Source organism: Mongoliitalea lutea (genome assembly GCF_014652135.1).
Classification (GTDB): domain Bacteria; phylum Bacteroidota; class Bacteroidia; order Cytophagales; family Cyclobacteriaceae; genus Mongoliitalea; species Mongoliitalea lutea.
Genome location: NZ_BMYF01000004.1, coordinates 1 through 230,686, shown reverse-complemented (window position 1 = coordinate 230,686; position 230,686 = coordinate 1). Strand labels below are relative to the sequence as shown.

The 230,686-nt window shown below is 40.6% G+C and carries 193 protein-coding genes, 1 tRNA gene and 2 riboswitches (1 of these 196 cut by a window edge); of the genes, 97 read left to right on the top strand and 97 right to left on the bottom strand.

Annotated elements, in window-relative coordinates; all coding sequences use genetic code 11:
- The 9 genes from IE080_RS05040 to IE080_RS05000 form a co-directional block, all read left to right on the top strand.
- A protein-coding gene (locus IE080_RS05040; RefSeq protein WP_189579354.1) for a sodium:solute symporter family protein crosses the window boundary here: on the top strand, positions 1–1,488 show its 3' portion. The gene continues 198 nt to the left of window position 1, outside the view; 1,488 of the gene's 1,686 nt are visible here — the last part of the coding sequence; the start codon falls outside the window, past its left edge; its stop codon occupies positions 1,486–1,488.
- A gap of 219 nt (positions 1,489–1,707) precedes the next feature.
- Positions 1,708–1,923 (top strand): hypothetical protein, encoded by a 216-nt coding sequence (locus IE080_RS05035; RefSeq protein ID WP_189579353.1) that lies wholly within the window; start codon positions 1,708–1,710, stop codon positions 1,921–1,923.
- A complete protein-coding gene (locus IE080_RS05030) occupies positions 1,913–4,654 on the top strand; it encodes a sensor histidine kinase (RefSeq protein WP_189579352.1) in 2,742 nt (913 codons plus the stop codon). The genes IE080_RS05035 and IE080_RS05030 overlap by 11 nt, the downstream gene beginning before the upstream one ends.
- Positions 4,647–5,003, top strand: a complete 357-nt coding sequence (locus tag IE080_RS05025) for a response regulator transcription factor (protein WP_189579351.1) — start codon at positions 4,647–4,649, stop codon at positions 5,001–5,003. Before IE080_RS05030 ends, IE080_RS05025 begins: the two co-directional genes overlap by 8 nt.
- 31 nt (positions 5,004–5,034) lie before the next feature.
- On the top strand, positions 5,035–6,927 hold the full coding sequence (gene acs / locus IE080_RS05020) for an acetate--CoA ligase (RefSeq protein WP_189579350.1): 1,893 nt from the start codon (positions 5,035–5,037) through the stop codon (positions 6,925–6,927).
- A 702-nt stretch (positions 6,928–7,629) separates the two neighbouring features.
- Complete coding sequence (locus tag IE080_RS05015; RefSeq protein ID WP_189579349.1) at positions 7,630–9,576, top strand: DUF294 nucleotidyltransferase-like domain-containing protein; 1,947 nt, start codon at positions 7,630–7,632, stop codon at positions 9,574–9,576.
- A gap of 2 nt (positions 9,577–9,578) precedes the next feature.
- Positions 9,579–10,253: a 3'-5' exonuclease gene (locus IE080_RS05010; protein WP_189579348.1), complete on the top strand. Its 675-nt coding sequence runs from the start codon at positions 9,579–9,581 to the stop codon at positions 10,251–10,253.
- A gap of 289 nt (positions 10,254–10,542) precedes the next feature.
- A complete protein-coding gene (locus IE080_RS05005) occupies positions 10,543–11,991 on the top strand; it encodes an ATP-binding protein (protein ID WP_189579347.1) in 1,449 nt (482 codons plus the stop codon).
- A 61-nt stretch (positions 11,992–12,052) separates the two neighbouring features.
- Positions 12,053–12,661: a hypothetical protein gene (locus IE080_RS05000; protein ID WP_189579346.1), complete on the top strand. Its 609-nt coding sequence runs from the start codon at positions 12,053–12,055 to the stop codon at positions 12,659–12,661.
- Between the two features lie 155 nt (positions 12,662–12,816).
- Here the strand turns inward: IE080_RS05000 and IE080_RS04995 are convergent, their stop codons facing one another.
- Complete coding sequence (locus IE080_RS04995) at positions 12,817–14,199, bottom strand: DUF4403 family protein (RefSeq protein ID WP_189579345.1); 1,383 nt, start codon at positions 14,197–14,199, stop codon at positions 12,817–12,819.
- 140 nt (positions 14,200–14,339) lie between these two features.
- Here IE080_RS04995 and ytxJ point away from each other — a divergent pair, with 140 nt between their 5' ends.
- Together ytxJ and dgt are read left to right on the top strand one after the other, a co-directional pair.
- On the top strand, positions 14,340–14,675 hold the full coding sequence (gene ytxJ, locus IE080_RS04990; RefSeq protein WP_189579378.1) for a bacillithiol system redox-active protein YtxJ: 336 nt from the start codon (positions 14,340–14,342) through the stop codon (positions 14,673–14,675).
- A gap of 7 nt (positions 14,676–14,682) precedes the next feature.
- Positions 14,683–16,068 carry a dGTP triphosphohydrolase gene (gene dgt, locus IE080_RS04985; protein ID WP_229800505.1) on the top strand — a complete coding sequence of 462 codons (1,386 nt, stop codon included), beginning with the start codon at positions 14,683–14,685 and terminating at the stop codon, positions 16,066–16,068.
- Here dgt and IE080_RS04980 read toward each other — a convergent pair.
- The 7 genes from IE080_RS04980 to IE080_RS04950 form a co-directional block, all read right to left on the bottom strand.
- Entirely contained in the window at positions 16,065–16,694 is a 630-nt protein-coding gene (locus IE080_RS04980; protein ID WP_189579344.1) for a response regulator, read from the bottom strand. The genes dgt and IE080_RS04980 overlap by 4 nt on opposite strands.
- Before the next feature lie 36 nt (positions 16,695–16,730).
- Positions 16,731–17,432, bottom strand: coding sequence for a sensor histidine kinase (locus tag IE080_RS04975; RefSeq protein WP_308428145.1), 702 nt, complete (start codon positions 17,430–17,432; stop codon positions 16,731–16,733).
- A gap of 757 nt (positions 17,433–18,189) precedes the next feature.
- Positions 18,190–18,564 (bottom strand): hypothetical protein, encoded by a 375-nt coding sequence (locus tag IE080_RS04970; RefSeq protein ID WP_189579342.1) that lies wholly within the window; start codon positions 18,562–18,564, stop codon positions 18,190–18,192.
- Positions 18,565–18,705: 141 nt separating this feature from the next.
- On the bottom strand, positions 18,706–21,684 hold the full coding sequence (secDF, locus tag IE080_RS04965) for a protein translocase subunit SecDF (protein WP_189579341.1): 2,979 nt from the start codon (positions 21,682–21,684) through the stop codon (positions 18,706–18,708).
- A 91-nt stretch (positions 21,685–21,775) separates the two neighbouring features.
- Complete coding sequence (locus tag IE080_RS04960) at positions 21,776–22,138, bottom strand: hypothetical protein (protein WP_189579340.1); 363 nt, start codon at positions 22,136–22,138, stop codon at positions 21,776–21,778.
- A 115-nt stretch (positions 22,139–22,253) separates the two neighbouring features.
- Entirely contained in the window at positions 22,254–22,871 is a 618-nt protein-coding gene (gene udk, locus IE080_RS04955) for a uridine kinase (RefSeq protein ID WP_189579339.1), read from the bottom strand.
- Positions 22,872–22,889: 18 nt separating this feature from the next.
- The gene (locus tag IE080_RS04950; protein ID WP_189579338.1) at positions 22,890–23,459 is read right to left on the bottom strand and encodes a non-canonical purine NTP diphosphatase; all 570 of its coding nucleotides are present in this window, start codon (positions 23,457–23,459) and stop codon (positions 22,890–22,892) included.
- Positions 23,460–23,634: 175 nt separating this feature from the next.
- Between IE080_RS04950 and polA the strand changes: the two genes are divergently transcribed.
- The 4 genes from polA to IE080_RS04930 all read left to right on the top strand — a co-directional run bounded on the left by polA (position 23,635) and on the right by IE080_RS04930 (position 30,701).
- Positions 23,635–26,454, top strand: a complete 2,820-nt coding sequence (gene polA / locus IE080_RS04945) for a DNA polymerase I (RefSeq protein WP_189579337.1) — start codon at positions 23,635–23,637, stop codon at positions 26,452–26,454.
- A gap of 5 nt (positions 26,455–26,459) precedes the next feature.
- Positions 26,460–27,842 carry a DNA repair protein RadA gene (radA, locus tag IE080_RS04940; protein ID WP_189579336.1) on the top strand — a complete coding sequence of 461 codons (1,383 nt, stop codon included), beginning with the start codon at positions 26,460–26,462 and terminating at the stop codon, positions 27,840–27,842.
- Between the two features lie 49 nt (positions 27,843–27,891).
- Positions 27,892–28,335, top strand: coding sequence for a response regulator (locus tag IE080_RS04935; RefSeq protein ID WP_189579335.1), 444 nt, complete (start codon positions 27,892–27,894; stop codon positions 28,333–28,335).
- Between the two features lie 161 nt (positions 28,336–28,496).
- Positions 28,497–30,701: a DUF5916 domain-containing protein gene (locus IE080_RS04930; RefSeq protein WP_189579334.1), complete on the top strand. Its 2,205-nt coding sequence runs from the start codon at positions 28,497–28,499 to the stop codon at positions 30,699–30,701.
- Between the two features lie 6 nt (positions 30,702–30,707).
- On the opposite strand, the gene IE080_RS04925 is transcribed toward IE080_RS04930, so the two are convergent.
- From IE080_RS04925 to IE080_RS04915, 3 genes are all read right to left on the bottom strand, one after another.
- A complete protein-coding gene (locus IE080_RS04925) occupies positions 30,708–31,214 on the bottom strand; it encodes a hypothetical protein (protein WP_189579333.1) in 507 nt (168 codons plus the stop codon).
- 99 nt (positions 31,215–31,313) lie between these two features.
- Positions 31,314–33,710, bottom strand: coding sequence for an alpha-L-rhamnosidase-related protein (locus IE080_RS04920; RefSeq protein WP_189579332.1), 2,397 nt, complete (start codon positions 33,708–33,710; stop codon positions 31,314–31,316).
- A gap of 34 nt (positions 33,711–33,744) precedes the next feature.
- Positions 33,745–34,305 (bottom strand): hypothetical protein, encoded by a 561-nt coding sequence (locus tag IE080_RS04915; RefSeq protein ID WP_189579331.1) that lies wholly within the window; start codon positions 34,303–34,305, stop codon positions 33,745–33,747.
- A gap of 116 nt (positions 34,306–34,421) precedes the next feature.
- Between IE080_RS04915 and IE080_RS04910 the strand changes: the two genes are divergently transcribed.
- Positions 34,422–35,852: a DASH family cryptochrome gene (locus tag IE080_RS04910; RefSeq protein WP_189579330.1), complete on the top strand. Its 1,431-nt coding sequence runs from the start codon at positions 34,422–34,424 to the stop codon at positions 35,850–35,852.
- A 19-nt stretch (positions 35,853–35,871) separates the two neighbouring features.
- Here the strand turns inward: IE080_RS04910 and IE080_RS04905 are convergent, their stop codons facing one another.
- From IE080_RS04905 to IE080_RS04890, 4 genes are all read right to left on the bottom strand, one after another.
- The gene (locus IE080_RS04905; protein ID WP_189579329.1) at positions 35,872–36,630 is read right to left on the bottom strand and encodes an alpha/beta fold hydrolase; all 759 of its coding nucleotides are present in this window, start codon (positions 36,628–36,630) and stop codon (positions 35,872–35,874) included.
- 64 nt (positions 36,631–36,694) lie between these two features.
- A complete protein-coding gene (glmS, locus tag IE080_RS04900) occupies positions 36,695–38,536 on the bottom strand; it encodes a glutamine--fructose-6-phosphate transaminase (isomerizing) (RefSeq protein ID WP_189579328.1) in 1,842 nt (613 codons plus the stop codon).
- A gap of 120 nt (positions 38,537–38,656) precedes the next feature.
- Positions 38,657–39,988, bottom strand: a complete 1,332-nt coding sequence (locus tag IE080_RS04895) for a DUF4270 family protein (RefSeq protein ID WP_189579327.1) — start codon at positions 39,986–39,988, stop codon at positions 38,657–38,659.
- A complete protein-coding gene (locus IE080_RS04890) occupies positions 39,978–40,787 on the bottom strand; it encodes a glycogen/starch synthase (protein WP_189579326.1) in 810 nt (269 codons plus the stop codon). The genes IE080_RS04895 and IE080_RS04890 overlap by 11 nt, the downstream gene beginning before the upstream one ends.
- A gap of 121 nt (positions 40,788–40,908) precedes the next feature.
- Here IE080_RS04890 and panC point away from each other — a divergent pair, with 121 nt between their 5' ends.
- The 6 genes from panC (at position 40,909) to IE080_RS04860 (ending at position 46,177) form a co-directional block, all read left to right on the top strand.
- Positions 40,909–41,757 (top strand): pantoate--beta-alanine ligase, encoded by an 849-nt coding sequence (gene panC, locus IE080_RS04885; protein WP_189579325.1) that lies wholly within the window; start codon positions 40,909–40,911, stop codon positions 41,755–41,757.
- Positions 41,758–41,778: 21 nt separating this feature from the next.
- Positions 41,779–42,126 (top strand): aspartate 1-decarboxylase, encoded by a 348-nt coding sequence (gene panD / locus IE080_RS04880; protein WP_189579324.1) that lies wholly within the window; start codon positions 41,779–41,781, stop codon positions 42,124–42,126.
- 1 nt (position 42,127) lies between these two features.
- On the top strand, positions 42,128–43,129 hold the full coding sequence (locus IE080_RS04875) for a lysylphosphatidylglycerol synthase transmembrane domain-containing protein (RefSeq protein ID WP_189579323.1): 1,002 nt from the start codon (positions 42,128–42,130) through the stop codon (positions 43,127–43,129).
- Positions 43,130–43,163: 34 nt separating this feature from the next.
- Entirely contained in the window at positions 43,164–43,850 is a 687-nt protein-coding gene (locus IE080_RS04870; RefSeq protein WP_189579322.1) for a zinc metallopeptidase, read from the top strand.
- A 116-nt stretch (positions 43,851–43,966) separates the two neighbouring features.
- Positions 43,967–45,106 (top strand): acyl-CoA dehydrogenase, encoded by a 1,140-nt coding sequence (locus IE080_RS04865; RefSeq protein ID WP_189579321.1) that lies wholly within the window; start codon positions 43,967–43,969, stop codon positions 45,104–45,106.
- 138 nt (positions 45,107–45,244) lie between these two features.
- On the top strand, positions 45,245–46,177 hold the full coding sequence (locus IE080_RS04860) for a helix-turn-helix domain-containing protein (protein WP_189579320.1): 933 nt from the start codon (positions 45,245–45,247) through the stop codon (positions 46,175–46,177).
- 68 nt (positions 46,178–46,245) lie between these two features.
- Here IE080_RS04860 and IE080_RS04855 read toward each other — a convergent pair whose 3' ends face one another.
- The 6 genes from IE080_RS04855 to IE080_RS04830 all read right to left on the bottom strand — a co-directional run bounded on the left by IE080_RS04855 (position 46,246) and on the right by IE080_RS04830 (position 53,424).
- On the bottom strand, positions 46,246–47,640 hold the full coding sequence (locus IE080_RS04855) for a peptidylprolyl isomerase (RefSeq protein WP_189579319.1): 1,395 nt from the start codon (positions 47,638–47,640) through the stop codon (positions 46,246–46,248).
- Positions 47,633–48,520 (bottom strand): peptidylprolyl isomerase, encoded by an 888-nt coding sequence (locus IE080_RS04850; RefSeq protein WP_189579318.1) that lies wholly within the window; start codon positions 48,518–48,520, stop codon positions 47,633–47,635. Before IE080_RS04850 ends, IE080_RS04855 begins: the two co-directional genes overlap by 8 nt.
- A complete protein-coding gene (locus IE080_RS04845; RefSeq protein WP_189579317.1) occupies positions 48,480–50,489 on the bottom strand; it encodes a peptidylprolyl isomerase in 2,010 nt (669 codons plus the stop codon). Before IE080_RS04845 ends, IE080_RS04850 begins: the two co-directional genes overlap by 41 nt.
- 92 nt (positions 50,490–50,581) lie before the next feature.
- A complete protein-coding gene (locus IE080_RS04840; RefSeq protein WP_229800504.1) occupies positions 50,582–50,986 on the bottom strand; it encodes an ATP-binding protein in 405 nt (134 codons plus the stop codon).
- 8 nt (positions 50,987–50,994) lie between these two features.
- Positions 50,995–51,333, bottom strand: coding sequence for an STAS domain-containing protein (locus tag IE080_RS04835; RefSeq protein ID WP_189579315.1), 339 nt, complete (start codon positions 51,331–51,333; stop codon positions 50,995–50,997).
- A gap of 30 nt (positions 51,334–51,363) precedes the next feature.
- The gene (locus IE080_RS04830; protein ID WP_189579314.1) at positions 51,364–53,424 is read right to left on the bottom strand and encodes a GAF domain-containing SpoIIE family protein phosphatase; all 2,061 of its coding nucleotides are present in this window, start codon (positions 53,422–53,424) and stop codon (positions 51,364–51,366) included.
- Between the two features lie 94 nt (positions 53,425–53,518).
- Between IE080_RS04830 and IE080_RS04825 the strand changes: the two genes are divergently transcribed.
- A complete protein-coding gene (locus IE080_RS04825; protein ID WP_189579313.1) occupies positions 53,519–54,238 on the top strand; it encodes a DUF4197 domain-containing protein in 720 nt (239 codons plus the stop codon).
- Between the two features lie 7 nt (positions 54,239–54,245).
- On the opposite strand, the gene IE080_RS04820 is transcribed toward IE080_RS04825, so the two are convergent.
- Positions 54,246–54,566: a DciA family protein gene (locus IE080_RS04820; RefSeq protein WP_189579312.1), complete on the bottom strand. Its 321-nt coding sequence runs from the start codon at positions 54,564–54,566 to the stop codon at positions 54,246–54,248.
- A 3-nt stretch (positions 54,567–54,569) separates the two neighbouring features.
- Complete coding sequence (gene hemW, locus IE080_RS04815; protein ID WP_189579311.1) at positions 54,570–55,703, bottom strand: radical SAM family heme chaperone HemW; 1,134 nt, start codon at positions 55,701–55,703, stop codon at positions 54,570–54,572.
- 32 nt (positions 55,704–55,735) lie between these two features.
- Here hemW and IE080_RS04810 point away from each other — a divergent pair, with 32 nt between their 5' ends.
- The 8 genes from IE080_RS04810 to porN all read left to right on the top strand — a co-directional run bounded on the left by IE080_RS04810 (position 55,736) and on the right by porN (position 64,964).
- Complete coding sequence (locus IE080_RS04810; RefSeq protein WP_229800503.1) at positions 55,736–57,475, top strand: BamA/TamA family outer membrane protein; 1,740 nt, start codon at positions 55,736–55,738, stop codon at positions 57,473–57,475.
- A 3-nt stretch (positions 57,476–57,478) separates the two neighbouring features.
- Positions 57,479–58,576, top strand: a complete 1,098-nt coding sequence (locus tag IE080_RS04805; RefSeq protein ID WP_189579310.1) for a DUF4271 domain-containing protein — start codon at positions 57,479–57,481, stop codon at positions 58,574–58,576.
- 39 nt (positions 58,577–58,615) lie between these two features.
- Positions 58,616–59,389 (top strand): uroporphyrinogen-III synthase, encoded by a 774-nt coding sequence (locus IE080_RS04800; RefSeq protein WP_189579309.1) that lies wholly within the window; start codon positions 58,616–58,618, stop codon positions 59,387–59,389.
- 73 nt (positions 59,390–59,462) lie between these two features.
- Positions 59,463–60,437, top strand: a complete 975-nt coding sequence (locus IE080_RS04795; protein ID WP_189579308.1) for a PorP/SprF family type IX secretion system membrane protein — start codon at positions 59,463–59,465, stop codon at positions 60,435–60,437.
- Between the two features lie 116 nt (positions 60,438–60,553).
- Entirely contained in the window at positions 60,554–61,648 is a 1,095-nt protein-coding gene (gene porK, locus IE080_RS04790; RefSeq protein ID WP_189579307.1) for a T9SS ring complex lipoprotein PorK/GldK, read from the top strand.
- Between the two features lie 31 nt (positions 61,649–61,679).
- Complete coding sequence (gene porL / locus IE080_RS04785; protein WP_189579306.1) at positions 61,680–62,480, top strand: type IX secretion system motor protein PorL/GldL; 801 nt, start codon at positions 61,680–61,682, stop codon at positions 62,478–62,480.
- 39 nt (positions 62,481–62,519) lie between these two features.
- Positions 62,520–64,121, top strand: a complete 1,602-nt coding sequence (gene porM, locus IE080_RS04780; protein WP_189579305.1) for a type IX secretion system motor protein PorM/GldM — start codon at positions 62,520–62,522, stop codon at positions 64,119–64,121.
- A 36-nt stretch (positions 64,122–64,157) separates the two neighbouring features.
- Entirely contained in the window at positions 64,158–64,964 is an 807-nt protein-coding gene (porN, locus tag IE080_RS04775) for a type IX secretion system ring subunit PorN/GldN (RefSeq protein WP_189579304.1), read from the top strand.
- An 18-nt stretch (positions 64,965–64,982) separates the two neighbouring features.
- Here porN and uvrC read toward each other — a convergent pair whose 3' ends face one another.
- Genes uvrC through porW form a run of 3 tightly spaced genes read right to left on the bottom strand, consistent with a single transcriptional unit; the run spans position 64,983 to position 71,794 of the window.
- Positions 64,983–66,791, bottom strand: coding sequence for an excinuclease ABC subunit UvrC (gene uvrC, locus IE080_RS04770; RefSeq protein ID WP_189579303.1), 1,809 nt, complete (start codon positions 66,789–66,791; stop codon positions 64,983–64,985).
- A 50-nt stretch (positions 66,792–66,841) separates the two neighbouring features.
- The gene (locus IE080_RS04765) at positions 66,842–69,118 is read right to left on the bottom strand and encodes a penicillin-binding protein 1A (protein ID WP_189579302.1); all 2,277 of its coding nucleotides are present in this window, start codon (positions 69,116–69,118) and stop codon (positions 66,842–66,844) included.
- 21 nt (positions 69,119–69,139) lie between these two features.
- Positions 69,140–71,794 (bottom strand): type IX secretion system periplasmic lipoprotein PorW/SprE, encoded by a 2,655-nt coding sequence (porW, locus tag IE080_RS04760; protein ID WP_189579301.1) that lies wholly within the window; start codon positions 71,792–71,794, stop codon positions 69,140–69,142.
- Between the two features lie 108 nt (positions 71,795–71,902).
- On the opposite strand from porW, the gene IE080_RS04755 reads away from it, so the two are divergent.
- From IE080_RS04755 to IE080_RS04705, 11 genes are all read left to right on the top strand, one after another.
- A complete protein-coding gene (locus IE080_RS04755) occupies positions 71,903–72,772 on the top strand; it encodes a M23 family metallopeptidase (RefSeq protein WP_189579300.1) in 870 nt (289 codons plus the stop codon).
- A 2-nt stretch (positions 72,773–72,774) separates the two neighbouring features.
- Positions 72,775–73,188: a bactofilin family protein gene (locus IE080_RS04750; RefSeq protein WP_189579299.1), complete on the top strand. Its 414-nt coding sequence runs from the start codon at positions 72,775–72,777 to the stop codon at positions 73,186–73,188.
- The gene (locus tag IE080_RS04745) at positions 73,154–73,396 is read left to right on the top strand and encodes an AtpZ/AtpI family protein (protein WP_189579298.1); all 243 of its coding nucleotides are present in this window, start codon (positions 73,154–73,156) and stop codon (positions 73,394–73,396) included. Before IE080_RS04750 ends, IE080_RS04745 begins: the two co-directional genes overlap by 35 nt.
- A 34-nt stretch (positions 73,397–73,430) precedes the next feature.
- The gene (locus tag IE080_RS04740) at positions 73,431–73,817 is read left to right on the top strand and encodes a hypothetical protein (RefSeq protein ID WP_189579297.1); all 387 of its coding nucleotides are present in this window, start codon (positions 73,431–73,433) and stop codon (positions 73,815–73,817) included.
- A gap of 19 nt (positions 73,818–73,836) precedes the next feature.
- Complete coding sequence (atpB, locus tag IE080_RS04735; RefSeq protein ID WP_189579296.1) at positions 73,837–74,865, top strand: F0F1 ATP synthase subunit A; 1,029 nt, start codon at positions 73,837–73,839, stop codon at positions 74,863–74,865.
- Positions 74,866–74,905: 40 nt separating this feature from the next.
- A complete protein-coding gene (atpE, locus tag IE080_RS04730) occupies positions 74,906–75,166 on the top strand; it encodes an ATP synthase F0 subunit C (protein WP_026955099.1) in 261 nt (86 codons plus the stop codon).
- A gap of 82 nt (positions 75,167–75,248) precedes the next feature.
- The gene (atpF, locus tag IE080_RS04725; RefSeq protein WP_189579295.1) at positions 75,249–75,743 is read left to right on the top strand and encodes a F0F1 ATP synthase subunit B; all 495 of its coding nucleotides are present in this window, start codon (positions 75,249–75,251) and stop codon (positions 75,741–75,743) included.
- 1 nt (position 75,744) lies between these two features.
- Complete coding sequence (gene atpH / locus IE080_RS04720; protein ID WP_189579294.1) at positions 75,745–76,305, top strand: ATP synthase F1 subunit delta; 561 nt, start codon at positions 75,745–75,747, stop codon at positions 76,303–76,305.
- 29 nt (positions 76,306–76,334) lie between these two features.
- On the top strand, positions 76,335–77,915 hold the full coding sequence (gene atpA / locus IE080_RS04715; RefSeq protein ID WP_189579293.1) for a F0F1 ATP synthase subunit alpha: 1,581 nt from the start codon (positions 76,335–76,337) through the stop codon (positions 77,913–77,915).
- Positions 77,916–77,976: 61 nt separating this feature from the next.
- A complete protein-coding gene (gene atpG / locus IE080_RS04710; protein WP_189579292.1) occupies positions 77,977–78,849 on the top strand; it encodes an ATP synthase F1 subunit gamma in 873 nt (290 codons plus the stop codon).
- 87 nt (positions 78,850–78,936) lie between these two features.
- Entirely contained in the window at positions 78,937–79,776 is an 840-nt protein-coding gene (locus IE080_RS04705; RefSeq protein WP_189579291.1) for a hypothetical protein, read from the top strand.
- On the opposite strand, the gene IE080_RS04700 is transcribed toward IE080_RS04705, so the two are convergent.
- Both IE080_RS04700 and IE080_RS04695 read right to left on the bottom strand, forming a co-directional pair.
- Complete coding sequence (locus tag IE080_RS04700; RefSeq protein ID WP_189579290.1) at positions 79,768–81,111, bottom strand: neutral/alkaline non-lysosomal ceramidase N-terminal domain-containing protein; 1,344 nt, start codon at positions 81,109–81,111, stop codon at positions 79,768–79,770. The genes IE080_RS04705 and IE080_RS04700 overlap by 9 nt on opposite strands.
- A 72-nt stretch (positions 81,112–81,183) precedes the next feature.
- On the bottom strand, positions 81,184–81,900 hold the full coding sequence (locus IE080_RS04695) for a pyridoxine 5'-phosphate synthase (protein ID WP_189579289.1): 717 nt from the start codon (positions 81,898–81,900) through the stop codon (positions 81,184–81,186).
- A gap of 62 nt (positions 81,901–81,962) precedes the next feature.
- On the opposite strand from IE080_RS04695, the gene IE080_RS04690 reads away from it, so the two are divergent.
- The 10 genes from IE080_RS04690 (at position 81,963) to IE080_RS04645 (ending at position 90,708) form a co-directional block, all read left to right on the top strand.
- On the top strand, positions 81,963–82,412 hold the full coding sequence (locus IE080_RS04690) for a GatB/YqeY domain-containing protein (protein WP_189579288.1): 450 nt from the start codon (positions 81,963–81,965) through the stop codon (positions 82,410–82,412).
- A gap of 4 nt (positions 82,413–82,416) precedes the next feature.
- Entirely contained in the window at positions 82,417–82,962 is a 546-nt protein-coding gene (locus IE080_RS04685) for a CvpA family protein (RefSeq protein ID WP_189579287.1), read from the top strand.
- Positions 82,946–83,536, top strand: a complete 591-nt coding sequence (locus IE080_RS04680; protein WP_189579286.1) for an anthranilate synthase component II — start codon at positions 82,946–82,948, stop codon at positions 83,534–83,536. Before IE080_RS04685 ends, IE080_RS04680 begins: the two co-directional genes overlap by 17 nt.
- 87 nt (positions 83,537–83,623) lie before the next feature.
- Entirely contained in the window at positions 83,624–84,289 is a 666-nt protein-coding gene (locus IE080_RS04675; protein ID WP_189579285.1) for a CBS domain-containing protein, read from the top strand.
- A gap of 11 nt (positions 84,290–84,300) precedes the next feature.
- Positions 84,301–85,176 (top strand): NAD kinase, encoded by an 876-nt coding sequence (locus IE080_RS04670; RefSeq protein WP_189579284.1) that lies wholly within the window; start codon positions 84,301–84,303, stop codon positions 85,174–85,176.
- 204 nt (positions 85,177–85,380) lie between these two features.
- Positions 85,381–86,085 (top strand): type IX secretion system protein PorG, encoded by a 705-nt coding sequence (gene porG, locus IE080_RS04665; RefSeq protein WP_189579283.1) that lies wholly within the window; start codon positions 85,381–85,383, stop codon positions 86,083–86,085.
- Positions 86,086–86,169: 84 nt separating this feature from the next.
- Positions 86,170–86,913, top strand: a complete 744-nt coding sequence (gene uppS / locus IE080_RS04660; protein ID WP_189579282.1) for an undecaprenyl pyrophosphate synthase — start codon at positions 86,170–86,172, stop codon at positions 86,911–86,913.
- Positions 86,913–89,618, top strand: a complete 2,706-nt coding sequence (locus IE080_RS04655) for a BamA/OMP85 family outer membrane protein (RefSeq protein ID WP_189579281.1) — start codon at positions 86,913–86,915, stop codon at positions 89,616–89,618. The genes uppS and IE080_RS04655 overlap by 1 nt, the downstream gene beginning before the upstream one ends.
- A gap of 2 nt (positions 89,619–89,620) precedes the next feature.
- On the top strand, positions 89,621–90,148 hold the full coding sequence (locus IE080_RS04650; protein ID WP_189579280.1) for an OmpH/Skp family outer membrane protein: 528 nt from the start codon (positions 89,621–89,623) through the stop codon (positions 90,146–90,148).
- A gap of 17 nt (positions 90,149–90,165) precedes the next feature.
- Positions 90,166–90,708 (top strand): OmpH/Skp family outer membrane protein, encoded by a 543-nt coding sequence (locus IE080_RS04645; RefSeq protein ID WP_189579279.1) that lies wholly within the window; start codon positions 90,166–90,168, stop codon positions 90,706–90,708.
- Positions 90,709–90,791: 83 nt separating this feature from the next.
- On the opposite strand, the gene IE080_RS04640 is transcribed toward IE080_RS04645, so the two are convergent.
- The 4 genes from IE080_RS04640 to IE080_RS04625 form a co-directional block, all read right to left on the bottom strand.
- The gene (locus IE080_RS04640; RefSeq protein ID WP_189579278.1) at positions 90,792–91,613 is read right to left on the bottom strand and encodes an NAD(P)-binding domain-containing protein; all 822 of its coding nucleotides are present in this window, start codon (positions 91,611–91,613) and stop codon (positions 90,792–90,794) included.
- 55 nt (positions 91,614–91,668) lie between these two features.
- Positions 91,669–92,307, bottom strand: a complete 639-nt coding sequence (locus IE080_RS04635) for a sterol desaturase family protein (protein WP_189579277.1) — start codon at positions 92,305–92,307, stop codon at positions 91,669–91,671.
- A 123-nt stretch (positions 92,308–92,430) separates the two neighbouring features.
- Entirely contained in the window at positions 92,431–93,579 is a 1,149-nt protein-coding gene (bshA, locus tag IE080_RS04630; RefSeq protein ID WP_189579276.1) for an N-acetyl-alpha-D-glucosaminyl L-malate synthase BshA, read from the bottom strand.
- A gap of 58 nt (positions 93,580–93,637) precedes the next feature.
- Positions 93,638–96,613, bottom strand: coding sequence for a glycoside hydrolase family 3 N-terminal domain-containing protein (locus IE080_RS04625; RefSeq protein WP_189579275.1), 2,976 nt, complete (start codon positions 96,611–96,613; stop codon positions 93,638–93,640).
- 162 nt (positions 96,614–96,775) lie between these two features.
- Here IE080_RS04625 and IE080_RS04620 point away from each other — a divergent pair, with 162 nt between their 5' ends.
- Genes IE080_RS04620 through IE080_RS04605 form a run of 4 tightly spaced genes read left to right on the top strand, consistent with a single transcriptional unit; the run spans position 96,776 to position 100,852 of the window.
- Positions 96,776–97,183 (top strand): hypothetical protein, encoded by a 408-nt coding sequence (locus IE080_RS04620; protein ID WP_189579274.1) that lies wholly within the window; start codon positions 96,776–96,778, stop codon positions 97,181–97,183.
- Entirely contained in the window at positions 97,183–99,081 is a 1,899-nt protein-coding gene (mutL, locus tag IE080_RS04615; RefSeq protein WP_189579273.1) for a DNA mismatch repair endonuclease MutL, read from the top strand. The genes IE080_RS04620 and mutL overlap by 1 nt, the downstream gene beginning before the upstream one ends.
- 3 nt (positions 99,082–99,084) lie before the next feature.
- A complete protein-coding gene (locus tag IE080_RS04610; RefSeq protein ID WP_189579272.1) occupies positions 99,085–99,876 on the top strand; it encodes a rhomboid family intramembrane serine protease in 792 nt (263 codons plus the stop codon).
- A 4-nt stretch (positions 99,877–99,880) separates the two neighbouring features.
- Positions 99,881–100,852: a rhomboid family protein gene (locus tag IE080_RS04605; protein WP_189579375.1), complete on the top strand. Its 972-nt coding sequence runs from the start codon at positions 99,881–99,883 to the stop codon at positions 100,850–100,852.
- Positions 100,853–100,855: 3 nt separating this feature from the next.
- Here the strand turns inward: IE080_RS04605 and IE080_RS04600 are convergent, their stop codons facing one another.
- Complete coding sequence (locus tag IE080_RS04600; protein WP_189579271.1) at positions 100,856–101,323, bottom strand: hypothetical protein; 468 nt, start codon at positions 101,321–101,323, stop codon at positions 100,856–100,858.
- A 180-nt stretch (positions 101,324–101,503) separates the two neighbouring features.
- On the opposite strand from IE080_RS04600, the gene trxA reads away from it, so the two are divergent.
- On the top strand, positions 101,504–101,812 hold the full coding sequence (trxA, locus tag IE080_RS04595; protein WP_189579270.1) for a thioredoxin: 309 nt from the start codon (positions 101,504–101,506) through the stop codon (positions 101,810–101,812).
- 105 nt (positions 101,813–101,917) lie between these two features.
- Here trxA and IE080_RS04590 read toward each other — a convergent pair whose 3' ends face one another.
- Together IE080_RS04590 and IE080_RS04585 are read right to left on the bottom strand one after the other, a co-directional pair.
- Positions 101,918–103,666 (bottom strand): M14 family metallopeptidase, encoded by a 1,749-nt coding sequence (locus tag IE080_RS04590; protein WP_189579269.1) that lies wholly within the window; start codon positions 103,664–103,666, stop codon positions 101,918–101,920.
- 11 nt (positions 103,667–103,677) lie between these two features.
- Positions 103,678–105,291, bottom strand: coding sequence for a M14 family metallopeptidase (locus tag IE080_RS04585; protein WP_189579268.1), 1,614 nt, complete (start codon positions 105,289–105,291; stop codon positions 103,678–103,680).
- A 236-nt stretch (positions 105,292–105,527) separates the two neighbouring features.
- On the opposite strand from IE080_RS04585, the gene IE080_RS04580 reads away from it, so the two are divergent.
- The 4 genes from IE080_RS04580 to IE080_RS04565 all read left to right on the top strand — a co-directional run bounded on the left by IE080_RS04580 (position 105,528) and on the right by IE080_RS04565 (position 110,321).
- Positions 105,528–106,355, top strand: a complete 828-nt coding sequence (locus IE080_RS04580; RefSeq protein ID WP_189579267.1) for a universal stress protein — start codon at positions 105,528–105,530, stop codon at positions 106,353–106,355.
- Positions 106,356–106,362: 7 nt separating this feature from the next.
- Positions 106,363–107,616: a cation:proton antiporter gene (locus IE080_RS04575; RefSeq protein ID WP_189579266.1), complete on the top strand. Its 1,254-nt coding sequence runs from the start codon at positions 106,363–106,365 to the stop codon at positions 107,614–107,616.
- A gap of 98 nt (positions 107,617–107,714) precedes the next feature.
- Positions 107,715–108,749 carry a ferrochelatase gene (gene hemH / locus IE080_RS04570; RefSeq protein WP_189579265.1) on the top strand — a complete coding sequence of 345 codons (1,035 nt, stop codon included), beginning with the start codon at positions 107,715–107,717 and terminating at the stop codon, positions 108,747–108,749.
- 402 nt (positions 108,750–109,151) lie between these two features.
- A complete protein-coding gene (locus IE080_RS04565) occupies positions 109,152–110,321 on the top strand; it encodes a CynX/NimT family MFS transporter (protein ID WP_373295119.1) in 1,170 nt (389 codons plus the stop codon).
- 434 nt (positions 110,322–110,755) lie between these two features.
- Here the strand turns inward: IE080_RS04565 and hpf are convergent, their stop codons facing one another.
- The 3 genes from hpf to IE080_RS19420 form a co-directional block, all read right to left on the bottom strand.
- Entirely contained in the window at positions 110,756–111,061 is a 306-nt protein-coding gene (gene hpf, locus IE080_RS04560) for a ribosome hibernation-promoting factor, HPF/YfiA family (RefSeq protein WP_189579264.1), read from the bottom strand.
- Between the two features lie 29 nt (positions 111,062–111,090).
- Positions 111,091–111,975 (bottom strand): tyrosine-type recombinase/integrase, encoded by an 885-nt coding sequence (locus IE080_RS04555; RefSeq protein WP_189579263.1) that lies wholly within the window; start codon positions 111,973–111,975, stop codon positions 111,091–111,093.
- Positions 111,976–112,225: 250 nt separating this feature from the next.
- Positions 112,226–112,318, bottom strand: a complete 93-nt coding sequence (locus tag IE080_RS19420) for a hypothetical protein (protein WP_229800500.1) — start codon at positions 112,316–112,318, stop codon at positions 112,226–112,228.
- 210 nt (positions 112,319–112,528) lie between these two features.
- On the opposite strand from IE080_RS19420, the gene IE080_RS04545 reads away from it, so the two are divergent.
- Entirely contained in the window at positions 112,529–112,813 is a 285-nt protein-coding gene (locus IE080_RS04545) for a hypothetical protein (RefSeq protein ID WP_189579262.1), read from the top strand.
- Positions 112,813–113,334, top strand: a complete 522-nt coding sequence (locus tag IE080_RS04540; RefSeq protein WP_189579261.1) for a hypothetical protein — start codon at positions 112,813–112,815, stop codon at positions 113,332–113,334. Before IE080_RS04545 ends, IE080_RS04540 begins: the two co-directional genes overlap by 1 nt.
- A 165-nt stretch (positions 113,335–113,499) precedes the next feature.
- On the opposite strand, the gene IE080_RS04535 is transcribed toward IE080_RS04540, so the two are convergent.
- The 7 genes from IE080_RS04535 to IE080_RS04505 all read right to left on the bottom strand — a co-directional run bounded on the left by IE080_RS04535 (position 113,500) and on the right by IE080_RS04505 (position 121,718).
- Positions 113,500–113,655, bottom strand: coding sequence for a hypothetical protein (locus tag IE080_RS04535; protein ID WP_229800499.1), 156 nt, complete (start codon positions 113,653–113,655; stop codon positions 113,500–113,502).
- A 124-nt stretch (positions 113,656–113,779) separates the two neighbouring features.
- Positions 113,780–114,019 (bottom strand): DUF433 domain-containing protein, encoded by a 240-nt coding sequence (locus IE080_RS04530; protein ID WP_189579260.1) that lies wholly within the window; start codon positions 114,017–114,019, stop codon positions 113,780–113,782.
- 141 nt (positions 114,020–114,160) lie between these two features.
- Entirely contained in the window at positions 114,161–115,045 is an 885-nt protein-coding gene (locus tag IE080_RS04525; protein ID WP_189579259.1) for a glycoside hydrolase family 17 protein, read from the bottom strand.
- Between the two features lie 5 nt (positions 115,046–115,050).
- A complete protein-coding gene (locus IE080_RS04520; protein ID WP_229800498.1) occupies positions 115,051–117,381 on the bottom strand; it encodes an MFS transporter in 2,331 nt (776 codons plus the stop codon).
- Between the two features lie 53 nt (positions 117,382–117,434).
- Entirely contained in the window at positions 117,435–118,703 is a 1,269-nt protein-coding gene (locus tag IE080_RS04515; RefSeq protein ID WP_189579258.1) for a glycosyl hydrolase family 17 protein, read from the bottom strand.
- Positions 118,704–118,721: 18 nt separating this feature from the next.
- Positions 118,722–120,428, bottom strand: coding sequence for a glycoside hydrolase family 3 protein (locus tag IE080_RS04510; protein WP_189579257.1), 1,707 nt, complete (start codon positions 120,426–120,428; stop codon positions 118,722–118,724).
- A gap of 24 nt (positions 120,429–120,452) precedes the next feature.
- A complete protein-coding gene (locus IE080_RS04505; RefSeq protein ID WP_229800497.1) occupies positions 120,453–121,718 on the bottom strand; it encodes a glycoside hydrolase family 2 TIM barrel-domain containing protein in 1,266 nt (421 codons plus the stop codon).
- A 413-nt stretch (positions 121,719–122,131) separates the two neighbouring features.
- On the opposite strand from IE080_RS04505, the gene IE080_RS04500 reads away from it, so the two are divergent.
- Positions 122,132–122,593, top strand: coding sequence for a hypothetical protein (locus tag IE080_RS04500; protein WP_189579255.1), 462 nt, complete (start codon positions 122,132–122,134; stop codon positions 122,591–122,593).
- Positions 122,560–124,236, top strand: a complete 1,677-nt coding sequence (locus IE080_RS04495; RefSeq protein WP_229800496.1) for a DUF8832 domain-containing protein — start codon at positions 122,560–122,562, stop codon at positions 124,234–124,236. Before IE080_RS04500 ends, IE080_RS04495 begins: the two co-directional genes overlap by 34 nt.
- 6 nt (positions 124,237–124,242) lie before the next feature.
- On the opposite strand, the gene IE080_RS04490 is transcribed toward IE080_RS04495, so the two are convergent.
- The 4 genes from IE080_RS04490 to IE080_RS04475 all read right to left on the bottom strand — a co-directional run bounded on the left by IE080_RS04490 (position 124,243) and on the right by IE080_RS04475 (position 129,879).
- A complete protein-coding gene (locus tag IE080_RS04490) occupies positions 124,243–125,391 on the bottom strand; it encodes a DUF4221 family protein (protein ID WP_189579254.1) in 1,149 nt (382 codons plus the stop codon).
- 436 nt (positions 125,392–125,827) lie between these two features.
- Positions 125,828–128,353 (bottom strand): M14 family zinc carboxypeptidase, encoded by a 2,526-nt coding sequence (locus IE080_RS04485; protein ID WP_189579253.1) that lies wholly within the window; start codon positions 128,351–128,353, stop codon positions 125,828–125,830.
- A 340-nt stretch (positions 128,354–128,693) separates the two neighbouring features.
- The gene (locus tag IE080_RS04480) at positions 128,694–129,302 is read right to left on the bottom strand and encodes a Uma2 family endonuclease (protein WP_189579252.1); all 609 of its coding nucleotides are present in this window, start codon (positions 129,300–129,302) and stop codon (positions 128,694–128,696) included.
- A gap of 502 nt (positions 129,303–129,804) precedes the next feature.
- A tRNA-Val gene (locus IE080_RS04475) sits at positions 129,805–129,879 on the bottom strand.
- A gap of 152 nt (positions 129,880–130,031) precedes the next feature.
- Between IE080_RS04475 and IE080_RS04470 the strand changes: the two genes are divergently transcribed.
- Together IE080_RS04470 and IE080_RS04465 are read left to right on the top strand one after the other, a co-directional pair.
- On the top strand, positions 130,032–131,297 hold the full coding sequence (locus IE080_RS04470) for a M24 family metallopeptidase (RefSeq protein ID WP_189579251.1): 1,266 nt from the start codon (positions 130,032–130,034) through the stop codon (positions 131,295–131,297).
- 140 nt (positions 131,298–131,437) lie between these two features.
- Positions 131,438–132,571, top strand: a complete 1,134-nt coding sequence (locus tag IE080_RS04465) for a DEAD/DEAH box helicase (protein WP_189579250.1) — start codon at positions 131,438–131,440, stop codon at positions 132,569–132,571.
- Between the two features lie 84 nt (positions 132,572–132,655).
- Here IE080_RS04465 and IE080_RS04460 read toward each other — a convergent pair whose 3' ends face one another.
- The 3 genes from IE080_RS04460 to IE080_RS04450 are packed head-to-tail and all read right to left on the bottom strand — an operon-like array spanning position 132,656 to position 134,120.
- Positions 132,656–133,594, bottom strand: coding sequence for a HipA domain-containing protein (locus IE080_RS04460; RefSeq protein WP_189579249.1), 939 nt, complete (start codon positions 133,592–133,594; stop codon positions 132,656–132,658).
- A 3-nt stretch (positions 133,595–133,597) separates the two neighbouring features.
- On the bottom strand, positions 133,598–133,924 hold the full coding sequence (locus IE080_RS04455) for a HipA N-terminal domain-containing protein (RefSeq protein ID WP_229800495.1): 327 nt from the start codon (positions 133,922–133,924) through the stop codon (positions 133,598–133,600).
- A complete protein-coding gene (locus IE080_RS04450; protein WP_189579248.1) occupies positions 133,917–134,120 on the bottom strand; it encodes a type II toxin-antitoxin system Y4mF family antitoxin in 204 nt (67 codons plus the stop codon). Before IE080_RS04450 ends, IE080_RS04455 begins: the two co-directional genes overlap by 8 nt.
- A gap of 428 nt (positions 134,121–134,548) precedes the next feature.
- A riboswitch (TPP riboswitch) is annotated at positions 134,549–134,643 on the top strand.
- Between the two features lie 87 nt (positions 134,644–134,730).
- Between IE080_RS04450 and IE080_RS04445 the strand changes: the two genes are divergently transcribed.
- Positions 134,731–135,663, top strand: coding sequence for an ABC transporter substrate-binding protein (locus tag IE080_RS04445; RefSeq protein WP_189579247.1), 933 nt, complete (start codon positions 134,731–134,733; stop codon positions 135,661–135,663).
- Positions 135,664–135,763: riboswitch (TPP riboswitch) on the top strand.
- 34 nt (positions 135,764–135,797) lie between these two features.
- Positions 135,798–138,068, top strand: coding sequence for a TonB-dependent receptor (locus tag IE080_RS04440; protein ID WP_189579246.1), 2,271 nt, complete (start codon positions 135,798–135,800; stop codon positions 138,066–138,068).
- Between the two features lie 76 nt (positions 138,069–138,144).
- Here IE080_RS04440 and IE080_RS04435 read toward each other — a convergent pair whose 3' ends face one another.
- The 3 genes from IE080_RS04435 to IE080_RS04425 form a co-directional block, all read right to left on the bottom strand.
- Positions 138,145–139,431 (bottom strand): sterol desaturase family protein, encoded by a 1,287-nt coding sequence (locus IE080_RS04435; RefSeq protein WP_189579245.1) that lies wholly within the window; start codon positions 139,429–139,431, stop codon positions 138,145–138,147.
- Positions 139,432–139,666: 235 nt separating this feature from the next.
- Complete coding sequence (locus IE080_RS04430; protein WP_189579244.1) at positions 139,667–140,215, bottom strand: DUF8685 domain-containing protein; 549 nt, start codon at positions 140,213–140,215, stop codon at positions 139,667–139,669.
- 19 nt (positions 140,216–140,234) lie between these two features.
- Entirely contained in the window at positions 140,235–142,340 is a 2,106-nt protein-coding gene (locus tag IE080_RS04425) for a penicillin acylase family protein (RefSeq protein ID WP_189579243.1), read from the bottom strand.
- A gap of 61 nt (positions 142,341–142,401) precedes the next feature.
- Between IE080_RS04425 and IE080_RS04420 the strand changes: the two genes are divergently transcribed.
- Positions 142,402–143,172, top strand: a complete 771-nt coding sequence (locus tag IE080_RS04420) for a hypothetical protein (protein WP_229800494.1) — start codon at positions 142,402–142,404, stop codon at positions 143,170–143,172.
- An 11-nt stretch (positions 143,173–143,183) separates the two neighbouring features.
- On the opposite strand, the gene IE080_RS04415 is transcribed toward IE080_RS04420, so the two are convergent.
- The 3 genes from IE080_RS04415 to IE080_RS04405 form a co-directional block, all read right to left on the bottom strand.
- On the bottom strand, positions 143,184–144,494 hold the full coding sequence (locus tag IE080_RS04415) for an ATP-binding protein (RefSeq protein ID WP_189579242.1): 1,311 nt from the start codon (positions 144,492–144,494) through the stop codon (positions 143,184–143,186).
- 91 nt (positions 144,495–144,585) lie between these two features.
- The gene (locus tag IE080_RS04410) at positions 144,586–145,833 is read right to left on the bottom strand and encodes an NAD(P)/FAD-dependent oxidoreductase (RefSeq protein WP_189579241.1); all 1,248 of its coding nucleotides are present in this window, start codon (positions 145,831–145,833) and stop codon (positions 144,586–144,588) included.
- A gap of 409 nt (positions 145,834–146,242) precedes the next feature.
- The gene (locus tag IE080_RS04405; protein WP_189579240.1) at positions 146,243–147,283 is read right to left on the bottom strand and encodes an RluA family pseudouridine synthase; all 1,041 of its coding nucleotides are present in this window, start codon (positions 147,281–147,283) and stop codon (positions 146,243–146,245) included.
- Positions 147,284–147,340: 57 nt separating this feature from the next.
- Between IE080_RS04405 and IE080_RS04400 the strand changes: the two genes are divergently transcribed.
- A complete protein-coding gene (locus IE080_RS04400; RefSeq protein WP_189579239.1) occupies positions 147,341–148,252 on the top strand; it encodes a 1-aminocyclopropane-1-carboxylate deaminase/D-cysteine desulfhydrase in 912 nt (303 codons plus the stop codon).
- Positions 148,253–148,289: 37 nt separating this feature from the next.
- On the opposite strand, the gene IE080_RS04395 is transcribed toward IE080_RS04400, so the two are convergent.
- From IE080_RS04395 to IE080_RS04385, 3 genes are all read right to left on the bottom strand, one after another.
- Positions 148,290–148,928, bottom strand: coding sequence for an AlbA family DNA-binding domain-containing protein (locus IE080_RS04395; RefSeq protein WP_189579238.1), 639 nt, complete (start codon positions 148,926–148,928; stop codon positions 148,290–148,292).
- A 39-nt stretch (positions 148,929–148,967) separates the two neighbouring features.
- Positions 148,968–151,004, bottom strand: a complete 2,037-nt coding sequence (gene uvrB, locus IE080_RS04390; RefSeq protein WP_189579237.1) for an excinuclease ABC subunit UvrB — start codon at positions 151,002–151,004, stop codon at positions 148,968–148,970.
- 63 nt (positions 151,005–151,067) lie between these two features.
- Positions 151,068–152,231, bottom strand: a complete 1,164-nt coding sequence (locus tag IE080_RS04385; protein ID WP_189579236.1) for an Lnb N-terminal periplasmic domain-containing protein — start codon at positions 152,229–152,231, stop codon at positions 151,068–151,070.
- Between the two features lie 155 nt (positions 152,232–152,386).
- Here IE080_RS04385 and IE080_RS04380 point away from each other — a divergent pair, with 155 nt between their 5' ends.
- Both IE080_RS04380 and IE080_RS04375 read left to right on the top strand, forming a co-directional pair.
- The gene (locus IE080_RS04380) at positions 152,387–154,618 is read left to right on the top strand and encodes a T9SS C-terminal target domain-containing protein (protein WP_189579235.1); all 2,232 of its coding nucleotides are present in this window, start codon (positions 152,387–152,389) and stop codon (positions 154,616–154,618) included.
- Between the two features lie 125 nt (positions 154,619–154,743).
- Positions 154,744–155,217, top strand: coding sequence for a RidA family protein (locus IE080_RS04375; protein ID WP_189579234.1), 474 nt, complete (start codon positions 154,744–154,746; stop codon positions 155,215–155,217).
- 451 nt (positions 155,218–155,668) lie between these two features.
- Here IE080_RS04375 and msrC read toward each other — a convergent pair whose 3' ends face one another.
- From msrC to rbfA, 5 genes are all read right to left on the bottom strand, one after another.
- Positions 155,669–156,157: a free L-methionine (R)-S-oxide reductase MsrC gene (msrC, locus tag IE080_RS04370; RefSeq protein WP_189579233.1), complete on the bottom strand. Its 489-nt coding sequence runs from the start codon at positions 156,155–156,157 to the stop codon at positions 155,669–155,671.
- 3 nt (positions 156,158–156,160) lie between these two features.
- On the bottom strand, positions 156,161–157,186 hold the full coding sequence (gene ribD / locus IE080_RS04365; RefSeq protein ID WP_189579232.1) for a bifunctional diaminohydroxyphosphoribosylaminopyrimidine deaminase/5-amino-6-(5-phosphoribosylamino)uracil reductase RibD: 1,026 nt from the start codon (positions 157,184–157,186) through the stop codon (positions 156,161–156,163).
- Positions 157,187–157,189: 3 nt separating this feature from the next.
- Positions 157,190–157,969, bottom strand: coding sequence for a DUF4382 domain-containing protein (locus IE080_RS04360; RefSeq protein WP_229800509.1), 780 nt, complete (start codon positions 157,967–157,969; stop codon positions 157,190–157,192).
- A 593-nt stretch (positions 157,970–158,562) separates the two neighbouring features.
- Complete coding sequence (locus IE080_RS04355; RefSeq protein ID WP_229800493.1) at positions 158,563–159,786, bottom strand: FtsX-like permease family protein; 1,224 nt, start codon at positions 159,784–159,786, stop codon at positions 158,563–158,565.
- Positions 159,787–159,803: 17 nt separating this feature from the next.
- Entirely contained in the window at positions 159,804–160,184 is a 381-nt protein-coding gene (gene rbfA, locus IE080_RS04350) for a 30S ribosome-binding factor RbfA (RefSeq protein ID WP_189579230.1), read from the bottom strand.
- 196 nt (positions 160,185–160,380) lie between these two features.
- Between rbfA and IE080_RS04345 the strand changes: the two genes are divergently transcribed.
- Positions 160,381–161,679, top strand: coding sequence for a hypothetical protein (locus tag IE080_RS04345; RefSeq protein ID WP_229800492.1), 1,299 nt, complete (start codon positions 160,381–160,383; stop codon positions 161,677–161,679).
- Here IE080_RS04345 and IE080_RS04340 read toward each other — a convergent pair.
- The 3 genes from IE080_RS04340 to IE080_RS04330 form a co-directional block, all read right to left on the bottom strand.
- Positions 161,664–162,152, bottom strand: a complete 489-nt coding sequence (locus IE080_RS04340) for a Clp protease ClpB (protein WP_229800491.1) — start codon at positions 162,150–162,152, stop codon at positions 161,664–161,666. The two genes, IE080_RS04345 and IE080_RS04340, sit on opposite strands and share 16 nt — an antisense overlap.
- 25 nt (positions 162,153–162,177) lie before the next feature.
- Positions 162,178–162,552, bottom strand: coding sequence for a hypothetical protein (locus IE080_RS04335; protein ID WP_189579228.1), 375 nt, complete (start codon positions 162,550–162,552; stop codon positions 162,178–162,180).
- A gap of 101 nt (positions 162,553–162,653) precedes the next feature.
- A complete protein-coding gene (locus IE080_RS04330; protein WP_189579227.1) occupies positions 162,654–164,831 on the bottom strand; it encodes a S9 family peptidase in 2,178 nt (725 codons plus the stop codon).
- A 144-nt stretch (positions 164,832–164,975) separates the two neighbouring features.
- Between IE080_RS04330 and IE080_RS04325 the strand changes: the two genes are divergently transcribed.
- On the top strand, positions 164,976–165,968 hold the full coding sequence (locus tag IE080_RS04325) for a D-alanine--D-alanine ligase (protein WP_189579226.1): 993 nt from the start codon (positions 164,976–164,978) through the stop codon (positions 165,966–165,968).
- Between the two features lie 58 nt (positions 165,969–166,026).
- Here IE080_RS04325 and metK read toward each other — a convergent pair whose 3' ends face one another.
- The gene (gene metK / locus IE080_RS04320) at positions 166,027–167,280 is read right to left on the bottom strand and encodes a methionine adenosyltransferase (protein ID WP_189579225.1); all 1,254 of its coding nucleotides are present in this window, start codon (positions 167,278–167,280) and stop codon (positions 166,027–166,029) included.
- 160 nt (positions 167,281–167,440) lie between these two features.
- On the opposite strand from metK, the gene IE080_RS04315 reads away from it, so the two are divergent.
- Both IE080_RS04315 and IE080_RS04310 read left to right on the top strand, forming a co-directional pair.
- Positions 167,441–168,607: an AIR synthase related protein gene (locus tag IE080_RS04315; RefSeq protein ID WP_189579224.1), complete on the top strand. Its 1,167-nt coding sequence runs from the start codon at positions 167,441–167,443 to the stop codon at positions 168,605–168,607.
- 9 nt (positions 168,608–168,616) lie between these two features.
- Entirely contained in the window at positions 168,617–169,378 is a 762-nt protein-coding gene (locus IE080_RS04310; protein WP_189579223.1) for an alpha/beta fold hydrolase, read from the top strand.
- 124 nt (positions 169,379–169,502) lie between these two features.
- Here IE080_RS04310 and IE080_RS04305 read toward each other — a convergent pair whose 3' ends face one another.
- On the bottom strand, positions 169,503–169,994 hold the full coding sequence (locus tag IE080_RS04305; RefSeq protein ID WP_189579222.1) for a hypothetical protein: 492 nt from the start codon (positions 169,992–169,994) through the stop codon (positions 169,503–169,505).
- 77 nt (positions 169,995–170,071) lie between these two features.
- Here IE080_RS04305 and IE080_RS04300 point away from each other — a divergent pair, with 77 nt between their 5' ends.
- A complete protein-coding gene (locus IE080_RS04300; protein ID WP_189579221.1) occupies positions 170,072–170,794 on the top strand; it encodes an SAM-dependent methyltransferase in 723 nt (240 codons plus the stop codon).
- 32 nt (positions 170,795–170,826) lie between these two features.
- On the opposite strand, the gene IE080_RS04295 is transcribed toward IE080_RS04300, so the two are convergent.
- From IE080_RS04295 to IE080_RS04270, 6 genes are all read right to left on the bottom strand, one after another.
- Positions 170,827–172,227: an MltF family protein gene (locus IE080_RS04295; protein WP_189579220.1), complete on the bottom strand. Its 1,401-nt coding sequence runs from the start codon at positions 172,225–172,227 to the stop codon at positions 170,827–170,829.
- 185 nt (positions 172,228–172,412) lie between these two features.
- Positions 172,413–173,756 (bottom strand): TolC family protein, encoded by a 1,344-nt coding sequence (locus IE080_RS04290; protein WP_189579219.1) that lies wholly within the window; start codon positions 173,754–173,756, stop codon positions 172,413–172,415.
- Positions 173,756–176,818: an efflux RND transporter permease subunit gene (locus tag IE080_RS04285; protein ID WP_189579218.1), complete on the bottom strand. Its 3,063-nt coding sequence runs from the start codon at positions 176,816–176,818 to the stop codon at positions 173,756–173,758. The genes IE080_RS04290 and IE080_RS04285 overlap by 1 nt, the downstream gene beginning before the upstream one ends.
- Before the next feature lie 2 nt (positions 176,819–176,820).
- Positions 176,821–177,912 (bottom strand): efflux RND transporter periplasmic adaptor subunit, encoded by a 1,092-nt coding sequence (locus tag IE080_RS04280; RefSeq protein WP_189579217.1) that lies wholly within the window; start codon positions 177,910–177,912, stop codon positions 176,821–176,823.
- Positions 177,913–177,914: 2 nt separating this feature from the next.
- The gene (locus IE080_RS04275) at positions 177,915–178,724 is read right to left on the bottom strand and encodes an alpha/beta fold hydrolase (protein WP_189579367.1); all 810 of its coding nucleotides are present in this window, start codon (positions 178,722–178,724) and stop codon (positions 177,915–177,917) included.
- A 299-nt stretch (positions 178,725–179,023) separates the two neighbouring features.
- Positions 179,024–179,446 (bottom strand): VOC family protein, encoded by a 423-nt coding sequence (locus IE080_RS04270; RefSeq protein WP_189579216.1) that lies wholly within the window; start codon positions 179,444–179,446, stop codon positions 179,024–179,026.
- A gap of 60 nt (positions 179,447–179,506) precedes the next feature.
- On the opposite strand from IE080_RS04270, the gene IE080_RS04265 reads away from it, so the two are divergent.
- Both IE080_RS04265 and IE080_RS04260 read left to right on the top strand, forming a co-directional pair.
- Positions 179,507–180,400: a patatin-like phospholipase family protein gene (locus IE080_RS04265; protein ID WP_189579215.1), complete on the top strand. Its 894-nt coding sequence runs from the start codon at positions 179,507–179,509 to the stop codon at positions 180,398–180,400.
- Positions 180,390–181,019, top strand: coding sequence for a class I SAM-dependent methyltransferase (locus IE080_RS04260; protein ID WP_189579214.1), 630 nt, complete (start codon positions 180,390–180,392; stop codon positions 181,017–181,019). The genes IE080_RS04265 and IE080_RS04260 overlap by 11 nt, the downstream gene beginning before the upstream one ends.
- Here IE080_RS04260 and crtD read toward each other — a convergent pair.
- From crtD to tnpA, 6 genes are all read right to left on the bottom strand, one after another.
- Positions 181,012–182,415, bottom strand: coding sequence for a 1-hydroxycarotenoid 3,4-desaturase CrtD (gene crtD / locus IE080_RS04255; RefSeq protein ID WP_229800508.1), 1,404 nt, complete (start codon positions 182,413–182,415; stop codon positions 181,012–181,014). The two genes, IE080_RS04260 and crtD, sit on opposite strands and share 8 nt — an antisense overlap.
- A gap of 201 nt (positions 182,416–182,616) precedes the next feature.
- Positions 182,617–184,083: a glycine--tRNA ligase gene (locus IE080_RS04250; RefSeq protein WP_189579212.1), complete on the bottom strand. Its 1,467-nt coding sequence runs from the start codon at positions 184,081–184,083 to the stop codon at positions 182,617–182,619.
- A gap of 132 nt (positions 184,084–184,215) precedes the next feature.
- Complete coding sequence (locus IE080_RS04245) at positions 184,216–184,632, bottom strand: outer membrane insertion C- signal (protein WP_189579211.1); 417 nt, start codon at positions 184,630–184,632, stop codon at positions 184,216–184,218.
- 49 nt (positions 184,633–184,681) lie between these two features.
- Positions 184,682–185,713: an oxidoreductase gene (locus tag IE080_RS04240; protein ID WP_189579210.1), complete on the bottom strand. Its 1,032-nt coding sequence runs from the start codon at positions 185,711–185,713 to the stop codon at positions 184,682–184,684.
- 21 nt (positions 185,714–185,734) lie between these two features.
- Entirely contained in the window at positions 185,735–186,247 is a 513-nt protein-coding gene (locus IE080_RS04235) for an FKBP-type peptidyl-prolyl cis-trans isomerase (RefSeq protein WP_189579209.1), read from the bottom strand.
- Positions 186,248–186,920: 673 nt separating this feature from the next.
- Positions 186,921–187,382: an IS200/IS605 family transposase gene (gene tnpA / locus IE080_RS04230; RefSeq protein WP_189579208.1), complete on the bottom strand. Its 462-nt coding sequence runs from the start codon at positions 187,380–187,382 to the stop codon at positions 186,921–186,923.
- A 502-nt stretch (positions 187,383–187,884) separates the two neighbouring features.
- On the opposite strand from tnpA, the gene IE080_RS04225 reads away from it, so the two are divergent.
- From IE080_RS04225 to IE080_RS04210, 4 genes are all read left to right on the top strand, one after another.
- Complete coding sequence (locus IE080_RS04225; protein ID WP_189579207.1) at positions 187,885–188,472, top strand: VTT domain-containing protein; 588 nt, start codon at positions 187,885–187,887, stop codon at positions 188,470–188,472.
- A gap of 51 nt (positions 188,473–188,523) precedes the next feature.
- Positions 188,524–191,349 (top strand): excinuclease ABC subunit UvrA, encoded by a 2,826-nt coding sequence (gene uvrA / locus IE080_RS04220; RefSeq protein ID WP_189579206.1) that lies wholly within the window; start codon positions 188,524–188,526, stop codon positions 191,347–191,349.
- A complete protein-coding gene (locus IE080_RS04215; RefSeq protein ID WP_189579205.1) occupies positions 191,349–191,957 on the top strand; it encodes a trimeric intracellular cation channel family protein in 609 nt (202 codons plus the stop codon). The genes uvrA and IE080_RS04215 overlap by 1 nt, the downstream gene beginning before the upstream one ends.
- Before the next feature lie 256 nt (positions 191,958–192,213).
- On the top strand, positions 192,214–193,281 hold the full coding sequence (locus tag IE080_RS04210; protein ID WP_189579204.1) for a DUF4934 domain-containing protein: 1,068 nt from the start codon (positions 192,214–192,216) through the stop codon (positions 193,279–193,281).
- A gap of 141 nt (positions 193,282–193,422) precedes the next feature.
- On the opposite strand, the gene IE080_RS04205 is transcribed toward IE080_RS04210, so the two are convergent.
- From IE080_RS04205 to IE080_RS04180, 6 genes are all read right to left on the bottom strand, one after another.
- Positions 193,423–194,574: a DUF4221 family protein gene (locus IE080_RS04205; RefSeq protein ID WP_189579203.1), complete on the bottom strand. Its 1,152-nt coding sequence runs from the start codon at positions 194,572–194,574 to the stop codon at positions 193,423–193,425.
- A gap of 451 nt (positions 194,575–195,025) precedes the next feature.
- Positions 195,026–195,709, bottom strand: coding sequence for a tRNA (5-methylaminomethyl-2-thiouridine)(34)-methyltransferase MnmC2 (gene mnmC2 / locus IE080_RS04200; protein ID WP_189579202.1), 684 nt, complete (start codon positions 195,707–195,709; stop codon positions 195,026–195,028).
- Between the two features lies 1 nt (position 195,710).
- Positions 195,711–196,190, bottom strand: coding sequence for a 2-C-methyl-D-erythritol 2,4-cyclodiphosphate synthase (gene ispF / locus IE080_RS04195; RefSeq protein ID WP_189579201.1), 480 nt, complete (start codon positions 196,188–196,190; stop codon positions 195,711–195,713).
- A 15-nt stretch (positions 196,191–196,205) separates the two neighbouring features.
- Positions 196,206–197,444 (bottom strand): M16 family metallopeptidase, encoded by a 1,239-nt coding sequence (locus IE080_RS04190; RefSeq protein WP_189579200.1) that lies wholly within the window; start codon positions 197,442–197,444, stop codon positions 196,206–196,208.
- A 130-nt stretch (positions 197,445–197,574) separates the two neighbouring features.
- Complete coding sequence (locus IE080_RS04185) at positions 197,575–197,775, bottom strand: heavy-metal-associated domain-containing protein (protein ID WP_189579199.1); 201 nt, start codon at positions 197,773–197,775, stop codon at positions 197,575–197,577.
- A 459-nt stretch (positions 197,776–198,234) separates the two neighbouring features.
- Positions 198,235–200,421 (bottom strand): heavy metal translocating P-type ATPase, encoded by a 2,187-nt coding sequence (locus IE080_RS04180; protein ID WP_308428143.1) that lies wholly within the window; start codon positions 200,419–200,421, stop codon positions 198,235–198,237.
- A 186-nt stretch (positions 200,422–200,607) separates the two neighbouring features.
- Between IE080_RS04180 and bshC the strand changes: the two genes are divergently transcribed.
- The 10 genes from bshC (at position 200,608) to lpdA (ending at position 216,431) form a co-directional block, all read left to right on the top strand.
- Positions 200,608–202,185: a bacillithiol biosynthesis cysteine-adding enzyme BshC gene (bshC, locus tag IE080_RS04175; protein WP_189579197.1), complete on the top strand. Its 1,578-nt coding sequence runs from the start codon at positions 200,608–200,610 to the stop codon at positions 202,183–202,185.
- The gene (locus IE080_RS04170; protein ID WP_189579196.1) at positions 202,169–202,747 is read left to right on the top strand and encodes a 5-formyltetrahydrofolate cyclo-ligase; all 579 of its coding nucleotides are present in this window, start codon (positions 202,169–202,171) and stop codon (positions 202,745–202,747) included. Before bshC ends, IE080_RS04170 begins: the two co-directional genes overlap by 17 nt.
- Before the next feature lie 51 nt (positions 202,748–202,798).
- Positions 202,799–203,272, top strand: coding sequence for a hypothetical protein (locus IE080_RS04165; protein WP_189579195.1), 474 nt, complete (start codon positions 202,799–202,801; stop codon positions 203,270–203,272).
- Positions 203,273–203,978: 706 nt separating this feature from the next.
- The gene (locus IE080_RS04160) at positions 203,979–207,188 is read left to right on the top strand and encodes a SusC/RagA family TonB-linked outer membrane protein (protein WP_189579194.1); all 3,210 of its coding nucleotides are present in this window, start codon (positions 203,979–203,981) and stop codon (positions 207,186–207,188) included.
- A gap of 20 nt (positions 207,189–207,208) precedes the next feature.
- Positions 207,209–208,855, top strand: a complete 1,647-nt coding sequence (locus IE080_RS04155) for a SusD/RagB family nutrient-binding outer membrane lipoprotein (protein WP_189579193.1) — start codon at positions 207,209–207,211, stop codon at positions 208,853–208,855.
- Between the two features lie 21 nt (positions 208,856–208,876).
- Entirely contained in the window at positions 208,877–209,842 is a 966-nt protein-coding gene (locus IE080_RS04150; protein ID WP_189579192.1) for a hypothetical protein, read from the top strand.
- A gap of 303 nt (positions 209,843–210,145) precedes the next feature.
- The gene (locus tag IE080_RS04145) at positions 210,146–212,950 is read left to right on the top strand and encodes a 2-oxoglutarate dehydrogenase E1 component (protein WP_189579191.1); all 2,805 of its coding nucleotides are present in this window, start codon (positions 210,146–210,148) and stop codon (positions 212,948–212,950) included.
- A gap of 104 nt (positions 212,951–213,054) precedes the next feature.
- Complete coding sequence (gene odhB / locus IE080_RS04140) at positions 213,055–214,590, top strand: 2-oxoglutarate dehydrogenase complex dihydrolipoyllysine-residue succinyltransferase (protein WP_189579190.1); 1,536 nt, start codon at positions 213,055–213,057, stop codon at positions 214,588–214,590.
- A 182-nt stretch (positions 214,591–214,772) separates the two neighbouring features.
- Positions 214,773–214,982, top strand: coding sequence for a four helix bundle protein (locus tag IE080_RS04135; RefSeq protein WP_189579366.1), 210 nt, complete (start codon positions 214,773–214,775; stop codon positions 214,980–214,982).
- Between the two features lie 51 nt (positions 214,983–215,033).
- A complete protein-coding gene (gene lpdA, locus IE080_RS04130) occupies positions 215,034–216,431 on the top strand; it encodes a dihydrolipoyl dehydrogenase (protein WP_189579189.1) in 1,398 nt (465 codons plus the stop codon).
- A 103-nt stretch (positions 216,432–216,534) separates the two neighbouring features.
- Here the strand turns inward: lpdA and IE080_RS04125 are convergent, their stop codons facing one another.
- Genes IE080_RS04125 through IE080_RS04115 form a run of 3 tightly spaced genes read right to left on the bottom strand, consistent with a single transcriptional unit; the run spans position 216,535 to position 218,834 of the window.
- Positions 216,535–217,596: a hypothetical protein gene (locus IE080_RS04125; RefSeq protein ID WP_189579188.1), complete on the bottom strand. Its 1,062-nt coding sequence runs from the start codon at positions 217,594–217,596 to the stop codon at positions 216,535–216,537.
- Positions 217,583–218,302, bottom strand: a complete 720-nt coding sequence (locus IE080_RS04120; RefSeq protein WP_189579187.1) for a hypothetical protein — start codon at positions 218,300–218,302, stop codon at positions 217,583–217,585. The genes IE080_RS04125 and IE080_RS04120 overlap by 14 nt, the downstream gene beginning before the upstream one ends.
- Positions 218,292–218,834 carry an RNA polymerase sigma factor gene (locus tag IE080_RS04115; protein ID WP_189579186.1) on the bottom strand — a complete coding sequence of 181 codons (543 nt, stop codon included), beginning with the start codon at positions 218,832–218,834 and terminating at the stop codon, positions 218,292–218,294. The genes IE080_RS04120 and IE080_RS04115 overlap by 11 nt, the downstream gene beginning before the upstream one ends.
- Before the next feature lie 578 nt (positions 218,835–219,412).
- On the opposite strand from IE080_RS04115, the gene IE080_RS04110 reads away from it, so the two are divergent.
- A complete protein-coding gene (locus tag IE080_RS04110; protein WP_189579185.1) occupies positions 219,413–223,708 on the top strand; it encodes a hypothetical protein in 4,296 nt (1,431 codons plus the stop codon).
- 146 nt (positions 223,709–223,854) lie between these two features.
- Here IE080_RS04110 and IE080_RS04105 read toward each other — a convergent pair whose 3' ends face one another.
- From IE080_RS04105 to pdhA, 4 genes are all read right to left on the bottom strand, one after another.
- Complete coding sequence (locus tag IE080_RS04105; protein WP_189579184.1) at positions 223,855–225,177, bottom strand: aspartate kinase; 1,323 nt, start codon at positions 225,175–225,177, stop codon at positions 223,855–223,857.
- Between the two features lie 112 nt (positions 225,178–225,289).
- Positions 225,290–225,766: a 6,7-dimethyl-8-ribityllumazine synthase gene (gene ribH, locus IE080_RS04100; protein ID WP_189579183.1), complete on the bottom strand. Its 477-nt coding sequence runs from the start codon at positions 225,764–225,766 to the stop codon at positions 225,290–225,292.
- 86 nt (positions 225,767–225,852) lie between these two features.
- On the bottom strand, positions 225,853–226,560 hold the full coding sequence (locus IE080_RS04095; protein ID WP_189579182.1) for a tetratricopeptide repeat protein: 708 nt from the start codon (positions 226,558–226,560) through the stop codon (positions 225,853–225,855).
- Between the two features lie 116 nt (positions 226,561–226,676).
- Entirely contained in the window at positions 226,677–227,696 is a 1,020-nt protein-coding gene (gene pdhA / locus IE080_RS04090; protein WP_189579181.1) for a pyruvate dehydrogenase (acetyl-transferring) E1 component subunit alpha, read from the bottom strand.
- Between the two features lie 105 nt (positions 227,697–227,801).
- Between pdhA and recF the strand changes: the two genes are divergently transcribed.
- Complete coding sequence (gene recF / locus IE080_RS04085; RefSeq protein WP_189579180.1) at positions 227,802–228,887, top strand: DNA replication/repair protein RecF; 1,086 nt, start codon at positions 227,802–227,804, stop codon at positions 228,885–228,887.
- A 40-nt stretch (positions 228,888–228,927) separates the two neighbouring features.
- Here the strand turns inward: recF and IE080_RS04080 are convergent, their stop codons facing one another.
- Positions 228,928–229,341 carry a DoxX family protein gene (locus IE080_RS04080; protein ID WP_189579179.1) on the bottom strand — a complete coding sequence of 138 codons (414 nt, stop codon included), beginning with the start codon at positions 229,339–229,341 and terminating at the stop codon, positions 228,928–228,930.
- Between the two features lie 104 nt (positions 229,342–229,445).
- On the opposite strand from IE080_RS04080, the gene IE080_RS04075 reads away from it, so the two are divergent.
- Entirely contained in the window at positions 229,446–230,570 is a 1,125-nt protein-coding gene (locus tag IE080_RS04075) for a TlpA family protein disulfide reductase (protein WP_229800490.1), read from the top strand.
- Positions 230,571–230,686 lie beyond the last annotated feature (116 nt).

The following is a 230,686-nucleotide window of genomic DNA, read 5'->3' as shown; positions in this document are numbered from 1 at the left end:
GCTTTCTCTGGTTATGATGGATCAGTTTACCTGATGGGATGGACAGGAGGCTATGTGTTATTGGCACTCTTACTTGCCCCCTATCTTCGGAAATTTGGAAAATTTACCGTTCCCGATTTCGTTGGTGATCGCTATTACTCCAATAAAGCTCGTGTTGTTGCCGTGATTTGTGCCTTGTTCATTTCTTTCACGTACGTGGCTGGACAAATGAGAGGTGTTGGTATTGTCTTCTCTAGATACCTGGAAGTAGACATCAATACAGGTGTAATCATCGGGATGTGTATCGTGTTTTTCTACGCTGTATTAGGTGGGATGAAAGGAATAACCTACACGCAAGTAGCTCAATATTGTGTGCTGATCTTTGCTTACATGGTTCCTGCAATTTTTATATCCATGCAATTGACAGGCACTCCCATTCCACAATTGGGCTTGGGTGGTGTAGTTGCTGATGGAACTCCACTATTGGATAAATTGGATGGTGTATTGACCGATCTTGGTTTTGCAGCCTATACTTCCGGTAGAAAAGGAATGATCGATATATTCGCAATTACCTTGGCATTAATGGTCGGTACTGCTGGTCTTCCTCACGTTATCGTTCGATTCTTTACTGTGCCTCGCGTGAAAGATGCACGTTTGTCAGCAGGTTACGCCTTGATTTTCATTGCTATCCTGTATACAACTGCACCTGCTGTAGCTGCCTTTGGTATCTACAATGCAATTGAAACAGTTGCAGATAAGCCTGTGGATGATTTACCAGCTTGGGTAGGAAATTGGCAAAAAACCAATTTGATTTCAGTAGATGATAAAAATGGAGATGGAATTGTGCAGTATTCAGCAAATGCAGCAACCAATGAATTGAAAATTGATAAAGATATCATGGTATTGGCGAGCTCCGAAATTGCTAATCTGCCAAACTGGGTGATTGGTCTAGTTGCCGCCGGTGGTATGGCTGCGGCGCTTTCTACTGCTGCTGGTCTATTATTGGTTATTTCTACATCTGTTTCAAGAGACCTGTTCAGAACATTCAAGCCTGATATGACAGAGAAAAGAGAATTGTTGATCGCTAGATTTTCAGCGGCTGGTGCAGTATTGATGGCAGGTTATTTCGGTGTAAACCCTCCAGGTTTTGTGGCCGAAGTGGTAGCCTTTGCCTTTGGATTGGCAGCAGCTTCCTTCTTCCCTGTAATTATTATGGGAATTTTCTCTAGTAGAATGAATAAAGAAGGTGCGATTGCAGGTATGATTTCTGGATTGGTGTTTACGATTGCCTATATCAGCTACTTCAAATTTATCAGCCCTGAGTTAAATTCAGTTGAAAATTGGTGGTTTGGTATTTCCCCAGAAGGAATTGGTTCATTGGGTATGGTGGTGAATTTTGTGGTCACTTTTGTCGTGTCTAAAGTTACGCCTGCTCCACCTCAAAAAGTTCAGGATATGATCCAGGAAATCAGAATTCCGAGAGGTGCTGGCGCCGCTCATGATCATTAAAGCTAATGAAAGTACTCAGATTTATTCCTTCTTAAAGTAAGGCATTAAAGTTGGGTTCATTTCGGTAAATTAACCTTTGTGCCTTCGCGTCTTTGTGGCAAAACTGCTCCAAGGAAGCCAAGGCACAAAGAATTTCAATAGGTATCAGATTAGCAGACTGTGAATCTTTTCTTTTAATCTGATGGCAAAAAGTGTATCTTAAAGGTTTGAGAAAACTATATGAAGTCAACCAATAAAGTACAATTACTTTGGAGCGTATTTATCCTCGGGATTTTCTTGTTGAATTACCCGGTGATGAAGCTTTATAACATTCAGTCAAGCATGGGTGGTGTTCCGCTTTTATACGCCATGGTGTTTGGTATTTGGTTGTTTCTAATCTTTTTAACCTATGTTGTAATCCGTAAATCAACCAAGGAAGATAAAGGTGCTCAGTAATGGAATTATCATAGCGTTTACCTTTGGCTATTTGGCATTATTGTTTGCCATAGCTTGGTTTTCGGAGCGCTCTTCCGAACGAGGGAAAAGCTATGCCTCTAATCCTTATGTCTATGCCTTATCCTTAGCGGTTTATTGTACTGCATGGACTTATTATGGATCGGTTGGATATGCAGCAACCAATGGATTGGAGTTTTTGACAATTTACATTGGCCCTAGTTTAATTGCTCCTTTATGGTGGCTCGTCATGCGGAAAATGATCCGTGTCAGCAAAGTACAGCGAATCTCTTCGATCGCTGATTTTATTTCTTCCCGCTACGGGAAAAGCGTTAGCCTTGGTGGTATTGTGACTGTTTTCTGTCTGTTGGGAATTCTCCCCTACATTTCCATTCAAATCAAAGCTATCGCATCTTCATTTGAAATTTTGGCAACCGGAGACTTCCGGATGAATGCCAATTTGCTTCCTTTTTATGCAGATACCGCCTTTTATCTAGCCTTAGGCTTAGCCTTGTTTACCATTTTATTTGGTACTCGTGATGTGGAAGCAACGGCCCGTCACGACGGATTAGTGACGGCTATTGCCTTTGAATCTATTTTCAAGTTACTGGCATTTTTAGTAGTTGGGGTATTTGTTACCTATTTGGTATATGATGGATTTGAGGATATTTTCAATCAGGCTTCTCTGAGAGGCTTAGATCATTTGTTTGTCTTTAGTGACGAAGTAGCCTCTACCGATTGGTTTTGGATGAGTATTTTATCTATGATGGCTGTGCTGTTTTTGCCGAGACAGTTTCAGGTGTCTGTGGTGGAAAATCACGATGAAAAACATCTAGATAAAGCCATGTGGCTCTTTCCATTGTACCTGTTGATTATCAATATCTTTGTATTGCCCATAGCTTTGGGTGGCTTGGTGCATTTTGAGGGTGAAGCAGTTGATGCGGATACATTTGTATTGGCTTTGCCCATTACCTACGATCAGGGTTGGTTGGCCCTTGGGGTATATTTAGGAGGTTTTTCGGCTGCAACAGGTATGATCATCGTTTCCACCATTGCATTAAGTATGATGGTCAGCAATAATCTTGTGCTTCCGGTTATTTTATCTAACGAAAAATTGAAAACCAACTACCAACAGCGCCTTGGTGATACGGTTATTTGGATACGAAGAATCACGATTTTTCTGATTGTACTGGCTGCCTATTGGTATTATAAAGAAGTTTCGGGTAGGTTCTCTATTGTGTCCATTGGATTGATTTCATTTGTTGCCACAGCGCAGTTTTCCCCAGCAATTATTGGAGGCTTGTTTTGGAAAAGGGGCTCTAAAATCGGCGCAACTGTTGGAATTATTTCTGGTTTTCTTGTTTGGTTTTTCACTTTGGTCACACCGACAATGGTTACTGCGGGGTATTTAACGCCTACATTTTTGACAGAGGGTCTATGGGGAATCAGTGCGCTGAAGCCTTATTCACTTTTGGGAATGGAAGGGATGTCACCCATTTCACATGGACTTTTCTTTAGTTTGACAGTCAATAGTTTTGCGTATGTCTTTTTATCCCTCTTACTCCCACAGTCCTCCAAAGAACATAATCAGGCAGTGGTGTTTGTAGATATTTTCAAATACAGTACTACTTTGGATAGTTCTATTATTTGGAAAGGGCAAGCATATTTGCCGGATTTGAAGGCATTACTCGTGAACTTTTTAGGTCAAGCTAAGACAGATGAAGCCTTACAAGAATTTGAAGAATTAACTGGTAGCTCCCTAGAGATCAAAGGAACGGTTAATTCAGAATTGGTCAATTATTCGGAACGGTTACTTTCAGGAGTAATCGGTACAGCTTCGGCGAGAATAATGGTGGCCTCTGTGGTGAAAGAAGAAGAAATCAGCATGGAAGAGGTGTTGGGGATCTTGAGAGAAACCCAAGAGTTGAAGTTTTTGAATTTGCAGCTAAAGCAGAAAAGTAAGGAGCTTACCAAAGCCTCCAATAAACTGCAAAAGTTAAATGAAACACTACGCTTAAATGACATGCTGAAGGATGAATTTATTTCCACGGTCACTCATGAGATGAAAACCCCATTGACCTCTATCAGGGCTTTTTCTGAAATCTTATTGGACGAAGATCTTCCAGAAGAAGATAAAAAGAAGTTTTTGGACATCATCATTCAGGAGACTGGTCGTATGACGCGGTTGATTGATCAAGTATTGGATTTAGAACGTTTTGATTCTGGCAGACAAAAGCTGAATTTAGAACCAACAGATATCAAAATTCTCCTGCTTCAAGCCTGCGATAGTTTGCTTCAAGTTTTTAAAGAGAAAAACATTGAGTTCAAAATGGGCTTACAATTTGATACTTTGGAGCTTACCGTAGATGAAGATCGCATCAAACAGGTAGTCTTGAACTTACTTTCCAATGCCAGCAAATTTGCAAAGAGTGTCACGATGATTACAGCAAAAGTCGAAGAAGGCAACTTATTGGTAGAAGTGCTCGATGATGGTAAGGGGGTACCCGTTGAGGAAGTTCCTTACATCTTTGATAAGTTTTTCCAAGCAAAAAATCAGACATCGAAAAAACCGATTGGTAGTGGACTAGGATTGGCCATTTCCAAAAAAATAATAGAATATCACGGAGGCATTATTGGTGTGGAAAGAAGGAATGGTTTGACATGTTTCCATTTTTCTTTACCAATACTCCAAGTAACACAGGTACAACCCGAAACCCAACAAATGTATGAGTAATATACTGATTGTAGACGATGAGCCAAATATCTTACTTTCCTTGGAGTTTCTCTTCAAAAAGGAAGGCTACAAGGTATTTATAGCCCGAGATGGGGAAGAGGCATTGGGAATAATTGAAGATAAAGTTCCAGCCCTGATTATCCTAGACATTATGATGCCTAAGGTGGATGGATATGAGGTTTGTAAGCATGTCAAATCTGAATATCCGAATATGAAGGTGATCTTCCTGACTGCCAAAAGTAAGCAGCAAGACGTGCAAAAAGGCTTAAATCTCGGTGCAGACATGTATCTCACCAAACCCTTTTCTACCAAAGATTTGGTAACAAAGGTCAAAACACTTCTGAATTAAACAATTTCAATAACCAAAATACAAGACTATTATGAGCGATAGAATCCACACGCTGAGCGGATATTTTTACGAGTATCAAAAATCAGTTACCGAGCCTGAAAACTTCTGGGCGAGGATCGCAGATTCCTTCCATTGGAAAAAGAGATGGGACAAAGTTGTCAAGTGGAACTTTGAAGAACCTAATGTGCAGTGGTTTGTCAACGCCAAGCTAAATATCACAGAAAATATTTTCGAAAAAAATCTCTTTGCATACGGGGACCGTACTGCCATCATTTGGGAGCCAAGTGAGCCAGGAGAAGATAGTCGAAGCATCAGCTATCAAGAACTCTATGAGCAGGTTTGTCAGTTTGCAAACGTATTACTTTCCAAAGGTATTCAGAAGGGAGACCGTGTCATTATTTATATGCCGATGATTCCTGAGGCAGCTGTCGCTATGTTGGCTTGTGCGCGAATTGGGGCGATTCACTCCATCGTATTTGCTGGATTTTCGGCTACTGCTTTGGCAGATAGAATTAATGACTGCCAAGCAAAGGCGATTCTGACCACAGATGGTAATTTTAGAGGCAATAAAAAAATCGCCGTGAAAGCTTTAGTAGATGAAGCTCTGGAAAAGTCTTCTGTGGAATCTGTGATCGTGTACAAGCGAACAGGTCAAGATATTCAAATGCAAGAGGGTAGGGATTTTTGGTGGCATGAGGTTACTGAGGGTGTATCTACGAGCAATAAAGCGGAAACTATGGATTCTGAAGACCCGTTGTTTATCCTTTACACCTCAGGCTCGACTGGCAAACCAAAAGGAGTAGTACATACCACAGGTGGATATATGGTTTATACCAAATATTCCTTTGAAAATGTTTTCCAGTATTCTCCTGGAGATGTTTACTGGTGTACAGCGGATATTGGATGGATTACAGGTCACTCGTACATTGTGTACGGACCATTATTGGCAGGAGCTACTACTTTGATGTTTGAGGGAGTGCCAACCTACCCTGATCCAGGAAGATTCTGGGCCGTAATTGATAAGCATCAGGTCAACCAATTCTACACAGCCCCTACGGCGATCCGTGCGTTACAAGCCTATGGTACAGAGCCTTTGGAACCATACAAATTGGATTCATTAAAAGTATTGGGTTCTGTGGGTGAGCCAATCAATGAGGAAGCTTGGAAATGGTACTACACACACGTTGGAAAGTCCCATTGCCCAATTGTAGATACTTGGTGGCAGACAGAAACAGGTGGTATTTTGGTTTCTCCAATTGCGGGGATCACGCCTACGAAGCCAGCTTTTGCGACCTTACCACTTCCTGGAATCCAGTTAGCAATTTTAGATCCCGAGGGAAATGAACTGACGGGTAATTCTGTGGAGGGGAATCTATGCGTGAAATTCCCTTGGCCATCCATGATCCGTACTACTTGGGGTGATCATGAGCGATGCAAGCAAACCTATTTCTCTACGTATAAAGGCATGTACTTTACAGGTGATGGAGTGAAGCGGGACCACGATGGTTATTACAGAATATTGGGTCGTGTGGACGATGTTATCAACGTATCCGGTCACCGAATGGGTACTGCTGAGGTGGAAAATGCTATCAACGAACACCCATTGGTCATCGAATCTGCAGTAGTGGGTTACCCACACGAAATCAAAGGTCAAGGAATCTATGCTTACGTCATTTGTGATACTACTAACCGTACAGAAGATAATTTGATCAGCGAGATCAAAGATATGGTTGCCAAAATCATCGGTCCTATTGCCAAGCCAGATAAGTTACAAATCGTCCCAGGACTACCAAAAACCCGCTCAGGCAAGATTATGCGTAGAATCCTACGGAAAGTAGCAGAAGGTGACACGAGTAATCTGGGAGATACCTCAACACTATTAGATCCTGAAGTAGTAAATCAGATTATTGCTGGGAAAAAGTAGTCGAAAGGAGGAAGGATGAGGGATGAAGACAATGAGAGATTTTGTGGGGTAGAGATTGATATATTCTGACGCGATATAAGTTGATATATGCCTAGCAGCGATATATTTGTGGCGTGTAAAGAGTCAATTATTCTAAAAAAATGTCAAGTATTTTCAGGACGAGACAAGAGAAACCTGAAGCAAGAATCAAGACAGGGGCGAATATGGGCCCCTGTCCATCTCTATTTCAAACTTCTTGTGGGCTTTCCACACTAATCACTAAAGTGTACCAAGTACCAAGTACTAAGAACCAAGTAGGGATGCTGTTGAAAGAAGTGAGATGCTAGGCATTAGACTATAGACTCGAGGCGTATAGGGAACAATCGATTTTCCTACATAAAATAGAATGACTGTTCATTGTTTATTTGGAGAGCTGTTCGAGATTTACAATCTCGGACAAGAGATAAGGAGGATTTGTAATCCTCTAGGGGGATCGAATTAATGAGAGGGAAAATTTCGAATGATGAATATCGAATGCCGAATGATGAACTTTCGACTAACCCTAACTCTTAATTTAGATAAAAAATAGAATAATCGTATTTCAACCACAATCGAGCCGTTGACAGTCGACAGTTGACCGTTGACCTCCCAGTGCTAGCTTCTACTTTGCTGAGCCACTTAAAACTCAATCAACCAATCACTAATCACAAGTATTCATTACCAATGAGCAACGTCATTGTCAATCGGGTTAAAGAGTTTCTGAAGCGATTTCCGCCATTTTCGTTTTTGACGGAGGAGGCTTTGGCGGAGGTTTCGCAGGGGGTGGTGATTCGGTATTTTGGGAAAGATGAGTTATTGTTTTCCAAAGGAGATCCTGCACAGCCTTATTTCTTTATTCTAAAAGAAGGCTCGATTTCCTTGATCGATTATGTTGATCAGGAGGAAAAGGTTGTTGAGGTATGTGATGAAGGAGATGTTTTTGGAGTATTGGCATTACTCGGTAAAAGACCCTACCGATTGACTGCCAAAACCTTAGAGGATTCGCTACTTTATGCGATTCCTGTGGCAGTTTTTGAGAAAATCCTGAATGAAAATAATCGTGTGGCTCTTTATTTTGCAGCAGGCTTTGCTTCAGGACAGGTAGTCGTGCGAACAGATCTTTCGCAGTCCCAAAAAGCACGAACGGAATTTTCGGAACTTTCTAAGGATAATGGTTTGCTGATCTTCACGGGGCAATCAGACTTAAATTTCTCCAAAGATGTACTGACCTGTGGACCGGAATTAACCATTCAGCAAGCAGCAAGAAAAATGGCCGACGCTGGAGTAGGTTCAATTGTGATAGCCAATGAATCCAAGCATCCTTTGGGAATCATCACAGATAAAGATCTGAGAAACCGTCTAATCGCTACAGGTAAAAGTTATGATACACCTGTTACGGAATTGATGACTTCTCCAGTATTGACCAAAAAGCAGGATGCCCTATTCTCGGAACTGTATCTGACCATGATCAAATTCCGCTTGCATCATTTGATCTTTACAGAAGATGGGTCGGATAAGAGTCCAGTGGTCGGGATCTTGTCGGATCATGATATTTTATTGTCACAAGGAAATAGTCCGGCAGTCCTGATTCATGCCCTGATGAATACTTGGGAGATTGCCGAAATGGGGAAACTGAGAGACCGAGCAGAAAAGTTGCTATTCTATTACTTGGAAAATGAGGTTTCCATGGACTTTGTGGCCAATATCATCACAGAGATCAACGATATCATCATTCAACGCATCATTCAGCTAACACAGCGTAAACTTTCAGATGAATATCCAGGGATGGATCAAGTGAAATTTTGTTTTCTTTCCTTAGGTAGTGAGGGTAGGGAGGAGCAATTGCTGCGAACAGATTTGGATAATGCTATTGTATTTGAAGACGTTCCTCAGGAAAAATTGGCCCATACGCAAGCCTATTTCCTGCGTCTAGGTGAAGAGGTAGTCGAAGGATTACTTAATTGTGGCTTTCACGCCTGCCCTGCGGAAATGATGGCCAATAATATCCAATGGTGTCAGCCATTGACCCAATGGAAAAAGTATTTCTCAGATTGGATACTTACACCAAGTCAAAAAGCCGTATTGCATGCGACAATCTTTTTTGATTTTCGGCCTATCTACGGAACGAAAGCTTTGGCCGAAGAAATGAGTCAGCACATCTACCAGGAAATCGGTGACAAAAAGATATTCCTAAATTTTCTAGCTAAAAATGCCTTATTGAATCCACCCCCTCTGGGATTCTTTCGCAACTTTATCGTGGAGAAATCAGGGGAACAAAAGGATAAGTTTGATATCAAGTTGCGGGCGATGATGCCCTTGACAGATATTGCTCGACTCTTAGTTTTGAGCCATCGGGTGATAGGGGTGAATAATACCTATAAGCGATTTGAAAAACTCATAGAGTTAGAACCTAACCACACGGAGTTGATGCAGGAAGCGGGGAAGGCTTATGAGATACTGATGCGCATGCGGGCCATTGAGGGATTGAAAAATAATAGTTCAGGCCGTTACATCAGTCCCGATGCCTTAGGCAAATTGCAACGTCAATTATTGAAAAACACCTTTTCACCTATCGATGAGTTACAGAAAGTTATTCGGGTGAGGTTTCAAACAGACTTTTTTACAGGATAATTATGGGGTTCTTTGATTTTTTATTTTCACCACCAGGTAAAAAAGCTGAATTTGTGTTGGCCTATGAAGCTGCCTTTGGCAACAAGATTCCTGCTTCTCGTGGATTGGGTTTATTACCTTTTGTAATTTTGGATACAGAGACTACAGGCCTGTCACCTAAAAGCGACTACATTCTTTCTTTTGGAGCGGTCAAGCTGAAAGGTTTTCAGTTGAGCATGGAAGATGCTATGGAATGTTATCTTCAAACCCCTAGGAGAAGCAGAGAGGCCATAGAAGTGCACGAGATTTTGAGGCCTGAGGAGTTGATAACTTTGGAAGACTTTGCCGAACGATTTTTATCCTACATTGGTAGCAGCATCATCGTAGGCCATCATGTTGGTTTTGATTTGGAAATGCTGACTAAAGCCCTTAAGCCTTTTGGTTTTCGCAAATTTTTAAACCCGGTTTTGGATACCCACAGTTTGGCTGTAAGATTGGAAAAAGGTCCCCACTATGATAGCAGTATGGGTAAACCAGGAGAATATTCTTTGGACAGTCTTTGCGAAAGGTATCAGATCTGCCTTGACGATCGACACACTGCTTCCGGTGATGCCTTTTTGACTGCTCAGTTGTTGATGAAACTGTTGAAATTAGCTGATAAGAAGGGGATTAGTAGTTATGGTGAGTTGATTCGGTAAGGGGTTTCTCAGAAGAGGATTTTCTTGCGGAACATGTGGAATATGCGTTAATTTTATAAGAGTGTAAATGATACAAGAAAGCCAAACGCTGATACTATATATTCAATGTGCTTGATTACAGGTCATATAAAAGATTTCTTCCTATGCTATGCCTAGCCTGCTGGCCTGTAGAAGGTATGCATAATCAAGGGAAAATATTCATCAACAATCGTCTATTGGATACATTTTTGTAAATTTAGATAGATTGTAATCTATTTATTTTGTTATTTTTGTCAAAATAAGAGAATTTATGCCTGGATTTAATCTTATTCCTACAGAGAAAATTATTGAGCGCCTTCGGTATGAAAATCCATGGTGGCTCACCAAACAAATACCAGATATCTACAAAATAATGTCTAAACGCCTTTATTTTGATTTGTTTTTTCCTTTTGTGAAGGAAAAATCTATCAGAAGGGCTTTGGTTTTGATGGGCCCAAGACGTGTTGGGAAGACGGTGATGTTATTTCATAGTATTCAGCAGTTATTAGAGGAAAATATCCATCCACATAAAATTTTTTTTATTGGCATCGATAATCCAATCTATGTTCATTTGGATCTTGAAGACCTTTTGGCATTATGCAAAAAGTCACTTAACCTTGAAGATCTGAAAGACTGTTATGTTTTTTTTGACGAGATTCAATATTTGAAGGATTGGGAACGTCACTTGAAAGTTCTTGTAGATACTTACCCAGAAATCAAGTTCATAGTATCGGGTTCTGCCGCTGCGACTTTAAAATGGCATAGCACTGAAAGTGGAGCTGGAAGATTTACGGATTTTATGTTGCCTCCATTAACATTTCAAGAATACATTCATTTAAAAAAAATGGATCACTTAATTTTTGAGAGTAGTATTACTTATGGGGCTCAGTCAATTCCTTATTGTTTGACCTATGACGTGAAAGCTTTGAATAAGGAGTTTGTGAATTATTTGAACTTTGGAGGATATCCTGAAGTCGTACTTTCCGAAAAAATTCAAAGCGATATGGGAAGGTATGTTAAAAATGATATCGTAGATAAAGTACTTTTACGGGATTTGCCCAGTTTATATGGGATCAAAGATGTTCAGGAATTGAATCGATTCTTCACCTATATCGCGTACAATACAGGTAATGAGTTTTCATACGAAACGATGTCAAAGGAAAGCGGAATTCAAAAAGATACTTTAAAAAAGTATTTAGAATATCTTGAAGCAGCGTTTTTGATTAAGGTTTTAAATAAAGTAGATATTAATGCCAAGAGGTTAAAGAGGGTTACAAGTTTTAAAGTGTATCTAACTAACCCATCACTCCGAACAGCTTTATTTTCTCCTATAATAGAATCAGATGATGAAATGGGAAATATGGTTGAGACTGCCGTGCTATCTCAGTGGATGCATCGAGAGAAACTTGATTTAACCTATGCTAGATGGAAAGAAGGAAGAACTGAAGGAGAAGTAGATTTAGTATTGGTAGATGACAAAAGATATAAGCCAGTTTGGGGGGTTGAAATCAAATGGAGTAATCGGTATTTTGATAAACCTAGAGAATTGAAAAGTCTTATTCATTTCTGTAATTCTAATAAACTGGATAAAGCACTCGTAACCTCTATAGATCAACAAGGAGTAAAAGAAGTAGATAACCTCTTACTAACATTTGTACCAGCATCCCTGTATGCCTTCAACATTGGAGATATTACTTTAAAGATGAGGTCTGTTAGTTGAAATAAGTGTCTAGTTGGATTTCTATCGGTTGTATCATTACATACTACAAATAAGTATATCTATGAAAATTTCCGTAATCCTTACCCTTCTCCTCTTCACCTCATGTGTAGGCACCCGTGAATACCGTGTGCAGAGTTATCAGGTGATGCCCTTTAAGGTGGTAGATACTTCGGAGCGGGTGTATGTGGAGTTTGCTAGAGAGATGACTGAGAAGGAATTGACCACGATCAGCTCAATCGTACTAACTACATTGGAAGAGCGGGATTTTCATGAAGTACTGTGTAGCAGGTATGATCGCTCACGATTGACCATGGCTGGGATACATGATTTTTCGACCAAGCGTAATCATCAGCGATTGTTTTCCGAAGCAGGGATTCGCTATCTTTTGCGCGTAGAAACATGGGACAGGAGGCATTATGATTGGGAGTTTCCGGTAATGCAGTATGCCTATAATCCGGAGGAAGACAAAACCTATATTGTGCAAGGAGATTTAGGCCTGGAAAAGCAGTATTGGATTACCCTCAAATACACACTCTACGACTCCAAAATGGACCGTCAAGTGGCCGAACTCATCACCACCGCCTCCCATCCCCGAGGACGATTCCATAAGAAAGCTATAGAAAAAGACATCCAACAACTACTTGCTCTCTTCGATAATCAATTGAAGTAAAAAATGGATTTCAAGCCACTACTGCCATGATTTTACGCTACGAGTGCCAAGGGATTTATTTTAACAATATTTCAACCCTAATTCACTTTCTCTAACGTATAGATTTCTCCAACCCATCCAATATCCTAATATCTAATATCGATCAATATCCTAGACTATTTCAACCTCACTTCCATCTCTCCCTTCGTTCTCAAAAATACTTTCACATCCTCTGCTGTCACATAAATCCCTTCAATATCCAAATTGGGATTACGGACACGGAAGCTGGCAAAGTCAGTGTCAAAATAACCTTGTTGTTGCATCTCCCGACGGGTATCGCGAAGGAAATCGGATAATGGATAAGCTGCCATTTTCTTCACTTGACGTAAGATGCTTGGCTTTTTGGAGTTGATGGCTAGCCTCGCAGGGACGTTGGAAGTTTTGACGTCAAACTGTGGGCTTTCCAAGATCAAACTTTCCGATGATTCATCAAATACGGGTTTTCCTGCAAATAAAAATTGACCCTTGATTTCATTCTTTCCTTTTCGGATAGCCTTGAAATCCATGGTCAATAGAATTTTTTCCCCGTATTGCTGCGTACGAAGATTGGAGGGAATAACCACGGTATTCTTATCTGTACGAATTTGCTTTCCACCCATGGCTTGATTTAGATAGCTATCTAATTCTTTGAATGGTAAGGCCAAAGGAAGGGTGAGGTCTAAAATGTTAGATTTATCTTCGTTGTAGTATATATTGGGTAGAGGAACTTTGGGAGGATTGGGCTTTTGGCCGATGACTGAATACATATTGCCTTCGATTCCCAAATACAAGCTGAGCTTTTGGTCCATTGTGATTTCTTCCTTCACTCGGATTTTGGAAGGCACACCATAAAAATGCACGAGCATTCCTTCCTGATCTACACTATAGGGTTCAGAAAAGGCATCCCAAGTTTCCTGAGCCATACTTTTGAAATCAAAGCGGGTCAAACCAGAAGCAGATAACTGATTATCCAAGACTTTTTGCAGCTGGGATTTCACGACTTTATCCAAGTCAATTTCAAAACCTAGAAAATTGTATTTCAAGGATTTTCCCCAACTTTCAATCTGAAGGTTTTTTACTTGAATGTCCCAGTTTCTGCCGATTTCAGGAATAAAACTGATTTCAGGTATTAGATTTTCATTAAAGGGAAAATTGGTAGAGAGGTTTTGTCCAAAAATCTTACGCTCAATTTGAAAATCTCCCTTGAGATTCATGGGGGCTTTAACTTTCAAGGTATTGTTTGGTCCGGCACTGAGTTGGATTTTGCCAGTTCTTTTGACATCCAAATCAGCTTTCATGCCATTGCCTACCGGCAGCCCCTTATCTGAAAATAGTTGGCTGCTCCAATCTTTATTGAGATTGTCTTCTAAGTAAGAAAGTGGAAAAACAATGGGAACATTGATGTAGGAAGTAGTGGAGGGTAGCTCTACAGCGTCCATACTTGGAGCCTTATGGGGCTTAATGGAGGAACAGGCTTGCGCTATCAATAAGACCAAAAACCAATACGGTCGGAAATGCATAGGATTCAAATTAGTGTAATCAGGTGTGGATACGAAAATACCCCTGTAAAGATATGGGTATAACGTGGATTGTTCCAAAAACCATGCAAAAGGAACTATTTTCCATGCAAAATGATTGGTTTGGAGTAATACTTGAAGTCATGGATTGGAAAAGATTGGAATCACTCGAACAGCTAGCTCAAATCAAACAAGAAAGTCAAGAAAAACCTGTGCTGATATTCAAACACAGCAGCCGATGTTCTATCAGTAGCATTGCTTGGGATAGACTGAAAAGAAACTGGAAATCTGAGGATTCAGAAAGGATTTCTCCTTACTTTTTGGACCTAATCAGCTATCGGGAGATTTCAAATACCATTGCCAGAGAATTTGAGGTGTACCATGAGTCTCCCCAAATCATCCTTATTAAGGAAGGCAAAGCCGTGTACGATACTTCCCATATGGGAATTAATTATCATGATATCATGAAGCGTATTTAGATTCTTTATGGAATCTCCGCATTCTGAAGTATTTTTGGGCATGATGCAATGGGAAAAATTACTGGTAGCTGGAAGGTTTGATCCTGAAAATCGGGCAATCCCTTCCAATGAGCGCTTTCGTACCGAATTTGAGCGGGATTATGACCGCATTATCTTTTCAGCCCCCTTCCGAAATCTACAAGACAAAACGCAAGTATTTCCTTTGCCTGAGCACGACTTTGTGCATACGAGACTTACGCACAGTTTGGAAGTATCGAGTGTAGGACGTTCTTTGGGAAAATCAGTAGGAGAGTATTTGTTACAGAAATACCCCAATTTACAGGAAGAGGGAATTACTTCCTCTGATGTAGGTGCTATCGTAGCAGCTGCCGCCTTAACCCATGATATTGGCAATCCCCCATTCGGACATGCTGGAGAAGATGCAATTTCGGACTTTTTTAAGTTCCACCCCTATGGCATTGTATGGCAGTCCCATGTCAAACCTACAGAATGGGAGGATTTAATCAAGTTTGAAGGAAATGCGCAGGGATTCCGGATGTTGGTGTCTAAAGAAAATGGGTTAAAACTTTCCTTGGCTACATTGGCTGCCTTTACAAAGTATCCCCGTCCTTCACAGATTTTTGAAAAAAGTAAAGGCAGAAGATCTCAAAAGAAATATGGCTTTTATGCAGATCAGATTGGAGACTATGCTTATCTAGCAGAGAAGCTTGGAATTAGCAAGCTGAATCGCGAATGTTGGTTGCGTCATCCTTTGGCCTTTTTAGTAGAGGCAGCGGATGATATTTGCTACTCCATCATCGATTTGGAAGATGGTTGTACGTTGGGATTGGTTACTTGGGAGGAAGGGATCTCACTACTTGCAGGAATCCTAAAGGATAAATACCAGCCAGAAAAATTGCTCAAATATCAAAAAGAAGCCCAACAGCTGGCAGTTTTACGGGCTATGGCTATCAGCATCTTAGTAGAAGAAGTCGTACAAGCATTTATTACGCACGAAGAAGCCATTCTTCAAGGCGATTTTGATCAAGCATTGACCGATATCATTCCCTCTGCACCCGCCTTAGCTAAGATAGTGGATATTTCTATCCATCAGATTTACCGGTCAAAGCCAGTATTGGAAAAAGAAGCCGCAGGTTTTCAGGTGATAGAAGGCTTGTTGGAAGTTTTTTCTACCGCTATCAATCACAAGTTCTATCAGACAGAGCTTTTTTCCGGTAAAGACCGTAGTATTCTACGCCTACTTCCCAAAGAGCTTTCTACTGGAGACTGGGATAATCATACCAATACGTACGCATTATTAAGAACCCTAATTGATTTTATCTCGGGTATGACGGACAAGCATGCCTTAGCACTCTACAGAAGGGTGAAAGGAATAGCCTTGCCTGGAGCTTAGTCCAGGCGCATTTCTTTGGCTTTGGAAACGAGTTCCGCAACAGAGGAAACACCTAACTTTTGATGGATCTTTTTTCTGTGGGTTTCTACTGTATGTTGGGATAGGGCCAATTGATCGGCTATTTCCCGATTGGTGCCCCCATCGCAGATTTTTTTGATGATCTGGATTTCGCGCTTGGAGAGTTTGATTTTTTCACTGAAATAGTCAGGAAATTTACTGTTCTTGATTTCGTTGAGCACTTTTCTATAATCGGCAATATAAGAGCCCTCGAAGACTTCGCGTATGGTATAAATCAGTTCGTTTGGATCGGAGTCTTTCAGCATGTAAGCACTTGCTCCTGACTTGATGCATTTCTCATAGATATGCTGATCGTCGTACATGGACAGGACAATGACTTTGATTTTTGTACTGATATTTTTTACACCCTTGATTACTCCCACACCATCCAAACCTGGCATATTCATGTCCGTAATGACGATGTCTACATTTTTTTTTGTCACAAAATCTACCAGATCATTACCATTTAGAAATATACCTTTGATGCTAAAATCTTCTTCCTCCTCCAATAAGGATTCTATACCTTTCGCAAAAAGTTTGTGGTCATCAGCTATTGCTATACGGATCATTAGGGGTGTACTGAGGTGATTGTGAACGAATATAGCCTATGTATCCGAATTAGGCAAAAATAGTTCAATAGAAGTGCCATTTCCTATGCTACTGGTAATTCTCAAAGTACCTCCAATGGTTTCCATCCGTTTTTTCAGATTAATCAGTCCTGAACCATCCCCTCTCGCCTGCATATCAAAACCTACTCCATCATCTCGCAGATGGATGCAAGTATGCTGATCCTGCTGATGGATAGTTATGGAGATGTGTTTAGGACGAGCATGCTTGATTGCATTATTGATGCATTCTTGAATGATACGGATCAGGATCAATTTCTCATCCTTGGTCAATAGCAGTTCTGGAACACTTGATTCAAATGAGGTCGAACAAAACTCCGCATGTGTAAGCTTATCCAATTCCTTTTGGATGAAAGTTTCCAAGGAATATCCTTCCAACCATTCTAAGTTTAATACTTTGGAAAGACCTCTTACTTCCTGAATGATTGTGTTTATTAGTATTTTCCCTTCCTGTATTTTCTCAGGCCGTGAACTCGCAAGGTTAAGTTTGGCTAGGGAAAGGAGTTGACCTACATTGTCATGCAATTCTTTTCCTACAAACGAAAGAGTTTCTTCCCTGATTTCTTTTTCCACATCAAGTAAGGTTTTTTCAAATTCCGTCTGGATAGCAATCATTTTTTCTTTTGCTCGCTGTTGTCGTTGCCTGTGTGCAAAAACCATAAATATGATAAATGAAGACATTAGGACCATTAAAAGGAAGCCCAGTAAAACAAAAAAGTAGATGTTCTGGTCAGAAGTTTCCATTAAATTTCATTAATGTGTTGATCGATTGGTTTTTTCTTGTCAAATGAGGGTGCAAAAAAAGATAGAGATAATCCAATATACATGATTAGTCCAAGAAGTTTGAGAATGTTGTTTAACTGCTTTACCAATGAAGGATCCATATTGTAAAAGAAATAAATGGAGGAAAAGTAAAGAAAAGACCCTGAATAAAAAAAAAGGAATAATGAGTTGGCCCAGAATGAAGGGATTCTCAATAGATTTTCATTTTCATGTAGGTTTTTGAAGTTTATCTTATAGAAATAGAATAATGTCGCAATGATAATTGAGAAGGCGCCAAGACGAAAGCTGTATAGCTGAAATACTTTCAAGGGGTTTTGGTATAAAAATGAATTGAAAATTGAAAAAATGACTAAAAAACCAAAAAATAAATTTAAATATTTTTTCATACGAATTGATTGACTTGTGATACTAACAAATGCCAACACCAATCCCGTTTGCACATGAACAAACAGTGCATTGTACAACCAAGAGTTATTGAAACCGTGAGAACCTAATAATTTCCCAAACACCTCAACAATCAGCCCAAACAAAATGAAGCTGAATATTAGAAGGTGTTCTCTAGGCCGCTCAATTTTCAAAAAATGAAGTGCACAAATACAAGCAGCTATCAATATTGTGTAATGGTAATAATTAAGCGAAGTTAGCATCAGACTTTTTATCGGCACGTGGGAGGACATAAATCCCCACCATTGTAGTAATCATCATCGTCATTATCAGAAGATTTTAACGAGTCTTTTTTAAACTTATCATCTGTGGCTAAGACTACAGATAATCTTCCAAAATATTGCGTAGGATCTTTTATGGATGCAGGCAAGGATTTTATAGTTAGCTCATCATATTGTCCAAAGTAAATACGAATACCTCCGTTATCATCTACTTGTTCAAGGAATTTTTCCAAACTTTTCTTATCAAAATAGACATAGCTGGACTGTTCTTTTATAGGTCGTCCATGAATATCATTGGCTATTATTCCTTTTTTCAAACCTTCTTCATAGGTCTTTATAAATTGGTCAAATTCTTTCTTATTCATATGCTTTAAATTTTTGGTGAATTAGGGTCAGTAAAAATACTTAATTTTCTAATTTATAATATGAAAAAAACCCATCTGATTATTCAGATGGGTTAAATAAAATGGAGTTGATATACCTATATGTAAGAAGATTGATAGAAATTAAACTGTTTTTTTTGCGGGACTAGGCTCGGTAGATGCATTTGCTTCCGCTGCCAATTCACGCTTCATCAAATCAACTACCACAGGAGTTGCAATGTAGATTGAAGAGTATGTTCCTACCAAAACACCGATCAACAAGGCAAAGGAGAATCCTCTCAATACCTCACCACCAAAGATCAAGAGTACCAATACTACGATCAACGTAGTGAAAGAGGTAATCAACGTTCTCGCCATAGTTTGGTTGATGGCATCATTGAACATTTTCACCAATTTGGAAGTACCTCTGTTCTCGATATTTTCACGGATTCTATCAAATACAATCACAGTATCGTTAATGGAATAACCGACTACTGTCAATACCGCCGCAATAAATACCTGGTCGATTTCAAAGGTAGCACCTAAAGTAGAAGCAATGGAGAATGCTGCAATTACGAACAATACGTCATGCACCAAGGCCACGATAGAACCAAGAGAGAACTGCCACTTGCGGAACCTCAACAAGATGTATAAGAAGATAGCCACCAAAGCAAAGAACATAGCCTCCGCAGATGATTTCTTAATATCATCAGCTACGGTAGCACCTACTTTGGAAGATCCGGTGATAGCAAATTGATTATCTGCCATACGGGTAGCATCCGTAGTGAAGGTATATCCTGTTACAGTTGCTAATCCTTCGATTACGCGTTTTTCAACCTCAGCATTGGAAGCATCATCATCCTCATTGACCAAGTAGGAAGTAGTCACTTTCATGATATTGTTGGCACCATAGGATTTCACCTCTACAGAACCCTCAAACTGCTCATCCAAACCAACTTTCAATTCGGAAGATACCACAGGACCTGTAAACTCTACGATGTACGAGCGACCACCAGTAAAGTCAACCCCAAATTTCAACCCGTTGATAGCTGCTAAAGCCAAACCAACAATGATGATACCGGTAGAAATCAAGTAAGCAACTCTTCTCTTGCTTAAGAAGTCGATGTTTAGTTTGCTTAAGCGGTCACCTGCTAATGGGGTTACAAAAGATACATTACTCTTATCACCTTTTTTAGTCATCCAGTGTACAATCACGCGTGTGATAAATACAGCAGAGAAGAAGGAAGAAGCAATACCGATCATCAATACGATGGCAAATCCTTTTACTGGACCCTGACCCAAGGCATATAAAATAGCACCGGTCAAGAAGGTGGTTACGTTGGAGTCTAAGATAGCAGAGAATGCTTTGTTATAACCTTCGTTAATAGCCGCCAATAAGCCTGCGCCATTGCGAAGTTCCTCTTTGATACGCTCAAAAATCAAGACGTTAGCATCGATTGACATACCAATGGTTAACACAATACCTGCAATACCCGGTAAAGTCAACGCTGCACCCAACTGGGCAAGGATACCCAAGATGAAGAAGATGTTAAACACCAATGCAGCAATCGCAACCAAACCGCCTTTCGCATAGTAAGCGACCATAAACAACACTACTAATACCAAACCAGCTACCATGGAAACGACCCCTTGTTTCTGGGCTTCTTTACCCAAGGTTGGACCAATGATGGCTTCTTCTACAATTTTGGTAGGAGCAGGAAGGGAACCTGACTTCAAGATATTCGCCAAATCCTTAGCTTCTTCTAAGGTAAAGTTACCGGTGATCTCAGACTGTCCGGAAGGAATTTCACTTTGCACTACTGGTGCTGTATATACATAATCATCCAATACTACAGCAATTCTTTTTCCAATGCTTTCAGAAGTCACTTTTCTCCATCTTCTGGCACCGTCAGCGTTCATCTGCATGCTTACAGCTGGTCTAGAGGATTGGTCTAGGGTCTGTCTAGCATCAGTAATTACATCACCATCCATCAAAGCTTGGTCGCTGCTTCTGTTGTAGCTGATAGCAAACAATTCCAATAATTCCATCCCTTCAGCCACTTGTGGCTTCACAGACCATAAGAATTTCACGTTTCTTGGAAGAAGTGTTTTCACATCTTCTCTTGCAAGGATTCTATTGATAGTCACGGTGTCTCTCATTTCGTACACCAAGCCTTGATTAGATCTAGTCAAGCTAAATAGTGGAGATACCTGCGTGGACAAATCGTCTACATCTTCACCTGCCAATTGTCTTTCCAAATCTGTAAGTCCATCTTCTCCTTCTTCGCCCTCTACTTCCTCAGTGGATGCAGTCTCGCCTGCTTTTTGTTGTTGAGCTTCCGCTACCAAGAAGCTGTTTACTGCCTCTAGCTCAGGAAGGAATTCATTCAACTCGGCTACTTGCCAAAACTGTAACTTAGCAACTCCCTGCAACAAGTTTCTTACACGCTCAGCATTGCTCACACCTGGCAATTCAATCTGAATTCTACCGGTACCTTGGATGCGTTGAATATTCGGTTGAGACGTACCAAATCTATCTACACGTGTTCTTAAGATATTGAAGGAACGCTCGATAGCATTTTCAATCTCTGTATCAATCAAAGAAAGAATATCGGAATCACTACTTTCCAATGAAATTCTACCTCTATTAGCGGCAGTTGCAAAGATGCTGCTTAACTTTTGGTTGCCAGCACGCTGATTCCAAGCGCTATAAAATAAATTGACAAACTTCTCATTGCTAGTTTTGGCAGCTTCAGTAGCTTGCTCCAATGCAGCATTGAAATTAACATCTTTGCTATTTCCTGAAAGACCTCTCACGATTTCCACCGGAGAAACCTCCAACGTAACGTGCATACCTCCTTGTAGGTCCAAGCCTAGTCCAAGTTCGGTTTCTTTAATCTCTTTGTAGGTGAATTTAGCACCTAGGAAATTGTATACCGGCTCACGGTAAATAGAGTCCAAGTACGCTTGCTGTCTAGCAAAGTCCACATTGCCTTGGGCATCTGTGGCGTATTCTACAGCTCTTTGCTGTATATTGTTGGATACAAATGTGAATGACAGGTAATACAGACAGAGTGCTGTAATGACTACCGTCAAAAACACAATAACACCTTGGTTACGCATAACTATAGTTTGATTTTAAATTGTTTCTAATGGATTGAATGTAAGATTACTATGCTATCAATCGATGATAGCTACGAAAGGAGAATAGCGCTCAGGGCGCATTAGTGGAAATGATCCGTTCTAAAAGTATTTCTCGGAAATGAAAATTTTGAGCTATCGTACTGACTACAGTAGATACCTTGGATTTTTCTGTAAAGACAAACTCAAAAATGACATGCAGCACATGTTGGGATATCGCGACCGCAAAAGGTACTACTGCATTTACCGAAACAGATAAAAATGTTTGTTCTCCATCTTTGTCTGAATCATTTTGCGATACCTCAGTGCTCGTAGTACTGCTTTGTTGAAGCTGTGGCAGGTACTCCACTCCAGAAGTAAGCATACAAAATAGTAGCACCAAGAGAAATGAAATTCTCTGCTTGAGGGTGTACATATTTTTTCTGTTTTGCTTCATGGTCGGCAAATATAGGAATATTTGGAAAAACCCATACCTCTGATCTCAAAAAATGTCTGAGATGGGTAGTTTTTATTCCATTTTTAAGGTAATTCCTTGATAAACATGTCTTTCATCACTTGACTTTGGAGCGCATGTAGGCGCGAATGACATCAAGAGCCCGTTCGAAATTCTTGTTATTTGGTACAATTAAGTCCGCATCGTTCTTAAATGGCTCGATGAATTTTTCATAAGTCGGCATCACGTGGTTTTCATACCGGTACAAAACATCATCCAAATCGTATCCACGCTCCACTTTATCACGCACAATTCTCCGCTTCAATTTGATGTATTCCTTGGCATCAATAAAAATTTTCAAATCCAATAATTTTGCTAGTTCAGGATAATACAAGACAAAAATTCCTTCTACCACAACTACCGGGGCTGGAGCAAATTCCAACATTTTCGGCTTCTTGTTGGGATTATTAAAGGTGTACTCCTGTCTGAATACAGTTTCCCCATTGCCTAATTTCTGAATATCAATGGCGTATTGTTCGAAATCTATGGATTGGGGAGTGTCAAAATTATGCACTCCCTTATCGTCTATGGGCTGTAAATGTCTTGGCTTGTAATAGTTGTCTTGGGAGATCAGACAAACTTCCCCAGGTTCGAAGGAATGTAAGAGTTTATCCAAAAAGAGCGTTTTACCGGATGCGCTGCCGCCTGTGATGCCTACAATGAATGGTTTCTTCATGGGGTACAAAAGTAAGCATTATTTTAAAAACTCAATCAATGCCTGTACTGCCTTTCCCCGATGGCTGATGGCATTTTTTTCTTCCATACTCAATTCTGCAAAGGTACGCTCATAGCCAACTGGTTTGAAAACAGGGTCATAGCCAAAACCTCCAGAGCCTGATCTCTCCGCAATTATTTCTCCCTCCGCTACACCCTCGAAGCTATATTCTTTCCCATCCAAAATCAGGGCAATCACCGTACGGAAACAGGCCGCTCTTTCAGTTTTACCTGCTAATTTTTCCAGTAACAAATGAATGTTCCGCTCATCGCTTCTAGGTTCACCGGCAAATCTTCCCGAATAGACCCCGGGAGCCCCATCCAAGGCATCCACTTCCAGGCCCGTATCATCTGCAAAGCAGTCCACTCCATATTTTTCGTGCACATAGCGTGCTTTCTGAAAGGCATTGTGGTCCAAGGTATCGCCCGTTTCAGGTAGTTCTTCGGTACATCCAATCGCTTCCAAGGATACAATTTCAAAACTTTCGCCTAATGCAGCCTTCACTTCTTGGATTTTCTTGGCATTGTTGGTAGCAAAACAGATTTTCATCGGCATACGATTGGGGTGGTGGATAAAATTGTGACGATTTCTGACACTTGGATGCAAATTTAAGTTTTTGTATTCGAAGAAGCCCTTCCCCTCGGATTATTATTTGTAATTTAGCTCTCCGTTTCATGGTATTGAAGCACTCATAATCGATTATTCACTCAGGAATTTTACATACATGTCTCAAAAAGGTGACAAGAAATTATTTCTATTAGATGCCATGGCGCTCATCTACCGAGCGCATTTTGCTTTCAGCAAAAACCCCCGTATCAACTCCAAAGGTCTAAATACAGGCATCATGTTGGGCTTTACCAATACCTTGTTGGAAGTGATTGAAAAAGAAAAACCTACCCACTTAGCTGTAGCTTTTGATACTTCTGCGCCAACTTTCAGGCATGTGCAGTTTGAAGCGTACAAAGCCAACCGCCAAGAGCAGCCTGAGGATATCTCCATCGGTATTCCTTGGGTTAAAGAGTTGGTCAAAGCCTTTAATATTCCGGTATTGGAACTGGATGGCTATGAGGCCGATGATATTATTGGTACTATCGCCAAAAAAGCAGAGCGAACAAGCTTTGAAGTGTATATGATGACTCCTGATAAGGACTATGGTCAATTGGTGGAGGAACATATTTTTCTGTACAAACCAGCATTTATGGGAAATGCGGTAGATGTGATGGGCCCAAAGGAGGTATGCGCCAAATGGGATATTGAACATGTAGATCAAGTCCGTGATATTTTAGGCTTAATGGGTGATGCAGTGGATAATATTCCAGGTATCCCCGGCATTGGTGAAAAAACAGCCGTCAAGCTTTTGAAAGAATACGGAACTATTGAAAAGCTGCTAGAAAATACTGACAAGCTCAAAGGCAAGCAAAAGGAAAACGTAGAAAATTTTGCACAACAGGGACTTTTATCCAAAGAATTGGCCACCATCAATATTGAAGTGCCGGTGGAGTTCAATGAGGTGGAGCTACGCTACGAAGGGCCTGATGAAGAAAAATTGAAGGCATTATTTGCAGAATTGGAGTTTCGAACCCTTACACAGCGGGTTTTTGGTGAGAAGATTAAAAAGCCTCAAGCAAAAGTCAGTGAGCAGTTGGGATTGTTTACAGGTGCTGTAGAGGAAGAAAAAGAAGGAGAAGTGGCAACTGTCGATGAGAGTCCGGTTGCTGTGCCTGAATTTTTTGATAACATCCTGACCAAAGCACATGATTACCATAGAATCGAAGGAGATGAGGCAATAGCTGACCTGCTCGCTTACTTAGAAATACAACAGGAAATTTGTTTTGATACGGAGACAACCTCACTTAATCCCAATGAGGCGGAGTTAGTAGGTTTATCCTTTGCCTATGTAGCAGGTGAAGCGTTTTATGTGCCTGTCCCCGAGGATCAAACCCAGGCTAAGGCTATTTTGGAAAGGTTCCGAGGAGTATTTGAAAATGAAGCCATTACTAAAATCGGTCAAAATGTAAAGTACGACTTATTGGTATTGAAGAATTATGGTTTGGATGTCAAAGGCAAGTTGTACGATACCATGTTGGCCCATTATCTGATTGAGCCAGAAGGCAAGCATTCCATGGATTGGCTAGCACAGCAGTATCTGAATTACAGACCCGTGTCCATCGAGTCCCTGATCGGTAAGAAGGGGAAAAATCAAGGAAATATGCGGGATGTGGCTATAGAGGAAGCTGTAGCTTATGCATCGGAAGATGCAGATATTACTTTGCAGTTGAAGGCCAAACTAGATCCAATTGTCAAAGCAAATGGGTTGGAAAAACTATTGCAGGAGGTAGAAAATCCACTCATTCAGGTTTTGACAGAGATGGAGTTTGAGGGAGTGAAAATTGATACCGAAAGCTTGGCAGAGTTATCCGAGACCTTAGAAGAAGAGAGCAAAGCCATAGAAAAGCGGGTATTTGAATTGGCAGGAGTGACCTTTAACCTAGCTTCTCCCAAGCAGTTGGGAGATGTATTGTTTGAAAAATTGAATTTGGACCCAAAAGCTAAAAAGACCAAAACAGGGCAATATGCCACGGGTGAAGAGGTATTGAGTAAATTGGCGGCAGACCATGAAATTGCCCGGGCGATTTTGGAGTACCGTCAGATGGTTAAGTTGAAGTCCACGTATGTAGATGCACTTCCTAACCTGATCAATCCTAAAACAGGGCGTGTGCATACTACCTACAATCAGTTTGTAGCAGCTACAGGTCGCTTATCCTCTACCAATCCCAATTTGCAAAATATTCCAATCCGCACCGATAGAGGCAGGGAAATCCGAAAAGCGTTCGTACCTCGTGATGAAAATCATGTATTGATGGCAGCGGATTATTCTCAGATTGAGTTGCGTATCATGGCGGAGTTTTCTAAAGATGAATCCATGTTGGAGGCGTTTAAAAATGGTAGGGACATCCATGCGGCAACTGCGGCCAAGATTTTTCAGGTGCCCTTAGAGGAAGTAACTTCTGATATGCGAAGAAAAGCTAAGACCGCCAACTTTGGTATCATTTACGGCATCTCCGCGTTTGGTTTGTCTCAGCGCTTAGGTATTCCAAGAGGAGAGGCCAAGGAGATAATCGACGCTTATTTTAAGGAGTTTCCAGCTGTCAAGTCCTATATGGACTCCTGCATTGAAAAGGCCCGAAAAGATGAATTTGTAGAGACGATCTTAGGACGTCGGCGCTATTTGAGAGATATCAATAGTCGTAATATGACCATGCGTGGCTTTGCGGAGCGAAACGCCATCAATGCACCCATCCAAGGTTCGGCGGCTGATATGATCAAAGTAGCCATGATCCATGTGTATCAATGGATGAAGCAGGAAAAACTTAAGTCGAAAATGATTTTGCAGGTGCATGATGAATTGGTTTTTGATGCGTATAAAGATGAGCTTGAGCTACTTCAAAAAGAAATTCCCCGCTTGATGGCAGATGCAGTGAAGTTGGCCGTTCCTGTAGTAGTGGAAACAGGTGTAGGAAAAGATTGGCTAGAAGCGCATTAATCCATATGGCAAAAGTAAAAACCAGTTATTTCTGTCAAAATTGTGGAGCCAATTCCGCCAAATGGTTGGGTAAATGTCCAGCTTGTGGGGAATGGAATACCTATGTAGAAGAATTGATTCAAAAAGAGGAGACAGGTTTGGGAAGTTGGAAGCCAAGTTCCACCAAAGAGCGGAAAGCACAGGTACCGAAATTACTTCATCAAGTCAATTTTGAGGAGCAACCAAGAGTAGTCACAGGAGATGCGGAGTTGAACCGGGTTTTGGGTGGAGGTATTGTGCCAGGTTCCTTGATTTTGATTGGAGGGGAGCCAGGGATTGGTAAATCTACCTTGCTTTTGCAGATAGCCTTGGAGTTATCCCAATTGAAAGTGCTCTATGTATCGGGTGAAGAAAGTGAGCAGCAAATCAAAATGCGCGCAGACCGTATGGCATTCAAATCAGCTAATTGCTATGTCTTAGCTGAAACGAATACCCAGCAGATATTTACGCAAGTAGAACTTTTGAAGCCAGATTTACTAATTATCGACTCTATTCAGACCTTGCATAGTCAGTTGGTTGAATCGGCAGCCGGTTCTGTTTCCCAAGTACGTGAGTGTACAGCAGAATTGATGAAGTTTGCCAAGGAGACCGGCACCCCTGTATTTTTGATTGGTCATATCACCAAAGAAGGGACGATTGCAGGTCCTAAAGTGCTCGAACACATGGTGGATACAGTTTTGCAGTTTGAAGGAGATCGGCATTTGACGTATAGGATACTGCGTACTTCCAAAAACCGCTTCGGTTCCACCCATGAATTGGGAATTTATGAGATGCGTGCAGAAGGACTGCGACAAGTAGCCAATCCTTCAGAGATATTACTTACCCAACGGGAGGAAATTCTTAACGGTGTTTCTATTGGTGCCATGATGGAAGGGAATAGACCCTTGTTGATTGAAATACAATCTTTAGTCAGTCCTGCAACATATGGGACTCCCCAGCGAAGCAGTACGGGGTTTGATTCTAAGCGGTTGAATATGCTTTTAGCTGTTTTAGAAAAAAGAGGTGGGATGCGGCTTGGGCAACAAGATGTATTTTTGAATGTCGCTGGTGGACTAAAGGTAGATGACCCTGCTTTAGATTTAGCGGTCTGTGCCTCTTTAATTTCCTCCTATGAAGATACTGCGATTCCGAGTAGCTTGTGTTTTGCGGGAGAAGTCGGTTTAGGAGGAGAAATCAGGGCTGTTCATAAAGTGGAAAGTAGGATTTCGGAGGCTGAGAAATTAGGTTTCAAAAGTATCATGGTTTCCAAGTATGGATTGAAAGGAATAGATTTATCCAAGTTTGGAATAAATATTATACCGATTGTCAAATTGGATGATATGTATAAGAATATCTTTTTGATAAAGTAGTATATTTAATTATTCTGGATTTACTTAAAAACTAAAAGCGCTTTTATTTATGAAACTGGATCAAGCTTGGCAAAAAATCATTCTTATAGATGATGATTTTGTTTATAATTTGATGAACGAGAAGTTTTTGAAACTTATTGGTTTCCCTGGTCAAATTATACCTTTTACGGATGCCAATGAGGCATTGAAATATATTCAGCAACCTTCCCAAATGGAGGAGTTTAGGGAGACAAAGCGTCCCTCATTGGTGTTGTTGGACTTGAATATGCCTCGCTTAAACGGTTGGGGTTTCTTGGATATTTTTCAAAATTTCGATGATGAAGTTAAAAAAGCCTTTAAAGTCGTGGTATTGACAAGTTCAATTGACCCATTGGATATGGATAAAGCCGCTGGCTATCCTTCCGTAGAATATTTTGAAGTGAAGCCATTAAAGCTTGAAACCATATATAAGTTGATCAATCGTTTGGAGCCTAAGATCAATGATTTGCTTTAATTGGCAAATTGATAACTAAAATAAGTTTTTTCTAACAAGAATAAGACTTCTCCAAGCTTTTATTTCTAATTGCTTCAAATTTAAAGCATATTCTTGCCTTCGGTATAAATTTTTTACTGCTGGTTTGATTTCCATGTAATTTGCAGTGTTAGACCCAGCGTATGAGATTGCTTATTTTCCTAGTAGTTGGTGTTTGGTTAAGTACAATCACTGCCTATACCCAAACACTTCCACCTCTGATAGCAGAGAAGATTGCTGTTCCTATTCAAATCGATGGGGAATTGGATGAGGAGGTATGGTCAAGTCAGGATTGGGCCAGCAATTTTTATCAATTTTTCCCTTCCGATACTTCCCTTGCCTCTTCCCAATCCAAGGTCAAAATCGTCTATGATGATAAATTCCTGTACATAGCTGCTATCATGTACAATAAAGGTCCACGAAATAAATATGTAAGCACCTCGCTTCGAAGAGATTTCAGAGGAGAGCAAAATGATGGGATTAGTTTTGTTTTTGACACCTTCAATGACAATACCAACGCTTTCCAGTTTGGTGTAAACCCCTATGGAGTGCAGCGGGAATCTTTGATAGCGAATGGTGGTGCCCAAGGTTCGGATTTAAATCTAGCTTGGGATAATAAATGGTATTCTGCCGCCAAAATTCATGAGGATTATTGGGTGGTGGAAGCAGCCATCCCCTTTTCTACTTTACGGTATAATGACGGAGCGATCAATTGGAACGTAAATTTTTATAGAATTGACAGTGAAAATGCCGAAAGGAGTACTTGGACACCAATTCCTCGTAACTTCTCCATCATTTCCTTGGCATTTTCCAGAAAGTTGATTTTCATAGAACCCCTAAAAAAAGAGGGAGCCAATCTCTCATTTATCCCTTATGTGGCCGCTGGTACTGACCGCAATTTTCTGGAAGGCACCGGCAACCCTCTCAAGCCAGCTGTAGGTGCAGATGCCAAAGTAGCTGTAGGGCCGGCATTAAACTTAGATTTGACTGTCAATCCGGATTTTTCCCAGGTTGAGGTAGATGAGCAAGTGACAAATTTGGACCGTTTTGAAATCTTCTTTCCCGAGAGAAGACAGTTCTTCTTAGAAAATGCGGATTTGTTTGCAGACTTTGGGACACAAAATGTGCGTCCATTCTTCTCCAGAAGAATTGGTGTGGACAGAGATGAACGGACGGGTCAAAATGTGCAGAATCAGATTCTTTTTGGAGCACGCTTGAGTGGAAAGTTAAATGATGATTGGAGAATTGGTGCCATGAATATGCAGACCGCGTCCGATGAAGAGCGAGGGATTGCAGGAAAAAACTTTACCGTAGCAGCAGTTCAGAAAAAAGTCTTCTCTCGCTCCAATATCGGGGCTATTTTCATCAATCGGGAAACAATCGATCTAGGTCAGGAAAACACCTTGTTTGATCCTACTCAAAAAAACCGACTTGCAGGGCTAGACTACAATTTGGCCTCCAAGGATAATCGCTGGAACGGAAAGTTTTTCTATCATAAGACTTTTGGTGCTGAAAAAATTGAGAAAAGTTATGCAGCTCATGGTCAAGTAACCTATAATGATTTGAATTGGACCTTGGGACTTGGGTACTCGGATATTGCGGAGAATTTCAATCCTGAGGTTGGTTTTACTCCTAGAAGAGATTACAAGCGTGGATATGCTACCGCAGGATATCAATTTTTCCCTCAATCCAATTGGATCAACCGTCATGGACCAGGTTTTGAATCTGAAGTATTGTGGAATGAGACTTTGGGTGTAACGGATGAATTTCATTCGTTACAATACAGGGTTCAATTTCAATCATTATCAGTGTTGACGCTATCTGCAAATAATCGTTTTACATATTTGTTTGCTCCTTTTGATCCAACCCGCACGGGAGGAGAACCCTTAGCAACAGGAACAGCCTATCGGAATAATTTTGTTGGATTGAGGTATTTTAGTAATCCAAGAAATGTCTTTTCAGTAGTGGGGAGGGCAGAAATAGGGGAGTATTTTACTGGCAATATCAAAACATTGGCAGGCACTATGAACTGGAGAATGGGTTATTTGGCCAATATCTCTATGAATTTTAGCTACAATAATATTCGTCTGCCTGAGCCTCAGAATAGTGCTGACCTCTTCCTCATTGGCCCAAGGATAGATTTGACTTTTACAAAAGACCTGTTTTGGACCACCTTTGTGCAGTACAACAATCAAATTGATAATCTTAACATTAACACCCGATTGCAGTGGCGGTATGCGCCTGTATCCGATTTCTTCTTAGTGTACACCGATAATTACTTCCCAAGTAATTTTGCAGCAAAGCAGCGAGCACTTGTGATGAAACTCAATTACTGGTTCAATATTTAAGTGACTTTATTTGAGCTGACTTTTGGAATATTCGATAAAGAAATAAATCAGAGGACTAAATAAAATCAGGGGGAAAAACAAAATCATCCATATAGGGACGCCTGTTCCATAATTGGAACCAGTGTGAAAGGAAAAATACTCAATCATCAAAAATATGATGATCAGGTTTAATTTCACCCAACGCCAAAGCCTACGATTGATAGCAATCAATGCTCTCTTCTTATCTGTAGACGCATCTACTAAGTGATCAATATCTCGGTTGTAATAATTGAACCAGCTGATTCCGATGTAAAAAAAAGTCGCAACCAAAGGAACTGCAAAAGTCATTTTACTGGCCCAGTAATCACTGGGAGTTTCAAAAAAGTTATAATTTGCAGGTACTTGTTCTTGACCTAACTGTTGAAAATAGGCTGTCTCTAGCCATAACCAAACCAAGGCTACAATTCCTAAAACTTCAATAAGTTTGTCCGCAAAGGACAGGGGTATAGGTGCTAATTGCTCCGTTGCTTTCATTGTTGGGACTTGAAAATACTTTCCTGAAAGCAAATCTATACTGATATTTAGAAAATTCCTGTACTTTTTTCACAAAATACAGGAATTAACGAAATTTTATCATTTCCGGAGACGAATTAGGATTTCATTTCCCCGAGCTTCAATGGTTTTTTCGAGTGGTAAACTTGTGCCATTTACCTCAAGTGATTCCCATTCTCCTAAAGGAATATGGAATACCAAGTCCCAATCTTTTTCCGTTTGTTGAATGAGTGCTTCAAATGTGTTGGAAGTCCGTTGATAGGCTACAGACAATTTATTTGATCCCACGCGCACCCGCTCGATACTTACATCATTCCAATCACTCGGAAGTTTTGGATTCAGGTGTACTTTCTGTCGATGTGCCTCTGGTTCTATGCCAAAAAACTGGGTGACAATTGGGACTCCGTAACTGTAGAGATTCCACGCTTGACTCATCATGCCATAGTCAGGCGATACCTCGTAAATTGAGCCTGGCAGCGCAAAACTGAATGAGCGTGTCATACGCTGCATGTATTCTAAAGCCCGGTCAGGACGGTTGTAATTGTTTTCTGCAATGATGGATACTCCCGTAGGAAGTGTCATGACGGCCCCTGTGTATGAAAAAACCTTACTGCCTGTAAATGAACCATCCTCATTATCAGCCGCCTCATCTCGATCAATACCTGTCACAAAAACCCCAAAAGGATTGACAAACCTTGCGCCTTTATCTAGCGCAATTATAGCTTTTTCTGGATCAGCTATCCCCATTTCCATAGGTGTATTGACCACCCAATTGTGAAACACCACAAAACCTTGCTTTTTGTCTTTTGGATACTTGGAGATTCTGCGCTTTGTTTCCTCTAGTTCTTCAACTGCCCAAGGTTTATTTAGCGTATCTGCTCGCACAATCGCTGCATCTATCAAATGAAGGGCTTCAGTAGTTGTACCTATGAAGTCAGCAAAACTGTTGAATTCCGGAACCCAAAATTCCTCATTGATTTTGACGCGGAGCTTTTCGGCTAATGTTTGGTAATAGTTAGCATCATTTTCTTTACCAAGTTCTTTGGCCATTTTGTAAGCGTCTGCAAATGCTTGCTGAGTGTATACCGCTACATCAATCATTTCTGATTCCAACCCATGGATTTCCATCATACCATAACCATCAGGAAAAAGGTTTCCATCTAGGTCATTGGTTTCCATGAGCCAAGCAAGACCTTTTTGGATCGTTGGATAATATTTCTCCAAAAACTCCCGATCGCCTGTCCAACGGTACACCCACCAGATAAGTGAAGCAAATTGAGGTGTCTCGTTGATATTTCCGGGGTTGAATACCGCTCCATTGGTACTGACTTCATGGATGATGCGTCCATTGCCATTCGCTTCCGAAAGTTTGTGGATCAGATCGATGGTAGCATACACCAAATCCTTTCTCCCGGTTGCAATTGCTCCTTTTAGAGTGTATTCATTGTCCACACCAAACCACCAAGGATAATCAGGCATACCTGCCCCTAGGCCTCTTCCAATCTCAGGTACATCCCGCACCAACCATTCAGTATTGAACTTAACCCATGTAAAAGCTTCTTGGATATCTTTATTCGGGATACTTATTTTTGCAAGCGCTGCGATATCCTGGTAATGCTGAAGTTTTTCTTTGAGATAGGTTTCTGCATGCTTCATCAAATCATCAAAGGAGTTCTCAGTGTCGATTTGAGAAGTATAAGATCCTGCCACCACAAAGCGGATGGTTTCCTGCGTCCCCTTCTTCAAAGAAAATGAATAGTTGAGCCTTCCTCTGGTTCCCATCCCTTGAGGTTGATAGTTACAAGGGTCTTCTGTTCCTCCCTGGTAGGAATTTGGAGATTTATTGGCACCGAAGAGTACATACCAATCATTCCCTTGGTCTTTCCCTAGCCAAGCCTCGCGATCAGCATCGTAACTGATTTCATCAGGATGGTCGATCATTCCGGTACGTTCCCCTAGCCAAACAGGCTGTAAATCTGTATGTCCTACCCATGTAAACTCAAAATTTTGAGTGCTTTTCCCAGTATTATGAAAGGTGAATTCAATAACTACGCCTTCTTTTCCTTCGGGGACAAATTGAAATCGCTCGACTTTCAAGCCCGGCACTGTAGATTCAAAAAGGTGTTTGTTGCCTATGGGATAATTGACAAATCTGTCTGCCTGATTTAAGCAAAAAAGGGTATTGTCCAAATTGATGGCTGCACTGAATCCATCCAGTAATTTAATGGGATGATTCCAAATACCCCCCATCTCTCCTTCCACATGCCAGCCCAAATCGGGAAAACTTCCGTCTTGATGACCTACGAGGTACACTCTATCTCCAGCTGCAAAGAAAGGGCTGTCTAGAAATTCTTCTTTTCCTTCCTTACTCAGCCAATCTTGTACAAGTGTGCTGAGTGGTGGTGAATCATGGGGTTGGCAAGCAGTAATTAAAGCCAATACCACTAGAAAAAACGATAAATTTTTAATTTCTTGCATACGGTCGTTAAAGTTGTATCAGATTTTGCGAGAATTATTCCCAACCCCAAGCCGGACCAGGACTTTCTACCTCTTTCGTCAGATCAAATTTTACAGAAAAAAATCTTTCTGATCCTATTCTACGAAGATTATACGTAAAAAAGTTGTCATCAATGGTAATCCACCACACATTATTTGCTGCGTAAGGAATCAAATCGGTGGTTTCTTGATCAGCTGGGAAAAATTGAATGTTCTCCATGCCTGTATTTGAGGTCAAACCTCCATATTGTGTTACCTCGTCTTCACTACCATCTTCATGACGGTGATCATGCTTGAGTTTCAATCGATCCCCTTCTTTGGTGATCACCCATGTCCGGGATTTATCGTCCCCTACAAAAAACGGGATATGTACAAAGTCATCTCCACAGTCCACTACATGCATAACCAATCGCTTACCTGCAAACTGATCATTAGGTCCTACTGGCGTAACTAGTTCGCCTTCAAATGATTTTCCACAATGTTTACGAAGGTGATCAAGGAATTTTTCATTGGCAGGTTTATCCTGAGCCCACACGGTTGTTGCAAAAAGGAAGAAAATTAAAGTAAAGATTCTCATAGAATGATTGTAGTTGATTTATGAATTTGGTGTACTTATTTCATGAATCTATGAAGGTACATAATATTTCGAAAAAGCCTTAAACACTTTCATTAAATAAGCTGTTAGAACTTCAAATGAACAAAAATAGAGTTGTAGTTTGGTTTAGAAATGATTTAAGGGTGCATGATAATGCATCCTTATTTTCCGCTGTCAAGAAATATGAGGAAGTCATACCAGTGTACTGCTATGATGAGCGACAGTTTGAAACAATCAGATTGGGCCTACCGAAAACTGGGGCACACAGAGCTAAATTTCTCATAGAGTCGGTAGAGAATCTGAAGCATTCCCTGCAGGGAAAAGGATCAAATTTGTTAGTACTTAAAGGCAAACCAGAAGAGCTAGTAGTTACAGTTGCGGAAAAGTACCAAGCAAGTGCTATTTTCTTTTCGGAAGAAGTGACAGACGAAGAGAAAAGAGTAGAGGTAGCATTGGAACAAAACGCATGGGCCAAAGGAATCAAAACAGAAGTCTTCTGGCAGAGTACACTCTTTCACTTACAAGACCTTCCATTCCCCGTGAACCAAACTCCTGAGGTATTCACGCAGTTTCGAAAGGAATGTGAAAAATTTGTACGAATTCAAAAGGTGTTTTCAACACCTGATGCAATAAATACTCCTGCATTTACGGATGCGGAGACCAACGAAGTTTCCTTGAAAGTTCTAGGTTTGAATGAGCCTGAGATACCGTCGAGCGGTGTGTTGAGATTTGAAGGTGGTGAATCGGCGGCTCTTGGGCGACTTCAAGCCTACTTTTGGGAACAAGATCTGTTGAAGGTATATAAAGAAACCCGAAACGGATTATTGGGAGCTGATTACAGTAGTAAGTTTTCTCCTTGGTTGGCTCTAGGTTGTATTTCCCCAAAATATATATATTGGGAAGTACTACGCTACGAAAAAGAGCGGAAAAAAAATCAATCTACCTATTGGTTGATTTTTGAATTAATATGGAGGGATTATTTCCGGTTTATTTGTAAAAAGCATGGAAACAAGGTCTTTCAACTGAAAGGCATTCGTAATGTAGAGGAGCAATGGAGTAGAAATGAATCCATGTTTTGGCGCTGGGCTGAGGGGCAAACCGGAATCCCTTTTGTTGATGCAAATATGCGTGAACTGAATCATACGGGTTTTATGTCCAACAGAGGAAGGCAAAACGTTGCCTCATTTTTGGTGAATGATTTGGGGATTGACTGGCGTTGGGGAGCTTCTTATTTTGAATCCATGTTGATAGATTATGATGTCTGTAGTAATTGGGGAAACTGGATGTATGTAGCAGGCGTAGGGAATGACCCTAGGGAAAATAGGTATTTCAATATCCTCAAGCAAGCGCAGAACTACGACAGAAAAGGAGATTATATCAGGCATTGGATCCCAGAGTTAGCTCGAATTCCTGGTTTTGATATCCATCAGCCACACACGCTGCATGCCTCAGATTTGCGAAAATATCAGGTAAGTTTAGGAGGAAACTATCCTCACCCTGTGGTAAAAATGAAAGCCTTCAGCTATTGACTGAAAGGCTTTTTTTATGCTATACTTGTTTTAAGAAATTTTGTAAAAACTGTAACGTAGTTTCACTTTCCTCAAACATTCCCATGTGGCCTGCATGGGGTAATTCATGGTAAAATTGAGCATGTGCCTCATGCATACGACTATGTTCGATACTGACAGCCATGTCGTTATACCCTGCTATCATGAGTTTTGGATTAGGAAAGTTCCGCCATACATCCATCCGGTCTTTTCTATCCCGCATGGCCAAAATGTACGCTAGAACACCTTCCTTGCTGCTTTTCCTGCCTTCTTGAATCAAAAGTTCTATTTCTTGGGCATTTTTCTTTCTATTCTCCTCTGAAAAGAGCGGAGGCACAAAAGAATCAATGAATTTTTCTACCCCAAATTTCTCAATGAATTGATAGGTTTTATTGCGTGTATGCTTCTTCTCTTCTGTATCTGCAAATGCAGTGGAATGGAATAATCCTATCCCTTTGATGGTAATACCCATGAGTTCAGCAAGAGCAAGCGTCACATACCCACCTAGGGAATGTCCGATGATGATAGGGTCTGTTATGCCTTCTTGTTCAAGCCAGTCCTGAAGGATTACAGCTGTAGATTCCAAGCTAACAGATGGTTCTATCAGGGGACTTTTCCCAAAACCTGGCAAATCAATGGCAAATACAGTTTGGGTCTGAGCCAATGTAGGAATCCAATGAGTCCACATTTCCAAAGATTCACAAAATCCATGAATCAATAAGAGTGCTGGGCCATTTCCGCTTTTTGTATAGTTGATCATACGCTCAGGAATAAAAAAGTCCTGAACGGATTCAGGACTTGTAAACTTTTTTCAATTTTTTCGACTATTCAACTGTTACTGATTTCGCCAAGTTTCTTGGTTGATCGACGTTACAGCCTCTCATCACAGCTATATGGTAGGATAGCTGCTGCAAGGGAATCACAGAAATCAAAGGTACAAAAGCTTCTTCCGTATCTGGAATTTCAATGATATAGTCTGCCATGTGCTTCACTGTATCATCACCTTCCGTAACCACTGCAATGATTTTTCCTTTTCTTGCTTTTACCTCTTGAATGTTGCTTACGACCTTTTCGTAAGAAGAATCCTTCGTAGCGATAAATACTACCGGCATTTCTTCATCGATTAGGGCAATTGGTCCATGCTTCATTTCTGCAGCTGGATAGCCCTCTGCGTGGATATAAGAAATCTCTTTCAATTTCAACGCTCCCTCCAAGGCAACAGGGAAATTATATCCGCGGCCTAGGTATAGGAAGTTTCTGGAATCTTTATACTTTTCAGCAATTACCTGAATCTTATCGTTGAGTTTAAGGGCGCGTTCTACTTTTGAAGGGATGGTTTCCAACTCGCTCAATAATTGCATGTATCGACTTTCTGAAAGTGTACCTCGCTGATAACCCAATTTCAAGGCCATCATGGTCAACACAGAAATCTGTGCTGTAAAGGCTTTGGTGGAAGCCACTCCTATTTCTGGGCCTGCGTGGGTATAGGACCCTGCATGCGTTGCTCTTGCAATGGAAGAACCCACCACATTACAAACACCGAAAATGGTAGCTCCTTTAGATTTAGCCAATTCGATCGCAGCCAAGGTATCTGCTGTTTCACCTGATTGCGAAATAGCGATGATAAAATCTTCTGGACCTACCACAGGGTTTCTGTAGCGAAATTCAGAAGCGTATTCTACTTCCACAGGGATTCTGGCAAACTCCTCAAATAAGTATTCTGCTACAAGACCTGCATGCCAAGAAGTACCACATGCAGTAATGATGATACGCTTGGCATTTTGGAATTTGTTCATGTAGTCTCTCAGACCACCCAAAACCAAACGTCCATTTTTGGCATCCAAGCGACCACGCATACAATCTGCAATAGATCTTGGCTGCTCGTTGATTTCTTTCAGCATGAAGTGATCGTACCCACCTTTTTCGATGGCTTCCAATTCAAGCTCCAACTGATTAATATATGGATTAGTCTCTACGTTTTCGATAGTTTTGATCTGCAACTGATTGTCACGAATCACTGCAATCTCATAATCATCCAAGTATACGACCTGATTGGTATATTCGATAATAGGGGTGGCATCGGAAGCTAAGAAATATTCATCTTGCCCAACACCAATTACCAAAGGAGACCCTTTTCTCGCAGCAATTAAGGTATCTGGCTCTTCTTTGTTGACGATCACGATCGCATAAGCGCCCACAATTTTATGCAAAGCCAAACGAACAGCCTCTTCCAAACTACAATGGTTATTGACAAAAATGTCCTCGATAAATTTGATAAACACCTCAGAGTCTGTTTCCGAATGGAACACATAGCCCTTGTTTAGGAGGTCTTTTTTCAACACATCGTAATTTTCGATGATGCCATTGTGAATCATGGCAAACTTTTCACTTGCTGAGTAGTGAGGGTGGGCGTTTACGTCATTTGGTTCACCGTGAGTTGCCCAACGGGTATGACCGATACCGATTTTAGAACTCAAATCAGCGAATTCCACCAAATGGTTTTCCAATTCGGATACTTTCCCTTTTTTCTTGTAGACTCCCAATCCATCTTTGGTCAACAATGCAACACCTGCACTGTCATACCCTCTGTATTCTAGTCTTTTTAATCCTTTGATAATTATTGGCAGCGCTTCTTGCTGACCAACATAAGCTACAATTCCGCACATAGTTAAAAATTTATAATCCCAAAAGTACGCTTTTTCAAATTAATGTGAATTTTATCAATCAGTTTTTTCTCTTTCATTAAAAAATCATGCCATTCCTATGGACTTAAAAAAAAACGCAGGTTAAAGTACCCGCGTTCTTGAATAGAAAATTTTTAGTTTTATTGTATTTTTATCCCAAACGTTTTCTTTCATGGAGAAGGTAAAGTCGTCCGCCCCTGCTTGTCCAGGATATAAGAGAAAGTCTCTTCTTTGTAGTCTTCCTCTATATATTGCATTTACATGTGCTGTTAAAGACTGCAACATGATGTTTTCTTCCCGATCATGAAATAATAGGGATGGGGTCTCTGAAGCTGGCTCTCCTGTTTCGGGGTCAAATTGAGGTCTATTATCTGGCTGAACAAATAATTGTCTTCCATCTGATCTTCTTAGAATTCTATTCGTTTCATTGGTAAAATACATGATACTTGTGTCGAATGGACGATGTGTCGGCCTATTTTTTTGTAAAGGCCCCATCTCTAGAATCACTCGATTGAAAGTTACGTTTTGTAAAGTATCCAAAAATCTTGACAATGCTTCTGTTTCAATCTTTACAACCAAATTGGATAGTCCTTTCATACCCACCTTATCTCCTACATCGTATGCCACATGTGCTTGTGTCACATTTTCAACTGCTGCACCTGTGGTATTTGCTTTATATTGGGAAAAGTGTCTTGCTACATTGAAATTGAGTCCGGTAGCTATAGGATAGGTCCGAGATACAGTGTCACCTTCATTTCTGTAAAAGAACACCATGCCTGTATTACTACCCGGTCTTACAGTAAAAGCCGTTTGCTCATTTTTATCCCCTGTAAATGCAAATCCTGGAAGAAACTCCCGGAAGGTAAAGATATCGGTGAAGTTTTTGCCTGATTTGATTTCGTCAAATAAATTTCTGACAAATTCATTATCCACCTTTGCACTCACAAGGGTGTCTTGTCTATTTTGAAAGTTGAAACTAGCGGTGATAACTGGTTCTTCTTCAAATTTCAATCCATCGTTTGTATAGTAGGTGATATCGCGTATTTGCTCTTTCAATTGATGCATGCGAATGGTTCGAGGGCTACTTAGGTTATCCGCTAATACAAATCGGACATTGAAATTGAACCGAACAGAATCGAGTACGGCATTTGCATTTGGGAAATTGATATCCCTATTGTAGATTAACCTAGAGTATGCAATCGCTTCGCTTTCACCAAAGAAATCTCCCGAATCATGACCAAAGACCAAATGACCATTATTGGTGCTTGGAACCGTATCCAATCGAACAACTTTAGCAGATAGGGGTATTTCAATGTAACTTACCCCTATCTGATTATTGTTAGGGTCAAGATCCAACCCAATACTGGAGGGATCTGAACATGAGATAGCAATGATTGAAAATAATAGTATTCCTGAAGCGAGCTTAGTTGGCAAGCTCCGTGTAAATATTGTAGTAACTTTCAAATAGTTCTTCTTCTTCGCTGTTAATTTCACACTGTTTATTTTTTGAGTGCTCTTCAATTAGTTGGTTTAAATTTTCGGAAATATCCTCTGCCTTAATGACAACGTCGGCATATTCCATACCGATTTTGAGGAAACCTTCGAAGTCTTTAGATTTTAGCGGAGCCAAGATGTTATCATCAATATCGACCATCTTAACTTTATCAAATAAATCGTCACCAAATTTATGGGTAAATCCGTTATTATAAATAGCGAATACTGATTTTGTTTCCTTAAATAATGGCTCATTTTTGTATGTGGTCTTCAAGTACATGGGAACTAAGCTTGTCATCCAATCATTGCAATGTACAATGTCAGGAGCCCAGCCCAACTTCTTTACCGTCTCGATTACTCCTTTACAGAAGAAAATTGCCCGTTCATCGTTATCTTCATAAAATTTTTCCTGTTTATCATGGAAAACGCTCTTTCTTTGAAAATAGTCTTCATTATCGATAAAATAAACTTGAAGCTTCGCATTTGGGATTGATGCAACCTTGATAATCAAAGGCTTTTCTTCTTCTCCCACCGCAATGTTAATTCCAGAAAGTCTAACAACCTCATGTAATCTGTTTTTTCTTTCATTAATCAAACCAAATCTAGGAACTAGAATACGAATTTCCATACCTTTTTCCTGCATGGCCTGCGGTAAAGCTCTGACGAAATTTGCTACTTCTGATGTTTGTAAGAATGGGTTGATTTCACTTGCTACGTAGAGGATACGAAGTTTTGACATACCTTTTTGTTTGTGTAGTAAATAATAATGTACAAAGGTACAAAAAAAAACTGGCAAAACCATTGTTATTCTGGGGAATAAACTAGTTTTGCCTCTATTTTACATTTGAAAAACACAATCATTGAAAATTGCTAGAACTATTCGGGAGTTAAAAACCACTCTTGATTCTTACCGAATTGATAATCAGATAATAGGCTTTGTACCTACTATGGGGGCATTGCATCAAGGGCATTTGTCACTTGTAATTGCTTCCAAGTCTGTTTCGGACATCACTGTCGTTTCTATCTTCGTAAATCCTCTTCAATTTAATAATATAGTTGATTTTTCTACCTACCCACAAACTATCGAAGCTGACTTGTCTTTACTTCAAGAGGAGGGAGTAGATGTTGTTTTTTTACCCTCTAAGGAAGATTTGTATCCTACAAAGCCAGTGATGACCATGAATTTTGGATCTCTTGAACAAGTGTTGGAGGGAGCATTCAGACCTGGGCATTTTAGTGGGGTGGGAATTGTGGTTTCCAAGTTGTTAAATATTGTTAAGCCTGAGGTTGCTTTCTTTGGTCAAAAGGATTTGCAGCAAGTGGCAGTTATAAAAATGCTTGTTCAGGATCTTTCTATAGATGTCAAAATTGAGGTCGTGCCGACAATGCGGGAAGATGATGGATTGGCCATGTCGTCTCGCAATCTCCGGTTAACTTCTGATGAAAGAGTTTCTGCAAGGCTGCTGTATCGAATATTAAATTTTTGTAAGATTGAACTAATTGCGGGAAACGATTGGTTACAAACCCGTCAAGACGCTCTAACACTAATCAAGCAAGAACCTTTAGCAAGGATGGAATATTTGGAATTGGTGGATACTTACACACTCGAATCACAATCTGCTTACGATGCAACCAAAACATTATCATTGGTTATAGCTTGTTTTATCGGTGAGGTGCGATTGATTGATAACCTTCCAGTTAATTTGTAGTATTGCGGCAAAATTAAAGTTATGCAAATCCAGATTTTAAAATCGAAAATTCACCGAGTTAAAATTACCCAAGCAGAGTTACATTATGTAGGAAGCATTACCGTCGATGAGGATTTGATGGAGGCGGCCAATATGATCGAAAATGAAAAAGTTCAGATTGTCAATATCAACAATGGTGAGCGATTGGAGACCTACCTAATTAAAGGTGTGCGAGGTTCAGGAATGGTTTGTTTAAATGGTCCGGCAGCTAGAAAGGCCCAAGTTGGGGATGTTGTCATTATCATTTCTTACTGTTCAATGGATTTTGAGGATGCAAAAAAATATCAACCAAAAGTCATCTTCCCCGATGACCATAACAAGTTAATTTAAATTGAAAGTCTCAGGAAAGCAATTTTTTCAGGTAGTTATATCTCTTGCACTGGCAAGTTGGATATTTTGGTTTTTATACAAAGATATCTCTTGGAATAGCTTAATTGCAATGTTTTTGGAGTCTTCTTTCTTTTGGTTGACCATCTCATTGATCGTGTCAATTATTGGATTTTGGTTGCGTGCCTGGAGGTGGGCACTGTTAATTGATGCAGATACCCAACATCAAACTAAAACTATTCGAGCTTTTGTGGCCTTGATGGTGGGTTACTTGGCTAATCTTGTAGTTCCTCGCGCTGGAGAGATTGCTCGCTGCGGAGTATTGGTCAAAACTGATGAAAAACAACTTGGTGGACTTATTGGGACAGTCGTTTTAGAGCGAACAATAGATTTATTTTTTATGCTAGTGACTATTTTGCTTGCCTTTGTTATTGAGCGAAAACTATTTTTGACCCTTTTCAATGAATTGGTCTCCTTCGACGTCCTATTTGGAAAAATTTCAGGTGCGCTCCCACTAGTGATTGGGGGATTAGGAATAGCATTACTGTTTCTTTTTTTAATTTTCAAAAAATATCAGCATTCTTCAGCGTTTAAAAAAATCCGTCATTTCTTAAGAGATATTGTCCGTGGTATTATTAGTCTTAGAAATGTGAAAAATCAATGGGGCTTTTGGGGTAGCTCAACTTTAATCTGGGTAACTTATTATTTAACAATGCTTACAGTAGCTTGGGCTATCCCTGCCACTGACAGTCTGTCATTAAGTTCAGTTTTACTGGTTATGGTAATGGGAAGTATTGGCATGGTTGCTCCTGTGCAGGGGGGGATTGGGACCTTTCATGCGCTTGTGGCTTATATTTTGATTGTATTTGGCCTGGAAGAAGCTGATGGTAAAATATTTGCGGCTATTATACATGGTTTGCAGATGTTATTGGTAATAATTATGGGACTATTCAGTTTGGGATATTTCTTAAAAATTACAGCTCAGAAAGCATCCAAAACTTCGTAAATTCGTAATAAAACTAGCTAACAAATTTAAAACTATGATTATTTTAATTTTCATCTTCTTTGCTGCTCTAGGATTTATTGTCAGCAATAGATTGAAGAGTAAATTCAAAAAGTACTCGCAGACATCTTTGAAAGCCAATCTTTCAGGTAAAGAAATCGCTGAATTGATGTTGGCAGATAGTGGCATCTATGATGTTCAAGTAGTGAGTGTGGAAGGTCAATTGACGGACCACTACAATCCTATGAACAAAACTGTGAATTTGAGTCCGGATGTATACTACGGAAGAAATGCAGCAGCAGCAGCTGTTTCCGCACACGAATGTGGTCACGCCATTCAACACGCTCGTTCCTACACTTGGTTGAACTTTCGTTCTGCTATGGTACCAGTGCAAAATGCTAGTGCTAAAATATTGAATATCGTATTGATAGCATCTTTGTTTGGTGGATTTGCATTGGGATTACCTTATGAGTTTATTGGATATATTGTGGTAGGTTCTTATAGCGTGATGACCTTGTTTACATTGGTGACACTCCCTGTAGAATTCGATGCAAGTGCCAGAGCTTTGGCCTGGGTAAAGCAAAGAAATGTGGTCACAGCAGATGAATACGCTATGTCAAAAGATGCTTTGAAGTGGGCAGCCATGACGTATGTGGTAGCTGCTTTAGCTTCTTTGGTGACGTTAGCCTATTATATTATGGTATTCTTTGGGAATAGAGACTAAAAGAAACTGAAAACCGCAATTTGAGTTTACAAATAAGGGGCAATTCATTGTCCCTTATTTTTTTTGGTGCTAAATTCGAATTCTAATAAGTTAAACCCAAATAATCAATCGTTTATATGCATTTTGAATACACAGAGGAGCACCTAGCGGTGCGGGACGCGGCGAGAGATTTTGCCCAAACAGAGTTATTGCCAGAGGTTATTGAAAGAGATACCGAAGCTAGATTTCCCTACGAGCAAATTAAAAAAATGGGAGAATTGGGCTTTATGGGCATGATGGTAGATCCGAAATATAATGGTGGTGGTATGGATACCATTTCCTATGTATTGGCAATGGAAGAGATTTCCAAGATTGATGCTTCTGCTTCTGTTTCCATGTCAGTTAATAATTCCTTGGTTTGCTGGGGCCTTGAAAAATATGGTACAGAAGCCCAGAAAGAAAAATACTTGAAGCCATTGGCTACGGGGGAAATTATCGGTGCTTTTTGCTTGTCAGAACCAGAAGCTGGTTCTGATGCTACTTCCCAAAAAACAACTGCCGAACTCAACGGTGATTATTATATCCTCAACGGTACTAAAAACTGGATTACTAATGGAAATACGGCATCCGTTTACTTAGTAATTGCCCAGACCGATGTAGAAAAAGGGCATAAAGGCATTTCTGCATTTATTGTTGAAAAGGGTTGGGATGGCTTTGTGATTGGTAAGAAGGAAGATAAATTAGGAATCAGAGGCTCTGATACCCATTCCTTGATGTTTACAGATGTAAAGGTACCTGTAGAAAATAGAATAGGAGAGGAAGGCTTTGGTTTTACCTTTGCCATGGAAACTTTAAATGGTGGAAGAATTGGGATTGCTGCACAGGCACTAGGAATTGCTTCCGGCGCTTATGAGTTGGCTTTGGCTTACTCTAAAGAAAGAAAGGCATTTGGAAAAACTATCAGTCAGCATCAGGCTATTCAATTCAAACTAGCGGATATGGCTACTCAAATTGAAGCAGCGCGATTGCTTGTTTTAAAATCTGCTTGGTTAAAAGATAGTGGTCAAGACTATGCACATGCCAGTGCTATGGCAAAATTATATGCATCTGAGGTTGCGATGAATGTTACTGTAGAGGCAGTTCAAGTGCATGGTGGTTATGGCTATGTAAAAGAATACCATGTGGAGCGCTTGATGAGAGATGCTAAAATCACCCAAATTTACGAGGGAACGAGTGAAATACAGAAAATAGTAATATCCCGAGGTATTTTGAAATAGATTAACGGTGTGGTATTAAAGGCATAAAATTTAACTTTTATGCCTTTTTTTGTGCTATTTTGAATAATTATTTACTTTTTCGACTTAAATTTAGAAAAATAATTTAGTTTTACAACTCTAACCGCTACGCTATACGTCATGGAATATTACAATAAAGTCATCGAATCAGTAGGAGTTCGTTTTTTGAAAGGAACAAATTATAAAATCGAAAGGACTATAACTGTCGCCGATTATGTAGAAACAGAAAACTCTATCATACTACTTCATCAGGGATCTATTAAATTTTCGGAGGATCAGGAACTTGTCAATGAAGGTGAGATTTTGTTTATTCCAGCAGGAAGGGCAACACAGATAACTTTTGGCTCAGGGCACAAAAAGACTGAAGTGGATAATGAAGGTTTTTTGGATCAAAAAAGAAAGTTCTTACAGACCGTCAGTTTTCGTGAAATTAAGTCTTTGGAAGAAGATTGTATTTCAATTGTTAACTTTGAGGCTAAGGTGTTCGATGTAGTTAATTTTTTCAATTCATTAGGAATTCCTCCTTTTGTGATTCGTTTTAATGATCGTCTGGCAACTATTGTGGAGGATATAGTGAAGGAGTCAGAGCAAAGTACTCCAGGAAAAGAGCGAGTTTTGAAAGTGCATTCTGAGTTGTTGGTGATTGAAATTGTTCGACATATTCTGAAAAACAGATTATTTATGGAGGAGTTGTCGACAAATAGTACTTATTTTAAAGATCCTCGCTTGATCGATCTCTTCAATTATATTAAGAAAAATATTGGTGGAGACCTATCAAATAAAGTATTGGCAAAGGTTGCAAATGTATCTGAGGATTATGTTGGTCAATATTTTAAAATGTTAACAGGAATTAACCCACAAGATTACATTGAATACCAGCGTATGGAGGCAGCGGTAGAGTTGCTTCGGACTTCAAAGAAAAGTATTCGTGATATAGGTAAAGAAGTAGGTTATAAAGATACCGCATACTTCTGTAGGAGATTCAAAATGATGTATGGATTGCCAGCAGGAAAGATGAGAAGAAGAGAGACGCTCATTAATGTCCAAAGCTAATTATATAAAAAAACATAAAGAAATAAAAAAAGGCTCAATTTAAAACTGAGCCTTTTTTTATTTCTTTATTAACGATCTTGTAAAGCATTACAGCGATCGTATGATGGATCAATATCAATAAACACCTCCTCTTTGGCAGATAAGAACCATCTGCTCAACAGTTCCTCTTCTTTCTTTCTACGTGTAGCGGCTTTAAGCTTTTCGTAGTCATCTGTTAAGTTGGCACGGTGTGCGGGATAGCGTTGCTTGTAATAGAGTATCCGCACCTGAGGCCCTTCGCGCTCATCTTCAAAACGGATAGGTTTTGTGATGGATCCAACTTTCATGGTATCCAACGTAAAATAAAGAATTGGATCCTCTAAGGTACGTAGGGTTAATCTATTAGATTGTGTCATAGGGTCTGCAAAGAATCCACCATTATCGGAAGTTGCCCGATCGTTTGAATGGTCTTTGGCAGCTTTAGGAAATTCAATTTTTCCAGCCATGATTTCTGTTCTCAAACTATCAAGGAAGCGTTCAGCTTTTAAGATATCATCCTCACTCGGCTGTGGTTTGATCAGAATATGACGGGAGTTATAAGAATTACCCCTTCTTTCCAATAGCTGAATCATATGAATTCCAAACATGGTTTCTACTGGATCGCTGATTTCTCCTGGTCTAAGACCAAGTGCCGTAGCTTCAAATTCTGGCGCCAATTCTCCCCTCCTAAAGAAACCAAGTTCGCCTCCTTGTATGGCTGACATAGGATCCTCAGAGTATTCCCGTGCTAAAGATTGAAAATCCGTCAATCCATCTTCAATCATCCGCTTAAAATTAAGCATACGTTTCCGTACCTCTTCTTTTGCTTTTTCGTTAACGATAGGTTTCCGAACAATTTGACCAACTGTAACCTCTGCTGAGAAAAAAGGAAGAGAGTCACGGGGAATAGCATTGAAAAATCTACGGACCTCAGCAGGTGATACAGTTAAATCAGCAATGATTTTTTGCTGCATCTTTCCTATGACTTTTTGTTCCCGCAAGGCGGACTCAATTTCACTTTTCATTTGGTCAGCAGTCTTTCCATAAGCTTCGATGAGAATATTTTCATCACCACCAAACTGTTGCATCATCATCGAGAAACGCTGGTCTGCTTCAAATATGACCTCTGCATCTGATACCATAACAGAATCAAGTTCTGCTTTGGCTACCATCAACTTATTGATCAATAAAGATTCAAATACCTCGCAGCGGGTAGGTGCCTCAAAACCTTGCTGACTTTGAGAAGCAACAGCTTCAATAAATGCTTGTTGCACCTCGGATTCCAACAGGATATAGTTGTTGACTTTGGCTACAATCTTATCAATGATCTGTCCAGTTGGAGGAGTACTTGGGCTCTCTTTTTTCTCTTCTTGCTCTTGGCTATGTGCCAAGCCAATAATCCCTATGAAAAATAGCCAACCAACGGTTAATTTTAATTTATTCATAAATACTGAATTCTTTATTTTCTAATGCGCGCGTAAATATATCCTTATGCAGTTGTTCTCTCAACATGTTGACCCGCTTGTTTAGGAGGATTTTAGTTATTTCTTCCCTTACAAACTCCAGGGGTGGAACTTGATTTTGCAATTTGTATTCCAAAATATCAAAGTAGTAGGAATAATTTTCACCATCTACTTTAATAAAAGCCCCACTTCGTAAGAGTTGGGTTGTATTGGCTTCGTTTCTAAGTGGCGTATTTGCTGTCAGTTCACTCAAGCGAATCCAATTATCAGCCTCCAAGTAATAATTGCTTGCAAACTTTAAGCTAAGTTCGGCTAAGCGCTCCTGCTCTTTTTGGCGAATAGCCCGCTCAAATGCATTTTTTTGAGGACTGCTCTTTTCCAACTTGATGAAATTTCCTCTTACGATGGTTTCTTTTAAGGTGAAATTCTCCTTGTGAGACTTATAGTACTCGAGAATTTCTTGATCTTTTATTGCTTCATCAATCTGACTATTGATGTAATTTTTTTCAAATTCATGAATCATCAATGACTCCCGGTATTCTTTGATCCGCTGATTGAATTCAGGCGTATTGAAGTTGATGGCCTTGGAGGCTTCTGCAATCATCAATTGCTGCCGTACCCAGGATTGAACAAAGCGGGAAACGGTAGCCGCACTGTCTTCATCTGAAAGTTGAGCGTTGAGCAAAAACTGTATATCCGAAAGTAGCAAGTTGTTATTGGCAACTGTCGCTAGTATCCGGTCTTCTTCTTCATTTTGGGTTGATTTTACTTTGAAGAAGTCACAGGACGAAATCAAGAGTAAGCTGAGAATGAAGCTTGAATTAATTATGAACGATTTTTTCGTAGATCTTATTTTTTTCATTCTCATCAATGCTGAAGTTAAATTTTTCCTTCAAATTGGTAATCAGCATATTGTCTAAGTATTCCTGATAGTCCTGAATCACCTTTCCTCTTGTCTCGCTTAGCAGCTTGGGAGCAGCAGCGATCTTCGGTCCTACAATGATAAACTGGGTTTTTCCATTTTGAGTCAGTTCATGGAATGGTTTGTCCAGATTGATATCTTTCAAAATGGGATGATTGGCCCATTCGTATAAGCCTTCTTCCATGGTGAATATCAACGGATCATTAAGTAAGAAGGTATTCTCTAAACGATCCGTTAAGTCTGTTTTATATACCTTATCGCTCAAAAATCTCCTAACTGACGGAATGGATTCAGTTTTCGCCATGTTAACGAAAATTGCATTCACACGCTCATTCCAATAGTAGCGCTCTTGATTTTGTTGGAAGAAGTGCTCCAATCCTACACTGTCCTCTAATGCTTTTTGCCAAACTTGCTCATTCATCAGGGAGAAGAGTAAGATACCATCTCTGTATTCCTTGAGAAGCATCCGATACTCCTCATTGTTTTGTTCCAAATCTTGCTCCTCCACCTTATCCAAAGTAGCTGCAACATAGGCATTCAATTGACTTTCAAAGGCTATTTGTGGCCTTCCGGTGATCACTTGATTTTCTCTTTTTTTGACATGCACAAGAAAGTCCTTCACCAAATATGATTGCTCTCGCACACGGAATAGCTCCTGCTGATTGAGTTCCTCTTCCTCCAAAGATGCCAAGGCCTCTTTCATGTTTTTATCCTTGGCAAATGCGATCACTCGGTCAAAAACTTCCTCGTTTTCGACAAAGCCATATCTGGATTTTTGAATGGCCACCACTTGTGAACCGATCAAGGTGGATCGGGAATCTCTCATGATTCTGGATTTGATCATAGGTTCCATTTCTTCAAAAGGAGCAAGTGGTTTTCGCTCTTCCAATCGAATAATATGATAACCGTAAGGCGTTTTCACCGGTGGAGAAATCTCACCTTCTTCTTGCAGGGCAAATGCCACTGCTTCGAATTCAGGAATAACAGAACCCAAGCTTATCCAAGGGAGTCTTCCTCCTGTATTTCTGGTGCCTACATCTTCTGAGAATTGTTGACAAATTTGTTCCCACTCACTTTCTGGCTTTTGTAATTCATTGTAGATTTCGCCTACTTTTCGTAAGGCCCTTTCCTCGGATACGGGATCACCCATCTGAGAACGTACGAGGATGTGTGAAACTCTGATTTCCCCTGGATTTGGTTTTCGGTCTTCCAGCTTGATGATATGGTATCCAAAGTCTGTCAATACAGGCTCGGAAATTTCATTGATTTTTAAATTGTATGCAGCATCTTCAAACTGATAGACCATTTGCATGGCAGTAAAATAGCCTAAGCTTCCATCATTGGTTTGTGCAGAAGGGTCATCAGAATACTCTTTAGCTAGTTCATTGAAATTAGCTCCGGCATCAGCTTCAGTTTTCAGCTTTTGAGCCATTTTAAACACAGCGATGGAATCTTCCCTTGAGGCATTACTTGGGAATTGTAGCAAAATATGGCTAGCCTTGATCACTTCCTGCATGCGGTTATATGCCTTAAGCAATTCTCCTTCTTGCAAAGAGTTTTTGATCAGGTAAGGTTTGATTAGATCTTGTTTGAACATCTCAAACTCCCGATCAAACTCCTCGTTTTTATCCAATCCTTGACGCTCTGCTTCTTTGACTTTCAACTTGTAATTGATGAACAACTCCAGGTTTTGGTCAAACTCTTCTTGTGTCAGGAGTTCTTCTTTGTTATCAAATTGTTTGTTTTTGGAAAAGAGGTACAAAAACTCCTCGGAGTTAGTTTCCTCCCCTTCTATGACAAGTAGGGGAATATTTTCCACCGTTGTGTTTTCCGTCTGGATTAAACCAGTTTTAGGGCTACAGCCAAAAAATAGAATAAGTATTCCGATTAATAAATTCCGTTTATTCATAATTGAATTCAATGCAGCGAATAGAATGCAATGTTACGAATTTATATCAATACTTAGGGGAGTAGAAGCGTATTTACGCTAGGAATTAACAATTATTTGGAATTCACAAGCTTAAAGAGTCGGCAGGTGTTTTTTCTGCCATTGGTTTCAAATTCGATTTTATCCATGAATTTTCTTACCAACATGATGCCCAATCCACCTTTACGCTTGGTGGTAATGAGTTGATCTATTTCTGGCTCTTCGTAATCCAAAATGTTGAAACCGGCACCTTGGTCATGGATTTCAATTTTGAGCAGGTCATCTTCCAAATTGGCATTGACCTGTATAAATTCACTGGAATTACAGGCATGCGAATGGATAATCAAGTTTGCTGTCACTTCTTCCACAGAAAGCAATACCTGATGCCTCTCAAGCTCATCCATGCTTGTAGTCATCAGGAAGTCTTCTAAAAACTGCCTCAGAAGGGTCAACTGACCGGTATCACAATATAACTTCAAACTCTGACTCATCCCACAAGTGCCATCGCATCCTCTTTGTTAGGGCGGATGCTGATCAGTTTATCTAAGCCTAATATTTCAAATACCTGTAAAACTTTTGGAGCTAAGCCAAAAATGAAAATTTGTATACCTTTTTCTTGAAAATCGTCAAGATAAGACATAAAAACGCCAAGCCCTGCAGAAGAAATGTAATCCAACTCTCTGCCATCCACCAATATAACGGAGCAATCCTGCGCAAAGATAGACTGGATTGCAGAATCCAAGTCCACCGAGTTACTGGCATCTATCTCTCCCTTGAGGATTAATAGGTGCATTTGTTGCTCTATCTGAATATCAATTTTTAACATGCTCTATTTAACGTGATTATTTGATTTAAGTTAAAGAAATTTTATGACCATCAAAGAATAGTCATCGTCCAGTCGTTGATTTTTACCAATAAACTCAAAAACCCCCTCAATGATCAGCTTTTGAATTTCTTCAGGCTGTTTGTTATGGTGCTTATCTACAAGTTTTTTGAGCCGTTCATAACCAAATTCTTCCCGGTGTTCATTGCTTGCTTCCACAAGTCCATCGGTGTAAAGAACCATTAGATCTTGCGGATTGAAATTAATGGTTTTTTCATGGACAAAATCTTCATACAAGTCCGTGCGGATGATTCCTAATCCCATTCCATCAATGCTCAAATAATCCCACCGCTTCAGTTTAGCATCATAATACAAGGTAGGACAATGACCTGCCCGACTAAATTTGATGGTTTTCTTCAACGTATTGATGATGAGATAGGTTGTCGTGATAAACAATTGCCGCTCCAAACAAAAGCTCAAGGCCTTGTTGGCTTTAATCATAAAATCCCGGGGACTTGGATGTAGCTGAACCAAACTTTGGAAAACTCCTTTCATTTGGGACATATTAAATGCAGCAGAGGTACCTTTTCCTGATACATCACCGATAATGACAGCAAACTCGTGCTCTTTTAACTGTTGGGTTTCGTAATAGTCTCCTCCTACTTCATCCGCAGCTTCAGAGAACCCACAGATTTCGAAGTATTCGTCGTGGTGTAATTTTTCAGGCAATAAACTTCTTTGTACCCGTTGGGCGATTTGCAGTTCCTCTTTATAGCGCTCATTTTGAATGGCCTCGTTTAAGAGTCGGTGATTTTCCACGGAAATACATGCCTGTCCAACAAATGTGCTAATGATGTTGAGCATTTCCTTATTAAATCCTTCCTTAACTTCTTTCAATAAAAAAATTCTTCCGAAGGTTTGATTGTTGGTTACCAAAGGAAGCATCAAAGCCGATAAAAATCCTCCCTGAGATATTCTCCCCTGATATAATTCGAATTCATTTTTGGGGTTATCCCATTTGAAAGCATTAAATGGGCTTGTGCTTTCTACATGGGTTTGTATTTTGGCTCTTTCTGTTTCCTTGATGTTTCTTCGGTGGACAATCTGTAGACCTAAGTTATCATCTATTACCTCTATCCATCCAGCATCTGCATAGGATGCACTCATGCAGGAATCTATCAATATGTCCAACACCTGATTTTCACTTTGTCCAGGCTTGATGGACTGACTCAGCCGTTGAAAATTGATGGCTTCTGTTAATTTTTGCTCAAAAACAGAAGATGTGGGAAGGTTAAATAAGGTAACGAGTAAGCTGAATAACGAGTAAATAAAAATGAATCCAAACAGCGCAATTAAAAAAAGATTGTCGGTCAGGTTAACAAAGACCAATTCAGTATCACTGTAGGAGAGAAGCTGCGTAAACAGGTAAATCGTACAAATCAATATAATCAAGAAGAAAAGAATGGACTTCCACTTTTCTTTGAATGTCAAATAAGGAATCCATTTAAGGTTAACCGATAGTGATATTGAAAAAATAAACATGAAAACCATTCCGAACAAAAAGCTATAGTCCAGAGAGTTGTTGTTTAAAAATACAAAAAACATGCTCATGAGCAAGATAACCTCAAATGCCTGCCACTGCTGTACAATTCTTTTGGTTTTTTGGTAGAGAATCAATCTTCTCCAAAGAATCAAGGTGGATATTAAAAATATGGTGATCAGTGCAAAATTCACATGGTAGAAAAAGTTTCTAAGCAGTGGGTCCATTGCTAACTTCCCATCTCCCAAAAGGAAATAGAGCCCCCGGATGATCAAGGAAACGGTTAAAGCCAGGAGCCCTGTAGAAGCACCTCTCCAGATCAACTCCAAAAATTCTGTATTCTTATTGGAGTTGATGGTGTAATCATAAAAAATATAAACCGTGATGAAGAACAAAATCTCCAACGCATAGGAATATTCTGGACTAATACCGCTACCTAGTTGGTTGAGCTCTCCAAAAATTCTGGTGATATCCACAAATAAAAGTGCCAACCATATCAACACAGCACTAATCAAGCTTAGTTTTCCCGTATGTATTTTAGGCAGTTTTATCATTTTTACATTATGTCGCTACAATAATACTGATTAAACTTTAATTGAATGGTTTCGTTGATTGCAATGGTACAAAAATGATGAATAAATTTGTAGCATGAAAAAGTTAACCATATTGAAAATTTCAGTGCTATGCTTGTTCCTTGTAGGATGCAATGCCAGTGATCTGAATAAAATTTTACAAGGCATGGGCGGCGGCGGACCATTGACCCAACAGGAAGTATCAGGCGGATTGAAAGAGGCCTTGGTGCAGGGAATTACCAATGGTGCTACGATGGCTTCCCGTCAGGATGGCTTTTGGGGCAATGAGCTGATCCGGATTATGTTACCGGAAGACGCACGAAGGGTGGAAAATACGCTCAGACAAATTGGTTTAGGTTCTGAAGTTGATAGAGCTTTGTTGTCCATCAACCGTGGTGCTGAAAATGCAGCAAGACAGGCAATCCCGATATTTACAAGTGCAATTCGTCAGCTGACCATTCAAGATGCTTTTGCTTTGTTGAGTGGACAGCAAGATGCAGCTACACAGTTTTTAAGAAGAACTACTGAAGCTCAATTGGTTGAGTTATTCCAGCCTGAAATCCAAAAATCTCTGAATGAAGTAGGGGCTACCCGTTTTTATACGGATATCGCCAATACGTATAATGCTATCCCTTTGGTGAATCGTAGAATTGATCCGGATTTGAATGCTTATGTAACCCAGCAAGCACTCAATGGGCTATTTACTCTGGTAGCTCAGGAGGAGGCTAAAATCCGTCAGGATCCTATGCAGCGAACCACCGCCTTGATGCGAAGGGTATTTGGGTCACAAGATTGATCTACTATTAAAGAATTACCACTTCCTTAATAAGCTCTGTGCCGAATCGTTCTTGAATAAGTTGGATCAGCTTGCTTTGATTCATTCGAAGTTCTTGTTTGACCGGTCCAGAGCTTATAGTTGCAAAAAGCTTTTTGTCTTTGATAAATACGGAAGTGGTCCGGCTGGCTACAGTTTTCCCCATGATTTCCGGCCAGGCTTGAATCAATGCACGCTCATCAAATCGATCTTTGATTTTATATGCGCGCAGTAAATCTTCGAATGCAGTGCTCAGAGGCATTGCTTCCTTTTTTCTGGTTGAAAAGTCTCTGTATTTATCTGAACTCATAGCTCAAAGGTAGTCTATAAATAGTGCACTCGCGATGCTGTCAGCAAGAAATTTTCCTTTTTTGCTTAAGCGCAAATGTTCTGAGTCCACAAAAATCATTCCCTCTCCTTGAAGCTGAGCGATTAAGGATTTTTTTTCTTCCACTAGATGGATGCCAAATTCAGATTGGATTTTTTGCAAGTCAGTACCCCAGCTGGTACGCAACGAAGTCAATACATACTCATTAAGAATATCTACGGGTTCCAAGTTTTCTTCTTGGACAGAAAAATCCCCGGCTTGAATAGAGCGGATATACTTATTATTATTTGAAACTGTTGACCAACGCTTATTTCCATCAAAAGAATGAGCACTTGGCCCTATGCCAAGATAGCTATGCCCTCTCCAATAGTTACTGTTATGAATTGCTTCTTTTCCCGGAATCGCAAAGTTGGAGATCTCATATTGTTCATAGCCTGCTTTTTCAGTGGCTTCTATTAGGTGTTGCATCTGTTCTTGTACAAAGCCTTCCTCCGCTTCTTCAAATTTTCCGGTTTGGGTCCATTTGGCCAATGCAGTTTTTGGCTCGATGGTTAGGCAATAACTGCTGATATGGCCGGGATTTATTTCCAAAGCGCTAGCCAAGTCCTGATGCCAAATGTTATGATCGCTATGGGGAAAACCGTACATTAAATCAATCGATAGTTTTTCAAAGCCTGCATCCTGGCTTTTTTTTACAGCGAGCAAAGATTCCTGAGCACTGTGAGCCCGGTTATAGAATTTCAATACATGCTCCTGAAAACTTTGGATTCCAATGCTCAAGCGATCAATTCCCAGACTTTTGAATTCCTGCAATTTGTCTAGGGTAATATCATCAGGATTGGCTTCCAAGGTACATTCTTCCAAAGAAACTGGATAGTGCTGATGAATGGTATTGAGGATTCGCTCAATTGCCTTGGTGGATAATAAAGAAGGTGTTCCCCCTCCAAAATAGATGGTGCGTATCAATGGATCCTTTTGCAAAGCATCTTTTCTGTGTACAATCTCAGCAATCAAGGCCTCCGTCATGGCCTCCATTGTACGATGATTGGTACTGAAATGAAAGTCACAATAATGACATGCTTGCTTACAAAAAGGAATATGAATATATATGCCAGACAAATTGCTTAATTTTAAATCCCCTTCAAAGGTACTTGAAATTCAAGATTGTGTTTAAAAAAAATAGTTTCCGTTTGAGTGTGCTTTTCTTTCTGCTGTCCATGCAATTGCTGGCGCAAAGGGATTTTTTGCTGCTGTTTACGGTGGAGGGAGAGATTTCTAATAAAGGCAGTGCTGTTTTTCAGGATTCATTGGAGCGGGAGTTTTTCGTGCAGACATTCAGCGATGATCTTTATAATCGAGGATATTTTTCTTTTGAGTGGAGCAAAAAATACAGAGGAGATTCACTTGAGCTTAGTATCCATACTGGGGAGGCTTTTCAGTGGGTGGCTTTAGATGTCAGTCCTGTACAGCAGTTGTTTCCCTTGGTTTTAGGGAAGAAGGCAGATCCCGTTATCCAGGATAAATTTTCCTTGCAGGCGTTTCAAGAGCTCCGTTCCACGGTCCTTGCTGCGGCTGAAGATTCCGGCTTTCCTTTTGCAAGCGTGCAGTTGGATAGTTTAATGCGGAATGGGCGAGAGTTGAGCGCCCGCTTATGGATGGATTTGGGTCCTAAGATCACCTTTGACACGATCAAAGTTGTAGGCAATTCCAAAATGAAGCCAGCATACTTGCATCAGTTGTTGGATGTTAAGGTTGGGGAAAATTTTTCCCAAAAAAAGGTAAACCAAGCCATCGCTATCCTGCGCACCATACCTTATGCACGCTTGACAGGTGCACCAGAATTGAGTTTTCAAAACTCCGAAGCTACCTTATATCTCCCTTTGCAAGACCGGAATCTAAATTCATTGGATGGGATTATCGGTGTCCTGCCGAATGAATTGGAAGGAGGGAGATTGTTATTGACAGGGCAATTTGATCTAAAATTATTCAACATTGGTGGAAGGGGTAGAGATTTTGCGCTACAATGGCAGCGCTTTAATCAATTCTCCCAATTATTAGAACTGAGAGCGCAAAAATCTCATCTATTGGGCTCCAAGCTCAATTTAACCCTTGGGTTTTCCTTGCTGAAGGAGGACACCACTTTTCTCAATCGATCTTTTAACTTGGGGTTTTCTGTAAATCTCAATCCTGAAAGCCAACTTCGGTTTTTTGGGAATAGACAGGCGAGTGACCTGTTAGCAATTGGGGGCTTATCGGAATTGACAACTTTGCCGGAAGTGGGGGATTTTAGGTTTACTAATTATGGATTGGGGCATCGTTTTTTTAAAGTGGATGATCGCTTTGACCCGAGGAGAGGCTTGACCACGGATGTGTCATTTACGATCGGTAACAAGCAAATCATCCAAAATACGGCTATTCCCCAAGAGGTTTATGAAGGAATCGAGCTTAGGACCTTGCAGTATGAGCTGCAAGGACAGGTAAATCATTTTCTTCCCATTGGAAATAAAATCACCTTTTTTCAACGGCTTGCGTTCGGGACCGTAGAAAACCCCAATTTATTTTTGAATGATCTGTTCCGATTGGGAGGTTTGCAATCTTTTCGAGGCTTCAATGAAAACTTCTTTTTTGCCAATGATTACATCTATTTGAATTTGGAGCCAAGATTTTATTTTGATCGCTACTCATATTTTATGATTTTTGCCGATGTTGGTAGGTTCAGTAATCAAGTGCAGAACAGTCCTACAGATTTTCCATACGCAGCGGGTTTAGGCTTTCGTTTGGAAACTCAATCAGGATTTTTCAATTTTGTATATGCTTTAGGTGGGAGCAACACGCAGGATTTTGCATTCAATCAATCAAAGATTCATTTTGGATATACAGGTAGATTTTAAATAATGGGTAAGTTTTGGTTGATTATCAGTTTCATTTTTTTGGCAGGACTTGGCTTGTCTGCACAGACCTTGGAGAATTATTCGGGTACCTTCAAGCATCAAACCAATCGCTCTTGGAATTATAAAAGTGATGTCATCACCACAGATGTGGATGTGAGTAGTTTTCCAGCCAGTAAGCTTAAATTTCAAGTGCCTGCTCAAAGCACCGTTTTTCTTAATAATAAGATTTGGTTTTTTTCCCAACAAGACACAACCATTTTAGTACCCTTGAAGGACTTACATGAGCGCTTTGATTTTGGAAGTCAACAGACAGTTCCAATGGTGATTTATGGACATGGAATATCTAAAGATGATATATTTTTGGAGAAAGGTTACTTTGAGAATATTCCAAATCAGATGGGTTTTGTGGATTTGGAGGATTCAAACAAAAGAATTCGCTCCTCATTTAAAGATTTCTACTACTTGAGTATTTGCATATTGTTTATTCTATTTGGAATTGTCAAATCCGTTTTTCCAGTAGAATTGAATTATATGCTATCACCTTTAGGAGTGATTACCTTTGGAGACAATTTGGAGGGAAACCCCAAGTTTTTCTCTTTGGATGTGTTGTTCTTCCTTTTTTTGACAGGCCTTGCGATCGTGCAGTCTGTCATGTTTTTTATGTATTACTTTAATGATGAGCTCACTTATTTTTTCAACCCTGCAAACATGAATGATCTTTTTTTTAAATGGATTATTGGCTCATTAGCATTTGTTGGGCTATCGATACTGAAATACTTGTATCTGAATTTTATGACTTTCGTTTTCAATATAAAGAAGTTTGAAATCATTCACTTCTTTTATCTGCTCAGGATTATTTCGTTAATGGCTTTTGGTTTGATTTTATTTCAATTGCTCATACTTACAAATGATTTGATTGTGTTGAAGGATTGGGAGCTGGTCGCCAAGAATATTTTCTTTGGAGTTTACTTGATTGCAACTGTATTGCTTTTTATAGCCATGACAAATCAGGTGGATTTTAAATTTTATCATTTAATTGCTTACCTTTGCACCGCAGAATTATTACCATTTCTGATAATCACAAAGCATTTGATTTGGTAGTAATAACCGATTCATCAATCCACGAAAGTAAAGTAAACCATGACTAAGTCAACCAAAGACAGATTTAATCCGGTAAGAAGTATCTTGGTATCCCAGCCAAAACCAGTGGATGAAAAATCCCCTTATTTTCAGTTGGCTGAAAAGTATAAGTTGAAAATTGATTTTAGACCTTTTATTCAAGTAGAGCCTGTTCCTGTCAAAGAATTCAGGAAGCAGAAGATTGACATTTTAAAGCATACGGCGGTAATTTTCACCAGCAGAAATGCGATTGATCATTTTTTCACTATTTGTAAAGAGTTGAAAATAGAAATGCCTGCTGATATGAAATACTTTTGTATATCAGAGCAGACAGCGCATTACTTACAGAAGTACATTGTCATTAGAAAAAGAAAATTGTTTGTAGGTCAAAAGACTGCATCAGATTTGTTTGACTATTTCAAAAAGCATAAGTCAGAAAAATATTTATTCCCTTGTTCTGATATTCGCAAGGATGAAATCCCTGAATATCTTTCAAAAATGAATATAACATTTACTGAAGCGATTATTTATCATACGGTTGCATCTGATCTATCTGACTTAGCTAATATTAAGTATGATGTACTTGCTTTTTTTAGTCCATCCGGCATCAAATCTTTGAAACAGAATTTCCCGGACTTTGAGCAGGGCTTTACGAGAATAGCTGCATTTGGACCTACAACAGCAAAGGAAGTGCTTGACCAAGGGCTGATTTTGGACATTGAAGCACCGATGCCAAATGCTCCTAGCATGACGGGGGCCTTGGAGTTATATATTAAAAAGGCAAATAATTTGTGATCTTTTTAATCTTTTGTGGTCTTTTTCAGTTTAAATGTTTAGAATAGGAGATTGTTAGATGTTTTGAACTTGCATGGGACTACGAAAACCAACTATTGAAAAGCTCTTAGCATGCGTTTTTGTGCTAGCGGTTATTGTTGTACTACCCTCTAAGGCGCAACAAGACGCTCAGTTTTCTCAGTATATGTATAATGGTCTTTTTTTTAACCCTGCATTTGCAGGTAAGGAGTCAGGTTATAAGTTTTCAGCATTACATCGTTCTCAATGGTTAAATTATACAGGACTTAATGGGCCTGCACCACTTACTCAATTATTAACTGCAACAGGTCGGCTTGATAATTTTAATTTGGGGTATGGAGTTACATTTCTTAATGACAATATTGGGGCTACGAGCAATCAAGAAGTTAATTTCTCTATTGGTTATCATAAGCGGTTGCGTAGAGGTGTACTCTCTCTTGGTGTTTCCGGTGGGTTATTTTCAAGCACATTGAAATATGACCTGTTAGATTTCGTAGATCCAGAAATGATTTTTCCCACTTCCGGAGATGAAACACAAATGAATTTTAATTTTGGATTAGGGGCGATTTATGATAGGGGTAATTATTTTGTTGGGCTAAGTACCCGTCACATAAATGAGCCTGGCTTTGACTTTGGTGATGGTGCAATTAATAATCAGTTGCGGAATCATTCATATCTTAACTTTGGTTATCGCCTGAAGACTTTTGCTTTATGGACATTTGAGCCAAGTTTTTTGATAAAAACTGTTTCTTTTAATAATTTTTCATATGAATTTGGCGTTATAGCCACACAGAATAATAAAATAAGTGGAGGTATAACATTCAGAGGACAAGAATCGGTATCATTATTGCTAGGTTACAGTGTGTTAAATGATAATTCACTTAAAATTGGTTATGCATTTGATTTGGTTGTAAGTAATGTTCAAGCGAAAGCTCCAACGAGTCATGAATTTATGCTGACTTATAATCTTCAACCTTTGGTTAGAGAATATCAAAAGGCTATTCAAAGGACTCCTAGGTTTAGATTTTAAATTATATCAGGAATTTTGACCTTAAATTTGTTTAATTGTCTGAAATTCCTGTAAATTTCGATTTCGTAAAAGAATAATTTTCAGTAGTAATTAACGTAACTTAATATTTGTTACTTATGTATATGAAACGTAAATCACATGTAGTCCCTTTGTTGGTAGGTTTGGTAATTGTTTTCTTACTTCAGGGGTGTGGTCTTTTTGGAAAAAAAGGCACAGCAAGCGAAAAAGATAATAGAAGAGGTGAGGTAACTGGCGTTCCAAAAAGAGGTAACTGGCAACAAAATCTTCCAATGGATATGGTTGCAATAAAAGCAGGAACTTTTTGGATGGGTCAAGCAGATGAAGATATTGCTTTTACACAATCAGCTTTTAATAAACAAATTACGATTTCAGAATTTTATTTAGATAAATATGAAGTCTCAAATAATAAATATAGACAATTTATAGAGGCTGTTAGAGAAGGTAATTATGCTTATGGAACACCAACAACATTAAAGGATCCACCAACATTTAACTTAAATGAAGTGTTACCAGATACAACGGTTTGGTCAACTAGTTTTTCTTATCATTACGGAGACCCTTTAATGGAGTTTTATTTTGATCATCCAGCATTTGATAACTATCCTGTTGTTGGTGTAAGTTGGGAACAAGCACAAATGTATACAAGGTGGAGAACTTATCATCAAAATGCTAATGACAGATCTGATTTTGATTTCCCAAGTTTTAGGCTTCCATCTGAAGCGGAATGGGAGTATGCAGCTAAAGGAGGAAAAGAGGTTGCTAAATATCCATGGGGAGGGCCTTACTTAAAAAACAAAAGAGGTTGTTTAATGGCTAATTTTAAACCAGGTAGAGGTAACTATATAGATGATGGTTTTCCTTACACAGCACCAGTTGATGTTTTTGCTCCCAATGGATTTGGTTTGTACAATATGTCTGGTAATGTTGCAGAATGGGTACTAGATGCATACAATCCAGTAGCAAGCTCTTTAACTTGGGACTTAGATCCAGTTTACGATAATCTAAACGAATCTAGAAAAGTTGTAAGAGGAGGGTCTTGGAAGGATGTTGCACATTATTTGGAGACAAGTACCAGGACATATGAATATCAAGATGTAAAAACTGCCCATATTGGCTTCAGAACAGCTATGACTTTCTTAGGAAGATCTGGTTCTATGGATGTCAACAACAACAGAAGAAGAAGAAAATAACGAAAACAAACAAATACACATTTAAGCAGCAATGGCAAAGAATAATTCATTCAAGCACAAATTTTATGGTGATATCATGCCAAAAATCTATGGTATCGGTGCAGCAGTAGTAATTTTAGGAGCTATGTTCAAAATCTTAGATTGGCAAGGAGCTAATTGGATGATCGGTATAGGTCTTACTACAGAGGCTATCATATTTTTTCTTTCAGCTTTTGAACCCAAGCAAGAAGAAGTTGATTGGACGAAAGTATATCCTGAACTGGCGGGTGAAGAACCAACCCAAAGGAGAGCTAAAGTTACTGCTTCATCAAATGATGGACTCACCCAAAAATTTGATGAAATGTTGGCAAACGCTAAGATTGGGCCTGAATTATTTGATAGTTTAGGAAAGGGAATCCAAAATTTAGCAACCTCAGCCGAAAAAATGGGGAAAATTTCTGATGCTGCTGCTGCAACTAATGAATATGCTGAAAACGTAAAGAGTGCATCTAAAACATTAGTTGATATTAATGCTTCTTATGGAAAAACGGCTAGTGCATTAACAGAACTTTCTTCGGCATCTGCTGACGCAAAAGCTTATCATGCTCAAGTTGTAGAGGTTACTAAAAACCTGTCATCTTTGAACAATGTTTATGAAATGGAATTGTTAGATGCTCAAAGTCATTTAAAAACATTGAATAAATTCTATTCTAATGTTGCTTCTGCTATGGAGGGCTTATCTGAGGCTGGGAAAGAGACTGAAGCTTTCAAAAATGAGTTGGCTAAATTAAATCAAAATGTAAGTTCATTGAATAAAATTTATGGTGGAATGCTTACTGCCATGAAAGGTTAATCGATAGTTCAATCTACTTAAATATTTAGAGCAGGAAAAATGGCAGGAGCTAAAGAGACACCTAGACAACGGATGATTGGAATGATGTACTTGGTATTGACAGCCTTATTGGCTCTCCAAGTAAGCAATCAAATACTCCAAAAATTCGTATTATTAAATGATGGTCTTGAAAGAACATCTAAAAACTTTATTTCAAAAAATGAGTTTACAGTTTCTTCCATTGCAGCAACGGTAGAGCAACAAGGTAATAATGAAAAAGATTTACCAAAAGTTGCTGCTGCAAGAGAAGTTAGGACACTTACAGCAGAAGTTTTCTCTTACCTTGAAGAATTAAAGCAAGAGTTGATTGAGGTTTCAAACGCTAAGAATGAAAATGGGCAGTTTAAAAATTCTTCACTAAAAAATGTTGAGGTTCCTGGTAACATTTTCAATAATCAAGGGAAAGGCGAGGAAATGAAGGTACGTTTAAATAATTATCCTCAACAGATTAATAAAATTTTACAGGACTTGGGTATTGATGCTTCTTTTGGAGATATTGCCAAGGATGCAAAAGATATCGAGATCTTTAAAAACGATAGAGAGGTAAAAGATAAAAGCTTTGTCTTTTTGAATTTTGTAAAGTCACCAGTTGGAGCTGTGATGGCTTTAATTTCTCAATATCAAAATGAGGTTTTGAACATTGAATCAGAAGCATTATCCAATATTACTTCGGCTATTGGTACATTTTATTTTAAATCTGATGTTTTTGAAGCCAAAGTTGCTGCAAATTCAAATGTTGTGGCTGCGGGTACTAAGTTTGAAGGAACTATGTTTATCGCTTCATCTTCTTCCTCGGCTACACCAAAAATGACTGTTGGTGGAAGAGATGTTCCCGTTGTGAATGGTTTTGGTGAAATTAGTTTTACAGTTCCTCCAGCTAGCCAGTATGATGACCGTGGTTTAGCAAGACAAACTTTAAAAGGTGAGATTACAGTAAATATTGCTGGAAAAGATTCTACATTAAAAGTTGATTATGAATACTTTGTAGCGCAACCAATTATTAAAGTAACTTCTGATGTGGTTAATCAGTTGTATGCAGATTGTGCTAATGATTTGTCGATTGACGTTCCTGCTTTGGGTAATGCCTATGCACCTGATTTCACTGTAACTAATGGAACAGCAATTAAAGGTAGTAAACCAGGACAAGTAACGATTATTCCTGGTAATTCAGGTAAAGTTGTTATAGGTGTTAGTTCGGGAGGTAATAAAATTGGTAATGTTGATTATGAAATTAAACCAGTGCCTGCTCCCTCAATTAGGTTGTTTGATAGTAGAGGGGAAATTGACATGAGTGTTGCCTATCCTGCTCCAGGTCCTTCAACGCTATTGGTTAGAGCTGTTCCCGAGCCAACCTTTGCTAGGACTATGGCAAAAGACTCTAATTTTGAAGTTAGTGGAGGCGATGTTACGCTTCTTAGGAATGAAGTTCCTAGGGAAAAAGTTGCTATTAGTGGTGAGAACGTTGCTATTCGTAACCTTTTAGCTTCTGCTAGAAGCGGAGATGCCCTAGTTATTCGAGTTACAGAAGTTACTCGTACAAACTTCCGTGGTAATAAAATCAAATCAAATCAAAATGAGATAAGAATTATCAGAATTAAATAATCTGGTATCAATCAGTTTGATCTAAATTCTACTGTCATGAAGAATATAAGTAAAATTTTCACCTTCCTCTTACTCTTTGCACTTGGTTTTGAGGGTTTTAGTCAAGGAGCTACGAGTGTAAGACCTTCAGGATTTGGCGACAGAACCTTTCAAATGGATACAATCTTCTCTTCTAAGCCAATGAGAGAGGATGATAAGATGTATCAGGTGGGTGTGTGGAGAAGGATAGATCTTCGTGAAAAATACAATGTACCTCTTTACGGTTATGGAGATACTAAAAATAATGGGATCATCAACAACATTTATAAGGCTATAGTTGATGAGAATGCATTCGAAATCTTTTCGGATGAAAATTTTACTCGCCCTATGTCAATTTCTGAATTCCAAACAGAATTTTGGATTAATGCTCTTGGGGATTCTATATTTGTTAAGCAGTTATATTACTTGGATTTTAGAGAGGATTTTATTTTTGATAAACATCATTCTCAAGTCAAATTTGATATTAAGTACTTAGAACTTGTAATGCCGTCAGTTGCTAATGCCAATGCAGGTCAAAAAACTATTGGTTACATTCGATTTAAAGACTTCTATAATCATTTTAAAGATCATCCAGATGCTAAATGGTATAATTTTCAAAATACTTCTAAGAACCTCACTTACGATCAAGCATTTGATTTAAGATTATTCAAAGCTGTTGTTAGAAAGTTTACTAATTCAGAGGATGAGTTGTTGATTGATATGGTTCCTGGGTCAAATCCAAATGCAGAACTGCAAGCGTTCTTAAATGCTCTTGAGTTTGAATATAAACTCTTAGAGTATGAAAATGGGCTTTGGGAGTGGTAAAAAAATTATAAAAGCGGGTTAATCTCCCGCTTTTTTTGTTTGTATGGCTTCAAAAACCAAGGATGCCTTGCTCTTGCCTACTACTGCTTCAATTTCCTCCAAGCTCGCTGCTTCTAATTTTTTGGTTGATTTGAAGTGTTTCAAAAGCTTCTCTGCTATCGTTTTTCCTATGCCTGGAATATCTGTCAAAGAAGTGTTGAATGCTTTTTTGCTTCTTATATCTCTATGAAAAGTGATGGCAAATCTGTGAGCTTCATCCCTTATGCGCTGAAGGAGTCGGAGAGACTCTGACTTTTTATCAATATGTAAAGGATATTGATCTTCGGGAAAGTAGATTTCCTCTAACCGTTTGGCTATTCCTATGATGGGAATTTGTCCATAGATACCTAATGCTTTCAAAGCTTCCATAGCGGAAGATAGCTGCCCTTTACCACCGTCGATGACAATTAGCTTAGGTAGAGGAAGCCCTTCCTCTAATACCCGCTTGTAACGTCTTCCAACCACCTCTGTCATGGAAGCAAAGTCATTGGGTCCTTCTACAGTTTTGATATGGTAATGCCTATAGTCCTTTGTAGAGGGTTTGCCATTTTTGAAATAGACCATGGAGGCAACCGGATTGGTTCCTTGAATATTGGAGTTATCAAAGCATTCGATGTGGTCAGGAAGCTCTTTTAGGGACAAATCTGCTTGAAGTTGTTTTAAAACTCTGTTCTTTTTGTCCACCACTTCTCCGGAAGCCAAAAGCTTTTCTTTTTTGTAGAATTTTGTGTTTTTGAGAGATAGCTCTACTAATCGCTTTTTGTCTCCTATTTTAGGGGTATGGATGTTGAGTCCCTCATACGTTTCTTCCAATTCAATATTCGTAAGAATTTCTACAGAGTCTGAATTGAATTGATCCCGAAGACGTACGATTGCGATCAGCAAAAGGTCTGTTTCAGATTCATCCAATTTTTTCTTAAGCTCTACCGTTTTAGTGATGATGATGGAACCGTTTTTTACCTTGAGATAATTGACATAGGCTAGCTTTTCGTCAGACTCCAAAGTGAATACATCGCAATCTGCAATGGAAGGATTTACTACTAGGGACTTGGCTTGGTATTTTTCCAATAAATCCAACTTTTCTTTGAAATAGTGGGCACGCTCAAAGGCTAAATCTTCCGCAGCTTCTTGCATGCGCTTTCTGAAGAAGCCCTTGGCAAGTCCAAGGTTTCCCTTTAGGATATGCTTTGCATGCTCTAAGTCTTCTAGATAATCACTTTCTTTCTGCAAGCCCTCACAAGGGCCCAAGCAATTGCCAATATGGTATTCTAGGCAAACTTTGTATTTCTGTTCCACTATTTTATACGGGCTAAGGTCCAATTTGCAAGTTCGGATAGTGAACAAACTCCGTATCAGTTCCAATACATTGTTCATTGCTTTGACACTTGCAAATGGGCCATAGTAAGTTCCTCTATGTGGAATTAGTTTACGGGTAGGGAAAATCCTTGGGTAATTTTCTTTGGTCAGTAATAAGTAAGGGTAGGTTTTATCATCCTTGAGCAGGATGTTGTACTTTGGCTGACTTTTTTTAATCAGATTATTTTCAAGGAGAAGGGCATCAAACTCCGTATTGACAATGGTAATTTCGATGCGTTGGATTTCCCGCACCATGCGCTTGGTTTTATGATTGATGCCGGTGGCTTTGGAAAAATAAGATGCCACTCTTTTCTTAAGACTTTTTGCCTTTCCTACATAAATCAGTTCTTGATCCGCATTGTAATATTTATAGACACCTGGTAAGTCGGGCAATTGTAAGTAATCGGTAACTGCGTATGAGATTGCTTCCATAAGAAATGAAAAGTGGTCAGTTACTACAACTGGCCACTCTACTATTGGTTTTAGAAGTCAGATTTTTTAGGATCAAAATCAAAGTTGCTGAATTTATTGCTTTCCATTTCGTAGCGGTCGCAGTCGATTTCTATACTTAGCGGTCTTTCCGGTCTTCTGAACGGACCCTTGGTGTAACCCAAACTAGGGTCAGCATACACTTTAGCCATGTATTTTACCCAAATTGGTCTAGCAGTTTGACCACCTTGGCCGTTAGTCCAACTTCTGAAGTGGATGGCGCGGTCATCCCCACCTACCCAAGCACCAGAAACCAGATCCTTGCTTACCCCAATGTACCAACCATCGGAAGCATTTTGGGTGGTACCTGTTTTACCGCCCAATTCGTTACCCTCGTCGCGTAGAGTCCATGGTACTCCTTGAGAGGTTCCTCGTGATTCTTCAAACCCTCCTCTTAGCATGTACAACATGAGATAAGCATGTTCTTCACTCATTGCAGGACGTTTTTTTGGAGTAAATTGTTGGATTAAATTTCCATTTTTATCCTCTATTCGCTCTATGTAAAAAGGTGTGATGTGCTCTCCTTGGTTAACAAAAGTTCCAAAAGCTCCTACCATTTCATAAATAGATACATCAGATGTTCCTAGTGCCAATGCAGGGACTTCTTCTAGATCAGAAGTAATCCCTAGGCGATGAGCTGTTTCCACAATTATTTTTGGGCTTAATTTTTTCATCATAAACGCAGTAATTGAATTGATGGACTGTGCCATAGCTCTACGAATAGTCATGCTCTCGTAAGAAAACTTATTATCAGCATTTTTTGGGACCCATGACGGTTGACCTGGTATATTGATTTCAACCGGCTGATCAATCACACGATAGCAAGGACTGTATCCATTTTCAATGGCTGCTGCATATACAAATGCTTTAAAGGTCGATCCTGGTTGTCTTTTTCCTTGCTTAACATGGTCAAATTTAAAGTATTTATGATCTAGCCCTCCAACCCAAGCCTTGACATGTCCGGTTTCTGCTGCCAAGGATACAAAGCCAGTTCTTAAAAATTTTTTGTAATAACGCAGTGAATCCATCGTGCTAAATAACGTATCAATCTCTCCCCGTTCCCACGAGAAGACTCGCATACGTTTTTTCTCATTTAATTTGATTTCAATAGAATCACTATTTGCACCATATCGTTTTACTAGATTTCTATATACATCCGTTCGCTTAATTGCATTTTCTATAAAATTGGGTATAACTTGCCCGTTATTATCTATCCAAGGATCTCTATTACCCATTTCACGCTCAAACTTCTTCTGCAATTCCCGCATGTGTTCATCCACTGCTTCTTCGGCATATCGCTGCATCCGACTATCAATGGTAGCATAAATTTTGAGTCCATCTCCAAAAATATCATATGGTGTTCCATCAGGTTTTAACGTTTCTTTTGCCCAACGTAAGAGATCTGCCTTGATTACTTCTCTAAGATGTGTTGCTAAACCTTGATTTTGGTTGGAAACCCGATAGTCCAACTCAATTGGCATTTTTATTAAAGAATCACGTTCAATTTTATTAATATATCCATACCTTTCCATTTGAAATAGAACCGTATTTCTTCTTCTCAGAGAGTTTTCAGGGTTGAATACCGGGCTGTAATATGTTGGAGCCTTGAAAAGTCCAACTAATACTGCTGACTCTTGGATTTCTAATTCATGTGGTTCTTTGTTGAAGAAGGTTTTAGCAGCAGTTTTTATTCCATAAGCATTACTTCCAAACTCTGAGGTATTAAGGTAAAGTGTCAATATCTCATCTTTGGTATAGGATCTTTCTAATTTAGCGGCAACAATCCATTCTTTAGTTTTGATTATAAGCATTTTCAATCCAGGGACTTTACTTAAGGTGCCTTGAGATTCCAGATTTCTAGTTTTAAACAGGTTTTTTGCAGTTTGCTGAGATAGCGTGCTTCCCCCTCCCGCACCCTGTCGTAAAATCAGGGATTTGAAAAATACCCTTCCCATACTTTTGAAATCAATACCGGAATGACTTTCAAATCGAACATCTTCTGTTGCAATCAAGGCATTAACCAAATTAGGGGCAAGTTCATTGTAGGTGACAGGACTCCGATTTTCTCTGAAGTAATTTCCTAACAATACCCCATCCGCAGAATAGAGCTCAGAGGCTAATTCTGATTGAGGGTTTTCTAAGGCCTTAAAATCTGGTAAAGGGCCAAATAAACCCAAGAAGTTACTGCTAACTGCCCAAATAAATAAGATGAATCCTACCACTCCTATGACAAAAGACGCCCATAGAAGTTTTATGATTTTTTGTGTCATGTATAAAGTACTAATCTTTTATCAATAATTTTTCCGGAAGAATCGACGGTACTCATCTAAATCTTTCCGTTTGTTCAGCTCTTGGAAGTTTCCAATGGAAATCACAAAACTGGACTCCTTATCATCAGGTCCTAAAGAACTGGACTCAAAGGTTTCTAAGAACTTTTCTCGGTATGCCAATGCTCGTTCCGCATTGTTGAACGGACTGACGATGAATATGACTTGCTCACGGGTCATATTCATGTTACCTGTACGCAATCGTGCATTGCTAAACTGTGAAGAATGGAAATTTTCTAGATCTCCTAATAGCGCTTTTGTTTCTCTTGCTCGCTCTTGACTCAATGCGAGCACAAATATATGTGTTTGACTGGCACTTTCTTTATACGGGCTTTCATCTTCCTCCAAATCCTCTGCATCTGCCAGATTATCGGTGTCTCCATCTTCCTCCTCTTCTGTAGTTTCTTCATTGTTTTCAGCGATAAACTCTTCTTCATCACCTTTGACAACTCTTAGCATATTTCTTGCCAGTTCTTTCAACTCTGGATTTTCTGTTTGAAGGGTGTAGATTTCCAAGCGATATTTGTAGAAGTCCATGCTGTCAATTTTGCCGGAAATCATGATGTCTAACAAAAGTAAACGATCTGTATTTTTGGTTAAGGGGAATAGTTCCATAGTCCTACGAATGACTCCTCGGGCTTCCTCATATTGCTTGTTTTCATATAACTCATAAGCAGTACGGTACATTTTGGAAGATTCCACTAAGGCTGCTCCTCCTGTCAATGCATCTGGATTGTTTACAGCATATGTATATGGGGAATAAGGAAATTCTCGGTTGAGACGCTCTCTATATAGCGTTGTGTTTTCCCCTAGTTCCCTGTTAGCCAAGAATAAAATGTAATACGCTTCGGCCTTCTTGATGGTATTAGGAAAGACCGTTATCAGTATTTCTAAGTTTTCCTTGCTCAACTCATACTCCCGAAAATCAAAGAATAGTAATTTTCCCAATTCAAAGTATGCTAATTCCAGACCTGTCCTTATAGTTTCAAGTTGGGATTCATCCCTTGGAATTTGTGCCAAAAGGGAAGCTTTGTCTGGAATCTGGGAAAGAATATCATTGGATTCTTCTTCATCTTTTTCTTCTTTAGATTCTTCTAATTCAGTTACTGTTGCCTCTTCTGATACTGGATCCCTTCGGATAGTTGATTGGAAGCTTTGTACACTTCTTCTCCAGTTATCATCTAAATTTCTATTTCCCCATACCCGTACAAATTCTATCGCTCCCTGCTGTACAGCTAGGGTATTTTCAAAATAGAAACTTCGGCCACTACTCGATCCACGTCCACTAAAAGCTAATAAGTTGTCAAAGATTCCTGTGCTCTTAGGCCTAGCTTTTTCTTCTGCTTCCCTTAGTAACCGCTGTTCTTCTTTGGCTATGAACTCATCCGCTAAGCGTTCTTGGGCTTCCGGAGAAAGCTGTGCAACCCGCAATAGACTGTCATTTCGTAGGATTGTTTCGTAGTGAAGCACATAGTTATCTAAGCGTATTTTTTCCCGTTCGATTTGTCTGTAAGAAGCATCTACAGGACGAAAGTTAGCCATGGCACTATCCAAGTAATACTTGGTCGCTCGAAAATCCCGGTCAATATCAAAACTTATTTCTGCCAATTTTTGATAGATATAGCCTTTTTGTACAGGATTTTTCCCTTCTTCTTTGGCTGCTTTTATCAATAATTCTTTTGCTGTCTCAACCTCATTCTGTCGGAGTTCAAAAATGGCTTTTTCATACAAAATCACATCCTTTAGCTCTCTGTTTTTGCTATCATTATACAAATCGTCGAAGTAGGCACGTACTCGTTGCAGATCTTTGCTTTTATTAAGTTCAGCCACTTGCTGCATGTACAACTGCGCAAAGAAACTCCGCTCATAGGGGGGGTTGCCTTTTTGAGCTTGTTGATAATAGGAGTAAGCTAAAGCATCTAAGTCTTCCCGTTGGTAAAGCTGGGCAAGGATAAAGTTGATGCGGGAACGTTCATGTCTATCTTTGCAGTAATCCAAAGCTTTATCAAGAGCCCCAATCTTACCATTGACATCCTCCCGCTTGTCGTAATAATAGGCTAATGTTTTGTAAAGCAGGAATCGGTTTTCCCGGTTGATGCCTGATTCTTTGGATAAGTAGTCAATGACATAGGCTGCATCATCAAAGCTGCCCAAGTCTATAAACTGCCTCATCAATTGAATAAGTGAGCGGTGACGGATATGTTGTTTTTTACTGTTGACGTTTAAGTATCGGAAGGTATTGGAAGCATCGTCAAATTTGGCCTCGTAGTAATCAGCCATTCCGAGAAGGAGGTAGTTATCATCTACCCATTTGGAAATACGATGCCAATCAATCGCTCTAGAGGAAAAATAGCGCACATCCTTAAGCAATTCCTTGTTAGAATCAATTTGGGCACTATCGATTGGATAAAAAATAGGCAAAACCTGACTAAAATCTTCATTATGAGCTTGTGCAATTTCCTCCTCGAGTTCGTTGATTAGTAACTTAGAATAAAACATTGCATTATACCGAGAAGTGGTATTATGATAGGTTCTATTAATAAATGTATCCTTAGTCGAAGAACAGGCGGATGCAAAAAGCAGAACAAATACAAGTACGCGTATGTGAATATAGTCCATTTTGAGCTTTGACGCAGCAAGCTTCCAAATTACTGCTTTTGATCTAATTTATTTAACGCTCTAGCTAAATATAATATTTTCAATCCAAAAAAATAACCAAATTTGAGCATGAAGCGATTCGATCTCAAAAAAATCACCCAACTCAAGTACCTTTTTGTCATTCGGAAAGAGCAGGATTTCTCTGTACTCTCTTCATTCAGCTTGTCGGCGCTCCGTATTCTAGTACTCAGCGCCTTTGTCTTTTTGGTAATTTTTGGACTCGCAGTTCTCAGTACCAAGACAATCTTCAAGCGCTGGTTTGATGCTTCTTCTGCACAAATGGCCAATACTGAAAGAATTCTTGCATTATCCGATCAAGTAGACTCTTTGTTGATAGAGGTGCGCAAAAAGGAACAGTTTATCGATAACATTCAACTCATCATCAAAGGAGAACCACTGGAAGTGGGAGAAGAGATTCCTACCTCAGTGCCTCAAGCAAATCGAACAGATGGAATCGTCAATCAGCAGTGGAGTGAAGGGACAAAGAAAATCATGCAGGAATTTCAATCCCCAAGCGCTGAACCTGTACTGGCCAACCGGAATTCAGCAGCCTCATCTGATGCGGGAGCTGTTTTTTTCTTCACACCTATCAAAGGATTCGTTTCAGCTCGCTTTGATCCTGTCAATGACCACTTTGGAGTCGATGTCATTGCTAAGGGAAATGAACCTGTACTTGCTATTGCCGACGGAACAGTTATCCTGAGTACATGGACAATCAATACCGGTCATGTGATCGGAATTCAGCATAGAGGAGAATTTCTTTCATTTTATAAACACAATTCGGTACTTTTGAAGGATGTCGGAGATGTCGTACGTGGTGGAGATATCGTTTCCATCGTAGGCAATACCGGCGACCTGAGCACAGGTTCACACTTGCACTTTGAGCTGTGGCACAAAGGATCAGCACTCAATCCTCAAGAATTTATAACCTTCGATTAAGTATGTTTGGAAAGTCAGAAGAAAAATCAATCAAAGAAATTGTCAGCAGCAGTAATGTGATCTCTAAAGAGACAAAGATTACCGGTGACATTGTAGCGCAAGGAAATATCCGTATCGAAGGCACGATCGAAGGCACTGTTGCCTCCAAAAGTAAAATTGTGATTGGGGACTCTGCCTTCATCAAAGGTGATTTGAATTCAGCTGAGGCGGAAATAGCCGGTAAAGTAGCCGGTTCGGTTAGCTGCTTGGATTTGTTGTATCTCAAAAGTTCTGCTGTGATTGAAGGCGACATCATTACTGCCAAATTGGTGGTGGAAAATGGGGCAGTATTCAATGGTAAGTGTCAAATGAAAAGTGGGGCTATGAAAGTTTCCAAGCAACATGAAGCCAAACTCCAAGAATCAGCAGCGGGATAATTTCAATAAAATCCTCAAATACTCGGGGTTGTCTTTTCAGATTTTTGCTGTAATTGGTGTCGGAACTTGGTTCGGATGGTTTTTAGACCAAAAAACGCAGATGGCTTTTCCTTTGTGGTTGTTGGTATTTGTATTCCTATCTACTATTGCGGCATTTTATCATTTATTCGTCTCTATCAAAAATGATGATAGTGAAGATAATCCGTAGAAAAAGGCCTACCTTTGCGGCATAATTTGAAATTATGCAATCTATTAAAGTTCTTACCGTTCGCTTATTGATTTATTCATTGATCATTGGTGGACTGGTTTACCTTCTACAGGAATATATCAAGCCAACCTGGGTGCACGAAACTGTTTGGACTACCATTTCATTCTTTTTGATTTTGACATGGTTGACGAGTGCTTTTAGTCATTATTTGATCGGCATCAATCAGGAAAATTCTGTCAACATTATGCTCGGTGCTTTGGGTATCCGATTTTTGGGAAGCCTTGGTTACATTGGAATAATGCTATTTTTGGGGGTTGAAAATATAATTTTGTTTGTCGCCAATTTCTTTGTGATTTATTTGTTTTACTTATTATTTGATATGTACGGGTTAATAACTAATTTGCGCCCGATTTCAAGGTAGTTCCAAAAAAAATCTATTAATGTTACGCAGGTTCCTTTGTTTAAGCGTTTTATTATCAGCTATTTGGCTGATGAATCCAGTTACCGCGATGGCCGGAGGTGATGATAGTGATAAGACAGGCTTTATCATGCATCACATCAAAGATTCATATGAATGGCATTTCGCAACATTTGGAGACACACATTTAACACTTCCTTTGCCTGTAATCATCTATTCTTCTGATAAAGGATTGCAATTTTTTTCTTCTTCTAATTTCCAAGATCCAGTTACACATAAATTTGGTGAGGCTTTTGCTCATGAAGGATATTTTATTGACGAGCATGAACACTTATTTAGTGTAGATGGCAGTTCCTTTGTTGACCTTTCCATCACCAAAAACGTAGCGATGATGTTTTTGGTTTTGATTGTAATGATATCTTTTGTACTATCTGCTGCATCTAACTACAAAAAGAATGGAGTTGCTGCTCCAAAAGGTGCCGCTGCACTATTAGAACCAATTGTAGTCTTTGTAAGAGACGAGATTGCCTACAAAGCGATTGGACCTAAGTACAAAAAGTTTTTACCCTACTTATTAACCTTATTCTTTTTTATCTGGATAGGTAACTTGATGGGCTTGATGCCGGGTGCTGCTAACCTTACCGGAAATATTGCGGTCACTATGACCCTTGCTGTATTGACATTTATTGTAGTAAATACCAATGGAAATAAAGACTACTGGAAGCACGTATTCATGACTCCGGGAGTTCCTGTTCCATTGTTGTTGGTAATTGTTCCTGTAGAAATCATTGGATTATTCACAAAGCCTTTTGCTTTGATGGTCCGTTTGTTTGTGGCGATTACTGCAGGTCACATTGTGATCTTGGCCTTCATTGCACTTGTATTCATTTTTGAATCTTATGCAATTGGGGTAGTTAGTACCTTGATGGTAACCTTCCTAAATGTCATCGAATTGTTGGTTGCTACCATTCAGGCGTATGTGTTCACGCTATTCTCTGCGATGTACATCGGTGGAGCCGTTGCAGAACATGCACATGATGACCATCATTAATTAGAAATTTCTTTGTTCAATTTATAAATCACAAACACGTATGTTAACTTCAATCTTGTTGTCTGCTGGATTAGCACTAATGGGTGCTGGAATCGGTGCTGGAATCGTTGCAATTGGTGCAGGTCTTGGTATCGGTAGAATCGGTGGTCAGGCTATGGAATCTATTGCTCGTCAGCCTGAGGCTGCTGGTAAAGTTCAGACTGCCATGCTAATCATCGCGGCTCTTATTGAGGTGGTATCCCTGTTCGCAGTAGTAGTGTGTCTACTTATTGCATTGAACGCAGGTGGTCTTACCTTCTAAGAACAAAAGAAAAGGGGTCAGCGCTAGGCTGATCCCTGCTTTTAATTGAACAAATATCATTGTATCTAAACACTAGAAATACATGGATCTTATATTACCTGGCTCTGGCTTAATCATTTGGCAATTAATAGGATTTCTTGCCTTATTGTTTCTTCTAACAAAGTTCGCTTGGAAGCCAATCTTGGCTGCTTTGGATGAGCGTGAAAAATCAATTGAAGATGCCCTAAAATCAGCAGAGATTGCCAGAAACGAAATGGCGAATCTAAAGGCTGAAAACGAGCGGATTCTACATGAGGCTAAAATCCAGCGTGATGAAATGCTTCATAAAGCAACTGAGCATGCCAAGCAAATCATCGAGGAAGCAAAAGAAAAAGCACAGCAAGAAGGAGCTATCCTTTTAGAAAATGCCAGACATGCTATCCAAACAGAGAAGAAGGCAGCTGTTGAGGAAGTGAAAGTTTTAGTAGCTACGTTGTCATTGGACGTAGCAGAGAAATTGATCAAGAAAAACTACACCACTGATGCTGCTCAGAAAGCATTGGTAGAAGAGTTTGTGAAAGATATTAAGGTAAACTGATATGTCAGATATTAAGGTAGCATCCAGATATGCCAAAGCCCTTCTCGAGCTTGCGATTGAAAAAAAGCAGCTGGAAGAAGTGACGGCGGATATCAAAGAACTTCTTGCTGTTGCTGAAGCCAATCGTGAATTTCAACTACTTCTTCATAGTCCGATTGTCAATGCTGACAAAAAGAAGAACGTGATTCATGCACTATTTGGTAAGCATGCCAATGCGATTACCTTAAGTTTTTACGACATCGTAACGCGCAAAAACAGATCCAATGTATTGGTAAGTACAGCAAAGGAGTTTGTAAGACAATACAATGTACATAAAGGCATTCAGGTGGCTTATGTGACTACTACCATACCTTTGACAGACGAGTTGAGAAAATCTTTCCAATCTATAGTGACTGATATTTCAGGCATGAAAAATATTGAATTGGTAGAAAAAATCAACCCAGATTTGATCGGGGGTTTTGTATTGAAAGTAAATGACAAATTACTCGATGATTCCGTAAGCGGTAAATTGAGAACGTTAAGAACTAGACTTGCTCAACGTTACTTTGTCAAAACATATTAATCATTCGTTAACAAATAATTGAACATATAATGGCACAAGTTAGACCTGATGAGGTTTCAGCGATTTTGAGAGAGCAGCTCTCCAATGTCAAAACTGAGGCTGAACTTGAAGAAGTGGGTACCGTACTCCAGGTAGGTGACGGTGTTGCCCGTATCTATGGACTTTCCAAAGCTCAGGCAGGTGAATTGCTTGAGTTTGACAATGGTTTAAGAGCGATGGTTCTTAACCTTGAAGAAGACAATGTGGGAGCCGTACTTTTTGGTGATTCCAAATTGGTAAAAGAAGGTGACAACGTAAAGAGAACCAAGCAGATTGCATCTATCAAGGTAGGTGAGGGTATGCTGGGTCGTGTTGTTGATACATTGGGTAATCCTATCGATGGTAAAGGTCCTCTTCAGGGTGAATTGTATGAAATGCCTCTAGAAAGAAAAGCTCCTGGGGTAATCTACAGACAGCCAGTTACTGAACCGCTTCAAACAGGTATCAAAGCGATTGACTCCATGATTCCAATCGGAAGAGGTCAGCGTGAATTGATCATCGGTGACCGTCAGACTGGTAAGACAGCTGTAGCTATCGATACTATCTTGAACCAAAAAGAATACTACGAAAAAGGAGAGCCGGTATTCTGTATCTACGTTGCCGTAGGTCAGAAGGCATCTACAGTAGCGGGTATTGTTTCCGCTTTGGAAAAAGGCGGCGCACTTCCTTACTCTGTGGTTGTATCTGCTGCTGCTTCTGATCCAGCTCCAATGCAGTTCTTTGCTCCATTTACAGGTGCTTGTATTGGTGAATTTTTCCGTGATACAGGACGTCCTGCATTGGTGATCTATGATGACCTTTCCAAGCAGGCAGTTGCTTACCGTGAAGTTTCTTTGCTATTGAGAAGACCTCCGGGACGTGAAGCGTATCCAGGTGACGTATTCTACTTGCACTCCAGACTATTGGAAAGAGCTGCTAAAATCAATGCATCTGATGAGATTGCTAAGCAAATGAATGACTTGCCTGAGTCTTTGAAGCCTTTGGTAAAAGGTGGTGGTTCTTTGACCGCTCTACCGATTATCGAAACTCAAGCTGGTGACGTTTCTGCCTATATTCCGACTAACGTAATTTCCATTACAGACGGTCAGATCTTCTTGGAGACCAACTTGTTTAACTCTGGTATCCGTCCTGCGATCAACGTAGGTATCTCTGTATCCCGTGTAGGTGGTAATGCGCAGATCAAATCCATGAAAAAAGTTGCCGGTACCTTGAAATTGGATCAGGCGCAGTTCCGTGAATTGGAGGCGTTTGCTAAATTCGGTTCTGACTTGGATGCATCTACCAAAAGAACAATCGAAAGAGGTAGAAGAAACCAGGAGATCTTGAAGCAAGCACAGTATTCTCCTGTAGCTGTTGAATTGCAGGTGGCGATCATCTATGTATCTACCAAAGGTTACATCGATAACGTTCCTGTAGAAAGCGCTCGTCAATTTGAGAAGGAATTCTACAACTTGTTGAAGAGTAGCCACCCAGAGGCATTGGAGCTAGTTTTGAAGGGTAAAATCGATGAAGCTGGTAAAATCCTTGAAGCAGCAGCGAAGGATTTGGCTACAAAATTTGCTAAAAAATAAATTTCTCAAGGGAGGTCTAAGCCCCTCCCTTTCAATTTTATATTTCTGACAATAGCATCTTATGGCTAACTTAAAGGAAGTAAAACAAAGGATCACTTCTGTAACCTCTACTCAGCAAATCACTAAAGCCATGAAAATGGTGGCCGCGGCCAAGTTGAGAAGAGCACAAGACAGAATCCTAAAAATGCGTCCATACTCTCAAAAATTGACAGCAATCCTCAATGATGTGGTAGCTGCTATGGGAGGTGAATTGCAAATTGCCTATGCAGAGCAAAGACCGGTAGAGCGCGTCTTGATCGTTCCTATGACTTCAGATAAGGGTCTTTGTGGAGCTTTCAATTCTAACGTATTGAAAAGTACTTCTACTGCTATCCATGAGACTTATGCCAATGCCGAGGTGACCGTATTGCCGTTGGGTAAAAAAGCGTATGAGTTTTTCTCTAAAAGAGGCTACAAAACTATTGCCGATCATTACGAAGTATTCATGGATCTAAGCTATGACAGAGTCCGTGAGATTGCTACCTATGCTATGGATGCGTTTATTGCAGGTGAGTATGACCGTGTAGTGTTGGTATATAACCACTTCCGTAACGTTGCTACCCAAGAGATTCAGGTGGAACAATTTTTACCAATGGAAGGTGCTTCTGTAGGTGGAAATGATACGATGTCCATCGATTATATCTTAGAGCCTACCAAAGAATATGTGATTGAAGAACTTGTGCCAGTAGCTCTCAAAACACAATTCTACAAGGCAGTTTTGGATAGCAATGCTTCTGAACATGGTGCGCGTATGACCTCTATGGACAAAGCGACGGAAAATGCAGGAGAGCTCCTGAAAGATTTGAAATTGATGTATAATAGAAGCCGTCAGGCAGCAATCACCAATGAGATCCTTGAGATCGTTGCTGGTGCCAATGCCTTGGAAGGTAATTAAGCATACCAACAATACAACCCAAACATCAAAACCACTTTCGAGTGGTTTTTTTGTTGATAGCCAAAAAAGTTCTGTAGATTGTCAGGCATGAATCAAGGAATATTCCATAGACTCTGGTCCCTTTTTTCCATTTTATCCTTGGATGTGGTAGTGGGTGCGCTTGCGGGTATGTATTTTTTTGGGAATGTTTGGGATGTAGTACTAGCTCCGGAAATTTATCTATTGTTGGGATTGGCTGTTTGGAGTGTGTATACAGGAGATCATTTACTGGATGTCCGACATGCCTCACCTATGGGTTTTGTTTCCCGACATGAATTTCATCGTAAGTATTGGAAGGTCTTAGTGCTGCTCATGATTGTGGGAGTCATTGTTGCTTTGGGTATTTTGATAAGTGTTCCCAAGACGCATTTCATTATCCCCTATGGACTGGGATTGGGTTTGTTGATTGGAATATGGTATCTTTTGCTAACCTTTAAGAAAGATCAGGTTGCCCATTTCAAGGAATTTATTACTGCCTTTGTATATACTCTCGGGATTGCTTTAGCTCCTTGCGTATTGGCTTTGGAGGATATACAACTGGTGCACATCAGCCTAATCCTAGGCTACTTTTTGATTGCTTTTGCCAATTTGGTAATCTTAAGCTATTTCGATCGAAGTTATGATGACGTGCATGCCTTTGGATCTATAGGTGCCCGATTGAGCGAAGCGCAGCATAAAAATCTTTGTTTTGGTCTGCTCTATGTGATAATAGGAGGACTGATAGTGGCAATGATGGTTGTCTTCTCTTATTATAGGCTCTTTTTTGGGATTCTACTGTTGATTGCGGTCATTCATTTTAGGCAATTCAGCGCTTCAAAAGAAAAAAATCATGCAAGAGCTGTGATGGAAATATCCTTTTCTTTGCCATGGTTACTTTGTTTATTTTGAAGCTTTATCTATCAGTTTGTAGGTAATTTCGTTGAAGTAGGCTCCATTTTGCGGACCAAACCAATTCATATCCCGCACTTCGTATTTGGGCAAATCATAGTATTCATCGGGCGTGATGTATCCAATGTATCCTCCATTGAAGCAGGTCACAATCAGATTGAGTTTCTTGGCTTTTGCGTAGTCTTCCCAAGCTTTCATAAATACGCCGGATAATTCTCCACTGGAGCTTAAGAATAGCGTATTTCCCAATTTGACCACATCCATATGCGGGTTAGTACTGCCAAATAAGCTGTTGAATACCCAGGGTCGGAGTCGAACCTTTTCACTGATCCGATAATGAGCTTTTCGTAAGTGAATAGGGATGCGTCCGGCTAAGATACTAGGCTCTTTGTTGGTGCTAAAGGATTTCATGTTTCCCATGATTTGTTGGCTGAGGGTTAGCGCATACTGTTCTACAGCGCTTGTGTCCTTGCCGTCAGCTAAGGGTTTGTGAGAACCTACTGTACCTGCGGCAAATAGGGTGAAATCGTAGTGTTTTTCTTCCAGGAATTTGGATAGGGCAGAGGGATAATCACCCGAAAGACCCATAAATTTTCTATCCATAATCGTAGGGTGGGCACTGTAGCTCAGAAAGGTCGCATTTTTCCCGTCTTTTCTACGGATGATCAGTTGACGCACGTAAGGGTCAATGCTGTCTCCTTCTATCAAGCGATTAGCCACCAAGTCTGTTGTCAGAGATTTTTGAAAAAATAAATCAGCAGTATCCAAAGAAGCAACAGCCGTTTCAATGGATTCAATCGTTCGCTGCTGAAGATTTTTTACAAAAGACTTGTCATACCCCCCAAAGGCGACCTTCCCCAAGAGCCCAGGAATATGCCCTCCTAAACCCGAATGTGTATGGGTAGCTGTGAAAAAGGTATGTTGAATCGGGAGTTGGGCTTCGGCGATGCTGTTCAGGATAGCTGCTTCCAGGGTAGGATGGATAATCATGAACTCATAATTGAGGAATAAGACTGTACTGATTCCGTTGCTCACTACCAGCGCTTTGACAAAACTGCTATCTTGGACAAATTCATAAGGGCCTCTAGGTTTGTAGCCCAATAAGCCCAGTGGTTTATCGGGAGTTACATTGGATTTTGCCCAAGATGCCAGCCAAATACTGCCTTTACTTTGGGGAATATCCATGGTATCAATTATGGTCATGGTCTGCTTATAATAGTCAGATTCCCTGTAATCACTTCTGTCTACCCGTGTAATCAGTAGGGTGGTAATAAAAAACACGATCCCCAGAGTCCAAGCTGAAATTTTGAATGTTCGCTTAATCTGTGGGGACATTGGTTATGGGCTTTGTAAGGCTCTAATATAGAGGCTAATCTTTGTTCAACCTAAAACTAGCCTTGAAATTAATCAAATCTCCAATTGTCTTCTATAGAGTTGAATGGTGTTTTCCAGTCCATAGTACAGGGCATCGCAGATCAGGGCATGACCGATAGAAACCTCATCAAGGAAAGGGATACATTCTTTCAAGTACCTCAGGTTTTGAAGGTCCAAATCATGTCCAGCATTTAAACCCAAACCTAGGTCTTTGGCGATAGTAGCTACTTCAGCGTAAGGTTTGACGGCCAATTCTTTATTGGCGTGGAAATGCGCTGCATACGGTTCTGTGTACAATTCTACCCGATCGGTACCGGTCAGTTTGGCCGGTTCAAAATACTTTACCTCCGGATTGATAAAAATGGAAACACGGGTACCGTAACTTTTCAGTTCTGCAACAATGTCTTTCAAAAGCTCCAAATGCGTAATGGTATCCCAACCACTGTTGGATGTCAAGACATGAGGAGGGTCTGGTACCAAGGTAGCTTGGGTGGGTTTTACCGTACGGATGATTTCCATAAAGCGCTCATCCGGATAGCCTTCAATGTTGAATTCAGTGGTCACGACTGGAGCTAGGTCCAACACATCTTGGTAGCGGATATGTCGTTCATCAGGTCTAGGGTGTACCGTTATACCTTCCGCTCCAAACCGTTCGGCATCTTTGGCAACCTGCACTACATTGGGGTTATTGGCCCCTCTGGCATTCCTGATAGTGGCGATTTTGTTAATATTTACGCTTAGCTTAGTCATTTCGTGAATAATCAGATATTTTTGTGTTACAAATTTACACCTATAATACAAACAACAAGACAATGAGTTTAAAGGCAAGTGTAGAAAGTGAAATAAAAAAGGCCATGTTGGCTAAAGACAAAGACCGTTTGAGAGCATTGAGAGCTATCAAGTCTTTGATTTTGTTGGAAGAGACCAAAGCAGGTGGTGGTGATGGTATTTCGGCTGATGAAGAATTAAAGTTGTTGACCAAAGCGGCTAAGCAGCGCAAGGATTCGGCGGATATCTATAAAGAGCAAAACAGGGAAGATTTATATGCGGTAGAAATGGCCGAATTGGAAATCATTTCTGAGTTTTTGCCCAAGCAGCTATCTGCGGAGGAATTGGAGGCCGAGTTGAAAGCAATCATTGCAGAGGTAGGTGCAGCAGGCCCCAAAGATATGGGTAAAGTGATGGGAGTAGCTACCAAATCCTTGGCAGGCAAGGCGGATGGAAAAGCTATTTCACAGAAAGTAAAGGAATTATTGAGCTGATTCATTGGCAACACTCGATCTCATAGTCTTCCTTTTGTTAGGGATTGGCGCATTCACGGGCTACAAACAGGGGTTCTTTATCAGCATCCTGTCCATTGTAGCCTTTGTTTTTGCCTTGGTGATGGCTTTTCAGTTGATGGGCTGGGGAGCGACGATCTTATCCCAACGGGTGGAAAACTTGACGTTCATGTTGCCATTTGTAGCCTTTATCATGATTTTTTTGGGAGTGATTCTGATTATCAGAGGGCTTGGTTTTTTGGTGAAAAAGACATTGGATCTCACCTTATTGGGATCATTTGATAATATTGCAGGGGCCGTGCTAGGTGTAATCAAAACTGCCTTTACCATCAGTCTGTTTATCTGGGTAACAGTTTCCTTTGAATTCAGTTTTCTTCAAGACTGGCAAGAAAAGTCAACCGTTTATGCATACATTGAACCCATCGCTCCCGTATTCATTCGCTGGATTGATGCCTATATCCCTTTTATTCAAGAGACCATTAATCTTATCCAAGAACTAGTCAACGCTGCCACTGATGGTATTATTAATTGATAATTTTGATTCCTTTTCCCATATGCTGGCGGATTATTTCCTGCGCTTCGGGGTGGAAATTAAGATTTACCGCAACGATGTTTCCTTAGAGGAGTTGCAGCAGTATACATGGGAGGCATTGATTTTATCGCCTGGTCCTGAAACTCCCCAAAAAGCAGGAAACCTGATGAAGATTTTGGGGTATTACCATGATAAATTGCCGGTTTTAGGGATTTGCTTGGGACATCAGGCCATAGGAGAGTTTTTCGGAGCTACCTTACAAAAGGGGAGAAAGCCCATACATGGAAAGGTGCACGAGGTAGTTAAACAAATGGTGCACCCTGTGCTGACCAATATCCCACAACAGTTTGCTGTTACCCGTTACCATTCCTTGGAGTTGGTAGATTTGCCGGCTTGTTTGCAAGTCTTGCTCGAAACAACAATTGGGGAAATCATGGGGATAGCTCACCAATCCTTGCCGATTATCGGTATACAATACCATCCTGAAGCAGTCCTAACAGAATATGGTGAAGAGCTTATCGAGAATTTCCTGCAAATGGCGGGATTACTTTCCATGGAAAAAGACCTTGTGTAGGTTTGGACTTTAAAAAAAACACGCATTTTGAACAAGGATGGTCTTGCCATCGTTTTTATATTCGATATCAATCCATATATTTAGGTCATGCAGGCATTCGAATACATCAACAATCTTATTCCACCACTCAAAATTACCGATCAGACCGGTAAAGCACTTCTTTGGATGGAAGAGATTCGTACCAATTGCCTACCTGTCGTACAGGATAAATTTTTCAAAGGATTAGTCACTGATGAGCAAATCTACACGCTTAATCAACCCAAGCTGACCATGGATGCTGTGGAGTTAGAAAATCAGGCTTGTTTCGTGTACTTGGATAAGCATATTTATGATGTGATTCGGACTGCGGCAGAGTTTCATACCAACATGGTGGCTGTATTGGATAAAAATAACGAATATCTGGGTGTGATTACCATGGAGGATGCCATTACAGCCTTTGCGGATAGTTTGAGTATTCAGTCAAACGGTGCTGTAATCGTACTTTCCATGTTTATGACCGATTATAGTATGTCTGAAATCGCCCGGGTGATTGAGTCAGAAAATGCTAAAATTCTTAGTAGCTTTATAGCAAGTGATCCTTTGGATGACAGTAAAATAAAATTGACCCTAAAATTGGATAAGACCGAGTTGAGGCATGTGAAAGCCACATTGGAGCGATTTGGCTACCATGTGTTGGATCACTATCAAGAGCAGGCAGGTGTAAGTGAAGATCAAGAACGTATCGATAACTTATTCCGATTTTTGGATATCTAAACCCTTCCTTCATGAAAATTTTCCTTCACGGGATTGGATTCAGTAAGGAGTTTCTTCCTTACGTCGAGCAGCTGATTGCCATTTTGGAATCACATCAGTTTACAGTATTTTTTACTGAAAGTTTTTCCAAATCACTCAAAAAGCACACAAGTAAATTTCAATCTTCTCATAGCATAGTATCTTCTTCAGAGATCTCAGAAGCTGATTTTGTGGTTTCTGTGGGTGGCGATGGGACTTTGCTTGATGCAGTCAGTATGGTGGGGGCATTGGAAATCCCGATTATTGGTATAAACACGGGAAGACTGGGCTTTTTAGCCACCGTAGCCAAGGAAAATCTCGAGCAGGCCATCGATGATTTGGCACACCAACAATATACCATCGAGAGCAGGACTTTGGTATGCATAGAGTCCAATCGTCCATTGCTAAATGGGCTGAATTTTGGTTTGAATGAGTTTACGATTCACAAACGTGATACTTCCTCTATGATTACGGTCCATACCTATATCAATGGTCAGTATCTGAATAGTTACTGGGCAGATGGCCTGATTGTGGCTACTCCTACGGGTTCTACAGGTTATTCTCTGAGCTGTGGTGGGCCATTGATTACACCTGGAGCAAAGAATTTTGTCATTACACCGGTGAGTCCGCATAACTTGAATGTCAGGCCAATTATAGTACCGGATGATTCCGAAATCACCTTCAGCATTGAGGGAAGGTCTGAAAAGTTTTTGGTTTCCTTGGATTCACGTTCTACTGCAATTGATGCGAGCTATCAGCTTAAACTCAGGAAAGCAGATTTTGTAGCGAAATTGGTCAAGTTTCAATCCTATTCGTATTTTGATACTTTGAGGCAAAAGCTCAACTGGGGTTTTGATATGCGGAACTAAAAAAACTTTCCTTTTTCTTTTGGGAGAAGATGGAGATAAAATAGTAAATTCGGCGGACAAATTAAGTTTTCTTAACACTTGTTCTTAACAAAAATTAACCCTACGAGCAATAGAAAGGGTTTTTATATCGTTGAGTACTTCATAAATTGCACTGTCTTGAACGTAAAAGCTCTTCTTAGGCTAGTAAGTACTGGCATTTTGACTATGATTATTTCGTTGACTGCTCTGGAAACTCGGGCACAGAAATATGATTTAGGTGGTGGATTGGGTGTAGCAGCTTATTCCGGAGAAATTGTCAGAAGGTTAGATCAGGGAAGGGTGGGGCTTCAAGGGACGTTTTTTGGCAGACGAAATTTTGACAATGTATGGTCTTTGAGAGGAGGGCTATCTTTTGCACGAATCAGTGCGGCGGATAGTATTACCCGCCTAGATCCGGCAGCTGTCTATCGGGATGCCTTCTTCAAAGGTAATATCTGGGAGGCAAGTGCTGTGATGGAGTACCATTTCTTGGATTTTATGCATCCTCAGGCACAGTTTAGGTTTTCTCCATATGGCTTTTTTGGTCTTGGATTTACCTATTATTCGGGAGAAGGGAGATCTTTTCTCTTGGAACAGCCGGAGCGTTATAGGACGACTACTCCTGTGATTCCTTTTGGATTAGGTATCAAGTATCGATTGAATGATCGATGGATATTGGCTGCTGAATTGGGTTTTAGAGCTACATTTACCGATAACTTGGATAAAATAGAAGGGAATCTGAATGTGATACCGCGTTTTGAGCCGCCTGCTAACGGACAACCACAGGCATTTGGCTATAATGCAGCTAATTACAGTGATCGGGATTGGTATTATTTTTTTGGGTTGACCATTAGTTACAGCCTGAGTTCGGTTAAGTGCTATGCTTATTAATTAATTAGCTATTCACGTAGATTATTGAAAAAGAAATAGCATTTTTGTACCTCCAAAAAACAACATGCGATTTCGGCATTAGGAATGAAGGAACAAATAGATAGGCAAAACATCCCACAACATATAGCAGTCATCATGGACGGAAATGGGCGTTGGGCTCAAAAAAAAGGTGCCATGAGGATTTTTGGACATAGAAATGCTCTTACAGCAGTGAGGGAAACTATAGAAAGCTGTGTAGACTTAGGCGTGAAATACTTAACCTTGTATGCGTTTTCTACGGAGAACTGGTCAAGGCCTCAAGACGAAGTAAATGCCCTGATGGAAATACTAATCAATTCCATCACTAACGAGGTGCCTACCATGATGGAAAATAATATTACCCTATCTTCCATAGGGAATATTCAATCCCTTCCTGATAGTGCACAGAGAAAACTCCAAGAAGCATACGAGCTTACCAAGTCCAATACTGGATTAACGGTATTTCTAGCCCTGAGTTACAGTGGGCGTTGGGAAATACAGCAAGCGGTCCAAGACATTGCCAAAAAATTAGTCAATCAAGAAATAAACCTAGAGGAAATTACACAGGAACTCATATCAGCACATATGAATACGGCAAATGTGCCTGATCCGGAGTTGTTGGTCAGAACAAGTGGGGAATTGCGCATAAGTAATTTTCTTTTATGGCAGATGGCCTATACGGAGCTGTATTTTACAGATACCCTATGGCCTGACTTTCGAAAGGAACACTTATGGGAAGCCATCTTGGATTATCAAAAAAGAGAAAGAAGGTTCGGGAAAACCGGAGCTCAGATAAAAGGAAAAGGTTGATGAAAAAGATTACAGTACTGATTTTTCTGCTGCTAGTGGTAGGAATAGCCGAGGCCCAAGTAAGGCTTGGACAGAGTCGCTATACCCCGTCGCGTCCAGTGAATATCTTGGAATTAAATTATTCCAAGCCACAAAAGTTCAGGATTGCGGAGATCAAAGCAGTTGGATTAACAACGCTGGATGAAACGGCGATCATTTCACTTGCGGGGCTTCGGGTTGATGACGTGATTTCTGTACCGGGAGACGCTACAGCCAATGCTTTGAAAAAGCTTTGGGGTCAGGGGATCATCGGAGATGTAAAGTTGTTGGTGACCAAAATTGAAGGAGATGATATTTTTCTTTTGTTAGAGTTGACCGAGCGTCCACGTTTTAGTAGGGTAGAATTTACCGGGGTTACAAAAACCCAGGAGTCAGAATTGAAAGACAAGATTAAAATCCGTGGTCGAGTTGTGCGTGATGATGTGTTGAGTACTTCTCAACGTAACATCCGTCAATATTTTGTGGATAAAGGTTTTTTAAATGCAGAAGTGAAAGTTGTTCAGGAGCGGGATACCACACTTCCTAATTCTGTTAAACTCCGATTTGATGTAGATCCGAAAACGAAAGTTAGAATCAATCAGGTCAATGTTTACGGGAATGAAGAAATCAGCGATAAAAGAATCAAAGGAAAGTTAAAGAATACCAAGGAACATGCACGTATGCACTTGGTGCGTGATATTTGGTCTCGTATTACCAATACTACCCCTAAGTCAGCAAAAGAAGCGATTGTGTACAGAAATGTAGCCTCAGATGAGGAAGTGAAACTGTATATCAACCGTACCATGAAATTGAACTTCTTTAATTCATCCAAGTATGTGGCTAAGGAATTTAAAGAGGATAAAGAGAAAGTAATTGCTTTTTACAATTCCCGAGGATACAGAGATGCCGCTATTTTGTCAGATTCTACCTACCGATTCTCCGAAAATACCATTAATGTTGATTTGACATTAGAGGAAGGGGTAAAATACTACTATAGAAATATCTCTTTTGTAGGAAATTACTTACACTCTGATAAAGAATTATTGGATCGCTTGGGTATTCAAAAAGGAGATGTCTATAACAAAGAAAGACTGGAGAAGCGCCTGAATTATGATCCACAGAAAGGGGATGATGTGAGTTCCCTGTATCAGGATAACGGATACTTGTTTTTCCAGATCGATCCGGTTGAGGTGATGGTCGAGGCAGATTCCATTGATATTGAGATGAGGGTCTTTGAAGGACCTCAGGTGACGGTGAATTCTGTAACTATCCAAGGGAATGAGCGTACTTCAGACCACGTGGTGATGCGTGAAATCCGAATTCTTCCAGGACAAAAATTCAACAGAAGTGCATTGGTTCGTACCATCCGTGAATTATCTCAATTAGGATACTTTGATCCTGAGAATATTGAACCGGATATGCGTCCAAACTTTGAGGATGCCACGGTGGATATTATCTTCAAATTGGAAGAGCGTCCCAATGACCAAATCGAGCTTTCCGGTGGTTGGGGTGGATTCTTTGGATTCGTAGGTACTGTTGGTCTAGTATTTAATAACTTTTCGATCAGAAATATCGGGAATTTTGAAAAATGGAGACCACTTCCTGTAGGGGATGGTCAGCGATTATCATTGAGAGTACAGGCGAACGGTCGTCAGTTTCAAAACTATTCTGTCTCTTTGACTGAGCCTTGGTTTGGAGGTAAAAAACCGAATGCCTTGAGCGTGAGCTTTAATCACTCTGTTCAGCGTCAAGTGGATTTCTTTAACCAACAAAATCCTGGACAGGAGATTGGTTTCTTCAAAATCACGGGTGCTACTGTTGGTCTTTCCAAGCGGGTTACCTGGCCGGATGATTACTTTATGTTCAGTACAGCCTTGGCCTTCCAGATCTATGACTTCTTGAATTTTGGTAACTTCTTTGGATTGAGTTATAACACAGGAAAAGCAAATAGCTTGGCCTTGAATACAACAGTGGCCAGAAATAACGTAGATAACCCGATTTATCCAAGGTTTGGTTCCAACATAAATCTGACAACTTCGTTTACTCCTCCGTATTCATCCCTCAATCCGAATATTGACAGAGAGTCACCGGATGAGGAACGTTTCCGTTGGTTGGAATACCATAAGTGGATGTTTGATGCTTCTTTCTACACGCCTGTTTTTGGTTCTTCCAAGTTTGTGATTTCGGGAAGAACGCATATGGGTTTCTTGGGTTCCTATGGAAACAGAATTGGGATAATTCCTTTGGAACGATTTGTGATGGGTGGTGACGGTATGAACTTCAATAACTTCGCCTTAGGTCAGGAAATCATTGGTTTGAGAGGTTATGAAAACCAAGCAATTACTCCAGGAGGTGGTGCTGCCCGAGGACAAGGTGGAGCATTTGGGGGGATTGTGTATAACAAACATGTGATGGAGCTACGATTCTTAGTGTCTCCTAATCCTTCTGCAACAATCTTCTTGTTAGGTTTTGCTGAGGCGGGTAACAACTGGGGACAATATGCCGACTTCAATCCCTTCAATCTGAAGCGCTCTGCGGGTTTTGGTGCAAGGATCTTTATGCCGGCCTTTGGCTTGCTAGGTCTGGATTGGGGATATGGATTTGATAGCTTAGAAGATATTAATCCTGCCTTAAGAGGAAGGTCAGGACCACAGTTCCACTTTACTATTGGTCAGCAATTTAGATAACCATGAAAAGCTCAGTTAAATTGTTAATTTTGTGCTGCCTTGGGCTCTTATTAGCAAATGGGAGCTATGCGCAGAAGTTTGGCTATGTAGATACGGAATATTTGTTGAACAAGCATCCGGATTACAAGCTGATTCAGACAGAGTTAGAATCTTTAAGAACTGAGTGGACAAAACAGGCACAATCTTTGGAACAGGGGATCAAAGAAATGTATGCCAGCCTCAAAGCGGAAGAAGTCCTGCTTACTGAGGAGATGTACAATGAGCGTATGAAGGCGATTCGGGAGAAGGAGAAGGAATCCCAGACCTTCAACAATCGGATCTTTGGACTCAACGGGCAATACTATCAGAAGCAATTGGAGCTTATGCAGCCCTTACAGTCCAAAATATTCGATGCCATTGATCGGGTATGTAAGCGCTATGGGTTGGCAGTTTTATTTGATAAAGCTTCCGGTCCCTTGCAGATGATTTATTCAGATCCGAGACATGATTACTCGGAGTTTGTATTGGAAGAATTAGGAATTAAAAATTAATTAAAATAGAAGCAAAAATGATGAAAGTTAAAGTTATCCTTTCCGCAATCGCTTTGTTTTGCGTAGGATTTGTAGCTCAGGCTCAGGACTTGAAGATTGGTTATACCAATGTAGAGTTACTGATTGATTTAATGCCGGAAATGGAACAGATCGGCGCTGATTTGCAGGATTATCAGGCACAGTTGCAGACGAATATTCAGACAAAAATCGCTGATTTCCAGAGAAAAGTTCAGGCTTTCCAACAAGCAGCGCCAACCATGGCAGAGGATGCGTTGAATCAGCGAAGAAATGAACTTCAGAGACAAGAGCAGGAATTGCAGAAATTTGAGCAAGATGCTCAGGTATCTTACCAAAGAAAATTGCAGGAATTGCTAGAGCCAGTACAGCAGAAGGTATTCAATGCCATCAACGCAGTAGCTGCTGAGCATAATTACACGCATATTTTCTCTGAGACAGCAGGTAATGCTCCTGTATTGTTGTATACAAGAGACGAAGACAAATTCACGGAATTGGTTATTGCCAAATTAGGTATTACCCTACCTGAGAGACCTCAGCAGTAAGAATTACCGACGTAAAAAAAAAGGCGCTTTGGGAAAAGCGTCTTTTTTTTGTATACGTGTACACCATTTAGATTATTAAGGCTTTATCCCTCATACCAAAAATCCAAAGGATTAGGGGTTTTAAACTGATATCCTAAGCTGACAATCTTTGCTGCCGAAATTTCTTTCCAAGGTTCCTGAACCTGTGCATAAGATGCTGGAGGAGGAAAATCTAGGTCGGCTGCATTTTTTTCATATACTTCTTTTCGAAGAGGATGGATTGGACATACGCCGTTGATAAGTTCATTCCAAATACCTTTCTCTAAGACAAAAGCTGCAAGACCTACTGCATCCTCCTGATGGATATAATTGACAGGGCTGTTACCTTGTACCTGTTCTTTTCCTGAAAAATACCTGCCAGGAATCCTGTTGACACCCAATAAACCTCCGTAGCGGATGATAGTCAAGTCGTAATGCTTATTGTCCAGCAAGAGTTGCTCTGCTTGGTAAAGGCTTAAATTGCCGGTATTGGTGGAGTTGATTAGGTCGTACTCTTGCCATACCTGATTGGTATCTGGATATACAGAGGTAGCCGATACATACACTACCTGTTTGACTCCATAGTGATCGATCAAAGCCCGTAGGTATTTTATCTGCTCGGGATGAAAAGTAGCCGGTAGATGTCTCGTTCGTGGAGGGATGTTGATAAAAAGAATATCGGTTTGAAACAGCTCGTTGAACCCTTCACCGGTAGGATGTGGATTAAGGTTGAATAGATAAGTAGTAAGGCCCTCTTGGCTAAGTTTATCAACTTTTTCTTGACTGGTAGCACTTCCTTTAACGGTGTATCCCAGAACTTGAAGCTGCTTAGCAAGGGGAAGTCCAAGCCAGCCAAAGCCAATGATCGAAATTCTTTTGTTTTGCATTTTTGTAAACTCTTGTAACTTTCTTTATAAAAAAAGGGGATTCAATCCCCTCATCTTATTTGTCTTTTTTAGGCATGGTTCCCAACAGGAAGTCCCATAATGGGGAACTTACCCCGAATGCTGCATCAGGATCTTTGTAATGATGTACCGCATGGTTTACCCACAGGATTTTTAAGAAATTTTTGGGAGGCTGATAGGCATGGACGGCGTAGTGCACCCCAAGATAAGCAGCATATCCCAACAAAAACCCAGGTAAAAAGAACAAGGCAAAATCACCCATGAGCAGGGTAAATGCACCATAAAAAATCAATGCATAAGCTGCACTGATAAATGGAGGCATAGCCAATCTATCCTTGTCTTTAGGATAATCATGGTGAACACCGTGAACGGTGTACTGTAATTTGTCTTTGGCCGGTGTATCCGGTTCCATGTGGAAGAAATGCTTGTGCATCATGTATTCCACAAATGTAAAAGCTAACAAACCGGTCAATAAAACCAACAAACCCATACCTAATTTGATGTTTGTAGTGGTAACGGCGTAGTAAAAAGAAACTGCCGAAATCAATAAAAACATGGTAATTGGGATGCTGATGTGTGTTCTGGATAATTTTTCTAACACAGGGTTTTTAAACATCTGCGCTGAGCCGTTATTATCCGGACGGTCCAATCTTCCAATCTTTTTTAAGGTAGCCATTCTTAGTAGTTTTTGTCTAATTCTCCTGTTTAAACAAGATTATTTCCGTTGGTCAGTAATTTCGTGCAAAATTAAACTAGATTCTCACAAAACTGTTCAAAAACTTTGCCTAAGTTTCTGCGATTAAGAGTTTTGTAAGAATAAAGTTTTCGAGCGTTCAATGGTCTTTTCGTAGAATGAAACGTATTTAGGTAGAATATTGGTTACATCAAATTCTTTGGCTCGTTGCAGGGCATGTTGTTTGAATCGTGGGAGATTGGCATCATCTAAGATTTCTTTTGCTTTTTCAGTCATCCCATAAACATCTCCTACATTACAAACAAATCCCGTTACCCCATTTACATTCAATTCTGGAATTCCCCCTGCATTGGAAGTCAAAATGGGGACTTCACATGCTAAGGCCTCCAATGCTGCCAAACCGAAACTCTCCTTTTCGGATGGCATGATAAATAAATCAGCCACTGAAAGCACCTCTTCCACAGCTTCCAATTTTCCTAAGAAGCGGATATCATCACAGGTGCCCAAATCTCGGCAGAGTCGTTCCATACGATCCCTCTCCGGACCATCGCCTACAAGTAAGAGTTTGACCGGTATCTGTTTTCTTAATTCAAAGAAAACCATTATGACATCTTCAACTCGTTTTACCTTACGAAAGTTAGAGGTATGCACAATTAATTTCTCCCCATTGGGACAAATTGCACGTTTGAAATGCTCTTTTTTCTGTTTTTTAAACCTGTCCAAATCAATAAAATTTGGGATTACCTCAATTTCATTCTTGACAGGGAAGTGTTCGTAGGTAGCTTTTTTAAGGTCTTCCGAGACAGCCGTTACACCGTCAGATTGATTGATACTGAAAGTCACCACAGGTTCATAGCTGGGATCTTTGCCCACAAGGGTGATATCTGTTCCATGTAGGGTAGTCACTACAGGGATGTCAATACCTTCTTGCTTCAGGATTTGCTTGGCCATGTAGGCAGCAGATGCATGAGGAATAGCGTAGTGTACATGAAGAAGGTCCAAATGCTCATATTTTACCACATTGACCATTTTACTGGCAAGTGCCAATTCGTAAGGGGCATGCTCGAAAAGGGGGTAGCTTTTGATATCTACTTCGTGGTAAAATAAATTCTCACTGAAAAAGTCCAATCGGGTTGGCTGACTGTAGGTGATAAAATGGATTTGATGGCCCTCTTTGGCCAAGGCTTTACCCAATTCTGTAGCAACCACTCCGCTACCTCCGAAAGTAGGATAGCAGACTATACCGATTTTCATAGAATCTATTTACGTTTTTTATGACAACTATATAAACATCTTATCACTATGTTTTTGTTCATTTTCCGAGTGCTTTATAAATGATATCATGAATTTCGGTCCGTATGCCATCTTTTAGCAAGGTGTTATTGTTAGCATCGGGATGCACCCGGTTGGAAAGAAACACATAAATCAAATCGTTTTCGGGGTCTGCCCAAACACATGTACCGGTAAATCCGGTATGTCCGAAGGTGGATTTAGGAGCTAAGCTGCCAGCACTGCCTCCCTTGCCTTTTTCAGGTTCGGGCTTATCCCAACCCCACCCTCTTCTGCTTTGAGAGGATTGGCGTTTGGTGAAGTCTTTGATTGTTTCGGGGTCCATCAAGGTTAAACCTCCATAAGTACCTCCATTCAGCATCAGCTGCATCATGACAGCGAGGTCATTGGCTTTGCCAAAAAGGCCTGCATGCCCTGCCACTCCTCCATACATGGCCGCGCCGGGATCATGCACGAAGCCTTGAATGAGCCTTTTTCTGAAAGCAACATCGTCTTCTGTGGGTGCAATCCACTCTTGAGGATATTTCCTGGTAGGATTAAATGTCATGGTGTAAAGCCCCAAGGGCTCATAAAAATTCTGCGTCAAAAATGCATCTAAAGTTTGATTGGTGACACTTTCTACCAAGGCTTGAAGTAAATACATGGTTAAGTCGGAATATACGTAGGTATGCCTTCTTCGGCCAGGTTCTAATTTGCGCAAATCTGATTTTACCGTCCATACCCATAAACTGTCCCTGAGACTATTGATACCATACATATTGTTGGATACGGGAAGACTGTAGGTAGGTAAGGGCTGTTCACTATAGTATTCTGCTTTCCATGTTCTGCCGTCAACTGTTTTGGCTTGGTGGGGAATATAGGCTACCAAACCAGCTTCATGCGCCAAGATATCTTTGAGGATCAGATTGCCCTTGTTAGTGTTTTTTAATTCGGGTACATACTTGGAAATAAGCTGATCCATATCAATCATCTTCCGGCTTGCCAAAAACATGACCGCCTGTGTAGTGGCCAAAACCTTTGTAATGGAGGCTAGGTCGTAGACAGTTTCTGTACTGACTGCTTTGGTTTTTTGATAGTCATAGAACCCATATGCCCGTTCAAATACCACTTTTCCATCCTTGGCTACTAAGACTACTCCGCCCGGAAAGGCACGTTTGGCGATGCTGCGCTGCATGACCTCATCGATTTGATTCAATTTGGCAGTGTTTAGTCCGACCTCTTCAGGCAGAGAATAAGATAAGCGGTCTAAGCCTCTCATAAATCCTCCGGATCCCATGCGTATTTCATTGCTGACGGATACCGGTAAAATCCCATGCGCATTCCTAGCTCCAAAAATTATTTCAGGTGCCAGTTTTTGGGTAAACTCATTATTTTCAAAGGCAATGAGGTGATGTGGGAAATCCTGCATTTGCTTGGCTGCATAGGCATTGCCAAAAAGTACAGTCACCACATTTTTGGTCTGACTTAATTTTCGGATAAATGCCATATCAGATTGTTGGATACCAAAAGCACGGGAAGGACTATTGGTCACTCCAAAAATTCCAATCACTACAGTATTGACATGTTCCAGTTTTCGCTCTAGTGCTTGTTGGCTACTTGCATCTGCCCCTTTAGAAAGGCTGAAATGCTGAAATGGAGCGTATTTACCTAAATATTCCTGAAAGAGTTTGCCATCCCCTCCCAAGCTAACAGAGGCAAAGGATTGCAAGTCCAGGTTTCTGATGGGTAAAAAGTTGCCTTTGTTGGAAGTGACGGTGATTGCTTCTGCATAAAGTTTTTCGGCAATCAGTTCTGTAGAAGGTTGGTTGAGTCGGTCTACCAGGGCTTTGGTGTCTATGGTGGGTGTTGCTCGCAATCCGGCCCAGTATTTTGCTTTGAGCACTTTGCGCACCCGCTCATCGATTTCTTTTTGGGTGATTTTACCATCAGCCACTGCTTGGATGATCAGCGCTTTAGCTTTGGCTACATCTTGGGAATAGAGTAGAATATCATTTCCAGCCAACAAAGCGAGTAGATCCACTTCTCCCGGCTTATGAAAACTTGCCACTCCTTTCATATTCAAGGCATCTGTAAACACCAGCCCATTGAAATTCATTTGCGTTTTGAGTAGGTCGGTGACTACGTACTTGGACAAAGTGGTGGCTTTATTCCGCTCCGAATCCAAGCTGGGGATGTGAAGATGGGCTACCATAACACTCATCAAGTCATTGTCAATGAGCTCCCGATAGGGATATAGATCAATGTCCTTGATTCTGTTTTCGGAATGTCTGATGACAGGAAGCGTGTAGTGTGAGTCTGATTCTGTGTCTCCATGGCCAGGGAAATGCTTCGCGTTGGCAATCACTCCATGGTCTTGAAGACCTTTCATGTACGCAAGGGACTTTTTGGCTACCAAGCGCTTTTCTTCTCCAAAAGCCCTGTACCCGATTACAGGATTGTTCGGATTTGAATTGACATCCACCACTGGTGCAAAGTTGATATGCATACCCATTAATTTGAACTGTCGCGCCATTTCTGCGCCCATGTTGTAGATCAGTTTTTCATCAGAAACAGCTCCAAGTGTCATCGCTTTAGGAAAGCTTAATACAGAATCCAAGCGCATACTGATACCCCACTCTGCATCCATGGCGATGAAAAGAGGTACTTTAGAAATGGATTGGTAATAATTGGTCAGGTTGGCCTGCCGCACAGGTCCACCTTGGAAGAAAATCAATCCTCCTAACTGTTGGTCTTGGATGAGTTTGGCGATTTCCTGTTTGTGCCGCTCATCTTTGTTAGAGTAAGCTGCCACCATAAATAACTGACCCAGTCGCTCCTCAAAGCTCATAGCATGGAAGACTGAGTCTACCCAGGAAGTTTGCTTACGCTGATCTTTGGAGGCCAAAGGGTCACGCTCTTCCCGCTTACGGTCCTCATGGCTTTTTTCAAGGCCCAAGACCGCATCAGACTGAAAAATTACAACTGCAGCCAACAGGATTATCCAAACTTTACCTCTCATCCAAGTATTTAATTTTTATTGCTTAGATTTTAAAATAACTTTGTATGAATATACATCGTTTTGTACAAACATACACGGAAAAAACGTAAACAATGGTTGTATATTTGATAAGTAGAGCCAGTTTTATTTTTTCCGTCCCAAACAGATTAAATCCGAGTACGCATGAAATTTCCTTCCATCTTCAGGACATCCCAGCCGATGCGGTTTGAAATCAAGCCTCGCTATTACGACCCCGTAAAGGAAGAGATTGAGCAACGAACTGCCCAAATCAAAAGAGAATTACAAGCGGAGGGGGCCTTACCTATTGAGGATGAGGACGAAGACAATTTGCGCAGAAATTACGGAGGGTCGCTTCGGGGAGCATTTTCATCCGGTTCCCAACTGAAAGGAAGAAAAACAAGCTCTTTGCATAGTGCCGGACTTATCCGGATGGTGATCTTTATTTTATTGATCGGGGGTTTGTTTGGCTATATTTATTATGGGCCAGAAGTTTTTTACATCCTTTTGTACGCGGTCATGGGAATATTCGGTTTTACCCTTTTGTTGAAATTAAGAAGAAAACGTAATTAATGAGTGATATTATCCATCTGTTGCCAGATGCCATTGCCAATCAGATAGCGGCAGGGGAAGTGGTGCAGCGTCCAGCGTCTGCTTTGAAGGAATTGATGGAAAATGCTATCGATGCTGGTGCTACTGTGGTTAAGGTGGTGGTCAAAGATGCAGGAAAGGCACTGATTCAGGTAATTGACAATGGCAAAGGTATGTCTATGACAGATGCCCGGATGTCCTTTGAGCGCCATGCAACTTCCAAAATCAGGACTTCAGATGATTTATTTGCGATTCGGACCTTTGGATTTAGGGGAGAAGCTTTGGCCTCAATTGCGGCAGTAGCCCAAGTGGAGATGAAGACCAAGCAGCAGGGTGCAGAATTGGGAACTTTGTTACAGATCGAAGGTTCCGAGGTCAAGAAGCAAGAACCTGTCGCAGTGCCAGAGGGGACCAGTATTGCTGTCAAAAATTTATTTTTCAATGTTCCCGCTCGAAGAAATTTTCTCAAGTCAAACCCAGTAGAAATGCGCCATTTGGTAGATGAGTTTCAGCGAGTGGCTTTATCCTATCCTGAGGTAGCATTTACTTTCCATCAAAATGACATGGAGTTTTTCAACTTGAGCAGTGGAAAACTCAGTCATAGGATTGTCGGTATTTTTGGAAAAACCTATCAGGGAAATTTGGTATCCTGTGCAGAAGATACTCCACATCTCAAAATCAAAGGATATATTGGCAAGCCGGCTTCTGCCAAAAAAAGCAGGGGAGAGCAGTTTTTCTTTGTCAACAACCGATACATCCGCAATAATTACCTACATCATGCGGTGGCCAATGCCTATGAAGGCTTGATTCCGGGCGATGCTCATCCTTTCTATGTGCTGTTTGTGGAGATTGATCCTTCACACATCGATATCAATGTGCATCCGACGAAGACTGAAATCAAATTTGATGATGAGCGTACGGTGTATGGAGTCATCCGGTCTGCTGTCAAACAGGCTTTGGGGGCCCATCATGTGATGCCTACCTTGGATTTTTCTTTGGATGTTAACTTTTCAGAGAATATTGGCAGGGATGCTGACAAAAGGGATGCCCTTCGCGATGAACACCGATACAAGGGGGAAGATGAGCGTGGAGCGGAAGTCAAGTATAAGAATTTTCAGTCGCCTTCCTTTCAAAGACCATCTGTTTCCGGTTGGGAAAAGTTATTTGAAGGAGCTGAAAAATTCAATGCTCCTAGTAAAGAAATTTCTACTGCTAGCAGTGCCCTAGATGATTTGGACGTATTGACCTTTTCCTCTAAGGCTAACGAAGAGCCCGCAAAGAGTCCACTTAATTTTCCTGATCCAAGAGAGACGGAAACGGGGACAGTTTTTCAGGTGGATGGCAATTATATCGTTGCACAGATGTCTTCCGGGCTGATCATTATCGATCAGCAAACGGCCCATGAGCGAGTCTTATATGAGCGCTACCAACGCCAACTGTCCAAAGCAGCCGGTTCGTCTCAGCAATGTCTGTTCCCGCAACATGTACAATTAAGCCCATCTGACTTCGTATTGGTGATGGATATCAAGGATGAGTTGCACAGCTTGGGATTTCAAATCGAAGAATTCGGAAAAGATACGGTGTTGATTCAGGGGATTCCAGCAGATACGCCTATGACAAATGAAAAAGCATTGTTTGAAGCATTGTTGGAGCAGTTCAAGCATTTTAAGTCTGAATTATCCTTGGATACCCGTGAAAATCTGGCCCGCTCTATGGCTAAGCGCTCATCTATTAAGCGTGGAGCAAAACTCAATCCTGCGGAAATGGAGTCTATGGTCGGGCAGTTATTTGCCTGTCAAAATCCGAATTATGGACTTTCCGGGAACAAAACCTTCGTCAAATTAGATTTACATAAGATACAAGCCTTTTTTCTTAAATAAGCTATGTTCAGAAACTTAACTCCTGTAGTAAAAAACCTGCTCTTGATTACGGTGCTGATTTATTTTGTTTCAGCCATGATCATGCCCCAATTGAAAGCCATTGGTGCGCTTTATTATATTCATAGCAGCAAGTTTTTGCCTTTTCAGTTTCTGACGTATATGTTTTTGCACGCTGATGGATGGCATTTGTTTTCGAATATGCTTGGGCTGTTCATCTTTGGACCTTTATTGGAGCAGTATTTGGGTCCTAAAAAACTCCTGACCTTATGGCTTGTCTGTGGAGTGGGTTCCGGCTTGCTGTACTCGGGCTATACCGCCTATAGAATGAATTCATTGGATCAAGAGATAGCTGCATTCAACAATGATCCTACGCCGGAGCGTTTCAATGATTTTGTCAAAGAAAATAGGCATTTATTCCGAACGGGAGTATTTGATTTTATTGATAACTTTAGCAGAAACCCTGAAAGCAAAGAGTTGAAGCAACGTGCTCGGGAAAATATGAGCCAAGTCAGAAATATTCAAGCGAATATTCCGATGGTGGGTGCTTCGGGTGCATTGTTTGGGGTATTGATAGCATTTGGAATGCTGTTTCCTAATACGCAGCTATTCCTGCTGTTTCCACCCATGCCGGTAAAGGCAAAGTACTTGGTTTTGGTATATGGTTTGTATACCGTTTACAACGTCATCAATAATAATCCGTTAGATAATGTGGCGCATTTTGCTCACCTAAGCGGATTGGTGATTGGAGCGATTTTAGTAACTTACTGGAGAAAAAAACGAGATAGTTTCTACTGATATGATGTACGGAGGATTTTGGCATAATTTGAAAAACGCATTCAAGGAAAGCAATAATAGTTTGTTCAAAATTATTGCGATCAACTTGATGGTGTTTGCAGTGATGTTGGTGTTGCGGGTGGTCCTAACCTTGGCTGGTTTGGGAGATGTTTATCAATCCTTCCGTTCGGTTTTGATGGTGCCGGCTTCTTTGGAAAACTTGATTATTCAGCCTTGGTCTTTATTGACCTATATGTTTTTCCATGAAGGTGTCTTTCATATCCTTTTCAACATGCTCTTCCTGTATTGGTTTGGCTTGTTGGTACACGAGTATCTTGGAAGTAGAAAGTTAGCCAACCTATACATTCTAGGTGGCTTGACGGGTGCTATGTTGTATATCGTCATGTACAACCTATCTCCTTATTTTTCTAACACTGTAGATGTAGCCCGAATGCTGGGTGCTAGTGCTGGTGTTTATGCAATCGTGGTAGGTGCAGCTACCTTAGCTCCGAATACCACTTTCCATTTGTTATTGCTCGGCCCGGTCAAAATCAAATACATCGCTATTTTTTACGTACTGATCGCTTTTGCCAATTCAATTGGTTCCAATGCGGGCGGCGAACTATCCCATTTGGGAGGTGCGCTTCTTGGTTTCCTTTATATCAATCAATTGAGAAAGGGAAAAGACTGGGGTATCCCCATTCAGGCCATTGGTTTGTTTTTCGAAAACCTATTGAAAAAACGCCCAAAAGTCCGTGTTTCCTATAGAAAGCAGAAAACGCCTACGTCTTCCTCATCAACAGCCAGTAGCAGCTCTAGCAGTAGTTCTAAATTTGAAGGATTTACTACCAACAAAGGAAGTAATCCGCTCCGAAGTGGAGGAAAAGAAGCTACGCAAGAGGAGATCGATGCAATTCTGGATAAAATTGCTGATAAGGGCTATGAAGCGTTGAGCAAGGAAGAGAAGCGAAAATTATTCGAGTTTTCGAAGAAGTAATCTTTACAACCCAAAAACCAATCCTACCCGTAAGACTGGTTGTCTGGTGTTTTGGCTTTGAACTTTAAATTCTGTATTTAAGCCAATTCCGTCAACGAGTGCAATCATGGCTCCTAGGCCAAAATTTCCACCCGGTCTAGTTTGGTTCAAGCCTGGGATACCCGGTTGTAGATTGATCCAATAGTTGCTATAACCACCCAATACATAGACTTGAGATACTCCTTCGGTCAGGTAATAGCGCAGGTCCATATTGAAGTTCATACTCCGTCCGACCTGTGGAAACCAATAGGTGAAATTGGGGGCAAGAGCAAATTTATCTGCAAAGAAATACTCTACACCTGCATTGGCTCCAAAATCCTGAATTTGGAGTTTATACTCACCACCCAATTGTACTCGAAAGTCTCCTTGTTCCTGTGCTTGCGCAATCGCAACTACACCAAAAATCAAGCAGATGATCACTAGCTTTTTCATAGATTTTTTCTTTGTTTTCAAATTAGGTAAAAAATGAAAGTTCCCCAAGCATGGTGAGGGATTTATGTGTAAAAGATTTTTAAATCATCAAATTCTTCTTTCATTTAAGAAATAGTAAGGTAGTCAGATGAAATTGAGAATTAATCGCTAGCTTGTATTTTTGTGAAAAATTAGCGGTAGATGGCAAAGAAGAAATTTAAAGATGTGGTCAATCAATCCGATGAATTGGTATTGGTGGATTTTTATGCGGATTGGTGCGCGCCCTGCCAAACGATGAACCCTTTGTTGGAACAGGTTATTGCAGAGTTGGGAGGCAAAGTCAAACTTTTTAAACTCAATGTGGATCGTAATCCTCAGGTAAGTTTGCAATTTGGCGTGCGCTCGATTCCGCATTACATCTTGTTTAAGCGGGGAAAAATCTTGTGGAGAAAAGGTGGCTATATGACCAAGCGGGATTTGTTGCAGGCCATGAAGGCTTTTGTTTCGTAATGACAATTGAACATTTTTCTGTGAAACTTTAACTAGAAAAGCCCGAGAACTAGCGCTCTCAGGCTTTTAAATGTAATTAATGGCGTTAATTTCAGCCTTTCTTTTTTATTTTTTCCAGCTGGCTTTGCCACCTTTGGCGGAATCCACCGTAATGCTGTAATTGCTGTTACCGCTGACGATCCAACGAACTTTTACAGCACCCATGCCGGGGATATTGTCAACCGAGATTTTTTCAGGATTGACTTTTTGCTCTGCAAGTTTGTTGAAATCCTCGTTTTCTACCACAAAACCTGCCACAACTCTGGCACCGGAAATGCTGATATAATCCGGACGCTCAATTTTGTATTTCAAATCTTGAGAAGAGTGTGTTGGAATCATGCGCTCATTGTAGATCGTCGCTGTGATCTCACGTAAGCCCCCGTCCAAATCTTTTTCTTTCACATCAGAAACAGAAAGCTTGGGAGTATGGTAAGCATGAAGAATCGTAAATGCGGCATTTCTGTGGGCATCTGTTTCCATCAAGAAACCTGGATGTAATCTACCAAAGTTCTTTTTGAAACCTCCGATTTCGATTTTGCCATATTGAGGATGGTCATACTCCTCCCAATTGACGAATGCATCACCGAATAGTAAGTAGTCGTCAGCTTTGAACTGTTCATCCTGATTGTTTCTTCCAGCATTTGTATGGAAATACAAGTAAGAAGTCATCAACTCATTCGAATAGGTGAAAATACCTCTACCTCCATAGAACCAATCTAGCTGTCCACCAAATACTGAGTAAAGATCTTTGTACACAACCAAATATCTGTAGCCCGGCATAAACTCTTCTCCTTTTTTAGCGATGGCATCATATACGCGTACATCTGTAGCATTGTATGTACCCAAATCCTCTTCAGCACCAGGGCCTCTAAGAATCATCCCTCCATAATTGTGGTAAGATTGAGCTGCTGCAATGTTTGGATGCTTCATGACGAAATCCACTACTGCTCTATTTTCAGGCACGGAGAATGGATAGCGTAAAGCTCCTGATTGAATGTAGTCAGGTTGCCAGTTCCAACCCCAGTCTCTGTTAGGGTCATAGTATCCGATACCATCATCGTTCACAACCCCGTCTCCATCTCGGTCGATACCTTCATAGCCCAGCATTTCGTATTCACCCTGTTGGTCAGGACCGACCATTACAAGTTTGCGCGGATCCATTTTATCTTTGATAAATCTACCGGTAGGGGATTTACGGATCATCATGGTGATATGACCATCCTTATTCAAATCATCAAAAGGATCTTCTCCAAATTCTCCATCACGGTCATTATCAAAAATCATCATTCCCGAACGTGGGGAGTTTTGATTGTTAGCTTCTTTGATGAAGTAATCATGTGCATCTGGGTTGATCGTAGGAGCAATGTAGAAGGTTTTATCTTTCAATAATTGAGTAATAAAATCTAAATCCCCATACATCTCTGCCAAATACCAAGCGGTGTAGAGGGTAAACTCGGTGCCTTGGATCTCATTGGAGTGGATGTTTCCATCAATCCACATGGCGGGTTTATCCTCAGCTTTTCCTGTGCTGAAGTCAGTTATGGTTAAGACCCAAATGTCATTGCCTTGGTAAGATTTTCCAATGCTTTGGAGCTTGACGATATTGGGGTGCTTTTTGGCCATATCCTTCATGATTTCTTCCAAAGCCAAGTTGGTGTGGTAGCGGTTCCATGATACGGGAACTTTGGGATTATGAGGGGTTCCAAGTGCACGGAAATATCTTCCGTCAGCTACCTGTGCAGTGGATTCCTGTATGCCCGTGAAGCACAATGCTGCTCCGATCAGGCCTGTATATACTAAATTTTTAAATTTCATGGCTTGATGGATTAAAGTTTCACGTTTAACGTAGCAAATCCTGTATGTGCTGCACCTGCTTTGATGTCAACACTTCCCGAGCCTTTTACTACCCAAGTCAACGTGGTCTTGTCAAAAGCGTCGATTTTATTGATCAACTTGATTTTATCACCGGCAATTAAGTCTTTCGCATCGCGGTTGATATCTACCCGAACTCTTCTCAACCATCTGGATCGCACACCCATGTCAGAGTGTGTTGGCAGTGGGGAGTTATTGAACAGATCGACGGTGATGCGTGTCAGGCCATTGCTTAATTTTTCCGTTTGCAGGTTATGAAACTCCAATTTTGGACTCATCTCCGCGAGTTTCAAGATGAACTCATTGTGTTCTTTTGCAATGTCAGCTACTTTTTCAAATGGAGGATTGTACATGACAAATGGCTTGATACCTCCAACTTCCACTTTTTGACCGGGAAGGTCCGGATGGGAAACGGACTGCCAGTCCACAAATGCATCTATGCCCTCACTGTCTGCCCAAGCAAGGAAATTTGCTTCTGCATTTGGATTTGATTTGCCATCGGCATCCTTAAACTCAGGTGCCCACCATCCTGGTGTAGAGAAACTTAATCTTCCAAAGTGGAAATATGCCCACTGGAAGAAATCTCCGTCAGTACCTTGGTTAGTCTGATTGTATGCTTTTGGGGTTACTGTTTTGTTGTAAATTCCAGAAACCATGCTGTTGATGGCCACATCTTTTTCCAACATAGAAGTTACGATTCTCTTGCGTGCATCCGCCGCATTGTATTTCAATGGAGAAGATAAGTTATTCGCAGGAGAGAAGGTGAAAATTGCGAAGATATTCCACTGATCAAACAAATAATCCAACATGGCTCTTCCTTCTACTTGGGAAACAGCAAAGTCACCTGCTAGTGGAGTGAAAATCGGGAATTTGTAGGTTAAGGAACGGTTGAAGGCAATTCCTTCTTCTAAGTCCTCACCAAATTTGCCATCTTTGTCATTGTCACGGGATTCGGTCATCAAGAGGTGTGTACCTCTTTCTCCCTTACTTCTGTCTGCTTTGACCATTACGCGGGGATCTTTTTCATGTACATAATAGTCACCCATCGGGCTTTCTACACGCATCATCGTGATCAATCCATCTTTATTGAGGTCAACATAGCCATCCTCAGAAACTTGCCCGTCTCTATCGTGGTCTACTTTTGCGGCATTTCCTCTTCGCTCGTATTTTAAAGATGCATGGTATTGCTCATAAGCATCTGGTGACATGTTGGGAAATATGTAAAAGGTATTTCTATCCAGTGTCGCACTGTTGTCTTTTACCAATGACTCGGCAAATTGAAGTGCTAGTTCTACGCTCAATACGTGGAAGCCTTCCACTCCGCCGACCACGGCAATGGCAGGTTTGTTGTCAAGGTCGCCTTTTCCGACTTTGAGTACCCAAATGTCTTTTCCGCCTTCAGTCTTGGTTAAGGAACTGAGTTTGGCTGTGCTGCCGCTACCCGAGATGGCTTGCAGCCGTTGGGTCATTTGGCTAAGGGTAGGATAATCCCGCTGAGCCAAGGATTCGGCCTGAATCGCAAACAGCATTCCAGCACCGGCAACCCATGATAGTAGGTTTTTCTTCATAAATTATCAGGTTATATTCCGATTGATTTGGATCAGCATGAATAGCTAATCGAGCCCTATGTTACGAAAAAATTATCGCTCTTGGGAATGCCCTTCGTCTAGCACGACTAAAGCTTTGCTAAGTGGTAAAAGTGTTGGATAAATGGGAGGAAGTATTTGCCATTCCTCAAACTCTTTGATTTTTCTTACCCAAAAGCAAATAAAATTGGTATTTTACCCCATGAAACTTTGCCGTTATGTTTAAAAAGATTGCCCTTGCCATTGCTTTTTCTCCTCGTTTTTCAGCTTTGATAGCTGAAGCCAAACGTCTTTCAGAGGTTTTTGATGCTGAACTGGTCCTGATTCATGTTGGGGAACAAGATGAGTCCCAAATGAATATGTTGACTCAAATCCTGAAGGATATGGGAATTCATCAAAAGACAAAAGTTTTTTGGGAACAAGGAAAGCCTGCCAATAAAATCATGGAAGTATGTGAAAAACAAGGGGTGGACTTACTAGTTGCGGGCGCTTTAAAACAGGAGGGCTTACTACAATACTACATTGGGTCTATAGCCCGGAAGATTATTCGTAAGTCTAAATGTTCTGTTCTCATACTGATTGAACCATTGGAAAAGCCAACCCCTTTTGATAAGGTGGTAATCAATGGGACGCAACAAGAGCAAACGCCCCGTGTTATTGCGAGGGGATTAGACTGGTGTAAGGTTGATCAGGCCAAGCAGGTATTTATCGTGAATGAAATTAAAATGTACGGAATGCAAATGGCCACAGCTGGAGAAGGAGGAGAAAGTGAAATAGCCAATACCCGAAGGAAGCTGGTAGCGGAAGAAGTGGCTTATGTGGAAAATATTTTGAAAGGATTGGATAAAGGGAATTTGAAAGTACATATCAAAATTACCTGTGGTAAATGGGCAGTGGAATTGGCGAGATTTGCAACCGACGTGAAGGCTGACTTATTAATAGTAGGGGATGAGGGAAAACTTGGGTTATTGGACCGATTGTTTCCCCATGATTTGGAGGAGATTCTCAGTGATCTTCCTTGTAATTTATTAATCGTCAAAAAGTAACCGTAGCATGGAACATTTATCACATCAAGATGTAGTCAATCTATTTCTGATGCTTGCAGCCATGTTGCTGTTGGCGAGAGTCTTTGCGGAAATTGCACAGAAGTTTAAGCAGCCTGCGGTAGTAGGTGAATTACTTGCAGGGATTTTATTGGGTCCGACGATATTGGGTACATTTTTTCCGGAGTTTCACGAAACACTCTTTATGAGCAATCCTAACGCAAACTTGGCTCTGGATGGTTTTGTGCAAATAGCGGTTGTATTGTTGCTGTTCATTGCAGGACTAGAAGTCGAGTTGCATTTGGTTTGGTCTCAGGGAAAATCTGCTTTGAGTATCAGTTTGCTTGGATTGGTAGTGCCATTTGTTTTGGGCTTTGTATTCCCGTACTATTTTCCTGAGTTCTTTGGCTTGGCGGAGGGGGATCGATTGCTGTTTTCACTCTTCATGGGAACAGCCATGTCGATTACTGCACTGCCGGTCGTGGTTCGGATTTTGATGGATTTGGATTTATTCAAAACTAAAATGGGGATGCTGATAGTAGCTTCTGCCATGGTCAACGATATCATTGGATGGTTGATTTTCTCCGTGATTCTATCCTTTATGGGCAAAGCAGGAAACCTGTCTTTGATGCAGACGATTGGCATCACACTGCTGTTTACCTTTTTTATGTTGACCATCGGGAAGTTTATCATCAACAAAGCATTGCCTTGGATCAATAAAAAGTTAGCATGGCCAGGTGGGGTACTATCCCTTTCCATGGCGTTTTGTTTTATGGCTGCTGCGTTTACGGAATGGTTGGGAATCCATGCGATTTTTGGAGCCTTTTTATTGGGTGTTGCCTTAGGAGATTCCGAACATATGTCTGAGCGTGCCAAAGAAATTGTGCATCAATTTATCAATAACATCTTTGCGCCGCTTTTCTTCGTATCTATCGGCTTAAAGATTAACTTCTTTACCAATTTTGATTTACTGCTTACACTTGCCATCCTAGTGATTTCTTTTGCAGGAAAAATTGTCGGTAGTGGATTTGGCGCTTACAAGGGAGGCTTCAATGTCAAAGAATCATTAGCGGTTGGTTTTGGAATGAATGCCCGTGGTGCGATGGAAATTATTTTGGGTTTGATTGCGTTGGAAAATGGATTGATCGGGGAGAAGCTCTTTGTGGCCCTTGTGATCATGGCCATTGTAACCAGCATGAGTAGTGGTCCGTTGATGAAATGGTCATTGAAGGCTGCGAAGGAAGAACAAGCTGCGGCCACCTAATTCGATCAATCAATGATACAAAGATTCAATTGGTAAATTGCAACCAAAGGCAGTACTTTTGGTTTCTATTTGGAATAAGACGTTACTAAAGATATATCATGAGTAAAAATAAAGCTAAAATTGGCGTATTGCTCGTCAACTTGGGTACTCCGGATAGCACGGCTACAGGGGATGTTAGAAAATATTTGAGAGAGTTTTTAATGGATGGGCGAGTGATTGACTTTCCCTTCATTCCGAGATGGATGTTGGTGAATTTGATTATTGCACCATTCCGATCTTTTAAATCTGCGGCTGAATATAGAAAAGTCTGGGAAGAAAGAGGTTCTCCTTTGATGTTCCATACAGTGGACCTGAGAGATAAGGTGGCCGAAAAACTGGATAAGGATAAGTATGTGGTCGAAATGGCCATGCGCTATCAATCCCCAAGCATTGAGGAGGGTTTGAAAAAGCTGAATAAAGCCAATGTCAGAAAGATCATTGTGATTTCTTTATTCCCTCAGTATGCTTCTGCAACCAATGGTTCTGTAGTAGACAAAGTGATGGAAATTGCCCGTACCTGGCAGATCATTCCTAATATCTCCTTTGTAAATAATTTCGTGGATCATCCTTTATTCTTGGAAGCTTGGGCTGAATTGGGGCGTGAGTGGATGGCTAAACAGGAATATGATAAATACCTGTTTTCTTACCACGGCTTGCCTGCAAGACAGATAAAGAAAGGCTCAGTAGATAATTATTGTCAGTTGAGTGATAAATGCTGTGGAAATTATACCAAGAAAAACCAGTTTTGCTACAGAGGGCAGTGTTTCTACACGACCCGCCTGATTGCGGAGAAATTGGGAATTCCTATGGAAAAAACCATCACCTGTTTTCAGTCACGACTAGGCAAGGATACCTGGATTCAGCCGTATACTGAAGATGTGATCGAGGAATTGGCAAAAGATGGTATCAAAAAAGTGTTGGTGTTCTCTCCAGCATTCGTAGCGGATTGCTTGGAAACTACCGTGGAAGTTGGACAGGAATATAAAGAAGAATTTATCGAATTGGGTGGGGAACAATGGGATCTGGTACCAAGCTTAAATTCCAATGATACTTGGGTGGAGTGTGTGAAGGAATTGGTGGAGGAGAATAGTTGATTTGAGGGATATTGGTTGATATTAGATATTGATTGATATTATATGCAGTCCTGAAATGAAATAAGGTTGAAATAAAGTGGAAATAAGGGCGGTGGGTTAATGAAGACGATTCGTTTCCAGGAAATTGTAACCGCGGAGATCTCAAAGTTTTGCGCAGAGGGCGCGGAGAGGTGTTTTGGAAAGCTTGAGAGTGATATTCTTAGTGGATTGAAATAAGGTTGAAATAAAGTGGAAATAAGGATTGAAATAGGGGTGGTGGGTTGTAAAGGGCGATTCGTTTCCAGGAAATTGTAACCGCGGAGATCTCAAAGTTTTGCGCAGAGGGTGCTGGGAGAGAGAAATATTCTTTGGGTTCTTTGTGTTGCCTTTGCATCTTTGCGGTTTAGAACAAAAAAGGTGGAAATAAAAAAGTTGGCCCAGAGTAATGGGTTTTTGTTTTTTGGGATTTTGTTGGTTGCTTTTAATTTGCGGCCTTCGATCACAGCTGTAGGGCCTTTGATTCCAATGATTCGGGAGGATTTGGGTTTGAGCAATGGCTGGGCTGGTTTTCTGACTACCTTACCTTTGTTGACATTTGCGACCTTTTCCTTGTTTTCGGCAGCAATAGGCAAGCGCTTGGGGAATTCGCAAGCGATTTTTTGGGCCTTGATACTCATTTTAGCAGGTACAATTCTACGAGTTCAGGGAGGTTCATGGCTTCTGTTTGTGGGGACTGGCATCACAGGGGTAGGGATTGTCATTTGTAATGTGCTTTTGATCCCATTGATTAAAAACCGTTTGCCTCACAAAATCGGTGTTGCCACGGCCTCCTACACTACCGGGATGACTTTATTTGCGGCGATTGCATCGGGGATTTCGGCTCCTTTGGCGTTGGACTTGGATTGGGGCTGGCGAGGTTCTTTGTTGTTTTGGGCTGTGTTACTCCTTATCGGAATTTTGGTTTGGGCTCCTCAAGCAGCTGTCAAGATTCAAGGAAAGCAGCAACAATCAGATATTCCCAAGGTCAATGTATGGAAATCCCGCTTGGCTTGGCAGGTGAGTCTGTTTATGGGAGTTCAGTCTTTATTATTTTTTACCATCGTAGCGTGGTTGCCGGATATGATGATTGATCGGGGATTGAGTCCTGTGGAGGCGGGTGTGTTAATTTCGGTGATGCAATTGGTGGGATTAGTAGGATCTTTTTTGGCGCCGATTATTGCGGTGAAGTTCAAAGATCAGGTGGGGATGGTTTTGGTTTTGGGTGGGATGTATGTGATTGGATTCATGACCTTGTTTAGTGGAAGTCTTTGGATCAATTACGCTGGTTTGACCTTAGTTGGAATTGGTTTGGGTTCTAGTATTTCTTTAGCCTATACCTTGATTGGTCTGAGAACTGATGCCGAACAAACCACTGCCTCTCTTTCAGGCATGTCTCAATCGACGGGATATTATCTGGCCGCATTGGGTCCTTTACTATTTGGAATTGCTTTTGATATCTGGCAGGATTGGAATTTGTTGATTTATTTGCTGCTAGTTTGTAGCTTATTGTTTACCTATTTTGGGTGGAAATCAGGTGTTGCGAAAAAAATTTAGAGAATGGTTTTTACCATGAAGGAATTAAGGGTATTAATGTTTTTCTTCATGTTCCTTAACTCCTTAATGGTTTCTCTTTTTCGAAGAAATCTTGTTCTGTGGATTTTTTACCATGAAGGAATTAATGGGATTAAGGTTTTTCTTCATATTCCTTAACTCCTTAATGGTTACTCTTTTCCGAAGGAATCTTGTTCCATGGTTTTTTTACCATGAAGGAATTAAGGGTATTAATGTTTTTCTTCATGTCCCTTAACTCCTTAATGGTTCGTTTTTCCTTCAAAAATCTCGGTCTATGGTTTTGTTGCCATTAAGGTATTAAGGGTATTAATGTTTTTCTTCATGTTCCTTAATTGCTTAATGGTTACTCTTTTCCGAAGGAATCATATTTCAGGGTTTTTCTAACAAAAAAAGCCCCGCTTATGCGAGGCTTGTTGTTATTGGTGGGCGAGAACCACTTTTTCTTTAAACTTCTTCAATTGTCTCCGGAGTGCTTCGACGGCTTCGTCCGTAGCAGCTTCGAAGGAGTCCGCTTGTTGCTTGGCAAAGAGTATTTTGCCGGGCACATTGAGTTTGATTTCTACAATTTTATTTTCATTCTTTTCGTTTTTGTCAAGTCTCATAAAAACTTCACCATCGACAATGCGGTCGTAAAACGTATCCAATTTATCCGCTTTTTTCTGGATAAAGTCGATCAGCTTTTGGTCTGCGTCGAAATGGATGGAATGCATTTGAAGTTTCATAACATTACTGGTTTAAAGTTAAACGTATATTAAGCTTTCGGATGTGCTTGGTTATACACAGCCTTGAGTTTTTCCATAGAATTATGCGTGTACACCTGCGTTGCAGCGAGGTTAGCATGTCCCAAAAGGTCTTTCACTGCATTGAGATCTGCCCCTTTGTTAAGCAAGTGGGTGGCAAAGGTATGTCTCAACAAATGCGGACTTCGCTTGGTCGTTTGAGCAAAGAGATCTAAATAATGTCTGACAATTCGATATATCATCATAGGGTATGCTTGCTCCTTCTCTTTAGTAACGATAAAATAGTCACTTTCTTTTGTATTCGGAAATGTTTCTTCAAATACTTTTTTGTATGAAATTATATTTTCCTGAAGCCTCGAAATGATGGGAATTATTCTTTCTTTTTTGCGTTTTCCGAATACCTTGACTTGCTGCTGGGCTAGGTCTATATCTTTCCATTGGAGCTGAGTAAGTTCTGAAAGACGTACTCCTGTCAAATACAAAAAATCCATGACCATGCGGTCTCGCTGTCCCTCAAAGTCGATAGGATAATTGATTTCTTCTAGGATTTTATCGATGGCCTCCTCTTGGACAAATTCAGGTAGTCGCTTGGGCGTTTTCAGCGCTTTGATTTTATAGGTTGGGTCTTTGGAGATTTCACCTGAGCGGAGGAGAAACTTATAAAATGAGCGGAGGGTGGCTATTTTTCTATTGATAGATGTTGGACTCAACTTGGTATCCACTAAATCAATCACCCAAGCTCGGATTTCGGCATGTTCGGCCAAGCTGATATCCTCCTTTTCAAAGGATGTCTTACAAAACTCCGCAAACTGCTCCAAATCCTTACGATAAGCTAAAACCGTATGCGCACTCGCCCGCTTTTCGTATTCCAAGTAATTGATAAATGATTCTACCATAGGAAAATGAAGGTAAGGGAAATTTGTAAAAAAATCGCCCTCAATCAAATCCGATTGAGGGCGATTTTTTTAAAAGCTCTCCTACTCTCAGTACTTCAGCTCCTCATCTTTGGTCCAGATGCCCCAGTAGGCCCCCACATCACCTTCTGCCCCCACTTTCCACGACTCATCAAAGGAAGAGAAGTAGTGCATGTCTATGTTGTCCAATTTAGACTAGGTTTGCCTTTTGATGAAGGATTTCATAAATATTTCAATGACAGGTACAGCTCGATTCAATTGAGTTCAAGTGTTGTCTTACGAACCTAGGAAACTGCTCTAAATCCTTAAGGTAAGATAAAACCAAATGCGCACTAACCCGTTTTTCGTCCTCGAGATAATTTATTGATAATTATGGTTAATATGTTTTAAAATGTTTTCAAATTGAAGATAATTCGGTCATTAATAGTTTACATATTCAAAAAAAATAAAATAATTGATAGAATTATAATAAAACAAAAAAAAATAAAAAAATTAGGATATTAAACTAAAGATTTAACAAATTTATTTCATAGATTTGAAATTCATAAACCAAATTAAAAAGTATGAAAAAGAATCTATTTATCTATCTATCTATCTATCTATTTTACTTTTAGGAGTAGTAGTGATTAGTTCCTGTCAAGATGCTGGACAGGATGATTTTTTAGTCCAAGAGTTATTGGAGATCAATAAAGGCAAAGAGTTAAGTGAGTATGAAAGCAAGTTAAAAGAGTTAAGTTTGTTTATGGGAGAAGTCTTAAAAGATTATGAGGCAAGAAAGGAATTGTTTGAATTTATTTTGGTCCCAGAAATCACATTATAATGTTAGGTAAATCGTATTTATATGTATTGGTATTTATACTATCACTACAATCTGTATATTGTCAATCATCTTCTAAATTTTCCTTTAGTGCGGGTCCGGGATTGCAGACCATTATTTCAAAAGATTTAACTGTATTTGGAGGTTTTATTGGAGCGGGGTTTGATCTGAATGAAGATTTAAATCGATGGCATGTTAATGTCTTAGCTACAAAATTTTCAACAAGGCCATTAGGGGAAGAAATCAATAGCTTTAGGGGTTGGTCTTCTAATTTGCAAATTGGAAGGATTTGGACTACTGGAATGGAAGTTAATCAACATAAAGTTCAGCTAGGAGGAGGAATTCAGGGAGTGTTTAACTTTCATCAAAGACAATATAATATGCCTGGTTTTGGAGCGTATTTCAAAGTTTTAATTCCTATCTTGACCTTAAATAATCAAAAACCTGTTTACCTTATGTTTGAACCTTCTTATTTTGGAGATGGAATAATTAGAAATTTTTTAGGTTTGAATTACCGGTTATAGAATTTAGTGTTGAATCTCTTAGATGATGCCAAACATCTAGGATTTATGTTGCAATGTGTAGAGTTTGGTAGGTTATGCTTTCAATATATTAATTGTTTTAATGGTTAGAAAACACCCTTTATCAATTTTGATAAAGGGTGTTTTCTTTTTAAAAATCTTTACTCCTCAGTACATCAGCTCCTCGTCTTTGGTCCAAATGCCCCAGTAGGCACCTACATCACCTTCTGCCCCCACTTTCCACGACTCATCAAAGGAAGAGAAGTAGTGCATGTCTATGTTGTCCACTTTGGACCAAGTTTGCCTTTTGAAGAAGGATTTCATAAAGTTTTCAATATTTTCTTATCCGTATGGAGTTTTTATCGACAACTGTAAAGCTATTAGAAAAATCAATACCTCTAGTTATAAGGTCAAATAAAATTTCGCCAATAGAAATAGGGCTAAAATTTCATAAAGCTTTCGCTCTGATTTCATAGACCAGCCCATCCTTCTCAAGGTCATTCAAATAAGAATAAACAGCAAGTAGATCTTCTTTTGTCAATAAAGGGTAAGATTGTAAAATCATTTCTTCTGACCAGCCATTAGCTAGTCTATCCAAAATAAACTCGATTGAAATGCGCGTACCTTTGATAATAGGTTTGCCCATTAGCACATTTTTGTCAGAAACAATCCGTTCTTTCCAATTCATACATCAAATATACTAAATGCCTTGAATAGTAGATTGATAAATTATTTCATTGTCAATAACCATGAGAGCGTTATTAAAATCTGTTGATCATTGCCCTCAATCAAATCCGATTGAGGGCAATTTTTTTAAAAGCTCTCCTACTCAGTACTTCAGCTCCTCGTCTTTGGTCCAGATACCCCAATAGGCACCTACATCACCTTCTGCTCCGACTTTCCACGACTCATCAAAGGAAGAGAAGTAGTGCATGTCTATGTTGTCCACTTTGGACCAGGTTTGCATATTGATAAAGTACTTCATAAAGTTTTCATCGGAAGGGACAGCTCCATACAGGGGAGTGCCTTGGCTTGGCCATCCTGTTTCGGTGATGATTACCTTTTTGCCTTTGCCAGCTCTTAGCGCTCTCTGATACATATCTTTGATATACACCAAGGAGTACTCCTGCATACAGCCTTCCCAGTATGGGTAGCAATTGGCCAAAATCACATCGCAAGCGTCAGTAATGCGAGGTTTCAGTTCAAACTCATAATAGGCATCTACATAGCCTACCGGCACTTTCGGAATGGCTTGTTTCACATGCTCAATAAAGCCTAGTAACTCATCTTCCGTTAGGTCTTTACGGTACATTACCTCATTGCCGACAGCTGCGATATCTACATAACCCTCCTTAGCCAACTTAATTAATCCGGCCACTTCTGCTTGGTTGATAGCATCATCTTTCCCCAGCCAAGCTCCTACAAGTGTTTTCATCCCAAGCTCTTTGGCGATGATAGGAATCAATTCATTTCCCTCCGTACAAGAAAATGAGCGCACCCATTTCGTGTAAGGGCGAATGATTTCCAGTCTTCGGCGAACTTGCTCTTCCGTCAGTTGATCACCCGGTTGTTGACCCTCTACATAAGGGCTAAAGCATAATCCGTGCATTCCGGACTCCAGTACTTCATTGTAAAGTGCTGAAAGTTCTTCTTTGGATAGTCCTTCAAAATTACGTCCCGTCAGCGCCAGGACTTTGTCAGCATTAAATGACATAGTAATCAGTATTTTAGTTGTTCGTGTTTATTCCATAAACCCCAAGATTGGCCTACATCTCCTTCCTGTCTTACTTTCCAAGATTCGTCAAATGAGGAGAAGTAGAAGAGTTCCACCTGGGATTCCTTAGCCCAGCGTTGGGCATTGATAAAGTAGTGTACAGCATTCTCTGCCGATGGTTCGGCTGCGTGCAGGGCTGTGCCTTTATCCGGCCAGCCTGTTTCGGTGATGATCACTTTCTTTCCGTTGGATGCATTTTTAACCAATTCATACATGTTGCTTAAATGGCTGCTCGCATGGGAAATATGAATTCCTTCCCAGAACGGATAGCAGTTAACCAAAATCACATCGCAGGCTTCCATGAGTTGAGGATGGGAAAGGAATTGATTGTAGGTATCTACATAAGCGACTGGTACATGGGGGATTTCCTTTTTCACATGATGGATATAGGCAATGAGTTCTTCTAAGGTCAGGTCACCTCTCATCAGTACTTCATTGCCAATCACAGCAATATCCACCAAGCCTTCTTTAGCGAGCGCCACCAAAGAGTTGATTTCTTGTAAATTCATCTCTTTATTCGCATCAACCCAAGCTCCGGTCATGGTTTTCAAACCAAACTTTCGAGCAGCTTTAGGAATCAGTTCGTTGCCACCGGTGCAAGAAAAAGAACGTATCCACTCCGTATGTGGAGCGATGATTTCCATTCTTCGGTAAATCTGTTCTTCGCTCAATGGGTCGCCAATTTGTTGTCCTTCTAAGTATGGGCTGAAACAGATACCATGGAGACCACTTCCTAAGATTCCATTGAAAAGGCTTTTCACTTCCGCAGGTGAATGTGCAGTTAGGTCTATATCTGTTTTCAAGGCTTCCCGTTGTGCGACTACCAAGGATGTTTCGGATCGGTAAAGTGGGATGGTTACTTCAGTTTTTCCTGTTTTTCTGGCATTCAATTCCGCACGGATCTGATTGGCTCGTTCTTCATCTACATCGTAATCATGCATGAGGTACATAGCTGCCATGGTTCCAAGCATGGGTAATCCAGAGAAGAAGATCCTTAGCCCATCCACAGCACCTTCTGGCTGTACCGCAGCATTGCCATCAAATCCTACCACTGTCAAAATCACCCCGCTCAAGCCACCGGCAATGGCGAAACCAAACTTCACCATATACCAATAGATTGCTCCAAACACGCCTTCTCTTCGGACTCCGTAATTCAATTCGTCCAAGTCAATGACATCCGCAGTCATGGACATCATCAGCACAAAAAGACTTCCTATGCCAAATGAGTGGAAGGGTAGGGAGAAAATAAACATCCAAGGTTTTCCGGGTACAAAAAGAAACCATAAAGAAGCATAGCCTATCAAGGCAATTCCCTGAGATACCATGAAAGCGTTTTTCTTTCCAATTTTTCTTGACATAGCTGCTACAATCGGGATCACAATAAAGGTGGTCACCAATGCGCCTACACTACCAAAAATCGGAGTCCAATAACCTGCTGCTCCAGCATCTCCATTAAACAAATGCCATACGACGATGAAGAATACAAAACCGGCTACGGTATTGAATGCATTGAAGATAAAAAATGTAGAAATGCACAACTTGCGGAATGGCCTTGAAGCAAAAGCTTCTCTAAATCCTTTGATAATCTGCGCAACACTATCCCCAATAGCATTAAATGTAAGTGGGGAAAAATTTTCATTTTTGGTAGATTTACTGGAGATGAAAATCGCTGGAATCATCGCACAGACAGAAAAGACGACAGCTACCCAGATGGACAATTGGCGCGTAGCAGCTTCTGGGCTTGGAAACCAGCTAGGATCGTACATGATCACCCAAAACCAGGGGGCTATTACCCATGCCCATTGCCCTATCCACTGGGCAATCGCCATAATCTGGGTACGCTCGTGAAAGTCTTCACTCATTTCGTATCCCATAGCGACATATGGCACACTGAAAATGGTCAAGCCTATGTAAAAGCCAAATGAACCTAGTAAGAAATAGGTGAAATTATAGCTTACACTATTTTCTCCGTATAGTTGCCACATTCCTGTGAAAGCAACTCCCATGATGATGGCTCCAAGAAATACATATTGACGCCTTCTACCCCAAACGGACTTTGTGTTGTCAGAGATGAAGCCCATGATAGGGTCAGTTACAGCGTCAAGTACCCGTGGGAGGAAATAGACTACCCCCCACATCCATCCGGGGAATCCCAGATTTTGTACCAGCACGACCATAAATATTCCTAGTGAAGCGGGAAACATTTGGTTGGCAAGCATGCCCATCCCGAAGGCAATCTTTTGCCCCATAGGGACTGTACGAGCGGTTGTTGACATAATTTTGGGTTGTGTGGTTAATTGTAATGGTATGTCAGTGGTTAAAGTGTATGTTATTTCGCAGGCGGAGCCATCACTGTCTGAAGCATTTTTTCTTTGTCCCCTCCAAAAGTCTTAGTGATTGGATTGCCATCTCTGGTAAGCCCATCAAAAACACCTTGATCTACTAAATCCCATAAGGCGTATTTAGCTTCTCCTTTTTCTGTGAATAATCCAAAATGGTTTTCTGAACCGATTGGATTGGTGGCGTCTTTCCAAGGTTCATTGAATCCTTCAAAATAGAAGCAGGAAATACCTGCCGCATCGGTCCATTCACGCATCAGTTGGTGAAATTTAGCCTGCTTGTACTCATCGGTAGCTCTAGAGCCTTCCGGTCCATATAATCCATCTGAAGTAGATGCCCAACCGGTTTCACCAATGTGGACAGGCTTATTTACGCCAATGCTTTTCATGTAATTGGTCACCGAATCGTACTGTGCTTTGGCAAATTCTAAAGAGCGGATCATGGCTCTGTCAACTTTTTCGATTTCAGTCAATTTAGAATCCTCCACAGGAACTCTCCAGAAATCTGGATTGTAGTGGGAGTTATGGTAAGGATAGGTATGCATGGAAATAAAGTCCACGGAGCGAATCAATTCATTCAGGTCTTCTATATGATATTCCGGGCCACCACCACCCCAAGAGGAGAAGTCATCGGAACTCGTGATCCATAAATCTTTTGGAAGTTTTCCTTCTGCTTTTAAAGCCTGGGTATGTTTCACCCACTTGAGGATGACATCTGGCTGCACATAATAGCTTGTTGCCCATTTGACCATTGCTTCATTACCAATGGCAAGGATTTTAACGATATCGGGATATTGATTGACAAGCGCTACGGCTCGGTTGATTTCTTCTTCGTTTTGTTCACTCTCAATGTTATGGTCTGGCTCCATGCCGGTCCATGCATTTTTACAGTCTATCCATGCGCCTAACATCAGGTACATTTCGAAGCTGGGGTCTTCTGCCTTAATTTCGGAGATTGCTTGGAGCAAATTGGATGCATGTGCAAACTGTACATTGTAGGTCCGAAGGAGTCGGATACCCATCGCGTGTAAAATCCTCACATCTTCTTTCAATTGTGCTACTGTGGGTTGAATCTCTCGTGATTTCTCTCTATACCCTTCGTACGAAATAGCCCTGTAGGCCGGATTACCTAAAATATCTTGTGCTGTCACTTCTTTTATAGATTTATCTGATTGTTCTGTTGATTGATTACTACTGCATGAAAAGCCAGCTGCTAATGATACCCATATGCAAAGAGACTTAATGAAGTTAGATTTCATGGGATTATTGTTTAGGTGCTACAAATAAGTTAATCCAAAACCAATGGGAAAAAGAGGCGTGATGGATGTGTCCCAATAATTTGGACCATATTTCCCATCGAAATCCGCTACTGATTTGGGCCAAGAATGAGGAAGTTTTCCTTTGAAGTCAAATTGCCCAAAGAGTACTTCTGCAATCCCATCTCCTTCAGATCCGGGAAGCCAAGCCGCTACAAAAGCATCACTTTGCTCCACTTGCTCGGTTACAACCAAGGCTCTACCGGAAATCAGTACGACTACGGTTGGGATTCCTTTGTCAGCATAGGTTTGAATCAGTTGTTGGTGTGCTTCTGTTAAGGTATGCTGGAATAAATCCATGTGTCCCCCAATATCTCCAAAAAACTCTGCATAAGGTTTTTCCCCGACTACAATAATAGCGACATCTACATCTTCTACCGCAGCTGTACCATCCTTATCGTAGATGACCTCTTCACCTGCGAAGCGTTGGATTCCTTCCAAAATAGTCGTAGCACCCGCATAGTTTTCTTCTGTTCCCTGCCAGTTTATAGTCCAACCTCCTGATTGAAGGCCGGAATTATGGGCAAACGCTCCCACTACCACAATTTTTGATGATTTTTTGAGTGGGAGGATATTATTTTTATTTTTCAATAACACCAAAGATTCTCTAACGGCTTGCTTGGCCACAGCCCGGTGTTCTGGAATTCCGATTTTCTGTATTAAACTTTTGTCTGGGAAGGGGTTGTCAAAAACGCCGAATCTGAATTTTTGTCTGAGAATTCTTCGGACTGCATCATTGATGCGCTCCTCGGGTATTTCTCCCTCCAACACACCTTTTTTTACACCTTCCTGGAACATGTCCAAATCCCCATCCACAGCCATGACCACATCGACTCCTGCATTGATGATGGCATTTTGCCCAAAGCGGGAATAGGCTTTCCAGTCTGAAACTAAGATTCCTTGGAAGCCCAGTGTCTCTTTTATTAGCCCTGTTAGCAATTCTTTATGCGCATGCATGGGGACTTCATGTAAGGTGTTGAATGAGGCCATGATGGATGCAATGCCAGCCTCAATTGCTATTTGGTAGGGTGGGAGCAGTCTTTTCATGACTTCATCCTCGCTTAATGTTGTATTTCCGCCTTCCACGCCATTGTCTGTAGAACCATCTCCAATGAAATGCTTGGCAGTGGCCATTACTCCCGAATTTCCATCAGGTCCTTGATGACCTTTCACGGATGCTTTGGTGAGTTTAGTGGTTATTTCTGTGCTTTCAGAAAATGCTTCATATACACGTCCCCATTTTTCATTGTAAGGAATGGCTACGCACGGAGAAAAAACCCAATTGAAGCCGGTAGCTTTGGATTCGATTGCGGTGATGGTGGCAGCTTTTTCGACCAATTCTGCATTATTTGCCGCTCCCAAACCAATATTGTGAGGAAAGATGGTTGCTCCTTCATAGGTGTTTTGTCCATGGACTGCATCTACTCCAAAGATCAAAGGAATTCCTAAGCGGGTAGCAAGTGCCTGCTTTTGTAAAGCAGTAAATTTTTCCTGCCACTCAATAGCGTTTTCTCCAGGTAGTGGACCCTGCGTATGTATAACCGAGCCAATGAACTTGGTTTGGATGTCCGCTTCGCTGATATCATCAAAATGACGGACTTGGGTCATTTGCCCAATTTTCTCCTCCAAGGTCATTTGGGAAAGTAAAGCTTCAATTTGTTCTTCCATTCGTCTGTATGCGTTTGAATGTATTCATGTATCGGGCCCCTCCTGAAAAGATTTAGCCTTAGCAACAGACTCTTGCAGATTTATCGTATCAAAATGTTGCTGAATACGCTCCGGAGTCATTCCTTTTGCATAAGGATCTAATTGATGAACTTGCTGAAGGGCAAAGTAAGCGGCACGCGGATGAAGACTGTAGTGCCCTTGATTATCTGTAGGTCCTTTGGCGCAGATACCAAACCACTCCTCATTCATGTTATTTTGCCCCTCGATAAAATCATGGAAGTACCCTCCATTGGACCAAGTTGATTCTGTGTTGTGTTTAGAGAGGTCTCTGGTTTGTCCGACTTTCCACCAACCGTCGCTGAATTGAAAGGTGAATCCTCCCAGTGAATTCCCCGCTTTCCCCATTCCTGCAGCCTGCTCATACATTTCTTTCCAATTGGCCACCAAGTACATAGCTTGGGATTCTTGGTCTTCCTCATTTTTGATAGAGTGATAGGCATCCGCCCCCAATTCTGTCAACAGCACGGGTTTGTTTAATTCCTTCAGTACTCTATCATAAGTATCTCCGAAAGAGACACCCCTGTAAATGTTGATGCCAAAAATGTCAATGTCTTTGCATTCCTCTGCGATGATTTCTAAGAACAACAAGTCTCCATTACAAATCGAAACCGGGTGATTGGTGGAGATTTTTTTCATTTCCAGCGTAGCCTCATTGAATAAGCGGTACATGGCCCTTGCCCGCTTGGTAGATTCCTTGTCCTGAACAGGAATATCCTCTGTTTCAGCTCCTCCCCAAAAAAGTCCGTAATTGTTTTCATTGCCCAATAAGTATAACAATAAACCCGGAGTATTTTTATAATCCTGAGTCATTTGGCGCACTTCATCCAGAAGAATTTTTTGAACTCTAGGGTCCGCATATTCCGTGTTTGCCATCCAAGTTGCGTCTACTTCTACCCCATATCTCCCAAAGGAATGGTTGAGCATGGTGTAAATTCCATAATTTTCATAGATGTAGGTAATCCACTTGGCAGGTATGCCTGTGTACACTCGAATGGCATTGACGCCCATTGTTTGCAACAGTGACATTTCATCATCCAAGGCTTTTTGGATGAATGCATCAGATTTTTTCCAAAGATTGTAATTGTAATTGGTGCCGATGGGGAAGTAATCCCAGTTCATACCATTGACCATAAAATCCTTGCCATCGACTTGCAGCCGCATGCCGGAGTCATCGTGGATGACGGTAATTTGGTTATTTTGAGCACTCACACATGCTAGTAAAAAGAGCATGCAAAATGCTAATGGGTTTAGGTACTTCATAACAGAAAATATAAAAACATGCAGCTTCCTCGTGAAACTGCAAACAATAATCTCCAGAATGGAAGTGTAAATAGTCGAATATGGCTAAAAAATCAAAAGAAGACAATACATCAATTCTTTCTTTTGACTACTACAAAACTTCAAAAGATGCTTGAATGTGCTATTATTTTAGATTAAAAGGCCTAGTAGTGATTCTACAGGTGATTTTGTGTAGTTTTAATTTTTACCATGAAAAATGAAGATTTGAGTTTCGAATTTCATGGTAAATAGTTCAAGTTACCTGTTATCCAAAGGCTCAGAAAAGATTTCTGATCATTAATCCCGAGTATCTTCCATTTTCTTCCTTTAAAACAATTGATTATAATTCGATAAATCTTTTCCCTATGAAAACATACTCACTAACAGCGGTTTTGCCATTATTTCCTGCTGAGCCTTTGTTGAGTCCTATTTACAACTTCATTACGCATATGCAGCCCTATCATTTTCCTGTTCTGTTGATAGTGCCTGCCATCGGAATAGATTTGGTACTTATGAGATCCAAGAAAATGAATAAATGGTTGCTAGCGGGTTTGTTGGCTGTTGTTTTCTTACTTCTTTTTGTTCCAGCCCAGTGGTATTTCGCTGAATTCTTACAGACAGAAGCTGCCCGAGGCTGGTTTTTTGGAAGGTCATCCTGGGCATATATGACTCCACCGGATTCTTTCATACGTTATAATTTCCATCCTGAATATGTAGATACAGGATGGTCTTTAGTGAAAGGGCTTTTGATTACTTTACCGATTGCAGTGCTTTCGTCAAGAATTGGTTTATCATGGGGCAATTGGATGAAACAGGTAAAAAGATGATTCGGAATAACATCAACTTCTTATTCGGTATCCTCGCGCTGGCATACCTAAGTATGAGTCATGTGGGAAGTCCCGGTGTCATCTTCGAAGGGATGATGGGGGAATACAGGGTTTTGGCCAATGTTGCCCCTCCTGATGTAATCCCTGGTATTGCTATAGTATCTGTAATTCTTCCTGACAATCCTGAGGGTATTCAATTAGAAGCGAGGCCAGTCTATTGGAGTGCCGGGTTACAGGGCACGCCTACAGCAGATGTTTTAAAGCCTGTTCTCGGTGAACCGGGAAAGTATGAGGGTGAGCTGTGGTTTATGCAAATGGGAGCCTCAAGTGTTCAGCTAATCTTAACGAAAGGTCCTGATAGATTTGAAGCAGTAGTTCCTATCATGGCTATGCCTACTGCTCAAAAAGATATGCCCAAGGAGTTGGGAATGGTGTTGACAGGTTTGGGAGTGTTTCTAGTTATTTTACTAGTCACGATTTTTGCTTCAGCGATGGGCGATAGTATTCGGCAGCCAGGAGAAGCACGAAATCCTAAAGGCCAACGTAAAAGAGTGATGGGAACAGCTGTAGGTGCGGTAGTGGTTGGCTTACTTTTATGGGGAGGAAAGGCTTGGTGGGATGCGGAAGCTCGCTTGTATAATGAAAGGCTATACCAACCATTTAGTGGAACAAGTACTTGGGTAGAAAAGACGGATGGTAATTACCTTCATTTGAAAGTGGATTCTACAGAGTTAACATACGGTGCTATTACTAGGCAACTGAGTTATATGGTGCCTGACCATGGAAAGTTGATGCATTTATTTTTGATTCGAAAAAATGAATTGGATGTATTTGCCCACCTACATCCTAAGAGGATAGATTCCTTGAATTATAAGGTACAACTGCCTCCATTACCTGCGGGAGCATATCATGTGTTTGCAGACATCACCCGCTATACAGGCTTTGCAGAGACGATTGTTTCTGAATTGATTATTCCTGAAAGTACCAATTTTCAATTAGCCAGTAATCGGATAGTACAATTAGGAAGGGATGACACCTACACCTTTTCCAATCCTGTTGGCAACAAACCATTATTATTGGATGGAGATATTATGGTGTGTGGAAAACCGGGGATAAAAACGGATTTGCCGGGGGGCTATTCTGCTATTTGGGAGACAGAGACGGGTAAGTTTGAAGCGGGGCGTTTGTATAGCTTAGATTTTGCACTCTTTGATGCCTATGGTCAAGCAGCACAGCTGGAATCCTATCTGGGAATGATGGGGCATGCAGTTGTGTTGAAGCACGATGGATCGGTTTTTATTCATTTGCACCCCACAGGCACCTATTCCATGGGTTCCCAGCAAATGCTCTTGGAACGATTCGAAACAGGGAAAACGGGCTTCGGTAATTTGCCGGGTAAGCTGACTTTTTTGGATAGCGTAGATCGAGTGGTTGCGTATTTGGATGCGTTGCCCGATGCGACTAGAGATAGTTTATTGATGGGCGATATGCAGCATTTGCCTTATATTGATGCAGAACATGAAGACCATAGCATGGTCAGATTTCCCTATGCTTTTCCCCAACCGGGAGATTACCGCATCTGGATACAGGTGAAAATCAATGGGGAAATCATTAATGGGGCTTTCGATGTGGAGGTTATATAACTGCTATTAATTTACGCTAAATCTCACGAAACCCAGTTCATCATCTATATTTATATAAATCCAAATGACACCATCTTTCACGAAGGCATAGGTTGGGGCAACTGTCAGGTCGGTCAATGTTTCTCCGATTAGATTCAAGTTTTCGTCAAATATGCTGAGATATACTGCTGATATGGGTCTATTCTCAGGCATTTTGAAAAGTGGGCCATCATATATACCTGTTGGACTGGTTTCAAAAGAAAACCTGTAAAACCGTCTGTTTTGATTATCCCAAATAGGTGCAATAAAATTGATTTCAGCATGGATTTGCTCTGCTACTTCTCTGAAGCGTTGTTCGGAATCCACCTCAGACGGGTAGCCCCCCTTTTTTCCTTTAGCTGTGAGTTTGGGCGTGTAATCTATTTGATAAGCACTGTCCGACTGGGCATCAACGACAAATAAATTAGCATAGGCAGAATTTGCTAGGATTAATTTGTCCTTGGCTTTATGGATACTTTTCACCGAAGGCATCACACCATTCATATTTTCCATTTTCAAGGTCAAAGGATAGTCTTGAAGCAATTCTTTACCAGGGAGTTTGATTTCTTTGATTCGTTTGCTGTCAAAATCAGCCTTTATGAATGGTTCTTCTACTCCTTGGAAACTTCCCAACCTTCCCCAAAGTATATTTCCATCATGCGTGCTGATGGCTTTTTGATAGAAATTGGAGCCTTCGGATAGTTCCAAGCCTTCAAAAGGTTCTTTGTTGAGATTATAAGTTCTCAGTTTGTTGGCTTGTAGGTCAAAGAGTGCAACTTCCGAAAAATTCGCAAGTAAAATCCGTTCATTATTCACAAGATTAATCCAAGTGACATAGGGACCTGTGCCGTTTGGACCATCTTGTTCGAAAGGGGTTTTCTTTTCCAGGACTAACCGGTTCAAATCTACAATTGCCAATTCAGATGACTGTTGATCATATAGGTAAAGTTTGGATAGGTCTTCATTGATGACACTGTTCCAAAGTCCTGTTCTGAGATTGATAATATCTTCCCCAGGATCTACCATCACTGTATCCATGGTAAGGGTGATTTGATTAAAATCTATTTTGGATTCCTTCGAAGGATTGCAGGCAAGGAAAAGAGAAAGGAGCAGGAAAAGTGCAGGAGTATATTTCATAAAGCTTCAGTTTTGATACTAAAAAGTTAATGAAATAATTGAGAAACAAAAAATTGTTTTAGAAACGCGGTTACCTTAAAATTTTTAAATTCTAATGCCAGATGGATTTTCCCACATCACTTTTAAGGTCGAAAAACACACCTGACCTTAAAAAATCAAAAATTTAATGTGAAAAGCAAGGGTTGATTTTTTTGCCCTTAAGTACTATCAGGCTATAGGAGCTAATTACGCGTAGAGGAAAATCAGATAATTTTACTAGTACGGTAGGTAAATTATCGGATAATTTTACTAGTCCTGCAGTAAAAATATCGTATATTTTTTACCATTAAGGGATTAAGGGTCATTAAGACCCTCCTTAATTTCCTTAATCCCTTAATGGTTTTTACTCATTATTCATCTTTGTTTCTAGTCTCTCGCTTCTAATCTCTCGTCTCTATCATTGTCCTACCAAAAACACCGCATTCGCCATCAACAGCTTGCCATTTTCCCAGAAGGAACGGAACATAGGGTTATCCACCATGTAAACGACTTGGCCTCTGCCCATATTTTCCACACCATATACCATGGATTGAGCCATTTTTGGTTTGATTTTGTGGCCAATGTACCCAAATCTGTAGGCATCTAAGTTCGGGATAATTCCCACGTTGACTCCATTATTCAAGTAGGCATAACGGGAACCATTGTTTTTAAGCGTGTAGAAATTTTCACCCAAACCGAAACCTAAAGGGTGTGTTTGGTCTATGCGTAATTGATAGATAGCGCCGGCAGCAGTGGTGGAGATGCCCATGCGCTCTCGTTCCTGATAAGGTTCCAAGCGTTCAACAGTCTGAATGGCTTTTGCTTCCTTCTCAGCGGTTTTTTTCTCTTCGTCGGTATCGTATTGGCTGAGTGAGAAACCAGCTTTGTCCGCAAAGGCGCTGACAGCATTTTCGATAGCGATTATTTTTCCACCTGCACGAACCCAGTCCATGACTTTCTTAAGGTTATTTTCAGACAAATAGGAACCCCAGCTCGAAGGCATGATGAGTACATTGTACGTAGACAGGTCGAATCTGCCCAAATTATCGGCTTCCAAAATGCTCAGTGGATAGTCTAACTCCTGCTCAAAGAAGTACCAGATTTCACCGAAATTCAAGGAAGAAATCCCTGTGCCGCCTAGCAAAGCAACTTTAGGCTGTACAATTGGTCGTACATCTGAAGATCCAAAGTCCTTGCCCTTGTCTACATAGGCAGAGTTGGTAGCGGTCAAGTTGATTTGGAATTGATTGGCCAAGTCCACTACTTTTTGATCGTAATCGGCTAGGTATTGATTGCCGTTGCGGTGGATAATCAAGGTACCTGCCGCGTAGGATTGACCTCCAATCTCAAATGGATATTCTGCAAAACGTACACGGATACCTTCATTGATCAAGGCTGCCAAAAACTTCGCATGCACAGTCGCATGCCATGGAGCAAGATATGCCAATGGTTTGCCGTTTACTGAATTGGGATTGAATGTTGGTTTTTCGAATTTTTTAGCCGCATCTAAGCGGGTTTCCATGGCATAGGCTTGTACACCATAGGCATATGGCAAAGCCCAGCTAGTGATGTCATAGGTGATGCTATCCTGCAAGACTGCTTCCGGCTCAAAAAGAATTTGTGTTAGGACAGATTTTGGCTGATAAGCATTGACCACAATGTCTTTTTCTGATGTAGAGAATGTTGCGGATTTCCCACTGTTATAATCCAAACCTCTCAGACCAGTTCGGTTACCTGCAAAGCCGTACTGAATGCCATTTTTATCCAATAACTTGAGTAAAGCATTGACGCGCTCAGGATTTTGGTCGCCCTTGATAACAAAACTTTTGTATTTGGCTCTTGGGTTGCTGCTGTTGGATTTGAAATACTTGGCAAACTCATCTGCCAGTTTTTGTGCGTTTTTGGAAGCTACTTCCACAGCCGAAATACCTGCTACATGTGTATGGGCAATGCGCTCGGTAAGGGTAACGGTGTCTCCCAAAGCATTCAACATGCCCAGTCCCGCGCGACCCGATCCGCCTTTTTCAATGGTCATACCGATAGCACCATTGTAAGTCGGCCAAGTATCTCCATAGGCAGGATAAAGCAAGTCAAAACGTTCTTTAGTAAAGTAAAACCAGCCATTTTCGTCAAATTTAGAAGCAGTATGCTGACCGTAAATTGTCTGGAATTCGAATTGGAATGGGCTGATTTGCTCATGTAGGGGCTGAGCAGCAGGAGCAAAGTAGAAAGGCTCGTTGATCCCTTGCTCGTGAAAATCTACAAATAGATGAGGCATCCACTGATGATATAATTGGATGCGTTGCTCCGTTTCTTTTTGTGTTTGCCAAGCCCAGTCTCTATTCAAGTCCATCAGGTAGTGATTAGGTCTGCCACCTGGCCAAGGCTCGAAGTGCTCCATGGATTGTGGGTCTGGTTGTAGGCGTTTGTTTTGTTTTTGGTTATACCAAACCGTGTAGCGGTCCTTTCCATCAGGATTGGCGCAAGGATCTAAGATCAATACTTGATTTTTCAACCATTCCTTAGCCTCTGCATTGGCAGGATTGGCCACTTGCCAGAATGTTTTCATGGCAGCTTCTGTAGCCACCGCCTCATTTCCGTGTACATTGTACTGCATCCAGTTCATGGCCACCGCTGTGGAAGGTGTTCCCTCAAGCATGCCTGTACGACGCAGGTTGTCCAAGCGGATATTTTCCAAGTTGGACATATTCTCTGGGCTGGAGATAATTGCTACAAACAAGGGTCTGTGTTCGTAAGTTTCTCCATAATGCACCAATTGCACATTTGGAAGTGTGGAGGCTAGGTGCTCAAAATAAGCCACCACTCGATGATGGGGAGTGAATCGTTCTCCTAAAGCATAACCAAGGAATTCTTCCGGGCTTTTTTGCGCCATCACCTGTATGCTGATGAGTAGTACTAACAGAAGGGTATATAGTTTCTTCATAGATGAAATATTTGAATCGGTAAGATAAGGCTATTTGGAGAAGGGGGCAAAATGATTTTTGAGGATGGGGGAAATTGGGGGTGGATATCGGATATTGGTTGATATTGATAGATAGTAGGAATGACAGATATGATTAACTGGATCGGAAGATTGAAATAATTGGTGAGATATTGATTGATATTGATGGATAATAAGATATTGGAATTGACCGATAGATTTGCTTCAATCTAGAGATTGAAATATACTTTGTGAAATAATTGGAGGCGACAGTAGATATTTTTGGATGTAAAGAAAATTTTCTCACGATGAGACTGAAGCTGAGGAAAAAAATTGGTATTTTTTATTTAAAACCCCCAAAAAACTCCTCTAGATTTAGCTCAAAGCCTTGGATTACTGAAGACTGCGCGAGGTCTCCGGTGGTCATTAATCGGGAGGCCTTGAATTTTTCATTGACCAAGGAATAAATCAAGAGGGTTTGGCTGTCAGGGATTACCAACCAGTACTCTTTTACGCCCGATTCTTCATACACTTCATATTTGTGACGAAGTTCTACTTGATTGTTGCTAGGAGATAAAACTTCCACAACCAAATCCGGGGCTCCTATACATCCTCGTTCATCTAATTTCCCTAAATCACATACGACGCAGATATCTGGTTGGACGACTGTAAAAATTTTATCGTCATTTTTAGAGTTCACAGGAAGCCTGACGTCAAATGGAGCTATATATGTTTGGCATTTTTTGCCTTTCAAAAACATATTTAGCTCTGTGTGAAGATTTCCAGTTAACCATTGATGAATCCTTTTGGGAGCGGCCGCTTTCTTGAAAATTTTCCCTTTGATCAATTCAACCATTTCCTCCATCTCCCAGGTCAAGTAATCTGCATACGTGTAATGCCCATAGCTAAGATCAGGTTCTTTTAGCAATGATTTTTCGATATCCTTTTCCATAGTTAAATTTAATCAAAATTGTTCACATCGAAAATCTTAACATGAAGGTTTTCCAACTGGCTAATAGATAGTTATTCATCATATGATAATTATCCCAAACCCGCCAATTCATAAAAAATCTCTGGACTTATGACTTTAAACGCTGACTCCGGATAGGTTTCCTGAAATATCTTAAAGAATTTAGCTAAATACCTGAAGTCAACTTCATAAATTTAGCTAAAAATATGAATTTTAATTAGGTGGCAAATCTTCAAATCAACGCTACTTTTTGAATGAATATATAAACAAAATGGGGTTATCGTCAGCGTCTATAGCGTATTGTTTAGCGAATTCGGAGTACAGGTTTTGACCTGGCCTGAATGTTTTTTCAAACTCTTCCAACTCCTTTGGAAAAGTTGCCCAATTCATATGGGTCTTGTATCTTCTTTCTTTTCCAAAAAATCTTTAAGAGTATCAAATTCATGTCTAATTTCTAAACTCTCGCTTCTCGCTTCAAAAAAAGTGGAACTTGAGGGATTCGAACCCACGACCTCTGCCCTGTCAAGGCAGCGCTCTAAACCAACTGAGCTAAAGTTCCTTTACTGCCCCTAAATACGGTAAAGCGGAGAACATTTGCAAAAACTTTTTGACTAGGGTTTTTGACCTTTGGTGTAATTCAGGAGTAAATGAATAGGAATGAGGAAGTAAAGTCAGCTGGAATTTTTTATTTTTCTGAAAAACCACACAACCATGAAACTTAACCGAAGATCATTTGTCAAATGGGCATCCCTCACTCCAGCATTAGCCTTGCCTGCTTTTGCTTGCTCCACTTCTGAAAATCAGGACTCATCCCCACCATCCAGTGCCATTCAACCCTTGAATTTGGCGATTCAGCCCATCAGCAGAGAGGAGCGCTTGTCCAGAATAGCCAAGGCTCAGCAGTTGATGCAAGAGCAAAAAATCGATGCACTTTTCCTAGAACCAGGAACTAGCATGAAGTACTTCTTGGATTTTGATTTCTTCCTTTCCGAGCGCATGGTTGCTGCGGTTATTCCTGCAAAAGGGGACATTTCCTACATCTGTCCAGGTTTTGAGAGAGATAAAGTGGAGGAGTTGGTGAAGTTTGGGAATCAGGTCTTGACATGGGAGGAGCATGAAAGTCCCTATGCGCTGACTGCCAAATTGTTAAAGGATTTAGGTACCCCCAATCAAAAAATTGCCATGGAGGAACGCTGCCGCTTTTTCCTGTATGAAGGGATCAAAAACGAAACAGCCCGACTCAATTTTGTCAATGGGGATGGAGTGACGGCAGGCTGTCGCATGTACAAGTCTCTAGCGGAAATTGCCTTGATGCAAGCTGCAAATACCGCTACTATTGAAGCCTACAAAATCTTGTTTGATTCTTTGGAAGAGGGGATGAATCAGTATGACTTCCGGGATATTGCAGCAGATGCCCATAAGAAATTAGGCTTCAACGGTTCTATAGGGGCTAATTTTGGAGAGTGGTCTGCCTTCCCTCATGGCAGTAGCAAAACGCAGGTGCTCAAACCGGGAGCTATTATCCTTGCGGATGGTGGTTGCACCGTGGAGGGCTATAAATCCGATATCAGCAGAACCATTGTTTTTGGAGAGCACAATGACAGGCAGAAGGAAGTGTGGGACGTAGTAAAAGAGGCACAGACAGCGGCTTTTGAATTGGCCAAACAACCTGGTACTACCTGCGAGCAACTAGATGCAGCAGCACGAGCGGTTATCGATAGCGCAGGCTTCGGTCCGGATTACCGATATTTTTCCCATCGCTTAGGCCATGGAATTGGTATGGATGGGCATGAGTGGACCAATTTGGTGAGGGGAAATGATACCCCTCTTCAGGCAGGGATGTGTTTCAGCAATGAACCAGGCATCTATATTGTCGGGGAGTTTGGCGTACGCTTGGAAGATTGCTTTTACATGACCGAAAATGGGCCCCAGTATTTTACTCAACCAAGCCCAGCGATTGATCAAGCATTTGCATAGAAAAGTTATTAAAATTTCCCTACGAAGGCTCTGAGGTACAAAATAAGAAATCTCTTGATGCCTTAGTATCTTCGTGGGAAGCTTCTTTATGCAAACCTTCATTGTAAATTGACTACCTTTGCATAAAAGTCAGTCAACGTATGAATTTTTCCGATCTCGGTTTATCCCCATCTCTAGTACAAGCCATCAATCAAGCCAATTATGAAGCCCCATATCCTATACAGGTAGAGGCAATTCCGGCTATTCTTCAAAAGCGGGATTTGTTGGGGTTGGCACAAACTGGTTCTGGGAAAACAGCTTCTTACATACTTCCGATTTTGGAGGACTTGCAAGGGATCGAAAATCATCGGACACGGTCTATCCCGATATTGGTGATTGTCCCCACTCGGGAGCTTGCTGCGCAGGTAGAAGAGGTTGTTCGATTTTTTGGAAAACATCTGCCCCGTAAAGTAAAAAGTATGGCAGTCTTCGGAGGGGTTTCCATCAATCCTCAGATGATGAATTTGAATGGAACGGATATCTTGGTGGCGACTCCGGGGCGTTTGTTGGATCTGCTTGCTAAAAATGCCATTACCCTTGATCGCTTACGAACCTTGGTTTTGGATGAAGCAGATAAGGTCTTGAGTTTGGGTTTCAAGCTGGAGTTGGATGAAATCCTTGCTCGCCTGCCTAAGAAGCGTCAAAACATCTTGTTTTCAGCCACGATGGATGAAACAGTCGAAGGTTTGATCGGGAAGTTGTTAAAAAATCCTTTGAAGATTGAGATACAAGCAGAAGAGGTCACGCCGGATTTAATTAATCAGACGGCTTATTTGATCACGCAAGAGAAAAAAGGGCCCCTATTAAGACATTTGATTTCAGAAGGTAATTGGCAACAAGTGTTGGTTTTTGCTTCATCGATTCGTACTGCCGATAACTTGACCACCAAACTCAACAAACATGGCATCCAAGCCATGGCATTTCATGGGGATAAGAGTCAGGGGGCGCGTATGGAAGCCCTGAAACAGTTCAAGGGAGGGAAAGTTCGGGTACTTGTAGCCACTGACTTGGCGGCACGAGGAATTGACATTCAGGCCTTGCCTTATGTGGTCAATTTTGAATTACCCCGCTCACCCAAAGATTATATCCACAGGATTGGTAGAACCGGTAGGGCAGGCATGCAGGGAGAGGCGATTTCACTGATTACCGAAGAAGATCAGCATCACTGGAAAGTCATCCAAAAAAAGATGAAGCGTTGGGTGGAGATGGTGGATGCTTTAAATATTGATTTTTGAGAATCAGATTTAATAATGCACTCAGTTTTGGTAGTTGATTAAACTTAAGATGAAGATAGGCTGAAATAGCTGTGGAACCATCTACTATTTTAAAATCTCAAACCTTTCATGAATCAACTCCTTATAAGATGCTTTAAAATCATCTGAAAGGAAACTGATATCGATTCTTTCAAACCAGGAGGATTTTGATTTGATCATGTTGTCAAACAAATATTCTTGCTGTTTGGCTAATATTCCCGCTCCATCAAATGCTTTTATAAAATCAGCTTTTTTTATTCGATTCTTTTTCCCGTTAAGGGTTAATGCCAACTGTTCGGGATCGGCAGGGTTTACAATAGCTGTATTCACTAAATCATAGGCTGGACTCAATACCGGGCCCAAATCAGGTTGATAAATCAAGGAGAAGTTCTTAAGATGCATATCTGCATTACCCGTCAAGAAGCTAAACAATACCTGTTCATAGAAATTGATTAGATCTAATCCAGGGGTTTTGGAATATAACTTGATGATTTTGGCGATTTGTTCATAGGAAGCCCTGTATTTATCCTCCGTTAGCCGTTGAGAAAGCTGGCACAAATCTTCCATATGAATCTTCGATTTTTTCAATCGATCTATTCTTTTGGTGATATAAGCTAGATTGCCTGATTTTAACCGGATAAGTGCATGAGGAACCACTTTTATTTTAGCAAGCTCAGCCAAATGCATGGTTAAATCTTCTACTACTGGAAGTTGTGGATAATGTAAAGAAGCAGGTTTCAAAATATACCCTCCCCATAAGCCAACGATAGTAAACTTCTTAGGTGTATTTCTCTCAGACGAAATGTGTAAAGATAGTTTAGCTTGCACTCCAGTCAGACCTGTTTGATTTGCAATGGTAATTTTTGCTAAATCATTTAGCTGTGATTCTGAATAAGGTAATTCTGGCGCTTGAGAAAATCCGAATATCTTTTTGCTACACTTGACATGGTAGTCTTTTTCGGTATCTAATAAAGACTGATAACAATATAGACACTTATTTTCCATATACTATTTACTAAGTGGTTCGATGCTGACTGCGCCAATCGTATCCTTACAGCAAAGTAATAATAGTCCCATTCGGTCACGTGGATCGAGTTTCCAATTGTTTACTGCTATATCCAATAACCAACCTTCCGGAATCAATCCGTCAAAAAATGGGATCATCGTTAATGAATGAAAACTTGTCTCTTGAAGTGGTAAAGTCAAACTTATGGGTTGTACCCCCTCTATACTAAGATAAGTGGGATTATAGGTGAAATGATAGCCTATTTCATCTTGTACATAGATTCCTGCAAAGTATCCATGCATCCATATCTTAGCACTTCTATTACTCATTTGGTGTTTTTTGAATAGGACCTAGTTTATGACCGAACATCGAAAGAACTTGATTCACTTTGTCCATTCGTAATGTTTCTTTTCCTTGTTCTAACTCCCTAAGAAACCTCAGGCCTACACCCGTTTTCTGAGCTAGTTCAATTTGTGTTAATTGTACAGCCTGTCGTTTTTCTTTCACAAACTTCGCTAAATCCATAGATTATACCTTATCGGGTGTAAATTTAGCGATTATTTTATTTTTATACCATATCGGGTATAAAAATTATTGAAAAAACATCTCTATACCCTTTAGGGTATAATTCAAAAATTAATTCCTATTTTAAGATACTATCGTGTGCTCTTAAATTCTCCCTGCTTTTGTAAAACATTTAAGGCCACTAATTCCTGTAAATCACTTGTGGCTGTGGCTCGACTTGTTGGATTGATAGAAAGATAATTTTTCAAACTTATAACTCAATAATACACAAAATTCTAAGTCATAAAACTTGAAATATAACTCATGCTTTCTATTTCCAAATTGAATGTATTTGAACGTATTCCCTTAATCCTCTCTTATATACATCCTTTTTAGCTCAGTTTTAGGTACGTATAATTGGAGAGTTTCACAAAACTTACGTTCTTTGCATCAAGTGATAGGGGTGCCTTAATACAACGGGCTGAGATCATACCCTTTGACCTGAACCCGGTAATGCGGGCGTAGGAATTATTCATTTAACCGAATCAATCGATGAGTTTCGAGACAAAAGTTGATGTCCGTTGACAGCTTTTGTTCCAGTTCATTTATTGAATTCACAACTTAGTACCTCATGAAAAAATTTATCCTAGCGTTGGATTGGACTGCCAATACCAACCACAGTGGCTTCTTTGTAGCGGCACAACAGGGATTTTATGCCCAAGAAGGTCTGGACGTGCACTTGCGGTCTACCTCGGAGGACAATTATGCACGTACACCAGCTAGTTTGCTGGCAGCTAAAGAAGTGCATTTGGCCATGGCTCCTTCTGAAAGTGTGATCGCCTATCGTGCTAATCCCGAAAAACCCGCTTTGATGGCCATTGCTGCAGTTTTGCAACGTGATGCCAGTGCCATCGTAAGTCTGAAATCTTCGGGTTTGGATCGTATCAGTCAATTAGACGGCAAGGAATATGCGAGTTATAATGCTCGCTTTGAGGATCATATCGTCGCAGAAATGATCAAGACTGATGGCGGAAAAGGAGAGCATATCAAGATTGTCCCTGAAAAACTGGGTATTTGGAATACCCTTTTGGAAGGAAAGGCTGTCGCTACTTGGGTTTTTATGCCTTGGGAAGGTGTGATGGCTAACGAAAAGCAAGTGGAATTAAACGCATTTTACCTCAAGGATTTTGATATCCCTTATGGATATTCCCCTGTTTTACTGGCTCACCCTGAGCTTTTAGCCGAAGATCCAGAGGCTTATAAAAAATTCCTTCGAGCAAGTAAGAAAGGTTTTCAGTTACTCAAAGAAAACCCTCAATTGGCAGTAGATGCACTTTACAAGCAGGAGGATCTTGCGGAATTAGCCGACAAAGATTTCTTGATTAATAGCCAAGAAGCTATTAATCCCTACTATTTTGATGAAGCGGGAGATTGGGGGCTGATGCAGGAAGAACGCTGGACCGAATTTATTCACTGGTTGAAAAGTAAGGAACTGATAACAGCAGAAGAACTTACAAACCTTATGAAAGAACCGATATTTACCAATTTCTATTTATCTAACTAATTCAGACAAAAGGGGTGCTTTTCTCTAAAGGAAAGGCTGAGAACAGACCCGTATGACCTGATGCCGATAATGCGGCCGTAGGAACTGTACAGGAAAGAAGCCCCTGCTTCTAAAACCTAACAATTTTGTCATCCATGAAAAAACTACTCATGATTTGCCTTTGGGCACTTGTATCAAGTGCCCAAGCCCAATTTTCCATTTCAGGAAAAGTTATCAATGAACAAAAAGAGCCTCTCCCTGGGGCAAACGTATTCATTTCATCCCTCGAACTGGGTGCTGTAGCCTCTACCGACGGGACCTTCCAACTGCCAAGTGTGCCGAAAGGCTCTCTGATACTCGAGGTAAGTTTTATAGGCTATCAAACACAGCGAAAGACTATCGAATTAAGTGAAAACCTCCAACTCAATTTCACCTTGGTTGAAAGTGCCATGCTATCTGAGGCCGTCATGGTGAGAGCAATCCGGGCTGATAAGTTGGCCCCAATCACGCAAAAAACAATTGAAAATCAGGAGCTGAATGAGGTTTTTAATGGTCAGGACGGAGCCTTTGTACTGGAAACCCTCGCCCCAAGTATTCAAGCTAACTCAGAATCGGGCACACGCTTCACCAATTACGGTACCATGCGTATGCGTGGAATAGATCAGCGGAGGATTAACATCACCCTCAATGGTGTTCCACTGAACGACATGATTGATCAAGGGGTCTTTTTCAGCAATTTCACCGATTTTACCAATAGTGTGGAATCTATCCAAGTGCAAAGGGGGGTAGGCACGAGTACCAATGGTACAGCCTCTTATGCCGGTAGCATCAGTTATGAATCTGTGCGTTTAAATGTAGATGCTCCAGAGACCACAGTGTCTTTGCTCGGGGGAAGTTTCAATACATGGCAGGGAAGCGCTGAAGTGAAAACAGGACTTTTGCCAAACAAAATGGCTTTTTATTCCCGGGTAAGTATGACTACTTCGGATGGATTTAGGGATCATAGCGGGACAGATTCCTATTCCTTTTTCTTCAGTGGGGGTTATTTTGGCGATAAGGACATCATCCGATTTACAGGATTCAATGGACGTACTAAAAATCAACTCAGCTATGTTCCAGTACCGATCTCTCTAGCGAGAGAAAACCCCCGAACGAACTTGAATTTTAGAGATGATCGGGATGATTTTGGGCAGTCTTTTGCACAGGTGGAGCATATTCGTACAGTTTCGAAAAACACGACATTGACCAGCAGTATCTATTACGGTGGGGCAGGAGGAGATTTTCCCTTTGGCTTTGTGGATGGGGAGCAGTTTGTGCAGATCAATTATCCACTATTCAACAATCATTACGGCGTGATGAGTTATTTGCAGCATGCCAATAATACTTGGGATGTAAGTACAGGCATACATGCCTATACTTTCCGAAGAAGAAATATTGAGCAATTGGTGCCTAATTTTGCCACTCCTTACTATGAAGACAGCTCAGTGAAAGATGAGTTTTCTGCCTTTGCAAAAGCATCCTATACGCATTCCAACTGGATGTTCTTTGGAGATCTTCAAGCCCGCTTTGTCAATCTTCAGTTGACCCCTGATACCCAGTTTCTAGGAGAAGAGCGCACCATTCCATTATACAGCTGGCAGTTTTTGAATCCCAAAGTAGGTCTTACCTATCAGATCAATCCTTTGCAAAATGTTTATGGATCGTTTGGTAGAACCGGTAGAGAACCAAACCGCTCTGACTTCTTGGGAGGCGTTCAAATCAATGCAGGAAATATTGACTTTCTCCAGGACCAAAATAATGTTCGCGCAGAGTTTGTAAACAATTATGAGTTTGGATATCGGATTGCTACAGCGCGGACGAATGCACAGGTGAATTTCTTCTATATGGACTTTGAGAATGAAATTGCTCCAATCGGTGCATTCGTAGATCAGTTTTTCATTCAATTATTTGCCAATCAAGAGGATAGTTATCGAAGAGGGGTAGAGTTTGATTGGTCATCTAAGCTTTCTGATAAATGGCGCTTGCTAGGGAATGCGACTTATATGCGAAGTGTGATAAGCCGCTATCAGCCAGAAGGTAGTGCTGAGGTTTTCAACAATATCCGAACACCTTTCAGCCCTGATGTGTTTGTAAATGCCCGGTTGCAATACAGTCCATTGAAGCGTTTACAAGTGGAATTCCATACACGGTATGTTGGGGATTCATTCACTGAGTTGACCAATAATCCTGATTTTGTGCTTCCGGCTTATTGGGTAAATAATTTAAGACTATCCACTAAAATCGGAAAGCATTACAGCTTTGAAGTGGAGGTTAATAACCTGTTCAATGAATTGTATTTTACAGATGGTGCTCCTGTTGGGAATGAACTATCTGTATTTGCGCAAGCACCTAGACATTTCTTTGGACGATTTACTGCCAAATTCTGATTAAAAAGAGCTGACGCTACCAACTTTGATGATCTAGGTTGATAGCGTCAGCCCTTGGTATTTTTGAGAGTAAAGGTTAGTTACTCGAAACGAGTGTTGGATTTTTCGTTACTGCCTTTTCTTTAGACTCTACGGAAATCAACCACAGTGTCATGGCTAAAGAAGCTGCTAAATAAATACCAATAAGGGCAGTAGCTCCAGGGATTAATTCTTGCAATCCAAACCAACCCCCATTCCAGAAAATCAACCCAATCCCCATAGCAAAGCGGACAATTTCCGCAGGAATGGCAATTTTGGATTTATCCATTAAACTGGTATAAGCAAAAATAGACACCATCATGAAGATGGAATAGAGCATCACTTCCAAGTATTGGAAACTTACAAAAGCAATCAAGACGTGAAAGACCATAGCAAAGCTTACCACCAACTGTACCCAAGACCAGGTTTGTAAGGCCTTGGAAGGTTTGCTGTCATACTTAACTTGATCAAAAGCATTTTTCCAGTAATCCCAAGGGTATTTTTCTGCGACGTCGGCAGGTCTCCAGCCTGTTGGCATAAACCAGATTCTAAGTTTGTCCCAATAGCTTTTGGTTCTCCAAGCATCCTGAATCAGTGCCCAAAGATGCACATAGTTGATGATAAGAGGGTTCCAGGTATTTACTGGTTTTTTCACACCATAAACGGGTGGTTCTTCCTCCAGTTCTTCCTGAAACGTGCCAAACAACTTGTCCCAAATGATAAAAATCTGGGCGAGGTTTTTGTCCAAGTAAATATCGTTGATGGCATGATGTACTCGATGATGACTGGGAGTGACGATGATGTGTTCCAAAAACCCCATTCTGTCTATTAATCGGGTATGATACCAAAACTGTGCAAACAAATGAATAGGTGCAATAATGGCGACCACTTCTGCGGGAACACCGATGAACGCCATAGGAATATACAAGAAGAAGTAAATTCCAAAAATGGCAGAAACTGATTGACGCAGGGCACAACTTAAATTGAATTCCTCACTGCTGTGGTGCACGATGTGACGGTTCCAAAAGGCATTGACCGTATGATCGAATCGATGTGTCCAATATCCGGCAAAATCAATTCCTATAAAAGCAATCAGATAAACCCACCAAGTACTTTCAATCTGAAAAAGTGCAACCTTGTCTACCATCCAAGCATAGGAGACGATGACTACAGATAGGCCCATTAAATTTTTGAGTGTATTGGTCATTCCCGAACTAAGGCTGGAGATGGTATCCATTCCTATGTTCACTTGTTTTTTCATGCGGCGTGCAGCAAACTCCTCAATGATGATTAGTATCAAGAAGAAAGGTACTGCATAGGATAAAGCTTTGGCGTAAAGTTCCATTTGGGTTTATTTTCAGACTAACAAGCTGTAATTTAAGATTGTTTTTAACTCATGGCAAGCAAAAAATAAAAATAGAGGGGTTAAAAAATGTAAGTTAAATAAGCCCCTCTACTAATTTTGTAAAAACTGTATTTCAAAAAGTTGCTTAATCACCCGTTACAAACTTACAGAAGAAAGTAACGCAAAAAAATACCCTGATCAGGGTATTTTTTGGGTAAAATTCAACTTTTTTCCTTTAATCATCCTTTCCTGTACCCTTGAAATGGTCGTCTTTGTCTGCAAAAAGTACGTTAAACGTAGTTAAAGACCCATAGGAGCGGGTAATGTATTGCTGCATTTGCACCCGATCTTCATCATCTAGCTTGGGATGATTGTTGATATTTTGCTCCAAAACCCGCAAGCGCTCCCGGACCATGACAATTTTATGAAAGAAGGTTTTGATGGGGATTTCTTTATTGCTCATCTCCGGGTTGAATGGATTGATTGTGATGGTTCCATTTATCCATTTTTGAGCTAGGGCAACTTTGGGAGCTTCTTCTTTAGGCTGGTTTTTTTTGATGATATTTTCCACCGCTTTTTCAATATCGCTCAAGGTGATGGGCTGGAATTCTGCCTCTTTTTTCTCAATCAATTCAAAATTTGGGAAGTCTCTGGCAATTGTTTTTACTTCCCCTGTATAGTTAAAATAGATTTTATAGTAGGAGGCATCTGATTCCACTACTACTCCTTTTCCAAATTTCGGGTGCCTGATTTGGCTTCCGATTCCTAGTTCCATTGCTGACATATCCTGATTTTTTAAATGGTTATTTTTGATTTGGTCTGTAAATCTGAATGGCCTCTTTAAGTACTACTGATTTGTCCAGACTCATTGGTTTTAATTTTTGTCGCGTGAAAAGACCCATTTGGTCATCATAGTGTTGGCTTTCCTTTCGATTGGACGCACCGTATACATTTACGGTTTCAACTTGGGGAAGTCCTTCACCAAATCGAACCATCATGATATAAGATTCTCCTTGTTCTCCTTTTCGGATGTTTTCATCTAATGGTTCCGACCGCATGGCTGCAAGCACATCCGGTAAGCCAAAAAGCGGCATTTGCTTGTCTCCTCGGATTAATTTTTGGTATTCACCCAAGCTGACAGGAAACTGTTCGAAGGAAGTCAAAAAGAAATCTTGTGCAGCTTCTATTGCAAGGACAGCCTCTTCCTCTGTTAATGTTCGTTTAGGGTCAAGTCCTTCTGGATTTGTCCTATCTCGCAAGAAATAATAAATATAGGCAAAATAGGCAGCTCCTATACTGTTTGCCTGTGCTGTTCGGTCCCATTGCTGAATGGCTCGTATACTTTGAGAAATATGTGGGTATTTTTCAGCATCGAGCCTAAATAGTGGATTAACATTGAGTTCGTAGAGAAGACTATCGGGGAGAGTTTTATCAAACTTGATCCGTTTGAAAGCTTCGTAAGTAAAGATTTCTTCCTCTTGAAGTAAGATTGCCAACCGTACCGATCGGTTATTGTCAGTTAAAAGATAATTCATCTGCGAGTCATAGGCTGATGGATCAAGCTGATCTTTTTCTGCTGTGGCTTTGAATGGGCTATGATTGGTATTGAATAGATAACCGGAAGGAGGATTGAGCTGTTGAGGCAGAGCATTGAAGGGGTAATAAGTATTCCATAACTTGCGTTTGCTGTCTCCTAGCAATGTTTTTCGGTAATCAAATTCAGGATTTCTTACGGGCAATAACGCATTGCTGACATAATAAATGGTATCATATTTATCTGCGTAAACAGTATTGAATCCAGGTAAAGCCATCCGTTCCATAGCGGCTTTGAATTCTGTGAAGTTTTTCGCCTTGTTCATGTGATACCATTGTTCGGGAGCGGTAATCACTTCGAGTGAGCCTGTTCGAATACTGAAAGCACCATGTTCTGTCAGCATGGTTGGGCCAAAAATACTTTTCCAAACCTTCTTTGGAATAGGCACCGTAATCAATTCCCAAAGTTTTACCTTGAGCCACACCCTTTTTTCTTCAAGTTCGAGGTAAGCTCCATCGACAAGGTATTGCAGCTTATTTTTTGGATGCATTTGTAATTGGAAGACATCCAATTTATCAGGATAATTGACCGTATGGGCCCAACCGACATGTTCATTGATGCCATGAAAAATCGTAAGCCCACCGGGAAATAGTCCACCGAGGACATTCCAACCTTCTTCAGAGCATAAATGAGCCTCATACCAAGCGACTGGACCTGTCAATGGTTGGTGTGAATTGATAGCTAGAAAAGCTTCGCCAGTATCAGTTTTGGTAGGATGTATAGCTATCGCGTTTGAACCTGCCGCAGGGTCTTTGACAATTGGTTTATCGATAGTTCCGTCGATTATTTTTTTAACTGCTTCATCAGCTCCTGACATCTGAGCAAGGGAAAGAATATAGGCAGAAATGATATCAATTTCGGTTACAGGAAATGCAGCTGGCAATAAAACCCGTTTGGGATTAGCTAGTGCAAAATCATTCATTCCAGCCAGATAGGCCCTTACAAGTTTTTGAAATTCAGGAGAAAAATCTTCCATATACTTTCTTTCAGCAATGCCGCGTGTGTCCAATAGATGCACAAAAAAATCTACAGCCGCACCTTTTTCTCCAAAGACTCTTCCAACCATTCCTTTACCCGCAAGCAATGTTTGTTGTATAGTTTCAAAATCATCCTCCGCATGTGCCCAGGCAAGTCCATAGACTACATCAGCATCCGTCTCGCCAAAAATATGTGGCACCCCATAGGTGTCCCGCACGATCTGAATAGTACTGGTATCATATCCTGATGCTTCCCAAGTAGGTTGACTACATGAAAAAAGTACAATTGCTACAAGAAATAGTAAAGAGGTTTTTGGTGGAAGACTGAAAGTTAGCATTGGTAAAAATTTTCGTTTAATTTGAGAAAAATACGCAAACCGACCAAAAGTTGATAGACCTATGGAAAAAACTTTCCACTTTGAAATGAAACCGAAGACAAGCGCCTTTGATAGACTTCGATTATTGTTTGAAGAGCAAGTGACTGTTTTGACCATAGCTGAGAACTTGTGGGTTTTTTCCAAAGAGCATTATAAGGAACAAATGGAGCAGATGAATTTCCATGCAGCATTTGTCATTGATGATGGAAAGTATTGGAAGTACGATGATGGAGATGAAGGTTTATCCCCTGTGGAAGAACATGATTGGATGGATCTGAATACGCCTTTATTGACAGCTTTTCGCATGATTCTATTACAGCGAAGATATTTTATAAAAAATGAAGATGGGGAGCCGGCCTACATTGTTACCCGGACTGATTTGGATAAAATAGCCATGCGCATTGGCTTATTCGGGCTGATTAGTTTGTTTGAAACACACATGAAGGATCTTATTCGAAAACACATTCTCAACTGGGAAGAGGCTATTTCTGAAAACAGGTTGAATCAGGCCAAAAGCTTGTACGATTGGAAGAAAGCTCGAAAAGAAGAAATTGATTTGGTGCAGTGCTTGCAGTTTGGAGATTTGGGCACTGTATTCAGTAAGCAACAACGATTTAAGGTGTTTTTCCCGGATTATAGTAGAGATCGTTGGGTGGATATGCTCAATGCACTTGGGAGGCTTCGGGATGCATTGGCCCATTCCCAAGCTCATTTAGGCTTTTCTTGGGAAGAAATAGATGAGATGATTATTTTCATCCGGGGGATTATTGACCGAGAGGAGATCAATTTTTAGAAATAGTTTTTTCACATATCTTCTGGAGAAAAGCATCTGTATGTTATCGTATAGTCAGTGTATTGACGAGTCAGTTTACTTGCTTTTCTAATTAATACCGCTTCGTTGTATTTTGCCTTATTTAATTTGACTTCTCCAATAAGCAGTTTTTTTTCAAATTCATTGATGGCTACGAAATCAATTTCATTTTCATTGGTTTTTTCCCAGTATGTGCCAATAGCTGTAAATAACTGATTTTCTTTAAGCTGTTGTAAAAAATACTTCTCTAAAGCAGACCCAGAAAAGGTTGCGAAATCTCTGGTAACTATATCAAGCATCATTTGATAATTCTCGAGTTCGACGATGCTCCTGTATTTGTAGATAAATCGAAACCAAAAGTTCAAAAAATTATCCTCAATTCTATATTTTATTCTTCTATTTCCTGATTTGGAAAATATCGGAGTAATCCTCTTAATGATACCGAACTCTTTTTCAAGTCTTTCTAAATATACCCCTACACTGCTTTCTAAAATTGATTCGATTTCTGGTCTTGAGGTTTTGGATGATGCTATTAAACTTAAAATGGAGAAATAAGTATGGTGGTCCCTTCCAAATTCTTCAATAAGCACGTTTCTCCCCTCGTCCAACAAGGTGGAATTAGAGTTAAAAATTTCCTGAAGCATCTCCTCCTGCTTGAGTGAATTGTTCACGACAAAGGTCTCTATATACTTTGCTACTCCTCCTGTAAGTGTAAAAAATGCCAAAAGATCCTGTTGGGTGAAGTTTGGGTAGTGTTCCCTTAAAATCTCTTTGATTGTTTCTGTTCCAAATGGCTTTAAATGAATTTTGCCTGTAATTCTTCCAAATAAGGGCTCTCTTTTATCCTCAAAAATCTTCTTCATGATAGAATAGATAGAACCACAGATCAATAAATTGATTTTTGCCGAATCTTTTTTGCTATCCCAAATATGCTGCATATCACTAAAAATTGACGGATTGATCGACATGAATTCCTGAAATTCATCCAATACTAAAGTGAAATTTTCTTTTTCAGCATGGTCCATCAGTAAAGCGAATATGTCTTTAAACGACTTTAATTCCCCATACCAAGAAATAGCGAAACTTGATCGGATTAGTTCTGAAAACTCCTGAACCAATAATGTTTCTGACTTTTTTGCAATGAAAAAATAAAGGGCTTTTTTCCCTTCAATACTTTTTTTAATCAATGAAGTTTTTCCAATTCTTCTCCTACCTATGACAAGCGTCATTTGAGCATTGGTGATTGATCGCTTTTCCTGCTTTAAAAGATATGCAAGTTCATTTTGTCTATCGTAAAACCTCATAAAGGATGCATAAAGTTATTTTACTGTAATTTTCACTACTGTAATACAAATTACAGTAAAATTAACTACAGTAAAAAGTATTTAAGCACATTTAAAACCTCCCCACCTCAAAAGCTTTCAAATCCATCGAGCTAAGGTCACCTTGATGTAAATCACTCAAAATCTTTCCGGTAGCTGGAGCCATGCTGATACCCATCATCCCGTGTCCGGTACCAAACCATGCATTTTCATAGCCTGGTGCCTGCCCGATGTAGGGAACACCATCAGGGGAACAAGGACGTAAGCCTTTCCAGATTTGTTCTTTTTCAGGGAATTTTGCCTGAAATGATGGGTAAAAACGATTGATGGACTCAAAAATACCTTTGACTCGGTTCAGGTTGATCCGCTCATCGGTGCCTGCAATTTCCATTGTTCCGCCAAATCGCACCTGATTTCCATAAGGACTCACGGCAACCTTCATTTCTGTTAAAATAGAAGCCTGCTTGATTTCAGGATTGTTTTCCTGCAGGAAACTATAACCCTTTCCGCCCATCATCGGCAAGTTGAAACCAAGCATTTGGGCCAAGGAAGCAGACCAAGCACCCGCACAAAACATAAATTTCTCCCCTTCAATTGGTCCATGGGCGGTGATGACTGAACTGATTTTTCCTCCTTTTTTCTCAAACCCCAATACTTCTTGATTGGCATAAAAAGTGACTCCTTTTGTTTTCAGGTAGTTTTTTAAATAGTGAAAGAGCGCCGCTGGTGATAGATGGGCATCTCCAGGGAATAAGACTGCTCCCCTGGCATTGACCTCCAGATTAGGTTCTATAGATGCAATGTCAGCAGTGGATAAGATTTCCGCTTCCAGCCCATGTTTACGCGCTAGATGTGCAAACTCGATTTCTTCTTTTTCCACCCCTGCTGTTTGATAGAGCATCATTAGTCCTTTTTCTTCCAGTTGTAAATCTGCTGAAGCTTGATGCTCCAGCCTGAAATCCTGATAAAGGGATTTACTGAGCAAACTGATGTTTTTTAAGAAAGGGATGGAGCGTTCTACATGTCTTTGATTGGCAGAGCGGTAAAAAAGCCATGACCACTCGAGGAGCTTCCGGTCCAATTTGGGATGAATATAAAAGGGGCTTTTAGAAGAAAACATCCAGGCTATTCCTTTGCTAATCATGCCAGGTGCTGCTAAAGGGATAATATGACTTGGCACAATCATGCCTGCATTTCCTGTGGAGGTAGTGTCCTGCATATCGCCCTTATCAATGATAATGGACGGAATTCCTGATTTTTGTAAGTAGTAAGCTGTAAATAAGCCTATTATTCCTCCTCCGATAATGATGGTTGGCTTCATGGGGTCTGTCAGATTAGCAGTGAAAAGTACATATTTTTTCAGCAATTTTTGCTTGAAAAATGATGAACACGCGAGAGTTTGTGAATCATGAGAAAAATCAAGACATAAAAAAAGCCGTGAAATAGAATTTCACAGCTTTAGTCAATTAACAATAAACCCAAAATAACCTGCTATGGAAGAAGGAAACGATCCTTCGGTTTACCTGCCATCATTCCACAGTATCATGCTTTTGATGTTACAAAGATAATGCTGAATCCAATATTTTGGGAATATTGAAAAATAATAGCTGAAAATTTACAGTATTTTTATTTTTAGGGCGTTTATTTTTAGTGTTTAGTATCTGTAATCGATTGCGGATACTTCAATTTTGAAAACTTGGTAACGGGTTTTCAGTTTCCTAATTGGGTTTTTAATCATTATGATGCACGTATTGCTCCCATTTTTCCAAAACTGTCTGAAAATCTGCGGGTAAACGGCTTTCAAAATATAGTTTTTCTTTGGTGATGGGATGGATAAATCCTAGAGACATGGCATGAAGCGCTTGTCTCGGCAGGGCGTCGAAGCAATTTTGTACAAAGGATTTGTATTTGGAGAACTGGGTGCCTTTTCGGATTTTATCACCCCCATACATGGCATCATTAAAAAGGGGATGCCCTAAGTAGCGCATATGTGCACGGATTTGATGGGTTCGCCCTGTTTCGAGATTGCATTGCAGCAAAGAAACATACCTCAACCGCTTCAATACCTTCCAATGAGTGATGGCATTTTTGCCCTGACTACCATCGGGATACGCATCCATTATTTTCCGGTCTTTGGCACTTCGGCCCACATGTGCATCAACCGTTCCTTCATCCTCAGCGGGTTCCCCCCACACAAGAGCCAAATACGTTCGCTCAATGGTGTGGTGAAAAAACTGATGGGCCAAGTCTGTCATGGCAACTTCTGATTTGGCAATTACCAACAAGCCCGATGTGTCCTTGTCTATTCTATGTACCAATCCCGGCCTACCGGAATTACCTGGCATAGTAGGGAGTTGATTGAAATGATAGACCAACGCATTGACCAAGGTACCTGTCCAATTTCCTTGAGCTGGGTGGGCTACCATACCCGCAGGTTTGTTGACGACTAATAAGTGGTCGTCTTCGAATAAAATATCAAGCGCGATATTTTCTGGAATGACCGTAGTATCTCTGGGTGGCTTTTCAAACAATACCTTGATTTCATCCAAGGGTTTGATCTTGTAATTGGCTTTGGTGGGTTGCCCGTTGACTAAAATATTTTCATTGTCAATGGCTGTTTGAACCTTGTTTCTGGTAGCATTCGCTACCTTTTCGGTTAAGAACTTATCGATTCGAGTGGCTTGTTGCCCTTTATCCACTACAAATGTATAGTGCTCAAATAGCTCTAACTCCTCTTCTTCCTGGTTTTCTCCGTCAAAAATTTCTTCCATCTTGCAAAAATAGGGGCATTTCCCAAGTTTTTGGATATTTGTAAGAAATAAGCATCCATGTTAATCCCTCAACACATTCCTTACCAGTCTATCCAACATCCTTTATTCCAGGAAAAAGGAATTGAACTTACAGTTAAACGTCTCGATTTGGTGCATGGGGATGTGTCGGGCAATAAGTTTTTTAAATTGCAATACAACCTCCAAGAAGCGATTGCTCAAGGCTATTCCCGTATCTTAACGTTTGGAGGCGCTTATTCCAATCATATTCATGCCACTGCCGCAGCTTGTCATTTGGTAGGGCTGGAAAGTATTGGCATCATCAGGGGAGAACAATCAAGTCCCCTTAATCCAACTCTTCGTTTTGCTCAAGAAAAAGGAATGCAGCTGCATTACTGGGATAGAAGTAAGTATAGAAACAAACAACGGCCCGAAATGCTCCAAGAGCTTCTAGATGCCTTTGGAGATGTTTACATAGTTCCCGAAGGAGGAACCAATGCTTTGGCGATCAAAGGAACGGCTGAAATACTAACCTCTGAAGACAAGCAATTCTCCCATATTTTTACAGCCATTGGCACTGGTGGAACATTTGCTGGGTTGGTCTCCAGCCTGCAAAGTCATCAAAAGTTACTTGGGGTATCCGCATTGAAAGGGGATTTTATGGTTAAAGAAATAGATGAGCTCATTCAAAAGCATAAAATCAAGTTTCAAGGAAGCTGTGATATACTGTTGGACTATCATTTCGGGGGATACGCCAAATGGAATCATGAATTATTGGACTTGATCCGGGAATTTAAGAAAAGCTATGGTTTACCGCTTGACCCTGTGTATACCGGGAAAATGATGGCAGCTGTTTTGGGAGAAGTTAAAAAAGGTACTATCCCAACAGGTTCCAAAATTTTAGCGGTTCAAACAGGTGGATTGCAGGGAGTGAAGGGATTTGAGGATCGGATAGGGGTGAGTTTGGGGTGAGGGAGAAGGGGATTGTTGAGTTTTTTCTTGAACAAATTCACCCCTCATTCAATACAAAATAATCCTCCCTTTCCTGGGGTTGAATTTTAAGAACGTTAGCAAGTACTAACCGTACGAGGGTTTTGGAGGCTAGGAATTTGGGGAGTTTGGCTATGCGTTGGAACTCGCGGAGGGTGATTTTTTCTTGCTCGCCGAGGGCTTTCATCAGCAATGTCTCCTTTTCTCCATAAGTAAATACGGTGTCTTTGGGGGTTTTGCCACGCTTGATAATTTCCCACATTTCACGGCTAGCCTGTATGCTTCTATCCTTTACCCGTACATAGGCCTTTTTTCGCTCTCCATCCTTCATGTAATGAGGGCGGTTTTCGGATATGGGAATGGAAAATACAGCGATGCCCTTCTTGGGATTGAGTTTTTGGATACTGACTTCGTAGGTCAATTCAGGGAAAATATATTCCCGAATGGCTTTTTCCATCACAAAAACTTCCTCTTCTATAAATCGCTGACCGCTGACGGTGCCATCATCATCTACTCCAATCAACAAATAGCCCCCTTGTGTATTCGCTAAGGCAATAATTTCCCGTGCAATCTTCTCGGGAAAAGCTGCCTTTTTTTTGAACTCGGTTCGGATACCCTCTCCCTGTTGGGCGAGTTTGTAGATTTCCTGTAGGGTCATAGGTGATGGCTTTGATGACCATTATGCGTTTTTTAGCAATTAAACACTCCTTTCGAGCGTTGCAAGCCTGTTTTTGAGGCCTTGCCACTCGTCTCTCAAGCGGGCAGCTTCCATAAAGTTCAACTCCTTGGCAGCTTTTTCCATTTGCTTTTGTGTCTGTGTGATGAGTTTCTCGAGCTTATCCTTACTCAAATATTGCACTACCGGATCAGCGGCAACCATGGCTTCCACATCAACTTGGTCCTCGTAGACTTTTGCATTTTTCTTGCTATCGGCAACTTTGGTTTGGCCAAGGATTTTTTCTTTGGACTTCCGAACAGTTGTTGGAGTGATGCCATGCTCTTCATTGTAGGCCATCTGAATTCCCCTACGACGCTTGGTTTCATCGATGGCCATTTGCATGGAATCCGTGGTTTTGTCGGCATACATGATTACACGGCCATTTTCATTTCGAGCGGCACGGCCGATGGTCTGTACCAAGCTTCGTTCATTCCGTAGAAAACCTTCCTTATCCGCATCCAATATCGCTACAAGAGAAACTTCCGGTAGGTCAAGTCCTTCCCTAAGCAAGTTTACTCCTACCAAGACATCGAAAACTCCCAACCTCAATTCTCTCAAGATTTCTACCCTGTCTAAAGGCTTCACTTCAGAGTGAATGTACCTGGATTTTACTCCTGCCCGCTCCAAGAATTTTTGCAATTCTTCTGCCATGCGTTTAGTCAGTGTGGTAACCAAGACGCGGTCACCTTCCTTGATGGTTTGGTCGATTTCTTCCAGCAAATCATCTATCTGATTTCCACTTGGACGAACTTCTATAATTGGATCCAACAAACCCGTTGGGCGGATAATCTGCTCTACCACAATTCCCTCTGTTTTGGATAATTCGTAATCAGCAGGGGTTGCGCTCACATAAATGACCTGATTAGTCAAACTTTCAAATTCATCAAAATTCAGTGGTCGGTTATCCAAAGCAGAAGGTAAACGGAAACCATAATCCACCAAATTTACCTTTCTAGCTCTATCTCCACCCCACATACCCCGTACCTGTGGCAAAGTCACGTGGCTTTCATCGATTACCAATAAGTAATCATCTGGGAAATAATCCAACAAACAGAATGGACGTGTTCCCGGCTGTCTTCTATCAAAGTAGCGTGAATAGTTTTCTACTCCCGAGCAGTAGCCTAATTCCCGGATCATTTCTAAGTCAAACTCGGTACGTTCTTTCAAACGCTTGGCTTCGATAAACTTCAGGTCTCTTTCAAAAAATGAGACTTGGGCGACCAAATCATCCTGAATTTCTTTGATGGCTTGATCAATGGTATCTCGCCCCGTTACAAATAGATTTGCTGGGAAGATCGAGATGATTTTTTCATCCGAAATTTTTTTCCCTGTGGAGGGTTCTATTCGTTGAATTGCCTCAATCTCATCCCCCCAAAAGAAAATCCGGTAGGCGAAATCAGCATAAGCAACAAATACATCTACGGTGTCTCCCTTTACCCGGAAAGTTCCGTGGGTAAGCTCTTGATTGGTTCGGCTGTAGAGGATATCTACTAATTTGAACAACAACTGATTTCTCGGGATACGGTCTCCTTCTTGTAGTCGGATCACATTTTTTCCAAACTCATCAGGATTTCCAATACCATAAATACAGGAAACGGAGGCTACCACAATCACATCCCTTCTACCGGAAAGCAAGGCTGAAGTAGCACTCAGACGCAGTTTTTCAATTTCTTCGTTGATAGAAAGGTCTTTTTCAATATAAGTGCCTGAAGTAGGGATAAATGCTTCAGGTTGGTAATAATCGTAGTAGGAAATGAAGTACTCCACAGCGTTTTCTGGGAAAAATTGCTTGAATTCCCCGTACAATTGTGCAGCCAAGGTTTTGTTATGGCACAAAACTAGGGTAGGGCGCTGTGTTTCCTGGATAAGGTTGGCTACCGTAAAGGTTTTACCTGAACCGGTAACTCCCAAAAGTACTTGCGCAGGCTCTCCATTGTCCACGCCTTCCGCTAATTGGCGGATAGCTTGTGGTTGGTCCCCTGTAGGTTTAAATTCAGATTGTAAGTTGAACTCCATAGATAAGTGGTAGATTGTGTATAACACCAAATCCCCCTGTCAAAGTTTGGGAACTTCCTGTATTTATCCCCGAATTGCAAATTTCTCCTGATTGTAGTAGAGGTAATTGCTTCTCAGGAGACTGATTAAGAGCAAAGGCACAATGCTTGGGTGGAACGATTGAAAACCCAATACCCAGAAAACCAACGCTAGATTTGTACTGATCAACATAACCAATAAGTATTTCTTCACCCATGGTTTCCAGGTTTGTTTGAGCATGGCAATAGCCAATACAAGGTGTCCAGGGAAGGCCCATAGAATATTCCAGTTCCACTTAGTTTGGGAATGGAAAGTGAAAAACCATAGGAGTGTAATCACGATCCCAAGGATTCCCAATATTCCAAAATAAGCAATGTCAAATCCTTTGAAAAGACGTTTTTTCTTGAATCCTATAAAGGTGATGGCTATAAAGAAAATTGCCAACACCCACCAAAGAACAAACGGTTGAAAGAAGTTGAGCGAAGAGGGTTGCGGTTCAAAGGTAAGTACGTCAAATTGTTCTTTTACCAAGGGTCTGGTTGGCCCATCACCAACGATTTGCGCGCGGGCGAAGGCAGCTTCCATATAGTCTGGTAAAAATTGTTTTTCTCGCTCCGTTGCATTCACATCGATTACTGCACCCAAGGCAAGGTCAATTCCAAAATCTGCCCAAGGAAGAGGATACACGTACTCGTCAATCAGGTTTCTGAATGTTTTTCGCTCTGGTTCGCTGGGTTCATTCCAGTCTAATTGATTTCCCAAAACAGTTTCCAAAACATCCCTCACCCGTGTAGCACAATTGTCATAAAAGAAATCGTATCGGTAAAATTTATTTTCTGGCAACCGATTGATTTCCAAGAATTGCACCATTTTGGCAGTTTGCTCCGGATTCAAATCCAAAATCTGCTCCCGTACATTTCGTTGAAAATAATTGTACTCAAATAAAAACCGATCATAGGTGCTTACACTGAGCATGTAATCCAAAGTTCGACGGGTAAAATTGAACAAGAAATAAGGAGCTCCGAAATCGAAGGTGCCGTAATTGTACACCAAGTCCACGCCCGAAATAGTATCCTTCACTCGTATCGCACTATGCCCAAAGGTGGTGTAAATCTCCTCTCCCGGATCACAAGTCAGTAAGCTGACTTGGTAATCCTGAGCTTGGAGGCTAAAAATAGTCGAATAAATAAACGAATAAGTTAATACCATTTTTTTCAAGAGGGAAAAGCAAGATTTAACTTTAGTATTCGCTTTTCTACTGGTGCAAAATGGTTTTTCAAAAGAGGACATATCAGGTGCGGAGAAAATGTTTCCTGCGAATTTACAGGATTCTTGGATTTTTTTATGTCCTCCTTGGTCTTGATTTGCAAAGCCTCTATGCGCAGATTCCTTTAGTTATTGGAGATTACCGCACGATTACTTCAGGAGACTATCAAGATATAGCCATCTGGGAGGTTTGGGATGGGGTTTCGTGGATAGCGGCAAGTGTCAAACCGGGTGCGGGGAATTCCATTTTTATTGATCAAGGACATGAAGTGCGGCTGGTGCAACAAGAGGAAGCCCATCATGTCTATTTGTTCAGCGCTGCATCTCCTGGGCGAAAGTTGAACCTTCAATCTTTTGAATTGCATATTTACGGGTCTTTACGGGGAATGCAGAAGATAGGAGAGTTTTTTGCGATCAATACAGTTTCCAATGCTACCCTGGACTGGATTTATCCAGAGACGGGTAGGTTGGTGTTCAAAGGTGCTTCTAGGATTGTGGTGGATCGCGCTTCTTGGTCTGCCAATACCACCAATAGTCGCTATACCGTGGTGTTTGACCCAGATCCAGGTCAAACGCTTACAGTCAATTCAGCATTTAAAGCCAATCAGTTTATTATTCAATCGGGGACAGTCCTCCAAACAGTCAACACGGCAGGAATTCCTGCATGCTCCACTTTTTCTTATAATAATCAAGCAATTTTTAATGGAGCGGGTCCTTATGGAGATTTTATTGTAGAGTCAGGTGCCACCTTTGTTTCTGAGTGTTCCGACCCATTAGCTTCTATAATTCAACGCTCAGCTTCTGTTCCTGGGGCATTATTTCACCTAAAGGCAGGGGCTTCCATGTTTTTGTTGGGCAATGAGCCTTTAATTGATGTAGTTACTTTTCAATTGGAGGGGAATGTGTACTATTCGGCTGGTACGGGGGTGCAACGCATGCTTCGCAACACCATGAGTAATGCGACGGTTCCTAAGCACTATCATAATCTATTATTTGAAAATGGAGCACAAAAGATTCTACAGGACTCAATCTTCCTAGATGGGGATTTAGCAGTGTTGACTGGTGATTTTCCTCAGCATGGAGCTGGGTATATTCAGTTTTATGGAGATGCTCAGCAACAATTGGTAGGGACAGAACTGCGTTTGTTCGACTTGGAACTTAGCAAAACAGCTGGAAGCCTGCGTTTTTCAGGTGATCTTTACGTCGAGCGCTTTTTATATATGCGTGAAGGGGTAATGGATTTTGAGGGAGCTGATTTATATCTAAATGAATCTGCTTCGGGTGGCTTACGGCAGTTTGAAGGCATATGGGCAAATTTGCACCGCTTGTTTTACCTGAATTTACCTCCGATTCTCACTCCAACTAATGCCACGTTTCCTTTGAAGGATATTTTTCAAGGAGGAATTAGGCGATTTCGTTTGGTAGGAGAATCTCCTGGTGGAAATTTGGAGTTACAATACCTAGAGATCCCTGGTGCAAATTGGGATCCTGGATTCAATGACACTGACGGGACACCCATACTTTATCAATTAAATTCCTATGTTGCTCTTTCGGGGCTTTCGAGTGGTACTGGGAGTGTGGTCGTCAGTATGTCGGCTGAAAATCTGATTGTAGATCAAGTGGAAGACTTAAGGATAGTCAGCAATGGGCAGGCGGCCCCTGGAAATAATTTAATTGCTATTGATAATGATACGCTTTGGGCTAGGAGGGAGTTGCCTTTCAGCCTGTTGAATAATCAGACATTTACTATTGGCAGCTACCGTGTGCTTTCCATCTTGCCTCTCCGTTGGCAATCTCAATCCGCTCGTTGGGCTGATGGTGTTGTCACGCTTACTTGGGAGACTTTGGATGAAAAAAATACTTCGCACTTCAATATTAGGAAATCCATTGGTGGAGTGAATGCTTTTGAACGTATTGGAACGGTACAGGCCAAAGGCTTATCAGTGAATGAATACGAATGGAACTACTCACTTAGGCTGCCCCATGAAAGAATATTTTTTCAAATGGAGCAAGTGGACCTTGATGGAGTAAGTACCTTCTCAAATGTATTTAGGCTTGAAGGGGTTCCTGCGGCTTTTCAAGAATCTACAATTGTATACTATCCAAACCCCTACAAGGAAGGATTATTGGTGATTGAAGTTCCACCCGGTTGGGACAGAAGTGGAATTTTCATGAAAGTTTCAGAAGTTACAGGGAAAGTTTTATATGAGGGGTATTTGAGAGATTTTGACGCGTCTATAGTTTTTAAAAACCTGATGCAAGGAGTCTATTTTTTCTGGTTGCAGGGGCCTGATAATTCTGTGAAAAGCTTTAAACTTTTAAAAAACTGATTAAATTGCCTGCAGTCACCTCGATTAATTCAATAGCTTGTTACTTGGTAAAAAACCATCAGTTGCTTCTTGCGTTATCCATAGTGTGAATCTTAAAACCCAAATTTCCTTAAAAACCAATGTTTATGCGTACAGCAGAAGAGAATTTTGAATCATTAGGCTTGATTTTACCACCACCTCCCAAACCCATTGGAGTATATAAGCCCTGTTTAATTGTTGGTAACCATTTGTATCTCTCTGGTCATGGGACTTGGAAGGAAGACGGTTCTCTGATTGTAGGAAGAATTGGAGAGGATATGAGTATAGATGCGGGGAAGTTAGCGGCCAGGCAAGTTGGCTTGGCAATGCTGTCTACTATCAAGGCCAATATTGGTTCATTAAATAAAGTCAAGAGAGTGATCAAAGTATTAGGAATGGTCAATTGCGTGAAAGGCTTTGAACGACATCCTTATGTAATTAATGGATGCAGTGAGTTATTTGCAACTATTTGGGGGGAGGAGAATGGAATTGGCGTAAGAAGTGCCGTAGGAATGGGTTCCTTACCCGATAATATTCCTGTGGAGATTGAGGCTATGTTTGAGATTGAGCCATTAATCTGAATTCTATAAAAAACAAAAACGGGAACAAATCTAGTCGAAATGTTCCCGTTTCGTAACCTGGTAAACCGTAATTTGCCAAACTACGTCAAGCTACAGTTCATAAGTCCTTTCAGTTACCCAATCGGAGGTAAATTTTCACTGGCTGAAACGGTCCATTAGATGGCCGCAAGGCTTGTTTTTTCAAAGCGATCATAGATTCCAGAATTTCAGCATTACCTGTCAGATTTAACTTCCTAAGAAATTTATTCCTTCTTGATCTACACCAGTTTTTCAAATCTACCGGAGTTTTTAAGCTCCTTATTATCTCTTACTTGATGTTATCAAATTTCGAACAATTTTAGTCAGAAAACAAAAAATAAGCATCTAATTTTTCAACAATTTACCAACAAATATTTAGGTTTTTTGCACAAGTTATGAACAATCTGTTTTATTCGGGGTTTTTAGCAGAATCTTAATTCATGGTTTGTTTGTCCAATAGCTGCATCAATTGCTCGAGGTATTGTTGATCAACTTCATCGAAATCATCCAATCGGTCACTATCTACATCGAGGACACACCAAACATCTTCTCCGTGGAGACCGGGAACTACAATTTCGGACTTGGAAGCACTGCTACAGGCAATATGTCCAGGAAAAGCATCCACATCAGGGACAAGCTGCGTCTTTTTTTCTTTCCAGGCTGTACCACAAACGCCTTTTCCAAAATTAATCCGAGTGCAGGCTAAAGGTCCCTGAAATGGCCCTAATACCAATTGGTCGTTTTTTACCAAATAAAACCCTACCCAAAAGAATCCAAAAGCTTCTCTAAGCACTGCGCTTACATTAGCAAGATTGGCATATAGGTCTGATTCATCTGTGATCAGGGCTTCAATTTGAGGTAAGATTACCTGATAGATTTCAGCCTTACTTGCATTGGTTGGTAGGTATATTGACTCTGCCATAAATTAATGATTGTAATAAATCGAAAGTTTGTCCCCCATAACATCAATTTTCTGAGCGATGGTTCCTGAAAGCTTCGGTGCATGAATTCCGTCGCCGAAAGTTTGGGTGCTTTGAAAGATTCTTGCTTCATCCCATAAATCAAGTGCTATAAATGAATGAAGCAGCTGACTTCCTCCTTCTATCAAGATGGATCCTATTTTCTTTTCTTGTAGTCGTCGAAGGATGTCAGAGATGTCTTTGCAATCCTTAACCTTTATAAATGTAGTATTGGCTTCTTCTCCATTTTTTTCTTGATTGAAGATGATAGTGGGAATGCTACCATCCAAAACATGGTAGGGGTGATTCCAGTCCAGTGAAGATGCTAAGATGATTCTTGTAGGATTTTTCCCAACCCAATCCCGCACATTTAGTGAAGGGTTGTCAAAGATAACAGTGTTTTTGCCGACTAGGATCGCATCTTCTTCAGAGCGCCATTGATGGACAAGCTGCCGGCTATAAGGATTACTGATCCATTTGGAATCATAATTTGTACGGGCAATAAATCCATCAGCAGTTTCGGCCCATTTAAGAAGTATGTAGGGTCTTTTTTTCTCCATATAGGTAAAGAAGCGCCTATTTTGCTCCCGAACTTTTGATTCCAAAACCCCGGTGATGACCTCTATTCCTGCTTCTCGTAATAATTGAATGCCTTTTCCTCCTACTAAAGGATTGCTGTCAACTGCTCCGATGACCACTTTTTTTACCTGATGCTGTATCAAAAGATTAGCACAAGGCGGTGTTTTTCCCCAATGTGCACAAGGCTCAAGGGTTACGTAAACAGTGGATTCCTTTAATAGAGCTGCATTACTTACTTGCAACACAGCATTTGGTTCGGCATGTGGCCCTCCATAGTATTCATGAAATCCTTCACCAATAACTTGGTCCTCATGCACAATCACGCAACCTACCATAGGATTAGGACTTACGCTTGCGCGTCCAAGTTCGGCAAGTTCCAAAGCCCGTTGCATGTACACGAAGTCTTTTTCCATCATTTACTGTCTTGGCTGAAGATTGATATTGCCTGCTTGGGTGGCTGTTTGGGGAGTGACTACAATATTGACCAAACTGTCTCTTCGTAGTTCATTGTTAAAAGGTAGAATACCCACAGTGTACGTGCCGGATAAGCCTCTTAATTGAAACTGCCCACTGCTTAAATTGGAAATGGTACTGGTAACGGTGTCTCTATTTTGGATAGCATATAATACTGCCTGTTGACCAGCTGGTCTTATGGTGCCGGAGATGATTCCTGTATTGCTGGTAGAAAATGCCCTAATAACTGGTTCTAAGAAATAATCATTTCCTCTTTGCCCAGTAACGGAGCGCTGCACATCAAAATCAATGATTAAATCATGAGAAATTCCAGCGCTCAATAAGAAGTTGGTTTGAATACTTGGTTCTTGAGATGCTGCCGATACAAATCTCAAGGGTTCAGTGGCGCCATCAATTCGAACACGATTGTTTTCTCCTAGTATTAGTTTCATTTCTATAATTTGACCTACAGGAACTTCATCTCGTCCGATTAAGAACTGCTCCCCTCCAATCAAAGCAGAAACATTGATTTGTCGGTTACCTGCTAGATTTGGTAAGAAAAATGTCTGAACACTTTCACCGGTTCTCCCTCCTGATATGCTGACCTCTACTCCTAGAATTTCTATCAGAGCAGCATCAAAGTCCCCCGGTGCATCGACCAAAAACACATTGATCAATGCTTGATTACGGGCACTTTCATTAGTACAAGCAAAAAACAGCCCGATTAAGCCTATTATTACCATCTTTTTCACACCGTAAAGTTAGGAAAGATTACAGGATTTATTCCTCATTTCGGATTTTTCAATAGTAAGGTAGATTGAATGACTGCATTTGCTGAATATCTAACAAATAATCTACAAAAATAAAAATACTGTAAAAAATCAGTTTTTTTGTTGAAATAATTTTAAAATATGATTCGCTTTATTAACTTTGGATCATCAACAAAGACAAAAGGTCCCGTTGAGTTATCCTGTAGGGTGTTGAAATTGGCAGACAAGCCCTCCTGTCTCGGGGGTGGAGAGTTCGGCACAAAGCAAACATGGAGCTCGTGTTTTGCCTAACCGCTTCGTGGAGGTTCGAGTCCTTCTCCTACAGCAAAGGTTATGATAAGTAAAACGGGAACACAAGGTTCCCAAGCATTATACTGTAGGGTGTTGAAACTGGCAGACAAGCCCTCCTGTCTCGGGGGTGAGGAGTACAGCATAAAGCAAACATGGAGCTCGTGTTTTGCCTAACTGCCTCGTGGAGGTTCGAATCCTTCTCCTACAGCTGGTTATTTTGGGTTTATTGTTAATTGACTAAAGCTGTGAGATATTGTTTCACGGCTTTTTTTATGTTACAAATCTGTGGATTTTACTTTTGAAGCTAGCAATGCAGGTCTGTAAGAAGCCAAAAGTGTTATCAAAATTACCGATACACTGGTCCATAAAAAGTCAGTCCAAACAATCTTTACCGGATAGTTTTCAATGATGGATGAATCAATTCCCATAGAAACTAATCCTACTGTATCCTGAAGCCATACGATAACAAAACCCAGTACAAGCCCAATTGCCGCCCCAGAAAATGCGATGATACTCCCTTGTTTGATGAAGATATTTTTGACAGTGGATGCTTTCGCTCCCATGGCATAAAGAATTGCAATATCTTTTTTCTTCTCGATTGCCATCATGGATAAGGAAAAAAAGATGTTGAAAGAAGCTACTGCCAAAATGAAGGTGAGCGTAATAAACACAAATAACTTTTCGATTTTGATGGTACGCAGCAATCCGGCATGCTGTTCATCCGTATCTTTCACTGTAAATTCCTCACCTAAGAGTTGTTTCAGTGCTGCTTTTACTTTTCGAATGGAGTATCCTTCTTGAACACTCACTTCGATGGCTGTTCGCTTATCCCCGTAATTTAAGAGTCGGCTGACAAAGGATAGGGGGGCAATGATGTAATTATCGTCAAACTCTTTTTCTACACTAAAAAAAGCACTGGGGATTAGTGTGCCTTGATTGTAAAGCTGTCTAGGGTCAATGGTAGCTGCATTTCTTGGAGCTTTTGGATAATATGCCTGCAAGAGGTCAAATTCATTTTTTAAATCAATCGACAAGAAGAACCCTACACCTCTTCCAATGATTGCCTGTGGGCGTTCCTGGGTTCCCAAGTCCAATTTGCCCCATACATACCCTTGTTCAAAGCGGGGCTGGGCTAAGTAATTATCAGAAACCCCCTTGATTCTTGCTAAATGCTGATAGCTTCTGTAGTTGAAAAGCGCATTATCCTCGATTACTTCGGTTACCAAATACACCCCTTCCACTTCCTCAATACTTCGAAGGGTACTTTCGTCCATTCGGAAAGATTTGCCCTGGCTGGCCTCAATTTTCAGGTCGGCATCAAAAGAAGCATAAAGTCCACGGACCAAATCTTCCAGACCATTAAACACCGATAGGACAATAACCAATGCCATAGCACCCACAGCCACGCCAACCATTGTAATGATGGATAGAATGGTGATAAAGTTTTTCTTCTTTTTGCTTCGGAAGTATCGGGCTGCTATAAAAAATGAAGTGTTCAAGAAATGCAGTTAAGGAGTTAATCTTCGGTTTCTTCGTCTTCTTCTGGAGCCTCGGGGATATCAAGTGAGGAAATCACCTTGTCCATGTGTTGCGCATAGGAAGCAGAGTCATCTAAAAACAAGGCAAGCTCCGGTACAATCCTTACGGATTTTCCAATGCGGTTACCCAAGTGTTTTCTGATTTCGCTTTTCTTTTCATTGATTTTCTCAAACATCACCTTATCCTTGTCCAACAAAAAGCTTAAGTAAATTTTAGCTACTCCCAGATCAGGACTCATTGAAACCCCGGAGATGGTCACAAAGGTGCTGCCTAAGAGATGCTTAGCTTCTTTTTGGAAGATTTCACCGATCTCTTTTTGAATAAGTTTGCTGTATTTTTGCTGTCGCTTACTTTCCATGATAGATTTTAATTGGTACAAATTTAGTGAATTAAAAGCGTAACCTTTAATTTCGTGGGTTATCATTCCAACTTAAACCGAATATTCAAAGACCTTGTTAAGTTTTTTTAAAGTCAACGATCCCTTCCGTCTTGTCGCAGTATTGGGTCTCATGCTATTGATGAGCCTCATTTATGGCTGGGTGCTTAAAGCTCCAATGACTCAACCCGAGATGATCTGGATGTTATTGGGAGAACGTTTGGCGGAGGGTGGACACATGTATAAAGATGTGATTGACAACACAGCCCCTCTTTCAGCGGGGGTATTTTGGATGATGCATGTATTATTTGGCAAAAGTTTACTGGCCCATCAGCTACTCGCTTATTTCTTGATTTGTTTTCAGATCATTTATGTGAATAATCTCTTTTTTAACTTTCGCACCTTCGAAGAAAACTCCTATGTTCCAGCACTGATTATGGGAGTTTTGTTCCATAGTTCGTTTGATTTCATTAGATTGACACCTATGCTTATGGGTAGTTCATTTCTTATTTTAGCCGTTGGACAGTTTTTTTCACAAACAGTTTTGCAAAAAGAAAATACAAGTAGTGCACTTCTTGTAGGTCTTTATTTAGGGATTGCGTGTTGTTTTCATTTTCCTTTGATTGCATTTTTCCCTTACTTACTAGTGGTTGGTGTAGCTATTGGGGGTTACAACTTTTCCCAATTGATTTTAGCTATGGTAGGATATTTCCTTCCCTTAGCATGTGTAACTACATATTATTTCTGGATTGGGGGAATTGGAGAGTTCTTTTCGGAGTTTTTATTGACATCCAAGCTGGAATTTTCTTACAAGCATGTCAGTTTGCAAGATCTATTCTTTCTTATGGTGATTCCAGTCTTTTTTACAACGATTGGAATAATTTATGGTTCCTTTTTCAAATCTTTAACCGTAAATCAACAAAAGCAATTACAGATCATGTTGATTTTTTTTCTATCTGCTGTAGTTGTGGTTTTTTTATCTAATAGAAATACGCCCTACCAGTTAGTTTTATTTGTTTTACCGATGTGTTACTTTATAAGTCTGTTTTTTTTATCGAATTCATCAGGTATTCTTATGACCATTTTAACCTATTTCTTTTTGATGGGTGTACCACTGACGGGTATGTTTTGGCTATTTCAAAAAACGGCTCTAAATGAATCTAATGCCTATACAGTAAAGCAAGAAAACAGACATGAAATTGCTAATGGGAAAAAGGTTTTAGTATTAGGTACAGATTTGGGGTATTATTGGAATGCTTCTTTGGCTACTCCTTATTTAAATTATTTTCATTCTAAAAAGCTATTGACTAACTATTTAGATATGAGTTCAATGGCGCAAGTTTATCAAGCGATGAGAATGGATATGCCTGAAATCATCATAGATGAAGAAGGAGTTTTTATGGAATTGATACATGTTTTTCCTTCATTTAAGGAACTTTATGTCTTGGAGAGAAGGGGCGTTTATGTGTTGAAATAAGGTTTTACTTTTCTAACGTAGACTAAGTAGCCTATTGCTATGAATGAAAAAATAATTAAAAATTTCCACAGAATTTCTCCTATTGAGGTTGTTGACTTATTGGTATTTTCATCTTTGGCTTCTAGTGCTCTTTTAAGAATTGCTATTTCTCTTTCTTGCTTTTGGACGATGAATTTGTAATCATTTTTTTCGTAGGTGATTTCAGTCTTTTCTATCTCATTTAATAACTTAAGTTCTTCCATGATTTGATTGTCCTTTTGGATGATTCTTGCCATCCATTCATGGGTTTCAATCATATCTTTTTTGGTACGATTACCAAAAATTCCCGTTTTTTTACTTTCAGAAACTTTCCATTCCTCATGCATACGCTCCCGCTCTTTCATTAAGCGCTCCAATTTGGCTTGAGCAAAAACCTGTATTGGTGTAAACCAACACAAGATGCAGATAAAACTAACAATTCTTCTGTAATTCATGCTTACTAATCAGCAAATCCTATGCCTATTGTTTTTTCTTTTTTAATGCTTTCCTGCGAAAGGAAGAAGATTTCCGTTTTCCATTTGTGTAAAAGTTATACATGAAGTTGATGGCGAAAACCAAAATGGTCATGGGGATAAAAACCGAAGGAAACATGATGCGTACTCCCAAGAGTATAACCATAGAGGCGATGATGCCGAGCTTAAAGGTTGTATGAGACTCCGGATAAAGCTTGCCTATCAAATAAAGACTCAATGATTCGATAAATACTACCAAAATCAACAAATAGGTTAGCATTTCCCGCATAGTCGTGTCATTGGACCATACTACCCATGCCAGACCTGCGGCCACTAAAATCAAACTTGCGGATTGAATAGATAAATTTAAACGTTCTTTCATCTATGGTACGGTTTGATTAGTTTTTAATATACAAAAAGGATTAATAATACTCCAAGTAAGTTAAACAACTTACCTGGAGTTTTTAGGTTTTTTTAAAAAAATTACAATTTTCTCTTAATAAAGTCCGTCATCAGGCTATATAAATGCCAAGTCGTATTGCCGCCGGAGATGCCGTGGTTTCTGTTTGGGTAGTACATGGTCTCAAACTGTTTATCGGCTTTGATCAGCGCATCAACCAAGTCAACAGCATTCTGATAATGTACATTATCATCACCTGTTCCGTGGATCAATAAGTAGTTTCCTTTTAGTTTATTGACATGGGTAATCGGGCTGTTATCGTCATAGCCTGCTGCATTCAGTTGTGGCGTTTGCAGGTAGCGCTCGGTGTAGATGGTGTCGTAATATCTCCAAGTGGTCACAGGGGCTACTGCGATTGCCGCTTTGAATACATCATTTCCGATCATCAAGGCTAATGAAGACATGTATCCACCATAAGACCAACCCCAAATACCTATGCGGGCAGCATCAATGTATGGGAGGGAACCAAGATGTTTGGCACCTGCTATTTGATCTTCTGTTTCCAATTTGCCCAAGTTGGCATAGGTGATATGCTTGAAGTCTCTGCCACGTCCGCCTGTGCCTCTGTTGTCCACGCATACGACAATATAGCCTTCTGCCGCCAAGTGATGATGCCAAAAATCACGCGCACCACCCCATGAATTCATTACATTTTGCGAACCCGGTCCTCCGTACACATACATCAAGACCGGATACTCTTTGTTGGGATCAAAATCAGCTGGTTTGATCATGTAGCCATTGAGGGAGGTTCCATCCACTGTAGGGAATGAGAAAAACTCTCGTTCACTCATGGCGAACCCTTGTAATCGCTCTTTTAATTCAGCGTTATCCTCCAAAGTTTTTACCAATTTGCCAGAGGTATCAAAAAGACGAACCATCAAAGGGCTGTTGGCATTGGTGTAATTGGATATGAAGAACTTAAAGTCCTTTGATATGTTGATAGAGTGGTTACCGTTCTCTGGTGTTAGCAATTTTTTACCCTTTCCATCCATGCCGATGACATAGAGATTACGCTCCATGGGAGATTGCTCGGTGGATACGAAATAGATTTTCTTTCCTTTTTCGTCGATTCCTACCAAATTGGTTACTTCCCAATTTCCGGAAGTTATCTGACGGATCAATTTCCCTTGATTGTCATGATGGTAAATATGCTTATATCCATCTTGCTCCGAAGTACGGATAAAGCCTTTGTTTCCTTCCAAAAAGCGTAAGTCATCATTGGAATTCAAATCCACATAGGTTTTTGCCTCTTCCCTCAAAATCAATTGACTGGCTCCTGTCTGGACATTTGCATAAAACAAATCCAACTGATTTTGTAACCTGTTTAAGCGTAGATAAGCCAAGGTGTTGGCATCATTAGTCCAGTAGATTCTTGGGAGGTAAATATCTGTTTCTTCCCCTGCATCTACATTGACCGTGTTTTTGCTAGCCAAATCATAGACATGAATGCTGACTCCTGAGTTTTTCTCTCCTGCTTTCGGATATTTGAAACGGTAATCTTCCGGGTATAACTTACCCCAAAGCTGCATGTTGAATTCAGGTACATCCGTTTCATCAAAGCGGATAAAGGCAATTCTTTTACCATCGGGAGACCAATCAAAAGCCTTGGCCATAGAAAACTCCTCTTCATATACCCAATCCGCTGCACCGTTCAGTACATGGTTCCATTTTCCATCTTGGGTAATTTGTGTCACCTCATTGCTATTGAGATTGACGTAATACAGGTTATTATCTTTGACAAAGGCTACTTTGTCATTATCAGGTGATAGGGTGGCGTACATGATTTTCTCCCCATCCATCAATTGCTGGGCAGTGCCTGTTTTTAGGTCTACCACATGATATACCCCCTTACTGGATCTTCTGTAAATTCTTTCAATATCCGAAGCTACCAAGGCTTTGGATTCATCCGAGTTGAAGCTGTAGCTGCTGAAGTTGATGCCCAAAGCAGCACCATCGATCAATACACCTGCTTCTTCTCCCGTAGCAACATTGATCTTCACCACTTTCGGGCCTGCCGGACTACGCTGTAAGGAAGAATAAAATTGACCATCCTTCATCCAATTGATTCCAAAAACAGACTTTTGGGAAAACACTGAAGATTTAAACACATCTTCCAAGCTTACTTTTTTCTTTTCTTGGGCCTGTATTTGCCAAGAAAGTATCAGGCATGCAAGCAATGCCATCCATTTCATTCGAAACATATATTTACATGGGTTTAATTCAGCGAGCTAAGTTACTCAAAATGTATGGTTCACAAAGGTGAAGCTGTTGAACGGAGATTTTTTGAACTAAAAGGATGGAATTTTCCTGATTTTATGCTAATTCGTAGTCAAATTCACAGCCTTATGAAGAAACGAATTGCTTTAGTTACCGGTGGGTTCACGGGTGAGTCTGTTATTTCACTTAAAAGTGCCGCCGTTGTAGACGCTATCCTCGACCGGGATCGATATGATGTTTTTAAAATTCTGATTTATCCAGGCAATTGGTATCACCCCACCGAATCAGGAGAACAAATTCCCGTGGATTTGAATGACTTTTCTATTACAATCGGCGATGAAAAAACCACATTTGACGGAGTGTTTAACATCCTTCACGGTTCTCCGGGAGAAGATGGGAAGTTGGCGGGCTATTTCGATATGATAGGTTTGCCCTATACCACTTGCGATGCTTTAACTTCTGCCATCACCATGAATAAAGGCTATACCAAAGCAATTGTTCAGGATATTCCAGAGTTGTTTGTAGCCCGATCTGTTCAGCTTTTTGAGCAAACTCCTGAAAATGAAACTAGAATTTTGAAAGAACTAAGATTGCCACTATTTATCAAGCCAAATAATGGAGGGAGTAGCATTGGCATGAGTAAGGTGAAAGATCCAAGCGAATTGTCAGAGGCTTTGGAAAAAGCATTTGCAGAGGATAAGCAGGTTTTGGTAGAGGAGTTTATTTCTGGGAGAGAGTTTTCTATTGGCGTATTTAAAAGCAGGGGTGAAATCACGGTGCTGCCAGCCACAGAAATTGTTAGTAGCAAAGAGTTTTTTGATTTCGAAGCAAAATATCAGCCCGGTATTACCGAGGAAATTACACCAGGGCGTATGTCAGAGGAAGAAGTGGCTCGTGTCAACCGAATCATCGAACAGGTCTATCAAAAGTTGAACTGTAAAGGTGCAGTTCGCATCGATTATTTCTTGGAATACGAAACGGGTAAATTTTATTTCGTGGAAATCAATACCGTTCCTGGCCAAACAGAAACGAGTTTGATCTCCCAGCAAGTGCGAGCCATAGGCATGGAGGTTAAAGATTTTTATAATCTATTACTGGATGAGCTGTGGGATGAGGACTAATACTCTCCAACATGAATAAAAAAAAACGACTGAGTGATCAGTCGTTTTTTTTTAAGGCTTACAGTCCAAAAGATTTTTTAATTTTATCAACGTAATCCAATTTTTCCCAAGTGAAAAGTTCTACATCTAGGGATAGCTCTTTTCCGTCCGGTGTTCTGAATGTTTTGGTGACTACTTGAGGCTCTCTTCCCATGTGTCCATAAGCAGCAGTCTCCTCGTAGATTGGATAACGTAATTTTAGACGTTTTTCTATGCTATAGGGTCTCATGTCAAATAGCTCCATTATTTTTTGGGCAATTTCCCCATCGGTCATGTTAACTTTGGATGTTCCATAAGTATTTACATAAATTCCCATGGGCTGAGCTACACCGATTGCATAGGATACCTGCACAAGGATTTCATCGGATACACCTGCTGCTACCATATTTTTGGCGATGTGTCGGGTTGCATAAGCCGCCGAGCGGTCTACTTTGGATGGGTCTTTTCCGGAGAATGCACCACCTCCATGAGCGCCTTTGCCTCCGTAGGTATCTACAATGATTTTTCTGCCAGTCAATCCTGTATCTCCATGCGGTCCTCCGATCACGAATTTTCCGGTAGGGTTGATGTGATAAGTGATTTGGTCCGTAAATAAGGCCTGAATCTCTGGCTTCAGCTGAGCTTTTACGCGCGGGATCAAGATTTTAATCAAATCTTCCTTGATCTTTGCAAGCATTGTAGGTTCATCAGCAAACTCATCGTGTTGCGTAGAAATAACGATAGCGTCGATTCTCTGAGGTCGATTATCGTCAGAATATTCGATGGTTACCTGAGACTTTGAATCTGGTCTGAGATATGAGATTTCTTTGGACTCTCTTCTCAAAGCAGCCAATTCTTTCAAAATTCTATGCGAAAGATCCAATGCAAGAGGCATAAAGTTTTCTGTCTCTTTGGTAGCATACCCAAACATCATTCCTTGATCACCTGCACCTTGCTCTTCAGGATTTTTTCTGTCTACCCCTTGGTTGATGTCTGGAGACTGTTCGTGGATAGCGGATAGTACACCACAGGAGTTGCCATCAAACATGTATTCACCTTTGGTGTAACCAATACGGTTGATCACCTGACGAGCGATTTGCTGAACATCTAGGTATGTATCGGATTTAACTTCTCCAGCCAAGATTACCTGACCGGTAGTTACCAGTGTTTCACAGGCTACTTTGGATCTAGGATCAAATGCTAAAAAATTATCGATCAATGCATCTGAGATTTGGTCCGCTACTTTATCTGGATGTCCTTCAGATACTGATTCGGACGTAAATAAATAAGGCATATAACTATTTTTAGATTGCTTTTGAAATAAGTCCGTAAAAATAAGGGTTCTTATTGATTTAGAAAATTAAATCACCTCAATTGTAATCTTTAAATTTTGATTCTTTTATTGCCCCTCAATATCCTTAACTTTGCTCAACCAAACTAACTTTCCCTCCTCTATGAACGAAAGGTATATGCAAAGAGGTGTCTCAGCCTCAAAAGAAGATGTGCACAAGGCTATTTCTAATCTTGATAAAGGCTTGTACCCTCACGCTTTCTGTAAAATTGTCGAAGATACACTTGGCAATGATCCTGATTTCTGTAATATTATGCATGCAGATGGAGCAGGAACGAAGTCTTCGCTGGCCTACATGTACTGGAAAGAGACGGGGGACTTGAGCGTATGGAAAGGCATCGCCCAAGATGCTATCATCATGAACACGGATGATTTGTTATGTGTGGGAGCGGTCAATAACATTTTGGTATCTTCTACCATTGGACGTAATAAAAACCTGATTCCTGGGGAGGTAGTTTCCGCTATCATCAATGGTACAGAGGAAGTGCTTCAATTGTTGAGAGACCATGGAGTGAACGTAGTGTTGACGGGAGGAGAAACTGCTGATGTAGGGGATTTGGTGCGAACAGTAATTGTAGATAGCACGGTTACCTGCCGTATGCGCAAAGATGAAGTAATTTCTAATGACAATATCCGCCCGGGAGATGTGGTGGTAGGTTTGGCGTCTTTTGGGCAGGCCAGCTACGAATCATCTTACAACGGGGGCATGGGAAGTAATGGGTTGACCTCTGCCCGTCACGATGTGTTTAGTAAAGTACTAAAAGCAAAATATCCTGAAAGTTTTGACCCGGCAGTACCCGAGCACTTGGTATATTCCGGAAAATATGGCCTCGCAGACCCTGCGCCGGGTTTGCCTGTGGATATGGGTAAATTGGTGCTTTCACCTACCCGAACCTATGCCCCGATTATGGTGGATGTGTTGAAATATTTGCGTCCGCACATTCATGGCTTGGTTCATTGCAGTGGTGGAGCGCAGACGAAGGTTTTGCATTTTGTGGATCATGTGCATGTGGTGAAAGATGATTTGTTTGAAACCCCACCACTATTCAAAATCATCCAAGAGGAAAGTGGGACTGATTGGAAGGAAATGTACAAAGTATTCAACATGGGGCACCGATTGGAGGTTTACTTGGAAGAGCGTTATGCGGAAGAGATCATTGATATAGCAGAATCCATGGGTGTAGAAGCAAAAATCATAGGCAGAGTACTTCCCCATGAAGGCAAAAAAGTCACTATCCAAAGTGCGCATGGAACGTTTGAATACGAATAAAATCTATCGATGAAACTGAATTTTAAAAAGTCCGGTCAGGGCGATGTGTTGATCATCCTGCATGGGTTATTTGGCTCTGCTGATAATTGGTTCAGCATAGCACGAGAGTTAGAAAAGCATTTCACACTTTACCTTGTGGATCAGCGCAATCATGGGGATTCCCCGCATAGCGATGAATGGAACTATGAGCTCATGGCGAATGATATCAAGGAATTGATGGACAATGAAGGGATTTCCAAAGCACATTTGATGGGTCATTCTATGGGAGGAAAGACGGTGATGAAGTTTGCTACTTTGTTTCCTGAAATGATAGACCAATTGATTGTAGCTGATATTGCTCCACGGTATTATCCTGTACATCATGGTAGGATTTTGGAAGGGCTGAATGCGATTCCTTTGGATACTATCCAATCCAGAAAGGAAGCTGACGATGTTTTAGCAGCGTTCATCAAGATACCGGGTATCCGACAGTTTTTGTTGAAAAGTCTGGGCAGGGATGATGCTGGGAAGTTTATCTGGAAGATCAACCTGTCGGTGATTACTGAGCAGATTGAAATTGTTGGTGAAGCCATTACTTCTGACAAACCTATAGAGATCCGAACCCTATTTATGGGCGGTGCCAATTCCGATTATATCTTAGATTCTGATAAGGAAGAAATCGCAACACTATTCCCTAATTCATCCATCATCTTTATCAAAGACGCCGGTCATTGGCTACATGCCGAGCAGCCCAAGGCGGTGATCGAGACGGTGATGGCTTTCCTCGGATAGGTTGTTCTCGCAGATAAAGGAGATTTGGCGGATTTGGCGCTGATTTTTAAAAATACAGCTGAAAAATCTGTGTTCAATCTATTTTATCTCCTATATCTGCGAGAGCCCTTTCTGCGAGAACTTCTTAAAATCTCAAAGCCACCCCGCTTTTTACTGGTGAAAGCTGTAACTCCAGCGTAGCAGTTCCTCTTACCGAACTGAAAACTTGTTGGTTATAGGCATTGACTGCGCGTTGCTGATTGACAAAATAGCTTGAGATAAATCCTGAGCCAATGACTAATGCACCAAAAGAAGGCCAAAAGACTGGACTGATATTATCACTCCCTGGTGCGAGAAATACAGCGGTGCTTATTCCTACCAATCCTGCAAAAGCTAAAGGAATTCCAACCCGCTTTCTTTTTTTTGCAATGTCCATAAACTCTTTACTGTCCGGAAACTTTGCCATAACAGCTTCTAGCTCTTTAAAATTAAATTCTTGCCCCTTTACTGAGTACTTATTCCAGCCGGAAAACCAGTCACGGTTGACGTCTATCAACTGCGTATCCTCCGCAATTTGTGCAACACCTGAGAAGGTGATAGCTAGTAGCATGAACATTATCAGCGAAAGTGATTTCATAGAGTCCTTGAGTTTGTTATTCGTAATCTACGGAATTTTTGGCCTATATTTAAACTTGATTTCTGAAAAAAGTTCGCATGAGTAAAGGAAAATTGTTTTTGATTCCCTCGGTTTTGGCACCAGATACAGCTGCTGATATTATCAGTCCACAGGTAAAGTCAGTCATTCAACATACCAAGCACTTTTTAGTGGAGGATTTGCGTACCGCACGTCGGTATATCAGTAGTTTGAAGTTGGGAGTGGTGATTGATGAATTGCATTTGGAAATTTTGGATAAGAAGACGAGACTAGCTGCTATGCCGAGTTTGATGGCTCCGATTTTTGAGGGGAAGGATGTCGGAGTGATTTCCGAAGCAGGATGTCCAGGTATCGCAGATCCAGGTTCGGTAGCAGTAGCTTATGCACATGAAAAAGGGATTCAGGTAGTTCCCCTTTCAGGTCCTAGTTCTATGTTTCTAGCATTGATGGGTTCGGGATTCAATGGACAATCTTTTGCCTTTCATGGATATTTACCCATTGATAAAAAAGCGAGAATAGGGGCTATCAAGGAATTGGAAGCCGATTCCATTAAGAATCGGCGAACACAAATTTTTATGGAAACACCTTTTAGAAACAATCACTTGTTTCAGGACTTGATCAGCAATCTCCATCCACTCACAAAGCTATGTGTGGCAAAAAATCTAACAGGTTCTGATGAACTGATTGTTACCAAAACTGCAAAGGATTGGAAAAGAGAAACAATTGACTTGCATAAAATTCCAACTGTATTTGTATTGTTTGCTGGAGAACAATACAAATAGCCTCTAAATTTACAGAGGCTATTTGTATTAATTTAGGGATTTATGAGAGTTCTGTATGATTCATAAATTAGGAGTACGTCCTGCACATAATTTACAGCTGTATGTCCTTTGGCGAAACCACTTTTAACAACGGGATCTTTATAATATTCGGGGTGAGACTTTAATCCTAGAAAAGTGCTAACATTTTCCCATAGGTGTGCATTTTTTCCGTATTTTAATGCAAGTCTCCATGCATCTTCTACGTGACCATGCCCTATATTATAGGAGGCAAGGATAAATTGTACTCGTTCATTGGATTCAGGGATTCGCTCTTTCCAAAATCTATCCAAATATTTCAGGTAATTTACCCCTCCCATCAAACTCTGATAAGGGTCTTGAGGATTATCCACACCGAACCTTTGTAAAGTAACAGGCATCAATTGCAGGAGTCCTTGAGCGCCGGCATAGGACTCAGCCTCAGAGTCAAAGTTAGATTCTTTGTAGACCAAAGAAGCCAACAATCTCCAATCCCAACCTAATTGATCGGCTCCTTTTTGGATGATTTCATCGTATGGAGAAATCCTGTTTCCTGCCACAGAGGAGAAATCTGAGTTGGAACGGTAGTAAGAATTTGTAGAGTTTTTATAATACTTGGCATATAAGGTTTGCACATAACCTGAACCAGTTTTTGCAGACATCCACGCATTAATTGCTTCTTCCAAAGCAGGAGCATTTTTCCTTACGGCCCAAGCCACATCCGCCTTAGGAGCAACTTCCCACTCGATAGTTAGGTTCGAGTGATAACTTGCATTGACCAAGGCTTCCACTTTATCAGCTACTGTGTAAGCGATCTTCCCTGTTTTCACTTGATGAATCAATGCGTCACTATCCAAGTTGGATTCAATAATGGATAATTGAATCCCATATTCCTGCTGTATTTTGCACAGTTGTGCTTTGTAGATGGCATCTTTGCGGATATGAATCGTTTTGCCATCCAAATCCTGCCATGAGTTAATACCGTCTCGATCATTATGATGAACCAGCACAGTTCCCATTTCTCCGAGCGGATGAGTAAAGTTGGCTAAATGAAAACGACTTTCATGCACTTCAAAATTCATAGCAATGATATCTGCCCGACCTTTGTTCAACATGTAAAAAGCTTCATTGATATCGGACTGCACAATCAAGTGCAAGCGTACTCCTAAGTGGGCAGCTAAGTTTTTCAATAGCTCAAACTCATAACCCATTCTACGACCTTTGTAGATATAGTAGCTTGTAGAAGAATTATCTACAATAGCTCTGATAAAGCCTCTTTTTTGAATTTCTTCCAAATCCAAGATAATCGGATTTTCGTAAAAAATTTCTTCTTTAAGCTCGTGTTCTTTCTGCGTGCATTGCACTCCAAAGAGAGCAAAAACGCTAATTAAAATAAGTACATATACTATTTTTTGCATTTCAATAAGGTCCTGAAAACGGACATGGTGAAACCAAGGCGATTATTAACAAATTGTGTGCCAAAAAGATACGTGTGTCAATGAATTGGTTTTTGGGGCACCTTGGATGTGATGAAATAAAAAAGTTCATGCAAATGATTTACATGAACTCAATCGATTGTGAAGATTTTAAAGAGCTGTATTTTTTAATCTAAACTGAGGTTGAACTTGTTGTTATCGCCTTGAAAATAAATTCTGCCTGACAGACGCATCAATTCGATTTCCATCTCCTTGATATTGAATAAAGCTGTCAGAAGACGGTTTTCTGCTGTCAGTAAGTTGACCTGTGCATCTCTGAATTGTAAGTAATCTGCAATCCCCAATCGAAAACGCTCCAAGGCAATGTCGGCACTTTCTACCGCAGTCTTGTAGTTGGCAAACTCAATGTCAAGTAATTGTAAATTGGTGTTGTATGTATTGTAAGCACGCTGAATGTCGGAAACCATTTGGATCTCCATTTCCTGCAAAGCAATCGTGGCACTGTTTTGTTGTACTCGGGCATTTTGAATACGTCTGTTAATGGTCAAACCTGAAAATATAGGAAGGCTCATGTTGACCCCATAGTTATATCCTTGACGTTGGTTAAGCAAAAGAAAACCTGCTTCTGAGGTGAAGGTGTTTTTATTGTAAGCCGCATTCAAATTGATTTGCGGTAATCTAGCTGCCTGTGCTTCCCTAATGGCTAGAAATGCTGCATTTTCCTGGCGCTGTGTTACTAAGAATTGCTTGTTGTGAATGTATGCATTTTCTACCAAGTCTTCCAGAAGTAGATTTTTATCTACGGTAATCGTATCATTTACCTCGTAATCAAAAGCAGGAACTTGTGCTAATAGCTCATTCAGGTTTACTCGAGAGTTTTTGATGGTCAGTTCTTGATTGACCAATAGAGATAAATCAGCATTGTAATCCACCTGGGCAGTCAGGAAATCTCTTTTTCCTGCCCCCCCCAATTCATAACGGGCCTTTGCAATATCCAATCGTGCTTGTGAAAGATCAAGCGTTGTTTTCAGTACATTATAACGTTGCTGTTCCAGGACTAATCGGTAGTAAGCAATGGAAATTGCTGCAACTGTATTTTCAACCAACACTTTGGCCTGTAACTCAGAAATCTCTGCCAGTTTACCAAGTACTTTTACTGTATAGATAGCGTCCGGCCTAAAACCGTAGAAACCAACCAAGGAATAGTTTTCATTCTCTGTCAAAGCCGCAGGGATCTGATTTTGTTCAGATGAGTTTGCAAACTGCTGGGTAACGTCCTCTCTGTTGAAGGAATTCAGGAAGGTTCCTGTCAAGGTGGGCATAAAGAAGGTTCCAATTCCGATTTTGACATCCCGTTGGGCAATATTTAAATCATTTTGGGCTATTTTTAGTCCAAAATTTCTTTCCAAACCCATCAATACGGCTTTTTCCAAATCCATTCCTTCGCTTTGTGCAAGTAGGGATTGGTTGGAAATCAATACTATAAAGGCAATTAAAAATAGCTTTCTCATTAAACTCTCGCTAAGCGTCCTTTTTTAGATGTGAGGTATGTATATACAGCAGGAATTACAAATAAGGTCAAGATGGTGGCAAAGACTAATCCGCCGATTACAGCAACACCCATTGGGACTCTACTTTCAGCGCCAGCGCCCAAGGCTAATGCAATAGGTAAAATCCCTAAAATTGTGGATAAACTCGTCATCAAGATCGGTCTAAATCGGGCTGCTGCTGCACCGATAATGGCTTCATCAATCGACATTCCCTGTGCTTTCCGCTGATTGGCAAATTCTACGATCAAAATACCGTTTTTCGTTACCAAGCCAATGAGCATGATGATTCCAATCTGACTGAAGATATTCAAAGTGAAGTCAAAATACCACAAAGAGAATAATGCACCGAATAGGGCCAACGGAACCGTAAACATGATGGTCAATGGATCTTTGAAACTTTCAAATTGAGCAGATAGCACCAAGTAAATCAAAACTAATGCAAATAAGAAAGCAAAGATCAAACTGTTGGAGCTGTCTCTAAATTCTTTGGAAAGACCTGCCAAATCAGTACTGTAGGAATCATCCAATACTTCAGAAGCAATTCTATCCATTTCATCCAAGCCCACACCAATGGTATAACCTTCCGCTAACTGTGCAGAAATTGTCGCACTTACAAATCGATTGAAACGATATAATTGTGGAGGTGTGCTTTTTTCCTTAATAGAAACCAAGTTGTCTAGCTGAACCAGTTCTCCATTGTCTGCACGCACATAAAGCATTCGAAGGTTAACAGGCTCATTTCTGTCCTGTAATTGCATCTCTCCAATTACCTCGTACTGCTTTCCATTCATGATAAAGTAGCCAAAGCGCTGACCGGAATAGGATAGCTGAAGCGTACGGGCGATTTCTTGTACGGAAACTCCAATATTTCTGGCTTTCTGACGGTCAATCTCTACCTCAATCTCAGGCTTTGTGAATTTCAGGTTTACATCTGCAAAGCTGAAGATTGGGCTTTGATTAGCCTGTTCCAAGAATGGAGGGATTACTTCTTTCAATTTGTCCAAGGTAGGTGCTTGAATCACATATTGCACCGGAAGACCTGCTCTCCTGTCTCCAATGGAAGGTGGTTGCGTACCAAAAGCTCTGACAGCAGTGTAATCTCTTAGTTTCCCTTGGACCTGATTAAAGATTTCCTGTTGTGATCTGGACCTTTCGCTGGATTCTGTCAGAATGAGTCGAAGGAAACCGGAGTTGGTACTTGCGGTGCCAAAGCCCGGAGAGGTAACTGTAATGATACCTTCGCGCTCTTCGTCAGGAATCGCTTCTATAAAATCCCGCGTCATTTGGTTCAATACCTCATCCATATAGCCAAAGGTTGCACCTTCAGGACCGGTTAAGTTGACCCGCATTTCCCCTCTGTCCTCGATAGGAGATAATTCAGTTGGGATGATTTGGAAGAATTGATAAATCCCCAAACTCATCAGCAAAATGATGATAAATGCTACCCAACGGAAACGCATGAATCCATTTAAAGCGATGTTGTATTTTTCATTCAACCATTCGAAAATAGGCTCTGTCAAGTTGTAAAATGCATTTTGCTTTTCACGCTTCTTCAAAAGCTTAGAGCTCAACATTGGCGTCATGGTAAGTGCCACGAAAGAGGAAATAATAACTGCTCCTGCCACCACAATCCCAAATTCCCTAAATAATCTACCAGTGGTACCCGTAAGGAAAATCACCGGTAGAAATACAGCGGCTAAGGCCACAGTGGTTGCAATTACAGCAAAGAAGATTTCTTCTGCGCCCTTTTCTGCCGCTTTATCTGGATTTTCTCCTTTTTCTATTCTGGTGTAGATATTCTCCAAAACTACAATGGCATCATCCACCACGAGTCCAATGGATAATACAATCCCCAGCAAAGTCAATACATTGATAGAAAAATCCATCAAGTACATGATAAAGAATACCCCAATCAAGGAGATTGGAATGGTCAACACTGGAATAAACGTAGTTCTCCAATCCCTCAAGAACAAGAAGATAATAGTCACCACCAGCATAAAGGCAATGAATATCGTTTCTTGTACTTCTTTAATAGAATTTCGGATAAATTTCGTCGAATCAAATCCAATACCTAGCTTGATATCATCTGGAATATCTCGTTCGATAACTTTTAATCGCTTATAAAATTCATCAACGATTTCAATATTATTAGATCCTGGGAGTGGAATTAAAACAACTCCTACCATTGGAATTCCATCCCGTTTTAATACAGTCCGCTCATTTAATGCAGCTAATTCAGCTTTTCCAATATCCTGAAATCGTACTATGCTATTTTGGTCTTCTTTGATAATGAGCTCATTGAACTCCTGAGGAGTATTTAATCGGCTTTTAGTTCGGACTGACAGTTCTATCGCCGAACCTTCAATTCTTCCGGAAGGGAGTTCTACGTTTTCGGTTTGTACTTTGGTCAGTACATCCGAAGGAGTAATCCCGTAGGAAGCCATCCGCAGCGGGTCAATTCTAAGCCGAATAGCATAGCGTTTTTCTCCCCAAATCTGCACAGTGCTGACGCCAGGAATAGTTTGTAAACGTTCTTTGAAGACATTATTGGCTAAATCGGACAGTTCCATCAGGTTTCTCTTGTCACTTTGCACATTGAGAAAAACGATGGGCTGGGAATCCGAATCGGCTTTGGATACTACAGGGGGCTCTGCATCGGGGGGAAGTCGTCGGACCGCACCTGATACTTTATCACGTACGTCGTTGGCAGCGGCTTCCAAGTCAGCCCCCACTTCAAATTCAACCGTGATATTGCTGGTTCCATCGTTACTGGTAGAAGTAAGCGATTTAATCCCTGCGATACCGTTGATAGCTTCTTCTAAAGGCTCAGTAATCTGGGCTTCAATTACATCCGCATTGGCACCGACGTAAGTGGTACGCACATTGATAATCGGAGGGTCCACACTTGGGAATTCTCTAATGCCCAAAAATGAAATCCCTATAATCCCGAACAAAAGAATCGTCAGGGACATCACTATCGCCAAGACAGGTCTTCTGATACTAATCGTTGATAAACTAGCCATGATTAGTTAATTTTTGTGTAATTGACAGGCATCCCACCTCTCACTTGCAATATTCCTGTGGTCAACACAAGGTCGCCATTTGTTACTCCATCAACTAATTGGACATATCGGTCTGTACGAGTTCCAATAGTTACCTGTCTTTCTTCTACTTTGCCTTTATTGTTGACAATGTAAACTTTATAGCCACTCAATTCGGGAAGAATTGCTTCTGAAGGAACCATCAAAGCGCCCTCATTCACACCTAGGATGTAACGAATTCTTACAAACATTCCAGGTAAGAAGCGTCTGTCTTTGTTTGGACTTGTCGCACGAATCCGAAGCGTTCTAGTGCCTGTTTCAATACTAGGCTCGTACGCGTAAACGGTCCCTTCCATATCTGCACCACCTGCGTCGTTGGCAAAGAATATTTTGGAACCAATCTTCACTTCATTTGCATAGCGCTCAGGAATGGAAAATTCGATTTTGATTGGGTCGATATTGACAATGCTTGCAATCACATCTGCAGTTCCGATAACACTTCCTTCAGAAATTTGTCTCAATCCTACCACTCCATCAAAAGGTGCTCTGATAACTGTTTTATTCAATTGTGCCTCCACTAAGCGCAGGTCTGCTAGGTTGGTATTGAACTGATTGAGGACGATATCGTATTCTTCTTGGGAAATCGCTTCTTTTTCCAAAAGCTGCTTTTGTCTGTTTTCCTGACTCTCAAAAAGTTTTTTGGAATAGTTTAAGCGGTCGTATTGAGCTTTTAACTCATCATCATTGAGATAGACCAAAGGAGTGCCTTTTTTTACAAATTCACCTTCTCTAAAAGCAACTCTAGTGACCAAACCTGGAATCTCTGGCCTAAGATTGACAGTTTCATTGGGGATAATGGTGCCTGTGATGCTTAGGTTGTTTTCCAAGCGCTCTGGTCTTAACTCTACTACATTTACAGGAAGCGGAGCTAATGCACCTCCAGGGCCAGCCGCAGGACCTGCGTTAGTATTTTCTTGTTTTTTTCCAAAAATGCTATCCTTACGGGGATAGATAAAAATGACAGCGATTACGGCGGCAATCACGACAGACAAAATGACTTTGGTAGACTTTTTCATTCTTATTGTTCGAAAGAATTCTGTATGGGTTGATTTAAGTTTCTTAGAAATTGTAGAGAAAGCTGATTGAATTGCTCCGGTTGTTCCACATTGACTACGTGGCCGCAGGATTCGATTACTTTCAGGAAAGCGCGTTTATGGGATTGTACTATCTTCTTTACAGGTTCTAAAAACATGATATCTTCATCCCCCATGATGTACAGGGTAGGGATATTGATATCTTTTTCTTTGAAATAGTTGAGCAAAGGATTGATATCTTTGGTTAATTTAAACCATCGGATAAACTCCTTTTGGCACAATCGCTTGGCTTCTCTAACAAATAGATTTCTTGATTCCGCATGATTTTTTCTCGGCATGATGACAAAGGCAAACAAACGGTACAGCCACATGTAGGGAAGTATACTTTTGAATGTATTGCCCATCAACACAAGGAAACGGGAAGTGAAATTAAGCCTAGTCACAGCACCTGCCATAACCATAGACTTCACCCGCTCGGGCGCTAACTCTGCCAATTGACGGGCTAGGATGGTTCCCAATGAAACACCGACAATATGCGCCGGAGGTAGCTGCAAATGCTCTAAGACCTCAACGATATCTCTTGTGACAGCCTGAAAGGTATATTTTTCCTTGAATAAATTTTTAATGGAATTGGCTGATCGCCCATGTCCTCTTAAGTCAATCAATAAAAGATTAAATTCCTTTCTGAAATCCCTGATTTGCTTATGCCAAACGGATGAGGATCCTCCTGCCCCATGGATAAATACCACCCATTCCTTGCTGGAAGCATGTATGTATGTTTTGTGATACAACATTCTTTTATTCATTTTCTTGGCAGTATAACTCGGTCAGGATATAGAAAGTTATTAAACGGTAATTTACGCTGTTTCCCCATTGGTTGAAACCTGAATGGGTATAGATGGCTGGAATTGGATATCAATGGCCTTAAAATTTCTTTAGTAACTTTACCTCAGTTCCAAATGAAAATTTGCCGGGAAGAGTTCCTTTTTCAGCTTTAAAAAAATCCTGCCTGGGGAAAATTTTATTTTAAAGAATAAGCCTATGTGGGTGGAATTTAAAAGAAAATTCCACCCACATGCGTTAGTGATTGTTGTTATTTGGCGAATATTTGATTTGGGTCTTGGAATGATTTGAATTCTAGTGCATTTCCAGCGGGATCTAAGAAAAACATGGTTGCCTGTTCTCCAACTTCACCTTGGAATCGAATGTAGGGTTCAATCACAAACTGGATTCCGTTAGCCTTGAGGTGATCTGCCAAGGTATGCCATTCATCCCATGGAAGGATGGCTCCAAAGTGTCTTACGGGGACATTTTTTCCATCTACTTCATTGGCACGGACCTGTGCGAGTTCATCTGGCTTTACATGTGCAGAAAGTTGATGTCCAAAAAAGTTGAAGTCTATCCATTTGTCGGTGCTTCTTCCAATTTCACAACCCAATAGGTCTCCATAAAATGCCCGTGTCTCTTCTATATCCCGAATGGGAAAAGCTAAATGAAATGGCTTGAATTGATTCATATTTCCTTATTTTTGACAAAAATCAATCAAATTTTTCACTTTAAAAAAAGGCTTTTACAAATGGGTAAGAAAACTGTTTCATTGGTGTTATCCAGTGGTGGTGCACGGGGTATGGCACATATCGGGGCAATTGAGGCTTTGGAAGAGGCAGGTTATGAGATTGTTTCTATCGCTGGTTGTTCGGCAGGAGCGTTAGTAGGCGGGATTTATGCCACAGGTAATCTTCCAAAATTCAAGGAATGGATTTGTAACTTAGACAAGGTAGATGTATTTTCCTTAATGGATTTTACCTTTTCCAGTCGTGGCTTTATCAAAGGGGAAAAGGTATTTGGTGAGCTAAAAAAGCTTATTGAGGATTGTCAGATCGAAAATTTGAAGGTTCCGTTTTATTGCACAGCAGTTGAGATTCCTAATGGTAAGGAAAAAGTCTTCCATTCAGGGAGTTTGTATGAAGCAATTAGGGCATCGGTTTCAATTCCCTCGGTTTTAACTCCTGCCAAAATTGGAAAGCATGAATACATCGATGGAGGTATTCTGAATCCCATCCCATTTGATATTATTCCTAAAAAAGAATTGGGTGAAATCATGGTTGCTGTGGATCTAAATGGTTCCCTAGATGCTTTGGTCAAAGTCAAGAAAGTAAAGGAGAAAGAAGCTCTTCAGTTACCTTCTTGGATGAAGGAGTATAAGCAAAAGGTTAGCAAGTATTTTAAAGACGAAGGAAAAGAGGAGAAACATAAAGGCATGGGCTTCGTTGATTTGCTCAACTATTCCTTCGACCTCTTGCAAGATAAACTTTCAGATTTGGTGATAGCAAAACATGAGGTAGATATCCTGATTGAAATCGCACGTGACCAGGCGGGCACCCTGGAATTTGAAAAGGCACCGGAGCTGATTCAGATTGGTAAAGATAAAATGAAACAAGCAATCGAAGCATTTGAACATGGGAATTGAAGACTTAAATAAACTAATTGGTACTATTGATATCTATCTCTTGGATCAGATCCTCAAAGGGCGCTTTACCAAGGATATGAATATCTTGGATGTAGGGTGTGGGGAGGGTAGAAACACCATTTATTTTCTTCGTGAGGGCTATAAAATCTTTGGAATTGACCCCAATCCTATAGCTATTCAAATGGCTAGAATTTATGCAAAAACCATTCAACCGTCTTACGATCTGTTACGGTTTCAAGAGGGGAATGCTCAGGAGATTCCTTTCCACGAGGCAGCCTTTGATGCTGTCATAAGCTCAGCAGTGCTCCATTTTGCTCAGTCCGAGGAGGAGTTTATACAGATGTTTGCCGAACATGTACGCATACTCAAGCCAGGTGGAGTGTTTTTCCTGCGCATGTGTACAGATGCAGGCGGGATTTTGGCTAATGCCCCTCATTTAGGAGATGGAGTATATGTACTTCCCGATGGTTCTGAGAGATTCATATTGAAAGAAAGCCTTCTAAACTCCCTTTTGGAGAAATTTCCTCTTTCGTATTTGGAGCCGCCAAAATCCGTTTTGGTACATGGGCAGCGTGCGATGGGTGTTTTTGTGTTAGAAAAAGGCTATCGGCTTATTTAACCATATCTCCCATGATTTTGGCGGAAAGTAAGCAAAGTGGAATACCTCCGCCCGGATGCACACTTCCACCTACAAAATAGAGATTGGCGATATCCGAAGAGAAATTAGCATGTCGGAGAAAAGCTGCATAGCGGTTATTGGAACTGTTTCCATACAAGGCACCATTGGCAGAAGAAGTTTTGGATTCAATGGTTCTTGGTTCCAGTATTTGCTCTACTTCAATCAAAGGTTCAATGTCTGTTTGGAGGATACGGTTGATTTTTTGGATGATGGCTTTTTTGGCATCTGTGATCATGTGGTCCCAATCTTGTCCCTGATTATTGGGTACATTGATCATGGTAAACCAGTTCATGCAGCCTTCCGGCGCATCGTCTTTTTTGTACACCGATGTGATATTGATATACACCGTTGGGTCTTCGTAAATGCTTCCTTTATTGAAGATGTGGTCAAATTCCTCTTGATAATTCTCGCTGAAGAGAATATTATGAAGGTCTAACTCTTTAAACTCCCGCTTGATGCCCCAATAGAAGATCAGGGCGGAAGAAGATTTGGGTTGATTGAGTAGCTTTTCTGGTTGTTTTTGTTTGCGAAGGATAGTTTTATAGGCATTGACCATATCCATGTTATTGATGACAATGGTCGCTGGATAGGTTTTGTCCTCAGTTTTAACGCCGTTCACTCGTTTCCCCTCTACCATTACTTCTTCTACTTTGGTATTGAAAATAAAGTGTACACCCAGGTTTTTGGCGAGTTTGTACAGGCTATTGGTGATATCAAACATCCCTTTGTTTGGAAAGTAAGCACCTATATTGAATTCCAAATGTGGGATGATGTTCAGAGTCGCAGGTGTTTCATAAGGGTTGGAGCCATTGTAGGTTGCATAGCGGTTAAATAGCTGTACAGTCTTTTCCTGCTTAAATTGGGCTTGGTTTGCTTTGTGCATGGTGCTAAAGATGCCTAGCTTCCCAAGCTTCAGGTAACATTTGAGTGCCTGCGCATTGAGCCAAGTCTGCCAACGGTGAAGTGAGCGATGCATGAAAAGCGGGGCTAAGTGCTCGTAAATAAAGGACGACTTCTGCAAGGCCTGTCGGATATTTGCTTTTGGTTCTCCCAGCTGTGTTTCTACTTCTTCTGCAAACTTCTCCAAATCAGCATACGCATGTACCCGCTTCCCATCTTCCCAAAAGTAATGACAGGCGACAGGTAGTTTGGTGTATTGAAAATAATCCGAGGGATTCTTTCCTGCTAACCGGAATAATTCCTCTACTTGCTCAGGCAAAGTAAAGAGTGAAGGTCCTGCGTCAAAGCGATAGCCATGTAATTGAAATTCCGATAGCTTACCTCCTGGATAGCTGTTGGACTCCAACACTGTTACTTCAAAACCTTTACATGCCATGCGGATAGCGGAAGCAATACCTGCAATACCTGCTCCGATTACAATTACCTTTTTCACCTTTTGTTAATTTCTTTGATCAATACTAATCCCATACCGAAATGTTCAAGCTATCCTCATAAAGCTTACCTTGGATTTGCTCAAAATTAAAAAACCCTTTTCAACAAACGCTGAAAAGGGTTCCATTTATAAAGCTGATTTTCATCAGCACTTTTCGAATACTCTGCGGAAACTGCATGCCTCGCTCAGGCGCTTATGTAAATCTCCAATTGCGACGCGTTCTTGTTCAGTGGTATCTCGGTGACGGATAGTAACTGTATTATCTTCCAAGGTTTGATGGTCTACCGCAATACAGAAAGGAGTTCCTATCAAGTCCTGACGGGTATAACGTTTTCCGATGGAAGCGGCATCTTCATAGACAATATTGAAGTCGTATTTCAACAAGTTGACGATTTCCTGACCTTTTTCTGGCAGCCCATCTTTTTTGGTCAACGGAAGAATCGCCGCTTTTACCGGAGCGATAGCAGGGTGAAACTTCAAGTACGTACGCTCTTTTCCATCCACATGCTCATTGACATAGGCATTGCAAAGGGTCATCAAGAAAAGACGATCGGCTCCAATGGAGGTTTCTATGACATAAGGAATGTAATTTTGATTGATTTCAGGATCGAAATACTGCTGTTTCTTTTTAGAGTATTCCTGATGGCTCTTCAAATCAAAATCAGTTCGGGAGTGAATTCCTTCTACCTCTTTAAAACCAAAAGGAAATTCAAACTCGATATCCATGGCAGCATTGGCATAGTGCGCCAGCTTTTCATGGTCATGTCTTCTTAATTTTTCTTCCGGGATACCAAGTGCTTTGTGCCATTGCATACGCGTACCTGCCCATTCTTTGTACCAATCAAGTTCGGAGCCAGGTCGCACGAAGAACTGCATTTCCATTTGCTCAAATTCACGCATACGGAAGATAAACTGTCTTGCGACAATTTCATTTCTAAAGGCTTTTCCAATTTGGGCAATACCAAAGGGAACTTTCATGCGGGCCGTTTTCTGTACATTCAGGAAGTTGACAAAAATACCTTGTGCAGTCTCTGGTCTCAAATAGATGGTAGAAGCATCTTCAGCCACAGAGCCTACTTGCGTCGAAAACATCAAGTTAAACTGACGTACTTCTGTCCAATTTGATGTTCCTGAAAGTGGACATGTAATTCCTTCATTGATGATCAATTCTCTGACACCAGCTAAGTCTTCAGCCTCTAGCAGTCGAGCCATCGCATTCAGTAGATTCTGTGCACGCTCTTTATCTCCGGCCTTTTCGTAGGTGGCAGCTTTTTCTTCAATCAGGACATCCGCTCTGTAGCGTTTCTTGGAATCCTTGTTGTCAATCATCGGATCGTTGAAACTATCTACGTGACCGGAAGCCTTCCAGGTAGTTGGATGCATAAAAATTGCAGCATCAATCCCAACGATGTTATCATTCAATCGGGTCATGGTTTCCCACCACAGACGCTTCAAATTGTTTTTTAACTCTACTCCATAAGGTCCAAAGTCATAGACTGCTTGAAGTCCATCGTAAATCTCGGAGGATGGATACACAAAACCGTATTCTTTGGCATGTGCAATGATATCTTTCAATTGTGCGTTTTCCGCAGTTTGTTCGTTCTTTGCCATAGGGCGCAAAAATAAGTAAAATGACTGAATAGCAAGGTAAAGGTCTAGTCTATTCCTGAATAATTGACATAAAAAAATCCTTTCATGTGAAAAATATGAAAGGATTTTTGCAAAAGATTGTTTTGTTGATAATTAACGGAAGGTGTACTTCAGACCGAGACCGGCTCTAAAGTAATTTCTTCGCTCATTAGGGAAGATTGGACTAGCCTCCATAGAGACACCCACATTTTTAGAGTTAAATGGCTTAACTAATAAGCCGAATGGAATACCCAAATAAAATCCATTGCTATCTCCTTCTGATCCCAGATGAAACCCAGAATAGAAATTCACCTCATCTCTTTTGATAAAGTTGTAACCGAAAGTTCCTTCAATGCCTACACTGCGTCCCGTTGATAATCTAGCTTCTCCAAAAATCTGATTATCAGGATCTGTGCCTATACCTACAAAGGTGTCAGAACTTAATCGCTGAATTCCGGCAGCAATTTGAGCTTGGGAATTGATTACTAGCCCTCCAAATAATAGGAAGATCAAAACAAATAGTTTTCTCATAAAATAAGTAGTTGGTTCTTTAGTGTGCCGGACAAATAATGGGCCAAAACTAGGCAAGTGTGATTTTTTTGCCTGTTTGATGACTCTCAAAAGCTGCCTCAATAATTCTCAAGACTAAGATAGCTTCCTCCATTTTCACCAAAAGAGAGGATTTCCCTTGGATTGCCTCAGCGATATTTTGATAGTACAAGCGATAGTCTCCACGCTCTGTAGGGTAGGACATGCTCGCATGAGCCAAATGTAATTGACCCCAAGATTGGGCAGGCTCCATTCCCCAGTTTGGTCCTTTGGGAGTTCGTTCTTCTTTCAATGCTTTTTCTTGTACATCCAAGCCGTACTTGATGTAGCTTCCTTTTTCTCCTAAGATTAAAAACTTCATCATCGGAACATTGCTCATACAGGAAGCTGTCAACCGGCAATGGATACCTGGATAGTGTAGGGTGATATCAAAGAAATCATCCGCTACCGCGTTATTCCTTTGCTTGAGAATAGTTGCTTGTACCGAGGTAGGCTTACCAAATAGCAAGACTGCTTGGTCAATTAAGTGGGTACCTAGATCATACGTAATTCCATTACCGGGAACATCTTTTTCCCTCCAATTATCGACTAAATCAGGTCTGAATCGGTCGAAATGAGATTCGAAATGGACGATTCTTCCCAAGGTTCCTTCCTGAAGCAATTTCTGCACAGTTCGTATGTCCCCGTCCAATCGTCGGTTTTGGAATACCGAGAGTATAAGTCCTTTTTCTTGAGCTAAGGCATGCAGCGCTTCCGCTTCATGGGAATGAACAGTAACTGGTTTGTCCACAACCACATGTTTTCCCGCTTCCAATGCGAGTTTGGCTTGGGTATAATGAAATTCATTAGGTGTGACGATGACAATCAAATCAGCGGCATCTGCTTCCAAGAGGTCCTCCAAACTTCGATAAACCGTCACATCGGGATACTTTTCCTGGGAGCGATTGCTTTTTCGCTCGACAACAGCTGTCAATTCCATCCCAGGACAAACACTGATTAAGGGAGCATGAAATTTTTCACCTACCGATCCATAGCCGACTAAGCCAACTCTGATTTTAGACATGTCAATTGTAATTAAAAAGAATTAATGATGGTGACCTCCTGGGCCATGAACATGGCCATGGTCAATCTCTTCTGGGTCAGCATCACGAATGGCTACAATTTCCCCTTTAAAATGCAAGTCAAATCCAGCCAAAGGAGAGTTGAAATCCATATGAACTCCTTTGTAATCTATTTTGATGATTTCTCCACGGAGTTGGTTGCCTTTATCATCTTGCATGGGAATCACTTTTCCTACTTTCAATAAATCTTTTTGTTTCTGCCCATTTTCTTTGAAGTTGGATTTTGGGATGATTACCTTTTTATTTTCATCATAGTCTCCGTAAGCATTTTCAAAGTCAATAAAAACATCGAAGGTGTCTCCAACTTCTTTACCCTCAAGTGCATGTTCTAGGGCAGGTAATAGATTGCCTGCTCCAAATAAAAAGTAAAACGGCTGCTCTTTATCCACCTTTTCGAAAAACTCCATGCCGCTCTCTCCATCGTCTACATGTAGCTCGTAACTTACGGCTACAACTTTATTTTTTTCTATTTTCATGATGATATATTGAAAGTACAAGATTACTAAAATCCCGGTAGATAAGGAAATGGGGTGTTCGTTAATGCTTTGATAATTAGAAATACGCTCTTGGTTGAAATAATGTAGAAATAAAGTTGAAATAATTGGGAGAGTGGGATATTGATTGATATTGATGGATATTTTTTGATATTGGATATTCGATAATTGAAATAAGGTGGAAATAAAGTTGAAATAAGGCAGAAATAATTGGGAGAGAGATATTGGTGCAGGCGCGGAAAAGTCCTGGTAGGTTTTTAAAACCTGCCAGGACTACACCTTTGATAAATAGCTACTTAATGTTATTTCTTCCTTCAGAATAACTAACAGATTTGCGGATGTAGCCCAACTCATGCAAAATATGCCCCGTCAATATGGCTAGATTTAAACCTAACCTTATTTTACCATCCCTGAACAAAAACATGCAATTTAATTCCATCAGTCCAGCTTTAGGGGCGATAGCCCTGCGATCTAGAGGCTACTGCAAAGAATTTTGGATGCTTGGAAGATGTTATATTATATCGTTTATAATTGGCATTAACGGACAAGATATCAGCGCTACGCGCCTTTTAAACCACTATTGAAAATCCGTGCTACGAAGATATCAGGGCTACGCCCCTTTTTTACCTATTTTTTTCAACTATTGTGATAATAATCAATCATACCACTCAAATAAATATTTGGGGTCATACTCTACCTCAAATTTTTTTAACATTAAAAGGTATTCCTCTCTAAAACTCTGTTTTTTATGGTGGATAGGTTGATTTAAGACATATTTTACAACATTGTCAATTTGTGATTTAGAATAAGAAAAAGCTCCATATCCATCCTGCCAAGCAAATTTGCCAACTACGATTCTTTTTCCATTGATCCAGTTGGAGGAGCCAGATTTAACTTGTTCCATTAATTTGGATGGAGAAATAGAAGGATGCATTCCAACAAAAATGTGGACATGATCAGGATTGCAGTAAATGGAATATGTTTTACATTTATTCTTTGTTACTAATCCACACATGATTTTTTCAACTTCTTCCCTATAAGGTTCTTTAATGAATTTTGTTCTTCCTTTTACAGCAAAAACATATTGTGTGAAAAGTTGGGTATATGTATTTGGCACAATGATTTGGATTTAGAATGCTCTAATTTAAAATTTGAGGGTGAAAAAACTCAAAATGGATACCAACTTAAGTACTTAATTTAGAGGCGTACATTTTTTACTTGTAACAACTACTATTTGTATAATACCCTTTAGGGGCGCTAGCCCTGCGATCTTCGTAGAAAAAAAGGGATAGCACGAGATCAGAGGGGCGTCAGCCCTGAGGTCTAGAGGCTACTGCTCAGAATTTTGGACATTTGGAAAATGGTGTATTGCATCGGTTATTTTTGGATTGGCCACTAATGGATAAGATATCAGCGCTACGCGCCTCTTAAACAACCATTGAAAATCTGTGCTACGAAGATATCAGGGCTATGCCTCTTGCGTGAAACTTTCAGGGAATAATTTTTTTGTGTCTCTTCGCCCCTGTCTTTCGCCAGGCAGGTCTTTGTGAACCCAACCTTTTTCCAATTGAAATTACATCCTTTTTTTCAACCCTGTCAAAAACACACTATATTCATCCATGGAATTTGGACAACCGACAGCGGCTCAAAAAACCAAATTTATGCTCTATCAGGTAGGGAAGGGTTTCTTCTTTCTTGGGCTTTTGGTAGGGCTGTTTTTTATTATTCGACACTTGATCGGGGCAGAGGCACGGGAGGAGTGGTTTGGGGCTATCTATAACAATCCTACTTTGGTAATGACTGTATTTGTAGCTTCAGAACACCTTTTTGGCATAGTTCCTCCCGAAGTCTTTATGCTATGGGCTCTGGAAACAAAAAGTTTAGGGCCATATTACTTAGCCATTCTCATTCTCTCAATTATTTCTTATGCTGCTGGTTGGATCAATTTTAACCTGGGAAGAATGATCTCCAAGCGCTACGATTTGCGAAATGCCAACAATCGATTTATTAGGAAGAACCTTGCCTTGATCAAAGAATATGGAGCGTACTTGGTCATAGTAGCCTCCATTAGCCCCTTGCCCTTTTCTGCTATTGCCTTGTTGGCAGGTTCTAGCGGTATTTCTCAGAAAAAGTACTTGCTGAACAGTCTCTTCAGGATCTTGCGTTTTTTTGTTTACGCATATATTCTTTACAAAATCCAACAGTAATTTCACCAACAAATTACCAATTCAAGTGTTGAATGGGTAACTTTGCCTGTTATGAATGCTACCATTGCTACTCCTGTAGATCAGATCGATCAGTTAGATCCCAAAGAATATATCATCATCAAAAATGCCCGCGTCAATAACTTGAAGGGGGTGAGTTTGGCGATTCCCCGAAATAAATTGGTGGTGGTAACTGGCCTATCCGGTTCAGGAAAATCATCTCTCGCTTTTGATACCTTATTTGCTGAAGGACAGCGGATGTATGTAGAGTCCTTGAGTTCCTATGCCCGTCAATTTTTAGGTAGGATGGAAAAGCCGGATGTAGAATACATCAAAGGTGTTTCTCCTGCAATTGCTATTCAGCAGAAGGTAACTACCAAAAACCCTCGCTCTACTGTCGGTACGACCACAGAAATATATGATTACCTCAAATTGCTTTTTAGCAGAATCGGCAAAACCTATTCCCCAATAAGCGGGGAAGAAGTGAAGCATCATACCGTGACGGATGTGGTGGATTTTATTTTGAGTTTTGAGGAAGGGCAAAAGGTCATGATTTCCTGCCCTTTGCAGGTCCTGGCCGGACGTACCTTGGAGCAAGAATTGGAATTGCTCTTACAAAAGGGATATACCCGCATATTGATTGAAGGTGAAGCCTATTTTGTAGAGGATTTACTTGGAAACAAGGATGTGCCCAAAGGTTCAATCGATATCTTAATTGATAGAGCCTCTGTGAGAAAGGATGATGAGGATAATCAATTCCGTATTGCGGATTCTGTACAAACAGCCTTTTTCGAAGGGCATGGGGAATGCACGATCACTGTTCCTGGAGAAGTAACCCGCACCTTTTCGGATAAATTTGAATTGGATGGGATTAGCTTTGAACTGCCTTCCGTCAACTTTTTCTCCTTCAATAATCCTTATGGAGCTTGTAAAACCTGTGAAGGATTCGGTTCTGTTTTGGGAATTGACCCTGATTTGGTAATTCCTGACAAGAGTATGTCTGTCTTTGAAGGAGCTATTGCGCCTTGGAGAGGAGAAAGTACAGGGAAATGGTTGGAACCATTAGTGAAAAAAGGTATTTACTTTGATTTCCCTATTCATCGAGCTTATGAAGATTTAAGCCCTGAAGAACAAGAATTGCTTTGGACTGGAAATTCTTACTTCAAAGGATTAAACGCATTCTTTGAAGACTTAGAGTCCAAGACCCATAAAATTCAATACAGGGTAATGCTTTCCCGATTCCGTGGACGTACTACTTGCCCTGATTGTAGAGGGACACGTTTGCGAAAAGATGCTTCTTATGTGAAAATTGGAGGGAAATCCATTACTGACTTGGTCTTGCTTCCAATAGAGAAAGGGTTAGCGTTTTTCCAAAATCTTTCTCTTACTGAACAGGAGCAAAAAGTTGCTAAACGATTGCTCAAGGAGATTTTAAATCGTCTTGAATATATAGATAAAGTTGGCTTGGGGTACTTAACCCTCAATCGACTGACCTCAACATTATCAGGAGGTGAGTATCAGCGGATCAAGCTAGCCACTTCTTTGGGTTCCGCACTTGTAGGCTCCATGTATATCTTAGATGAACCCAGTATTGGTTTGCATCCGAGAGATACCGATCGCTTGATTGAAGTGCTCAAATCCTTGAGAGACTTAGGCAATACCGTTATTGTAGTAGAGCATGAGGAAAAAATCATGCGGGCTGCGGATCAAATCATTGATATTGGCCCAGATGCTGGTGTCTTGGGTGGTGAGCTTGTTTTCCAAGGTAACTTGCAACAGTTACTCTCCAGCGCTCAAACGCATACCGCTAGATATTTGAAAGGGGAAGAAAAGATTTTAGACCGATTACAGCCCCGAACTTGGAAGGATTTTATCTTGGTCAAAGGTGCCCGAGAAAATAACCTGAAGAATTTGCAGGTGAAATTTCCATTGAATACACTTACAGTGGTGACAGGGGTATCTGGTTCAGGAAAATCTACCCTTATTAAAAAAGTGTTGTATCCAGCCCTTGGAAAGACATTGGGTACTGTTTTAGATGAAACAGGCAAGTTTGATAAACTGGAAGGCGACTACAAGAAAATCACTCAAATTGAGTTTGTCGATCAAAATCCTATTGGAAAATCCAGTCGATCTAATCCTGTGACCTATGTGAAAGCATATGATGCGGTCAGGACTTTGTATGCAGAACAGCCTTTAGCAAAGCAGCGGGGCTATAAGCCTGCATTCTTTTCCTTCAACGTGGATGGTGGAAGATGCGAGGCATGTCAGGGAGAAGGCACGGTGACTGTAGAGATGCAGTTTATGGCAGATATTCATCTGACTTGCGAAAGCTGTAAAGGGAAGCGTTTCAAAAACGAAATTCTCGATATTAAATACCAAGACAAGGATATCTCTGATGTATTAGCGATGACCATAGATGAGGCGATGGAATTTTTCAAAGGAAAGAGCCAAATTATCAATCGCCTGCAACCCTTACAGGAAGTAGGATTGGGTTATGTAGGGATGGGTCAGTCTTCCAACACCTTATCAGGAGGGGAGGCCCAGAGAGTGAAGTTGGCATCATTCCTAGGAAAAGGAGGCACGAAAGCTGGTGATCATATCCTTTTTGTTTTTGATGAACCTACCACGGGACTTCATTTCCACGATATCCGAAAGTTACTGCATTCCATTCAGGCATTGATTGACCAAGGCCATTCTGTGATCATCATTGAGCATAATACAGAAGTGATTCGGGCAGCTGATTGGGTTATTGATTTAGGTCCTGAAGGAGGAGAGCGTGGAGGAAATCTTTGTTTTGAGGGAACTCCTGAGGCAATGTTAATAGTCCAGGATAATCATACAGCACATTATCTCAGAGAAACCATCAATTTTGATCGCTGATGGACTTTAACCTTCAATATGCTTTTGAATTGTTGGGAACCTATGTGTTTGCAATTTCAGGTGCTCTAGCGGTTCGGGATAAAGAACATGATGTCTTTGGAGCAGGCTTTACCGGTTTTATTACGGCGATTGGAGGGGGGAGTTTGCGGGATATTTTGTTGGGCTCCTATCCATTGGTATGGGTAGGAGATATTTGGGTATTGTATGCTATTTTAGCTGGAGTTTTGACGGCATTTGTCTTTCCAAGTATCATGTTGAAATTGCGGAAAACCATGTTTCTATTTGATACCCTGGGGATAGCTTTATTTACGGTATTGGGTGTGGAAAAGGCACTTTCATTGGGAGTTCGTCCCGAGATTGCGGCTATTATGGGGATGTTTTCTGCGGTGATGGGGGGAGTTATCCGAGATACTTTAGTCAATGAAATTCCTATCTTATTCCGCAAGGAGGTATACGCTTCTGCTTGTTTGGCTGGGGCGATTTTATATTTAGTCCTCAATTATTTTGGCATTGAGCGGGATTGGAATTTGATTATTTCAGGGTCGTTGATTTTTACGATTAGGATATTGGCAGTGAAGTATAAGTTGAGTTTGCCTCGATTGGATTAGGAGCTCGCGGAAGGCGCAGAATCCATGGAAAGGAAGGGGAATTAAACCTTTGAGGTCTTGGAGACCTCGAAGGTTTACCACAGATGCAGAAATGTTCCCCAATTTTTCTCGCAGTATTTGCGCTGGAGACTTAAAAAAGTTTAATAATCTAACATCTTGGGAAGTAGCCTAATGACTTGAATAGTCTACAAAAAAAGACAAAAGATTTTTTTGTGCGATGATATCGAATCTATATTTTTTTAATACCTTAGTTAGAATGAAGGGTATAAGGATACAGCTTTTGATTGTTTTTGTGATGCTTTTGGCTTCTTGTAAAAAGGCTGAGGTATCAGGGTTATTGACTATTGACGTTACTAAAAATACTGAAAAAGAGCTTGCATTGAGTGATATTTCAGCATCAGTCATTAAAATATCGCTTGAAAATCATGAAGATGCGTTGATCACAACTATTAAGGAAGTGGTAACGATTGATTCCTATTTTGTTGTCATTACATATGATTCCAGAATATTAATTTTCGACCAAGATGGGCTTTTTGTAAATGCTGTAGGGAAAAAAGGGGAAGGTCCTGGTGAACATAGATTTATTTCGGCTTTTGCCAAGGATGAGGATTCAAGAAAATTTTATGTGGTATCTTCTAAAAAAGTATTGGTGTACAGTTTCGATTTTCAACTGATAGATGAATTTACTTTGGATTACTATATCAGCAATTTATCTATTCAAAATAACAACATTTATGTTGTTTCGAATGCCTATGAAATACCAGTGGAGGAGGGGTATGCGACTGAGACATCCCTCTACGTTTTGGACAAAACTTTTGCTAGTTTGGATACAATTCCACTAAGGAGGGTGGTGAGAAAAGACAGGCAAGCAAGTATTTTGGGCTATAACAAATTTATTAGTACAGATGGATTAAATACGTTTATCTATGCTCCAGTAGCTACAAATGAGGGTTTTTTACGGGATACAATTTTTCAAATTGCAGCTAATACGGTAGTTCCTTACGCTAAATTACGTTTTGCTGAGCCACATGTAGATGAGAAGGGTATCAAAACATATTGGATTGCCAATATTTTTTCAACAGCCAACTATTTGGGTGCTCACTATTATAAGGAGGCTAACAATATTCATTTTTTCTTGTATGACAGAAATACCTCAAAGCGATTTAATTTCAAAGGTGGACCGTTGGATGATGAAGGGGATGTAGTTGTCCTTAATTTGTTGGATGCAAGTACTGATACATTTTATTATGTGAAGACAGATACATATGCTGATGTAGCAAATGAAGAACAAAACCCAATTATCGGAATCGTGAAATTGAAGTAATCAATTGACTATTGGGATGTTTTTGGTTCGTGGAAGGCGCGGAATCCACGGAAAGGATGGAAATTTAATCGTTGAGGTCTTGTAGACCTCGAAGATTTTTTCAAGGACCGCCTGAGGATATATCAATTTTTAAGTGGACGCTTATAAATTCAGTTTGATTCTTCGAAATGCTAATTCGTCATCCACATTCAAATAGGACCAAATCATTCCGTCTTTTACAAATGCACTGTGAGGGGTGAAGTCGAGTTTTTCCAAAAAGGACTCTCCTATGAGTTCGAGGTTTTCGTTTAATACAGTCAGGTAAACACGGTTTTTGAATTTGGGAGAATCCTCAACATCTGGAGAGTAAGAGGGGTTTTTATGGGAGGTGTATGAAAAGCGATAGAATACCTTTTTTTCCTCGTCCCAGATGGGTGCCAGAAAATTGATCTCTTCATAAATCGTTTCTCGTAGTTCTTCCATGGCTTTTTCAGTTTCTACTTCATCGGGATACCCTCCTTTTTTTCGGGCTTTGGTGAGGGTAGGAGTGTAGCTTACGTGCCTTATACTATCAGAATCCATATCCAATACATACAAGTCAGCATAAGGAGAATTACTAAAAATTGCTCGGGAACCTACTTTTCTGAGGTTTTTCTCTGAACCTGTAATGGATACCATCCTATCTCCTCGGAGGATAATTTTGTAATCTGGCAGTTCTTCGATGCCTGGAAATGTGAATTTCTTAATGGTTTTCTTATCAAAATCAGTTTTCACCAAGTCGAATGTGCCGGCCATCCAATTATTCATAAGACCGACTAATTGAGAAGCATTTTCCAAGATAATTGGCTTGGAATCATAATCTCTTCCTGCGTCCAAGCTATCACCGGTAAATTCCTCAGGTTTGATGCGCAAATCTTGTAGCTTCTTTCCATCTTTGGAAAATAATCCACGACTACCAAAACCACCAATCACGAAATTATTATCGACTAGCGCCAACACATTGATAAAAGTATTGCCAACGCCGTCAGGTCCTTCTTTTTCAAATGGGTACTGATTACGTAATTTCAGGGCATTTAAATCTATTTCATTGACTTTATTTTGGTCAGGATCCCATAGATATAAAAATTGCTTATCTGGGGTCATATCTGATACAAAAAGTCCGTATTTTAAATTCAAGATCTCCTCTCCCGGGTCAACCATGACCGTATCGACGGTAAAGCTTATGGAAGAATAATCAGTCTTTTGTTCTGATTCTTTGCCGCCGCAAGAAAAAAGAATCAAACTAGCTAATAAACAAATGGATAGTAGTCTCATAGGTCCAAATTTAGTTCGTAAACTAGAGATTTATCCATTATTTTCCAAAATAGATTTTGTTAAAGAATCTAATACTGCTAAGGTTCTCGTAATGGGCGTAAAGTTTGCGCCAGGAGCGCGAAGGGTGGTTGTAATTGTTGAGAGGATTGTATTTTTCATTTGCTTCTGTAGCCTTTAGATTTCAGGGCTGACGCCCCTTTGATGGACTGATGAAATCCAAGTACTTTAAACTCTAATCTTATCGGTGGGCTTTTATGTAGAAATAAAAATAAGTAGCTAGCAATGAGGGGTATAGACCTAGCAGGTTTTTAAAACCTGCCAGGTCTGTTCAGCACCTGCAACAATATCTCTCTCCCAATTATTTCCACCATGTTTCAATTATCGAATAACTAATATCAAAAAATATCAATTTATATCTACTAATATCTACCAATATCCACCAACATCCCCCCTAAACCTTCCACGCCCTCGTCATCTCCTTTTTTCCCGGAGGTCCTGGAAGCGTTTCTACTTGAAGTCCAAGTTCTTTAAGATCGCGTTTGAGTTGTCCCTTGGCGCAGTAGGTCACCAAAACACCTCCTGGATTAAGGGTGTCTACAGCTTTGGCGAGCATTTCTTTTGTCCAAAGTTCGGGTTGCTTGTTGGGAGCAAAAGCATCGTAAAAGATCACATCGCTTGGATAAAGAGTGGCATCTTCCAAGGTTACCTCATCTTTTTTCATATTGAAATACTCGGTCACAATGTCACCTTTATTCCAAGGAGCTTCATGCAACACCTGAAAGAATGGTGCATAATGGTAAATGCTATCATCCACTTCTGTATAATTCAGCTGCTTGTACACTTCTTCCTGTAAAGGGAAAGGTTCGATGGTATGGTAGAGGACAGGTACTTTGTATTGCTCCGCCCATACCAAACTTAGCCAAGCATTCAGACCTGTGCCAAAACCAACTTCGAAAATTCGAATAGGGAATTTGTTGGGGTTGCGCATGTACCAAGCTTCTAAGCCATAGAGCATAAAAACATGCACAGATTCCCTGTAGGCTCCGTGAAAGGAGTGGTAGGTTTCGTTGATTTCCGGTACATATAAGGAATGTGAACCGTCTTCTGTGGTGATGATTTTTACCTCTCTACTCATATTATTTTTTGTAAATAAGGGCTACACAATAGGCTGAAACACCTTCTTCTCTTCCTACAAAACCCAATTGCTCGGTAGTAGTGGCCTTGATAGAAATGGCTCCTTCTTCCACGCCCATTACCTCTGCCAAGCAAGTTTTCATGGTTGGGATGTGAGGGTTGACTTTGGGGATTTGTAAGCAGACCGTGGTGTCTATATTGCCGACTTCATACCCTGCATCGCGTAAAAGCTTCATCACCTCACGCAATAAAATTTTGCTATCGATTCCTTTATACTTAGGGTCTTTATCGGAAAAATGATAACCAATATCCCGCATGTTAGCTGCGCCCAAAAGTGCATCACAGATAACATGAATCAGTACATCTGCATCGGAATGGCCTACGGCCCCTTTTTCATGTGCTAACTTAATACCACCCAACCAAAAGTCATAACCTTCTCTCAATTGATGTACATCATAGCCAAATCCTATTCTAAAATTCATATGATATCTTCTGCTTTATGAAATTGCTTTGTAGTAAATCGTGGAGGCATTGTCCTCCCTTAATAATTTGTGTCCCCAGTCCAGGATGTCTTTGGGAGGGATGGCCGTTTTCTTTTCGTATTCTGTTTGGTACAAATTGACATCTCCCAAGTGTGCAAAGTAAGCTAAACTCATGGCTCTATTCAATAGCTGAACAGATTCATAGGTTTTCATGGCTTTGGCTTGGTGTTTCACTTTTTGGAGGATAGTTTCTTCGATGGGCTGTTGCAAAAATTGCTTAACAACTTCATCCAAGGCTTTTTCTCCTCTTTCGGCTGTTTTTCCTTTTTCCAGTTTTCCCGAAAAAACCAATAATCCAGGGTCTACCGTTCCCAAAATATAAGCTCCGATAGAAGCAAACAAATCTGAATTTTTGACCAAAGTTTGCTCCAGTAAGGAAGATCTTCCAAAACCAATGATGTCTGTAATCAAATCTGCCTCCAAGTATCCATCCTGAAGTTTGGCAGGCATGTGATACACTTTATATAAAGCATCTGTGGGTACATCTGCTTCGATGGTTTTTGTTTTTTTACTTATTTGTGGAGCTTCGCTAGGAATGTCTAGACGTCGAATACTTCCTTTAGGTATTCCTCCAAACCATTTTTCAGACAATCTTTTCACTTGCTCTACTGTTACATCACCGGCGACCACCAATACAGCATTGTCTGGGCGATAATGTGTCCAGTAAAATTCCTCTACATCTTCCTTTTGGTAATTGATAATATCTTCAATATTTCTACCGATGGTAGGCCATTGATAGGGGTGGGTTTCATAGGCAAGTGCACGCATGTGATGAAACGCATCACCATAAGGCTGATTGAGGTAGCGTTGCTTGAACTCTTCGATTACTACTTTTCGCTGGGTTTCGATGGTTTTCTCCCGTGGATTCAAATACATCATCCGATCTGACTCTAGCCAAAAAGCTGTTTCCAGATTGACAGCAGGCAGGTTCATGTAATAGTTGGTAATATCCGTATTTGTGAATGCATTGCAGCTGCCTCCGACATTTTCCAATGCAGTATCAAAGCTTGGGACATGTTGTGAACCACCAAACATCAGGTGCTCAAAGTAATGCGCCAAACCTGTTTTCCCAGAAACTTCATTTCTCGAACCTACTTTATAGAGCATGTTGAAAACCGCAATCTTTGTACTCGGGTCCTGGTGTACAAAAACCTGTAATCCATTGTCCAAGAAAAACTGTTCGTATGCAATCATTGATAAATTGAGTCATTAGATGTGTCCCATTAAGCGGGTTAATGGAGTAATAGAAAAGCAGGCTACTAAAAGGTAAACTTTTACAGGCCTGCCAAAGCTAAGAAATAAATAGAATTTTTAGGGGATTTGTTTAAGAAATGGGCTCTCCCTGATAGCCTGCCTTCTTCAGTGCTTCCATTACTTCGGTTTTAGAAGTCTCTCCTGTTACGGTAAGGATTCTATCAGGATTTTTAAGGTCCACAGACCATTCGATGTTGGATAGTTTATCCATTTCAGGTGTGATGGCTGCTACACAAGCGCCACATTTCACATTTGTCTTTAATTGTATCATAGTTTTTATTTTAAGGTCCACTAATTTCACGAATGTTTCTGGGTCCACAGATTTCGCGGATTAGCACAGATATTGACTCCCTAAGATTTGAATATTCATAGAATAGATTTTACACATTTGCAATCACCTTTCCTGAGAAAATTTGACACTTTATACATTACGTTTCTTTTGGATTCAATCCTTTTTTACGCTTTTGGAGGGTTAAAACCTAAGCCAATTGATGGGTTTAATTCGTTCTTTTACAGATTCCCTTCTTAAGTACAAGCATTTCTGTAGATATTTTTCTGCGTTTTCTGTGTATTCGGCGCGAATGAGTCTTGATTCTTGGCTCTTGGTTCTTGATTCTAGTATCTCGCCTCTCTCTTCATCCTTCATCCTTTTCTTCCTACCCTCCAAGCCGGCCCCTCGCTAAAAAGCTATCAATTTAGCTTTTCTTCACGCTCTGTCCTCCTTCCTCCTTTACACCACCCCTCTAATTCTCAAGCTATTACTCACGACCGAAACTGAGCTTAATGCCATTGCGGCTCCAGCCAACATCGGGTTGAGGAGGAAGCCGAAGAATGGATATAACAATCCTGCGGCGATTGGAATTCCAATGATGTTGTAGATAAATGCCCAGAAGAGGTTTTGACGGATGATGCGAACCGTTTTCTTGGTTAGTTTTAGGGCTGTTGAGATGCTGCTAAGGTCTCCGTGAATCAAGGTGATGGAAGCGACTTCCTTGGCTAAGTCGGAGCCTTTGCCCATGGCAATCGAAACATCTGCCAAACTCAAGGCTTCCGAATCATTGATGCCATCACCGACCATGGCTACTTTTTTGCCCTTGTTTTTCAATTCTTGGATGTAGGCGCCTTTTTCATGAGGAAGTACTCCCGATTGGATGTGTTGGATACCTACTTCTTTGCCTACTGCTTGAGCGGTATTAGCTTGGTCCCCGGTGAGCATGTGGATTTCCAAACCAGCTGCTTGCATGGATGCAATAGCAGTTTTGCTGGTAGATTTGATGGTGTCCTGAATGGCAAAACAAGCAATTAACTGATCATCTTTACTTGCATAAATCAAACTGGCAGTAGGGTACTTTTGCTCTAACTCTTGAATAGCGCTAACAGGACCAAGTGATTCGCCAGAACCCCATGCTTTATTACCAATTTTATATGTATGATTGGTTGTTTTCCCGATTAATCCTTTTCCAGTAATACTATCAAAAGCATTCATGGAAGTAGTGCCCATCTCTTGTAGGTGCTCCACTAAAGCCATGGCGAGCGGGTGTTCGCTGTAAGTTTCCAAGGTATAAATTGCCTGCTTATCCTGCTCGCTAGCATGTGTTGCCCACCAGCTTTCTGCCACAACGGGTTTTCCTTCAGTTATTGTACCGGTTTTGTCCAATACTAAAGTGTCGATTTTAGTGCCTTTTTCTAAGGTTTCGGCATCTTTGATTAGGATTCCCAATTGGGCTGCTTTGCCCATAGCTGCAGTGATAGCTGTAGGAGTAGCTAGACCTAGGGCACAAGGACAGGCAATGACCAATACGGTGATAAAAGCCAACATCCCTCTCAACCAGGAATCTTCCACTCCCGAAAATCCCCATATCAATAAGCTTAACACAGCGATCCCCATCACTACCGGGACAAAAATGCCGGCAACTTTATCCACCAATTTTTGGACAGGTGCTTTGGAGGCTTGGGCATTTTTGACACTTTGGATGATTTTGGCCAATAAGGTGGATTTTCCTACTGCTGTAGATTCAAATACAAAACTTCCTTGTTGATTGATGGTCCCTGCAAAAACCTGATCGCCAGTTTGTCGAAGAATTGGGACAGGTTCGCCCGTAAGCATACTTTGATCAATGTAGGAACTTCCTTCACTTACTACTCCGTCCACGGGGATGGTTTGTCCTGGCTTGATGCGGATAAGATCCCCTTTTTTGACATCCTCTATGGATAATTCTACATCTTTTCCATCTCTTATCAAGGTAACCAACTTGGGTTGCAAATCCATCAATTGCTGGATAGCTTTTCCTGTACCTGCTTTGGCAGAAGCCTCCATTGTTTTTCCCAAGAGGATAAAAAAGATGATGACTGCTGCTGCTTCAAAATATACATGGGCTTCCAAGCCTCTATCAGTTAAGAATGCGGGGTAAAACGTGTTGAACGTACTGTATATATATGCTACGCCAGTACTGAGCGAAACCAAGGTATCCATATTTACCTGACCTACTCGGGCAAGTTTATAGGCATGGGTGAAAAACTGTCTGCCAAAAATCAATAAAATCGGTGTAGTCAATGTCCACATTATCCAATCCGCATAAGGCCAGTGCATGCCAAACATCCCGATAATAAAAACCGGAAACGCCAGTATGCCTGCTCTCCAAGTGTTTTGCTTCAGTTGTGTGAAAGCTTCTTGATGTAATTTTTCCAAATCTTCCCGCAGGATAGCATCGATCATCAATTCATACCCTGCTCTGTCAATGGAATCTCTCAACTCTTCCAGACTCACGGTGTCCTCTTCCCATTCTACTACTGCGGCGTGGTTGGCATAATTTACTTGGGCATTTTTTACACCTGCATGTTTTTGAAGTGTTTTCTCAACACTCAAAGCACATGCGGCACAACTCATGCCCAATACAGGTATTTCTTGTTTCTTCATATTCATCATTTCACCTGACAAAAATAAGCAGCTTACTCCTCAAAGGATTTATATAATTTTGGGAAAGATTAAACAGCTGCTTTGCCACTCTTGTAAATTCGCTGAAACTTCGAACTTTGTATAGTTCTAAAAAGTTTTACTTGTTAGTATTCACACATCAACAAAGATAACCCAATACCAAATCCCATGAAAAAAGCTACCGTTGAGCCTTCCTGTACAGGTCAGTTCTCATCACTTTTTTTGGATTACCTTGCGCAAAAGCCTGAATTACAGTCTTTCTATAGTTTCTTTCCAGCCATTGAAAACTTTGAAAAACTGATCCAACAAAAGAATTTTTCTCAGGAAAAGCGGGATGTGTTGACAGATGTTTTGCATCAACAATACGAGGGATTTACTATCAGCGAACGTACTAAAGATCAAATTGAGTCCCTAAGGTCTGCAAAAACATTTACGGTAATCACCGGGCATCAATTGAATTTGTTTACCGGGCCATTGTATTTCATTTATAAGATTGTAACGACCATTAATCTCGCTGAGCAACTGAAAAAAGCGTATCCTGATTACCATTTTGTCCCGGTTTATTGGCTAGCGAGTGAAGACCACGATTTTGATGAAATCAACTATTTTAAGCTAGATGGGCAAAAGTATCAGTGGAATTCCAATCAAACAGGGTCGGTTGGAGATTTTCAATTAGACGAGACGTTTAGAGAGTTTTATAAATCAGTTGCCCATTTTGCGCCTGAATTTTTTAAGGATGCCTATTTAGGGTCAAAGACGCTAGCCGAAGCGGGTAGAAAATATGTCCATCACCTGTTTGGAGAGAAAGGCTTATTAATTGTGGATGGAAAAAGCAGAGAATTGAGGGAATTCTTCACAGAGGTAATCCAGGATGATTTAACACAACATACTGCTTTTACAAAAGCTACGAAGCAAACCCAAGTTTTGGAAGATTTGGGTTACAAATCCCAAATATTTCCTCGAGAGATCAATTTATTCTATTCAGTAAAAGGTATCCGCGAACGAATCGAGCAAGTGGGGGATAGGTATCAGGTGTTGAATACTGAACTGGAGTTTTCAAAAGAAGAGATTTTGCAATTAGCAAAAGATACCCCGGAAGTATTCAGTCCAAATGTAGTGTTGAGACCCTTGTACCAGGAAATGATCCTGCCAAATTTGGCCTACATTGGTGGGCCGGCAGAAATTGTATATTGGTTGCAGTTAAAACCGGTATTTGATTATTTTGGAGAAGCTTTTCCTGCGGTGATGCCAAGAAATTTTGCCACAGTTTTGGATAAACCCATTCAGAGGAAAATTGAAAAATTGGGTTTGTCTCATAAAGAATTATTTCAATCCGTTCTGGATTGGAAAAAAGGCTATATAGAAACACATGCGAGCACGGATCTATTTTTGTCAGAAGAGCGCGATGCTTTGAAAGCAGTTTTTGAAAATGCTAAACCACAAGCTTTAACTTTAGACCAAACCTTGGGTAAATCCTTTGAAGCAGCTACTGTTCGTGCGAACAAAATTCTTGACCAGCTAGCGAAAAAGCTAAGAAAAGCAGAAGAGCGAAAGCACGCGCAGGAAATTCGGATTCGTGAAGAAATATTCTCTTATCTATATCCAGGAGGTTCTCCACAGGAGCGGGTGGAGAATTTTATGAAGTTCTATTTAGGTAATCCTGAATTTATAGAAGAGTTGTTTGGGGCTTTTGATCCATTAGATTTCAATTTTATCATTCTCAGTCAGGATGGAGACAAAGGCTGATTTTAGAAACTATTTCAGACTTCAACGGAAAAAGCTTACCGAAGAGACACTGATTGCATATTCCGAAAGTGTCTTTGCATCGTTTAAAGGTTTTTTCGAAAAGGGTTCGAAAGCCAAGCATGTACACGTATTTATTCCGATTTTGGATAATCAAGAATTAGATATTAATCCCATTATTCAGTATCTCTGGTCCTTGGATTGTGTAGTCTATACTTCGAAAATGAATTATGCACTCAATCAAATGGATACGGTGCTATTCCCTTCCGGTTCGGAAGTGGCAAAAGATGAAAAAGGAATCCCTTTTCCAAAAAACAAAGCTGTCGTTGCAACAGATGCTTTGGAATTGGTCTTGGTCCCTTTGCTTGCTTTTGATCGGAAAGGTAATCGGTTGGGATATGGAAAAGGCTATTACGATAAATTTTTCGACCAAATTTCATCTAAAGATATTTTTAAGCTTGGGATTTCTTTGTTTCCACCTGTAGACCAACTACCTGTAGAGGAGCATGATATTGCCTTGGATGCATGTATTTACCCTGAGGGAGCTATCATTTTTGGCTCATAAGTATATTTTGGCATGATTATTTATGCTTATTTTTGCAAAAAATTAAACTTTATGAAAAAACTGTTATTACTAGTACTGTTTTCAGTGATGTTGAGCTTGTCCCATGAGTCCTATGCTCAATACACTACAGGGATTGGTTTACGAGCGGGTGTGTCCAATGGGTTGACTGTAAAGCATTTTATTTCTAATGACGCTGCTTTAGAGGGAATCCTGCATACACGATGGGGTGGATTTGTCATCACTGGTTTGTATGAAGTGCATAAGGATATTCGCGATGTCAAAGGATTGATGTGGTTTTTTGGGGGTGGTGCACATATAGGCTCTTGGAATGCTGGTAGTAATCGCCCTTGGGGAAACAATAATGAAAGTGTTACAGTGGTTGGATTATCAGGAATTATAGGCTTGGATTATAACTTTCAAGATGTGCCAATTGGGCTTTCCTTAGACTGGAAACCTACCATTAATTTCAGTGGACAACGAACTTGGGGAGACGAAGTGGCGCTATCAATTCGCTATGTGTTTTAATAAAGAGCTGTTAATCAGCTCTTTTTTTTGTTTCAATAGATTATTTGGTTTCTTGTCAAGTTCAATTTTTACGAGGATTTTGTAAGTAAAAAGCCTGAAACTGTTAATTAAACGTTTTTTTTAACCTTTTGCTGCTACAAAATACCCTCTCCCCCCAATAAATTCAGATTTCAATTATGTTTCTTGATTTTTGGCTTGATAATCCTGTAAATGAAAGTTTTTTACGTGGTTTTTACTTGTCAATTAAAATTTATGCAACATAATCAGTGTTTTATTAATAAATACAAAAAAAATATGCTTATAAAAGTGAATAATTCAAATCAGAAGTGAATTTATTAGCTTGTTGCTAATGAGGGTGTTTGGAGTTGAAAATTTTTTAATTTTTTTTAAATCATTCAAAACAGAATAAAATTTGCTTAATACTCATATTCTGGAATGTTTCAGGAAACTAGACGCAATGGAGTGGGTTTTTCCAAATTTTTAATTTTAAAAACCGTTTAAACAGAATTTTTACCAAAACTCCCTTAAAATATGTTAAAAAAGAACTTTAAGGTAAAAAAACATAAATATTCCGATGTGTTGTGTATTGAAATAAGAAAATATTTTTTATAGCTTGGTTTTAATCTTTTTCATATGAAAAATTTGGCAGTTTTGATTTTTGCTAGAAATAAATTTTCTTTGACGAATCAACTAAACTAAATACCTTATGAGAAAAGCTTTACTCTTTGTTGTTGCGCTTTTCACCCTGACACTCAGTTACGAGGTGTCAGCGCAACAGCGGGTAATTACCGGAAAGGTAATTTCCGATGAAGATGGTGAAGGCCTTCCAGGCGCTACCGTCCTCGTGAAGGGTACTACAGTGGGGACTACCACCGATTTGGATGGTAATTACTCCATTAACGTACCTGCCGGATCAAATGTCCTGATTTTTTCTTTTGTCGGCTTGAAAGCTGTAGAAGAAGCAATTGGAAACAGATCCGTTGTTAATGTTACTTTAACTTCTGATGCATCCCAACTATCCGAGGTGGTAGTTACGGCAATCGGTATCGAGAAAGAAAAGCGTGCATTAGGTTATGCGGTTTCTACCGTGGGCGATGAACTTATCCAAAATAGGCCTGAGGCAGATGTTTCTAGGGTCTTACAAGGGAAAGTTGCTGGTGTAAACATTACTGCAACCAATGGAAACTCTGGTGCTGGTACTAATATTGTTATTAGAGGGTATTCTTCTGCAACAGGTTCCAATCAGCCATTATTCGTTGTAGATGGTGTTCCTTTCAACACCAATACTAATGCGCAGACAGGATTTACTACAGGTGGTGCTACTACCTCATCTCGTTTCCTAGATATTGATCCTAATAATATTGAAAATGTGTCAGTGTTGAAGGGTCTTTCTGCTACTGTATTATATGGTGATCAGGGTAGAAATGGTGTAATTTTGATTACGACCAAGTCAGGCGCTAGCAAAAGAAAAGCAGCTGAGGTTACTGTAAACCAGTCTGTATTTACAAATACCGCAGCTTCTTTGCCTGATTATGGGCAAATCTATGGTAATGGTTTCCAGCAGCAGCCTGGTCTATTCTTCTCTAACTTTGGTCCTAGAATGGATTTGGGTTTGCAGATTAATCACCCAGTTGCAGCATCTAACTTAGCATTTATCAGAAATGGATTCCCTGAGTTCTTTAATGCAGACGGTACACCAATTCGTTATGATTACAAAGCATATGAAGATCCAAGTACTGCGTTCTTCAGAACAGGTTTAGTTTCTAATACCTCTGTTCAAATTCAGGGAGCTTCTGAAAAGACTGGTTACTCTGCGTCTTTCGGATATACAAGTGATGAAGGTTTCCTTCCAGGTAACAAATTAGAAAAATATAATTTTGGTTTAGGTATCAAATCATCCGTAACAGATAAGTTGACTATCAACTCTTCATTCACATTTGCTAGAACTGGCGTGGTTTCTCCTCCTGTTAATGCAGCATTTGGTTCAGGGCCTTCTGGAGGTGTTCCATCTGCCTATGCACACGTATTGTATACGCCAAGATCTATTGACTTGGCTAACCTTCCATTTGAGCATCCTGTAGATAGATCAACAGTTTATTTTAGAGCGGACAATGGTATTCCAAATCCAAAATGGGTAACTAAAAACTTTGTAAATAGTTCTACCGTTGATCGTTTCTTTAATTCTACATCTTTGAATTATGATATCAATGATAACTTCTCATTGACTTATAGAGTTGGTCTTGATACCTACACTGAATTGCAAGAGGCGATGTATAATAAGGGTGGAGGTCCCGGCGTAACATTGATCGCAAGACAAGGTTATTACAGAACTATCAACATTACCAATAGCTTGTGGAATCAGGATTTCATTTTAAATTACAGAAAAACTATTTCTGACAAAATCAGTATGAGTGCCTTGCTAGGTGGTAACTCTCGTTATGATAGATATCAACAATACGGTATTTCATCTACTGGGCAGTTGGCATTTGACTTATTTAGACATACTAACTTCTTGGAAAGTGCTAACATCGATCCACTTGGTGCAGGTGCTATGGATTTCTTGGTTGAGGAAAGAAGGATGGGTATTTATGCCAATGCGACATTTGATTATGACAATTACTTGTTTTTCAATGTTTCTGCGAGAAATGATTGGACTTCTACTGTAGAGCCTGAAAACAGAAGAATCTTATATCCGGGAGCTTCGGTTTCTTTTATTCCTACAGATGCATTCAATTGGAATTCATCAACCTTAAATAACTTGAAATTGAGATTGGGCTATGGGACATCTGCGGGTTTTCCTCGTCCATACAGAACTCGTAATATTTTGAATCAGGGTTCTCGTTCTTTTGAAAGAGATGGAGCGATTTTCCAAACACAATCTGTAAACTCATTCTTAGGTAACCCTAATTTGAGACCTGAGTTGCACCAAGAGGTGGAGTTTGGTATAGAAGCTGCTATGTTTAATAACAAAGTGACTTTTGATATCTCTTTGTATGAGAAAAACACAAGAGATTTGATTACTGAATCTCCGATTGATCCAGCTACTGGATTTACTAGAACAGCTATCAACATTGGTAGAATAAGAAATAGAGGTATTGAATTCCAAGGTACTGCAACTCCTGTAGCTACTGCTTCTGGCTTTAGCTGGGAAACGATCGTTAACTGGACACTTTACAGAACAGTTACGATGGAGTTGGGTGATGGATTGGATGAAATCGTAGTGGCTGGTTTTACTGATCTTGGAAACTTTGCTATTCCTGGTCAGCCATTCAACATTATTAAAGGTACTGTGTTTGCTAGAGATGAGAACACTGGTCAACCAATTGTTGATGATGTAGGGACTTATTTGACAGCTCCAGAAATCGGTATCTTGGGTGATCCAAACCCAGCTTGGACGGGTTCTTGGATTAACACATTCCGTTACAAAGGGTTCTTCTTTAACTTTATGTTAGAGTATAGAAGAGGTGGTATCATCTTTTCCAATACTGTCACTGCTACTTTGGCTCGTGGTGTAACCAAAGATCCTGTGGTAGATAGAGAATTTTCTTTGATCCTACCAGGTGTGAAAAGAGATGGTACGCCTAATGATATTCAAATTACAGCTTCTAACTACTTCTTTGATGGTTATCACGTAGGTGCGGATGAAGCGAATGTTTTTGATGGTTCATCTGCTCGTTTGAGAGAGCTATCTTTTGGTTATGACCTTCCTCGTTCGTTGGTTTCTAGAACTCCATTCAAGAGAGCTTCGCTTGCTGTGACTGGTACAAACCTATGGTTTAGAGCGCTTAACTTCCCTCCAAATATGAACTATGACGTGGACGTATTGGGCTTGGGTGTTGGTAATGGTCTTGGTTTCGATTTCGTAACTGGTCCTAGCTCGAGAAGATTCGGTGGTACATTAACGCTTACATTCTAAACCACTAAAGACTTACGACAATGAAAAGAAAATTATATAGTTTGATTGTAGCATTCAGTTTAATATTTGCTACATCATGTGATTTAGATTTGTTAGATAGCCCGAACGTAGTTACTGCAAATACGGCTAACCCTACATTAATCTTAAACAACGTGCAATTAAGTTATGCAGGGATGTTTAATACACTTAGTACTTTCGGAATGCAGGTTACTAGGGTGGTTTCTCAACCAAATGTGAATTATGCGAATGCTTATTTTGCACAAACATTCAACGGTACATGGAACACTTCTTATGCATCAATTTTGAATGACATCAAATTCATTGAAGAATTGAATGAAGTTAACCCAACTCCTAGACATGTCGCAATAGCAAAAGTTATTAAGGCGATGGTTTTGATGAATTTGGTAGATTATTTGGGTGATGTACCATTGTCTGAAGCTTTGGATCCAAACAATTTTAACCCTAAAGTGGATCCTGCTGCAAATGTATATCAGGCTGCATTTGCTGAGCTTCAGGCTGCTAAGGCATTATTTGCTATTTCTACTGCTAATCTACCTCAGGATTTCTTCTACAATAATAATGTTGCTAGATGGCAAAAGGCTATTAACACTCTAGAGTTGAGATATCATTTGAATAGAAGGTTGGTGGATGAAGCTGGTTCAAGAACTGCAATCAACGCTTTAATTTCTGGTGGTAATTTGATTGCTCCTGGTGATGACTTTGTTTTCAAATATGGTACTAACCTTACTAACCCTGATTCTAGATCACCTAGATATTCACAGTATGGTCAAGGCGGTGGAGCATATCAAGGTACTTGGTATATGTTCCATTTGACAGAAGCTAAAGGTTTTGATGATCCGCGAGTACGTTACTACATGTACAGACAAAGAAAAGTTAATCCAACTGATCCAGATGAATTGAGATGTATCGGAGAAATCGCTCCTGGACATTATTTAGCTGGTGGGTTCCCGTTCTGCTTGCCAAATATGATTGATGGTAGAGGTTATTGGGGTAGAGATCACTTGAATAATGAGGGTATTCCACCGGATGGTTTTGCTAGAACTGTATTTGGTTTATATCCAGCAGGTGGTCGTTTTGATGAGGATTCTGCTCTACCAATTAACTCCCCGACTATGGGTGCTGGAGGTGCTGGTGTACAGCCAATTATGTTAGCGGCTTATGTTGATTTCATGTTAGCGGAAGCTGCGGAAACTTTAGGTACTACTGGAGATGCTAAAGCACTTACATTGAGTGGTATAAGAAAGCACATGGATTATGTGAGGTCTTATGCACTATCCACAGCTGAAGCTGGTGTTGTTACAAGTTTCTTCCCAAATGCACAATGGAATACCTTAGTTGATAACTACGTAAACTATGTGTCCAATGAATGGGATGGCGCACCTACTGGCAGAAAAATGAACTTGATTGCCAGAGAATACTGGTTGTCTTTGTTTGGTAACGGGGTAGAGTCTTACAATCTTTATAGAAGAACTGGTCAGCCTGATGGAATGCAGCCTGCCTTGACTGTTGATCCAGGGTTATTCCCTCGCTCTTTCCTTTATCCTAACGACTTTGTTGTGACAAACAGGTTTGCTACTCAAAAACCTGATTTAGGTCAGCGTGTATTCTGGGATACAAATCCAGCAGGTAACGGATGGGTTAACTAAATCAAACAAATAGCGAAAATTATGAAATTAATAAAATATAGTTTTGGAATGTTGGTAGGCATGCTGATGTTATTCACTGCCTGTACTGACTTCGTAGACCCTAGAATTCCTTACACGGATTTTGACACTGGTCTATACCTGAGAACTACTGCTAGAACCAGTACCAGTTTTAACTTCTTTGATCTTGCTAATTCACGTTTTAATATCACTATTGAGGCGGTAGACGAAGAGTTGGGAGCTACTGTTGATGCGGTTGAAGTTAGAGTTAGAAAGAGACGTTTGATTCCTGGTGTAGGACTTCAATTTGTGCCAGCTGCGGGTGCAGGTGGTGCAGTAAATGATGTTTTGGTTACTACCTTGTCCCGTTCGGATTTCACAGCAGTTCCAGATAGCAGATTTCCTAGAGCAACAATCAATGTAACTGCTAATGAAGCAATGTCTAGATTAGGTATTACTGCTGCTCAGGTAGAAGGTGGAGATATATTTGAGTTTAGACTTACCGTTAGAGATACCAAAGGTCGTGTTTTCAATGATGTGAATGCATCTGCTGATGTCAAAGGCGGTTTGTTTTACGCTTCTCCTTTCTTATACAATGTAGGGGTAGTTTGTCCTTCTGATTTAGGTGGAACTTACCGCTCTGTCAATGTGGGAGCAACAGGTCCGATAGGTTCTTGTTCTGGTCCAGTTGAGATGATGATTACCTTAACGCCAGTAGCAAATACTACTCAGTATGTAGTTTCTGACGGTACATTTGGCTATTGGTCATGTATTAGTGATACTTGGGGTAACGGAAACGTACGTATAACAGACGCTTGTGGATTATTGTCCATGTCTGGTACAGATAAGTATGGAGATTCTTATTCTATGGAATTTGTTAGTGCTACCGCACAAGAATTAACCTTTATCTGGAGAAATACCTATAATGAATCTGGTACGGTGACTCTGTTCGCTAATGAAGGCAGACCTTGGCCAGCTGGATTGAGATAATTGTAAACTAGTAAACTTTCTTCATAATAAAAGCAGCGTCTTGTAGACGCTGTTTTTTTATATATACGCTAAAAAAATATAGATAGTCCTTGCTTTTCTTATATTCTATCCAGGCTTATACACACTGATTCACTTTTTTATTTGGTTTTTCTTCTATCCACAAATCTCTATTAAGTATTTCTGACTTTTCTGAAATTTTCAATTGATTTTACCTTGAAAAAAATATATATTTGGATATACGAATATACGGTTTTTAATATCATTTTTACTTGTATACCTTTGTGAAGCAAGTAAATACACATCATGGACAAATTCTCCTACATTTCCAATGCGCATGTGGCCTACATTGATGAGCTGTATGCAGATTACAAGAACAACCCTGAAGCGATAGACCCAAGCTGGAAAACATTTTTTGATGGTTTTGATTTTGCCATCAGCAAGTTTGGAGAAGACGAAGATGGAGGTGCAGTAAAAATTTCTTCTGCTACCACATCCGCAGCACCTGCTGCCAATGGCGCCTTAGCAACTAAAGGCACCATCATGGATATGGAGCAATTACCGAAAGAAATTAAGGTTAGAGCATTGATACATGCCTATAGATCAAGAGCGCATTTACGTTCCAAAACCAACCCCGTAAGAGAAAGACGTGACCGCAAGGCTTTGTTGGATTTGGAGGACTTTGGATTGGGTCAACAAGACCTGAATACAGAATTCCAAGCTGGCAATGAAATTGGAATTGGTACAGCTAAGCTATCCAAAATTGTGGAAGCGCTTAAGACCATTTATGAAGGATCAATTGGTTTTGAATACTTATATATCCGTGACCCGGAAATGTTGGATTGGTTGAAAACCAAAATAGAAAAGGAAGCACTTTCTTTCAACCCTTCTGTAGATGAGAAAAAAAGAATCTTATTCAAGCTGAATCAGGCAGTAGTTTTTGAAAACTTTTTGCATACCAAATATCTTGGTCAGAAGCGTTTTTCTCTGGAAGGTGGGGAAAGTACCATTCCTTTTCTGGATGCTGTCATCAATACTGGTGCAGATCATGGTGTAGAAGAGGTGATGATCGGGATGGCCCACAGAGGTCGTCTGAATGTGCTTGCCAATATCATGGGTAAGACTTACGAGCAGATTTTCTCTGAATTTGAAGGTACTGCTAAGCCTGATTTAACCATGGGTGATGGTGATGTGAAGTATCACATGGGTTATTCTTCTGATATTGTCACTACAGGTGAAAAGAAAGTAAACTTGAAATTAGCACCTAACCCTTCCCACTTGGAAGCGGTAAATCCTGTGGTAGAAGGCTTTATTCGTGCGAAAATTGACTCACAACACAAAGGAGATGCTCGTAAAGCACTTCCTATCTTAATCCATGGTGATGCGGCTGTAGCTGGTCAAGGCATTGTGTACGAAGTGACTCAAATGGCGGGTCTGAAAGGTTATAATACAGGTGGTACTATCCACTTTGTAATCAATAACCAAGTTGGGTTTACTACAGACTTCGATGATGCCCGTACATCTATCTATTGTACAGATGTAGCCAAAATGATTGATGCGCCGGTGATCCACGTCAATGGTGACAACGCTGAAGCAGTAGTTTTCGCAGCACGATTGGCAGCTGAATTCCGTCAGAAATTTGGTAGAGACATTTTTGTAGATATGGTTTGTTACCGACGCCATGGTCACAATGAGTCTGATGAACCAAAATTCACGCAGCCGGAATTATATAATATCATCTCCAAGCACCCTAATCCTAGAGAAATTTATATCAAGCGTCTCACTGAAAGAGGAGACTTTGATGCTAAAATCGCTCAGGATATGGATGCAGAGTTTAGACAGCTCTTGCAGGATAGACTGAATATGGTGAAAGAAAAGCCTCTTCCATATCAGCAAACAAAGTTTGAACAAGAGTGGCAGTCTTTAAGAAGATCTAAGCCGGAGGATTTTGAAAAATCTCCAGAAACATATATTTCGGAAGAGGCTATCGTAAAAGTGGCTGAATCCCTTACTACGATTCCAAAAGGTTTCAAAGCTATCAAACAAATCGATGCGCAGTTGAAGCAACGGAAAGACATGTTCTTCAATTCCAAGTCTCTAAACTGGGCTGCTGCTGAATTGCTAGCTTACGGTTCCTTGTTGTTGGAAGGAAAGACTGTGCGTATCACGGGCCAAGATGTGCAAAGAGGTACATTCTCCCACAGACATGCAGTGGTACACGATTCTACCACTAATAAGCCGTACAATTTCCTACGTGAACTGAAGGATAGTAAAGGTCAATTCCATATTTACAATTCCTTGCTTTCTGAGTATGCTGTTCTAGGCTTTGAATACGGATATGCCATGGCTAATCCTAATTCCTTGTCCATATGGGAAGCTCAGTTTGGTGATTTTGCCAATGGTGCACAAACGATGATTGACCAATTTATATCATCCGGTGAGTCCAAATGGCAGAAAATGAATGGTATCGTCATGTTGTTGCCTCATGGATACGAAGGTCAGGGACCGGAGCACTCCAATGCAAGACCTGAGCGATTCCTTCAGTTGGCTGCTGAATACAATATGGTAGTAGCTAACATTACCGAACCATCCAACTTCTTCCACATGTTGAGAAGACAGTTGACGTGGGAATTCAGAAAGCCATGCGTGGTGATGTCTCCGAAGTCATTGTTGAGACATCCGAAAGTAATGTCTCCATTGGAAGAATTTACTTCCGGAGGATTTAGAGAGATTTTACCTGATACTAAAGTAAGCGCTAAGGATGCCAAGCGAGTGGTCTTGTGTTCTGGTAAGATATACTATGATTTGGAAGAAGTTCGTGAAAAAGAGAAAATCAAGGATGTAGCAATTATCCGTTTGGAGCAATTGCATCCGCTTCCAAAGACCCAATTGATGGAAATCCTAAAAGCCTACAAAGGCGCTGAGTTAGTCTGGGTTCAAGAGGAGCCAGAAAATATGGGTTACTGGAATTACATCTTACGCATGTTATACAAAGACTTGTCTATGGACGTAATTGCTAGAAAGTCCTCAGCATCTCCTGCTACAGGATATAATAAAGTCCACGTAGAAGAACAGACTGCGATTATCAATAAAGCATTAAAAATTTCATAATCTTCCCCGCATCCCTGCATTGGCGGGATGCAGGTTTAATTTAAGTTATATTTGTTAAATTAACCTTGAGCATTTGAGAGCTTAGGGGTCAAAAAGAAAAAACAATGAGCCTAGAAATGAAAGTCCCTGCGGTTGGGGAATCCATTACCGAAGTAACCATTGGACAATGGTTTAAAAAAGATGGCGACCAAGTTGCCATGGACGAGGTTATCTGCGAATTAGAATCTGATAAAGCAACTTTTGAATTGACTGCGGAATCTGCGGGTATCCTTCGTATCAAAGCACAGGAAGGTGATAGCTTGGAAATCGGTGCTACTATCTGTGTGATTGAAGAAGGTGGTGCTTCCGCTGCGTCTACTCCAGCTCCACAAGCTCCTGCCACTGCTTCCTCGGGAGGCGGCAAAACAGGAGAAGTAAAAGAAATGATCGTGCCTACTGTAGGTGAGTCAATCACGGAAGTGACGCTAGCTTCTTGGTTGAAAGCGGATGGAGACTACGTGACCTTGGATGAAATCATCGCTGAGGTAGATTCTGATAAAGCAACTTTTGAACTTCCTGCTGAGGCTACAGGTATTTTACGCCATGTAGCACAGGAAGGTGATACCTTGGAAATTGGTGGACTGATCTGTAAGATTGAAGTAGTAGAGGGCGGTGCCCCTGCTGCAGATGCTCCTGCGGCTAGTCCTGCTCCAGCAGCTTCTTCAGCATCAGCACAAGAAACGTATGCCACTGGTCATGCCTCTCCAGCAGCAGCTAAAATTATTGCAGAAAAAGGATTGAATCCTGCGGATATAGCCGGTACGGGTAAAGATGGAAGAATCACGAAAGAAGATGCACTAGCGGCAGAAGCTAAACCAAAGACAGCTCCGGCTCCAGCGGCCACAGCTGCTCCTGCCAAAGCTGCTGCACAAGAAGCTCAGGCTCCAGCAGTGACTGGTGCTAGAAATTCTCGTAGAGAAAAAATGACTTCTTTGAGAAAAACTGTTTCCAGAAGATTGGTAGCTGTGAAAAATGAAACAGCTATGCTGACGACTTTCAATGAAGTCAATATGGCGCCAATCATGGAAATCCGTAAGAAATACAAAGATCAGTTTAAAGAGAAGCATGGGGTAAACCTTGGTTTCATGTCCTTCTTCACCAAGGCGGTTTGCGTTGCTCTTCAAGAATGGCCAGCAGTAAATGCCATGATTGATGGAAACGAAATTGTTTACAATGACTTCTGCGATGTTTCCATTGCAGTATCTGCGCCAAAAGGCTTGGTGGTACCTGTGATCAGGAATGCTGAACAAATGAGCTTCGAGCAAATTGAGAAGGAAGTGGTACGTCTTGCGACCAAAGCAAGAGACAATAAATTGTCCATCGAAGAGATGACAGGAGGTACCTTTACCATCACCAATGGTGGTATTTTCGGATCCATGATGTCCACGCCAATCATCAATGCTCCTCAGTCTGCCATCTTGGGTATGCACAATATTGTGGAAAGACCGGTGGTGGAAAATGGACAAATCGTCATCAGACCGATGATGTATGTAGCCCTTTCCTACGATCACCGCATCATTGATGGCCGAGAGTCCGTAAGCTTCCTTGTCCGCGTCAAGCAATTGCTTGAAGACCCGACGAGGTTGCTGTTTGGAGTCTGAGAGAAGCGAGAGACGAGAAGCGAGAGGTGAGAAACGAGAGGCGAGAAGCGAGATTCTAGAAATAAGAAGCAGGACCGGGGTTGTACCAAGTACTAAGTACAAAGTACCAAGACTGGTGCAGTGGAAGTGGAAAAAAAAAATTGAGGTAAGAATTTAAATGTTTAAATAAGCATTTAAGTTAGATTGCGGAGGGTGCGGGAAGAAACTCCCCAAAGGACTTTAATAATTTTCTTGGCATCGCACTAGGTTCCTCTTTTGAGCTAGACACTCAACTTGTTATTTCAACTAGATTGAGTTTTGTTCAAAAAGAGGATTATCAACGACTGGAAAAAGAGCTTGAGCATGTACAAAATATGATCGCCAAGCTGAAAAAAAGTTTGAATTTACATTAATCTGCCAATACTTGGTACTTGGTACCTTGTACTTGGTACAAACCCAAAATTATGTACGATTTAATAGTTATTGGTTCAGGCCCGGGGGGATATGTTGCAGCGATCAGAGGTGCACAATTGGGCATGAAAACAGCCATTATTGAAAAATATAATACCTTAGGAGGTACTTGCCTGAATGTAGGCTGTATTCCTTCAAAAGCTTTATTGGATTCATCCGAGCATTACCATAATGCTGCACATACCTTTAAAACCCACGGTATCAATTTGAGTAACTTGGAGGTCAATCTAGAGCAAATGATAGCCCGTAAGGACGATGTGGTGAAGCAGAATGTGGACGGCATCCAATTTTTGATGAAGAAAAACAAAATCGATGTGCACCATGGTTTGGGTTCTTTTGTAGATAAAAACACTGTAAAAGTGACCAAAGAGGATGGAAGCAGCACGGAGATTCAAGGGAAAAATATCATCATCGCTACGGGCTCCAAACCATCTTCCCTGCCATTTATCAACTTAGATAAAAAGCGTATCATCACTTCAACCGAAGCTTTGAAAATGAAGGAAATCCCAAAACACCTGATTGTCATCGGTGGCGGGGTAATCGGTATGGAATTGGGTTCTGTGTATGGTAGAATGGGAGCAAAGGTATCTGTAGTGGAATACATGGACGCACTAATTCCTTCCATGGATAGAACCATGGGTAAAGAATTGCAAAAATCATTGAAGAAACTGGGCTTTGATTTCTACCTGAAGCACAAAGTAACTGCTGTAGAAAATACTGGAGAAGAGGTTACTGTGAAGGCAGAAAACTCCAAAGGTGAGATTGTTGAAATCAAAGGGGATTATGTATTGGTTTCTATTGGTAGAAGACCGTATACGGATGGGTTGAACGCTGAAGCAGCGGGTGTGAAGTTGACCGATAGGGGACAGGTAGAAGTGGATGATCACTTAAGAACAAATGTTCCTAATATTTATGCTATTGGTGATGTGGTGAAAGGCGCTATGCTTGCGCACAAAGCCGAGGAAGAAGGTGTTTTTGTTGCAGAGCAGATTGCAGGACAAAAACCACATATCAATTATTTATTGATTCCGGGTGTAGTCTATACCTGGCCTGAGGTTGCTTCTGTTGGTTATACAGAGGAGCAATTGAAAGAGAAAGGTATCAAATACAAAGCTGGTAAGTTCCCGTTTATGGCTTCCGGAAGAGCAAGAGCTTCTATGGATACGGATGGTTTGGTGAAGGTATTGGCAGATGCTACTACGGACGAAATCTTAGGCGTGCACATGATTGGACCACGAACAGCAGATATGATTGCCGAGGCAGTTGTTGCGATGGAGTTTAGGGCATCAGCTGAGGATATTGCCAGAATGTCTCATGCGCATCCGACCTATACAGAGGCGTTCAAGGAAGCGTGTTTAGCTGCGACGGATAATCGTGCTTTGCATATATAATGTTCTTACATAGTTGCACTAAGTTAAAACCTGCCAATTGTTACTTTGGCAGGTTTTTTTGTTTCGAGTAAAAATTTTGTTCTTTTAATTTAAGTTGATTGAATTAGAAAGCGTAGTTTATCCCGACTGATGGAATCCATGGTTCCCTGAAATTTTTAAAGAAAAAGTCTATTGTAAAAATAAAGCTTGAATTGAGATGATAATCAAATGAAAGTCGATTGTTGTATGCTGCCAAAATAGAGTCTTCTCTTGAATTATTGACTTTACGTCCATATTTAATGGTAGTTCTCCAATCATAATTAAAATTCATTGAATATCCCGCATTGATAAACGATTCTCTTAGATAATCAAAGCTGCCTTCAGAGTCAGGTTGGAAAAAGTTATATGTTTTAAAAGATAATTCCCATGTTGACTTAAAACCTGTCCATTTTCGCCGTTTTCCATTATCAAAAATTAACATCCAATCAGATGTTATCGGGAGTTGATTACCAAGAATACTTGCTCCTACACTGAAGTCTAGATTTATAAATAGAGATTTGCTATCCAAATTGCTATATGTGATAAGCTCTTTTCTTCCATCAGAAAGTAAATGTAATTCCTTGTTTAATTTTCTATGTTTGTATTGACTAATCCAATCCTTATCTTCCCATACTTCTTTAACCATATCAGAAATCCCAGCCTCTTTCAAAACAAGTAGCTCATCTATTTCTCCGAGGTAGATAACTACATCCATCATCCCCTCTGCATATGAAAATCGGACTACTTGAGTTTTTGTTGGAAAAATTTCTTCTTCCATTTTTCTAAATCTAACCTCTTCCAATGGGCTAAAGCTAATTTGGTTGGAATTCGGGCTGAATCGAATATTGTAAGACTCTGTAGCTGTAGGTAATTTTAAACTAGCTAAGATTTTTAGAAATTTTTCTATGTCATTTTCAAAGCTTGGGAATCCTCTTTTTGAACTAATATCTGCCCAGAAAAAACTGATTTTCTTTTCCTCTTGAATGTATACATGTAAAGTATCATTAACCCTGCGTAAAATAAAGTTTTCCTTATCATAGGATGTATTGAAGAACTTGTATTCATCTTTTTCTACCAAGTTTTGGCCTTGGACTTTTGAGGAGAAAATAAATAATGCGAGAGTAATAAAAAGACTAATTTTTCTCATGGGTTTTTGTGGTTAATGTTGTGATAAAAGACTCATTTCTGGATCTCTGATTATTGCTGACGTAGGGTTTGGTAGCCCAAATGTCTTGTAGTCGAAATGGTTCACTGATTTCAATTTCTTTGACTGGTAGTTCTTTTTGCTGCGCTTGAAGATTGGCTTGTAAGCGTCTTGCTGCTGGACTTAATGATTCTAGTACTACTTCGTCAATAGATGGTCCGCTTGCTTTGGGTTTGGTCGTTTCTGCGACCAACTGATGCTGTTGTGATTCTTTAGTCACAGTGTCCTTTTTTGCAATTGTAGTTAAGGATGGGCTTTCAATGGAGTTTTGTTTTTCTTCTAGCGAATCATCCTTAGCCAAGACTTTTGGGAGCATGTTTTGAACGATAGATGGTGATTTCACTATTTCGCTAAGCTGATTTTCTTGGATCGGTTCCTTGAAGCTTAGTTCTTCCGATTTTGTATAATTTGTTTTCTCTTCGGTTACGTTTTCTGCTGCTATGATAGTCTCCAACGAATCTGGTGCGTTTTCTTGTGTCAACCACCAACCTATGAACAATGCGGTTATACTAGCAGCGGCTACCCGCAGCCAAGTTTTTGGCTTCTTTTTTTGAGGAAGCTGAACTGAGTTCCAAATAGCTTCTTCATTGAAAAGAACGCCTTTAGGCAGCTGAGCTTCTTGGTCAATATTTTTTCTATTAGGATGCATTGTACCAGCCGTGTTTGATGATAAGATTTTTTAAATAGGCTTTTGCCTTACTCAATTGAGATTTGGAAGTCCCAACGCTAATGTTGAGCTTTTCCGATATTTCCTTATGGTTGTACCCTTCGATTTCGTAAAGGTTAAATACTGTTCTATACCCTTCGGGCAATTGTAAGATTAATTGGAATAGTTCCTGATTGGTCAGTTGGTTAATAGCGTTATCTTCCAGGGCTGTAATAGTTGAATCAGGCTCTACCATCATTGGAGCTTTTTGTTTTTTGCGTAAAAACATCAGGCATTCATTTACCACAACCTGACGCATCCATGCTTCTAAGCTTCCCTCACCTTGATTTTTAAAGCCTGATAGTTTTTCAAATATCTTGCTAAATGCAGCACTAAGAACGTCTTCAGCGTCTGCCTGATGAGGGATGTATCTTAGACAAAGCATAAATAAAGCTTTGCTTTGAGCATGAAAGATATCTTTCATGGCTCGCTGATCTCCTTTTCGGGCTTTGGCTATGGTTTGTTGGTGAATCAATTGTTTGGTTGCTTATTTAATTGGTAAAATGCATTCAGTCCTTCAATGGTTGCTTGTAGTTTTGAAAAAAAACAATTTTTTTCAATTAAGAAATTCATAATCAGCTGGGCAAAATCAGCTAGTTGATTTTGTAAACTGCTCTCGTTTGATTATAAAATTTAAAATACTGTAAAAAATAAGAAAAAAACTTGCAAAAATTTTAATGAATGAATCGTTTTATTAATTTTGTCACAGTCCGAGAGAGAAAGACGTTTTCCTCATCATAAGGTGTATATTATTGTAGGGTGATGAAACTGGCAGACATGCCCTCCTGTCTCGGGGGTGGAGGTACCAACAATTGTTGGGAATGGATAAAGCGCACAGAGCTCAGTGTGGCCTAACTACTCCGTGGAGGTTCGAGTCCTTCTCCTACAGCTATTAGATTAGATTTGGGTTTTCTACATAAAAAAGGCGGTTGGCTGTGTAAACGGTTGGTCGCCTTTTTCCGTTAGAAAATTTTAACTTCTTGCTTCGAGTGTATTCCCTGCTTTTATAGTACTTTTACTTCGACACTGAAGCTATTTCCCGTGAATCAGCCTATGAAAGCATTCTATTTGCGACATCAGCGAATCCTCCGCCCATTAGCTTGGTTAGTGGGTGTTTTGTTGTTTCTCCACGGGGTGTTGTTTCTTAGCTCGGACTTTCTGTTAAGAAATTACCTGAAGCAAAAGGTAACCGAAGCATCTGAAGGGAAGTATGCAATAGAATTCGAAAGTTTTCGGGTTTCTTTACTTCAAAGGGGGTTTGCTTTTCGCGAACTAAAGCTATTGCCATTGACAGATTCCTTAGAGTTTGCCGAAGAAATTCCATTTTACCAGGCTGACCTACCTTATGTAAAAATCACGGGTCTCAATTATCATTTCAGAAGTAAGGAGTTGATCATTGGCAATATTCGCCTCCTAGAACCGGATTTGAGGGTTAGGTTTTTACAGAATCAAGAAGAAAAAGCAGTAGATTCTCCTTTAGTTTTACTTCAGGAAGAGATCCAAAAATCCTTTTTGTCTTCATCTCTTAAGGACATTCGAATCAAAAATTTGGAAGTATTGGATGCGGATTTTCTTCTCAACAACTTTATTTCCCAACGTGCGATCAAAGGAGAAAACTCTCGCATTTATCTGAAAGATGTACAGCTACTACAAAACCGAGTACCGGAGACTCCTTTCAATGCACTGGGTTTTGAGTTCTCTATGGAGGATTTTCAGATATTGTTGGCTGATAGTGTGCATACCATTTCATCCCAAAAAATCGATATTTCTTCCTTACAATCCTTTATCAAGGCAAGCGTTATCAACATTGACCCCAACTTTTCCAAACCTTTGGATAGCTATTTCCAATTGGAGTTGGATCAGTTACAACTGGAGGGAGCAGATATCAATAAACTCTTCTATACGGGAGTTGTGGATATTGAATTTCTAAACTTGAATAAACCATTTTTTCAATTGTACTCGACTCCTAAAAGACAGGGCTTGGATTTGGGTGATTTTGAGTTGTATCAATTGATTGAAGGAATCTTGGAAGAAATTAATATTCGGGATTTGCAGATTAGCGAAGGTAAGTTTGTCAAACGCAATACCTACAATAGACATCTCTACTCACTCAACAGTGAGCGGGTTGATTTTAAAATGAATCAGGTGTATGTTGGGCCTGATTTAGAACGGAAGAAAGAGCAGTTTTTTTATGCGGCTGACGCTTCGCTGGATTTGTACGATGTGGATTTGTATTTAGGAGACTCTTTGCACCGGGTGACTAGTAGCTTTGTTCGCTTGAGTTCCTTCGAAGATGAGGTACTGATACAAGGGTTTCAGTTGCAGGCATTAGATGAGTCTCTTTTCGGTAGTGGGAATACCTTGTTGGATATTGCTGTTCCTGAACTCAGTATAGCTAAAGCAAATTTGAAAAAAATCTATCAGGAAGGAGTTATTCAGGTAGAAGAGTTAATTATCAATCAGCCTACGATAGTACTTCGTGATGTGCAAGGAAAAGATAATGGAAAGGAATTCGATATAGCTCTACTGTATGAAGATTTCTTGGAAGGGATTTATATCAAGCAATTGGAATTACGGGAAGGATCTATCGTGATCGATAATAACCTGCGATCCCGTCAGGATAGTTTGTCATTTGGAACGGTCAACTTATTGCTTGATAACTTTGCATTGGATGCTACTACCGTAGCTTCTGGTACTAAGAGCGTATTTTGGGCAGATGATATGCGTTTGGAGTTGTTAGATTATGCCTTGAAGTTGTCAGATGATTTACACATGTTTTCTGCCGACCGGGTATTAATTGATACCAAGTTGGATCGGGTGGCTATTAGAGGTTTTCGAATCCGTCCATTTGACCAAGAGCGGATCAGTAGTATTTTGGACCGCTATGAGCAAAGCACTACTTTGGAGATTTTTGTACCTGAATTTACGGTTAATGGTGTGGATATTTCCAAAGCTTATGAAGAAGGAATCCTGAGCATACGGAATATTCGTGTTCCTTCCCCTACCATTAAGATCCATCGCTATCGTTCACAGCAAGAAGACGAAGAAGAAAAGGTTAAACGAGACATACTGGAATTACTGATATCGTACTTTCAGTCCATTTCTATTGGCTCTCTCAGTTTGGAAAGAGGGAGTTTGAGTTATGAAAACTCTATTCGGGAGCGATTAAGGACCTTTTCAGAAGATAATATTTCCATAGCTGTTAGGAACTTTTACATAGACCAAAATACTGATCTGGACCAAATATCTTCTTTATTTTCCGAAGAAGTGGATTTGAATTTGAACAACTATGTGTTTTCCGTAGCCAATGGAAAGTATAATATTGTAGCGGATCGGATTAACTTCAATACGTCTACGGAGGAAATCATTACCCGAAATGTCCGCTTAACTCCTAGTACCAGTACACAGGATAAAACCAAAATATCCGCTACCATCCCTGCGATGTCTTTTCGTGGAGTAGACTTAGAAGCCTTCCTCTTTGACAACGTTTTACAACTTCAAAAGGTAAGGCTAGTGGACTCAGATGTACAGGTCTTGATCAACCGGGATGTGGAGGTAGAAGATACTGCTATAGGCAGGAGAGCGCGGCGCAGAGATCGGACGCTACCCAAAACGATTGATCGGGTTTCCATTGATACTGTATTGACAGAGCGCTCGCAGTTTAGTTTATCTTTTAAAGAAGGAGGAAGTACCAGTAACCTGATCAATACCGGAATCAATTTAGGGATTTATGATTTTGAATTGGATTCGTTGAAAGCAAAACAGGCTGATATTGCCAGTCTTTTTGGAGCTTTGTCATTGGGAATGGATGAGTTTTGGTTGAATCTTGGGGATAGCGTACATCAAATTACTTTTGATAAAGTCGAGCTAGATACCCGAAGAGATGGTATTTTGGTTAATAATTTCCGAGTGATTCCCAATTCCTTGAGTGGAAATCCGGGTCAGCCTGTTTTTTCAGGGCAGATTCCAGTAGCCTTGCTTAAAATCAACTCCTTGAGTGAGCTGCAGCAGTCAAAGGATTTATGGATAAAGGAGCTGACCTTGTTTAGGCCTGATTTAGAAATTTTTACAGATACTGTCCGAAATATCAAAAAACCAAAAGATAGAGAGGCTGCTGAGGCTGCTGTGTTGGAAGTGTTAAAAGTAGATGATTTTAAAATAGAGCAGGGTACTATCGCTTTGATGGACAAATATGGAGTAAAACTTGGGAGACAGTTGAAAGGGTTGGATCTGTTTTATGGAGGATTTGAATCCGAATTAAGCGATTTGGGAGCCTTGACTACGGATGACCTCCTCAAGGAGGAATTTTCTATCTTCCTTCCCTCCTACGAAGTGATAATGAAGGATAGTCTGAACCGCTTAAGGATTCGGGGCCTGAGCATTCAAAATAATCGAATAGGCATAGAAGGCCTAAGCATGATGCCAACAGTGGGGAGATTTCAGTACCATCGCATGGTAGGTACTCAGTCAGATGTGGCTGAGTTGAAACTAGAGGATGTTGAAATCATGTATCCTTTATGGCAAGCCTTGATTTCCGAACAGGCTTTACAAGCCGAGAAATTGAGTATAGCTCAAGTGCATGCTAAAATTTTCCGGGATAAGCGTTTTCCAAAAAAAGAGGGAGTTGTTCGTCCGATGCCTCAAGCTCTTATGCAAGCTGCGGGGATAGATGTGAGGTTAGATACCCTGGCAATTCATCAGGCCTTCGTAGGATATACGGAGTTTCCAGAAAAAGGAATGGTGCCTGGTAATATTCATTTTACAGATTTGAAGGCCACGTTGACTCCGTTTGCCCTATCAATGGATAGCAGTAGTTTTGATTTAGAGAAATCAGATTTGTACGCAAAGGCCTTGCTGAATGGTGTAGCACCAATTGATTTACAAGCTCGGATGCGTTACCAGTTTCCTTATCCTATGGAAGTAAATGTGCAGTTGGGTGCATTTGATCTAGGTTCCATCAACAGCATCATCGCTTCTAATGCGTTTGCCCGCGTGACCCGGGGTCAAGTGAATGGAGGTAATTGGTCTTTTGTAGCCAATGATCAATTTGCAACGGGAAAAATGACCTTGCTTTACTCGGATTTGAGAGTTCAGTTACTTGACGAGCGTACCTTAGAACCTGGAAAGGGAAGGAAAAAAATCCTGACCTTTGTATTGAATTCTTTTGCAGTCAATAGCAATAATCCGAGAAAGCTATCGGGAAGGACCGTACGTTCCAGAATCTATGAAGAGCGGGATCAGGAGAAGTTTATTTTCAATTACTGGTGGAGAACCAGCCTTAGTGGAGTAAAAGGTAGTCTAGGCCTCGGTCAGCCAATACAGCCTAAACGTAAAGAGGAGGATAAGTGACGGAGGTTGCTATTAAAGTAAATTTTAATCCATTACAGCTGAATAATAAACGTAGAAAGGCTGTCTCGCGTAAGTGAGACAGCCTTTTTCTTTTCTTGCTTCAGACCCTAGTTGCGCTGATTGAAGTTTGTTATCTAAATGCTAACTTAGTTCCACTGAAACAAGCCTTCATTGAGGCTTTTCAACGCTTCATTTTTAAGCTTAGCATCCAATAGCAAGGAGATGTTGTGTCTGCTGCCACCATAGGATACCATTCGGATAGGGTAGTCTGTCAAGCAGTTCATCACGTTGGCAACAGTTCCCTTGGATTCAGCAATCATATTGCCCACAATGGAGATGATAGCCTGATTTTTATCCACTTCTACTGTTCCCAGCTTTTCCAATTCTTTGGTGATTTCCTTCAGATGTGACAGATCGTCAATTGTTACAGAAACGGCCACCTCTGAAGTAGTAATCATATCGATGGAGGTTTTGTAGCGCTCGAAGATTTCAAATACTTTTCTCAAAAAGCCATAAGCCAACAACATACGGCTGGACTTGATTTTGATGGCAGTAATTCCGTCTTTCGCTGCGATGGCTTTTACGCCCGAACCTTGTTCCTTCGCCGTAATAGTTGTTCCTACAGCATCTGGCTCCATAGTGTTCAGAAGTTTGACCGCGATATTATATTTCTGTGCCGGCCAAATGGAAGCTGGGTGTAGAATTTTTGCTCCGAAATAGGCTAATTCCGCTGCTTCATCAAAAGACAATTGTGCAATAGGCTTGGTTTTATCTACGATACGTGGATCGTTGTTATGCATCCCGTCTATGTCTGTCCAAATCTCTACTACTTCAGCATTGATAGCTGCACCCATCAAAGAAGCGGAGTAATCAGAGCCCCCACGCTTGAGATTATCTACTTCGTTTCTATGGTTTTTGCAGATATAGCCCTGGGTAACAAAGATTCTATCCTGAGGGAAATTGACCAAAATGCTCTTCAACTTTTCAGTGATTTTTGGCAATTCAGGCTCATGATTTTCGTCAATGCTCATAAAGTCCAAGGCAGGTAAAAATACCGCCGGAACATCCAATTCCTGTAAAAGCGTATAGAATAACTTGGTAGAAAGTAATTCCCCCTGTGCAAGAATATCCCGGTTGATGGCTTCGTTGAAAGAAATTTTCAGGATGATATTCAGGAACTCAAAATGTTCTTTGATGATTTTCTCTGCTTTGGTCCTTGCAGCATCTGTTTTCAACAATTCTTTGTAAAAGGATTGGTAATGCTTGTGCAAGCTGTCGATGCGCTCTTTTGCCAGGTCTTTTTTAGCTTCAGCCAAGGCTTCTCCGATTCCTACCAAGGCATTGGTAGTACCGGACAGGGCAGAAAGGACCACAATCTTCTTTTGATTGTCGCGGGTAATCAAGTCTTTTACTTGATGCATGCGTTCGGGCTTTCCAACAGAGGTTCCCCCGAATTTCATTATTTTCATTGTGTGTAAGGTTTGAGTTGCTAAGGTTTTGCTGCTTAATTCTAATGTGTAACCATAACGGAGAGCTGACCGCTACTGATTGGATTTGGGACTAATTTTTTTTAACCTTTACTTAAAATCCAAGCATTTTAATAGCGGTAATTGCTGCTTCATCTCCTTTGTTCCCATGTTTACCTCCCGCTCTGTCTAGTGCCTGCTGCATGGTATCAGGGGTCAAAACTCCAAAAATCACCGGTTTGTTAAATTTCAGGCCAACATTTGTAATGCCATGGGCCACCGCATCGCAGATAAAATCAAAGTGACGCGTCTCTCCCTGAATCACACAACCCAAGCAGATGACAGCATCGATGGCTTCTTGTTCTGCAAGCCATTGTGCTCCTAGGGTCAGTTCAAAGGAACCGGGAACATCTTTTCTGTAAATATTGGATTTCTGGGCACCATGGGATAGTAATGTTTCCAGTGCTCCTGAAAACAAGGCATCTGTGATCTGATCGTTCCATTCTGATACCACAATACCAAATTTCTTTTGGGAGATATCCGGAAGGTTATTGGTGCTGTATTCGCTGAGACTTTTTAAGGATGTAGCCATGAGTGTTAAATTTTAGTATAGGTTATAAAGCAAAAAGAGTAAGACCGGAGGCCTTACTCTTCATGATTGTATGCATATAGCAAGCATCATTTAGAAGCAAGGCCTTCCAAACGAGCTTTATGTTTTCTAGCGTTAGTGAATTCGAAAGACTCGAAGTATTTCTCCTCGATTTCTCCATAGGTTTTGATGGCATTGGCGATGTCGCCTGCTTCTTCGTAAGCAATAGCTAATTTGCTTAGGTAGCGAGGAGCAAAGAATTTATTTTCTTTGTGGTTGACAGCCTTTTTGTAATTAGCGATAGCCTCAGAAGTATTGCCCATTTCCAAATAAGCATCACCTAACAAAGCAAACGCTCTTGCCTGAACAAAATAATCTTTAGCAGAGAATTTTTTCAAATGATCAATAGCCTTCTGATGATTACCTTCGGATAGGTAGATGGAACCGATGTAGAAATGTGCTAGATTAGCAGCATCCGTTCTCTTGTAGTTTTCTACAATTTTCAAGAAACCAGCATTGGAACCATCCCCGTTTAAAGCTAAATCTGTTTCATCTTGTTCGAAATAGTAAACAGCCTGGAACATTTCTGCTTGTGCTTTTTTGTCCTGGTTTTGGGTATTGATCTGCATAAATAGGACACCTGCAATAATCAGGATGACCACAGCGATCAGACCACCTACCAATTTTGTATTTTCTCTTAAATAAGCTTCGCCTCTTTCCAGTCTACTTTTGATTTCCTCTGGATTTTCCAATAGTTCGTATTCTACTTCAGCTTTTTTTGTCTCTTTCTTAGCCATTATTTCAAAATTTTCGCCCGCAAATATAAGGCTTTTACTTAATTCCCAAATACTAACAAAAAATCAGTCATGTGTATTTTTGTACACGATGACTGATTTTGTCAGGTTGATTGATTTTATTCCATTACAAAAGGATAGTCTTCCTGCATGTAGACATCTTTGAAGGCATCTTGTCCATCAGGCCAAGGAGATTCTTCTGCGAATTTCACGGAATCATCTACTTGTTTTTTGACTCTTGCGTCGATTTCTTTGATTTCTTCTTCTGTCAGGATGTTGTTTTCAAGGATGGTCGCTTTTACCTGCTCCACAGGGTCCCTTTGTTTGTACTCTTCCACCTCTTCACGGGTTCTGTACTTCTGAGGATCCGACATGGAGTGACCTTTGTAGCGATAGGTTCTGAATTCCAATAAGGTTGGTCCATCGCCTCTACGTGCTCTATCCGCTGCTTCGGCTACTGCTTCGTGTACCGCTTCTACATTCATTCCATCTACCGGGAACGAAGGCATATCGTATGCTTCACCGATTTTGTATAATTCGGTTACATTGGAGGTTCTTGCTACAGAAGTACCCATGGCGTAACCATTGTTTTCGATTACGAAGATTACCGGTACTTTGTACAACATGGCCAAGTTGAAGGCTTCGTGTACAGCACCCTGTCTCACGGCTCCATCACCCATGTAGCAGATACACAGGTTTTTGGTGCCTTGGTATTTCTCCGCAAAGCCAATACCCAAGCCCATAGGAACTTGTGCACCTACAATACCATGACCACCCATGAAGTTTCTTTCTTTGTCAAAAATGTGCATGGAACCGCCTTTACCTTTGGTAGTACCGGTAGCTTTTCCGTACAATTCTGCCATCACAGCACCTGGGTCTGTACCCAAGCCTAGTGGATGAGCGTGGTCACGGTAAGCCGTAATCCACTTATCGTCCTTAGTCAATGCGGTGATTGCTCCAGAAGCGCAGGCCTCTTGACCGATGTATAAATGACAGAATCCTCTGATTTTTTGCTGTCCATAAAGCTGACCTGCTTTCTCCTCAAACCTTCTCATCAACAGCATACTTTCGTACCAGTATGCATAGGTCTCTTTGGAATATTTCGCTTTTGCTTTGGTAGCAGTACTCTTCTTTGCCATATCAATTCAAGTAAAATATGCTAATTTAGGCCTCAAATATAATCAATTGGACTGAATTTTAAGACCAGTTGCGAAAATAGTCAAAATACCTAGAGTACACACACCATGCATCTCAAAAATCTGAAATTGCTGCAATTTAAAAATTACGCCAAGGCAGAATTCCAGTTTTCCCCAGAGATCAATTGTCTGGTGGGGAAAAATGGGAGTGGAAAAACCAATATTCTGGATGCCATCCACTACCTCTGCCTGACCAAATCGGCTATCAATGGTGCAGATTCCCTTGCAGTGCAGCATGGATTTGATTTTTTTACGCTTATGGGAGATTTTGAGCGGGAAGGGAAATCTCTGGAAGTTCGGTGTGTAGTAGAATCGGGAAAGAAAAAGCAATTGCTTCAAAATGGGAAGGCCATAGATAAGATGAGTGAACATGTGGGCTTGCTTCCCATTGTTCTCATCGCTCCGGATGATACCCGATTGATCAGCGAAGGGAGTGAAGATCGCAGGCGCTTTTTTGATTCCATGCTCTGTCAGCTGGATCGGCAGTACATGGATCAGCTGGTCCGCTATCAACATTTTTTGAAGCAACGCAATGCGCTGATCAAACTGTTTGCCGATAAAGGAAAGTGGCAGGAGGAGTTGATGGAGCCCTATAACCGGGAATTGATCCAAGGCTCGAAAGTATTGGCAGCCAAGCGGCAGGCTTTTGTGGATGAATACAGTCCCTTATTGGTGGATTATTACAGCTTTATTTCCGATGCACAGGAACCTGTCAGCATCAGCTATGAAACCCAGTGCCTGGAAGAGGATTTTGATACAGCATTTCGTGCAGCAGCATCCAAGGATTTTGTCTTGAAAAGAAGTACGATGGGTATCCATAAGGATGATTTTGTTTTTCAGATTGGAGGATATCCTATCAAGAAATTTGGTTCTCAGGGACAGCAGAAATCATTTGTGATAGGCTTGAAGCTGGCACAGTTTCAGGTATTTCACGCACATTTGCAGGTAAAGCCCTTGTTGTTGTTGGATGATATTTTTGATAAGCTGGATGATGGTCGGATATCCCAATTGATGAAATTGGTGGCGGACCATGCTTTTGGGCAATTGTTTATCACCGATGCCCGCCCGGAGCGTTCTAAAGAGATACTCAAAGGGATAAATGCGGAATGTGTGTTTTTTGAGTTGAGAAGTTAGGGTGGCTATTTTGTAATCATCGGAAAGCTTAAATAACTCCTCAATACCGCTTTCGGTTGATTTGGGCATCTAAAGACAATCGTCCTGGGCCTGTAATGCTTAATACCACGAAGATCAATAAAAACAAGAGGGCCTTTTCTTTGGATGCAAAGGGGTCATCTGCATGTACCATAAACGCCGCCACAAACATAGTGAATCCTAATGGCAACAAGCATATCCGGGTCATAAATCCTAACAGTAGCAATATGGCGCAAAAAAACTCAGAGAAAATCGCCAACTGAAGGGATACTGCCGGACCTACACCTAAGGGGTCTCTAAAAGTACCCAGCTTGTTGGTGAAATCTGCAATTTTGGCCCATCCATGCGTGATCATCATCCCTGCCGAACCCACTCTCAAGAGGGCTAATGCAAAATCAATAGCAAAAGGTTTGGTGCTGAAGATTAACTTTTTCATGGATTCGGGATTGTAATTGCAGATTATTTTTCCAAAAATAAGCATTTAATTCATTGTTGGCAGTAACTTAGGGCTACTTTATACAAACTAATCCAATTGAATATATGAGATACCTTTGTCTGATCATAAGTCTGTTAGTGCTGCCCTTTTCTTTTTCCTTTGCCCAGCAAAAAAGTGGAGCCTTAACTATTTACACCACCTCCTTGTATGGATATGTCCAAGAGGAACTGTATCCTATGATTGCAGAATCACTTTTTGATGTTGAGGAGGCACCTACGGTCGATGATTTTATTACTTTGGCGAAAAAAATTGATCAGCAGGTGAAGGATCACCTCAAAGGACAAGAGACATCCTTGGATGCATCCGATATCTCAGAGGCTGTGGCGATGAGAAAGGCCCTGCTGGTACAGCTCTCAGAAGCGTATATGGAACGTGCAGAGGAACTTTCTGCAGAAGAGAAGTCCGCTTTCTTTCAACAGTACTTGGTTCAGTTGGGGATTTTGGAGGACTTGACTAACCTCAATGATGATTTATCCCGTTCCTTGATGATGGCGCTTCATTATTCCTTGGAGATTCCCTTTGGTATGCCCAATACCCGTGTGGAGGAATTTATTTTGTCTAGAGAAGAACCCATGCGCGAAAGTTTGAAAGCGGCCATGGTCATGAATGAAATGGTCATGCTGTCTGGTGGCTACGAAGTCAGTGAGCGTTTGGTCAATCAATTTGTTGCAGAGTATCCTGAATCAGTCCACCTGCCCAATATGATGGAAGATTTGAAAGATTTGGAGCGCCTGCGAACAGGAGCCCAGGTGACTGACTTTGAATTTAAGGATTTGACAGGAGCGATGGTGCGTCTCTCTGATTACCATGATAAGATTATTTATTTGGATTTGTGGGCATCTTGGTGTGGACCATGCATTCAAACCTTTAAGACCAAAACGCCTGATTTTGAAAAGAAGCTGGTGGGTTTGGATGATATTATCTTGATGTATGTATCTGTAGATGAAAAAGAAGAATCTTGGAAAAATTATTTAGATAAAAACCCGATGAATGGGGTTCATTTATTTGCAGGGCAAGGTTTTGAAGCAGATATCATGCGTTACTTCAAAGTATGGGGCATTCCCAGATACCTGATTTTAGGTAAGGGAAATAAAATCCTCCAAGTCAACGCCCCCCGACCAGGTGATGAAGCTTATGAGGCGCTGATAGCGATAGGGGAGGGAATGTGATAAGCATCTCGCAGATATAGGAGATTTGGCAAAATGTCTCTCACAGATAAAGGGGATTGAACAGATTTGGCACAGATACAATTTATTTCTTTAGCGCTCTTAAAACTGCGCCTCCT

Coding starts and splice junctions, on each gene's coding strand:
- IE080_RS05035 (WP_189579353.1), top strand. CDS start 1,708: ATGAAGTCAACCAATAAAGTACAATTACTTTGGAGCGTATTTATCCTC.
- IE080_RS05025 (WP_189579351.1), top strand. CDS start 4,647: ATGAGTAATATACTGATTGTAGACGATGAGCCAAATATCTTACTTTCC.
- acs (WP_189579350.1), top strand. CDS start 5,035: ATGAGCGATAGAATCCACACGCTGAGCGGATATTTTTACGAGTATCAA.
- IE080_RS05015 (WP_189579349.1), top strand. CDS start 7,630: ATGAGCAACGTCATTGTCAATCGGGTTAAAGAGTTTCTGAAGCGATTT.
- IE080_RS05010 (WP_189579348.1), top strand. CDS start 9,579: ATGGGGTTCTTTGATTTTTTATTTTCACCACCAGGTAAAAAAGCTGAA.
- IE080_RS05005 (WP_189579347.1), top strand. CDS start 10,543: ATGCCTGGATTTAATCTTATTCCTACAGAGAAAATTATTGAGCGCCTT.
- IE080_RS05000 (WP_189579346.1), top strand. CDS start 12,053: ATGAAAATTTCCGTAATCCTTACCCTTCTCCTCTTCACCTCATGTGTA.
- IE080_RS04995 (WP_189579345.1), bottom strand. CDS start 14,199: ATGCATTTCCGACCGTATTGGTTTTTGGTCTTATTGATAGCGCAAGCC.
- ytxJ (WP_189579378.1), top strand. CDS start 14,340: ATGGATTGGAAAAGATTGGAATCACTCGAACAGCTAGCTCAAATCAAA.
- dgt (WP_229800505.1), top strand. CDS start 14,683: ATGGAATCTCCGCATTCTGAAGTATTTTTGGGCATGATGCAATGGGAA.
- IE080_RS04980 (WP_189579344.1), bottom strand. CDS start 16,694: ATGATCCGTATAGCAATAGCTGATGACCACAAACTTTTTGCGAAAGGT.
- IE080_RS04975 (WP_308428145.1), bottom strand. CDS start 17,432: ATGTCTTCATTTATCATATTTATGGTTTTTGCACACAGGCAACGACAA.
- IE080_RS04970 (WP_189579342.1), bottom strand. CDS start 18,564: ATGAATAAGAAAGAATTTGACCAATTTATAAAGACCTATGAAGAAGGT.
- secDF (WP_189579341.1), bottom strand. CDS start 21,684: ATGCGTAACCAAGGTGTTATTGTGTTTTTGACGGTAGTCATTACAGCA.
- IE080_RS04960 (WP_189579340.1), bottom strand. CDS start 22,138: ATGAAGCAAAACAGAAAAAATATGTACACCCTCAAGCAGAGAATTTCA.
- udk (WP_189579339.1), bottom strand. CDS start 22,871: ATGAAGAAACCATTCATTGTAGGCATCACAGGCGGCAGCGCATCCGGT.
- IE080_RS04950 (WP_189579338.1), bottom strand. CDS start 23,459: ATGAAAATCTGTTTTGCTACCAACAATGCCAAGAAAATCCAAGAAGTG.
- polA (WP_189579337.1), top strand. CDS start 23,635: ATGTCTCAAAAAGGTGACAAGAAATTATTTCTATTAGATGCCATGGCG.
- radA (WP_189579336.1), top strand. CDS start 26,460: ATGGCAAAAGTAAAAACCAGTTATTTCTGTCAAAATTGTGGAGCCAAT.
- IE080_RS04935 (WP_189579335.1), top strand. CDS start 27,892: ATGAAACTGGATCAAGCTTGGCAAAAAATCATTCTTATAGATGATGAT.
- IE080_RS04930 (WP_189579334.1), top strand. CDS start 28,497: ATGAGATTGCTTATTTTCCTAGTAGTTGGTGTTTGGTTAAGTACAATC.
- IE080_RS04925 (WP_189579333.1), bottom strand. CDS start 31,214: ATGAAAGCAACGGAGCAATTAGCACCTATACCCCTGTCCTTTGCGGAC.
- IE080_RS04920 (WP_189579332.1), bottom strand. CDS start 33,710: ATGCAAGAAATTAAAAATTTATCGTTTTTTCTAGTGGTATTGGCTTTA.
- IE080_RS04915 (WP_189579331.1), bottom strand. CDS start 34,305: ATGAGAATCTTTACTTTAATTTTCTTCCTTTTTGCAACAACCGTGTGG.
- IE080_RS04910 (WP_189579330.1), top strand. CDS start 34,422: ATGAACAAAAATAGAGTTGTAGTTTGGTTTAGAAATGATTTAAGGGTG.
- IE080_RS04905 (WP_189579329.1), bottom strand. CDS start 36,630: ATGATCAACTATACAAAAAGCGGAAATGGCCCAGCACTCTTATTGATT.
- glmS (WP_189579328.1), bottom strand. CDS start 38,536: ATGTGCGGAATTGTAGCTTATGTTGGTCAGCAAGAAGCGCTGCCAATA.
- IE080_RS04890 (WP_189579326.1), bottom strand. CDS start 40,787: ATGTCAAAACTTCGTATCCTCTACGTAGCAAGTGAAATCAACCCATTC.
- panD (WP_189579324.1), top strand. CDS start 41,779: ATGCAAATCCAGATTTTAAAATCGAAAATTCACCGAGTTAAAATTACC.
- IE080_RS04870 (WP_189579322.1), top strand. CDS start 43,164: ATGATTATTTTAATTTTCATCTTCTTTGCTGCTCTAGGATTTATTGTC.
- IE080_RS04865 (WP_189579321.1), top strand. CDS start 43,967: ATGCATTTTGAATACACAGAGGAGCACCTAGCGGTGCGGGACGCGGCG.
- IE080_RS04860 (WP_189579320.1), top strand. CDS start 45,245: ATGGAATATTACAATAAAGTCATCGAATCAGTAGGAGTTCGTTTTTTG.
- IE080_RS04855 (WP_189579319.1), bottom strand. CDS start 47,640: ATGAATAAATTAAAATTAACCGTTGGTTGGCTATTTTTCATAGGGATT.
- IE080_RS04850 (WP_189579318.1), bottom strand. CDS start 48,520: ATGAAAAAAATAAGATCTACGAAAAAATCGTTCATAATTAATTCAAGC.
- IE080_RS04845 (WP_189579317.1), bottom strand. CDS start 50,489: ATGAATAAACGGAATTTATTAATCGGAATACTTATTCTATTTTTTGGC.
- IE080_RS04835 (WP_189579315.1), bottom strand. CDS start 51,333: ATGTTAAAAATTGATATTCAGATAGAGCAACAAATGCACCTATTAATC.
- IE080_RS04830 (WP_189579314.1), bottom strand. CDS start 53,424: ATGATAAAACTGCCTAAAATACATACGGGAAAACTAAGCTTGATTAGT.
- IE080_RS04825 (WP_189579313.1), top strand. CDS start 53,519: ATGAAAAAGTTAACCATATTGAAAATTTCAGTGCTATGCTTGTTCCTT.
- IE080_RS04820 (WP_189579312.1), bottom strand. CDS start 54,566: ATGAGTTCAGATAAATACAGAGACTTTTCAACCAGAAAAAAGGAAGCA.
- IE080_RS04805 (WP_189579310.1), top strand. CDS start 57,479: ATGGGTAAGTTTTGGTTGATTATCAGTTTCATTTTTTTGGCAGGACTT.
- IE080_RS04800 (WP_189579309.1), top strand. CDS start 58,616: ATGACTAAGTCAACCAAAGACAGATTTAATCCGGTAAGAAGTATCTTG.
- IE080_RS04795 (WP_189579308.1), top strand. CDS start 59,463: ATGGGACTACGAAAACCAACTATTGAAAAGCTCTTAGCATGCGTTTTT.
- porK (WP_189579307.1), top strand. CDS start 60,554: ATGTATATGAAACGTAAATCACATGTAGTCCCTTTGTTGGTAGGTTTG.
- porL (WP_189579306.1), top strand. CDS start 61,680: ATGGCAAAGAATAATTCATTCAAGCACAAATTTTATGGTGATATCATG.
- porM (WP_189579305.1), top strand. CDS start 62,520: ATGGCAGGAGCTAAAGAGACACCTAGACAACGGATGATTGGAATGATG.
- porN (WP_189579304.1), top strand. CDS start 64,158: ATGAAGAATATAAGTAAAATTTTCACCTTCCTCTTACTCTTTGCACTT.
- uvrC (WP_189579303.1), bottom strand. CDS start 66,791: ATGGAAGCAATCTCATACGCAGTTACCGATTACTTACAATTGCCCGAC.
- IE080_RS04765 (WP_189579302.1), bottom strand. CDS start 69,118: ATGACACAAAAAATCATAAAACTTCTATGGGCGTCTTTTGTCATAGGA.
- porW (WP_189579301.1), bottom strand. CDS start 71,794: ATGGACTATATTCACATACGCGTACTTGTATTTGTTCTGCTTTTTGCA.
- IE080_RS04755 (WP_189579300.1), top strand. CDS start 71,903: ATGAAGCGATTCGATCTCAAAAAAATCACCCAACTCAAGTACCTTTTT.
- IE080_RS04750 (WP_189579299.1), top strand. CDS start 72,775: ATGTTTGGAAAGTCAGAAGAAAAATCAATCAAAGAAATTGTCAGCAGC.
- IE080_RS04745 (WP_189579298.1), top strand. CDS start 73,154: ATGAAGCCAAACTCCAAGAATCAGCAGCGGGATAATTTCAATAAAATC.
- IE080_RS04740 (WP_189579297.1), top strand. CDS start 73,431: ATGCAATCTATTAAAGTTCTTACCGTTCGCTTATTGATTTATTCATTG.
- atpB (WP_189579296.1), top strand. CDS start 73,837: ATGTTACGCAGGTTCCTTTGTTTAAGCGTTTTATTATCAGCTATTTGG.
- atpE (WP_026955099.1), top strand. CDS start 74,906: ATGTTAACTTCAATCTTGTTGTCTGCTGGATTAGCACTAATGGGTGCT.
- atpF (WP_189579295.1), top strand. CDS start 75,249: ATGGATCTTATATTACCTGGCTCTGGCTTAATCATTTGGCAATTAATA.
- atpH (WP_189579294.1), top strand. CDS start 75,745: ATGTCAGATATTAAGGTAGCATCCAGATATGCCAAAGCCCTTCTCGAG.
- atpA (WP_189579293.1), top strand. CDS start 76,335: ATGGCACAAGTTAGACCTGATGAGGTTTCAGCGATTTTGAGAGAGCAG.
- atpG (WP_189579292.1), top strand. CDS start 77,977: ATGGCTAACTTAAAGGAAGTAAAACAAAGGATCACTTCTGTAACCTCT.
- IE080_RS04705 (WP_189579291.1), top strand. CDS start 78,937: ATGAATCAAGGAATATTCCATAGACTCTGGTCCCTTTTTTCCATTTTA.
- IE080_RS04700 (WP_189579290.1), bottom strand. CDS start 81,111: ATGTCCCCACAGATTAAGCGAACATTCAAAATTTCAGCTTGGACTCTG.
- IE080_RS04695 (WP_189579289.1), bottom strand. CDS start 81,900: ATGACTAAGCTAAGCGTAAATATTAACAAAATCGCCACTATCAGGAAT.
- IE080_RS04690 (WP_189579288.1), top strand. CDS start 81,963: ATGAGTTTAAAGGCAAGTGTAGAAAGTGAAATAAAAAAGGCCATGTTG.
- IE080_RS04680 (WP_189579286.1), top strand. CDS start 82,946: ATGGTATTATTAATTGATAATTTTGATTCCTTTTCCCATATGCTGGCG.
- IE080_RS04675 (WP_189579285.1), top strand. CDS start 83,624: ATGCAGGCATTCGAATACATCAACAATCTTATTCCACCACTCAAAATT.
- IE080_RS04670 (WP_189579284.1), top strand. CDS start 84,301: ATGAAAATTTTCCTTCACGGGATTGGATTCAGTAAGGAGTTTCTTCCT.
- porG (WP_189579283.1), top strand. CDS start 85,381: ATGATTATTTCGTTGACTGCTCTGGAAACTCGGGCACAGAAATATGAT.
- uppS (WP_189579282.1), top strand. CDS start 86,170: ATGAAGGAACAAATAGATAGGCAAAACATCCCACAACATATAGCAGTC.
- IE080_RS04655 (WP_189579281.1), top strand. CDS start 86,913: ATGAAAAAGATTACAGTACTGATTTTTCTGCTGCTAGTGGTAGGAATA.
- IE080_RS04650 (WP_189579280.1), top strand. CDS start 89,621: ATGAAAAGCTCAGTTAAATTGTTAATTTTGTGCTGCCTTGGGCTCTTA.
- IE080_RS04645 (WP_189579279.1), top strand. CDS start 90,166: ATGATGAAAGTTAAAGTTATCCTTTCCGCAATCGCTTTGTTTTGCGTA.
- IE080_RS04640 (WP_189579278.1), bottom strand. CDS start 91,613: ATGCAAAACAAAAGAATTTCGATCATTGGCTTTGGCTGGCTTGGACTT.
- IE080_RS04635 (WP_189579277.1), bottom strand. CDS start 92,307: ATGGCTACCTTAAAAAAGATTGGAAGATTGGACCGTCCGGATAATAAC.
- bshA (WP_189579276.1), bottom strand. CDS start 93,579: ATGAAAATCGGTATAGTCTGCTATCCTACTTTCGGAGGTAGCGGAGTG.
- IE080_RS04625 (WP_189579275.1), bottom strand. CDS start 96,613: ATGAGAGGTAAAGTTTGGATAATCCTGTTGGCTGCAGTTGTAATTTTT.
- IE080_RS04620 (WP_189579274.1), top strand. CDS start 96,776: ATGAAATTTCCTTCCATCTTCAGGACATCCCAGCCGATGCGGTTTGAA.
- mutL (WP_189579273.1), top strand. CDS start 97,183: ATGAGTGATATTATCCATCTGTTGCCAGATGCCATTGCCAATCAGATA.
- IE080_RS04610 (WP_189579272.1), top strand. CDS start 99,085: ATGTTCAGAAACTTAACTCCTGTAGTAAAAAACCTGCTCTTGATTACG.
- IE080_RS04605 (WP_189579375.1), top strand. CDS start 99,881: ATGTACGGAGGATTTTGGCATAATTTGAAAAACGCATTCAAGGAAAGC.
- IE080_RS04600 (WP_189579271.1), bottom strand. CDS start 101,323: ATGAAAAAGCTAGTGATCATCTGCTTGATTTTTGGTGTAGTTGCGATT.
- trxA (WP_189579270.1), top strand. CDS start 101,504: ATGGCAAAGAAGAAATTTAAAGATGTGGTCAATCAATCCGATGAATTG.
- IE080_RS04590 (WP_189579269.1), bottom strand. CDS start 103,666: ATGAAATTTAAAAATTTAGTATATACAGGCCTGATCGGAGCAGCATTG.
- IE080_RS04585 (WP_189579268.1), bottom strand. CDS start 105,291: ATGAAGAAAAACCTACTATCATGGGTTGCCGGTGCTGGAATGCTGTTT.
- IE080_RS04580 (WP_189579267.1), top strand. CDS start 105,528: ATGTTTAAAAAGATTGCCCTTGCCATTGCTTTTTCTCCTCGTTTTTCA.
- IE080_RS04575 (WP_189579266.1), top strand. CDS start 106,363: ATGGAACATTTATCACATCAAGATGTAGTCAATCTATTTCTGATGCTT.
- hemH (WP_189579265.1), top strand. CDS start 107,715: ATGAGTAAAAATAAAGCTAAAATTGGCGTATTGCTCGTCAACTTGGGT.
- hpf (WP_189579264.1), bottom strand. CDS start 111,061: ATGAAACTTCAAATGCATTCCATCCATTTCGACGCAGACCAAAAGCTG.
- IE080_RS04555 (WP_189579263.1), bottom strand. CDS start 111,975: ATGGTAGAATCATTTATCAATTACTTGGAATACGAAAAGCGGGCGAGT.
- IE080_RS04540 (WP_189579261.1), top strand. CDS start 112,813: ATGTTAGGTAAATCGTATTTATATGTATTGGTATTTATACTATCACTA.
- IE080_RS04535 (WP_229800499.1), bottom strand. CDS start 113,655: ATGAAATCCTTCTTCAAAAGGCAAACTTGGTCCAAAGTGGACAACATA.
- IE080_RS04530 (WP_189579260.1), bottom strand. CDS start 114,019: ATGAATTGGAAAGAACGGATTGTTTCTGACAAAAATGTGCTAATGGGC.
- IE080_RS04525 (WP_189579259.1), bottom strand. CDS start 115,045: ATGTCATTTAATGCTGACAAAGTCCTGGCGCTGACGGGACGTAATTTT.
- IE080_RS04520 (WP_229800498.1), bottom strand. CDS start 117,381: ATGTCAACAACCGCTCGTACAGTCCCTATGGGGCAAAAGATTGCCTTC.
- IE080_RS04515 (WP_189579258.1), bottom strand. CDS start 118,703: ATGAAATCTAACTTCATTAAGTCTCTTTGCATATGGGTATCATTAGCA.
- IE080_RS04510 (WP_189579257.1), bottom strand. CDS start 120,428: ATGGAAGAACAAATTGAAGCTTTACTTTCCCAAATGACCTTGGAGGAG.
- IE080_RS04505 (WP_229800497.1), bottom strand. CDS start 121,718: ATGCTCTTTTTACTAGCATGTGTGAGTGCTCAAAATAACCAAATTACC.
- IE080_RS04500 (WP_189579255.1), top strand. CDS start 122,132: ATGAAAACATACTCACTAACAGCGGTTTTGCCATTATTTCCTGCTGAG.
- IE080_RS04495 (WP_229800496.1), top strand. CDS start 122,560: ATGGGGCAATTGGATGAAACAGGTAAAAAGATGATTCGGAATAACATC.
- IE080_RS04490 (WP_189579254.1), bottom strand. CDS start 125,391: ATGAAATATACTCCTGCACTTTTCCTGCTCCTTTCTCTTTTCCTTGCC.
- IE080_RS04485 (WP_189579253.1), bottom strand. CDS start 128,353: ATGAAGAAACTATATACCCTTCTGTTAGTACTACTCATCAGCATACAG.
- IE080_RS04480 (WP_189579252.1), bottom strand. CDS start 129,302: ATGGAAAAGGATATCGAAAAATCATTGCTAAAAGAACCTGATCTTAGC.
- IE080_RS04470 (WP_189579251.1), top strand. CDS start 130,032: ATGAAACTTAACCGAAGATCATTTGTCAAATGGGCATCCCTCACTCCA.
- IE080_RS04465 (WP_189579250.1), top strand. CDS start 131,438: ATGAATTTTTCCGATCTCGGTTTATCCCCATCTCTAGTACAAGCCATC.
- IE080_RS04460 (WP_189579249.1), bottom strand. CDS start 133,594: ATGGAAAATAAGTGTCTATATTGTTATCAGTCTTTATTAGATACCGAA.
- IE080_RS04455 (WP_229800495.1), bottom strand. CDS start 133,924: ATGAGTAATAGAAGTGCTAAGATATGGATGCATGGATACTTTGCAGGA.
- IE080_RS04450 (WP_189579248.1), bottom strand. CDS start 134,120: ATGGATTTAGCGAAGTTTGTGAAAGAAAAACGACAGGCTGTACAATTA.
- IE080_RS04445 (WP_189579247.1), top strand. CDS start 134,731: ATGAAAAAATTTATCCTAGCGTTGGATTGGACTGCCAATACCAACCAC.
- IE080_RS04440 (WP_189579246.1), top strand. CDS start 135,798: ATGAAAAAACTACTCATGATTTGCCTTTGGGCACTTGTATCAAGTGCC.
- IE080_RS04435 (WP_189579245.1), bottom strand. CDS start 139,431: ATGGAACTTTACGCCAAAGCTTTATCCTATGCAGTACCTTTCTTCTTG.
- IE080_RS04430 (WP_189579244.1), bottom strand. CDS start 140,215: ATGTCAGCAATGGAACTAGGAATCGGAAGCCAAATCAGGCACCCGAAA.
- IE080_RS04425 (WP_189579243.1), bottom strand. CDS start 142,340: ATGCTAACTTTCAGTCTTCCACCAAAAACCTCTTTACTATTTCTTGTA.
- IE080_RS04420 (WP_229800494.1), top strand. CDS start 142,402: ATGGAAAAAACTTTCCACTTTGAAATGAAACCGAAGACAAGCGCCTTT.
- IE080_RS04415 (WP_189579242.1), bottom strand. CDS start 144,494: ATGAGGTTTTACGATAGACAAAATGAACTTGCATATCTTTTAAAGCAG.
- IE080_RS04410 (WP_189579241.1), bottom strand. CDS start 145,833: ATGAAGCCAACCATCATTATCGGAGGAGGAATAATAGGCTTATTTACA.
- IE080_RS04405 (WP_189579240.1), bottom strand. CDS start 147,283: ATGGAAGAAATTTTTGACGGAGAAAACCAGGAAGAAGAGGAGTTAGAG.
- IE080_RS04400 (WP_189579239.1), top strand. CDS start 147,341: ATGTTAATCCCTCAACACATTCCTTACCAGTCTATCCAACATCCTTTA.
- IE080_RS04395 (WP_189579238.1), bottom strand. CDS start 148,928: ATGACCCTACAGGAAATCTACAAACTCGCCCAACAGGGAGAGGGTATC.
- uvrB (WP_189579237.1), bottom strand. CDS start 151,004: ATGGAGTTCAACTTACAATCTGAATTTAAACCTACAGGGGACCAACCA.
- IE080_RS04385 (WP_189579236.1), bottom strand. CDS start 152,231: ATGGTATTAACTTATTCGTTTATTTATTCGACTATTTTTAGCCTCCAA.
- IE080_RS04375 (WP_189579234.1), top strand. CDS start 154,744: ATGCGTACAGCAGAAGAGAATTTTGAATCATTAGGCTTGATTTTACCA.
- msrC (WP_189579233.1), bottom strand. CDS start 156,157: ATGGCAGAGTCAATATACCTACCAACCAATGCAAGTAAGGCTGAAATC.
- ribD (WP_189579232.1), bottom strand. CDS start 157,186: ATGGAAAAAGACTTCGTGTACATGCAACGGGCTTTGGAACTTGCCGAA.
- IE080_RS04360 (WP_229800509.1), bottom strand. CDS start 157,969: ATGGTAATAATAGGCTTAATCGGGCTGTTTTTTGCTTGTACTAATGAA.
- rbfA (WP_189579230.1), bottom strand. CDS start 160,184: ATGGAAAGTAAGCGACAGCAAAAATACAGCAAACTTATTCAAAAAGAG.
- IE080_RS04345 (WP_229800492.1), top strand. CDS start 160,381: ATGACTCAACCCGAGATGATCTGGATGTTATTGGGAGAACGTTTGGCG.
- IE080_RS04340 (WP_229800491.1), bottom strand. CDS start 162,152: ATGAATTACAGAAGAATTGTTAGTTTTATCTGCATCTTGTGTTGGTTT.
- IE080_RS04335 (WP_189579228.1), bottom strand. CDS start 162,552: ATGAAAGAACGTTTAAATTTATCTATTCAATCCGCAAGTTTGATTTTA.
- IE080_RS04330 (WP_189579227.1), bottom strand. CDS start 164,831: ATGTTTCGAATGAAATGGATGGCATTGCTTGCATGCCTGATACTTTCT.
- IE080_RS04325 (WP_189579226.1), top strand. CDS start 164,976: ATGAAGAAACGAATTGCTTTAGTTACCGGTGGGTTCACGGGTGAGTCT.
- metK (WP_189579225.1), bottom strand. CDS start 167,280: ATGCCTTATTTATTTACGTCCGAATCAGTATCTGAAGGACATCCAGAT.
- IE080_RS04315 (WP_189579224.1), top strand. CDS start 167,441: ATGAACGAAAGGTATATGCAAAGAGGTGTCTCAGCCTCAAAAGAAGAT.
- IE080_RS04310 (WP_189579223.1), top strand. CDS start 168,617: ATGAAACTGAATTTTAAAAAGTCCGGTCAGGGCGATGTGTTGATCATC.
- IE080_RS04305 (WP_189579222.1), bottom strand. CDS start 169,994: ATGAAATCACTTTCGCTGATAATGTTCATGCTACTAGCTATCACCTTC.
- IE080_RS04300 (WP_189579221.1), top strand. CDS start 170,072: ATGAGTAAAGGAAAATTGTTTTTGATTCCCTCGGTTTTGGCACCAGAT.
- IE080_RS04295 (WP_189579220.1), bottom strand. CDS start 172,227: ATGCAAAAAATAGTATATGTACTTATTTTAATTAGCGTTTTTGCTCTC.
- IE080_RS04290 (WP_189579219.1), bottom strand. CDS start 173,756: ATGAGAAAGCTATTTTTAATTGCCTTTATAGTATTGATTTCCAACCAA.
- IE080_RS04285 (WP_189579218.1), bottom strand. CDS start 176,818: ATGGCTAGTTTATCAACGATTAGTATCAGAAGACCTGTCTTGGCGATA.
- IE080_RS04280 (WP_189579217.1), bottom strand. CDS start 177,912: ATGAAAAAGTCTACCAAAGTCATTTTGTCTGTCGTGATTGCCGCCGTA.
- IE080_RS04275 (WP_189579367.1), bottom strand. CDS start 178,724: ATGTTGTATCACAAAACATACATACATGCTTCCAGCAAGGAATGGGTG.
- IE080_RS04270 (WP_189579216.1), bottom strand. CDS start 179,446: ATGAATCAATTCAAGCCATTTCATTTAGCTTTTCCCATTCGGGATATA.
- IE080_RS04265 (WP_189579215.1), top strand. CDS start 179,507: ATGGGTAAGAAAACTGTTTCATTGGTGTTATCCAGTGGTGGTGCACGG.
- IE080_RS04260 (WP_189579214.1), top strand. CDS start 180,390: ATGGGAATTGAAGACTTAAATAAACTAATTGGTACTATTGATATCTAT.
- crtD (WP_229800508.1), bottom strand. CDS start 182,415: ATGGCATGTAAAGGTTTTGAAGTAACAGTGTTGGAGTCCAACAGCTAT.
- IE080_RS04250 (WP_189579212.1), bottom strand. CDS start 184,083: ATGGCAAAGAACGAACAAACTGCGGAAAACGCACAATTGAAAGATATC.
- IE080_RS04245 (WP_189579211.1), bottom strand. CDS start 184,632: ATGAGAAAACTATTTGTTTTGATCTTCCTATTATTTGGAGGGCTAGTA.
- IE080_RS04240 (WP_189579210.1), bottom strand. CDS start 185,713: ATGTCTAAAATCAGAGTTGGCTTAGTCGGCTATGGATCGGTAGGTGAA.
- IE080_RS04235 (WP_189579209.1), bottom strand. CDS start 186,247: ATGAAAATAGAAAAAAATAAAGTTGTAGCCGTAAGTTACGAGCTACAT.
- IE080_RS04225 (WP_189579207.1), top strand. CDS start 187,885: ATGGAATTTGGACAACCGACAGCGGCTCAAAAAACCAAATTTATGCTC.
- uvrA (WP_189579206.1), top strand. CDS start 188,524: ATGAATGCTACCATTGCTACTCCTGTAGATCAGATCGATCAGTTAGAT.
- IE080_RS04215 (WP_189579205.1), top strand. CDS start 191,349: ATGGACTTTAACCTTCAATATGCTTTTGAATTGTTGGGAACCTATGTG.
- IE080_RS04210 (WP_189579204.1), top strand. CDS start 192,214: ATGAAGGGTATAAGGATACAGCTTTTGATTGTTTTTGTGATGCTTTTG.
- IE080_RS04205 (WP_189579203.1), bottom strand. CDS start 194,574: ATGAGACTACTATCCATTTGTTTATTAGCTAGTTTGATTCTTTTTTCT.
- mnmC2 (WP_189579202.1), bottom strand. CDS start 195,709: ATGAGTAGAGAGGTAAAAATCATCACCACAGAAGACGGTTCACATTCC.
- ispF (WP_189579201.1), bottom strand. CDS start 196,190: ATGAATTTTAGAATAGGATTTGGCTATGATGTACATCAATTGAGAGAA.
- IE080_RS04190 (WP_189579200.1), bottom strand. CDS start 197,444: ATGATTGCATACGAACAGTTTTTCTTGGACAATGGATTACAGGTTTTT.
- IE080_RS04185 (WP_189579199.1), bottom strand. CDS start 197,775: ATGATACAATTAAAGACAAATGTGAAATGTGGCGCTTGTGTAGCAGCC.
- IE080_RS04180 (WP_308428143.1), bottom strand. CDS start 200,421: ATGAAGAAACAAGAAATACCTGTATTGGGCATGAGTTGTGCCGCATGT.
- bshC (WP_189579197.1), top strand. CDS start 200,608: ATGAAAAAAGCTACCGTTGAGCCTTCCTGTACAGGTCAGTTCTCATCA.
- IE080_RS04170 (WP_189579196.1), top strand. CDS start 202,169: ATGGAGACAAAGGCTGATTTTAGAAACTATTTCAGACTTCAACGGAAA.
- IE080_RS04165 (WP_189579195.1), top strand. CDS start 202,799: ATGAAAAAACTGTTATTACTAGTACTGTTTTCAGTGATGTTGAGCTTG.
- IE080_RS04160 (WP_189579194.1), top strand. CDS start 203,979: ATGAGAAAAGCTTTACTCTTTGTTGTTGCGCTTTTCACCCTGACACTC.
- IE080_RS04155 (WP_189579193.1), top strand. CDS start 207,209: ATGAAAAGAAAATTATATAGTTTGATTGTAGCATTCAGTTTAATATTT.
- IE080_RS04150 (WP_189579192.1), top strand. CDS start 208,877: ATGAAATTAATAAAATATAGTTTTGGAATGTTGGTAGGCATGCTGATG.
- IE080_RS04145 (WP_189579191.1), top strand. CDS start 210,146: ATGGACAAATTCTCCTACATTTCCAATGCGCATGTGGCCTACATTGAT.
- odhB (WP_189579190.1), top strand. CDS start 213,055: ATGAGCCTAGAAATGAAAGTCCCTGCGGTTGGGGAATCCATTACCGAA.
- lpdA (WP_189579189.1), top strand. CDS start 215,034: ATGTACGATTTAATAGTTATTGGTTCAGGCCCGGGGGGATATGTTGCA.
- IE080_RS04125 (WP_189579188.1), bottom strand. CDS start 217,596: ATGAGAAAAATTAGTCTTTTTATTACTCTCGCATTATTTATTTTCTCC.
- IE080_RS04120 (WP_189579187.1), bottom strand. CDS start 218,302: ATGCATCCTAATAGAAAAAATATTGACCAAGAAGCTCAGCTGCCTAAA.
- IE080_RS04110 (WP_189579185.1), top strand. CDS start 219,413: ATGAAAGCATTCTATTTGCGACATCAGCGAATCCTCCGCCCATTAGCT.
- IE080_RS04105 (WP_189579184.1), bottom strand. CDS start 225,177: ATGAAAATAATGAAATTCGGGGGAACCTCTGTTGGAAAGCCCGAACGC.
- ribH (WP_189579183.1), bottom strand. CDS start 225,766: ATGGCTACATCCTTAAAAAGTCTCAGCGAATACAGCACCAATAACCTT.
- IE080_RS04095 (WP_189579182.1), bottom strand. CDS start 226,560: ATGGCTAAGAAAGAGACAAAAAAAGCTGAAGTAGAATACGAACTATTG.
- pdhA (WP_189579181.1), bottom strand. CDS start 227,696: ATGGCAAAGAAGAGTACTGCTACCAAAGCAAAAGCGAAATATTCCAAA.
- recF (WP_189579180.1), top strand. CDS start 227,802: ATGCATCTCAAAAATCTGAAATTGCTGCAATTTAAAAATTACGCCAAG.
- IE080_RS04080 (WP_189579179.1), bottom strand. CDS start 229,341: ATGAAAAAGTTAATCTTCAGCACCAAACCTTTTGCTATTGATTTTGCA.
- IE080_RS04075 (WP_229800490.1), top strand. CDS start 229,446: ATGAGATACCTTTGTCTGATCATAAGTCTGTTAGTGCTGCCCTTTTCT.